The following is a 228943-nucleotide window of genomic DNA, read 5'->3' as shown; positions in this document are numbered from 1 at the left end:
GCTGGCCGGTGCTGCTGGTGATCGATCCCTCCGGACAGGCGCAGACGGCAGCGGCGATTGCCGCAGGCCTTCGTGACTATCGCGCGGGTGTGCGCCTTGCCGGCGTCGTGCTCAATCGCGTTGCCAGCCCGCGCCACGAGGACCTCGTGCGGCGTGCGCTGCTGGACGCCGGCATCGCCGTGTTCGGCGCACTGCCGCGCCATGCCGAGATCAACCTGCCGAAACGGCATCTCGGCCTGGTGCAGGCGGAGGAGCAGGCCGAGATCGGCAAGCTGATCGATGAGGCCGCGCGCTTCGTCGCCGAACATGTCGATCTCGACGCGGTGCTGCGATCGGCAGCCGCTTGGTCGCCGCAACCTGCGGCGAACGGCCTCAACGTAACGCCGCCCGGGCAGCGCATTGCGCTTGCCCGCGATGCGGCGTTCTCGTTCGTCTATCCGCATATGCTGGAAGCCTGGCGCGCGGCGGGCGCCGAGATATCGACATTCTCGCCGCTTGCCGACGAAGCGCCTGATACAAGTGCCGATGTCTGCTGGCTGCCCGGCGGCTATCCCGAGCTGCATGCCGGAAAGATCGCGGGCAATGCGCGCTTCCGCAGCGGATTGCGCGCGTTCGCCAAGACGCGACCGCTGCACGGCGAGTGCGGAGGCTATATGGTGCTGGGTGCAGGCCTCACCGACGCCGATGGTGTTCGTCATGAGATGACGGGCCTGCTCGGCCTGGAGACGAGCTTTGCCAAGCGCCGCATGCATCTGGGCTATCGTCTCGCGGAGCTCGCAGCGCCGATGCCGGGACATCGGGCCGGCTCACGTCTGCGCGGCCATGAATTCCACTATTCGACCATCGTGGCACAGCCCGACACGCCGCTGGCGGTCGTGCACGATGCGACCGGCGCAGTCATCGCCGAGACCGGCTCGCGCCGCGGCTATGTCACCGGTACGTTCTTCCATCTGATCGCGGAGGACCGGTGAGCGGTTTTGTCTCTTTCGTCTCCGCCGGCCCAGGCGATCCCGAGCTTCTCACGCTCAAGGGTGCCGCGCGGCTGCGCGAGGCCGACGTCGTGCTCTATGACGACCTCGCCTCCGGCGCGATCCTCGATCTGGCCCGGCCTGGTGCCAATCTCGTAGCGGTGGGAAAGCGGGCGGGGCGGCCCTCGACCAAGCAGCACCACGTCAACCGCCTGCTGGTCGACTATGCCGCAACCGGGTCGCGCGTCGTGCGTTTGAAATCGGGCGACGCCGGCATCTTCGGCCGGCTCGAAGAGGAGCTCGAGACGTTGCGCGAAGCCGGCATCGGCTATGAGATCATTCCCGGCGTCACCTCGGCCTGCGTCGCGGCGGCGCAAGCCGGCATTCCCTTGACCCGGCGTCACACCTCGCGCCGGGTGCAGTTCGTCACCGGTGCCGATGTCACCGGCGAGCTGCCGCAAAACCTCAATTGGGCAGCGCTGGCCGATCCCGAAGCGACGACCGTGGTCTATATGGGGCGGCGGACCTTTCCGGCGCTTGCCGCAAAATTGATCGAACACGGCCTCGCCCCAACCACGCCGACGCTGTTCGCCGAATCCCTCGGACGTCCCGACGAACGGCTGGTCCGCACCACCATTGCCGAGCTGGCCGAGCGGCTTGCGCGTGGCGGCGCGGCCTCGACGGCAGCCGTGATCCTCTTCGGCGCGCTGGCGGGAGAATATCCGTCATGAGGGTCTCGGCCGCCTGTCGCCCCTTGACGCCCGGCTTGCGAAAGGGGCACACAAGGGATGCATGGTGCTCGACGCGGCGCAAAGCGCCGGAGCATAATCGGGAATGGGGGTGGGCGGACCCAGTTGCGGCGCCCCAAACCCCAGCCGCCCCCGCGACTGTAAGCGGTGAGGGACTCCGAACTGCCACTGGGCCGCAAGGTTCGGGAAGGCCGGAGAACCCGGGGAACCGCGAGCCAGGAGACCGGCCGTGCGCGTTTTGAGGCCAAGGCCGTCGGGTGTGACGGCAGGAAGGATCTGAACCATGCATATCGAACCCGGAGTCGTGACGGGCGCCAAGCTCGTGCTGAGTTACGCAACCGGCATCGCCGCAGGCGGCGTTGCCTTGAGGCTCGCGGTCGAGACCGTGCGCGAGCAGGGCATCGGCTCGTTTGCCTCGCGCACGTTGGCCACCACGGGTCTCGTGTTCACCTTCTTCGAGATCATGCCGCACTTCCCGGTCGGCGTCTCCGAAGTCCACTTCATCCTTGGCTCGACCTTGTTCCTGCTGTTCGGCGCGGCGCCTGCGGCCTTCGGTCTTGCGATCGGACTGCTGCTGCAGGGCATGTTCTTCGAGCCGGTCGACCTGCCGCAATATGGCATGAACGTCACCACGCTCCTGGTGCCGCTGTTCGCGATCCAGGCGATCGCCACGCGGATCATTCCGCGCAACACGGCCTATGTCGATCTGAAGTACCGCCAGGCGCTGGCGCTTTCGACCACGTATCAGTCCGGCGTCATCGCATGGGTGGCGTTCTGGGCGCTCTATGGCTCCGGCTTCGGCGCGACCAACCTCGCCAACATCGCGACGTTTGCGGCGTCCTATGCGCTGGTGATCGTGATCGAGCCGCTGGCCGATCTCGCGGTGCTGGCGCTGGCGAAGTCGCTGCGCGGCGTTACCGCGCCGGGCTTCGTCACGCCGCGCCTGCACAACGCGGCCTAGAGACAAGCGAAAGGGCGGCCGATGAGGCCGCCCTTCGCAGGCAAGATGCTCACGCTCTTCCTGATAGGCATCGGTTGCGGCGATCCCGAGCAGCTCACGCGCGCCGCGATCCGTGCCATCAACGCGGCCGATCTCGTCCTGATTCCACGCAAGGCATCGGTAAAATCCGATCTCGCCGATTTGCGTCGGACGATTTGCGCTGACGTGCTCACCAGCGACAGGACGCTCATCGCCGAGTTCGATCTTCCCGTTCGCGACGCGGGCGAGGCGGATTACCGCAAGGGCGTGGATGATTGGCACGATGCGGTGGCCGCGACCTGGTCGCAGTCGCTTGCTGATCATCTTGGAAACGAGGGCAAGGTTGCGCTGCTGATCTGGGGCGATCCCTCGCTCTATGACTCTTCGTTGCGCATTGCGCGGCGGCTCGATCCCTTGCCAAAGATCGAGGTCGTGCCCGGCATCACCTCGATCCAGGCACTGTGCGCGGCGCATGCGCTGCCGCTCAACGACATCGGCGAGCCGTTCCTGGTCACGACGGGGCGCTGCTTGCGCGAAGGCGGCTGGCCGCAGGGCGTCGACACAATTGTGGTGATGCTCGACGGCGGCACCGCATTCCAGTCGCTCGATCCGGCCGGGCTCCACATCTGGTGGGGCGCCTATCTCGGCATGCCCGATCAGATCGTCATGTCGGGCGTTCTGGCCGAGATCGGTCCGCGCATCGTCGCTGCGCGACAGGCCGCGCGCGAGCGGCATGGCTGGATCATGGACAGCTACATTCTCAAGCGCAGGCCGTAAGCGAGGCACGATGCTCCCCGAATGGGTCTACCAAAAATGCCCTGAGATCTCCGCGGTCCATCGCGAAGCGGCGATCGCGCGGCAGGCGCAACTGACGAAGCCGACCGGCGCGCTCGGCCGGCTCGAGCAGCTCGCGATCGAGCTTGCGGGCCTGCAAGCGACCGAGCAACCGCGCGCGGCGCGCGTGCCGATCATCATTTTCGCCGGCGATCACGGCATCGTCGGGCAGGGCGTATCGGCTTATCCGCAAGAGGTGACCATCGCGATGATGGCGAATTTTGCCTCGGGCGGCGCCGCGATCTCCGTGCTGGCGCGCGAGCTTGGCTCAAGCCTGGAGGTCGTTGACGCCGGCACGCTGGCGCAGGAGGAGATGGCCGGTATCGTCACGGACAAGCCGCGCAACGGCACGCGCAATTTCAGCGTCGAGGCAGCGCTTGCGCCCGCCGAGCTGGCATTTGCCTTCGAAGCCGGCCAACGCGCGGTCGCGCGTGCGGAGGCCGTCCAGCCCGATCTGCTGATTTTTGGCGAGATGGGTATCGGCAACACCACGACATCGGCGGCGATTGCCGCGGGCCTGCTCGGTGTGCGCGCCGAGGAGATCGCAGGCAGCGGCACTGGCGTCGATGCGGCCGGCCGCGCGCGCAAGGCGCGCGTGATCGATGCCGCGATCGCGCGTCATGGGGTTGCCGGCGCATCGCCCGAAAATATCTTATGCGCCGTCGGCGGCCTCGAAATCGCAGCCATTTGCGGCGCGATCATTGAGGCTGCGCAGCGCCGCACTCCCGTGTTGATCGACGGCTTCATCGTATCGGTCGCGGCGCTGGCGGCGGTGCGGCTGAACCCGTCGTGCCAGCCATTCCTGCTGCCGTCGCACCAATCGGCGGAGCAGGGGCATCGGCTGGTGCTGCGCGCGCTGAACGTGCAGCCGCTGATCAGCCTCGATCTCAGGCTCGGCGAGGGATCGGGGGCCGCGATCGCGCTGCCGCTGGTGCGGCTCGCGTGCAGCCTTCACAACGGCATGGCGACGTTTGCACAGGCCAATGTGCCGGATCGCCCGGCCTGATCCGGCTCAAGCCATGCGCTGATTGACGGAGACGACGCGCCAGCCGGCCGCGAGCCGGTCGATCCGGGTCAGTGAAAGCGGATCGATCACGAAGCGCAGGGCCGCTTGCGGTGTCAGATCCAGTGCGATGCAGAGTGCGGCGCGGATCGTGCCGGAATGCACGACGAGCGTCGCTGGTCCGGCTCCGATCCGCGAGAGACCCTGCCGGACACGCACGACCTGATCCTCGAAACTTTCACCGCCCGGCGGCCGTCCGCGCGCCGGATCGCTCCAGAACTGCGCATAGGCCTTGCCGCCGGTCGCAGCGAGCTCGTCATGCCGCCGCCCGGTCCAGTCGCCGAAATCCTGTTCACTGAATTCGTTCACCAGCGCTGGTTCGAGCCCCAGCGCCCGCGCCGTCTCGACCGTGCGTCGTGAGGGGCTCGCATAGCTCGCGGTGTCCCGCGGCATGCGTTGCCGCAGAGCCTCCAGTTGCGCGTGATCACCGAGATCGGCCGGCGCATCGGCTGCGTGGATCGTCCCGGCGATGCCGTCGGCGGGCGCATGCCGTATCATCCAGAGGAAGGTCTCGCCTTCCATGCTTGTCTCCAAGGAACTTGGTCGCTGTGGCCATAACGCCGCAACTGGCACATTGACTCTGTCTTGATCGTAATCCTAGATGGTTTTGACGGTTTCCCCGAGAGGGGATGAAAAGGGAATGCGGTGCGGGGACATTGTCCCCAATGCCGTGGCTGCCCCCGCAACTGTAAGCGGCGAATCTTGCGTCACGAGCCACTGGGTATCTCGGTCCCGGGAAGGCGATGCAAGGTACTGACCCGCGAGCCAGGAGACCTGCCGTCAGCCGTGGTCACACGCGAAGATGTCGGTCGGGGAGTACAGACATTCGGCTTCATCGGACGGCTGAAAAGCCGAAGGTGGGACCTGGTTCGCTGTGACGTGCCACTGACGTCATACCGAGGTCCCGAACCGTGTCTTCCATCCGTATTGCACGACGGCGTCGCTTTTTGCTCGCCTCCGCCGCTCTCACGTCGTTTGTTGCCGCCGATCTGCCCGCCGCGCTGGCGCAGCAGGCCCGCGAATCCCTGCCGCCGGTTGAGGTGTCGCCCGCCCAATCCCGCAAGCAGGCGGGGCCGGCCAGCCGCGAGGCGCAGCGCGCACGCCGTGCAGCAGCGCGCCGGCCAGCGACCGCATCCGCTGTGCCCAGGCCCGTTGTGCCGACCGTGGCGGCGCAGACGCCGCTCAATACCAATGCGGTCGCCGAAAGTGCCTCGCGGCTCGGCCTGACCGTGCGGGAGACTCCCGCCACCGTCGAGGTGATCTCGGCCGAGACCATGCGTGAGCAGGGCTATCGCACTGTCTCCGAGGTGGCGCAGGGCGCGGTGGGCGTCACCTCCGGCGACAATCCGGCCGAACCGGCGGCCTTTTCCATGCGCGGCTTCACCAACAGCCAGATCAACACGCTCTACAACGGCATCAAGATCGGTCCGCAGAACATGACCTCGCGGATCGTGGACACCGCCAATCTGGAGGCCGTGGAATTCCTCAAAGGTCCGGCCTCGCTGATCTCGGGCGAAGGTGCCGCCGGCGGCGCGATCAACCTCGTCACCAAGCAGCCGCACATCGGGCCCATCCGGAACGAAGCCGGTTTCTTCTGGGACTCGCTGAACTCGTTCAGCGCGCATTACGGCTCGGGCGGCAGCACCAACGTCCAGGGCCTCGACTACCGCTTCGACATCAGCCGCTCCTCGCTGAACGGCTTTGCCGACGACACCAACACCAAGACGCTGGATGTCTCCGGCCAGCTCAACTACCGCATCTCCGACAGTCTCAAGATCTGGGGCGCGATCGAGTATCGGGAGGACCGATCGAAAGCCTATTGGGGCGCGCCGCTGGTCCCGATCGCGTTCAGCGGCTCGCATGCGACAGGCATCGTTTCCGGCAGCTACGTCTCGAACTACAACAAAACAGATCTCGGTGCGGTCACCATCGACGACCGCACCTTCAACACCAACTACAACGTCCTCGACAATCGCAACGTTGCCAAGGAAGTCTGGCTGCGCGGCGGCTTCGAGCTGAAGCTGGCGCCCGATCTGACGCTGAAGAGCCAGGCCTATGGCTACGGTGCGGAGCGCACGTGGTTCAACAACGAGATCGAGGCATTCAATTCCGGTACGAACACGGTCGATCGTGAACGCTTCTATGTCGCGCACAGCCAGCGCTTGGTCGGCAACATCACCGACCTGATCTGGGACGCAAACATCGCCGGTTTCGACAACCGCCTGGTCACGACGCTCTCGTCGAGCTATCTCGACTTCGTCAGGCCGGGTGCCGCAAACTTCCCCGGCGACTCCGTTCCGCTGGTGGATCCTCCGCGCGGCTATTACGGCCCGCTCACGATCCAACAGCAGACCGCGCGCATCGACAATGAGGCGCTGTCGTTCGAGGACCGGCTGAAGCTCACCCGAAGCTTTGCGCTGGTCGGCGGCCTTCGCGTCGAGCATATCGGGCTCGACCGCAACTCGACCGACCCCGCGGGCCTTGTGAAAGCGGGCTTTCCATTCTCGAAATCCTGGGCCCCGACCACGGGCCGCATCGGCTACACCTGGGAGGCCGTTCCCGGCCTGACCTTCTTCAGCCAGTACGCTACCGGCGCCGACATCTCCGCCAACAACATCTTCCTGCTCGCGCCGACCCAGCCGCTCGATCTCACGACCGCGCGCACCTATGAGACCGGCGTCAAGCACCTGTTCTGGGACAACAGGGCGGAGTGGTCGTTCTCGGCCTACAACATCCTGCGCAAGAACGTCTATGCCGCCGCCGGCGGCATGCAGCTCAACATCGCCGGGCGGCAGGAGTCGAAGGGCGCCGAGCTCGCCGCATCGGTGCGTCCGATCGAGCCGCTGCGCCTCTGGGGCAACATCGCCTATGTCGATGCGCGCTATGCCGACTACAATTTTGTCGGCGGCTCGTTCTCAGGCAATACGCCGCCGAACGTGCCGCGCATCGTGGCCAATGCCGGCGCGTCCTGGCGCTTCTTCACGCCCTGGCCGGTGGAAGTCGGCATCACCGGCCGCCATGTCGGCGACCGCTACAACGCCGATGCCAACGTCGTGACGCTGAAGGCCTACACGGTGGCCGACGTCTATGCCTTCGTCGACATCCCCGGGACGGTGTTCAATGCGGTCGACCAGGCCCGCCTGACCTTCCGCGTCCGCAACATCACCGACAAGCGCTACGCGATCTGGGGCGATCCGTTCTATCCCGATCAGATCCTGCTGGGTGCCCCGCGCACCTACGAGATCTCGGCCGCGTTCAAATGGTAGGACGCTGAACGCATGATGGGCGCGATCGTCCTTACGCATCGCTGGCTCGGGATCGCGTTCTGCCTGCTGTTCGCGATGTGGTTCGCGACGGGGATCGTGATGCACTTCGTTCCGTTTCCGTCGCTGACCGAAGCGGAACGTTTTTCCGGACTTGCGCCGGTGGATCGCGGAGCGGAGAGGATTACGGTCGCGGAGGCGGTCGCTGCGAGCGGGATCGCGGACGCCACGCGCGTTCGCCTGGTCGGGCGGGGCGACGGACCGGTCTATGTGGTCTCGGGGCTGTCGCGGTTGCGCGCGGTCCACGCCTCCGATGGCAGCAATGCGTCGGTGACGTCTGCCGATGTCGCACTTGCCGTGGCTCGAGCTCATGCCCGCCAGCGTGGGCTCGAGGCCGATCGTGCCGCGGTCCTCGCGCATGCGGATTATGATCAGTGGAGCGTGCCGAACGGCTTTGATCGCCATCGGCCGTTGTTTCGCGTCGCCCTCGGCGATGCTGCCGGAACGGAAGTCTATGTCTCCTCGCTCACCGGCGAGATCGTCCTGGATGCGACGCGAAGCGAGCGTGGCTGGAATCTCGCCGGCAGTGTCTTGCACTGGATTTATCCGACGGTCCTGAGGCGCAACTGGGCGCTATGGGACCGCGTGGTCTGGACGCTTTCGCTGTTGGCCTTGATCGCGGCAGTGCTGGGCGCGGTGCTCGGTGTTGTGCAGCTGAGGCTTCGCGAGCACCAAATCTCGTCGCCTTACCGTGGCTGGCACGCCCTGCATCATATCATTGGTCTCATCGCGACAACTTTCGTTCTGACCTGGGTCTTCAGCGGCTGGCTCTCGATGGACCACGGCCGGCTGTTCTCGCGCGGGCAGTTGAGCCCCGCTGAGGTTAGCGTGATGAACGCCTTGCCGGACTGGAAGACAGCCGCCTCGCTCGATCGGAAGCCGGTATCGTCGTCAGCCCGCGAAGTCGAATGGTTTGCCCTTAGCGGCGCGGTCTATCGCCGCGAGCGGATTGGTTTCGACAAACAGGTCCTGGTTCGGCCGGACGATCGAGAGGCAGGAGTGTTCAGCGCGCAAGAGGTCGAGAGTTTGGTGACGCGCTTCGGTGCTGGCTGCGGCGCGCCGTCCGTTCTCGCGATCGCTGACGATTATCCCGCGCAATCCGCCGTGCAGGGTGCGCCGGTCTACCGCTCCCGATGCGGCGACCTCTGGTTCGACATCGACGGCGCCGACGGCAGCGTGCTGCAAAGACTGGATGCCTCACGGCGGGCCTATCGCTGGCTCTACAGCGCGCTGCACACGTTGGATTTTCCGATCCTCATGGCGCATCCGCATCTGCGCGATATCCTGATCGTCGGGCTCTGCGTGCTCGGGTTGGTGTTCTCCATCACCGGAATCGTTATCGGCTGGCGGCGCTTGCGCCGGTCTCTCTGATGTCCGCGCGATTGCGCCGGGCTGGAATGGCCGAAACGCACCGGGGACTTACGGATCTGGCCAGCTTTCCAGGCATGGGATGGCGGCCGCCGCAATGCACCATTCCGATCTGGCAATATCGTCTCGTACTGTTCGTACAATAAAGCGAGGCTGAGCCGACCGCTATGCATAGCTCGTAAGCAGTCGAATATCCCGCACAGCCGTTCAACCGCCTGCAAATTAGACAGATGATTTTGAGTGCTCCGATTGCGGTGGAGCGGCCATCACGATTTGCGTGGGAAAATCCGTGGTGCGCTGCACTTCTCGCAACGGGAACAGTCCAAATTCGCGTGCACTCTGCGCGGGCAGGGCTGCACCAAAACGTGCAGCTGATGGCGCGGCGTGCGGCGCCATTCGGCTGATGGTCTACTGGTTTGCGACAACTCTGGCCCCATTCCGAGCTCATCGCTCTGTCGCACGCTCTCGGTCGGTGGCATGACAGGGGATGATGATGAGCGCTCTCGGTTTGGCATTGGACTTAGCATTGGACTTAGCGTTGGACCTGGCAACGAACTTGGCAATGAACGGGAACGATCCGGCGTCCGGTTCGGACGTCATCCGTAACTGACCCCCACACATGAGCTCCTCCGAAAATCACTGGGAAGTCGGCACCGACATCGGCGGCACCTTCACCGACATCATCGCGATCCGGCGCGACTCCGCAGAAACGCGGATCGCGAAGGTGCCGTCGCGCCCGCAGGCTCCGGTTCAGGCCATGCTGGAGGCGATCGAGGCGGTCGGCCTGCGCAGGAGCGAGGTCAAGCGCTTCGTCCACGGCACCACGCGCGTGACCAACGCCATCGTCGAGGGCCGGCTGCCGAAGGTGGCGCTGGTGGCGACCGAAGGATTTGCCGATGTGCTAGAGATCGCGCGCTATCGCCGCCGCGATCTCTACCGTCTCGACATCCCGCCGAAGTCGCCGCCACTGGTGCCGCCTGAACGATGCTTTGGGCTTGCCGAGCGGCTCGATCACGAGGGCCGGGTGTTGAAGGCGCTGGATGAGGCGGAGATCGAGCGTCTGGTGGCCTGGCTGAAGGCGACCGGCGTGCAGAGCGTCGCCGTGGCGCTCCTTCACGCCTATGCCAATCCCGTCCACGAAAAGATGCTCGGCGAGCGCCTCAAGGGCATCGTCGCCCACGTCTCGCTGTCGTATGAGGTCAATCCCGAGGCGCGCGAATACGAACGCACGTCGGCAACCGTGTTCAACGCGGCGGCCATGCCGATCGCGGTGGAATATCTCAGCGAACTGGAGCAGCGGCTGCCGATCGGCGCCGGGTTGCAGGTGTTTCATTCGGCCGGAGCCATGGTCCCGATCTCCGCGGTGAAGCGGCGGCCGCTGGTGATGGCGATGTCGGGGCCGGCGGCAGGCGTCTCCGCATCGGTCAGCGTCGCGCGTCAGCTCGGCACATCGCGCATGCTCACCTTCGACATGGGCGGCACCACGACGGACGTCTGCCTGATCGTCGACGGCCAGGCCGAGATGACCGACGGCCGCATGCTCGGCGACAAGCCGCTGCGTCAACCGATGCTTGCGGTCCATTCCATCGGGGCAGGCGGCGGATCGATCGTTCGCAACGGCCCCGGTGGTCTGACGGTCGGGCCGGAGAGCGCCGGCTCCGAGCCGGGACCGGCCTGCTACGGCCGCGGCGGCCTTGAGCCGACCATCACGGATGCCAATGCCGTGCTCGGCTATCTCAATCCCGAGACAAAGCTCGGCGACCGTATCGGCATCGACCTCAAGGCCGCCGCTGACGTCATTGATCCGATTGCGCGCGCATTGGGGCTGAGCCTGACCGAAACCGCGCTCGGCATCATCAAGGTCGCGAACGCGACGATGGCCCGCGCGCTCCGCCGCGTCACCGTCGAACGCGGCATCGATGGACGCGACTGCACACTGCTCGCCTTCGGCGGCGGCGGGCCGATGCATGCCGCAGGCCTTGCCGATCTCTACGGGATCGCAGAGGTCGTCGTGCCCAGCGCATCGAGTGCGTTCTCGGCGCTGGGCTGTCTCACCGCTGACTTCAGCTTCCTGCAGCAGCAGACGTTACGCACCGCCATCGATGGCATCGACCTTGTGCGCGTATCGGAGCGCATTGGGATATTGATCGACGACGCGTCCTCGCCGCTCATCGCCAACGGGGTTGCAGAGACGGAGATCCAGATCGAACTTGTGGCGCTGATGCGCTACGCGGCGCAGAACGACGCCATTCCTGTGCCGTTTACGCTGCCGCTCGATGTTATCAGGCTGGAGAAGGATTTTTTGACGCGGCATCACGAGCTCTTCGGCTATGCGACGAGCGAGAGTTGCGTCATTGAATCCGTGCGGGTGCAGGCGCGGCGGCCTTCAACAACAGTGGTGAGCCGGCCGGCGACCGCGACCAGGGCGGTGTCCAACGGCAAGCGCATCTGCTCGTTCGATGGCTTCGATGAGATCGCGACGGCGATCATCGACCGCGCCGCGCTGACCGAAATCGTGAGCGGTCCGGCCATCATCGAAGACGCTTGGTCGACCGTGGTGGTGCCGCCGGGCTGGGTGGCAAAGCCTGATGCCGCTGGCAATCTGTTCCTGACGCGGAGGGCGGCATGAAGCTCGATCCGTTCGTCGTCGAGGTCATCAGGCACGGGCTCTCGGCCGCGGCCGAGGAGATGAGCCTGGTGATGACGCGCTCGGCGCGCTCGCCGCTGCTGCGCGAGGCCGGCGATCTGTCGTCGGCGATCACGGACGGCCGCGGCGACCTGGTCGGGCAGGGCCGCGACATCCCGATCCATCTCGGTGCGATGGCCTATACGATCCCCGAGCTGCTGAAGGTGGTGCCGGTCGAGAGCCTGAACGACGGCGACGCGCTGATCTACAATCTCGGCGCGCTCGGCGGCAATCATCTCAACGACGTCAAGGTCGTGCGCCCCGTCTTCGTCGATGGCGAGATCGTGGCGTTCGCGGTCAGCCTGGCGCATTGGCCCGATATCGGCGGCACCTGGCCCGGCAGCTATTTCGCAAAGGCGATCGACACCTTCCAGGAGGCGATGCGTATCCCGCCGGTGCTGATCGCGACGGCGGCAGGCGTCAATACGCCGATCGTGCAGCTGCTCAAGGCCAACGTTCGGGATCCCGAATCTTGCGAGGGCGATCTTCTCGCCCAGATCGCGGCGACCAAAGCCGGCGAGCGGCGCATCGTCGAGCTTTGCCGCGAGCACGGCAAGGCGGTCTTCACGGCGACGCAGTCGCGCCTGCACGATCTCTCTGAAATCGAGATGCGCGAGGCGCTGCGCGAATTGCCGGACGGCGTCTATGAAGGGGAGGATCATCTCGACGACGGCAGCGTGAACAATGCTCCGGCGCGAATCCATGTGAAAATCACCATCGCCGGTGACGAGGCGACTTTCGACCTGTCCGGAAGCTGCGATCGTGTCTCCAATTTCTGCAACACGACGCCGTTCATGGCACGCTCCGCCGTTGCCTACGCCGCGCGCATCATGAGCGGGCGCGACATGAACCAGAACGCAGGCGCGCTCCGGCCTTTGACCATCATCACGCGTCCGGGCTCGATCCTGGAGCCGGGTTGGGCTGCGTCTGTCGCCGCCGGCAACCACGAGACCTCCATGCGCATCGTCGATGCGATCCTTCGCGCGATGCAGGACACCATTCCCGAACGCCTGTCGGCCGGCGGCGCGACCACCGCGGGCGTCCTGTTCTTTGCCGAACCGCGGCAAAACGGCTCGTGGAAGATGCTTTACGAGGTCCACGGTGGCGGCGAGGGCGCGCGGCACGATCGGGCCGGCATCTCGGCGACGCGGGTGCATCTGTCCAACACCTCCAACACGCCAGTCGAGGTGATCGAGGCGAACTACGCGATCCGCCTCGAGCAGCAGGCCATTCGCTGGCAGTCCGGCGGCGCGGGAGCGCATCGCGGTGGCGACGGCGTTGTCCGTACCTATCGCATCCTCGCGCCATCGATGCATCTGACCACCTGCATCGAACGCATGGTGATTCCACCGTTCGGCATGCAAGGTGGCGAATCTGGCAAGCCATGTCGCATTTCTTTGGTCCGACAGGGCGCAAACGTCGCGATCGACGGCAAGTCGAACCTGGTGTTGCAGCGAGGCGATCTCGTCACCATCGAGACTTGCGGCGGCGGTGGCTACGGCGCCGCGGCCGCGGAATGAAGGGATTGCGATGAGCAAATTGTTGCGAACCGGGCTCAATGCGGGTGACTGCGCGCCCATGGCCGTGGTCGGCGGTGAGGGCGTCTACTTTCACCTGTCGGACGGCCGCAAGCTCATCGACGGCAGCAATACCGGCGGCGGACTCGGCCATCGCCATCCTGTGATGGTGGAGGCGATCCGCCGCGCCGCGGATACACCCGTCGTGAACGAAGGCTGGACCTGGATCGGCCGCGAGCAGGCCGCCGACGATCTGATGGCCACCGCATTCGGAGGTGAGGAGGATTGGGTCGGCGCGGTGCGCTTCTGCATCAGTGGCAGCGAGGCCAACGACATGGCGCTGTCGCTCTGCCAGGCGTTGACGCAGCGCTCTGCGCTGGCGACGCGCGAGCGCGCCTATCACGGCATCACCGGACTGTCGCGCAGCATGACGGTGCAGCCACAATGGCATGGCGGGCTTGCAGTGCATGCCGGCGGCTCGCAGCGGCCGGCGCCGATGGCACCGGTGCGGATTCTGCCGGCTCCGGACGGCGCGATCTATGGCGCTCCGGCCAGCAATACCCCGCCCGGTGAATATCTGGCCGACGCGACACCTTTGCTTTCGGACACGGCGGCGACGATCATCGACTACACCCAGGGCGGCATCTATTACGACGGCGCCTATCAGGACGAGGTGGCGCGCTGCGCGCGTCAGGCAGGCTCATACTGGATCGCGGACGAGGTGGTCACCGGCGCGGGCCGTGCGGGACGCTGGTTCGCGTTCCAGGGCGCGCAAAGCCGCCCCGACATCGTGACGCTCGGAAAGTCGCTTGGCGGCGGCGCGGCGGCGGTTGCCGCGGTGGTGGTCTCGAAGGCGATCGTCGAGCGGCTCAAGGGCACGAGCTGGCAGAACTACGGCACGCTGAGGGGGCATCCGATAAGCATGGCCGCCGTGAGCGCCTACCTGAAGGTCGTCAGCGAAACGAAGATTTTGGAGCACGTGAAGAGCCTTGAAAAGCTGTTCACCCGCCGCCTGCTCACGATCGCGCAGAAACATCCGAGCGTGCGGCGCGTGGCGGGGCAGGGGCTGCATTGGACGGTGGAGCTGCACGGCCCGGATTGGCGCTCCTGGCACGCCGACACCACCGAGGTGCCGATCGCCTCGCGGGTGGCGGAACGGGCGCTGGAGGCCGGCGCCGTGATTGGGACCAGCGGCGAGCAGACCTCGCTGTTCCTCGCACCGCCGCTCGTGATCTCCGAGCATGAGGCCGAGCAGCTTCTGGACGCGCTCGACCACGGCCTCGATGTCGCCGATGAGGAGCAGAAGTGAGCGTGGATCATGCAATGCACACTATGCCGATCGGCAGGCACCGACTGGAATGTCCCGGCGATGCTGCGTTATGCTGCCCGCGCCGGCACGTGATTGAAACTGTAGCTTAGCCCAAGACATCACCAGGAACTCGCTGATGCGTATCGTCAATGTCGCCGCCGCCCAGATGGGCCCGATCCAGAAAGCCGACAGCCGTGAGGCGGTGGTCAAGCGCATGATCGCGCTGATGGACGAAGCCAAGGTGAAGGGCGCCGACCTGATCGTTTACCCGGAGCTGGCGCTCACGACGTTCTTTCCGCGCTGGTACATGGAAGACCGGGCCGAGGCCGACATCTGGTTCGAACGCGAGATGCCGAACGCGACGACCAGGCCGCTGTTCGAGCGCGCGGCGCAGCATCAGATGGCGATGAATTTTGGCTATGCCGAGCTGACGCCCAACGGCCATCACTTCAACACCGCTGTTCTCACCGACAAGTCCGGCAAGATCGTCGGAAAATACCGCAAGGTCCATTTGCCGGGTCATGCGGAGTACGACACCAAGCGCTCGCACCAGCATCTGGAGAAGCGCTATTTCGAGCCGGGCGATTTCGGCTTCAACGTCTGGCGCGAGCTCGGCGGCATCATCGGCATGGCGATCTGCAACGACCGGCGCTGGCCCGAGACCTATCGCGTCATGGGCTTGCAGGGCGTCGAGATGGTGCTGATCGGTTACAACACACCGTCCGTCAACGCAGAGAATAGTGAGGAGGGGGTCGAGAAGCGGCTGTTTCACAATCGCCTCTCCGTGCAGGCCGGCGCCTACCAGAATGCGACCTGGGTGATCGCGGTCGCCAAGGCCGGCGCCGAGGACGGTCACCCGCTATTCGGCGGCAGCCTGATCGTCGACCCCAACGGCGAGATCGTCGCCGAGGCCAGGACGGAAGAGGACGAGCTTCTGGTGCATCCCTGCGACCTCGACGCCACGACGTTCGGCAAAACAACCATCTTCAATTTCGCCCAGCACCGCCGCATTGAGCATTACGGCCTGATCACCAGCCAAACCGGCGCGGTGCCGCCGCCGGAGAAGTGACGCCGATGGTTGGCGAGAGCACATCAGGCATCTGCTTGCGCGAGCTCGATCCGCGCGATCGCTACAAGCTGCTCTGCGGCGTGATCGTGCCGCGGCCGATCGCGCTGGTGACGACGCTGGACGAGAACGGCGCGGTGAACGCCGCGCCGTTCAGCTTCTTCAACGTCTTTTCCGAAAGTCCCGCCCTGATCGTGCTCGGGCTTCAGCACAAGCCGGATCACAGCCCGAAGGACACGACCCGCAACATCCATCGCGATGGCGAGTTCGTCGTTCACATGGTGGATGAGGCGCTGTCGGCGGCGATGAACGATTGCGCGGTTGATTTCCCGTCCGGCGACAGCGAGGTCGCCGCGACAGGGCTCGCGACACTTTCCTCGGTCGACGTGAAGGTGCCGCGCCTGGCCGCAGCACCCTTCGCGCTCGAATGTCGGCGCCAAATCGTGCTGACCTTCTCGCCCGATCGAGAGCTGCTGGTCGGCGAGGTGCTGAGGGTTCATGCCCGCGAAGGTCTGGTCGACGAAGACAACATGTATGTCGACCTCGACGCCTACCGGCCGATCGGCCGCATGTTCGGCAATCTCTATACGACGCAGCGGGATACGTTTGCGCTGGCGCGCCAGAGCCATGCGCAATGGCTCGCGCGCCAGGATGCCAAAGAGCTGAAGGACGCCTAGTGACGCGAGAACTGCACCGCTCCCAGAGCCATGGTGACGGCAGCCTGTGTCGGGTCGATCACGGGGATGCCGAGCGCCTCTTCCAGAGGGCGGCGATGACGCGCCATGCCGGCGCAGCCCATCACGACGGCGCGGGCGCCGTCCTCGTCGCGCAGCGCACGGCCGATGTCGATCATCCTGGCGAGCGTTCCTTCGCCCGAGGCGGTTTCCGCGACGCTCATGTTGAGCGGCCGCTCACCGGCAAGGCGGTCGGTCAATCCCATCTGCCTGAGATAGCGCATGTGACGCGGGATCGAGCGCTGCGCGATCGCGATGACACCAAAGGTTTCGGCGCGGGCCAGCGCCGTCAGCACACCGCACTCGGCGATGCCGAACACGGGCCTGTCGGTGCCTTCGCGGCAGACCTGAAGCCCGGGATCGCTGTAGCAGGCGATGACGAAGGCCGCCGAGCTGTTGTCGCCTTCGACCAGACGGCGCAGTGGCATCGCGACGCCATCGACATCGGCCTGGCTTTCAATGCCGAACGGACCCTCGGCCAGCGTCTGGCAGATCAATTCCGGACCGCCCTCGAAACCGAGCGGCTTCAGCGCGTCCTCCAGCCCTTGCGTGACGGTGGGGTTGGAGTTCGGATTGATGACGAGAATGCGCGGCCGGGACATGATGGTCTTCCTGTAAAATTTCGATCACTTGCCTTGAGCCTATCATGGAGTTCCTGATGACTGAACCCGCCTACGACCTGATCATCCGCGGCGGCCGCGTCGCCACCACGACCGATGTGTTCGAGGCCGACGTCGCCATTTCCGGCGAAACCATCGCAGCCATCGGCCGCGGACTTCCGGCGGCCAAGCGCGAGATCGACGCCCGCGGCAAGCTGGTGCTGCCCGGCGGCGTCGACAGCCACGCCCATATCGAGCAGCTGTCCGCTGCCGGCATCATGAATGCCGATACGTTCGAGAGCGCAACCGTCTCGGCGGCGTTCGGCGGCACGACCACGGTGATCCCGTTCGCGGCCCAGCACGTTGGCATGAAGCTGCCGCAGGTGGTGGAGGACTATCATGCGTTGGCGAAGAAAGGCGCCGTGATCGACTATGCCTTTCATATGATCATCGCCGATGCGACCAGGGAAACAGTCGAGGAGCATATTCCCGCACTGGTGAAGCAGGGCCATGGCTCGATCAAGATCTTCATGACCTATGACCGCCTCAAGGTTGATGATGAGCCGCTGCTCGACATCCTGCTCGCCGCCCGACAGTCCGGCGCGATGCTGTGCGCGCATGCCGAAAATCACGGCATCATCGCCTGGATGGTGAAGCGCCTGCTCGCGCGCGGCTACACGCTTCCGAAATATCACGCCGTCAGCCACGCCCGTGTCTCGGAGGCAGAAGCCTTCACCCGGCTGATCGGCATGGCGGCGCTGATCGACCAGCCGATCATGATTTTCCACGTCTCCACGGCCGAAGGCGCCAAGGTCATTCGGGACGCACGTGGACATGGGCTCAAGGTGTTTGCCGAGACCTGCCCGCAATATCTGTTCCTGACGGCCAGCGATCTCGACAAGCCGGGCGCCGAAGGCGCCAAATGGATGTGCAGTCCGCCCCCGCGCGCGCATGCGGACCAGGAGGCGCTGTGGCAGGCGCTCTCGCTCGGCGATCTCCAGACCATCTCGTCGGACCATGCGCCGTATCGCTACGACGAGACCGGCAAGCTGCGCGCCGGGTCCAATCCCAACTTCAAGCAGGTCGCGAACGGATTGCCCGGGCTGGAGCTGCGGCTGCCGCTGTTGTTCGATGCAATGGTGTCGAAGGGCCGGCTCGGCCTGGAAAAATTCGTCGAGCTGACCTCGACCGCGCCGGCAAAAATCTACAATCTGCATCCGCGCAAGGGCTCGATCGCGGTCGGCGCCGACGCCGATATTGCGATCTGGGATCCTAATCGTGAGGTCACTATTGCGGACGAGATGATGCACGACCTGACGGGGTACACACCGTTCGCGGGCCGCAAGTTGAAGGGCTGGCCCGTGTCGGTGCTCTCGCGCGGCAGGGTGATCATCGACGGTAACAAGTGCCTCGCCGATGCCGGCAGCGGAAAATTCCTGGCGCGCAGCGGCGGCGAAGCGGCGAAGCCGACAGGCCGGCTCGTTGCCGACATGGATCCGGAGCGGAATTTCGGAGCAAAGCTGCTGTGACGGTGGATCGCGCGCGATGAAGATCGTCATCTTCGGCGGTACCGGCTTCGTCGGTCTCAATGGGGCCGAGGTGCTGCTCGCGCGCGGCTATAACGTGACGCTGTATGACCGCGCGGATCTGCCGCCATCGGCCCGGTCAGCGCTCTCCGATCACGGCGCGCGGCTCAAGGTCGTACAGGGCGATATCACTGATGCAGAAGCCATCGACGCCCTCATCGCAAAGGGCTGCGATGCGATCGTGCTGGGCGCCGCGGTCACCGCCGGAGATGAGCTCGAGCGAGCTTCCACCGCGCGCGTTCTCGAGATCAACGTGATGGCGCAGATCCCGGTCCTGCTCTCTGCGATCCGTCATGGCGTTCGCCGCGTCGTCAATCTCTCGTCGGCATCAGCCTATGGCGCCGCGGGTGCGCGGGTCGAGGTATTGGACGAGGAGACGCCCTGCGATCCCGTCTCGTTCTATGCCATCAGCAAGTTTACTTCGGAGCGCTCCGTCGCGCGCCATGCCGAACTCTTCGACGGCGACTTCCTGAGCGTCCGCTTGAGCGCGCTGTTCGGACCGTGGGAGCGCCCCAGTTCAGTGCGCGACACACCGAGCCTCCAGTACCAGATCCTGGCCGCGTTCGCGCGTGGCGAGCCGGCGGTGATGCCCGAACCGGGCATGAGGGACTGGATCTACGCGCCGGATGCGGCCGAAGCCGTCGCGCTGCTGATCGAAGCCGAACGCCCGCGCCACCGGCTCTACAACGTCTCCAGCGGCGTGTTATGGCCTGCGCTGCAATGGGGTGAGGCTTTTGCGGCGCTAAATTCCGGCCTGCGTTGCCGGCTCGCAGCGCCCGGAGAGAAGACTGCCATCAAGTTGCATGGGCCCTCTCGCGCGCCGCTGTCGGTGACGCGGATGGCCCACGAATTCGGTTGGCGCGCGCGATTCGGCGGTGTCGAGTCTGCGGCGCACATGAGCGCGTGGCTGAAGCGACACAGGGAGTGGATCTGAGATGCGGCTGCAAGGGCGCTCGGCCATCATCACGGGGGCGGGCTCGGGCATCGGTCGCGCCACGGCCAAGCTGTTCGCTGAGGAAGGCGCGCGCCTCGCTCTGGTGGATCGCGATGCCGCGGGTCTTCAGGAAACTTTGAGCCTGATTGGCGAGGCGACAACGCATGTCGGCGATGTCGGTAACGCCAAGTTCGCCGAAGCCGTCGTCGGCGAGGTCGTTGGGCGGCACGGTCGCCTCGATATCCTCATGACCGCCGCGGGTTTCTCCTGCGGCGGCACTATCCTAACTACGGATCCCGCCGACTGGGATGCGGTGTTCCGCACCAATGTCGGCGGCACCTGGTTGTGGGCGCGGGCGGCGGTGCCGCAGATGCAGCAGCAGAAGAGCGGCTCGATCATCACGCTGGCCTCGCAACTCGCCATCGCCGGCGGCAAGGGCAACAGCGCCTATATCGCAGCCAAGGGTGCGATCGTGAGCCTGACGCGGACGATGGCGGTGGATTTCGCGGCCGACGGCATTCGGGTCAACGCGATTGCGCCCGGCGCGATCGACACGCCGATGCTTCACCGCAGCTTTGCCCGTCATGCTAATGCGGACGAGGTGCGCGAAGCCTCCCGCAACCGCCATGCCATGAAGCGGTTCGGCCAGGCCGAGGAGATCGCGCAAGCCGCGCTGCATCTCGCCAGCAATGCGTCGTCTTTCACGACCGGCACCGTAATGGTGGTCGACGGCGGATGGCTGGCGGCATGAGTGAGGCGCTGACAAACCTCGAGGAAAATGTTCGCGCCGATCTCGCCAGGATCGCGCATCCCGGCGCCGCATGGCTCGAAGCGAAGACGGGGCCGGACGGCAAGCCGGCGCTCGATGTGCTCATCGTCGGCGCCGGCCAGTCCGGCATCGCCATCGGCTTCGGGTTGATGCGCTCCCGCGTCAGCAATCTTCTGCTGCTCGACAAGGCCGAGGAGGGGATGGAGGGCCCGTGGCTCACCTATGCCCGTATGCCGACGCTGCGCAGCCCAAAGGATTATACCGGGCCCGACCTCGATATTCCGAGCCTGACCTACCAGTCCTGGCACGAAGCCCGTTTCGGCAAGGAGGGCTGGCAGACACTCGACCTGATCACGCGTGGCCATTGGGCTGAGTATCTGTTGTGGCTGCGGCGCACGATCGGCTTGCCGGTGCGCAACAATTGCGAGCTTCTGGAAATCCAGCCAGCGGCAGATGGTCTGCTCGCCGCACGCGTGAAACGTGCCGATGGCATCGAAACGCTTTATGCGCGCAAGATTGTACTGGCGACCGGGCAGGAGGGAGTGGGCGGCTGGATGATTCCCGAGCCGCTGCGCGATCTGCCGGCGAGCTCGGTCGCAACCGTCGCCGACGATATCGACTTCGACAGCCTGCGCGGCAAGCGCGTCGCCGTGATCGGCGCCGGCGCATCCGCCTTCGACAATGCGGCCACCGCGCTGGAGGCCGGCGCTGCGGACGTGCATCTGCTGTGCCGCCGCGCCCAGATCCAGGTGATCCAGCCGTATCGCTGGCTGACCTTTCGCGGCTTCCTGCGCCATCTCAGCGATCTCGACGATGCCTGGCGCTGGCGCTTCATGCGCAACATCCTCGAAATGCGCGAAGGATTTCCGCAAGCAACTTACGATCGCTGCGCGCGTCACGCCAGTTTTACATTGCACGAGGGCGCGCCGGTCGAAGTCGCGCGGCAGACCGCTGGCGGCATTGAATTGCAGACGCCGCGCGGCGCCGTCACCGCGGATTTCGTCATCTGCGGCACCGGCATCGACATGGACTTTGCCGGCCGTGGCGAACTACGCGGATTTGCTGATAACATTGCGACCTGGGCCGACCGCTACCAGCCGCCAGAGAGCGAACGAAACGAGCGACTCGGTCGCTTTCCCTATCTCGCCGACGATTACGCCTTTACCGAACGTGTAGCGGGCGCGACGCCGTGGATCTCCGACATCCATCTCTTTGCTATCGCCTCCACAATGAGTTTTGGTCCCTCGGGATCGTCGATCAACGCGATGACGACCGCCGTGCCCAAGCTGGTGCACGGCCTGACGCGCGGCCTGTTCCGCGCCGACGTCGCGCGGCACTGGGCTTCGCTCCGCGCCTATGACGTGCCGCAGGCCGTGGTCACGCGGCCGGCGCGAAAAATGGGAGAATCGCGATGATCATCCATGCGCCGCCGCAACGAAGCGTCCCCAAGCGCGCCTCATGAGACTGGCGCGTAATTTGCTTGTTTCTTAACGGGCCTTGCTGGCGTTGTTGTCGAAATTTTGGGGAAATCGAATGCGTTTTGTGTCTGTCAGGCCTGCGACTCATGTCCTCGCCACCATTGCGCTGCTCGTCGCGTCCGCGCCTTCGCAGGCGCAAACCAGGGCGGAAACGCTGCGCTATGTGACAGGCTCATCCGTCAATACGCTCGATCCCAACATTCCCGGTTCTACCCGCGAGTCCTTCGCGCTGAGCATGAGCACCTACGACCGGCTGGTGGCATTTGGCCGCAAGCAGCTCAACGGCAAATGGGTGTTCGATCTCGACAAGATCACCGGCGAACTCGCCGAATCCTACGACGTCAGCCCGGACGGGTTGAAGCTCACCTTCCGCCTGCGCAAGGATGCCAAGTTCCAGGACGGCTCGCCGGTGACGGCCGAGGACGTCAAATGGTCGCTCGATCGCTGCGTCACCGCGCCGATTCTTGGCAAGGCGCAATTGCTGACGGGATCACTGACGTCCGCCGACCAGTTCAAAGTGATCGATCCGCTCACGATCGAAGTGACACTGCCCAAGCCCGACAAGCTCGCGCTGCCGAATCTGGCCACGGTCTACCCGATGATCATCAATTCGAAAGTCGCCAAGGAGCATGCGACCGCGGACGATCCCTGGGCCACCGCCTGGCTGAAGGAGCATACCGCCGGCAGCGGTGCTTACGTCATCGAGACCTTCAAGCCCGGCGAGCAGGTGATCATTAAGCGCAGCGAGGATTGGAATCGCGGTTCGCCCGGCAAGCCGGCGTTCTTCAAGCGCGTGATCGTGCAGTCGGTGCCGGAGCCCGCGACCCGCGCCAATCTGGTCGAGCGCGGCGATGCCGATATCGTGGTCGATCTCCAGGCCAGCGACGTGCAGTCGCTGGAGGCCAAAGGCAAGCTCAAGGTGATCTCGACGCCGCAATACAATTCGATCACCTTCGTCTCGATGAACAACCAGATCCCGCCCTTCGACAACGTCAACGTCCGCCGCGCGGTCGCTTTCGCGCTGCCCTATGACGACATGTTCAAGGCCGCTCTGTTCGGCCGCGGTGCGCCGCTGTTTGGCGCAACCTGGCCGGACGGCAAGCCGCTGGACGGCATCTATCCGTTCCAGGCGCCGGTGAAGATTGATCTCGAAAAGGCCAGGGAATACCTCAAGGCGGCTGGCCTTCCCGAGGGTTTTTCAACCACCTTCAGCTTCAATGTCGGCCAGTCCTCTACCGCGGAGCCGATGGCCGCGCTGATCAAGGAGTCGCTCGGCAAGATCGGGATCAAGGTCGACATCCAGAAGCTGCCGGACGCGCAAATGTCGACGCAGATCAACGAGAAGAAGCTGCCCTTCTTCACCGAAGGCATCGTCGCCTGGTTGCCGTCGACCGACTATTTCTACCGCAACTTCTACACCGGCAATCAGCGTTGGAATTATAGCTCGATCAACAATCCGGAGCTGGCCGCGATCGCGCAGGAGGCCCGCTTCGAGCCGGACAAGGCCAAGTACGAGGAGGATGGCCGCAAGCTCAATGCCATCCACTTCAGCGAGATGCCGCAAATCCCGCTGTGGCAGCCGAACCAGGACGCGGTGATGGCTTCGTCGGTCGAGGGCTATACCTACGAGTTCCATCGCCAAGTCGATTATCGCGACGTCAGCCGCAAATGACTCGAACAACAAGTGACTTGAACAACAAGTGACATCGGCAAACAAGAGAGGCGGGCGATGACCGGTCTTGCCGCAACCATGGTGCGGGCGGGCAGGCGGCTTCTGTCGTCGCTGCCGGCGCTGTTCGGTGTGCTGGTCTTTACCTTTCTCCTGATGCGCGTCCTGCCCGGAGACCCCGCGGTTTTCTTCGCCTCGGGGCCCAACGCCGGCAAGGAGGAGATCGAGCAGATCCGTAAGCAGATGGGGCTCGACAAGTCGGTGCCGGAACAGCTCGTGTTCTATCTCTCCGACATCGGCCGCGGCAATCTCGGCCGCTCCATGATGACGGGGCAGCCGGTGCTGAAGGACCTTCGCGAGCGGCTGCCGGCCTCGCTCGAGCTCACCTTCACGGCGCTGCTGATCGCGCTGATCGCGGCGGTACCGCTCGGCGTGGTGGCAGCGCTGAGACCGGGGTCGATCGTCGATCACGGCGTAAGGCTGTTCTGCGCGCTCGGCGTCTGCGTGCCGACCTTCGTCTCGGGCCTGCTGCTGATCTATGTCTTCTACTATCTGCTCGGGCTGGCGCCCGATCCGACCGGACGGATTGACGTCTTTACGTCGCAGCCGCCGCAGCGCACCGGCTTTCTCTCGATCGATTTCCTGCTTGTCGGAGATGTCGAAGGCTGGTGGGCGGCCTGCAAGCAGTTGATCCTGCCGGCGGTGAGCATGGCCCTGTTCGTGATCGCGCCGCTGGCGCGGATCACGCGCGCCTCGATGCTGGTCTCGCTCGGCAGCGACTTCGTGCGCACGGCGCGCTCGGTCGGGCTGTCCTGGCGCAAGGTCGTGGTCACCTATGCGCTGCGCAACGCGATCCTGCCTGTCATCACCATCGCCGGCATCGTGTTCTCGACCATGCTTGGCGCCAACGTTCTGGTGGAGAAGGTGTTCTCCTGGCCGGGCGTCGCCTCCTATGCGCTCGATGCGCTGTTATCTTCCGACTACGCGCCGGTACAGGGCTTCGTGCTGCTGATGGCGAGCGTCTTCGTGCTCGTCAATCTGCTCGTCGACATCTGCTACGGCATCGCCGATCCCAGGGTGTCGATCGGATGACCAGCGCAACTCTCCGTCATTCGGTCTGGATCCTGCGCGGAAATCCGCTCACCGCCGTCGCCGCGGCCGGCGTCCTCCTCTTCGTCCTGGTCGCGATCTTCGGGCCGTGGATCGTGCCCTATGATCCCGTGGTGTCGAATGTCTCCGAGGCGCTGCTGCCGCCGAGCGCCGCCCACATCGCCGGCACGGATCAGCTCGGGCGCGACGTGTTCAGCCGCCTCGTCATCGCGGCGCGGCTCGACCTTGCGATTGCGGTCTCCGCGGTCGGCATTTCCTTCGTGATCGGCGCGGTCGTCGGCGCGTTCTGCGGCTATGCCGGTGGCAGGCTTGATCGCAGCGTCGGCCGCTTCGTCGACGTCATGATGGCCTTTCCGCTGTTCGTGTTGGCGATGGCGATGGTCGCTGCACTCGGAAATCGGATCGAGAACATCGTGATCGCGACCGCGATCATCAATCTGCCCTTCTATATCCGCTTCGCACGCGCCGAGGTCAATGTCAGGCGCAACCTCGGCTGGGTGGAGGCCGCGCGCGCCTGCGGCGAGAGCCATTTCTCGGTCGTGCTGCGCTTTTTGCTGCCGAACATCCTGCCTGCGATGGCGGTGCAGATCTCGCTCAACCTTGGTTGGGCTATCCTCAACGCCGCCGGCCTGTCCTTCATCGGTCTCGGCGTCAAGCCGCCGACGCCGGAATGGGGCATCATGGTCGCAGAAGGCGCGCGCTTCATTTCGACCGGGCGGTGGTGGCTGGTGGCCTTTCCGGGCCTGGCGCTGATGATGGCCGTGCTGTGCTTCAATCTCCTCGGTGACGGGATGCGGGACATTCTCGATCCCCGCATGCGCACATGAGCGAGAAATTGCTCAGTATCGACGACCTCCACGTCGCGTTCTCGACGCGGCGTGGAATGGTCGAGGCCGTACGCGGGGTCACGCTCTCGGTCGAGGCCGGCGAGATGCTCGGCCTCGTCGGCGAGAGCGGCTCGGGCAAATCGGTCACTGGATTTGCCACGACACGGCTGCTCGATGCGGCCGGGCGCGTCACCGGCGGAAAGATCCTGTTCCGCGGTCAGGACGTCACAAAACTCAGGGGCGATGACCTTCGGCACCTGCAGGGCGCCGCGATGTCGATGATCTTCCAAAATCCACGGGCGGCGCTCAATCCCATCCGGGCGATCGGCTTGCAGATCGCGGATGCGATCCTCACCCATAAGCGTATCTCGAAGGAGGCCGCGCGCGCCGAAGCGCTGGACTTGCTGCGCGCCGTCCAGATCCGCGATCCCGAGACGCGGGTGAACGCCTACCCGCACGAGCTCTCCGGCGGCATGTGCCAGCGCGTCATGATCGCGATCGCGATCTCCTGCAATCCCGCGCTCTTGATTGCCGACGAGCCGACCACCGGTCTCGATGTCACCACACAGAAGGTGGTGATGGATCTGCTCGCAGACATTGCTGCCGCACGCGGCATGGCGACGGTCCTGATCACGCACGATCTCGGGCTTGCGGCGCGCTATTGCCGCCGCATCGCCGTGATGGAGCGCGGCCGCATTGTCGAGGAGGCAAGTCCAAGAACACTCTTCAGCGCGCCGCAGCACGCCTATACCAAGCGCCTGGTTGCGGCGTCGCCGACCGCGACGTCTCGGATCGGGGACCTCGTGACGGAGGAGGAGCGGGAAAATTACGCGGCAGTGATCAGCAGGCCGAGGCACGAGCCCGCGTACGGGACGCCACCCCTTCTGGAAGTGCGCAAACTTGCAAAACGTTTCGATCAGGGCGCTGCAGCGGTTGCGGACTTCTCCATGACGATGGCCGGCGGCGAGGGCGTCGGGCTCGTCGGCGAATCCGGCTCCGGCAAGAGCACGACCTCGCGGATGATCTGCCGCCTGATCGACCCGAGCGAAGGCGACATCGTGTTCGACGGGCAGTCGATCGGCCACGTCGCGGCGCGCGATTTCCACCGCTCTCCGCTCCGCAAAGACATTCAGATGGTCTTCCAGGACCCGAACGAAAGTCTCAATCCGCGCTTCACGGCCTTCGACTGCATCGCCCATCCGCTGATGCGGCTCGACGGCATGCGTGCGGGTGATGCGCTACGCCAACGGGTGGAAGAATGCGCGGAGCGGGTGGGCTTGCCGCTCGATCTGTTGCCGCGCTTTCCGCACCAGCTTTCGGGGGGCCAAAAGGCCCGTGTCGGGATCGCGCGCGCCATCGCCTGCCGGCCGCGGCTCCTGGTGCTGGACGAGCCGACCGCCGCGCTCGATGTCTCGGTGCAGGCTGTGGTGCTGCAATTGCTCGACCGTCTCAGGCGCGAGAACGACATCGCGCTGCTGTTCGTCAGCCACGATCTCAACGTGGTGCGCATGCTCTGCGACCGCACCATCGTGCTGCGCAACGGCGGTATCGTGGAGCAGGGGGAGAGCCGGGCGCTGTTCGATAATCCGAAGACAGACTACACGCGCAAGCTGGTCGAGGCGATCCCGCATATCGAGACCGGGCCGGCGCTGGCGGCTGGGCTTTGAGACCTGAACCGGCTCAAATGGTGCGGAGATCCCGCTGGCGAAGGTCCGGTTAGTGGCATACCATTTGCACGCCAATGAGCTCTGGTTTCACCTGCTCTTGGCCAACGATGGCCGGCATCACGGCACTATTGGGAGGATTTCATGGATCGCAGGACCGTATTGAAGGGACTGGCCGGCGCGGGCGGCCTGGCATTGTCGGGCGGCCTGGCTGCCCCGGCGATCGCACAAGGTACATCGGCGCGTACCCTGCGCTTCGTGCCGCAAGCCAATCTCGCCAATTTCGATCCCATCTGGGGCACGCAATACGTCGTGCGCAATGCGGCCGCGCTGGTCTGGGATACGCTCTACGGCATCGACGCGCAGCTTCAGCCGCAGCGTCAGATGGTCGAGTCCGAAGAGACCTCCGACGACGGCAAGACCTGGACGTTCAAGCTGCGCCCGGGTCTCAAATTCCACGATGGCGAGCCGGTGCTGAGCAAGGACGTCGTTGCGAGCCTGTCGCGCTGGGCCGCGCGCGATCCGATGGGCCTGATGATCATTGCGATCCAGCAGGAATTGACGGCCGTCGACGACCGCACCTTCAAATGGGTCTTGAAGCAGCCCTTCCCGAAAATGCTCTACGCGCTCGCCAAGAACAACGCGCCATGCTCTTTCATCATGCCCGAGCGCATCGCGAAGACCGATCCGTTCAAGCAGATCACCGAGTATGTCGGCTCTGGGCCGATGAAGTTCGCCAAGAGTGAATGGGTCCCCGGCGCCAAGTCGGTGTTCGAGAAATTTGCCGATTACGTGCCGAGGCAGGAGAAAGCGTCGTGGCTGGCCGGTGGCAAGCAGATCCTGGTCGATCGTGTCGAGTGGCTGGTGATGCCGGATCCCGCCACTGCGGCGGCGGCCTTGCAGAACGGTGAGGTCGACTGGTGGGAGAACCCGATCGCCGATCTCGTGCCAGTGCTGAGGAAGAACAAGAACATCAGCGTCGATATCGGCGATCCCCTTGGCAATATCGGCTCGTTCCGCATGAATCATCTGTTCGCGCCGTTTAACGACGTGCGGGCAAGGCGTGCGGTGCTGATGGCGCTGAGCCAGGAAGACTATATGCGCGCGATCGTCGGTGACGACGACGCCCTATGGAAGTCGCTGCCGGGCTTCTTCACGCCGGATACCCCGCTCTACAGTGAGATGGGAGGCGAGATACTCAAGGGCAAGCCCGACCTTGACGCGGCCAAGAAGCTGCTCGCCGAGAGCGGCTATTCCGGCCAGCCGGTGACGTGCCTCGTCGCCCAGGACCAGCCGATCACGAAGGCGCAGGGCGACGTCACCGCCGACCTCCTGAAGAAGCTCGGCATGAATGTCGACTTCGTCGCGACCGACTGGGGGACGGTCGGTTCCCGCCGCGCGGCAAAGACGCCGCCGGGGCAGGGCGGCTGGAACATGTTCCACAGCTGGCATGCCGGCGCCGACTGCATCACGCCGGCCGCTTACACCGCCATCCGCGCCAACGGTGACAAGGCCTGGTTCGGCTGGCCCAACAGCCCGAACACCGAGAAGGAGATCACATCCTGGTTCGACGCCAAGAATCTCGAGGAAGAGAAGGCGGCGATCGGGCGGGTCAACAAGGCGGCGATCGAGGATGTCGTCTATGCGCCGACCGGCTTCTTCCTGACCTACACGGCATGGCGCAAGAACGTCTCCGGCATCACCAAGGGACCATTGCCCTTCTTCTGGGGCGTGTCGAAGTCCGCATGATCGTGCGTTGAGGCCAGATGCTCTCCTACATCCTCCGTCGCATCGTCGCGACCTTGCCAGTGATGGCGATCGTCGCGTTGTTCGTGTTCAGCTTGCTCTACATCGCGCCGGGTGATCCCGCCGTGGTGATCGCGGGCGACCAGGCAAGCCCGGAGGATGTGGAGCGCATTCGCCAGAGCCTCGGCCTCGATCGTCCCTTCCTGATCCAGTTCGGAAGCTGGGTCTGGCGCATCCTGCACGGCGATCTCGGCACCTCGATCTTCACCAATTTGCCGGTCTCGACAATGATTGGGCAGCGGGTGGGGCCGACGCTATCGCTGATGATCATCACGCTGCTGCTCACGATCGTGATCGCGGTGCCGCTCGGCGTGGTCGCGGCGTGGAAGGCCGGGAGCTTCGTCGACCGGGCCATCATGGCCTTCGCCGTGTTCGGCTTCTCGCTGCCGGTGTTCGTGGTCGGCTACGTGCTTGCCTACGTCTTCGCGCTGGAGCTCGAGTGGCTGCCCGTGCAGGGCTACACGCCGCTCACGCAAGGCTTCTGGCCGTGGCTGGAAAATCTGATCCTGCCGGCGATCGCGCTCGGCTGCGTCTACATCGCGCTGATCGCGCGGATCACCCGCGCCACCATGCTCGAGGTTTTGCAGCAGGACTATATCCGCACCGCGCGCGCGAAAGGCCTCGGACAGGGCGGCATCCTATTCGTTCACGCGCTGAAGAACGCGGCGGTGCCGATCGTCACGGTGATCGGAATCGGCATCGCGCTCCTGATCGGCGGCGCGGTCGTCACCGAAAGCGTGTTCGCGATCCCCGGCCTCGGGCGGCTCACGATCGATGCGATCCTGCGCCGCGACTATCCCGTCATCCAGGGCATCGTGCTGCTGTTCAGCTTCGTCTACGTCCTCGTCAATCTGATGATCGACGTCATCTATACGCTCGTTGACCCGAGGATCCGCTATTGATCGATACCACCGTCAATCCGCAATCGCTCCCGGCCGGCTTCGTTCTTGCGCCGCAACTGCCTGAAATCCTCCGACCGGTCACGATCCGCCGCGGCTTCATCGGGCTTTTGCGCGGCCATCCCACGGTGGCGATCGGAGGCGCACTGCTGCTGACGCTGGTTCTGATCGCGGTCTTTGCGCCGTATCTCTGGACGGTCGATCCGACGGCGCTGGCGCCCGCCAAACGCACGCGGGCGCCCTCCGCGCTTTACTGGTTCGGCACCGACGTGCTGGGCCGCGATATCTATTCGCGCGTGATGTTCGGCGCACGGGTCTCGCTCACGGTCGGACTATCAGTTGCGATCCTCGCGTCCGCGGCGGGTCTGGCGATCGGCATCGTCTCCGGCTTCATCCGCTGGGCCGACGGCATCCTGATGCGGTTCATGGACGGCTTGATGTCGATTCCGCCGATCCTCCTCGCGATCGCCCTGATGGCGCTGACGCGCGGCAGCGTCGGCAACGTCATCCTGGCCATCACCATCGCCGAGATCCCGCGCGTCTCGCGCCTCGTGCGCAGTGTGGTGCTGTCGCTGCGCGAGCAGCCCTATGTGGACGCGGCAATCGCCTGCGGTACGCGCACGCCGATGATCATCCTGCGCCATATCCTGCCCAACACGCTGGCGCCGATGCTGGTTCAGGCGACCTATATCTGCGCCAGCGCCATGATCACGGAGGCGATCCTGTCCTTCATCGGCGCCGGCACGCCGCCGACCATTCCGTCCTGGGGTAACATCATGGCCGAGGGCCGTGCACTGTGGCAGGTCAAGCCCTACATCGTGTTCTTTCCGGCGGCGTTCCTCTCCGTCACCGTGCTCGCCGTGAACCTGCTCGGCGACGGCCTTCGCGATGCGCTCGATCCGCGCATGGCCAAGAGCCTCTGATGTCGAGGGGTTGATCGCGATGGCATTGCTCGAAGTCGAGAACCTGCAGACCCACTTCCGTACGCCGGGGGGCATCAACCGCGCGGTCGACGGCGTGTCCTTTCACGTCAACGAAGGCGAGACGCTCGCCATCGTCGGCGAGTCCGGCTGCGGCAAGTCGGTGACCTCGATGTCCTTGATGCGGCTGATCCCGGAGCCGCCGGGCAGGATCGCAGGCGCGATCCGCTTCGCGGGCAGGGACCTATTGCAACTGTCCGACCGCGAGATGCGATCGATCCGCGGCAACGACATCTCGATGATTTTTCAGGAGCCGATGACGAGCCTCAATCCGGTCCTGACCGTCGGCCGCCAGATCCGCGAGACGCTGATGATCCATCAGGGCCTGGACAAGCAGGCCGCCGAGGCGCATGCGGTCGAGATGCTGACGCTGGTCGGCATTCCCGAGCCGAAGCGGCGGGTGCGCGAATATCCGCACCAGCTTTCCGGCGGCATGCGCCAGCGCGTGATGATCGCGATCGCGCTGGCCTGCAATCCAAAGCTCCTGATCGCGGATGAGCCGACCACCGCGCTCGACGTGACGATCCAGGCGCAAATCCTCAAGCTCATGCTCGATCTCAAGCGCCGGGTCGGCGCGGCGATCATCCTGATCACTCATGATCTCGGCGTCGTCGCCGAGATCGCCGAGCGCGTCATGGTCATGTATGCCGGACGCAAGGTTGAGGAGGCGCCGGTGGCGGAGCTGTTCCGTTCCCCGCGTCATCCCTATACGCAAGGCCTGCTCGGCGCAGTTCCGCGGCTCGGCTCCTCGCTGACCGGCACCGCGAGGCGCCTCGCCGAGATTCCCGGGCAGGTGCCTGATTTGCGCAAGCCCATCATCGGCTGCGTCTTCGCCGGACGCTGCGCGCTCGCGACCGATCTCTGCCGGCAATATGCGCCGGGGCTCGAAGAGAAGGGACCCAGTCACGTCGCAGCCTGCCACTACGCCGCCAAGGGGGCGGTTGCGGCATGAGCCCCGCGCTGCTCCAGGTCAATGACCTCAAGAAGCACTTCCCGGTCAAAAAGGGCCTGTTCAGCCGCAGGTCCGAATGGGTCTATGCGGTCGACGGTGTATCGTTCGAGATCGCGCGCGGCGAGACGCTGTCGCTGGTCGGTGAATCCGGCTGCGGCAAGTCGACCGTCGGCCGGGCCATTTTGCGCCTGTTCGACATCACCTCGGGCCAGGTGATCCTCGATGGCCAGCGTATTGACGATGCGGCGCCGAGCACGATGCGCCAGATGCGCCGGCGCGTGCAGGTGGTGTTCCAGGATCCGTTCTCGAGCCTCAATCCGCGCATGCGGGTGCGCGATATTGTGGCCGAACCGATCCGCAATTTCGGCCTCGCGAAGTCCGCAGCCGATCTTGAGGCGCGTGTTGTGGCGCTGATGGACACCGTGCGCCTGCCGCGCGAAGCGCTGAACCGCAGGCCGCATGAATTTTCCGGCGGCCAGCGCCAGCGCATCGGCATTGCACGGGCGCTCGCGGCCGAGCCCGAGCTGATCGTCTGCGACGAGGCGGTCTCCGCGCTCGACGTGTCGGTCAAGGCGCAGATCGTCAATCTGTTGCAGGATCTCCAGAACGAGTTCGGCCTCGCCTTGCTGTTCATCAGCCATGACCTCGCCATCGTCGAGCACATGACGCATCGCGTGGCGGTGATGTATCTGGGCAAGATCGTCGAGGTTGCGCCCCGCCGCGAAATCTTTGCCGCGCCAAAGCATCCCTATACCAAGGCGCTGCTCTCGGCGGTGCCGCTGCCCGAGCCCGGCGCCCAGCGCAATCCGATCATCCTCAGCGGCGATGTGCCAAGCCCGATCAATCCTCCGCGCGGCTGCCGTTTCCACACCCGCTGCCCGCTCGTCTTCGACCGCTGCCGGAGCGAGGAGCCGACGCTTCGCGCGGCCGGAAGCGAGCAGTGGGTGGCTTGTCATCTCGAAGATGGTGCGCTGGGCCTCAACCCTGGCGGCGCAGGAAGCCCGTGATCGTGACCTTTTCCCAGATTCCGGCTGCGGCGAAGGGATCTGCGCGGTTGAAGGCTTCGATCTCGGCGCGGCTGGGCGCCTCGATCAGGAACAGGCTGCCGATCATGGTGGTGCCGTCGTCGGAGACGAGCGGCCCCGACATCACGATCTTGACGCCGAAGCGCGAGGTGTCGCTCAGGAAGGCCTTGTGGGCGTCGTAATTGGCAAGCCGGATCGGTAGCGCGCCGGCACCGTCGAGAGCATGAATCGCGAACAGCATGATGATCTCCGTTTATGTCTCCGTTTCTTGGGACGGCCGCGAGGGCGGCCGTCCGTGCTTGTCGTGATGGTCTATTTGCTGCCGAGCTTGCTGGCGTTCTCGAATGTCGGGCAGCTCCGCTGCTCCAGCGGCACGTCGAAGGGCTGGTAATTGTCCTTGGTGATGACGGTCGGCTTCAGCACGATCTCGGCGATAACAGGCTGGTTGCGCAAGCTACGGATCGCCATCATGGTGCCGAGGCAGCCCTGCGCAAATCCGTTGTAGTCGCCGCTCGCGAGCAGCTTGCCGGATTTGATCGCGTCGATCGCCTCCTTGGTGCCGTTGATGCCGATCACCTGCGCCTTGCGGTTGGCGCCGTCGAGCGCCTCGATCGCGCCGACCGCCATGGCGTCGTTCGCCGCGAGCACGCCATCGATCTGGGAGTTCGACTGCATTAGGTTTTCCATGACCTGAAGCGCCTGGAGCCGCTGGTAGTTGCCGGGCTGCGACGCCAGCAGTTTTGCGCCGGCGTTCTCCTTCAGCGCGTCGTTGAAGCCTCTGACACGATCGACATTGGTTAGGGAGCCCTTGACGCCCTCGATGATGACGATGTTGCCTTTGCCGCCGAGAGTCTTCAGGAGATGGCGCGCGGTATCGAGCCCCAGGCTGTAATCGTCGGCGCCAACGAAGGAGAGGAACTTGCCGCCGGCCGAGCGGTCGGTGATGTTGACGACGGGGATTTTTGCTTCGTTGATCTTTTCGACCCCAGGAACCATCGCCTTGTAGTCGACCGGGGTGAAGACGATCGCGCTTGGCTTCTTCACCACGACGTCTTCGATCTGGCTGAGCTGCTCGGGGATCGAATCCGGCTTGGTCGGGATATACTGAAGCGTCTTGGCGTTCAGCGTCCTCGCCATGTTGTCGGCGCCGACCCGCACCGTCTGGAAGAACGGATTGGTCTGGTTCTTGGTGAAGACGGCGATGGTCTCGCCGTCGGCGCGCGCCTGCGTGGTGAACGCGGCCGCCATCAGCAGCGGCAGCGCCAGATAGCCCAGTTTCTGTTTCATGTTGCCTCCATCCCTCGTTTTGCTTGTTGGAACTCTAGAAACTCATTGCGCGCGGCGGCGGGTCTTCATGTCGAGCCAGACCGCGAGAATGACGATGATGCCGGTGACGAGCGGCTGCCAGTTGGCGCTGACCGACAACAGGTTCATGCCGTTCAGTACCAGGGTCAGGATCAGGGCGCCGATGAAGGTGCCGAACACGGTGCCGACCCCGCCGAACAGCGAGGTGCCGCCGATCAGCACAGCCGCGATCGCGGGCAGCGTCAGGCTCTCGCCGATGTCGGCCTCGGCCGAATTGAGCCGCGACAGGAAGATGATCGAGGCGAGCCCGGCCATGGTGCCGGAGACGACATAGACCAGCAGCAGACGGCGTGCGACCGGAATGCCGGAGAGACGCGCGGCGACCGGATTGGCGCCGATCGCATAGATCTCCTGGCCCCAGACAGTTCGCTGCGCAAATGCCGTTCCGATCCCGAGGAACACCAGCAGCAGATAGACCGGGATCGGCAGACCGAACAGATAACCGCTGCCGATCTGGCGGAAGCCTGCGGGGAAGCCATGAAGGGTCTCGCCCGCCATGTACCAATAGGTGAGGCCGTTAAGGACCCAGAGCATGCCATAGGTGGCGATGAAGGAAGGGATCCGCAGCGCGGTGACCATCACGCCATTGAGGAGCCCGACGATGCCGCCGCAGGCAAGTCCGACCAGGATGCCGAGCGCCGGCGAGCCGGTCTTGTGGATCACGGTTCCGGCAATGCAGGCGGATAGTGCGACATTGGCGCCGACGGAGAGATCGAGGCCGGCGGTCAGCACCACCAGCGTCAGCCCGGAGGCGATGAAGAAGGTCAGGCTTGCCTGCCTGAGCACATTGAGGATGTTGCCGAGGCTCAGGAAGGAATCGCTGAGCACTGCAAGCACGGCGCAGATCAGCAGTGCTGCGAGCAGCCGGTAGAAGACCTGGAGTGCGTCCTGCGACAGGAACGAGCGAGGCGGCGCGATGGCGTCTTTGGTGATGTCGGTCATGCGCGGCTCCGGAGACCGTCGAGGAAGAGAGCAACGATGACGAGGACGCCGACGCTTGCGACCTGCACCGAGGACGGCAGAGAGATCAGGTTCAGCCCGTTGCGCAACACGCCGACCGCGATCACGCCGAGCACCGTTCCGAGCAGCCAGCCATTGCCGCGCTCGAAGGAGGTGCCGCCGACCGCAACGGCGGCGATGGCGTCGAATTCGAGACCGAGCCCCGCGGTCGGATGACCTGAATTCATCCGTGCGGTCATCAAGAGGCCCGCGATGCCGGCCATGGCGCCGCCGATCGCGTAGACCGCGATTAGAAGGCGGTTCGGCGAGAGGCCGGCATAGCGCAGCGCCTCGCGATTTCCCCCGAGCGCGAAGATGTAGGTGCCGAAGCGGGTATGATAGAGCAGGCCGTGAAAGGCTGCATAGGTCACCAGCGCCATCACGATCGGCACTGGGACGCCCAGAAGCGTCGCCGAATAGATGTCGCGCACGCTGTGGGGGATGCCGACCACACTCTGCCCGTCGCTGACGATCAGCGACAGGCCCTGGGCCATGCCCAGCGTGCCGAGGGTCGCGACGAACGGCGGAATTCCGACCATGGCGACAAGCCAGCCGTTGAGAATGCCGAAGGCCGCGCCGACCAGCAGCCCGGCGCCGAGGCCCAGCAGCATCGATTGGGTCGCGAGCGACACGATGGCGACGCAGAGCGAGGTGAGCGTCAGCACCGCGCCCATCGACAGGTCCAGCCCTTCGGTCATGATGATCAAGGTCATCGGCAGTGCCAGCATGGTCAGGATGGTCGACTGCACCAGCACGTTGGAGAGGTTGGCGACCGACAGGAAGCCGGGCGCGATCGCGCTGAACAGCGCGATCAGCAGCACCAGCACGATGGCAACGCCGGGAATCCGTTGCAGCGGATTGGGTTGTACGACGACCGCGGCTTCACGCATGATGCATCCCCAGTCGCACGATGTTCTCCTCGGTCAGTTCGCTGCGGGTCAGGTGCCCGGCGATGCGGCCTTCGCGCATCACATAAGCGCGGTCGCAGACATGGCAGATCTCGATCTGTTCGGACGAGATCATTAAGGCCGCCGCGCCTTCAGCCACCAGGCGGTCGATCAGGGCAAAGATTTCCGACTTGGCGCCGATGTCGATGCCCCGCGTCGGCTCGTCGAAGATGAAGAGCTTTGAGCCCGCAGCCAGCCACTTGCCGATCACGACCTTCTGCTGGTTGCCGCCGGAGAGAAGGCCGACGGTCTGGCGCGCGCTCGGGGTTGCAATGCGCAACTGCCGGATCAGGCCCTCGGAGGTGCGCTGCGCGCTGCGCTGGTCGAACAGGCCGCTCGGAAACAGCTTTCGCAGCGCCGACACCACCAGATTGTCGCTCACCGACCGCAGCAGCGCGAGGCCCTCGCTCTTGCGGCTCTCCGGGATCAGCGCGATGCCGCGGCGGGCGGCAAGGTCAGGCTCGCCGGAGATGGCCTTGCCGTCGAAAATGATCTCGCCTGATGTCACGGCATCGGCGCCGAAGATCGCGCGCGCGACCTCGCTGCGGCCGGAACCGACGAGGCCGCACAGGCCAACGATCTCGCCTCGGCGCACCTCGATGTTGATATCGGAGATGCCGGTCGACGCGGTCAGGCCCTTGACCTCGAGCAGCAGCTCGCCGGGCTTGTCGGCAAAATTGCGCGGATAGGTCATGTCGACGTTGCGGCCCACCATCATGCGGACGAGCTGGTCCGGTGTGACCTCGGCGGGGCGAACGCCGTCGATGCGGCGGCCGTCGCGCAGCACGGTGATGCGGTCGCCGAGCGCGAACACTTCGGCCATACGGTGCGAGATGTAGACGATGGACACGCCGTCGGCCTTCAGCCGCGCGATCAACGCGAACAGCAGCTCGGTCTCGCGATCGGACAACGCCGCCGTCGGCTCGTCCATGACCAGGATGCGTGCCTTCTGGCTGATCGCCTTCGCGATCTCGACCATCTGCTGCTGCGCCACCCCTAACTTGTCGACGGCGGTGGAGGGATCGATGTCGAAGCCGATGGTGCCGAGCACGCGCCTGGCATTGGCCAGGACCTTGCGGCGGTCGATGGTGCCGGGGATGCGGCCCTTCGGCTCGCGGCCGAGGAAGATGTTCTGGGCGATATCGAGATGGGGAACGAGCGAGAATTCCTGGAAGATCACGGCAATGCCGAGCTTCCGCGCATCCGCGGTCGAGTCGATCGCGACCTTGTCGCCCCTGTGGTAGAACTCACCGGCATCGGCGCGATAGGCACCGCACAGCACCTTCATCAGGCTCGACTTGCCGGCGCCGTTCTCGCCGAGCAGCATGTGGACTTCGCCGGGGAAGACGGCAAAGGACACGTCATCCAGCGCCTTGACGCCGGGAAATTCCTTGCTGATGCCGCGCAGCTCGAGCAGCGGGACAGGCGGGGAGGGTTCAATAGCCAACATCGCGGTGCTCATGCGCGCGCTCCGCCTGCAAAGATCTTCCCGGGGTTCATCAGTCCATCAGGATCGAGCGCTTGCTTGATCGACCGCATCACGTCGACGGACTCGCCGAGCTCGTCGATGAGATAGTCGATCTTGCCGAGCCCGATACCGTGCTCGCCGGTGCAGGTGCCGTCCATGGCAATGGCGCGGGCAACCATGCGGGCCTGGAGCGCATTGGCGCCTGCGATCTCCTCTGGTTTCGCGGGATCAATCAGGATCAACATGTGGAAATTGCCGTCGCCGACATGGCCGACGATCGGCGCCGTAAAACCGTGCTCGTCCGCGTCGCGCCGGGTCTCGGTCAGGCATTCCGCCAGCCGCGAGATGGGTACGCAGACATCGGTGATCACGGCGCGCGCGCCGGGCCGCAGGCCCAGGCCTGCGTAGAGCGTGTTGTCGCGGGCATGCCAGAGCCGGCTGCGGTCTTCAAGCGCTTTCGCCCAGGCAAAGCCGTGGCCGCCATGGTCGGCGGCGATGGCCTGCGCGGCTTCGGCCTGCTCGGCGACGGAGCTCCCGGAGCCATGAAATTCGAAGAACAGGGTGGGGGCTTCGCGATAGCCGAGCTTGGCGTAAGCGTTGATGCCGCGCATCATGACGTCGTCGAGCAGTTCGATGCGCGCGACCGGGATCGCGGACTGGATCACGGAGATCGCGGTGTCAACGGCGTCGTGCAGGGTGTCGAAGCTGCAGACCGCGGCCGAGATCGCCTGCGGAACCGGGTGCACCTTCAACGTGATCTCGGTGATGATTCCGAGCGTGCCTTCGGCACCGACGAACATGCGCGTCAGGTCATAACCGGCGGCCGACTTGCGCGCGCGCCTGGCAGTGCGGATCACGCGGCCGTCGGCCAGCACCACTTCGAGCGCCATGACATTGTCCTTCATGGTGCCGTAGCGCACCGCCATGGTGCCGGACGCGCGCGTGGACGTCATGCCGCCGATCGAGGCGTCCGCACCGGGATCGATCGGGAAGAACAGGCCTGTGGCCCGCAGCTCGGCGTTGAGCTGCTTTCGCGTGATGCCGGGCTGCACGACGACATCCATGTCGCTGTCGTGCAGCGTCAGCAGCTTGTTCATGCGCGCGAAGTCGAAACAGACGCCGCCGGCGACGGATGCAGCATTGCCTTCAAGTGAGGTGCCGGCGCCGAACGGGACGATCGGCATGCCTGAGCCGGCGCACAGTTTGACGATATCGGCCACTTCTTGCGTCGTCTCGGGAAAGACGACGATGTCGGGCGGCAGGTTGCGATAATGCGATTCGCTCTGTCCGTGCTGATCGAGCACGCCGCGCGCAACGCTTGCGCGCGGACCGATCATGCCTCTGAGGCGATCGGCCAAAGCTGCCGTGCTGACGCCCGGTCCCATCCTTGCTCCCTGTCTGCTCCGATGACGGACTCTTGCCGGTCCGTTGCGCTCTCCGTTCGGCTTAGGCGGCTTGCGCGTTGGTCGCAACCTGCTTCAAGCCGAAATCATAGTTGAGGAGAAAATAGTCGCTGTCCACCATGCGACCATCCGGCGCACGGCCCGCATCCGTGGTGGTGTTCTCGTCAAAGTTGCGCATGGGTGCCTCCGTTGATCAAACTTTCGGCTCCCCGAGGCCGGACAGCCGTTCGAGATGTTTGACGGTCGCGATGAAGTCGGTATCGCCCTCGCCCTGCGCGATCAGCGATCCATAGGTCTCGCGCACCTGTGCTGCGAGCTGAAGCGGCACGCCGGCGGCGTGGCCGGCGCCGAGGATCAAATCGAGATCCTTCGCCATCTGCTTGCAGGAGAAGGTGGACCCGAAATCACGGTTGCGCAGCGGCGCGGTCTTGTACTTCACCATGGGGGAAGCGATCGCGCTGTCGTCGAGCACCTTCAAAATATCCTGCCACGCGATGCCGCCCTTGCGCGCCAGAGCCAGGCTCTCGGCCATCATCGCCGCCGACACCGCGATCATCAGATTGACCGAGAGCTTGGCGTACCGCGCTTCCTCGGCCGGTCCAAGATAGGTCTGCGCTCGGGTGATCGTCGCAAGCAGCGGCTTTGCGGTTTCGAAGGCGTCTTTCGGTCCCGAGACGAAGCAGGTCAAAGCGCCCGTGTGAACGATGCTGGCATTGCCCGAGACCGGCGAACGGAGATAGGCAATGCCGCGCGCCTGCGCGGCGGCGTCGACTGCAGCGGAGGCCTCGACGCTCACGGTGCTGGTCTCGATCAAAACGGCTCCGGGTGCCATCGCGCCGATGAGGCCGGTGGGGCCGAGCAACGCGCCGCGCAAGGCGGCGTCATCGGGCAGGGATGTGATGATGGCGGCCTTGCCGCTTACGGCCTCGGCCGGCGAAACGGCAATCGAAATGCCTTGCGCACGCGCCTCGTTGATTCGCGCGACGCTCTGATCGAATGCGGTCACGGCGAAGCCGGCCCTGGCGACGAGCGCCGACATCGGCAGGCCCATTTTGCCAATCCCGATGAAAGCGACATTCTCTAGAGTGTCTGTCATTGCTCTTGTCCCTGGGACGCTCAGGCAGCGCGTCCCTGTCTTTCGATATCCTGCACCAGCCGCCGGCCGGATTGCGCCAGCAGCTCTTTCTTTGTGTCCAGCGCCTCGACCAGCAGCCGACCGTTCCGCTTCTTCCAGGCGCCGCCGATCATGACGGCCTCGATATTGGCGAGGCTCGTCTGCATCACGACGGTTGCGACGGGATCGTGCACAGGAAAGAGGTTGAGATCGGATGCGTTGATGATGACGAGGTCAGCGAGCTTGCCCGGCGTCAACGACCCGATCTGGTTCTCGCGGCCAAGCATGCGCGCACCCTCGATCGTGATCCAGCGCAACGCTTCACGGACGGGAATGGTGGTCGTCGTCGGAATGGTGCCGCTTTCCTTGCGCGCCTCCGCATTGTCGAGCGACCGCTGCATCGACAATGCAACGCGCGCGGCAGAGAAGAGATCGCCGGCCAGCACGGATTCGAGATCGATGCCGATGGTCGGGCGCACGCCGCGTTTGAGCAGCCGTCCGGTGATCGGGAAGCCGTGGCCCTGGATCATCTCGTTCTCCGGCGTCACCGAGAAGGATACGCCGAGATCGATCATCCGGTCGAGCAGACCGTCAGGCAGGTCGTTGCCGTGGACGATGTTGATGCCGGCGCCGACGAGGCCCGCCTCGATCAGCTTCTCCCAGCCACCCGGCGTCTTGGCCGGACCGCCGCCCTGATGCATGGATGCGATCAGCTTGAGCTCCCGCGCGAGGCGGAAATCATGCATGGCGACATCGAGCGTCGAGTAGTGCGGGCCGAGGATGGCGAGCCCCAGCGTGACGAGCCCGTTGCGGTCGGCGAGGGGGCCTGCGAGCAGCCGTTTGACCTCGCCGTGCGGGTGCGGCACTTCCGAGAAGTGCGGCTCGCCCGGTTTGGGCTCGGGCTTTGGCGAGCCGTGGAAGAAGGCGGCGCGAATGCCGCTTTCGATCAGGCCGCGTACGGCGGCATCGGTGTGATCAGGCGTCGGATTGTTGTGGCACCAGTCGACCAGAGTGGTCGTGCCGCAATTGATCTGGTTCAGCGCGCCGAGAAGCGTGGCGATGTAAATGTCCTCGGGCCGAAACACGGTTGCAAGGCCGGCGTGCATGCGGCGGAAATATTCCAGCAGCGTCCAGTTCGCGGCGTAGCCGCGCAGGGCGGTCTGCCAGGTGTGCATATGCGCGTTGATCAGGCCGGGGATGACGATGCGCCCCGTGCCGTCGACGAACTCGGTCTCAGTCGCGCCGCTGCCGAGGTCGATCGACGCGCGCACGTCACTGATACGGTTTCCCTCGACCAGCACATCGCCGGTGCGAAAGTCGCCGATAGCGCCATCCATGCTGATGATCATCGCGGATTTGATCAACGTGCGCCGCATCGCTTCAAGCCGCCGCTTTGATGGCGACCGGCGGCTCGCCGGCCCAGGCCCGCGCGATGAGGTCGCGGATGGCGCCCCGCTCGAGCGGCCGCGGATTCCAGTAGGCGTTGGTAACCGCGAGATCGGCCGCCTTGTCGATGCCGCTTTCGGGCATGCCGATGTCGCGCAATGCCAGCTTCGCACCAAGCCGCTTCGCGAGATCGAAAAGTCCCTGCGATGCATCGGCAGCGCCGATCGCGCGTGAGATCCGCGCCATCGCCTCGGGCACCGCCGGCGCGTTGTAGGCCAGCGCATGTGGCAGCACGATGGTGTGGGTTTCGGCATGCGGCAGATCGAACGTGCCGCCGAGCGTGTGGCAGAGCTTGTGATGCAGGGCCATGCCGACGGTGCCGAGGCAGACGCCACACAGCCAGGCACCATAGAGCGCTTCGGTGCCGGCCTCGCGATCGTCGCTTTTCGTTGCGATGGCGGGCAGGGCGCGTGCCAGCGCGCGGATGCCTTCTTCCGCCATCAGCGATGTGATGGGATTGGTGTCGCGCGCGTAAAGCGCTTCGACCGCATGCGCGATCGCGTTGATGCCGGAGGTCGCGGTCAGGCTCGCCGGGAGCGTCAAGGTGAGGTCGACATCGTAGATCACGGTCTCCGGCAGCACGGCAGGATCGCGTACCGTGGTCTTCAGGCCGTTCTCGGTCTGGCCGACGATCGGTGTCATCTCCGAGCCGGCATAGGTGGTGGGAATGCAGAGCTGGTTGACGCCGGTGCGCAAGGCCAGTGCCTTGCCAAGCCCGGTGGTCGAGCCGCCGCCGAGCGAGACGACGCAGTCGGCCTCGCACGCCTTCATCGCCGCGAGCGCCCGCTCGGTGACCTCGACCGGCGTATGCATGGTCGCGCCGGGAAAGATTCCGGCATAGAGCGGGCCGAGCGCGGCCCCCAGGCTCTTGCCCTGCGCCTCCTGCTGCGGCGTCGTCAGCACCAGCGCGCGCTTGCCGCCGAGCCGCTCCACCTCGGCCTTGGCTTCAGCCAGCGTTCCGCTGCCGAACACGACGCGGCAGGGCAGGTTTTCGAAAGTGAACGTACCGATCATGCGCCGGTCTCTTTGACGGGATAATCGACCTGGAAGCGCCCGATCCGCAAGTCGCCCAGCGCCTCGCGCACGCGCAGATGTTCCGGGTGGGTGGCATAGGTGGCGAGCGCTGCCTGGTCGGCAAATTCGGAGAACAGCACCACGTCGCAGGCGTAGTCGACATCGCTGACGTCGAGCCCGACTTCGATATGCGTGAGGCCGTCGATCTGGCCACGCAGGCCCTCGAACAAGGTTTTGACCTTGAGTCGGGCCGCGGAGCGCTCCGCGGGCGTCTCCCCGCGCAGCCGCCACATCACGATGTGCCTGATCGGGCCCGACATTTCCCTGTTTCCTCGCCTGCCATCTTGCTTGTGTTCTGGCCATTTTGACTTGCGGGATACGGAAATAAAGGCCAATGATCGTAAGTCTCTTTTCCTGTTTGCGAAAGAATGGACCGCCTGCTCCAGCTGGAAGTGTTTTCCAAGACGGCCGAGCTCGGCAGCCTGTCAAAAGCCGCCGAGGCCTTGCGCATGTCGAATGCGGCGGCGAGCCGCCACCTCAGCGCGCTCGAGGAGCGCCTTGCGGTCAGGCTGATCGAGCGCAACACACGCCGGCTGTGGTTGACGGAGGCGGGGCAGGAACTGCTGGAGCGCTCCAGCCGGGTCTTGAGCGAACTGGCGGAAGCCGAGGACATCGTCAGCGATCGCGCCATGTCGCCGCAGGGCACGCTGCGGGTCACGAGCTCGCTGTCCTTTGCGGTGATCTATCTGGCGCCGATGCTGCCGGCTTTCCGCGCGCGCTATCCGAAGCTCAACATGCAGATCACGACCGCCAACCGGTATCCCGATTTCATCGAGACCGGCATCGACGTGGCGATCCGGACCCGCGAGCAGGAGCCGGATTCGAACATCATCGTCCGTCGCATCGGCCAGATGCGGCGCGTGCTCGCGGCCGCGCCCGCCTATCTCGCAAATGCCGGCGAGCCGGAGCAGCCCGCCGATCTCGCGCGCCACAACATGCTGGTCTACAATCTCGCGAACGATCCCTATTCGCTGCGCCTGCGCAAAGGCCACGGCGCGCAGACCATCCGCATCACGCCGACGCTCGACAGCAATGACGGCCAGGTCATCCGTGGCGCGGCGCTGGCGGGGCTCGGCATCCTCATCCAGCCGCTCTACATCGTTCAAAGCGACATCGCGGCGGGCCGTCTCGTCCCGGTCCTGGTGGATTGGGAGCTGCCACTGCTCACCATGAACATCGCATACCAGAACCGTGCCGGGTTGCCGGCCAAGATCAGGGCCTTCTCCGACTTCCTCGTTACCCACATCCGCGAGAATTCAGAGCCGGGAATCTGGATGGACCCGACCAAGTAGGTGACAGACGCTCTGGAATTCCAGCAGCCATGAGCAAGCAGGGGATGGGCGAACTGGTCGATCAATGCGCCGAGCTTGGACTGGTTCGCGGAGGCAAAGCGACCGATGAAAATCCGCTTGCGAAGGCGCGGATCTTGGGTTGAACACGCGATCCGTCGATCACCTCGAGCCGGCCGCAGCGGTTCAATGTGTGCAGCTTCCTGCCCGGCCATGCCGGTCCGGGTCCAAGGGAGTGGCGCACGACCTGCTTGAACATCGTCGGAGACAGTTCGACCACTTCTGTCAGGCCGAGCGCCGCGCCATATCCGTTGGCGCAATCCTGCACCGGCCGCCACAATTTGCCATCGATGGTGACGAAATTTCCCGCTGGTCGCGCGCTTGCGCGATCGATCAGGACCGGGTTGCTGGCATGGGGCAACCAGGGACCGAGCAGGTGCTCGGCGTAATAGATCGCCAGCGAATCCGAATAGCCGCCGGTTCCGTCGCGCCAGGCCCCGAACAGATAGTTCAGACCGTTGTGCTGCGTGATCGTCACATCGGCCAGTTCGAGACCTGAGAGCAGCGTCGCGTGTCGCTCCCATTTGTCCGGAAACCGAACGCATTTGTAGATGGCAACGTCCCCGTGGAGCGAGCTCTCCGGGATCATCCACAACTCGCCATTGTCCTCGATCAGGAACGGATAGGACAGGTGCCAAGGCTCCTCCAGCACGGGCACGGCGCCGCCGACCGGGCCGGCGTCGCCGAACTCGACCGCCGAAATGATGCCTTTTCCAACCCGGTGATCGAGATCTTCTAAGAAGACGAATGCTCGTCCCTGCCATTTGATCGGGAAGGGATCGGCGTAGAAATGGTTTCCGGGATCTGCAAGGACGTTCCAGCCGGGCCCGGAGAGATCTCCGGTCTGCCAGACGCCAGCGCCATCATTGAAGCGCCATCCGACGTGCCAATGCGGGGCATAGCAGCAGAGGCGGTAGATCTCCTTGGCGATCGACACCGCGAGGCCGCGCGCGACGTACGCCGCCGGCGGCCGGCCATTGCCGGCTCGGGCCGGGCGTGTCAGTTGCGGCACGATGCGCGGCCGTCCCGACAGGATTGCCGCCACCATGGTCAGGGTTCGCGCCATGAGTGTTTCGAGCGCCCCGCTCAAACCGGCCGCGACTTCTCCGGAGGGATGGCCGCGGTCGAGGACCGTACCGTCAACCTCGTTGGCGATGTCGATGACCGGCAGGTCGCCTGCGAGAATAGCCGCCAGCGCCGCGTTTTCGCCTGCCGTTCCATTGAACAACGGGCGGAGATACAGCCGGGCCGAACAGTTCGGATCGCGCGCGGCACTTGTGAAATCGACGATCACGTCGGCCGCGCCCGTGCGAGGTTGCGTCCGTTCCGGATCGATTTTCAGCCTGTCGGCGCCGCTGTGCTTACCCTTGTGCAGCACCACGCGCTCAAGTTCGAACAGCGCGTTGAGCCCTGCGGGCCGTGGCTCCGCCGTTGCGGTCCACGCGATTTGAACCGGAACGTCCCGGCCGTCGATCGACAGCGTCTGGCGGTGCATCCACCGCCGCGCATATTCACGTTCGCAGCGAAACTCGATGATCATGTCCAGCCAATCTAGTCCAGCGCGGGGTCAGATGACCTGGTTGAGAATTTGAACGTACCCCTCCACCATCGCATCTACCGAATAGCGCAACCTCAGGCCTTTGGCGTTCCGTTGCAGTTCGTCGCTCAGCGCTTGGTCGGTCAGAAGTCTCGAGACGGCAGCCGACAGCTTCGCTTGATCTGAAGCATCGACAAAGAGTGCAGTGGGCTTTCCTTCGAAGGACAGCACCTCCCGCAGCACGGGAAGATCCGTGACGACGGAGGGAACGCCGGCGTTGGCGGCTTCGACGGCGGCGAGGCCAAAGGTTTCGGCCTGCGTCGGAAAGACGAACACGTCGAGACAGGCGAGAAAGTCCGCGATCTGGCGCGGGGCGATTTCACCGAGCAGATGCACTCTGTCCGACACCTTCAGGTCGTCCGCCAGCTGCCTCAGCCGCGCCTCGTCGGCGCCCTGGCCGGCGAGTGCAAGGTGCCATGACGGTTCATCCGTCAGGAGGCGTATCGCCGCATCGAGCCGCTTGTGCGGGTGCAGCCTCGCCGCGCAGCCGAGCAGGACGCGGTCCGGCGGAAGGTTGAATTTCTGTCGTGCGGCGCTTTTCGGCAAGATCAATGCCTTGTCTTCGAAGCCGTGCGGGACGTGCACCACGCGCGATCGATAGGCCTGGGGGTAGCGCGAATACTCGCGCTCCATGTCCTGCGAGTTAAGCGTGATGCGATCGAAGAAGCCGAGGCTGCCCATGATGATGTCGGCCGTGCGAACCGGTCGGCTCATCGACAGCGCGGATGAAACCTGATTGGCGACGACAGGTGCGCGGCTGACGAGGCGCGATACGCCCGCGCCGATGACGTTGCCGAAATGCTGGAACGTCAGGACCGCGTCGGGCCTGATAGCCCTGATATGGCCGCCGAGCGTCCACAGCATCCGCAGCAGCGCCAGCGGATCGCCCGGGCGGCTCGACGCGCAGTAAAACGTCTCGGGAGGCTCTTCGAAAGAATCCGATTTGCGGAAGAAGAACAGGTTGGAGACGCGGTGGCCGCGCGCGATCAGGCCGGCGCCCAGCAGCCTGGATATCTCCTGTGCACCCGCATTCTCGGCCTGGGTCTGTACGAGAAGCACGTGCAGCTTTCGTCCGCCGCCGTTTGGGCGCGCGAGTGCTGTCGCGATCGTCTCGTTCAATTCCTTGTTCGGCTGATAATGGAGCACGGATCCCGACCGCTAAAGAAACGAAATCTTCACCTTCTTGACGCCGTACCTATCATGCGAGCATCGCGCGGACACCGACTAGCCAAAAACGGAGTTAATGCGGCGCTTGCGGATCGGCATCGTTCGTGCGGGAATTCTGCTGGTTCCCGATGATGCGCAGCGAGCGCGTTAACCAATTGGCCGTGCGCGAGAGCAGGCGAGTGACCGCGAATTAAACAAGCACTGCTGACGCCTAGTCGCCGGAGTCGGCGCCACGGACCGCGTAGGTTCCGCGTTTGAAAGCGGAGAAGCGCAACAGCACGAGAACCGATGGATCGACGCCGGTTCGCCGCCGACACAGGATATTGAGGGCGATGGTTGCAAGCGCAAGCGACACGGTAGCCGAAATCGCTGCGCCAAGCACGCCGAGCCAGGGAATCAAAACAAGGAAACCGATGAGCCGCAGCGCGACGTTCGCGGCAACGACGGGGACATAGATGCGTTCATGGCCGGTCAGTTGCAGGATCGCCGCGGATGGACCGCCTGCGGCCTGGATGGCCGTTCCGATCGCCAGAACGATCAGGACCGTGTGCTGCGCGGCGAAATGAGGTCCGAACAGGTTGAGAAGATAGGGGCCGCCAATCCAGATCAGCGCGAGCCCGGCGACCACGCAAAGCGCGGTCACTTCCGCCATGAGTTGCAATGTCCGCTCGAATTCCTGGTGGTTCTTGCTGAAGTACAGCGAAGGAAGCCGGCGCGCTGCGAAAGAGTACAGCGCGGCGGACAGCATGGCGAAGATGTTGGCGAGGCGCGAAGCGGCAAAGTAGATTCCGGCGGTCGCCGGATCCAGCATCCAGTAAACCAGAATGACGTCGAAATACTGGTTCGCGGCCTCGAGGATGGACGCGAGCCAGAAATGAAGCGCGCTCGATCGCCAGCGCGACGTTTCGGAGCGCGCTGCCGTAGCGCGCAAATCCGGCAGAGCCCGCGCAATCGCAATGATCTGCGCGACCATTCCCACCGACATGGCAATTGTCATTACGGCGATCAACTCGGCGGGGTCGATCTGCCGATGACCGAACAACATGACGAGCAGAAACAGGACGACGATGACGCGCCAGAAGAGTTCGCGGTTTCCCTCGCCCATGAGAATGCTGACCAGCGAGCGTGCGATCTGGCTGCCGAGCATCAATCCGGCATTCACGGCCGTGTAGGCCGAGACCGCGAGGATCAGCAACCACCAATCGCCCCTGAAATGAGCGACCAACGCGACTGCGGCGATCGCGATCAGCATCGCGACGAAGCTGATCTTGAAGCTCGAGAGGAGGACACCTTTGGTGAGGTCCGGCCTTTCTCCGATCTGATACTCGTTCAGGAATCGCACCAGCAGCGACTCCTGGCCGACCAGTCCCACGACCGCTGCGATCTGGGCAACCGAAAGCCAGGTCGCGAAGATACCGAATCCATCGGGCGACATCGTCCGTGCCGCCAGCGAGAACAATGCAAACGCGAGCGCGCCGCTGCCAACCTTGAGGAGGATGGTCCCGACAACGCCGCGCGTCACGTCACGCTGCAGGAATTGAACAATGGAATCGATCATCGAAGATACGGAGTGTCCCCCGAAGATACCCCTTGCGATAGCGGCCCGAGCCTAGCATGCCAGGACATCGCGTGTGTTAATATGCACCCTTCGGATTCTGTCGTCCGTAGCTGGAGCGGGCTGTGCGCCGCTGCGTCACCCTGAAACAGCTGCGTCCCTGATGTCCCAGATAGAGCAAAGACCGGCTCGGTTGAAAAGCGGCGCGATGCCGCGCTGGCGCACGATGAGAAACGAAGCCAGCCAGTCTGCGGCTGTTCGAGCATTGAAATGGCCCCTCAGGAATGGATTCGAACCAGTTATCTGACGACAGAGCGGTATTTGGAGATCGTTCTCAGCAAGGCACGTGCCGCGACGGCGCCGGCCGGATCAACGCTCCCAGCCATTAACCTCAATCTGCGGAAATGATCGCGTTTGGCCCTGCGATCCGACATCAGGCGAGAGAATTGCACATGGAACCACCGTTACCCGTGGGAGCCCAAAAGCCATGACGACGGATAGAACCGTGACCGCTCCGATCGATCCCGCCGGGACTGCGACCATCGTCGCAGACATCGCGATCGTCGGCGGCGGCCTTGCGGGATCGCTCGCCGCTTCCGTTCTTGCGCGGGCGGGGCATCGCGTTGCTCTCGTCGACAAGCGCGCGGTTCATCCTGACGAATTCCGGGTCGAGAAGATCGGAGGTCAGCAGCTGGGGATGTTCCGCAAGCTGGGCTTCCTCCATGCGCTCGAGAACGTCGCTTGCCGATATGATCAGGTGCTCAATATCAGGGAAGGCAAGGTGGTCGATGTCAGCGTCGGCCAGGCTTACGGACTTCCCTATGCCGATCTCGTTGCAATGGCGCGCAGCCAGCTGCCTGATCCTTCCAGTCTTATCGTCGACGAAGTCACCGCAGTCAAATGCAACGACGATATCCAGCATGTCGAGCTCGCCTCGGGACGGCGCCTGGATGCGCGCCTCGTCGTTCTGGCCACGGGCATGGCGGGGGTTCTCGGCTACAAGCTCGGTATCAGGCGGCGCGTGCTGGCCGAGCGTCATTCGGTTTCGTTCGGCTTCACGATCGCCCGCCGGGATGGCGCGCGGTTCGATTTCGAGGCGCTGACCTGCTACGGCGAGCGCACGGCGGACGGCATCGATTATCTCAGTTTGTTTCCGGTGCCTGCCGGTATGCGGGCGAACCTCTTCATGTTCCGCGACCCGACCGATCCGATCATGCGCGAGCTGCGCCGCGAAGCGGGAGCGACGATTTTGCGCCTGCTGCCGGGATTGCGGCCTTACCTCGGCGATTTCCACGTGACCGACCGGGTTCAGAATTGGGTGATGGATCTGACCGTCGTGGAGGGACACCTGCAACCCGGTGTCGTGCTCATCGGTGATGCGTTCCAGACCAATTGTCCTGCCGCCGGCACGGGCGTCGCTCGGCTGCTGATGGATGTCGATCGTCTTTGCACCGAACATGCGCCGCGTTGGCTGACAACAGCGGGCATGGGCACGGAGAAGATAGCGCAGTTCTATTCCGATCCCGACAAGGTCGCGGCAGACCAGCGGTCGTTGAACATGGCGCGCTTCCGCCAGGCCCTGACGTCCCGCAACGATATCGGATGGGATGTGCGGCGCCGGCTGCACTTCCTGAGGCGCAGTCTCACGCATCGTGTCGATCAGATGCACCCGGGCTGGCTCGGACGCGTTCGCGGTGCGCTCCGTGCCTGAGTTCTGCGCCACTCGCTTGCGCTTCGGTTAGCGCGTGGGCGTTGGGGTGCGGGCCGGCAGGAGCCTGAAATCCGACAGCCGCTTGGCCGCCAGTTTAAGCCAGGGAGCCTGTTTCAGTGCGAACAAGCTGACGGCGCCGGCGGTACTGCCGGTCTGCGTGACCATCCACATCGGCGAGGGCTGCCCGCCGAACAGTTTCTTGTATGGCTCATCGCCAATGGTGAAGTCGAGCATCCGATCGCCGCGCTCGATGCAATCCCTGGCGACCTGCTCGAACATCAGCGAACCCAAGGACTGGCTCTTGTATCCGGCAATGTCGAAGGCGCTCATGATGACGAGGAATTTGCCGCGATGGCACAGTCCGAGCACGGCGGCGATCACGCCGCCGTCTATCTTCATGGCATAGAGTCGGACAAACGAGCCGAGACCGCGGCCGGCCACGTCGGAATAGAAGTCGTAATATTCGGGGCGCTGGAGTAGATCTCCATCGCCCTGGGCCTGAAACCGCGGGCCGCGAAATTGCTTCATCGCTTCCATCGCCTCAAAGATGGAGGCGCTGTCGTTGCAGCATGAAAAGTCCAATGCTCCCTTCTTCTGGAGCTGGCGATGTTTCTTTGCGAGCTCCTTCTGATAGGAGCGATCCAGCGCGCTGGCGCGCCATTGCTCGAACGGGGCGACGAGAACGGTCGCGTAGGCGTTCGTATCCATCGATACCCGGCGTGGCGCGCCCAGGAGGCTTTCGATCGGAAGCCGTGCGTCGGGCAGCTTGGTCATGCGGAGCAGATCGAACGGGCGGACGAGGCGCCTGATCTCTGCGCAGGCACCTTCGTCCTCCAGCAGGCTGGAAAACACCTCGGGACTGCAGACCGGCGCCAGATAGTCGGATACGCGCAGATCGGCGAATTCGATGGTGCGGATGGGGCCGCGCCGGATCCGGAGCAGCGGCAGCACCATCGCCAGCGCTCCCGTTGTGCGGCGGCGGACCACGACCACCAACCGCTTGGCCCCCGCATGGGAGGCGAGCCTGGCGTAGAGACTATCCAGCCAGAGTGGATGCTGAAACGCAGTTGCGGCAGAGCTGTCAAATAGCTCCGCGTATTCCGGAGACAGAAAGTCGAAATTCTGCTCGATGGCGATATCGAATGTGTCGCTTGGCTTGTTCATGCGTGACCAGGGAAACCAGATAACCCGGGGAAAAGACGGTCGAGCCGGATCTCGCGCTTTTTATAGCAGGGTCGTGACGGCCGAGACACCGGCGGGTGCGATTTGCATTAATGCATTGGGCTCGACTCGTATCGTTACCGAATTGTTAATCTGGCGGTCGCTCTCGATCTCGCCGGCGGCCGTCCGTGCGGTGTCGCAGGGCGTATCGGGGTTGCGATCATCCCGGCATTGCTCGCCGGCATCGGCCTCAAACTTGCCGCCATTCCGAGCCGGCCAATATCAGCCAGGTCACGATCGCCTTGAGATGACGCAGGTGTGCCGAGCGCATCTGGCCACGATGGAATTTTGCCAGTGTTTTGCCCGACGAGTCAAATGACCAGAGCCTGATGAATTCAGGCCGTTCGGGCAGCGGCTTCGCGCTCTGCGCCCGCGGAGCGATTCAACCAGACCTCGTCTCGACTTAAGCGGCGTCAGCGCGGATAACCGGAGGTGGCGGTTCTACTTTGCATGGGGTTGTTTTTCAGGTTTTTTGTTTGGCGAGGTCGCTGTCGGCCCTCTACAAGCCGGCCGCCACTCCGAGACGGCCTATGCCGGGGAGCTTGAGCGCCGGCCGTCGGACATCGATGCCCAGCACCGCGCCGAAGAAATTGATCTCGAACCCTTCGACCCAGCCGATCGTCATGCCGAGGTAACCCGACAGCGAGGCGTAGAGGCCCGTGCCGGAAGGCGTGACGCCGGCCCAGCGTCCGCTGTACGGATAATCCTTGCCGATCGCGGTGGGTGGAAGGACAGCACGAAGCTCGGGAACAGCGTCCAGCGCCGCCTGCACGAAGGTGTTGGAATTCGGTCCGGGCCAAGGGCTGTAATCGCCATAGGCGCGGAATCTGTAGTTCTCGATGACGTAACGCATCTTGGGGATCAGCGCTTCGGCCGGTGTGCCGTCGACCGCCACGACAGTTTCCGGTATGGCGCCGAACCAGCGGCCGTCGGGCGCAAATCCGTTGCTGCGGATCGGGTCGCCCCACGCCGTGTAATCGTATCGGCTATAGGTTGCGGCGCCCTTTTCCTTGACGACGATCCAGGTGTGGACCGCGAAAATACTGCGCCAGCGCACCGTGCGCGCGGCAAAGACCCGGATCAGCGCCTCCGGATTGGCGGATGCGGGCGGCAGCAGGCCGGCGCTCGAGCGATCTGCCGTCTGCCAATTGCCCCGAGCATCGCCAAACAAATAATAGCGTCCGGCCGACAATCCTATCGGCAGGAAGACCAGCAGCAGGAAGAGTGTCAAGAATTTCCTCAAGGATGGACGGCGGTCAGGCGGGAAGACACGACTAATATAGTTTGCCCGGCGGGTCGTGCCAGCACGCTTCCGGTCTTGCATTTGGGAGGTGCGCCCCCATGTTCCCGGTTATGATGAAGCTGTCACTCGTTGAAGATCAGGCCATCCAGGCGCGAATCGCATTCATCGCCGGCGCCGAGACGTTTGATCGTCTCTTCGCCGGCATCCGATTCGACGAAGTCGACGGCACTTTGCTGTTCGCCATCGCGAGGGACGAGGACTGCGCGGCTGAGATCGAAGACGAGTTCTCGCATCATCTCGCTGTGGTCGCCACGCAAATTCTCGGGCAGAACGTCGACGTTGTCGTGGTGCTGCCGAAGGTCCTGCAATAGCTCTCGACTGCCTTCGGGTCGGCCGGCTGGGCTTACGTCTCTGCTTTTCAACCCAGTTGTGAAATTGTAATGACGTCATTGGGCCTTCCGGTCCGACGCGCGTTATCGATGGAGCTCGATTGAGGGGCTCGTCGTCGCTCGCCTCCGTGTGCGACATAATGATGGATCAAAATTGGCGCCCACCAGAAAAGCCCGCGCCGCGACGAGCGCGATAAAGACAAGGGGCAAGGGCTCGAAAAGCAAGAGCTCATCGCGTTCCGCGGTCTCGTCCTCATCGCCGCTCGGCATGCTTGCGCTGCATCTGCTCGATCAATGGGGGAAGTCCGGCCGCGATGGCCTCGTCTTCCTCTGCGGCGACGAGAACAGGGCTGAGCGGCTGGGTGGCGTGATCCATGCGCTCGATCCTTCGGTCGACGTGCTGGTGTTTCCGCGGCTGAACAATTTGCCATTCGACGGTCTGGAGCCGTCTCGCGAGGTCGCTGGCAGGCGGAGTTCGGTGCTGCGTCGCCTTGCCAAGGCAAAGAAGCCGGTCTTCCTCGTATCGACTGCGGAGGCCGTCATGGAGCGGCTGCCGCTTCCGGCGAGCTGGTCCAAGACCAGCCTCAGCCTGAAAGTGGGCGCGGCCTATTCCGAGCAGGAGCTGGAGAGCCGTCTGGAAGCTCTCGGCTACGATCTCGACGAGGAGGCGGAATATCCGGGCGGCGTCCTGTTCCACGGCAAGACGTTCGAGGTGTTTCCCGCAGGCGCGCTTGGTCCTTTTCGAATTGAGCATTCCGGCGGAGCGCTCCGCAGGATTGTCGCCGTCGATCCGATCGAGCATGAGGTCGTCTACGACACCAAGGAGCTGCTCATCGATCCCATGTCGGAGCGGATTGCGCTCGGAAGCAGGCGCGGACTGCGGGCCACGCTGCCGGACTATTGCAGTGGCGCGCGGTGGATCGTGGATGCCGGCGTGCCGGCCCATGCCGATAGCTGGCTGGGGACGATCGAGGAGGCCGCCGGCCGCAGGGACGTCGAGCGCGAGTATCTGGGGCGAGCGGACTGGAAGCGGCTGAAGAAACGCATGAGCGTGCTGCCGCAAAAATCGCATTTCACCCCGACGCCGGATTTCTCGAAGGCCACCTCGCCGAGGAAGATCCTCCGCGGATTCATTGCCGACATGCAAAGCGCCGGCTCGCAGCTGCTTTTCGTCGCGGCGGTCGACGATGACCTTCGCGCGATGGAGCGGCTGAGCGGCATCAAGGCGGAGCGCTGTGCCGATTGGAGCGAGGCCACGAAGGGACGGGATCGCGAGACGGCGCTGCTGGCCGACTTTGATGCCGGCTTCGTCGGGGCCGGCCGCAAGCCTCTGGTCGTCGTGACCGCGTCCGACGTGCTCGGCAGCAGAGCGCATCATCCGCAGCCTATGGCGAAGGCCTGGACGGCTGCTTTCGATCATCCGGATGTACCGGAGCGCGGCACGGCGGTGGTGCATTTGCAGCGCGGGCTGGCGGTGCTGGACGGCTTGCAGACCTTCGATATGGGAAAGGGATCGCGGCGCGAGATGATCAGGCTTGTGTTCGCGCAAGACAATGCCGTTCTCGTGCCGCCGGCCGATCTGGCCCTGATCTGGCCGTATGCGACGGAACCCGGCAAGCTGGCGCGGGACAAGGCGGACGGAAGCACTTGGTGGGCGCGGCGGACCGAAGCTGAAGCGGAAATTCAGGTCGCCGCCAAGGCGCTCGCCAAGCACATCAGCCAGCGCCGCCGCCGCCGCGCACCTAAACTTGTAGCCCCAGGATCGGCCTACGAGAGGTTCGTCGCGCGATTTCCGTATTTCACGACGGTCGACCAGGCGAAGGCAATTCAGGACGTGCTCGATGATCTGGCGGCAGGTCACCCCATGGACAGGGTCGTCTGCGGCGACGTCGGATTTGGAAAGACCGAGGTGGCGTTGCGCGCGGCAGCCGCCGTGGCGCTGTCCGGGAAACAGGTGGCGATCGCGGTGCCGACCACCGTCCTGGCGCGGCAGCATGTCGAAACCTTCCGTAAACGCTTCGGTCCTCTCGGCATCGAGGTCGGAAGCCTGTCGCGGGCCAGCTCGGGCCCGGAGACGCGAGAGACGAAGGAAGGGCTGCGAAGCGGCAGGCTGAAGGTCGTTGTCGGCACGCAGGCTCTTTCTGCAAAAGATGTGAAGTTCGCCGACCTTGGCCTCGTCATCATCGACGAAGAACAGCATTTCGGGGCAGCCGAGAAGGCGAGGCTTTCGGGGCTGGCAAAGAATGCCCATACGCTTTGGATGAGCGCGACGCCCATACCGCGCACGCTCGCTGCGGGTCTTGCAGGATTCCGGGATCTCAGCGTAATCGCAACGCCGCCCGTTCACCGGCTTCCGATCGTGACCAAGATCGCCCCGCTTTCAGATGCGGCCATTGCCGGAGCACTGCTTCGAGAGCGGAGGCGGCACGGACAGAGCTTTCTGATCTGCCCGCGCATCCAGGATCTGGAGCCGATGCTGGCCCGTGTGCAATCGCTGGCTCCCGACCTCCGCGTTGTCTCTCTCCACGGCAAAATGCCTGTTGACGAGCTCGACGACCGGATGATGAGTTTTGTCGATGGCGAGGCAGACGTCCTCCTGGCGACCAATATCGTGGAAAGCGGCCTCGATATTCCGCGCGCGAACACCATCGTCGTGTGCTGGCCCGAAAAGTTCGGCCTCGCGCAGCTCCATCAGCTCAGAGGTCGAGTGGGACGCGGCGGAACGCGCGCTTTCGCCTATCTGCTGGCGGAGTCGACCTCCGAGCAGTCCGAGAAGCGCTTGGCCGTCCTCGAGGAGTTCAGCAGGCCTGGCGCCGGCTTCGCCATCAGCGAGCGCGACCTGGACCTCAGGGGGGCCGGCGATCTGTTTTCGGAACAGCAGTCCGGGCACGTCCAGGTGTTCGGGCCGGTGCTCTACAGTCACCTTCTGAAGCTCGCTTCCGAGAGAACCAACGACACAGGCTCCGTGCTATGGGTGCCTGATCTGAATCTGCCCGTCGCCGACACGTTGCCTGAAGCTTATGTGCAATCGGAAGCAATGCGGCTCGAGATCTATGGCCGCGCCGCCAGATGCCGGAACGACGACGATCTGGAAGACCTGGAGGAGGAGACCTCGCGCCGTTTCGGCAGGCTCCCGCCGGAGGCGCGCGAGTTTTTTGCGGCCGCCAGGCTCAGGATCGATTGCAAGCGGCGTGGCATCGTCAGGCTCGATGTTGGGCCCGAGGCCGTCGCCGCGACAGTTCTCCCTGGGCGGCTGCGGAAATCCAGGGCGCGATCGCTTCAGCGCGACGGCGATCGCGTCGTCTACGCTGCCCCCGGGCACGATGACCCGTTCGGCCGGGTAGAGGAGTTCCTGGATCTTCTGGACGAGTGAAGGACCTTGATGATCCGCCCCCTGATCGAGGTCGGTCGGGCTCTGATCCCGCCGCCACTATTCAACTTAAGGTGAATTCGCGCAGGACTTCCGCTACAATCTTTGGAAATGAATCACCATACGGCTTCTCACGATCCCGTTCTTGTCGCGCTGTCGATCCTGATCGCCGCGCTTGCCTCCTACACAGCGCTCGACCTCGCGACCCGGATGCATGCCGCGTCTGGGCGGGCTCGTCCGGCTTGGCTTGCGGCCGCGGCAACCGCCATGGGCGGTGGCATTTGGTCCATGCATTTCGTCGGCATGCTGGCTTTCAGGCTGCCCGCGGTCGAGATCTCCTACGATCCATTCCTCACCTTTCTATCGCTTGTCGTCCCCATTGTTGTCGCGGCCGCGGCATTTGCCGTGGTCGGAAGACGCCCGCAGGCGCTCCTGGTGTCCGGCCTCGCGATGGGGCTTGGCATATCCGGCATGCATTATACGGGCATGGGCGCAATGAGAATGGCGGCATCCGTCGAGTACGATCCTCGATGGGTCGTGCTCTCCGTCGTGATCGCGATGTGCGCTTCGGTCGTGGCGCTCTGGCTCGCCTTTCGCAAGACAAATGCGACGCAGCGACTGTTCGCAGGACTTGTAATGGGTCTCGCGATCTCCGGCATGCATTACGCCGCTATGGAAGGTGCCTTGTTCGTGCCTGCGACCACCATGGCGGGGCACGCTGGACATTTCGTGGGTCGGGCGCCACTGGCATTTCTGCTCGCCGGCTCCACTATCCTGATCCTAAGCATTGGGATTGCCGCTGCCGTCTACGATAGGGCGTCGGCGGAGCGTGCCCAACGCGAGGCCAGCGCGTTGAGGCATAGTGAAGAACGTTTTCGACTCCTGGTGGAGGGCATCGCCGATCACGCCATGTTCATGCTCGAGCCGAATGGGTCCGTCGGAAATTGGAATCTCGGGGCGCGCCGGCTGATGGGTTATGGCGACGACATCGTCGGGACAAGCTACGCGATCCTTCATACCGACGAAGACCGCGCGTCCGGGGCGCCAGCACGTGCTCTCCTCGAAGCTGAGCGGGACGGCAAGTCAGCGGTAGAAGGCTGGCGCGTGCGCCGAGATGGCAGCCGTTTCTGGGCGGAGGCAACCCTGGTCGCGGTACGGAACGAAAGCGGCTGGATCACTGGGTTTGCCAAGATCGTGCGCGACATCAGCGAGAGAAGGCGGGCACAGGAAGCGCTGGATCGGGCACGCGAAGCGCTGACGTTATCGCAGAAAATGGAGACCATCGGTCAACTTACCGGGGGCGTCGCCCACGATTTCAACAACCTGCTCGCCGCTGTTCTCGGCAGCCTTGAGCTCTTGAAAAAGCGCCTGCAAACAGAGGATCCGAAGATACAGCGTCTCGTGGACAATGCGATGCAAGGCGCGCAGCGGGGCGCTCTGCTAACGCAGCGTTTGCTCGCCTTCGCTCGCAAACAGGATCTCAAACCGGCCGTCGTCGAGATCGCCGCACTGGTGCGGGGCATGGCGTCACTGCTGAGATTCGAGGCAGGCGTCCGTATCGACACGCTATTTCCGTTGGACCTGCCAAACGTAAAGATTGATGCCAACCAGCTCGAACTGGCTATCCTCAATCTCGCGGTAAACGCTCGTGATGCGATGCCGGCGGGTGGCCTGATAACCATATCCGCCCGAGACGAGCAGCACGAAGCTGGCGCTCCTCACTACGTCGCGCTTTCGGTGAGCGACACCGGCTGCGGCATGGACGAGGAGACGCTCAAGCACGCTCAGGAGCCGTTCTTTACGACGAAGGGCATCGGCAAAGGCACCGGGCTCGGACTATCGATGGTTCACGGCCTGGCTGAGCAGTCCGGCGGCAGGCTCGTCTTGAAGAGCCGCCTTGGGGTGGGCACGACGGCCGAGATCTGGCTGCCGGTAGCCGAGGAGGAGGCCGCATTGCCAGCACCGCGCGCGGAGGCTCCGTCACCCATACTTCGGGCCAACCGCCGGCTTTCTGTACTTCTGGTCGATGACGACCCTCTCGTGCTCGAGAATACGGCGGCAATGCTGGAGGATCTTGGGCATGCAGTGGTCGAGGCACGCTCGGGTCAAGAGGCATTGGATCTTCTCCGCCGCACGCGGATCATCGAACTCGTTGTCACCGACTATGCCATGCCGGGCATGACCGGTCTGCAGCTTGCTGAAGCGGTGGTCGTGGAGCGTCCCGGGACGGCAATCCTCCTGAGCACTGGGTACGCGGAGCTTCCCATCGAAGCGCGTTCTAACCTGCAGCGCTTGTCGAAGCCGTTCGATCAGGCTGCCCTTGAGAAGGCCATCGAGGAAGCGATGCGAGAGGCCGAGCACACGGGATCTGTCGTCGCGTTTCGGCCAAAGAGCGCGTGATCAGCGCGCGTAGCATGTGGCTTCCAAGCTTCTGCAGAGCGCGAGCCGGGGCGACATCTCTGCGGGTAGTCTGCGGGTAGTCTGCGGGTAGTCTGCGGGTAGTCTGCGGGTAGTCTGCGGGTAGTCTCAAGAGAGCAGGCCGTTACGCCCTCTTCGAAGTTCCGACCATGTGGCGGTGATGCGGGCGGAGGGGGCAGGTTCCGGGTCGCTCCTGCAGGCGGGCTCGCGCGTCCTGGCCGGAGCCTTGCGTCGGCTGCCGCTCAGGAACGAGCGCCGCTCCCGCGGTTTGAGCAAAGTCCTCCCGATGGAAGATGCTCATGCCAAGTTCCGATGCCGGTTTGTCGACTGCCAGTCTGTCGCGGGTGACGGACGATATCTGGATCTGCGATGACACGTCCATCAGCGCTGCCGGTCTGAAACTGCCTGTCCGTATGACTGTCATTCGCCTGTCGAACGGAGATCTCGTGCTGCATTCGCCAGTGAGATTTTCGCCGGCCCTCCGCCATGAGTTGGAGCGGCTAGGCGCGATAAGGTACCTGCTGGCGCCGAATATCGCGCACTGGATGTTCCTGTCCGACTGGCAGAGGGAGCTGCCGCAGGCAACGACATTCGCCGCGCGCGGCCTTTCGGCGCGCAGGCAGGTTCGAGCAGCACGCATTCGCATCGACCGAGAGCTTGGCGATACGGCACCCGAGGAATGGACCGCCGACCTCGGCACCGTGTCGGTGAACGCTCCGATGTTCTCCGAGATCGAGCTGTTCGACAAGCGAAGTCGAACGCTGGTTCTGACGGATCTCGTGCAGAACCTCGATCCAGGTGATCTCAGCGTTCCAAACCAGGCTGCGGCAAACCTCCTCGGCGTCACCAAGCCGGACGGCAAGGCGCCGGTCTATCTGCGACTTCTGCTGCGCCTCGGCGGCCGTTCGGTCCAGTCCGCGGCCGAGCGGCTCCTACGGCTGTCTCCGGAGCGGGTGATTTTCGCGCATGGCGACTGGTTCGAAACGGATGGGGCCGAGCTCCTCCGGCGATCCCTGCGCTGGCTGCTTCCCGCGTCCACCTCGGGACTTAAGCCGGGGCAAATGATCGGAACGCGCGTCGTCATAACCGGCGGCTCCAGTGGAATCGGACGTGCCACCGCACTGGCCTTCGCTCGCAGGGGCGCAAGCGTGATTCTCGCGGCACGCCGCAGCGAAATCCTGATGCGTCTCGCCGCAGAATGCGAGGCGCTGGGAGGCCGCGCATTGGCGATCCCGATCGATGTGACCGATGCGGAGGCAGTGCAGCGATTGGCCAGACAGGCCGAGGACGCGTTCGGCGGCATCGACGTGTGGATCAACAACGCCGGCACGGGCGTCTTCGGAGCCTATCAGGATGCCGATCTTGCTCTCCATCGCCGAACCATCGAGGTCAATCTCCTCGGCGCGATGCACGGCGCCTTCGCGGTGCTTCCGATCTTCCTCCGCCGGAACCGCGGCATTCTGATCAACAACATCTCGCTTGGGGGCTGGGCGCCGACACCTTTTGCTGCGGCCTATACTGCGAGCAAGTTCGGCTTGCGCGGCTTCACCGCCAGCTTGCGCCAGGAGCTCGGTGCGCACCCCAACATTCACGTCTGCGGCGTCTTTCCGGCCATAGTCGATACGCCAGGATTCGTTCACGGCGCCAACATGTCCGGGCGGCGGCTCGATCCTGGTCCGCTGCTCTACCAGTCCGAGGACGTCGCCGAGACATTCGTGAGCCTCGCCCGGGCGCCCCGTGACGAGGTCGCGGTGGGCTGGCCGGCTCGCGCCGGTCAATTTGCCTATGCGGTCGCTCCACAGGTGACGGAGAATATCCTGGGAGCTGCATTCCGCTTCCTGCTGTCGCGCGCGCGTCCCGAGAAGAGCAGCGAGGGCACCATGATCGAAGCTGGTTTGCAGGATACATCGACCGATGGCGGTTGGCTGTCACGGAAGCAACTTCCACCCGCCGCAGTGATCAGCAAGGGACTCGCGGTGCTCGGGATCGCTGCTTGCCTGGCAGTCGCAGCATCGAAGGCCGGCCGTTCGTCTCGCTCGCATGCGAGGAGGAGGCGTCGCCGAGCGTGATCAGCACCGCGCCGCCGCGGCGGCATTGCTACGGCCGTCGTTCCGGCAGCGCATAGGCGCGGACGTAATCGCCGAGCTTCGTGCCGAACGAGCCGTGCCCGCCGTCGACCGTCACGACGTATTGCCTGCCGCCGATTTCATAGGTCATCGGCGTTGATTGCCCGCCGGCAGGAAGGCGATCCTGCCACAGCTGACGGCCATCGCGAACGTCGAAGGCCCGGATGTAGTCATCCATCGTTCCCGTGATGAAGATGATGCCGCCGGCGGTGACGATCGGTCCGCCCAGCATGGGAACGCCAAGCTTGAAGGGCAGCGGCAGCGGAGCCTGATCGCGGATCGTGCCGATGCGGTGCTGCCAGACTACCTTGTGCGTCTTGAGATCGATGGCTGCGATGTTGCCCCATGGCGGAGCAAGGCAGGGAATGCCGAGCGGCGAGAGGAAAATGCCGAGATCGACGCCGTAAGGGGCGCCGTACATCGGCTGCACGCCGAGCTCGGTGCCCGGCGGGTGCGCCGCGTTCGGCGCGGCCGGATTGTCTCTTCCGCGCGGCACCAGGCGCGAGATGAACGGAATCGATTGCGGGTTCGCGATGGCAACCTGGCGCAGGGGATCGACAGCAATGCCGCCCCATTCGAACATGCCGAAGTCGCCGGGGAATACCAGCGTGCCCTGTTCCGATGGCGGTGTGAAAGGCCCCTCGTAGCGAAGCCGCTTGAATTTGATGCGGCAGACGAGCTGGTCGAACATCGTGCTGCCCCACATCTGGGCGTCCGCCAGCATTCCAGGTGGACGAAAGCTCAATTCCGAGAAGGGCTGGGTTGCTGACAGCCGGTCTCCTGGCGCGGCGCCCTGCGGTACCGGCTTCTCCGGCGCAGGCACCAACTGATGCCCGTCGCGGCGGTCGAGCACAAAGATGTCGCCTGTCTTTGCCGGAATGTAGATCGCCGGCGTCAGCCCGTTATCAGAACGGAGATCAACCAGACTCGGTTGCGACGGCATATCCATGTCCCAGAGATCGTGGTGCACGTTCTGGAACGACCAGCGCAGCTTCCCGGTCATGATGTCGAGCGCGATCAGCGCCGAATCGTAACGCTCGTTCTCCGGTGAACGGCCACCGCCCCAGATATCCGGGGAGCTCGAGCCGAGCGGGACATAGACGAGGCCGAGAGTCTCGTCGACCGCGGAGATGCTCCATGAATTGGGTGAGCCGGCCGTAAAATGATGCGAGGCCGAGGGCATCTCGTTCGGGTCGGGATTGCCGGCATCGAACGCCCAGATCAATCGTCCGGAATAGATATCGAAGCCGCGGATCACGCCGGACGGCACGCGGTCGGAATAGTTGTCGATCACCGCTCCGCCGACGATCAGCACCTTGTCCGTAACGACGGGCGGCGAAGTGCCCTCGTAGAAGCCGAGCGTCTGGATCTCGCTTCCCTCCTTGAGGTCGATTTGGCCGTGATTGCCAAAGCTCTCACAAGGCTTGCCGCCCTGCGCATCGAGCGCGAACATTCGCCCGTCGTTCGTGGGCACGAAAACGCGCTCCGCACAATCGGCCGGAGCCGGCGCGCCGTCTGCGGTGATCGCCCCTGATCTGGTCGCGTGATAGGCCACGCCGCGGCAGGTCATGTGCTGGAAGGCTTTGTTGTGCTGGACCTGCGGATCGAACTTCCAGCGCAGTTTTCCGGTCGTAGCTTCCAGCGCGAACACGATCTGGTGCGGAGAGCATGTGTAGAGCAGATCGCCGATCTTGAGGGGCGTGGCCTGGTTGGTGATCTCGTCGGGATCATCCGGCCCCTTGTGATCGCCGGTGCGAAATTCCCAGGCCAGCCTGAGGTCCTTCACATTGTCCTTGGTGATCTGGCTCAGCGAAGAATAACGCGTGCCGAAGCCGCTGCTGCCATAGGCCGTCCAGTTCTCGCCGGCGGTAGGTACGGTCGGCCCGGAGGCTGCACTGGCGCCGGCTGTTTCGCGTTCTGGTACAGTACCAGCGAGATCGTGGCGATCGCTCGTCAGCGAGACGCCGAGCACGACCGCCGCGACGACCAGTACGAGGCCAAGCGCCCACCGCGCGGCACGCAAGCGAGGGGTGAGATGGCGCGCGACGAATGGCAGCATCAGCCATACGCCCAGCGGCGCAAGCACATCGCCCCGCGGCGCCAGCGACCAGAAATCGAGGCCGACCTCCCAGATCGCCCACGCCATCGTGCCAAGCAGCAGCGCAGCGTAGACCCAGAGCGCCTCGGCGCGACGGATCGCTAGCAGCCAACCCGTGAGCAGAAGCATGATTCCTGCGACGAGATAGTAAACGGAGCCACCAAGGGCCGCGAGCCAGGTACCGCCGCCGGCGAGGGCCAATCCCATGATAGCGACAACCACAATGGTGACGGCCAGCAGCGGCGCGTCGCGGAGCCAGTTCGTTGAACCAGGGATCGGATTCATGATGTTACTTCAGGGTATAGAGAAACGCCGCGATGTCGCGCGCGTCTTGCTGCGGGATGCCCATCCTCGGCATGGCGTTGCCGGGTAATGCTCGCTGCGGATCCTCGATCCAGTCTGCCATGTTGTCGGGCGAGTTCTGGATGAAGCCGGCAATATACGTTCGCGTGCCGATGCGGCGCAGCGGCGGGCCGACATTGCCATCCGCTCCCGCAACGCCAGGAATGTCGTGACAAGTGCCGCACTGATAGTGTCTGACGAGGTCAGTGCCACGGCGAGCATCGCCCGTGAAATTGTCCGGACCCGCAGCCTTGCCTTCGCAGGCAGCGGTTGCCATGGCCAGGAGCGAGGCGACTAACAATCGTGTACCCGACACCATCGGCTGCTCCGCTTCACCGGTCAGGGTTTCTGGCCGGAATTGAAGGTCTTGGTGGCGGACCAGGGATCGGTCGTAGAGACTTGTTCGGTCGGGACCTGTTCGATTTCTGGCGACAGCGGATTTGCCGAGAAAGTCCGGCCCCATTGATGGCTCGGCTCGTTGCTGATCTTGCCGATATAGGTGACGAGGTCCCAGATCACACTGTCAGGCAGTACGCCGCCCCAGGTCGGCATCCCGTTCGGCCGCCCCTGGAAGATCGAGAGAAAGATGTTCTCGGGCTGCGAGCCGTAGGCAAAAGTGTTGTTGCTCAGCGCCGGCCCCATGCCGCCGCCGCCATTGGGCGCGTGGCAGCCGACGCAGTTGAAGTTGACATAGTAAGTCATCCCGCGCTGCTCCGCGTTGGGATCGCCTTGAACGGGGTTCTTGATCTGAGGCCGGTCCGGCTGCGCGCCCGGGAAGAGGGTGGTGACCGGGACCTGCATGAACACGCCGGGCCTCCCACCGCCGATGCTGCCGCCGAAATTCGGGCGAGGCGTCAGCGTCGGCAGTTGTGCCTCCTGTGATTGCGGCAGCGTCTGCTGGGCAAGTACGGCACCGTTCGGGACGGCTGCCAACAGCAACGATATGGCGCTCGCGCGCAGCACTGGAGCAGACATCACTTATGGCCTCCCGATACTGTTACGGGCATGTCGACCAGCGGCACGCCGTAATTTCGCAGCAGCGACGTGATCTCGGATCGGTGAGCGTCGATGAACGCATTCAGCCGGTCGCGCAAAGCGCGGTCGCCCTTGCGCACGCCCATCGAAATGGCGAACCGGAACTGCTGGGGCGCAAAGCGCTCGTAGTCCCGGATCGGCGTGACCGTCAGCGGCACGGCTGAGCGCTGCGCGAAATAGCCGCCCAGCGGACCCCACGCGGCTGCGATGTCGATCTCGCCGTTTTCGACCGCCTCGATCAGGCGCGCCGGCGGGTCAGCCTCGCGATAGTCGCCATAGATCGAGTAGCCGCGGACATTGTCGACGATGCCCTGTTCACCGAGGGCCTGCGCGGGTGGCGGATTGGTGCCGTCGTCGCCGATCAGATGCACTCCGATCACGAGGTGACGGAGGCGGGAATCGAGCAGTGAGGAAAGATCGAGGCGCCGGTCTTGCCGCGTGACGAAGACGTAAGTGGAGCGATAATAGGGCTTCGTCGCCTCTACCAGATCATAGCCGGACGGCACGCCCATCACGACGTCGCATTTTCCGGCTTTCAGTGTGTTGCGGATGAAGCCGCGGCGCTGCGCCCACCAGGTGTATTGCACCTGCTTGCCGAGGTCTTCGGCCACCATCGCTGCGAGCTTATTCTCGAATCCAGCCTCGGCGCTGTTCGAGAGTGGCAGATTGTTTGGATCGGCACAGACGCGAAATTCACCATCCGCGGTGGCGGCTGCGGTAGTCACGAGCCCGATCAGGATGACGAGGGCGATGCTGAAATAGCTATTTCGCAGGCGCATGGCTGGCGTCCTCACCATTTGCGGCACCGAGCTTGAACACCAGCAGCTCACTTCCGCCGGCCGTGTAGAACGGCAGATCCTGCATCGCACCGGCAAAGCCGAGCGCGCCGTTGCGTACCCGCGGATCGACCTCGGCATTGGCCACCACCCCCGGCCAGCCGCCGACGCCCGACAGGATCGCGATGTATTGCTGTCCGTCGGAGCCGCGATAGGAGATCGGTTGGCCAATGAAGCCGGAGCCCGCCCGGAACTGCCACAGCAGGTGCCCATCCTTGGCATCCACCACTTTGAAAAGGCGATCCATGGTGCCGTAGAACGCGACGTCTCCGGCTGTCACCAGCGCGCCACTCCAGACCGGCAGCTTCTCGTGGACCTCCCAGGCTTTCTTGCGCGCGACGGGATCCCACGCCATGAACTCGCCGCGGTAGCCGCCAGGACCGGCATACATGTCGACGTCTGCGCCGACATAGGGCGTGCCGGCGATGTAGCCGACCTGAGAGGGCTTGAAGTCCATACAGAGATGCTGATGGGGCACGTACAGCAGCCTGGTACGCGGTGACCAAGCCGTCGGCTGCCAATCCTTGGCGCCGGGCGCGCTCGGGCAAATGTTCTCGACGGTCTTGCCGACAAGCGGCGTCTTCTCCTCGTTCGGGATGATCTTGCCGGTCTTCAGATCGACGCCCTTGTAGGCGTTGACGAATTCATAGGCGTCCGCCGAGATCACTTCGCCGGTGGCACGATCCATGACGTACATATAGCCATTGCGCCCGGGGTGGATGAGGACCTTGCGCGGTTGGCCATTCAGTTGGAGGTCGACGAGCACGTTCTCGTTGATCTCGTCGTGGTCGAACAGGTCGTGCGGGTTGATCTGGTAGGCCCATCTGGCGCGACCGGTATCGGGATCGCGAGCAAAGATCGACGCACTCCAGAGATTGTCACCGCTGCGCTGGCTCGCATTCCAGGGACTCGGATTGGCGGTGCCGTAGTAGATCAGATTCAAGTCGGAGTCGTAGGAGATCCAGCCCCAGACCGTGCCGCCGCCGATCTGCCAGCGGTCGGCGGGCCAGGTCTTTACGCCGAGATCCTTGCCCTTGAGATTGTCGTAGAATGGCTTGAAATCGTCGCCGATCAGCACGTCCTTGTCCGGGCCGGTCGAATAGGCGCGCCAAGCGATGGCTCCCGTGTTTTCGTCCAGTGCAGTGACCCAGCCGCGCACGCCCAGTTCGCCGCCGCTGTTGCCGACGAGAATCTTCCCCTTCACCACGACGGGAGCCATGGTGATCGTCTCGCCCTTGTTGATCTCACCGAGCTTGGTGTGCCAGAGTTCCTTGCCGGTCTTGGCGTCGATCGCGACGGTGTGGTTGTCGAGCGTATTGAGGAAGACCTTGCCGTGGTCGAAGGCAAGCCCGCGACTGACGACATCGCAGCAGGCGACGCCCGCAGCGGCAGGCTCGGGTCGCGGCGCATAAAACCATTTCAATTCACCCGTCGTGGCGTCGAGTGCGAACACGCGGTTGGGGTAGGGCCCGGCGTAGGGGCCGACTACGTACATGGTGCCGTCCACTACGAGCGGCGCCGCCTCCTGGCCCCGATCAGCACCGAGCGAGAACGTCCATGCCAGCTGCAGGCGCTGCGCATTACCGGTGTTGATCTGGTCGAGCTCGCTGTAGCGGGTATTGGCGTAGTCGCGCGCCGCCATCGGCCATTGGGCTGGATCTTTCATGCGGCTGGCCAGATCGCTCTGGGCGAAGCTGGGCGAAATCAACGCGCAGTACGCGCAAAACACGCTCAACATCCGCGCGAAGCCACGCACTAACATATGTAAAGATCTCCACGGCAGTGATGAGGCCGTGCCTGCGCTGCAGGCCGGTTTGCCAATGTACAAACGTTGCGCTTTCGCTTGGTTCCAAAGCGGCGATTGACGATCTGCTATCTCACGACATTTCCCGATACGCCGGCACCGAGATCGACTGCGATCTGGTCTTCCTTGCCGTTGCACTTGGGGTGACCGAATCCCGATGGGCTTTTGCCGTCCGGCCCGATGTCATAGATGATTGCGTCCTTCATATTCGGACTGATACCGGCCGGCACGCGGTCAAGTCCGAGCAGGTGACGCACGCGCCAGGCGACATTGTGATCCGCACAGGAGCTGTCGCCGCTGACGCTTAAGGCGCCCGCGATGCCATTGCCGTCATAGAGTGCCAGCCCGCCGCCGAAGACGATCATGCCACCGACGGGCTTGCCGACCATCGGATCGTGCGCGGTCCCGAATTCGTCTTGTGTGCCGGCGTACAGGATCTCCGGGGATGGAGGGTTGCTGAGAGCCGCACCGAACAGGAATCCACCAGGTTGCGCGCCTGCGTACAGATTGCCCGTCGCCATCGCCTTGTTCTTCAGGCTGAACGCATTCGCCGTATTGGCCTTCTCGGCTGCGATGGCCCGGCTGCCCAGCCATTGGTCGTCGACCTTGCTGCCGCTGTAGGCGACGGCGCATACGATGCCCTGCCGGTTCACGACAGCGGCCCACTCGTTGTTGTCCAGCCCGCCATTGCTCGGGCCTCCGCCGGGCTTGACGCTCTTCTTGAGGATGTCGGCGAGCTGGTCGTGATCAACCGGGCACGACATCGCGGGCCGGGGCTGGTCCTGCGCGTTCAAGGCAACGAGCATCGAAAATGCTGCGATCAAGATCGCAGCTGCCGTCGTGACGGATCGCTTGCCCATGTGGCCTCCTGGAGTGTCGCAGTCAGCATGCGAACGTTCGAGGAGAAGTTGCGGTTCCTATGCAGGGTCGCTCAGCCGGGATGTTGAACGAGCCAGAGGCGGGAGTGCCCATCGTCCGCGGTTAGCCACCGATAGGCGAAGAACAAGGCTGCGCACGTGTAGAGGATGCCCATCGGCACCCACATCAGGATGCCGGCGAGCTGCTGGTCTTCGAGCGGCGAGAGGCCGAATTCGCCGGCGAGTGCACCCTGGACCGGGATCCAGAGCCGCGGCGATACCGTCAGCAGGGCTCCCAGCACGCCGGAATGCAGGATGGTAATGAACAGGCAGGCGACGGCGATGCCATCGCGAACCCTGATGCTGCGGCCACGTCCGCGGCCATGCAGCAGCACCCACCAGAACAACAGCGCGGTCGCAAAGAAGCTGAAGTGCTGGAGGCGATGGACCGCGGGATTCTCGAGCGCCCATGCGTAAAGGGGTGGTGCATGCCAGACCCAGAGCGCTACGCCGTGGAGGATAGTTGCGCTCATAGGGTGGCTCACAAAACTCCAGGGCCACGCCAAGATAGGCAGATTGAGAACGCGGCCTGCCGCCGGGCGGAACGAGACTGGGAGGCTCCACAATATTGGGCCATTGATCCGGGCAAAAGCCATCAGCGGTGCGGCCACGGCCATGAGCAGTTCGTGCTCGAGCATGTGCGCGGCGAACAACTGCTCGCCGAGCCAATGCAGCGGCGAGGTCACGGCAAGCGCGGCGATCAGCCAGCCGGCCCAGAACGCTGCGACCTGGCGGAAACTGACGCCGCGGCCCCCTCCTGCATGTCGCCATAGGCGCTGCGTTCCAACGTAGAAGCCGATGCCCACGGCATAGAGCGGGGCCATGAGCCAGGGATCGTAGCTCCAGAGCGAGCCTGGATCGACGTTCGAGAGGCCGTGCGCATCGGCTGGCTGCGCGAGTAGCGCAAGCAGAAGTGCTGCAAAGCTCAGCGCAGACATGGGCTGATCATGAGCGACGCGGCGAGCTGGTTCGCAATCACCAGCGCGAACAATACGCCGGAGCCGACGCCGAGCCAGGCCATGAACGTCCTTGGCCCGCCACCTTGCGCATCGGCCCATTCAGCTCCGGCGCTGCGTCGAGCCGCGCGGGCCGATGTGACAGTGCCGGCAAGGGCGAGGACGGCCAGAATGGCGCTCAGGATTGCGCCGCTCATCCTGGTGTTCTCGCACGAAAAGTGCGCGAACACGTAGACGCCTTGCAAATTGACGCCCCATGCAAGCGGCCCGAGCGCGACGCCGGCCCAATAGAGCAGTCTGGAATGTCCGTCAGCTTCGGTCATAGGCGCGGCACCCAATCCAGCAGAACGTACAGAGGCAGCCAGGCAAGCACGACGAAGTTCCAGTAGAACACGTTGTCGGTTACGTCGCTGAAGCGGCGCGGCTTCGCGTGCTTCGTGAACATCAGCACGGCCAGCACGATCGTATCGCCAACATCGGTGGCGAGGTGAGTCGTGTGCAGTCCCAGAATAAGCCACACGATCGATCCGTAGGCGGAATTATCCCAGCGGGTGTTGAGATGTGCGAACTCGAAGCCGCGCAGCACCAGAAGCGCGATGCCGATCGCGGCCATCACGATCAGGCAAATGCGGACCTTTGCGAGATCCTGCCGATGCGCCGCGCGGCTGGTATATTCATTGGGAATAATGCTCAGCAGATAGAGCGCAACCTCGGCCGTGCCCGGCCAGAGATCGGGCGGCGAGGCCCCGATCGGCCAGTTCGGATTGACGGCGTAGAGATAAAGATAGGCGCCGATGGCAATTGCGAAGCCCATGCCTTCAACGGCGATGAAGCCCATGGCACCCCACCAGGGGCCGCTCCGCGGACCGAAGCCGTAGGTCGGCAGGTCCGAGACGTTGCGCACGATCGTCTGCCTCACGCCTCGTCCTCCTTGCTGCCCGCCGGCCAGAACCAGCCGATCAGGGTGACGGCCATCGGCGGCGTGCCCCAGAGCACCGCCCAGGGTGTGAAGATGGAGCCGATGAAGAATATTGTCGTCGCGATCGCGGCGAGCAGCGGCCAGATGCTCGGCTCCGGCGAGGCCTCGCGGATCTGCGGCTCGGCTTCCGCAAGCGAAGTCAGCAGGACTTCGCGCCGCTCTGCGCTGAGGCCGGCGACCACGGGCAAGCTTTCGCTGTCGGCCCAGAGCGGATCGCGGTGCTTGACGATGGGAATGCGATCGAAATTCTGGGGTGGGGGCGGCGATGAGGTCGCCCATTCCAGCGTCGCTGCGTTCCAGGGATTGTCGCCCGCGAGCTCACTCTTTCGGAGGCTGTAGATCACATTGACGAGCAGCAGCGCGAAGCTGAGCGCGAAAATGAGAGCACCGCCGCTGGACAAGAGGTTCAAGTGCGCCCAGTCCATGTCGGCAGTGTAGGTGTAGACCCGGCGCGGCATTCCGATCAGCCCGAGGATATGCATCGGGAAGAACGCAACGTTGAAGCCGATGAAGGCGAGCCAGAAATTCCAGCGCCCGAGCCTTTCGCTCAGCATGCGGCCGGCGATCTTGGGAAACCAGTAGTAGACCGCGCCGACCAGCGGGAAGACGGCGCCGCCGATCAGCGCGTAGTGAAAGTGAGCAACGACGAAATAGGTGTCGTGCACCTGGGTGTCGATCGGCACCGAGGCGACCATCACGCCGGACAGGCCGCCGAGCACGAAGATCACGATGAAGCCGATCACGAACAACAGCGGCGTCCGGTAAACCGGGCGCCCGTCCCAGAGCGTCGCCAACCAGCAGAAGATCTGGAGGCCGCTCGGCACCGCGATCAGCATGCTGGAGGCCGTGAACAGGCCGGCGCCGAGCTGCGGCAGCCCCGTGACGAACATGTGGTGGACCCACAGGCCGAACGACAGGAAGCCGATTGCGATCAACGAGAGAACGACGACGGGATAGCCGATCACCGGCCGACGGGCAAACGTCGCGAGGATCGCCGAAACCATGCCGGCGCCCGGGATGAAGATGATATAGACCTCGGGGTGGCCGAAAAACCAGAACAGATGCTGCCAGAGCAGAGGGTGACCGCCCGAGGAGGAGTCGTAGAATCGGGTGTTGACGAGGCGGTCCAGGATCAGCGACGTCGACGCGACCATGATTGAGGGCATCGCGAACATCACCAGGAAGGCCGTGACCAGCATCGCCCACACGAACAGGGGAATGCGGTCGAGCGTCATGCCGGGCGCGCGGAGCTTGAACACGGTGACGATGATTTCCACGGCGACCGCGAGTGCTGCGACCTCGGTGAAGGTGATCATCTGCGCCCAGACATCCGGGCGCTTCGTCGGCGTATATTGCAGCGAGGAGAGCGGGACATAGGCAAACCAGCCGACGTCCGGGCCGACATTGAGCAGAAAGGAGATCCAGAGAAAGCAGCCGCCGAACAGAAAAATCCAATAACTGAAGGCGTTCAGCCGCGGGAAAGCGATGTTCCGCGTGCCGACCATCAGCGGCACGAGGTACACGGCGAAGGCCTCCATGACCGGCACGGCGAACAGGAACATCATTGTCGACCCGTGCATCGTGAAGATCTGGTTGTACTTGTCGGCGGAGAGAAACGTCTTCTCCGGTCCGGCAAGCTGAACGCGCATCAGGATCGCAAGAATGCCGCCGAGAAGCAGGAAGGCGAATGCGGTCAGGATATAGCGACGTCCCACCACCTTGTGGTCGACCGCCATGAGCGCACCAACCAGTCCGGGCGGCGTGCGCCACACTTTCTCCAATTGCGTGGAAAGCTGAAGGCCATTCAGGACGTCGTCACGCAACTCATTTGGTTCCGCGGCCGTGCTCACTTGAGCTGCTCCAGATAATGAAGGATCGCGATGAGCTCGTCCGATTGCAACGGCATCTTCGGCATGAGATTGCCGGGCTTGATGTGCTGGGGATCCGCGATCCAGCCGCCGAGCGTCGCCGAGGTATTCGGCAGCGTTCCCGCCGCGATGGTCGTGCGGCTGCCAATATGCGTGAGATCCGGGCCAAGCTGTCCGCCGGCCAGCGTGCCGCTGACGTTGTGGCACAAGGCACAACCGCGAGCCCGGAAGAGAGCCTCGCCCTGCTTGCCGAGCTGGTCGGCGGGGCTGTTGGCGCTCTGGTTTTCACGATCGCGCCACTGGCCGAATTCATCCGGCGGCAAAGCGATCACCGCGAATGCCATGTTGGCGTGCTGGAGCCCGCAGAACTCGGCGCATTGTCCGCGATAGATGCCGGCGTTCTTCGCCGTGAATTGCAGCTCGTTCTTCTGCCCGGTGATGAGGTCCATTTTCCCGGTCAGGCTCGGCACCCAGAAGCTGTGGATCACGTCGGCGGATTCCAACTCGACCTTCACCGGCTGTCCGGTCGGGATGCGGATCTCGTTCGCCGTCACGAAGCTCCGATGCGGGCTATCGGCCTCATAGCGCACCTCCCACCACCACTGGTGTCCGATGATTTTCAGCGTGAGGGTGTTCGCGTCCTTGGCGAAGACGGTGCGCTGTCCGGCATAGCTGACAATGGAAAGGCCGATCACGACCACGGCGGTCGCAATGCCAAGCCCGAGGATGACGCGTCCTGTACGTTCTTCGAAGGGCTGATGGAGGTCGAGAGGCTGATCGGCCGGGCGCTTCCGGCGCAACATTCCCAATGCGAGCACGATGACGACCGCGATCCAGACGATTGCCGCGACAGCGAGGAAAATGAATAGCGTATATTGAATCTGCTGGGACTGTAGACCCTGTGGGTCGAGCGCCGATTGCCGACCGGCGCAGGCAGCAAGCGGCCAGGTCGTACATAACACCAGAACCCGTCGCAGCCGGACCTGCATAGACGCGCCGTACTCCGCTTCACAGGCGGAACCAGACAATTGTGCAAAGGTTCCTATTCACTCTTGGGACGGTCGGCGTGCTCAGCCCCGGACGGGGACATATCGAGCGTCATTCATCGCGCCGACGAACTAGAATGGCCAGCCCTTGGCAGCAATCACGATTGCGGCGTCGCCCGCGGCCATCAGCAGCAAGACGACGAGAATGGCGATGATAGCTCCGGGCTGGACAAGCACGCGCAGTTCGTCGAGCATGATCAGCTCCAATTCCGAGGTTCCGCAACAGAAATGTCCCGATGACCGGGAGGTTCCTGCGGACGTGCTACGAATCTACGCGCCGCCCGCGCCGGAACGACATCCCGAACTCGCGGGAGCTACTTTTCTATCCTCGTCACGAACCTGGACGGCGAAAAGATCGGCCGGGTGCCGCTGGACGTCCTGCACTGAGGTAGTGATCTGGCATGACGTTCAGGATTGGGGTGATCTCCGACACGCACGGGCTGCTGAGGCCGGAGGTGGAGCGCTGCTTCGCCGGTGTGTCCCACATCATCCATGCCGGCGATATCGGCGCTCCGAACATCGTGGAGAGCCTTCGCCACATCGCGCCCGTCACCGCAATCAGAGGAAATGTCGATCGAGCCGAGTGGGCGAAACGTGTTCCTCAGACCCAAACGTTGCGTCTCGGCGGTCGCTGCTTCTACGTGTTGCACGATCTGAAGGAACTGAAACTCAGCCCGGCTGACCTCGGAATCGACGTTGTGATTTCCGGCCATTCCCATCGGGCGCGGATCGAGACCGCTGACGGAGTGCTCTACTTGAATCCAGGAAGCGCAGGACGCAGGCGCTTCAGGCTGCCGGTTACACTGGCAACGCTCGAACTCGATCAGGACGGGCCTCTCCAGCCGGTCATTCACGACCTCGACAGAGTCTGACGGGGTGGCGCGCAGGCGCGCGACGCCTGCTGCTGCCTAGTACGTATTCGATTTCCGCCATTGCTCCAGATCGGCCGGCAGCCGTTTCGGATCAATCTGGTCCTTTTCGGGATTGCCTGCCAGGATTCGTTCGTCTGCCGGTGAGTGGGCACGTCGGTCTGCTGCCGCGGATCGTCCAGCCGCGTTTCTCTCGGATCGTTCTCAATGGCCTTTGACATATATTCCCCTTCCAGGATTGCACGACGGTGTTTTGGCAACGCCTTCGTTTCGCTGACCAACCCAAGCGACGACGAGGCGCTCCTTGCTGCTTCTGCATTCGTTAGTGCTGCGGCGATTCAGCATCCCTGAACGCGTTTTTTTCGGCGACCAGCAAACGATCGGTCGCGGATATTCCGGGACGCATAGCGACGCTGCGATCTTGAGATTGACTTGTGAATACCGGTGAGCAGGTCAAAGCCGGTCAGCCGCAGACGCGGACGGAACGGTGGTCGAAGCGCTTGGCGAGCCCGGGCAGGTCGTCTCCGCTGGCCAGACGGTCGTTCGGATTGCAAAGGCCGGGCCCTCGCGAAGTCGCTTCCCGAAACGATCCGGCCATCGACCGCCTGCGCGACCGAGGCCGGTGTGTATGGGGCGGCCGACGGCCGGCTACCACGCACAAGAGCAAGCCAGTCGTTCACGGCCCGGCACATGATCATCTAATCGCTTGACGAGTTGAAAAAAAAGAACTGTAGGCTGCAACGAAGATGGTCGCACGCAACGGCCGCGACGTGCCGGAATACGGCTGGACCCGTTCAGCGCGATGCGTCTTCGCAACGAACGCGACGAGCAGCCGCCGGCGCAACAAAGCAAAGCCACGCACCCGAAAAAGGGTGCACGTTTGGGAGGACAAACAATGCTGGTGCGATGGAAGATCGCTACGGCTCTGATGCTATTTTCGAGCGGTCCGGCATTCGCCGCCGACGAGCCGGGAGTCTCTGCCACCGAGATCAAGATCGGCGGAGTGTTTCCCTTCAGCGGACCGGCGTCATCCATCGGCCTCGTGGGCAAGGGACTCATGGCCTACATTCAGGCCTTGAATGACCGCGGCGGTGTCAACGGACGCAAGATCAACTACATCGCCTATGACGACGGATACAGTCCTCCCAAGGCGGTGGAGCACGTCCGCAAGCTCTTTGAAAGCGACGAAGTGTCGTTCATGTTCGGCCAGCTCGGCACTCCCGGTATTTCGGCCACTGCAAAATACCTGAAGGCCAAGGGGGTACCGAGTGTCGCTATCGTCAGCGGCTCGTCCAAATTCACGGACGTCGCCAATTTCCCGCTGATCACCACGGGTCTTGTCAGCTACGACACGGAAGGGAAAATCTACGCCAAATACCTGACGAAGACGCTGCCGAACGCCAAGTGTGCCATCCTCTATCAGAACGACGATCTCGGCAGAGATTACGTCGGTGCCTTCAAGGCGTTTCTCGGCAAGGAGTTCGACCGGAAGGTCATCAGCGCTTCCTATGAGGTCACCGAACCGACGATTGATTCGCAGATTACCAATCTGAAGAGCTCGGGTGCCGAGGCGCTGGTGATCGCCGGGACGCCGAAGTTCGCAAGCCCAGGCCATCCGGCAAGCCTCGGTGATCGGCTGGAAGGCGACCGTGATCATCAATTTCCCCTCCGCTTCGGTCGGAGGCACGCTTGCACCGGCCGGACTCGACAAATCGGTCGGCGTGATGGTCGGTACAATCAACAAGGATATCCTGGATGAAACATGGAAAGACGACCCGGGCATGCAGGCCTACCGGGCGTTTTTCGACAAGTATTTGCCAGGCGCCGATATCACCAACGGCAGCTATCTGACGGGCTATCAGCAAGGCGTCCTGCTCGAGCAGATTCTCAAGCAATGCGGTGATGATCTGTCGCGGAAGAATATTCTTGGGCAGGCGAAGAACCTGAAAAATGTCGTCGTTCCGACTGCACTGCCCGGGATCAGGGTCAACACCACCGAGACCGAGAACATGATCTGGACGCAGACGCGGCTGCAGCGCTGCACCGGCACGACGTGGCAAGCCTTCGGAGAAGTCCTGGATGCCATGTCCGAGTGACCCTGGCGTAGCCCGCTCGCTCTATCAATCGCGGCAATCCAGGAGGTCGTTTTCGATAACGACGAAGCCACTGACGTTCGCGCCAAGGGAGCTCTCCGTCGAGCGCCGGACAGACGGCACGCTGATATTGAGATCGCCCCTTGAATTAGGACCATGCGACTGGCGCATCACCGATTGTCTCCCGCGCTGGGCAAGCGCCGTTCCAGACAGAATATTCCTCGCGCAACGCAATGCCGAAGGGGCATGGGACGAGATCACCTATAGCGAGGCATGGTCGCAGGTCCAGGCGGTCGGCCAGAGCCTGATCGATATGGGCGCAAAGCCGACTGACAGGCTGGCGGTGCTTTCGGGGAACGTCTCTACTGCAATAAACCCGGCCCGGATGTGGTGCGGGTCTGAGGATGCGGTCAGTCGGTGGCGATCCCAGCAGCCTCAAGCGGCGCTGCGGCGCGCCTTCGCCTTCGGCTTGTCAGGCGCCGCTATCGTCAGCGGGCTTTGCGCGCCCGGGCCTGGGTGGGTATGAACCTCCTTGGCCAGGAGCGGCTCGCCGCATTCAGAACACACCATGACCGGGTCGAAGTTCTTTCCGCACTTGTGGTGCTGGTGCAGCAGCGGCCGGCCGCGCTCGTCGACCATGTGAGTGTCGCCCCAATGCACAAGCGCCATCATGATCGGATAAAGATCGAGTCCCTTTTGGGTCAGGATATATTCGTGGCGTTTGGGCGCTTCCTGGTAGGGAATGCGGCGCAGGATGCCCAGCCGAACCAGCTTCTTCAGCCGTTCGGCAAGCAGATGGCGTGTAATTCCGAGCGCCGACTGAAATCCCTCGAAGCGGCGCGTGCGCAGAAAACATTCCCGCAGGATCAGAAGCGTCCAGCGGTCGCCGATCACGCCAATGGTCCGGGCCATCGAACACGGCTCTTCCTCGAGTTCCTTCCATTTCATCCGTACTCTCCAGTCACACCGGCAGGGCCGGCTCGAATCGTCGCTGAGGCCGCCGCATTTTCCTTGCATTCTAGATAGGTACTGAATTCCAAACAATACCCCGAGGGAAACGGAAAACCAGCATAAATCCGGCCAAAGTTGACAGTTCTATTTTAGAACTGTAAAGACGAGATCAGGCAAGGCATGCGATGGGATCGCCGGTCTCTGGCGGCCGATGCGCTCTGCGGGAGAAAGCGATCATAGCCCCTAAGGTTGAATTCCAGTTCGATTTCGGCAGCCCAAACGCTTATCTGGCGGAAGTTGCCATTCCCGGGATCGAGCGGCGGACCGGCGTGAAGTTCGAGTACGTCCCGGTCCTGCTTGGCGGGATCTACAAGGCGACCGGCAACATGTCCCCGTTCGACTCGCTTCGCGGGATCAAGAACAAACCGGAATACCAGGCGCTCGAGACCCAGCGGTTTATCCGGCGCCACAACATCACGAAGTTTCGTCAGAACTCCTTCTTTCCTGTCAATGCATTGATGCTGATGCGCGGCGCCGCCGCGGCCCAGTTCGAAGGCGTGTTCGAACCCTTTCCGCGCCGCCTATCATCACATGTGGGAAGAGCCCAAGAAGATGGATGATCCCGAAGTGTTCAGGAGCGCGTTTGCTGCCTCGGGGATCGACATCGGCAAGCTGGTCGCGCGCGCACAGCAGGATGATGTCAAGAAGAAGCTGATCGATCTGACCAATGACGCGGTCAGCCGCGGTGCCTTCGGTTCACCGACATTCTTCGTCGGCAACGAGATGTTTCTCGGCAAGGATCAACTCCGGGACGTCGAGGAATCGATCGTCGAACAGGCCCGGCAGCCCGTTTCCAAAACCGGCTAGTTACGGACTTGTGGTTCGGGCGTGTGGTGACGAGGGACCCGCGGACGCTAGAGTCACCTTCGGCCGGTTGCAGAAGAAACATCGAAGGAGAGTGCAATGGCTGGTCCCTTGAGCGGCGTTCGTGTCCTCGATCTGACCGGCGTGGTGTCCGGCCGGTTTGCGACCAAGTTTCTCGCAGATCAGGGCGCCGACGTACTCAAGATCGCGCCGATCGGCGGCGACATCACCCGCCGCAGCCGGGCCGGCATCGATAAGGCGGCGAGTTCTCCGCGCTGTTCATCTCGTCAAACCGCGGCAAGCGTTCGCTCTCGATCGACGTCAAGAGCACGGCCGGGGGCGAGGTGCCGGCCAAACTGGTCGCGCAAGCCGATGTCCTGGTGCAGAAATTTCCGGCCCGGCACCATCGAGCGCCTCGGTCTCGGTGTCGAAGAACTGCGCCAGCCGCCGCGAACGCTTGCGGTTGCACCCGTAAGGAAGATGGTGCCGCGCCCGCGCGGCAGCATAACGCGCGGGACTTTGCGTCCGAACAGGAAGCCAGCGTAGCACGCCAGCTCCCAGGCCTTGAAGAATAGCGTCTCCGTGGTGTCCAGCAGGGGCGTGTTGACGTTCGACCCGGCATTGAAAAGGCAGATATCGATCGGCCCGATCTCGCGTTCGACATCCGCAAACAGCTTTTGAACGTCCGCTTCCTGGCGGGCATCGACGCTCAAGGCGTGGATGCTTTGGCCTTTCTTCCTGAGTTCATCGACAAGCGCCTGGGATTTGGCCGCATCGCGTCTGCAGATGCAAACAGTGTAGCCGCCGCTGGCAAACCGCCGCGCAACGGCAGCGCCGATGGCATCACCCGCGCCGACAAGCATCGCGACTCCGCGACTTTCTCCCATGCTCGCCACCCCTATAAGTTCTGATTTGACATGCTATGGATATCGACTGGAAGTCGCGTTTGTAAACGGAGTCCTCGTAATTCCTGAACATGGCAGCAAAGTTGCCGCTTCAGGATCCGACAGTGCCGACAAAATAGCGATTGACGAGTTCTAAAAAAGAACGCATGTTTCATCACGAGGCGCAATGTTGAAAAAGCGTCGATATTCTTCATTGTGGGAGGCGGCTGGTGGTGGCGAAACTATCGCAAGGGCTCGATCTTTGTGAGATTGCTTTCGGGTTGCCGAGCCGCATTGATCAATCAACTTGCCGCCCGCCCGCCAAAGCCCCGGATCGAACCGCGCCAGTCAAAGACGGCGCCTCCGGCCGTGGTAACTTCGGTCAGCACGGCCAGGTGAGAGCGGGTGACCGCATCTTCGTCGGTCGCGAAATTGCGCTCCACGTTCCAGGGCCGACAGAACAGCTTCGCACACAGCGCGTCTAACCTAACCGGGAGAAGACCCTTGAGAAAAAGAAATGCAACCGTCGCCGTGATCGGCGCGGGCGATTTCATCGGTGGCGAGATCGCCAAGAAGTTTGCCTCCGAGGGCTTTACCGTCTTCGCCGGCCGCCGCAACGGCGACAAGCTGGCGCCGCTGGTCAAGGAGATCGAGGCCGCCGGCGGCGAGATCCAGGCACGTTCGCTCGACGCGCGCAAAGAAGAGGAGATCATTTCGTTCCTGAATGACGCCGACCAGCACGCGCCCTTGGATGTCTGCATCTTCAACATCGGCGCCAACGTCAACTTCCCGATTCTCGAAACGACCGAGCGCGTGTTCCGCAAGGTCTGGGAGATGGCCTGTTACTCCGGCTTCCTCGCCGGGCGGGAGGCAGCCCGGCTGATGCTGCCGCGCGGCCAAGGCAATATTTTCTTCACCGGCGCGACCGCGTCCTTGCGCGGTGGCAGCGGCTATGCCGCCTTTGCCAGCGCCAAATTCGGACTGCGCGCTGTGGCGCAGGCGATGGCGCGCGAGCTGGGCCCGAAGAATATCCATGTCGCCCACCTCATTATCGATTCCGGTGTCGACACCGAGTGGGTCCGCCAGCGGCGCCTCGAAGCGCTCGGCCCCGATGCGCTTGACGATCCGGATCTGCTCATGCCGCCGGCCTCGGTCGCGACGTCCTATTGGCAGCTCTATCAGCAGCCGAAGAGCGCCTGGACGTTCGAGATGGAAATCCGCCCCTTCGGTGAGAAGTGGTAGGAAGCGCGCGATGGAACTCGCACTGTCTCCCGAGACGCGGCCTTCCGTGATGAGGTGCGCGCTTTCATCGCCGAAAATGATCCGAAGGAAATGCGGGTCCCCAATCCGGAGACCGACCTGACCAAAGAGCAACCCTTGCTCTGGCACCGCGTTCTCTACAGGAAGGGCTGGATCGCGCCGCTCTGGCCCAAGGAATATGGCGGCCCCGGCTGGTCGATCACCCGACGTTTTATCTTCGAGCAGGAAACAAGCCGCGCTGGTACGCTGCCGCCGTTGGCGTTCAGCGTCACCATGGTTGGTCCCGTCATCTACACCTTCGGCAACGACGCGCAAAAACAGAAGTTTTGCCGCGGATCCTTTCGGGTGATGATTGGTGGTGCCAGGGCTATTCGGAGCCGGGCTCGGGTTCGGACCTCGCCACCGTCCGGACCAAGGCCGTGCGCGACGGCGACCACTACGTCGTCAATGGCCACAAGACCTGGACGACGTTGGCACAGCACGCCGACTGGATCTTCTGCCTGGTGCGTACCGATCCTTCGCCCAAGCCTCAGGCCGGCATCTCGTTCCTCCTGATCGACATGAAATCGCCCGGCGTCACCGCGCGTCCGATCATCACGATCGACGGATCGCATGAGGTGAATGACGTCTTCCTCGAAGACCTGCGCGTCCCCGTCGAGAACCTGATCGGCGAGGAGAACAAGGGCTGGACCTACGCAAAATTCCTGCTCGGTAACGAGCGCACCAGGCGCGCGGGCATCGAACCGGGCGAGGTCGAGGACGTGGTGATGGGTTGCGCGATGCAACAGGGCACCATGGTGATGAACGTCGCACGCAAGGGCGCGATTCGGGCCGGCCTGCCGGTCACCGTCGCCGGGACCACGATCGATCGGCAATGCGCGTCCGGCCTGCAGGCCATAGCGGTTGCGGCACGCTTGATCATGCTGGACGGAGTCGAGACCGCGATCGGTGGCGGCATCGAATCGATCAGCCTGGTGCAGAACGAGCACATGAACAAATTCCACGCCGTTGACGATGAGCTGATGGCGATGAAGCCGGACATGTACATGTCGATGCTCGACACCGCCGAGATCGTCGCCGAGCGTTACAAGATCGGCCGCGGCCGGCAGGACGAATACAGCCTCGAATGTCAGCGCCGTATCGGAACCGCGGTGCTGGCCGGCCGCTTCAATGACGAGATCGTTCCGATCACGACCAGGATGGCCGTCGTCAACAAGGACACCAAGGAGGTCACCTATCAGGAGGTGACGCTGTCGAAGGATGAAGGTCCGCGTCCCGAGACCACGGCGGAAGGGCTTGCGAAGACCAAGCCGGTGTTCGAGGGCAAGACCATCACGGCGGGCATTGCCAGCCAGCTCTCCGACGGCGCATCGGCCTGCGTGATCATGAGCGACAGGATCGCCGCCAAGAAAGGCCTGAAGCCGCTCGGTATCTTCCGCGGCTTCGTCGCGGCCGGAGTCGAGCCGGACGAAATGGGTATCGGTTCGGTGGCTGCAATCCCACGCCTTCTCAAGCGGCACGGCCTGAAGATCGATGACATCGATCTCTGGGGGCTGAATGAAGCCTATGCCGTCCAGGTGATCTACTGCCGCGACAAGCTCGGCATCGATCCGGACAAGCTCAACGTCAATGGCGGCTCGATCGCGATCGGCCATCCCTATGACACGACGGGCGCCCGGCTTGCGGGTCACATCCTGATCGAGGGGCGGCGGCGCAAGGCGAAGTACGGCGTGGTGATCATGTGCATCGGCGGCGGCATGGGTGCGGCGGGCCTGTTTGAAATCGTCAACTGATCGGAAAGCGGAGAAGCGCGCGTGAAGACAGCAATCACTGAACTGTTCGGCATCCAGCACCCGATCATCCAGGGCGGCATGCATTATGTCGGCTTTGCCGAGCTGGCAGCTGCGGTGTCGAACGCCGGCGGTCTTGGCATTGTCACCGGCCTGACGCAGAGGACGCCGGAGCTGCTGGCGAAGGAAATCGCGCGCTGCCGCGACATGACCGACAAGCCGTTCGGCGTGAACCTGACTTTCCTGCCGAGCTTCACCGCGCCGCCCTATCCGGAATACATCGCCGCCATCAGGGAAGGCGGCGTCAAGGCGGTGGAGACCGCGGGTCGCAGTCCGGAAGCGTACATGCCCGCGCTGAAGGCGGCCGGCATCAAGGTGATCCACAAATGCACCTCGGTGCGGCGTTCGCTGAAGGCCGAGAGGATCGGTTGCGACGCCGTCAGCGTCGACGGCTTCGAATGCGGCGGCCATCCCGGCGAGGACGACATTCCGAACATGATCCTGCTGCCGCGCGCGGCCGATGAACTGAAGATTCCGTTCGTCGCCTCGGGCGGCATGGCGGATGCGCGCAGCCTGGTCGCCGCGCTGTCGATGGGTGCCGCCGGCATGAACATGGGCACGCGCTTCATCGCCACCAAGGAAGCGCCAGTCCATCCCAATGTGAAGAAGGCGCTGGTCGAAGCCAGCGAACTCGACACCGTGCTTGTGATGCGCGCGCTGCGCAACACCGAGCGCGTGCTGAAGAACAAGGGTGTCGATTACCTGCTCGAGATCGAGCGCGAGAAGGGCGCAGGCCTGCAGATCGCGGATATCCACGAGCAGGTCGCGGGCGTCTATCCGAAGGTGATGCTCGACGGCGAGATGGATGCCGGCGCCTGGAGCTGCGGCATGGTGGTCGGGCTGATCAACGATATCCCGACGGTGAAGGAGTTGATCGATCGCATCATGACGGAAGCCGAGCAGATCATCCGGCAGCGGCTGACCGGCTTCCTTGACGGTGCTGTCGCGAATGCGATCGCCCGTGCTGTTGCTTGACGAAGGCCATTGCGAGCGAACGTTTTAGTGCGCGAGATCGGCACTCGCCGATCGCTTTCAGCGCCCGTCGGGAATCGATCGGCTCTCGATCTGCGCGTTGAACGCGCAGTTTCGGATTGGAGCAGGGCTAGACTGCGGAGTTAGGGCACTACTGGTCGGCGGAGTGCCGGTTCATTTCCTCCAAGTTCTCGCGCATTGCATCGAACTGCGTGCCAAAGCCCTTCCAGTCGCCGGACCTCAATCGTTCAACGGCCCGATTGTAGTGGTCGAGCGCCTCCCGTGCCTGACTTGCCGACGGGCGTGTGACGGACATTTCCTCATTCGTACTCGAGGTCGACCGCACCGCGCCAGGTTCGATGAACAGAGCTGACAATGCCTCGGCGAGCGTCTCCTTCATCACCACATGTTCGCCATAGGCCGCGATCACGCGTTTCAGTTCCGGCAAGTGTCCGTGCTCCGCTCGCAAATAGAGCGGCGTGACGTAGAGGATCGAGTTTTCGATCGGGATCACAAGCAAGTTCGCGCCGCGTATCACCCGCGAGCCCATCTGATTCCACAGCGTGATCTGTTGCGATATCTCAGTACTCTGGTTGATCCGCGCCTCGATCTGGAATGGCCCGTAGACGAGCTTCTCCTTGGGAAATTCATAGACGACCAGCTTGCCGTAGTGGGGCGCGTCGCAACGCGCGGCGAGCCACGCGATCATATTGTCGCGACGGCTGGGTACCATGGGAAGCATAAGGAAGAACTCGGCCTGTGGCTCACCGGGCAGCCGCATGATGATGTAATACGGGGCCATGGTTGCAACGCCGCCGCCGCCCGGCTGGCGCGGGAACTGCCAGAGATCCTCGCGATTGTAGAAAACGTCGGCCACTTCCATGTGGTAGGCCTGATAGAGCTGCGCCTGAATCAGGAACAGGTCCTCTGGATAGCGAATGTGCCTCTGCAGATCCGCCGGCATGGCCGAGAATGACTTGAACAAATTCGGAAAGATACGTTGGTAGGTCGCGGCAATCGGATCGCCGCTGTCCATCAGATAAAAGTCGACGGTTCCATCATAGGCATCGATGGTGACCTTCACTGAATTGCGAATGTAGTTGAGATCAAGGTCTTGCACAGGCTGCGCGGACGGGAAGTAAGAACTCACCGTGTAGGCGTCCTGCATCCAGAACATCCGCCCGTTGCTGATGACCAGATAAGGATCGTGATCGAGTCTGAGGAACGGAGCGATCGTTCGTACCCTTTCCCCGATATTGCGGCGGATCATGATCCGGCTGTCGGTGGTGATGTAGCTTGAAAGCAGCAGGTTCGGGTCATTGAAGTAATAAGCGAACAAGCCTTTCCACACCATCGCTCCGATCGGAATGCCACCCGTGCCGTCATAGGCCGCATAGACATTGTCCTTTCCCTTCGGATAATCGAACTCCGGCGTGCTCCCCTTAACGATGACGTAGTCGTCGCTCCGTTCGCCGTAGTAGATGCGCGGCTCGTCGATTTTGGGGCCTCCTTCCGCAACGGGAGGGATATCCCGCAAATAGAGAAGCGGCAGTCCTTCGGTGCTTTTCCGGGTGACCGGGCTCATCACAGCGCCATTGCCATGAGTAAACAGCACGTGGCGGTTGACCCACGTCTGGGCGTTCGGCGGCAGCAAGGAGGGCCGCAGTTCGCGAGCCGAGAGCATCACGCTTTGGTAGGAGCCATCGAGCCAGTAGCGATCAACGTCAAGATCATGGAATTTGTAGTAAGTGCGGATCTCCTGCAGCTGCGCGTAGGTGTCCGACAAGGGCAGCCAGTCCCACAGCCTGATATTGTCGATCGTCGCCTTGTTGGCGTCGAGCGTCTTGAAGCTGAGCTTCTGTTCTGCGGCAAACGGCTTGGCTGTGATCTGATCGAGATTGTATGCCTGCCGGGTCAGCGCGATGTTGCGTTCGATATAGGGCCTTTCCAGCTCCAATTCGCTTGGCTTTACGAAGAACTGCCGGAACAGCACGGGAACTACGCCGGACAGCACGAAAGACCCGGTCACGACAAGAAGGAACGCGGCGGCAGGAAGCCGGTGGGTGCGCACCCACAAGTTTGCCCACGCGGCGAGAGCGGCGATGACCGAAAGTCCGATCATCAGCCACAAGGCCGGCAGCCCCAAGTGGACATCGGTGTAACTTGCACCGACGACCACGCCGTTATCGCCGTAGAGCAGCAGGTAGCGATCGAGACCATAGGACCAGGCCTTCACTGCAAAGAGAAGACCGAGCAGCGCCGAGCCATGGGCAATCACTGTCGACGATATTGATCGGCGATGAATGTCGTATTCGATATCACCGTGCACCCAGTAGATCGCCGCGGTGAAAAGCGTGCTCAGAACGAGCGCGAGCATCATCCAATTCTTGATGAGGATATAGGCGGGCAGTGAGAAGAGATAGAAGCCGATGTCCTTGTCGTAGAGCGGATCGTCTGCCCCATATGGTACCTGATAGACAAACCCCAGGAACACGGCCCAGTTGCCGACTTCGGCCGCCGCCACAAGTAGAGCGAGCAGAGCTGCACCGCCTGTGATCAACTGGGGCCACGGCAGTCGATCGCGCACAAGCGATAGCAGATTTGGCGGCGCGTTGCCTACGGCGGTCCACCCCGAAGCGGCGACAAGCTGTGTCGACCGCCGTTCGGCAAAGCGCAGGGCCAGCCATCCGTTCAAAAAGAGGACGACGGCGGTTGCCGTCCAGACCGCAAGAAAGACGACGGCTTTGGCACCGATTGTTGCCCAAAAAACCTGCGGATAACCGACCAAAGAAAACCACAGCCAGTCGACCAGAAAGTCGCTCGCGAGCCGGAGCAGGATCAGGAAAATCCCAATGACGATGGCCGCAATAATGAGCCCGACCACGGCACTTTGCCTTGGTACCTTCCGTTCGGGTCCGGTAATCCCGATCGTCATGGTTTGATCATAGCGGAAACGCGGGATGTCCGCCGCTTGATTCGTGGTCGGGATTGCGCCTCAAGGCGGGCGGCGCAGGTGCCCAAAACTGTGTCGCCAGAACCCCGGAGCAGTGCAAAGTGGCAAATTGAAATGGCCCAGGCTGGCTGGCTGAGGCTAGAGGCCGGCCCCCGATACCAACAGGAGGGCACCGATTGCCATAAGGAGAATGCCCGGCCAGTTCGCTCCGACCCCCAAGAATCCCAATCCCCGCCGTGTCGGCTCCAGAGTATCGCCAGCCGGCCGACTAAGCGATCCCCGCCAAATAGCAGCGCGCACCATGTACAAGAGTCCGCCAAGAACGAGCAGAGCGCCAAGTCCCATCAGCACCATTCTCGCCTCCTCAATTCATCGCTGCCATGCACAACGAACCAGGATTCAAGCGCCGGGAGGTCTGATTCGTTCCGGGCGCGAACCGGCGGCCGCTAAAGCGGGTTAGCCGGGACGCTTCTTTCATCCTCGATTCGATAACATCCTCTGGAGGATTTCCTCGATCGAGTGTGGCGAAATGCCCAGCTCGGCAAATCCAGGCATGTCGGGTGATGACACGGAGTCGATCCGCATCAGCTCCACCTGATTGCGAGTAAGGGGTGAACGAGGGAGTATTTCGGAGGCCCATGCCAGCGCTTGCCAAATGGCAAACGGCATTGGAATCAGGAGAGGCGCGCGGCCAACTTGATGCGCGATCGCTCTGAGCAGTTGCTCGTAAGAGTAGGGGGTCGGGCCGCCGAATTCAAAGACCGTCGGGTAAGACTCGGCTCGCTCCATGATTCGGGCAACCGCCTCCGCAACATCTTCGACATAGGCCGGTTGCAATCTGGTCCGGCCGCGGCCGAACATCGGATAGATCGGAAGCCAACGAAGGAGCTTGAGGATGGTGTTGAGAAACGCGTCGTCCGGTCCGAACATCACAGCCGGGCGGACGATAAATGCAGCGGCGAATTCCGCGCGGACCGCGCGTTCGCCTTCGCCGCGCTTTCGGATGTAGCAGGATGGCGAGGCGGCGTCGGCACCGATCCCCGAAACGTGAACAAGCCGTTCGACTCCAGCCCGGCGGGCCTGGGCTGCTACCCGTTGAGCCGACCCGACGTGAACGGAGTGAAAAGTCTCCAGTCCGCGCTCGCGATAAAGGCTGACCGCGTTTATGACGCCGTAGGCGCCAGCCAGCGCATCCGCAACTGATTGCTCGTCGTGAATGTCGGCCTCTACCGATTGAAGTTGCGGATTCTCGGGACCAGACTGGCTGTGCCCCCCGTCCGGATGCCTTGATGCGATCCGGACGGAAAATTCGCGATTGCGCAGATGGCGGACGATGCGGTTGCCGAGAAAGCCGGTTCCGCCGAACACGGTGATGGTGCGACCGCTCGTTGCTGCTTTGGCTAGCGTTCGCGGCTCCACGGGAAGAGTGAGGCGGGGAAATCCGCCGCATAGCGGTGACCTATCGGCGGGCGGGGCTGTTCTTCCGGTGGATTCGGGTCAGGCTCGACCACCTTCCGATAAAGATGCCAGGTGGCATGACCGAGCACCGGCAGCACCACGGCGAGACCGACGAAGAACGGCAGCGAACCGATCGCCAGCAGTGCCGCAACAACCAGACCCCATACCGCCATAGCAACTGGATTTTCCCTCACGGCCCGCAGCGACGTCCGGATTGCGTCGATCGCAGTCGCGTGCCGGTCGAGCATCAGCGGAAACGATACAACGCTGACGCACAAGGCCGCGACGGCGAACAGGAAGCCGACGCCGCAGCCGACGATAATGAGCGACCATCCTTCCGGCGTCGTCAAAACACGCGTTGCGAAGTCAGGGATGGTTGCTGCCGGAGCGTGGCCGAAAGTTGCAATGTAGATCGCGTCCGCGGCGGCGATCCAGACCCCGAACAGAACCAGCAGGAGAATGCCGAGTTCGAGCATGGCGCCGAAGGACGGTGCGCGCAACACGTGCATGGCATCCCATGCTGCTGCTTCCTCTCCGCGCTCGCGGCGCCGGCTGAGTTCGTAGAGGCCGAGGGCGGCAAAAGGACCGATCAGGGTAAAGCCGGCGGCGAGCGGAAAGAGGAGCGGCAGCACCGAATAGCCGATCACAAGTCTGAACAGGACAAGTCCGAGGACGGGATAAATCACGCACAGGACTACGGCGTGAGTTGGGATGGCCTTGAAGTCTTCCCAGCCCAGGCGCAACGCGTTGCCCAGGTCGGAAAGGTTGATCTTGCGAACGACAAAGGCGGTAGAGACGCCAAATACGTCCAGTTTGGGTCTTGCGAATACTGTGGCCATGGCTCCGGTCTCCTTGCTTGTGACCGCAGGGGAACGGAGCGCACTCAAAACGCACGCATCCGCCTCATCCGCGAAAATCGCGATCGAGCCCGGCAAATCAGATTCAACCAGAAGGAGCTTTGCCGGACGACACCTGTCGCGACCGGTACAATGAAATTAGTCCGATGTACGATAGAAGCAAGACATAGCGCTCGCGGTTTGGTGATTTGTGCGCCTGCACACATCGATTATTGCGCTGCATCACCAAACGCCTGGTGCCAATGGATGCTCATCCGATTGCGCGTCAGACTTGCGAAGCCAGGATGACCTAGCCTTCCATTGAGCTCCTAGCCTTCCATTGAGCTATTGACGGTAGGCTCAACGGGGGCCATCCTAAAGTTCTGAACGCCCCCCAGCTCCCCTGAAATGAGCGGTCGTGACGTGCAGTTCGTGTCAACCCGTTACGTCGCAACCGGTCGAATGGGCGAGGCAATAGGTACGATGATGGCGAAGATGAAATTCGCCATCGCGATAGACGTGAGCTCCGCCCTTTAACTCGTATCCGCAGCCTTTAGTGGCAAGGATGCATAAAGATGGCTGTAGCGATCATACTGCTTTTGGTAGCGATCGCCTCGGTGCTGTTTCACATTTTCAGCCCGTGGTGGTGGACCCCGCTCGCCTCAAACTGGCGCTACATCGACGACACGATCACCCTGACATTCTGGATCACCGGGGCGGTCTTCTTCGCGGTCGTCGCATTCATGGCTTATTGCGTCTTCCGCTTTCGACACATGGAGGGAAGGCGGGCAGACTACAATCCAGAAAACAAGAAGCTCGAATGGTGGCTCAGCGTCGGGACTGCAATTGGCGTCGCAGCCATGCTCGCACCCGGCCTGGTTGTCTGGCACCAGTTCGTCACAGTTCCGGCCGATGCGACCGAGGTCGAGGTCATGGGACAGCAGTGGCAATGGAGCTATCGGCTTCCCGGAAAGGACGGCCGGCTCGGGACTTCCGATGCCCGCAATGTCAGTTCCGACAATCCCATGGGGTTGAGTCCCGACGATCCCGCCGGACAAGACGATGTCGTCATTCAAAATGACGATTTGCACCTGCCGCTTGGCAAACCGGTAAAGCTATTACTCCGCTCGATTGACGTCCTGCATGATTTCTATGTGCCGGAGTTTCGGGCGAAGATGGATATGATACCGGGCTCGGTCACATATTACTGGTTCACGCCCACGCGCATCGGAACATTCGAAGTTCTCTGCGCGGAACTCTGCGGCGCCGCGCACGCGCAGATGCGGAGCAAGGTCATCGTAGACGAAGAGAAAGACTACCACGCGTGGCTGGAGAAGCAGCGGACGTTCGTCGAGTTGTCGCAGCAGCGCAACGTCGCGAAAGCCGCCTACAAGTCAGGAAGCGAATGAAGACATCGGCGAGCAGCGCCGCATAACAGACGGCGAACTCTTCGCTGAAGAGAGAGACCAGGGAGGAATTCCAATGGTCGATGTCCCGTTTGACACCGTCGCAGGCGTCCCGCCCGCTGAAGTGGGCGAGGTCGAGCTCTATCATCCGAGAAGCTGGTGGACGAGGTACGTCTTTTCGCAGGACGCCAAGGTCATCGCCATCCAGTACTCGATCACGGCGATGTCCATTGGAATGGTTGCGCTGGTGCTGTCATGGCTGATGCGGCTGCAGCTCGGATTCCCCGGCACGTTTTCGTTCATCGATCCGAACCAGTATCTCCAGTTTATCACCATGCACGGCATGATCATGGTGATCTATCTTCTTACCGCGCTGTTCCTCGGCGGCTTCGGCAACTATCTTATCCCGTTGATGGTCGGCGCCCGGGACATGGTATTCCCCTATGTGAACATGCTGAGCTACTGGGTCTACCTGCTCGCGGTCGTGGTGCTGGCCTCGACCTTCTTCGTGCCCGGCGGGCCCACCGGAGCCGGCTGGACGCTGTACCCGCCGCAGGCAATTCTCTCCGGTACTCCCGGGCAGGATTGGGGCATCATTCTCATGCTGGCCTCGCTGATCCTGTTCATCATCGGCTTCACCATGGGCGGGCTAAATTACGTGGTGACGGTGCTGCAGGCGCGCACGCGCGGCATGACGTTGATGCGGTTGCCCTTGACGGTGTGGGGTATTTTCACGGCCACCGTCATGGCGCTTCTGGCCTTCCCGGCGCTGTTCGTCGCCTCGGTGATGCTGCTGCTCGATCGCCTTTTGGGAACCAGCTTCTTCATGCCTACGCTGGTCGAGATGGGCACGCTTACGAAGTATGGCGGCGGCAGCCCGATCCTGTTCCAGCACCTGTTCTGGTTCTTCGGCCATCCCGAAGTCTACATCGTGGCCTTACCGGCCTTCGGCATCATTTCCGATCTGATCAGCGTCCACGCGCGGAAGAACATCTTCGGCTATCGCATGATGGTATGGGCGATCGTGGCAATCGGCGCCCTCAGCTTCGTCGTGTGGGCGCACCATATGTATGTGAGCGGCATGCACCCGTATTTCGGGTTCTTCTTCGCCACCACGACGCTCATCATCGCCGTCCCGACCGCGATCAAGGTTTACAATTGGGTGCTGACCCTTTGGCGAGGCGACATTCATCTCACCATCCCGATGCTGTTCGCGCTGGCGTTCATCATCACCTTCGTAAACGGCGGTCTGACCGGCCTGTTTCTCGGCAACGTGGTCGTAGACGTTCCGTTGTCGGACACGATGTTCGTTGTCGCCCATTTTCACATGGTGATGGGTATTGCGCCGATCATGGCCGTGTTCGGCGGAATCTATCATTGGTACCCGAAAGTCACCGGAAGGATGCTCAATGAGGCGCTTGGACAGTTCCACTTCTGGGTCTCGTTCCTTGGAGCCTATGCGATTTTCTTCCCCATGCACTATCTGGGCCTGTTGGGCATGCCCCGCCGCTATCATGACATCGGCGAAACGGCCTTCGTTCCGGCATCCGCCCATGACCTCAATGCGTTCATGAGCGTGGCGGCCCTGATCGTCGGCTTCGCCCAGCTCGTATTCCTGTTCAATCTGATCTGGAGCCTGTTCAAAGGAAAAGAGGCAGGCGGCAACCCTTGGGGAGCGGCGTCGCTGGAATGGCAAACGCCAGAGACCCCTCCGGGGCATGGCAACTGGGGCAAGGAGCTCCCGATCGTCTATCGCTGGGCCTACGATTACAGCGTTCCCGGCATCGCCGGGGATTTCGTGCCGCAAAATGATCCGCCGGCCGGATTGTCGGCGCAGGGGGCCCACCCGTGAGCGCCATTATCCTGTTCATGGCTGGAATAGCCGCAATTGCGGGTTGGTGGCTCTCGCAACAGCGGCTGGCAGCCAAGCCATGGCTGGAGGAAGGAGTGATGGTCGATCTTCGCGAGGAGAGCACTTCGTCGCTGCCTCCGGCGAAGATCGGATTGGGCGTGTTTCTTGCGGTCGTCGGTTCGTTGTTCGCGCTCTTCATCAGCGCTTACTCGATGCGTATGAACCTGGTGGACTGGCGGACGCTGCCGGTACCAGCGCTGTTATGGTTCAACACCGGCGTCCTGGTCTTGAGCAGTGTGGCACTGCAGTGGGCGTACATAGCCGCGCGCCGCGACGACATCCAGGGCATAAGCGTCGGTTTGTGCGCCGGTGGAGCGTCCGCCGTTATATTCCTTGTCGGGCAACTGCTGGCGTGGCGCCAGCTGAGTGGCGCCGGGTACTTCCTGGCATCCAATCCAGCCAATTCATTCTTCTACCTGATCACCGCGGTGCACGGGCTACATCTGATGGGCGGCCTGGTGGCCCTCGGCAGAACGACGGCCAAGGTATTGCGCGGCGCCGAGGCGAGCCAAATTCGCCTGAGCGTAGAACTCTGCACTATCTATTGGCATTTCCTGCTGTTGGTCTGGCTGGTCCTGCTCGGCCTGCTGACGGGCTGGACAGACAATTTCGTCGACATTTGTCGCCAGTTGCTGAGCTAGGGAAGGCACCAGATGGCAGAAACGGCGCTGATAAACAACGTAGAACCGCCGGCGCGGCCCGCAGGTTGGCGAGGCATCGCCGCCGATTGGTCCTCGGATCAGCGCGCCTTCAAGAACGTTTCCTGGGGGAAGGCCATGATGTGGATCTTCCTCCTCAGCGATACCTTTATCTTCAGCTGTTTTCTGCTGTCGTACATGACGACGCGGATGTCCACGACCGTGCCGTGGCCGAATCCGAGTGAGGTATTTGCCCTCACGATTGGAGGGCAACAGATCCCCCTCATCCTGATCGCCATCATGACCTTCATCTTGATCAGCAGCAGCGGGACGATGGCGATGGCCGTCAACTTCGGTTACCGCCGCGACCGCGCCAAAACTGCTGCCTTGATGCTGGCCACAGCGGCATTTGGCGCAACCTTCGTCGGAATGCAGGCCTTCGAATGGACCAAGCTGATCATGGAGGGCGTCCGGCCCTGGGGCAACCCTTGGGGCGCGACGCAGTTTGGTTCAAGCTTTTTCATGATCACCGGCTTCCATGGCACCCACGTGACGATCGGCGTGATTTTCCTGATCGCCATCGCGCGAAAGGTTTGGCGGGGAGACTTCGACGTCGAAAGACGCGGCTTTTTCACGAGCCGGAAAGGGCATTACGAGATCGTCGAAATCACCGGCCTGTACTGGCACTTCGTCGATCTTGTGTGGGTGTTCATCTTTGCGCTTTTTTATCTCTGGTGAGGTCGCAGCATGACAAACGTCGCGGTACATCTGGAAGCGCAGCAACACTCGCTGCAGGCTCACGTGCATGACGCACTCGCACCAGGAACCACACACACACAGGGCCAGCAGCATCCAATCAAGCTTTATCTCGTGGTTTGGGGATGGTTATTCGTTCTCAGTACCTGCTCCTATCTCGTCGACTACTTTGGCCTCCACGGCCATCTCCGATGGTCGCTGATCCTGCTGTTCATGATGTTGAAGGCTGGCCTGATCGTCGCGGTCTTCATGCACATGGCCTGGGAGCGGTTGGCTTTGGCCTACGCGATCCTGCTGCCGCCGGCGCTGGTATTGGTATTCGTGGCGATCATGGTGTTTGAATCCGACTACACGCATCTGCTCCGGGTCATGTTCTTTGCCCAGACGGCGTAGTTGCCGTTGCTTCGTGCCAGGAGGAGGACGGCTATGACCACTTACGTCATGCTTGCAAATTGGACCGAGCAAGGCATCCTGAATGCGAAGGACTCGCCACGCCGTCTGGACGCTGCGAAGGAAGCTCTCAAGGACATGAGCGGCGAGATCAAATCCTTCTACCTGACCATGGGTGACTTTGACATGGTCGTGATCTTCGAAGCTCCGGACGACGCTGTTGCGGCGCGCTTTAGCCTGCAACTGGGGATGCTGGGAAACGTCCGGACGCGCACGTTGAAGGCGTTTCCCGAAGCCGCCTATCGGGAAATCATCAACTCGTTGGGCTAGTCGGCTCGGCGACTGTGCCAGCCGGAAGAAGTTCGCCGAAGCCGTTCTTCGATGAGAGCGGCCGGCGGAGCCGGGATAGCGACATAAAAGACAAGCCGGAAATCTTCGTCGGCCGCTGATGGATCGAACCAAGAGCGGCCCGGCATTCATCGCAGAGACAAGCCTTCCGTGGTGATAGAGATTTCGCGCTCGATTATCAGCTCTTCCGCTAGGCGAGAACGGCGCGGCGTGCTCCGGATTTATCATTCTACAAAGGGCTCAGACGCGGAACGAGTGCCGGCCGGCAGCGCGCCGCGCGTGAAACCCAAACGAAGCCGAACCGAAAATCATTCGCAGCAAGCGCGCTATCGACCGCTTGATTGGCGTCGGAAAAAGCTAAAAATGGTTCTAAGCCATAATGATGATGACTCTGACCCAAAAGCACGAAATAAGGTGGGGAAAAGTAAAAACAGCGGGAGGAAGAGAAATGGAAGCTGTACGCCGCTTGCGCGCAATGGCGTCGCTGTGTCGACAAAGCGCCGCGTATCATCCTGAGAGAAGCTGGAACCTGCTCGCCGAGGCGGAGTATTGGGAGCATCTAGCCAACGGGAAGCTTCTTGAGCTCTTCAGAGAACGCACCGCCAGCTCGAACGAGTTGGCTGCGTGAAGAAGCCTAAAAATGGAACCGCGAAGACGAAACGGATGCTCACTATGAATGGCTGACCTAGCCGGGTCTTCAGCCGCCAGAGCGAGCAGCTACGGACTTGTGCTTCGAGCGTTCAGACGCCTGCCGAAATGCTCTCGCCGCAGGCACGGCTCGGAACCTCGCAATATTTCTGCGCGTTCCAAAGCAGCATAGGAGCCGAAGAATGCCGAGAGCAAGAATCGGACCAGCCGCGGGCGCAAGCAGGATAGACCGCGCGTGGGCGAACAGGATTACAAAGTGCGATATGAGGCCACGAAGACCGGCAGGTCCTAAGCCGCTGTCGACAGAGCCGTCAAGAAGGTTGGCAACACCAGCCAAGCGCGTCGAACGATGGCGCGGGCGCTAGGATGAGCCCCGAGCGCGAAGCCGAAGTGAAAAAGCTGGCCGAAGCGGATGCCCATATCGCCGACGCCGAGCGCGCTGTCACCGAACAGATGGCGCAAGTGGAGGCCCTGCGCCTTGCAGGCCATGATACGGCAGTTGCCGAACGCGAACTCACCGCTTTTCAGGAAACTCTCGCCGTCTTGCAGGATCATCGAGCCGCCATCATTAAAACGATCGAGCAGATTGACGCAGGGCCCGAGTGAAAAGGAAAAGCCCCGGCATGAAGCCGGGGCTTGTGACGCCGCTGGGTACATCCGCCAGCGAGGTTTTTCCGCAACTGAGCGGAGTTTCCCCACAACGTCCTAATCCATGTTTTGTTCCACTTCAAAGCGGTTGCTGCTTCGGCCGCTCAAGCTGTGGTCTTTCAGACCGCACATGTTGCCGCTTGCCGGCGCCAGTCGCTGCCGTCTGCCATCGGTGGAACCCGGCGACCCCAAAAAAGTTGCTTTCCTGGTGTGTGGAACCCGAACAGGATTGACGTTTGAATCGCCGCAAGTTCTTGGAAGCCTCGGCCGCGCTGCCGTTGACGACTGCTTTTTCCCGTGGAGCGTTCGCCCTGGGGGCTGAAGTGCCCTTCAAAGGTTCATATGTGCGCGAGCTCGCCCGCAATCTTGCGGCCAAACCGTTTGAAGCTCCCGACGAGAAGCTCCCGGATTCGATCAAAGACCTCGACTACGACCGGTACCGCTCCATTCGGTTTCTGCCCGAGCGGGCCCTGTGGCGCAGTGACGGATTGCCGTTCGAGGTGCAGTTTTTTCATCGCGGCTTTTTGTACAAGAACAGGGTCGGCCTGTACGAGGTTGCCAACGGGCGCGCCGCTCCAATCCGATATCGGCGCGATGAGTTTTCATTCGGGGAGAAGATCGGCCAAGTGCCAGACGCCGACCTTGGGTTTGCGGGCTTTCGCGTGCACGCGCCCATTAGTCGGGCGGACTATTATGACGAGGTTTGCGTGTTTCTCGGCGCCAGTTACTTCCGCGCCGTGGCGAAGGGCGAGACGTACGGCCTATCCGCACGCGGTCTGTCGATCGATACCGGCGAGGCGAAGGGAGAGGAATTTCCCGTGTTCAGGGCATTTTGGCTGGAGAAGCCCGCGCCCCACGCCACGTCAATGGTCGTTCACGCATTGCTCGACAGCAAGAGCGCAACAGCCGGCTACCGCTTCACGATCAGGCCCGGCAAAACGACGGTCTTCGACGTTGAGATGTCGTTGTATCCGCGCGTCGACCTTCAGCATGCTGGCTTCGCGCCGATGACAAGCATGTTCTTCTTCGGCCCGAACGATCGCAAGGATGTTGATGACTTTCGCCCGGCGGTGCACGATTCGGATGGTCTGGCGATCTTTAATGGTAAGGGCGAGCAGCTCTGGCGTCCGCTGAACAATTCGCGTGATCTCCAGGTGAGCACGTTCAACGATCTCAATCCGCGCGGATTTGGTCTTATGCAGCGAGAAAGGAACTTCTTCGCGTATCAGGACATCGAATCTCGATTTGAACGCCGGCCGAGCCTCTGGCTCGAGCCGATTGGAGATTGGGGTGAAGGCGCTGTCGTGCTGTTCGAAATCCCGACCAAGGAGGAGATTCACGACAATATCGCGGCATTCTGGCGGCCTAAGGAGCCGATCAAAGCCAAAAGCGAGAACAGCCTCACATACCGGATGCATTGGGGCCCTGACGCTCCGAAACCCAATTCACTGGCGCGGTTTGCTCGCACCGGTGTCGGCGCGCGCGGCGATAGCAGCAAGCTGTTCGTGCTCGAACTCGTCGGGGATAGGCTGAAGGCCGTGGATCCTGAGAAGGTCAAGGGCGTGATCAGTGCCGAGAAAGCCGAGATCACCAATGTTGTCAGCCAGCCAAATCGCGAAACCGGTGGCTGGCGCCTGAGCTTTCAATGCGCGATCAAAGCCGCGCCGATCGAATTGCGGGCGGTCTTGAATGAGGGTGAGGACCCCATCTCGGAGATTTGGATATATCGATGGACACCATGAGGACATCGCCCGCGCTCGAGCTTATCGACGGCGAGTGCTACTTGCCCGCTGAAAGCCCGATCGCCATGCCGGCCTGTCGGTTCGATCGGATACCCGAGTCGACGCCATGCAGGTGCGGCGAAGGCTTTACGGTGCGGCGCATCCTCATTTTGACTGGCACAGTGGCTCTCACCGCAGCAGGTGCTTACGGGATGTACGAAGTGCTTCAGGTCGGCGGGATCACGGTGTTGGAAGGACTGGTGCTAACGCTGTTCGTGATCCTGTTTGCCTGGATCGCATTTTCGTTCATATCGTCGCTGGCCGGCTTTTTCGTGCTGCTGGCAAGAGGCCGAGATGTCCTGCCGATCGACAACGAAGGACCGGTACCCGCGATCTCGACTCGCACGGCCATGCTGCTGCCCATCTACAACGAGGATCCGCATCACGTCATGGCACGGCTGCGCGCCATGTATGAGTCGGTCGAAGCCACCGGAACGGCTCAGCGTTTCGACTGGTTTCTGCTCAGCGATACGACCGATCCCAATCTCTGGATCGCGGAGGAGCTTGCATTCATAGAACTGCAGCGGGCCTGTGGTGTCGGCCATCTCTTCTATCGGCACCGCTCGGACAATACCGCCCGGAAATCCGGCAATATCGCCGAATGGGTCAGGCGCTTCGGTGGTGCTTACGACCATATGATTATCCTCGATGCCGACAGCCTGATGAGCGGGGACACCGTCGTTCGGTTGGTGCATGCGATGGAGGACAATCCGTACGCCGCGTTGATCCAGACGCTCCCGGTCATTATTAACGCGCGCAGCCTGTTCAGTCGCCTTCAGCAATTTGCCGGACGCCTCTATGGTCCGTTGATCGGCGCGGGAAATGCCTGGTGGTACGGCTCGGAGAGCAACTATTGGGGCCACAACGCCGTCATCCGCGTCCGGGCATTCGCGCAGGCAGCCGGCTTACCGGAACTGCACGGACGCAAGCCGTTTGGCGGGCACATACTAAGCCACGACTTTGTCGAGGCCGCGCTCATGCGCCGTGCCGGATGGGGCATCTTCATGGCAACCAATCTGGGAGGCAGTTTCGAGGAGATCCCACCGTCGCTGCTGGATTTCGCGGCGCGTGATCGCCGCTGGTGCCAAGGCAACCTGCAGCACATTGCCGTGCTGCCCGCGCGAGGCTTGCATTGGGTATCGCGGCTCCATCTCTTGACCGGAATAGGTTCGTATCTGACCGCGCCGCTATGGCTACTGTTTCTGTTGCTCGGTATCCTGACCTCCTTGCAGGCGTATTTCGTTCGCCCAGAATACTTCCCCAAGGGCTTCGCGCTGTTTCCGACCTGGCCGGCCCAGGACCCTGTGCTTGCCGCCTGGGTCTTTGCCGCAACGATGGGGCTTCTGATCCTGCCGAAGCTGCTGGCCTATCTCGCTATGGTCGTCCACCGGGAGGAACGGCGTGCCTTTGGTGGCGGTACCCGCGTTTTGGTGGCAGTGGTCGCGGAGACTTTGCTGGCGGCGCTGATCGCGCCATCAATGATGATCTTTCAGTCCACGGCGGTGGCAGAGATTCTGGTTGGTCGCGATGCTGGTTGGCAGGTTCAGCGGCGCAGCGACGGCTGCCTCTCGCAAGACGAGATTTACCGCAAGTTCGCAGTCCCGACACTGTGTGGGATCGTGATGGCGGTCAGTGCGTTCGCAATCTCGGTGCCGTTGCTGCTGTGGATGACTCCGGTGATCATCGGCCTCGCGCTCGCCATTCCCGTCGGAATCGTTACCTCGTCGCCAAGGGGAATAGGACGGCTGTTTGCGACGCCGGAGGACAATCTCTCGCCTGAGGTATTGGTTAGGGCGAAGGAGCTTGCCTCGTCTGGCTTCATCGAGGCGCCTGCCGCGCTCGACGCGCTGCGACGGAACCCTGCGCTGTTGTGGCGACATATCGAATCGCTGCCGCCGTCGCGCCGAAAATCTGGCACGATCGATGTCGATCTCGCGATTGCCCGCGCCAAGATCGAGGATAGCGACAGCTTCGAGGAGCTGTTTAACCAGTTATCTGCGCGCGAGACCCTCGCGGTTCTGAAGAACCGCGTAGCTCTGCTGCAGGTGATGGAAATGACATCTCGTTCAGCGTTGGGCGCGGACCGCGCGCCTGGCTAGCGTGAGTCAGTCGATTGCGCAAATGGGGCGGTCGAATGTCGGCGTGCGCCTTGTCTCAACGATCGACGCGAGTGTAGCCGCAATCCGCGCTCACTCCGCTCAACAACCATCATAGCGGCAGGCAATCTCAGAGACGCACACCGGTCGTGGCAAACGCCTGGGCAACGGGCTGCTGCACCTGATCCAAGATAGCCATTGCTGCAATTGCGATCACAACGGCCGCAGCGCAGCCGAGCAGAAAAGCTTTCATGCGGAACTCCATGATTTACAAGCTGCACTTAATCTTACAATGCCGCTTGCTGTGATCCACTCTGACGACCGATCTGAAGCGCGCCCGTTCCGACCAGGCTCTAAGGGCCCTTAAAGACCGGGTCGGCCGAGAACGCATCGCCCATCAACCCCAAGGACTGAAGATCGGCCCTGTGCAAATCCACTTCCAATATAGCGAGAAGCATCACGAGCACGACGACGGTAGGCATGAGCAGAGGTGAAGCTTCTCCTGCCGCCGGATCTGGCGCGCTCATGAGCACGCGAACGGCGCGTAACCGTGAGATCATCCGCAGCAATGGTCCCGATCGCCCCTGCATGCCGTCTTCCTTGACGTGACGAGCAAAGAGCTGACGGACCAAGGCTAGGACTCGCGCTGCTGGCATTCAAGCAAAACAATGCCGACGCTGGTCGAACTGGTGCAGTGCACATCGAGGAACCGATATCGATCCTCCCTCGTTGAAGAGCGTCACCAAATGAGGGATATCGCGTGAAGGCACTGACAGCCATCTTATGTTTGGCAGCGCTGGCGACCTTCGATAGCGCGCTCGCCCAGTCCGGGCAGACCGGGGCGCCTGCAGCGCAGACCCGCCCGGAGGAGAAGGGCCAACTGCAGCCACAGGGCTGGACGGGTCCGATCAATACGGGTTCCGGCGGGGCGCCCGCTGAAAGTCCGCAAGGTCAAAGCCCGCCAGCGATGCAGGCTGCGCCCGAGGGCTCGTCCAAGAAGGTCGTGTCGCCGGAGAAGTAGACATGGCGCCGCACATGACCATGGCGGGAAAAGATTGACGGGCTGGGCTTCATGCGTCCCTGCCGTGGCAGCCCTGCTGACTCTTGTTGCTGTGTCCTCGCACGCCCAGATGGCAGGTCACGGCGGCCCTGTCCGGGCGCTCGCCGTTTCGCCTGACGGTGACAGTCTGTTGTCGGGCAGCTTCGACACGGCCGCCATCCGCTGGTCGCTGAAGAACGACGCCGCGAACGAGGTGCTGCGGTATCATGCTGATGCCATCAACGCAGTCGCGTTCCTGAAGGACGGGCGCATGATCACCGCAGGTGCTGACGCCCGGATCGCAGTGTGGACGGCAGGCCGGCAGCAGCCTGATCGGATCCTGGAGGGGCATACCGGTCCCGTCGTGGCAATTGCCGTGTCGCCTGATGGGTCGAAAGTCGCCTCGGCCTCGTGGGACCACACCATGCGGCTCTGGTCCCTGGCTGACGGCGCGTCCCGCGCCTTCGAAGGTCACACGCAGAATGTGAATGGCGTCGCCTTCGCTCCGGACGGGATGTCGCTCGTGAGCGTCGGCTATGATCTTGCGTTGCGCATCTGGCGCTTGCCGGATGGCCAGCCTGAAACGGTGGCGCTGCCCGCGCCACCGAACGCCGTCGCTATCGCGCCCGATGGCGAGATCCTCGCGGGAGGGGCGGACGGCATGCTGCGCATGTTGACGCCGGACGGCAAGCCGGCGGGCGAAGTGGCCGCAGGCTCGGCACCGATTGTCGCCTTGGCGCTTTCCGATGATGGGGCATTGATCGCCGCCGCAGCCATCGGCGGCACCGTCGGCATCGTAGAGCGCAAGTCCCGGGGCGTGTTGCGGACGCTCGTGGGGCTCCCGGTCTGGTCGGTCGCCTTCCTGCATGATGCAGCGACGCTCGTGACCGGAGGTGCGGACGGAAAGATCCGGCGCTGGAACGTGCAGAGCGGTGAGCCGGCCGGCTCGAACCTGTTCGAGACATCTGCGGATCCGCTGGCCGTCTATGCGGGCGACCACGGCGCCGAGGTCTTTCGCGCCTGCGTGGCCTGTCACACGCTGTCGGCGAAGGAGGCGCAACGCGCAGGGCCAACGCTGTCCGGATTGTTCGGCCGGAAGATCGCCTCGCTCCCTGACTATCGGTTTTCCGAGGCCCTCAAGAAGATGGATATCGTTTGGACCCCGGAGACGGTCGCAAAGCTGTTTGAAGTGGGGCCGAACGCCTACACGCCGGGAACGAAGATGCCGGATCAGCGCATCGGTTCGGCCGATGACCGCCGCGCATTGACGGACTTCTTGGTCCGGACCACCTCGCAATAGGCGAGGACCGCAACGTTTGTCGAGCAAAAGTTCACGCCTCAGCTCTTGCTCTCCGGCGGGTGCAAGTAATCCTCGGTGGTTCGGGGCGGCGCGCGTTCCGGCACGCCCTCGAAGGGATCGAACTGCTGTTCGCTCATCACGATCACGCGGCAATCCGCGCACATCCTGATGGAGTCGAGACGCTTGTCGCCGGCCGGATACATCCAATGCCGGCCCTCGAGCTTCGCTGCGATCCGATCAATCGTGCTCTTCACGCCGAACGCCGTGCCGCAGCGGATGCAAAGCGCAGGTTCTTCCTCCTTGATCACAATCGCCGGCGCGCGGCCGGCGCGGAAATCGATCTGGGGCTTGAGCGTGATGACCTTCTCGGGACAGGTGCTCTGGCAGAGGCCGCATTGCACGCAGGCATCTTCGACGAATTTGAGCACCGGACGCTCGGGATCGTCGCGAAGCGCGCCGGTGGGGCAGGCAGAAACGCAGGAGAGACACAGCGTACATCCGTCCGTATTGACGTTCACCGCGCCGATCGGCGCGCCGCCTGGTAGCGCAATGACATCGACTGGCTTCGGCGCGAGGCGATGCAGTTCGCTCAAGGCAAAGCGAAGCAGGTCGCGCCGCTTGCCGACAGTCTTGAAGGTTGCAGGCGTCTTCACCGCAGCAAATTGCCCGATGCCCTTCAGCTGTTCCAGCAGTGCCTCGGGATCATCCGTTTCGATCGCCGCAACCCGGCGCCCTTCAAATCCGAGGCCCGCAAGGATGGTCTCCGCCATGCTGACCGTCTGCGTGAGGCCAGTTACGTCATGCCGCGGCTTGGCACGGAGCAAAAACCGAAACGCCGATGCTCCATAGGCAAAGGCGCCGATGATGGCCTCCAGCCCGACTTGCGTCACCTCGTTGACGGCAAGAGGGATGACTTGCGCAGGGAGACCATCGCCGTGACGGGCGAGCGCGTCGATCAGCGGTGTGCCATGCAGGCCCTCGTGCAACAAAAGAACCGGATTCGATCCGCCGGCTTGGTCGTAAGCGAGCAGCATCGCGCGGATGATCTGGAGCTGGGTGTCCGCGGGCGGCAACGCGTAGGACGCCGCTCCTGTCGGACAGGAGGCTGCGCATTGGCCGCATCCGGCGCAAATCTCTGCATTGATGGCGACATGATTGCCGGCTTGCGTGATCGCATTCGTGGGACATAGATCGAGACAGCGATGGCAGCCGGTCAGATTCGAGCGCGAATGGGCGCAAAGGTCCGGCGTGAACTCGATATATCTGGGCTTATCGAAACGTCCGACGAGATCGCGCGCGCTCAGCACCGTGCGCAGCACGGCGCCCGGGTCCTTGGGATCAGCTCGCAGATAGCCATCGCGCAGATCATGCGCCGGGAACAGGGGCCTTTCTCCCGATAGGTCAAGGACGATGTCGCAGCGCGAGGTGGCACCCCTGCGTGGATTTTCAAAAATGTAGTGATGCCGCGAGGACGGGCGCGGGCGGGCGTAGTCGTCGATCGTGAGCTCGAAAGCGCCAAAATGTCCTCTGGCGTTACGGATCGTTCCCTTCACGACCGGAAAGGGAGTTGCCACAGGCGAGGCGATCTCGCCGGGTTCCCTCAGCATCACCGTCACATCGAGATGATCCGAAAGCAGCCGCCCGGCTTCGATCGCGGCCTCGTTCCGGCCATAGATCAGGATGACCCCGTCGCTCGCAAGCGTGACCAGCGGATAGTCGGGCACCTGCACGGCGCTCGCTGCGAGCAGTGCCGCTATTTTGGGGCTCGCTTGCGTGCCTTCGATCGACCAGCCCGCCGTCTCGCGAATGTTTGCGAAAGCGATCGCCGCGGCATCCTCGCCGGCTTCCTCCGTAAACAGGGATTGCTGAAACGTGCAGGCAACGGTCAGACGGCCCTCCGCCTTTGCGGCCCCTCGAAAGTGGTCGAGCTCGGCCCCGCACAGATGGCGAAAACTCTTGATGTCGCAGTTGCCGCATCCGCGCTGGATCGCGGCCACATCAAGCCGCATCGTGTCTTCACACGAGCAAATCAGGATGGTCTTCGCTGGCTGCTCCAGGTTCATCCTCCCCGGGAAGGCGGCGGAAGACGGACTCGCGCCGATCCTCCGCCTCGTATAGATATTCCCAATCGGGAAGAAAAGGAAATGGGAGGACGACCTGCGGTCGATCCCAACGAGCCACGTTTCCATGGCGGAACCGATCCAATTGCCGCCACCCTTCACCCTGGTCCGGTTGCGCGAGAGCGGGGACGCGCTTGCTCATGCATGCCGCATTGCACCCGAAAGCGGCGCTGGCACGCTGGTCTATGTCGGACGGTTCGACCTCGCCGAGTTCGCGGTGGTGCTGGAGCCGGCTGAGCCACTGACGACTGCGCGACGCGCTTTCTACGCCTGCATGGTTGCCCTCACAGACGCCCTGCGCGCCTATGCGCCACCGACCAAGGAGGTTGCGATCGATTGGCCGGATGCCGTGAGGATCGACGGAGGACTGGTTGGCGGGGGACGGATGGGCTGGCCTCTGTCCGCGGACGAGGATGAGCCGCCGGCCTGGCTCGTGTTCGGAGCCATGATCCGGACCGTGGCAATGGCCGATCACGATTCCGGTGTTTATCCGCTCGCCTCCGCCCTGGATCAGGAGGGGTTTGGCGAGGCCGGAGCGGTGCAGGTGACCGAGAGCTTTGCGCGGCACCTGATGCGCGCGATCGACAGTTGGCAGGTGGATGGATTTGACAGTGTCGCGCGCGAATATCTCAGCCGCATCCCTCGCGAGCGGCAAACGCTTCGACGCATCGATGATTGCGGCGATCTGCTCACGCGCCGCACCGGTAGTGATACGACCGAGCGGGCAGACCTCGTCAAGGCCCTGGCCTGGCCCTCCTGGCTCGATCCGATTCTTGGAGGGCGGAAGCAGTGAAAAAGTCCGTGAAACTTCTGCGCACCATCGCACTGGATGCGTCCGACACCTTCGTATTCGACGTGCCGGCGGAAGCAGGTGAATGGGCCGTCTCCGGCACTTTTCGCTTCTGCGATCACGATCCGGCGAAGCTGAGCGGAAAGGCGCGCGCCGCCTTCCGCAGCGGCTTTCTCGGCGTGCAGTCCTGGGGATGGTCGACGCTGGCCCAGATTGTTCCGGCGACGGAGAACGATTGCCGTGCGCTGATCGAGCTCCTCGCCGCGCAACTCCTTGATCGCTTCGGCGCGCCGGACATCGCAGTTGCGAGGACCGCCGCGGAAGAGGAGGTGGCTTTTGCGCAGTCGCTCTGCACGCACCCGATCAGCTCTTTGATTGCGGTGCAGCGTATGGCAAGCGGTGGCGAGATCCGCGAATCCTTCCGCAGACTGCAATTGCGGGAACGGCAGGAGGGGCACGGCAGGGCGTTCTCGTTCATGGAAATGGAGGATGACCTGGAACCTGACGGTGACCTCAACCTCGCGGATTTAGGTCGGGAGCCGCGCCTGAGATGAAAGATTTCTGGATCGCCTGCGGCCATCATCTGCTCGATCGCGATGCGAGCGGCGGTCTCTGCGTCACCGACGAATTCCTCAAAGCCTATTTTGCCCGTTCCGAGCTGACGCCGCCAGACGAGGCGTGCCCGGTCGAGCGAAAACTGCACCGCGAGATGTTCGCCAACCCGCGCCAGCCGGTCGGTGCGGACGAGGTCGCCGCGATCGTCGATCAGGATGCCAGGGAGAACTGGCGCTTCGTACTGGGGTTTCGCGATCTCATTTTGCGCCATCCGACGCTCGAAGCTGCGTATCTCGCGGCCGTTCGCTCGCGGTCAAACGATCTGCCGCCGCTGTTCGTCAATCAGCTCGTGCACGTGATCCTGCGCAACGCCCTTGATGGCGGCGACGATCCGTTCGTGCTGCGCGCCGCCGAGCTATTCTTCCGGCCGCAGCGGGTTCTGCCGCATGAACATGCCTTGCTGGTTGGCGATGAGGAGGTCGTCGGCGGTCGCAGCCCGACACCTATTTTGTCGCTGATCTCGATGCTGGGCACCAAGACGGACGTCCAGCTCGATGTGCTGGATGAGGAAAACGCCGAGAGTTATTGGAACCGCAGCGAGCGGTTCGATATGGCTCTCGATCTCACAGCGGGCGGGCGAGGTTCGCGTGCGCTGGCGCAGGTGATGACACGCTGGGTTTCCCATCTGCTCGGGATCGATGTTGTCATCGAGCCCCTGACGGAACTACGCGAGGTCAGGCTCACCTGGTATATTGGGTTGGACGCCGAAGCCACCAAAATGGGCGATCGGCTTTGGCACGGCGACGAGCTCGACGAGCGCAGCGCTGGGCGGGTGCTTTCTCTGTTTCGCCTGACCTTTACGGATCTGGGCTTGGCCATGGAGACCTTGCAGGGCGAGCCGGTCTATCTGATCCTGGCGATGACGGCCGATCAGAAGCTCCTTATGAAACCGCAGAATTTGTTGACAGGACTCCCGATCAAGCGCTTGGAGGTCAACTCATGAGCTCCGTGATGCAGCCACTCCTGCGCATCCCCATCGGCGTCGTCGTCGAACGGCGCAAGGCAGATTCGCCCTGGGTGGATTTCATCTGGCGCTCTACTGCCGTGCTGCCTGACGAGCCGGAGGCAAAGCCGTGGACAATTCTACACGAGCGTGACGGCTCGACACTTTTCTACGCCGGCAGCGCAACGATTGATCTGTACGCGTCTGAAACCGCGCGTTACCGCGACAATCTCGCCTCCGGCATGCCGAGCGTCTGGGTGGTCCTGAGCCCTTCCGAGGGGGCTTGGCCCTATGCGGCCGCCGCTGTGACGGCCGATCCTGCGGAAGGAGAGGGATTTACCGAGGCGGCGGACAATCTGGTCGAAGCCGTGCCGATGCCCGAGGCGGTGCGCGAGGCGATTGAAAGGTTCATCGCCGAATACCATGTCGAGAGGGAGTTCGTAAAACGCAAGCGACGACGCGCCGATCCCGAGGCCTTGGCGCGTCGGCCGCATGAAGGTGGGGATGAATGACTGAGGAAGAATTCCTCGCACGCTGGTCGCGCCGCAAGCGCGAGGCAAAGTCGAGCGCTCCGGCTTCGGAAAAGGCAAAGCCTGCCAGCGAGGCCGCTGTGCCATCCCCGGCGGCTGAGGCCGATCCCGAAGGCGACCTTTCGAGGCTTCCGTCCATCGATTCAATCACGGCCATCACGGACATCACCGCATTCCTGCGCGAAGGTATTCCGCAGGAATTGACCCGCGCGGCGCTTCGTCGCGCCTGGACGGCCGATCCGGCGATCCGCGATTTCGTGGGCCTCGCGGAGAACGCCTGGGACTTCAACGATCCGAAGGCCATGCCCGGGTTTGGGCCGTTGGATTGCTCGCAGGCTGAGCTGGCCACTTTGGTCGACCGCATTATCGGCGGCGTGCGTAGCGCCACAGAAGTGCTGGCTGACACGCCAACGCAGTTGCAACAGTCCTCGGATACGCTACCAGATCCGGACGTTGCGCACGCTGCCGTGCTTACAGAGAAACCCGATCAAGCGGTCGTCACGGAGATCGCGGCCACCGCCGCATCGCAACCAACCACAGATGTCAAAGCAGCTCCTGCTCGGCGCCGCACACATGGCGGTGCGTTGCCTGGCTAGTCTTTCGACCAAAGGCTATAGCCACAAGCTATGTGTCGGTCATTGACCGTCTGCGGAACCGGGTCTACGCTCCCTAGTGCTTTGTTAGCAAAGCGACAAATCAGTCACTGGGGTCTCAGCAACGGAGGTCCATGTGCGTGATGCCGGGCTTGATCGCGCCATTGACGCCGCAGGCGGCGCGGCCCAACTCGCGCGCAAAATCGGTATCAGCCAGCCCTCGATTTCAAACTGGAGCAAGATACCTGCGCAGCGGGTGATTGCGGTCGAAGCGGCAACGGGTGTTCCCCGCAAAGAGCTGCGGCCTGATCTCTATAGCGAGCCGATGGGACCGCGAGACGGCGTTGATCCAGTCGATGTCGCGCGAGCGCAGGAATACGCTCTTCTCGCTGCCTTGTTGGCCGCTGCCCCTTCCAAGAAGTTGCTCGATCGGCTTGCAGGCTTGAGCGGAGATGAGACGCCGCTCGGTCAGGCTCACGCCGCCTTGGCGGAAGTCGCCATGCGCGCGGCCGCAGGTCAAGGCGACCGCGAATATTTTGATCTGTTCGTCGGTCTCGGCCGCGGTGAGTTGCTGCCCTACGCCTCCTACTATTTGACCGGGTTCCTCAACGAACGGCCGCTGTCACGCTTGCGGGCCGATCTCGCAGCGCTCGGCATCGAGCGCGCCGCGAACAGTTCTGAACCTGAGGATCATGCCGCCATCCTCTGCGAGATCATGGCGGGAATGGCTGACGGCCGCTTGGAAGCGTCGTTCGATGCGCAGCGCGCCTTCTTCGAAAAACACGTATCGTTATGGATGGGACGTCTGTTTGCCGACATGGAGCAAGCGGCAAACGCAAAATTCTATCGTGCGGTTGGCACGCTCGGCCGCCTGTTTATCGAAATCGAGACCCAAGGATTCGCCTTTGCCAATTGACCACCCGCACGTTGGTCCGGGAGAGATGATATGAGCGATGAAAAGAAAGCGACCGTCGGGCGCCGCGACTTCCTCCGTAAGGTCGGCATCGGCACGGTCGGTGCAGGCGCCACGTTGGCGACGCCACTCGTCGGCCCCGGGCGAGCCGACAGCGAGAACAACGATGAAAAGCGCAAGGCGCGCTACAAGGAAACCGATCACGTAAAGGCCTACTATCGAGTCAATCGCTATCCGACCTGAGGGAGGCTGCCCGTGCTTATCAGGCGAACACAGCAACAATCCGGATCCGACCGCCGCGGCTCGATCGCGGACTCTCTCGCAAGCCAAACCAGCGGCCTTGATCGGCGCACTTTCCTGCGCCGATCCGGTCTGGCGGGTGGCGCGCTCGCAGCGCTCGGCGCCATGCCCATTTCCGGCGTGCGTAAGGCGGAAGCCGCTGCGGCGGGTCCGCTGACCGCTGGCGCCACCGTCAAGAAAAGCATCTGTACGCATTGTGCGGTCGGATGCACCGTGACCGCGGAAGTGTTGAACGGAGTTTGGATCGGCCAGGAGCCGAGCTGGGAATCTCCCATCAATCGCGGATCGCATTGCGCGAAGGGCGCTTCCGTGCGCGAGCTGGTGCACAGCGAACGGCGTTTGCGCTATCCGATGAAGCTCGTGAACGGCCAATGGGCGCGCGTCTCCTGGGAGACTGCGATTAATGAAATTGGCGACAAGATGGCCGAAATTCGTGAGAAGTCAGGTCCCGACTCGGTTTATTGGCTCGGATCGGCCAAGATGACCAACGAAGGCGCCTATCTGTTCCGCAAGCTCGGCGCGTTCTGGGGAACCAATAATACCGATCATCAGGCGCGCATCTGTCATTCCACCACCGTCACCGGCGTGGCCAACACCTGGGGCTACGGCGCGATGACGAACAGCTACAATGATATTCGCAATGCCAAGACCCAGGTCGTGCTGGGCGGCAATCCCGCGGAAGCGCATCCGGTGTCGCTGCAGCATCTGCTGGAGGGCAAGGAGCTGCAACACGCCAACTTTGTCGTTATCGACCCGCGCATGACGCGGACCGCCGCGCATGCGACGGAGTATGTGCGCATGCGGCCGGGCACCGATATCCCGGTGCTCTACGGAATGATGTGGCACATCCTGAAGAACGGCTGGGAGGACAAGGAATTCATCCAGCAGCGGGTCTACGGCTTCGACGATCTTCGCAAGGAGGTGGAGAAGTGGACTCCGGAAGAAGTCGAGCGCGTCAGCGGCGTTCCCGGCGAGCAGCTCAAGCGCGTCGCCAAGATGTTCGCAACGGAAAAGCCCGCAACCCTGATCTGGGCCATGGGCCAGACCCAGAAGACGGTTGGTACCGCGAATGTACGCGCTAGTTGCATTGCATTGTTGATGACAGGCAACGTCGGCAAGGCTGGCACGGGTGCTAACATCTTCCGTGGCCATGACAACGTGCAGGGCGCGACCGACGTTGGGCTCGATATCGTGACGTTGCCGTTCTACTACGGACTTGCTGAGGGTGCGTGGAAGCACTGGTCGCGGGTTTGGGAGGTCGACTATGAATTTTTGAAGTCGCGCTTTGATTCCAAACAGATCATGGAAACTCCGGGTATTCCGCTCACCCGCTGGTTCGAAGCGGTGACGCTGCCGAAAGATCAGGTCGCGCAGAAAGATAATGTCCGGGCAGTGTTCGTCCAGGGACACGCTAGCAACAGTATCACCCGCATTCCTGAATCGCTCAAAGGCCTCAAGGCGCTGGAACTGCTCGTCATCGCCGACCCGCATCCGACCACCTGGGCATCGCTCGCGATCGAGGCCGGACGCAAGGATGGCATCTACATCCTTCCTGTGGCCACGCAATTCGAATGCAAGGGGTCGCGCGTCGCCTCGAACCGCTCGCTGCAATGGGGCGAGCAGATCGTGAAGCCGATCTTCGAATCGAAGGACGATCTCGAGGTCATCTATTTGATGGCGAAGAGGCTCGGCTTCGCCGACCAGATGTTCAAGAACATCAAGCTTGAGAACAATCTGCCTGACGCAGAAGATGTGCTTCGCGAGATGAACCGCGGCAGCTGGTCGACCGGCTATTGTGGGCAATCGCCCGAGCGGCTTAAGGCGCACATGAAGAACCAGGCAAAGTTCGACATGCTGACGATGCGGGCGCCCAAGGACGATCCCGAGGTCGGTGGCGATTACTACGGCCTGCCGTGGCCGTGCTGGGGCTCGCCGGAAGTCAGGCATCCCGGCACGCCGCTGCTTTACAATACCAATCTGCACGTGATGGACGGCGGCGGCACGTTCCGGCCGCGTTTCGGCGTCGAGCGCGAGGAAAAGCTACCGGACGGGACCACGCGCAAGGTCAGCCTGCTGGCAGACAAATCCTATTCCAAGGATTCCGAGATCCAGGACGGCTATCCCGAATTCACGCTGGCGAGCCTGAAGAAGCTCGGTTGGGACACGGATCTCACCGAAGCCGAAATGGCGACCATTCAGAAGGTCAATCCGGCCAATCCGGACGCTGTATCCTGGGCGCTCGACCTCTCCGGCGGCATCCAACGGGTGGCGCTGAAACATGGCTGCGTGCCTTACGGCAATGGCAAGGCACGCATGAACGCCTTCGGCCTGCCGGATCCGATACCGGTCCATCGCGAGCCGATCTACACGCCGCGCGTCGACCTGGTGGAGAAATATCCGACCTTGCCCGATGCCAAGCAGTTCCGCATGCCCAATATCGGTTTCTCCGTGCAGAAGGCTGCCGTGGAGAAGGGAATTGCGAAACAGTTTCCCCTCATCCTCTCCTCGGGGCGTCTGGTCGAGTATGAGGGCGGCGGCGAGGAGACGCGTACCAATCCGTGGCTTGCCGAGTTGCAGCAGGACATGTTCATCGAGATCAATCCTGCTGATGCCTCTGATCGCGGCGTCAAGGACGGCGGCTGGGTCTGGGTCACGGGCGCCGAGAACAATTCGAGGGCCCGGATGAAGGCGCTTGTCACCGAACGCATCGGCAAGGGCGTTGCTTGGATGCCGTTTCACTTCGGCGGCTGGCTGGGAGGCAAGGATCTTCGCGGCGCCTACCCGAAGGGTACCGACCCGATCGTCCTCGGCGAAAGCGCGAACACCATCACCACCTACGGATATGATCCCGCGACGGGCATGCAGGAGCCCAAGGTCACTCTTTGCCAGATCGCGGCGGCATAGGAGCAGCGACGATGGCACGTATGAAATTCCTCTGCGACGCCGACCGTTGTATCGAGTGCAATGCCTGCGTCACCGCCTGCAAGAACGAGCACGAGGTGCCCTGGGGCATCAACCGGCGCCGGGTCGTCACCATTAACGACGGCAAGCCCGGCGAGCGCTCGGTCACGATGGCCTGCATGCATTGCACGGATGCGCCCTGTGCGGCCGTGTGTCCGGTGAACTGCTTCTACACCACAGCCGATGGCGTGGTGCTTCACTCCAAGGATCTCTGCATCGGCTGCGGCTATTGCTTCTACGCCTGCCCGTTCGGAGCGCCCCAATACCCCAAGGTCGGAAACTTCGGCTCGCGCGGCAAGATGGACAAATGCACCTACTGCGCCGGCGGCCCCGAGGCCGACGGCAGCCAGGAGGAATACGAGAAGTACGGAGCGAACCGTTTGGCGGAGGGCAAGCTGCCGCTGTGTGCTGAAATGTGCTCGACCAAGTCGTTGCTCGCAGGCGACGGTGAGATCATTGCCAAGATCTACAGGGAACGCGTGATGACGCGTGGTTATGGCTCCGGCGCGTGGGGCTGGAAGACCGCATATCGCGAAACCATCGAGTCCTGACGCAGGTAGCAGTCAAGGGCGCGGTACCGAGGAGGCGCAGATGGCGTCATTTGGAAGGGTTTTCCGCCTGGCGTTTGGCGCATGCGCGCTGCTTCTAGTGATCATGGCGGCTCCGGCGAGTGCGCAACAGGTCAACCCGACCGCAAGCTCGGTTAAGGAGCAACAACTGCTGCAGGAGCTCGACCGGATCCAGGGCCGTGTCAGCATTCCGGATCAGCGGTCGGGCGTGCTCGAGCAGCCGCAGGGACGCGAATGGCGGGAGTTTCGCAATGTCACGCTGCGCTGGATCGGCGGCGTCGCAATCATCGGCATGCTGGCCGTGCTCGTGATCTTCTATCTCACCCGCGGCATGGTGCGCCTGGACAGCGGGCGATCAGGACGCACCATCGTGCGCTTCACGCTAGTTGAGCGCTTCGTTCATTGGATGACGGCCATCTGCTTCATCATCCTCGCTATCTCGGGACTGAACATTACCTTCGGGCGGCCGCTGCTGTTGCCGCTGGTCGGCCTTGAAGCTTTCTCCGAGTGGTCGCAATGGGCGAAGTACGCCCACAATTATCTGAGCTTTCCGTTCACTGTCGGCGTCGTCCTGATCTTCCTGATGTGGATCGCCGGAAATATCCCGAATAAGGTGGATGTTGAATGGATCAAGCGGGGAGGGGGCATTGTCGGCCATGATCATCCCCCGGCCCAGCGCTTCAATGCCGGCCAGAAAATGATTTATTGGATCGTCGTGATCGGGGGCGGCCTGGTTGCTGCGACCGGATACGAGCTGATGTTCCCGTTCTATGTGACGGGCATCGAAGGCATGCAGATCGCGCAGATCGTCCACTCCGTCGTGGCGGTATTGTTCGTGGCCGCAATGATCGCGCACGTCTACATCGGCACGATTGGGATGGAAGGGGCTTTCGAGGCCATGGGCTCAGGTGACGTTGACCTTAATTGGGCACGAGAACACCACAGCCTCTGGCTCGACGAGCAGAGGGCGCGAACCGGACCGAACGACAAGGAGCCGCAACCCGCAACGGCAGCAGCCGAGTAAACAGAAACGGCCGAAAGAAGCCGGCCCGATCTGCTCTATCGCGTTCGCTCTTTGGCAAACATCACGGAGCGGTCCTCGATCTCCTGGTCGGGCAGCGCGGCTGAGCGGTGCGCCTGTAGCTCTCGAATGGATGGCATGCCACTCTGCCCAAACGGGAAGAGTGCATGCGATTTGATTACGCCGGTCGCTGCGCCAATAACGGTAAGGGCCATCATCAGGGGAAACATCAGGCGTTTCATGCGACATCTCCGTCCGGAGTTGCATTCGCCACGATGGCGTAGGCCTTAATTCTCCCCAGCCGTATGAACCACCTCACATCTTGCGCGCTTTTTCTAGGTTCTGGCGCGTGAACGGTTGCGCTGAGCGAAGGCACCGGCGACTCTGGAACGACTGCAAAGCGGACCAACCTTGATTTGCCTGGATCTACCTCGTTGTACTTAGGTCAATCGACCCATGATGGATTGGAGCGAGAGATCAGGTTTTTCAACTGTTAGTGGGACGGGTGTACAAGACGTGTGAAGCGGGAGATCAAGAAAAATCTCATCACAGCTAACGAGGCAGGTCTCTTGAGCGGAGCCTCCGCAGGTCGGCGGACGGCCCCGTAGCTCCTGCGATGGACATAGGACTCTGGAGTCCGATCGCACTGCAAGCGGATGGAAGCTAGATCTCGCGGACGAGCACGTGCACTGACAATCCGGAAGTCCCCATCTTTGCTTCCGATCCTTACCGGCGGATTGCTTTTGAGCATCGCCGCGCACGGCATTGCTGCCGCCTTATGCGGTGTGCTGTCCCATGCCGAGCCGGTACGCATCATCGGGTTGAAGCGAGGGCAGGCGGCCCGCGCTTCCGGCGTGTAGACTTCCCAGCCCTCGGTTTCGATAGCGCCGGGCGTCAGGCAATTCACCCTAGTAATCAGTGGTGCCCATTCGACCGCAACGCTCCGCGACAATCCGATGACGCCGGCGCGCGCGGCGATAGTATGTGCGACGCCGTAGAGGCCATGCGTGGTCACGACCACGACGTTGACAATGCTGCCGGATGTTTGCTGTCGCGCCAGCGTTGCGCGGCGGCCTGCATCATGAACCAGGTGCCGTTCAGATTGGTGTTGATGACGGCATTCCAACCCTTCACCGAGAAGTCGATCGCGGGTTGCGGAAACTGCCCGCCGGCACTATTGACGAGGATATCGACGCGCCCGTATGCCGACCAGATCGCATCGAATAACCGACCTACCGTCTCTGGATCCTTGATGTCAGCAACGTGGGCCGATGCCGTGAGCCCGATTTTATCCAAAGCTGCAATGAGCTTCGCCATCAATATGGCCGGCGAGGCGGGCGTTTTCGCGCTTGCAGGCGACAGCGACGGTATCGACGGAACCGAAGATGCCGCCGGCGCGTTCGTCACGCCGGACACCCTCGCGCGGGCCCGCACGGCGAATCTTGATTTCCGGACCTTCCTTGCCGCGCACGACAGTTATAGTTTCCTTGCCGGGATCGGCGATTTGATTCGTACCGGTCCGACCGGCATCAACGTCAACGATATCAGAGCCGTTCTGATCACCAAAGGCGGCCGACAGGCCGAATAGCTATGCGCCGCAATCGTCGAGCCAAAATCGTTGCGACCGTCGGTCCGGCAAGCGGATCGCCCGAAATGCTGGAAGCGCTCTTCCTCGCCGGCGTCGACACATTTCGGCTGAACTTCAGCCACGGCACGCATGAGGATCATGCCAAAGTGCACGCGGCCATACGCGCGCTGGAGACGAGTGTAGGCCGGCCGATCGGTATCTTGCAGGATTTGCAGGGGCCGAAAATCCGGGTCGGAACCATCAAGGACGGAAAGATCGCTGTCGCCGCCGGTGAGAATGTGCGCTTTGTCTTGTCGGGATCCGATGGCGACAAGATGTCGATCCCGCTGCCCCACCCGGAGATATTCGACGCGGTTGCGCCGGGTGATGATCTGCTGATTGACGACGGCCGGGTCCGTGTTCGCGTAACCGGGCTGGCTGCCGATTCAATCGATGCGAAAATCATCTTTGGCGGCGTGATCTCGAACCGCAAGGGCGTGAACGTCCCCACCGCCGTCTTGAATCTATCTCCACTCACCGCGAAGGATCGAACCGATCTCGAATTCGGCCTGAAGCTGGGGGTCGATTGGGTGGCGCTTTCGTTTGTTCAGAAACCCGGAGATGTCATCGAAGCGCGCGGCATCATCGGCAATCGCGCCGGGATTATGACGAAGGTCGAAAAGCCCGCAGCACTCGAACACATCGATGACATCGTCCGGCTCTCCGACGCGGTCATGGTCGCCCGTGGCGATCTGGGCGTGGAGATTCCACATCAAGATGTGCCCGGTCGCCAGAAGGAGTTGATCAGGTCCTGCCGTCTGCTCGGAAAGCCGGTGATCGTCGCAACCCAGATGCTCGACTCGATGGTCGCGGCGCCCACTCCCACTCGCGCCGAAGCCTCAGATGTCGCCACCGCGATCTATGACGGCGCCGATGCCGTTATGCTGTCGGCGGAATCCGCGACCGGCCAGTACCCACGTGAGGCGGTTGCCATGATGAGCCGCATCATCGAGAGCACGGAGCGGCACAAGATGTATCGCTCCATCATCAATGCCTCCGAACCAGGTGAGGAAGAAACCGCTCCCCACGCCGTCGCTGCAGCGGCCGCTGATCTCGCCGCGGCTCTTCATGCGTCAGCCATTGTCGCGTTCACGTCCAGCGGGACGACGGCGGCCCGCATCGCCCGCAAACGACCGCAGGTCTCGCTCCTGGCCGTCACGCCGGATCAACGGGTGTCGCGGCAGCTTTGTCTTCTGTGGGGCGCGCACAGCGTTCTGTCCGCGGACGTCAATTCTTACGAGGAAATGGTCGATCGCGCGACAGCAACGGCGCTCGCCGAAGAGTTCGCGCAGCGGACCGACTCCATTGTGGTAGTAGCCGGCGTGCCGTTTGGCGAAGCGGGCACCACGAATAATCTTCGGGTGGTTCAGATTGGCTAGGATTATCGTGCTGTTTTTCTTCAGAACGAACCAATTCTAGGGAGGCTCGCTGGCGAACGGCACAGTGCTTTCGGCCTGCCGGGTAACGAGCTCTACAGCGTCTCGCCCGGCCACCCGCTCCAACAATTGGGGTATCGGTTGCGCGCGAGAAATGTCACTTTGATGGCGCCCAGGCGGCTGCGTCATGGGCAGATACGGTCATCGTGTTGAGGCGATGTCGTGTTATTTGCTCACGGCCGTCCAGCAGAAGTGATCACTCGGTCGATGTTGGGAAAGGTCTACGGCATCGATGCGGCTGTGGAGTATACAGTGGGAGGCGGACTACATATCCAGGTCGGGTGAGAGGATCAACTCGCCGAACAGTTTTGGGATGTCCATGGGTGGCCTGCGGGCAACCGCTATTGTCTTCGCCTGAACCGCTCGATCGACAATTGACGCAACAGAAATTCGTAGAATCTCGGGTTGTCGGCCCGTGAGACGTTGATGCGAATGGCCCGAGCAAGCGGGCTGTTCTTGTCGAGACAGAACAAGCTTCCGGGCGCGATAAAGATGCTCTCCTTCGCACCGTCGCGTGCGAGCTTCATGTCGTCCACGCCGTCCGGAAGCAGGAGGTAGACATAATAGCCGGCTTTGGCGCCGGAATAAATCCGAAGCCCCGCCCGTAACAAATCGGCCTGAACGCGGCTTGCTGCGGCTTCGGTCCGCTGCCCGAGCCTTTTGAGGTGCCTGTCGTAGTGGCCGTCGACGAGCAGGCGATGCAGCAGGCGCTCGACATGTCCGGAGCTGTTGACAGTGGTGAGCATCTTGAGCTCGGCGAGCGTCGCGATGCGGTCGCTGCGAGCTGCGATAAAGCCAGACCTCAAGCTCGCGGAGAGCGTTTTCGAGAAGGTCCCGATCGATATGACGTTGTTGAGCTGATCGAGCGTCGCCAGTCTGTTGGCCGCGCCCATGGGAAGGTCGGCGAACGGATCATCTTCGACGATCACGAGGTTGGATTGCATCGCCGCCTTTAGCACGGCATGTGCCACGGGAAGTGTGATCGAGCCGCCCGTCGGATTGTGTCCGAGGGACTGCGTGAAGAACAGTTTTGGGCGCTCCGTCTGGATCTTGGCCGTGAGGTCGTCAATATCGGGACCGTCGGGCGACCGACGGACGCCGACGATCCGGATTTGTGCAAGCGTGAGCTTTGCGAACAGAGGATAGTAGCCGGGCTCGTCGACAAGGACCGTATCGCCCGGCGACAGCATCGCCCGGATCACCAGGTCGAGGGCGTGGTTTGCGCCGAATGTGAGCAGAAGGCCGTTGTCCTTGACGGCAACTTGCTGCGCTTGGAGCCGCAACGCGATTTGCTGCCTGAGCGGAAGGAATCCGAGCGCAGATCCATAGGCGTCGGCATCGGCCGGCAGCATCCGTCCATTGCTGCTGAGGTAACGCTTGATCTCCGAGTGCTCGGTCCACGACGCGGGCGGCCGCCCATCGCCGACGCGGATCTCGAAATTCTGCGAGAGCTGGGCGTTCAGCAGCGAGGCGATGTCGACAGCTTCCGAGACGTGTCTCGGCCGGCCACCGTCATCGCCACGATAAATGATCACAAATCCAGAGCCGGCTTTGGCGGCGATTAGCTGGTCGAGGACGAGCCGGTCATAGGCTTCGATCACAGTGTTCTTGGAGATCCCAAACTCTGCAGATGCTTTTCTGATCGAGGGCAGGCGGCTGCCTTCCAGCATTGCGCCGGACAGGATTTGCGCACGCAGTCTATTCGCCAGTCCGCCCGCGAGCGTTGCTCCGTAGTCGCGTTGATCGGGCGCTCGCGCCAAGCAGTCTCTCCTCTCGGGTACGGTGTAGGACAGCTGTTCAGAAGTGTATCCTGAATTGACAGTAATCAGATGCTGTCCGGAGGTTCAATGGGGCGATTGTCAACGTGTCGCACGACCTCGAGCCGCAATATTGGGTGTTCCGAGTGACATAGCGCCAGGTCCGCCCACCCCCAACGATGGGTACAGTTGTGGACGGTATTTTCAAATTGTCCCTTTTGACCGCAGTGCGATGCTGCCTAACGTCGCTCCAACCGAAAAAACTTGTGGTGGGGAGACGCGGCAATGACCGGACCCGAGGCGGGACAGCAATCCCGAAACATCAACTCGCGCTTGGAAAACCTGCGCAACCTCTCGCCCGCGCAGCGGATGGGACGCGTGACCGAGGCGACCTCGCTTGGCGAGGTCGAGAGCAAGGCCTTTGGTGCTGGAGCGCTGCCGGTCGAACTCGCCAATGGCATGATCGAGAACGTCATTGGCACGTTCGAGCTGCCCGTCGGCATCGCCACCAATTTCACCGTGAATGGCCGCGACTATCTGGTTCCGATGGCGATCGAGGAACCCTCCGTCGTCGCGGCGGCATCGTACATGGCGCGCATCGTGCGCAAGAGTGGCGGCTTTCACACATCGAGCACCGGGCCGATCATGCGGGCGCAGGTGCAAGTGCTTGGCGTGACCGACGTCCACGGGGCCCGTGCGCGGGTGCTGAAGGAGCGCTCGGACATCATCGAGGCCGCCAATGCCAAGGACAAGGTACTGATCTCGCTCGGCGGGGGCTGCCGGAACATCGAGGTTCACATTTTCGAAGACACGCCGGTCGGCCCGATGCTCGCCGTGCATCTCATCGTCGACGTCCGTGACGCGATGGGCGCCAACACGGTCAACACGATGGCCGAGACCGTCGCGCCGATCGTCGAGCGGATCACTGGCGGTACGGTGCGCCTGCGCATCCTGTCGAATTACGCGGATCTGCGTATCGCTCGCGCCATGGTGTCGGTCACGCCGGACGCGTTGAACACCGACGAATTCAGCGGCGAGCGTGTCGCGCGCGGCATCGTTGAAGCCTGTGCGTTCGCGATCGTCGATCCCTACCGCGCGGCAACCCACAACAAGGGCATCATGAACGGCGTCGATCCCGTCGTCGTCGCAACAGGCAACGACTGGCGCGCTGTCGAGGCGGGCGCCCATGCCTGGGCGTCCCGCTCCGGCCGCTACACTTCACTGTCCAACTGGGAGCTCGACGGCAAGGGCAACCTCGTCGGGACGCTGGAAATGCCGATGGCGCTCGGTCTCGTCGGCGGCGCCACCAAGACTCATCCCGCCGCGCGCGCCGCACTGAAAATTCTCGGCGTGCAGAGCGCGCAGGAGCTCGCGGAGGTCACCGTCGCCGTCGGACTCGCCCAGAATATGGGTGCGCTGCGCGCGCTCGCGACGGAAGGCATTCAGAAGGGGCACATGGCGCTGCATGCCCGGAACATCGCGATCGTTGCAGGTGCCGCCGGCGACGAGATCGTAAGGGTTGCTGCCGTACTTGCTGCCGATCACGACGTGCGCGTCGACCGCGCCAAGGAGGTTTTGGAGAAGCTGCGTTCGTGAGGTGTCGATGCCTGCATGACGTGCAGGCATTTCGTCGCCTCGACGCATGGGTTCGAAAATGTATGTTCGGTGCTCACCCCCTTAAGCGAGATTGCGCGCCATGCCGGCGGGCGCTCGCGGGGGATGGGAGGATGATTTGAACAAAGAAGACATGGGCGGAAGCGCCACGCGCAGCGGCCCTCTCAAGAACGTCGTGGTTCTCGACATCACACGCGTCGTTGCAGGCCCGTTCTGCTCGATGCTGCTGGCCGATCTCGGCGCCACCGTGATCAAGGTGGAGCATCCCAGCGATCCCGACTATGCCAGGACGTTCCCGCCCTTCGTCGGCGACGAGCAGCTCAGCGCCTTCTTCACCCAGTTCAATCGCAACAAGCAGGGCATCACGCTCAATCTCAAATCCGAGGATGGCAAGGCGCTGCTGAAGAGGCTGATCCGCAAGGCCGACATTCTCGTCGAGAACTTCCGCCCCGGCACGATGGACAAGCTCGGCCTCGGCTATGAGGTGCTGCGTGCGGAAAATCCAAGGCTCATCTACACCGCCATCAGCGGCTTCGGCCGCACTGGGCCGAATTCGTCCAAGCCCGCCTATGACAATACCGGGCAGGCGGCGGGCGGATTGTGGTCGATGAACGGCTATGCCGAGATGCCGCCGGTTCGCGTCGGAACCATTATCGGCGATCTCGCCGCATCGCTCTATGCGGCCATCGGAACGTTGGCCGCGCTGCGCGAGGCCGAGAGCTCAGGCATCGGTCAGGTCGTCGACGTCTCGCAGCAGGATTCCGTTCTCACTCTGACCGAGAATGCGGTAGTCCGCTACACCGCCGAGAAGGACGTCGCGTCGCCACTCGGCAACGATCATCCGTTCGTGCGGCCTTACGGCCAGTTTCCCTGCAAGGACGGCTACGTCTTCTTCGGCGGCTACACCGACAAGTTTTGGACGATCACCTGCGCGCTGTTCGGCGAACCCGAGCGCGCCAAAGACCCCGAGATCGATACGATGGAGAAGCGTTTCGATTGCGTCGTCGCCGAGACTAAGGTCAAGCCGCTGCTGGAGCGCTGGTTCAGCCGCTACACCAAGGCGGAGCTCGAGGAGATGGCGGGCGACAAGATCCCGCTCAGTGCGATCAAGACCATTGCAGAGGTGGTCGAAGATCCGCATATCGCCGCGCGCAACATGATCGTCAATGTTCCCGTTGCGGGCAAGCTGATCGGCATGTTCGGCCAGCCGATCAAGCTGTCGGGAGGCGAGCCGTCATCGTTCGAGAAGGCGCCGCTGCCGGGTGAGCACAATGCCGAAATTCTCTCGCGTCTCGCGGACGTGACGCCCGAAGAGCTGGCTCACCTCAAGGCTTCGGGAGCGATTTGATGTCGATCGATTTCACTGGGGACGGCCATATAGCGACGGTCCGGATCAACCGGCCGGACAAGCTGAACGCCTTAACGCTCGCCATGTATGACGATCTCGGCCGCGCGTTCGTCGAGCTCAAGGACGACGACAAGATTCGCGTGGTGGTGCTGACGAGCGCGGGCGACCGGGCGTTCTGCGTCGGTGCCGATCTCACGGAGTCCATTCCAGCGCTGGCGTCCGACCGTTTCGATATCTCCGAGTGGGATTCGGCTCACATCAAGTTTCCCGGCTTCTTCAAGCCGGTCGTCAGCGCCGTCCGCGGGATGTGCATGGGCGGCGGCTTCGAGATCATGCTGGCGACGGATATCCGCGTCGCCGCGCGAAATGCGGTGTTCCAGCTGCCCGAGCCGAAGCACGGCTTCGTGCCGGCCGGTGGCACGCTGGTGCGGCTGGTCCGGCAGATCGGTTACGCGCATGCGATGGAGGTCATGCTGACGGCGCAGCGCTTCTCGGCGGACGACATGCTGGCCAAGGGTGTTGTCAACCACGTCGTCGATGCCGACAAGGTCGAACCGCTGGCCTACGAGTTGGCGGCTAAGATCGCCGCGCTCAGCCCGGTCGCGATCCAGACCATCAAGGAGGCCGCGCTGACGCTGCAGGACCTGCCGCTCACCGAAGCGTTCCGCATCGAGGCCCGGCTCGGCCAGCGCACTTTCACCAGCGAGGACGCCAAACGAGGTCTGGCCGCGTTCGCGAACAGGGTTGGCGACAAGTGACATCGCGGCCGTCTCGGTGGCTGCTGACAACGACAAGAAGACTTCATTGGAAAGGGGCAGGGCTATGAGACGATCCGAATTCGGTCTGCGTTATGTGGCGGGCGCTGCAGCAGGCCTGTTGCTGTGCACCAGCGCCGCTGCTGCGCAGAACGAGAAGGTTTCGGACGGCGTCGTCCGCATCGGGCTGATCGAGGACATGTCGGGCGTCTATGCAGACATCACGGGCAAGGGCGCGGTTACCGCCGCGCAAATGGCTGTCGAGGAGTTCGGCGGCAAGGTGCTGGGCATGCCGATCGAGATCGTCTCGGCGGATCATCAGAACAAGCCCGACATTGCCGCCAGCGCCGCGCGCAAATGGTTCGATACCGAGAAGGTCGATGCGATTCTCGACGTTGCATCCTCCTCGCCTGCTCTCGCCGTCCTCGAGATTGCCAAGGAGAAGAAAAAGATCATCACGCTGAGCTCGCCGGGCTCAACGCGGATTACCAACGAGGTCTGCGGTCCCTATGTGGCGCACTGGGCCTACGACACCTTTGCCATCGCCAACAGCACCGGGAAGGCGCTGGTCAGCCAGGGTTTCGACACCTGGTATTTCGTGACGGCCGACTACGCGTTCGGCCATGGCCTCGAAAAGGACACCGGCGAGGTCGTCACGGCCCTTGGCGGTAAAGTTCTCGGAAGCACGAAGCATCCCGTCGGCACTGCCGACTTCGCCTCCCTCCTACTGACCGCGCAGGGCTCCAAGGCCAAGGTCGTCGCCCTCGCCAACGCCGGCGGCGATACCATCAACTCGATCAAGCAGGCGGCGGAATTCGGTCTGACTTCGGGCGGACAGAAGCTTACAGCTCTGGCAGGCTTCATCAATGACGTCCACGGTCTCGGCCTTAAGGAGGCCAAGGGGTTGACGATCACCGAAGCCTCCTATTGGGACATGAACGACGACACGCGGAAATGGGCGAAGCGCTTTTACGCGACGATGAACGCCATGCCGAACATGCTGCAGACCGGGACCTATTCATCGGTCCTGCATTACCTCAAGGCTGTCCAGGCCGCAGGCACCGACCGCACTGAAGACGTGATGCAGAAGATGCGGGAGCTGCCGGTCAACGACGTCTTCTACAAGAACGGCAAGATCCGCGAGGACGGCCGCATGGTCCATGACATGTATCTGTTCGAGGTGAAAAGCCCGGAAGAATCCAAGGCACGCTGGGATTACTACAAGGTGCTTGCCACGATCCCTGCCGATCAGGCCTTCCAGCCCTTGTCGCAGTCGCGCTGCTCCCTGATCAAAAACTAGGGATGGTGACTGGAGCTGTCCAGCCGGCCTCATGACCGGGTGGACAGAGGCCGGTGGCGGAGCGCGTGTGCCGGAAGACCGGCGTGCGCATTTCTGCGAAGCGCCAGCGCCTAGCGCAGCACGACTTCCTGGTCGGTCCAACGAAGATAGTGCCGCGGTGCGGCGCCGAGTTCGCGTTTGAACATGGCAGCGAAAGCGCTCGGGCTGTCGTAACCCACGTCCAGCGCGACGCAAGTCACGGGTTCGCCTGCTCCCAGGCGGGCCAGGGCTTCCAGAAGCCGCACGCGCTGCCGCCACACTGAAAAGCTCTGGCCGGTCTCGCGGCGGAAGAGCCGCGTCAGTGTCCGCCGGCTGAGGCTGCATTTATCGGCCCAGTCGTCGAGCGTGAGGTCCGAGGAGGGGTCGCCGAGCACGGCCTTGCAGATCGCCGCAAGACGCGGGTCCAGCGGCACCTGCACGTGCAGTGTCACCTCCGGCATGCGCGCGATCTCGGTCAGCAGGAGTTCGACAAGCTTGCCGTCGCGACCGTTCTGGTCGTAGGTCTCCGGCATGCTCACTGCCTCGTCCATCAATGCCTCCACGAGCGAGGAGGCACGGATCAGGCGGCACATGTCCGACGATTCCCGTTCGCGATCGGGCGTGACATAGATCGTCTGCGCCTCCACTTCGCCCCAGGCGCGCGACTGGTGCACCACGCCAGCCGGAATCCACAGGCCATGGCCGGGCGGAACCACGAAATGACCGCGCTCGGTCATCATCGCCGTGACGCCCGTGACCTGAAGGATGAACTGGTCGCGACGATGCGCGTGCCGCGTGCTGGTGCTCTCGTTCGGATAGGTTGCGGTCATTGCGGCGACCGGCCGCGCAATCGTCTGAAGATGCCCGGCATAGTTTGCTGCAGCCGCCGGGCCCACCTGTTTGTTGCAGGTACGCAATTCGCCAGTGACATCTCGCCGCGCTACGACTTTCACGTGTCGTGAACTCCTTGATCAGGTCCTTTTCGCAAGGCTCTTATGCATCTTCCGGGCCAATATGGCCCGATCGCGACGATTGTTGTCCCCGATCAGGTAGCGCGGGACAGGAAGTTTGGCAAGAATGCGCTCAGCCAATGGCATTCGCAGAAACTGAATGCGAGGCTTTGGCGAACTCCATCTCACGTCGATATGCGGCCACGGAGAGCTCGATGAACAGACGCGAATTCACCCAGGCCATGCTGGCCGCCAGCGCCGCCATCCCGTTCGGCATCACGCGCGCAGCTGGCCAGACTCGCGGTGGAACGCTGAACACCATCATCCAGCCCGAGCCGCCGCTGCTGGTGACCGCCTTCAACCAGCAGCAGCCGACGCTGACGCTCGGCGGCAAGATCTACGAGAGCCTTCTGAAGTACAGCGCCGATTTGAAGCCGATGCCCGGCATGGCGCAGTCCTGGGAGATTTCGCCCGACGGCCTGACCTATACGTTCAAGCTGTTCCCCAACATCACCTTCCACGACGGCAAGCCGATGACGTCCGAGGATGTCGTGTTCAGCTGCATGAAGGTGCTGACCGAGACGCATCCGCGCGCGCGGCAGAATTTTGCACGCGTCGCCTCGGCCGAAGCGCCCGATCCGCTCACCGTCGTGTTCAAGCTCAAGCAGCCCTTCGCACCGTTCCTCGGCTGCTTCGACTGCACCTCGGCGCCAATCCTGCCCAAGCACATCTATGAAGGTACCGATTTCCGCAAGAACCCGCTCAACGACAAGGCGATCGGCACCGGCCCGTTCAAGCTGAAGGAGTGGGTGCGCGGCTCGCACGTGCATCTGGTGCGGCACGAGGGCTACTATCTCAAGAACCAGCCGTATCTCGACGAGATCATCTACCGGATCATCCCGGATTCGGCCTCGCGCGCGCTGGCGCTCGAGAACGGCACGGTGCAACTCGTGCAGTGGACCGACGTCGAGTTCTTCGACGTGCAGCGTTTCAGGGCGCAGAAGAATCTCGAGGTCACCACCAAGGGCTATGAATATTTCGCGCCGCATCAATGGCTCGAGATGAACAACCGCATCGCGCCGATGAACGACAAGCGCTTCCGCCAGGCGGTGATGCACCTGATCGACCGCGATGCGCTCGCAAAGCGCGTCTATTTCGGCAATGCCAAGGTCGCAACCGGCCCGATCTCGTCCAAGACGAAGTTCTATGACGGCAAGGTCAAGCGCTACGAGTTCTCGGTCGACAAGGCCAAGGCGCTGCTCGACGAGATGGGGTTGAAGCCCGATGCCAACGGCAAGCGGGCCGAGATCAAATATGTCGTGCCGCCCTACGGCGAATCCTATCAGCGCGCCGGCGAATTCTTCCGCCAGAGCTTTGCCCGCGTCGGTATCGATCTCGTTTTGGTCGGCACCGATATGGCAGGGTGGGCCGAGAAGGTCGGCAACTGGGACTACGAGATGACCCAGAACCTGCTTTACCAGCTCGGCGATCCCGCGCTCGGCGTCTCCCGCACCTATGTCTCGTCGAACATCAAGAAGGGCATTTTGTTCTCGAACACGGAGGGTTATTCCAACCCTGAGGTCGACAAGCTGTTCGACGAGGCCGCGGTCACGCTCGACGAGGCCAAGCGCCAGGAGCTCTATTCCAAGGTGCAGCAGATCCTGGTCGAGGACGTGCCGGTCGCCTGGACGCTGGAGCTCGAATATCCCGTCATCTACGACAAGGCGTTCAAGAACATCGTGTCGACCGGCATCGGTTCGCACGAAACCTTCGGGTCGGTCTACAAATCGTGATCCGTCCCGGCAGCGCGGCGACGGTCGGGCTGATGGCGCTGAGCCGGATCGCCCAGCTCGTCGCCGTCATCCTCGTCATCGCCACCTTCAATTTCGTGCTGGTGCGGGCCGCCCCCGGCGACCCCGCGCAGGTCATGGCGGGACAGTCCGGCGCGTCCGATCCAAAGCTGCTGGACGATCTGCGGAAAGAATATGGGCTTGACAAGCCCTACGCCGTGCAGCTCGCGAGCTATCTCGGCCGCGTGATCACGCTTGATCTCGGCTATTCCTATCGCCAGCGCCGTGCGGTGGTCGATCTCATTCTCGAACGCCTTCCGGCGACGCTGCTGCTGACGGTGACCGCCTTCTGCCTTGCGCTGCTGATCGGCACGACGCTGGGCGCACTTGCGGGTCTGGCAGCCGGCAGTGTGCTCGACACGGTCTTCACCGTGCTGTCGCTGGTGCTTTACGCGACGCCCGTGTTCTGGCTCGGGCTGATGCTCGTCTTGGTCTTCTCGGTCACGCTCGGCTGGCTGCCGCCATTCGGCTACGAGACCATCAACGTCAAGCTCTCGCCGCTGGAGCGTGTGCTCGATATTGCCCAGCATATGATCATGCCGGTGACCTCACTGGCGGCGATCTATCTGGCGATCTATGCTCGGCTGATGCGCTCCTCGATCATCGAGGTTGCCCAGCAGGATTTTATCAAGACCGCGCGCGCCAAGGGCCTGTCCGGCCCGAGCATCGTTCTCGGCCACATGCTGCGCAACGCGCTGGTGCCGGTCGTCACCGTGGCTGGCATGCAGGCCGGTGCGCTGGTCGGCGGGGCCGTCGTCATCGAGACCGTGTTCGCCTGGCCGGGCCTCGGGCGGCTCACCTTCGACGCGCTGCTTCAGCGCGACTATCCCGTGCTGCTCGGCATCTTCCTGATCCTGTCGATCGTCGTCATCGTCCTCAATCTCCTGACCGACCTGATCTACAAGTTGATCGACCCGCGCATGACGACGGGAGCAGCGTGATGGATGCGGTCCGCGCCTTCCTGCGTCATCCCTCAGGCATGGTCGGCCTCGTCGTGCTGCTCATCGTCGTGATCACGGCGATCATCGCACCCATCGTCTTCCCGGTCTCGCCCTGGGAAATGGTGAGTGCGCCCTTCACGCCGCCCGGCGAGGACGGGCTGCTGCTGGGCGGCGACACGCTTGGCCGCGATGTTGCGGCCGGCGTCGCCTATGGCGCGCGCGTCTCGCTCGTGATCGGCATCGCCTCGGCCATAGCGGCGATGGTGATCGGCGTCACGATCGGCGCGATCTCCGGCTATTTCGGCGGCAAGATCGATCTGGTGCTGATGCGGATGACGGAGCTGTTCCAGACCATCCCCGCCTTCGTGCTCGCGATCCTCTTGGTTGCGACCTTTAATCCGTCGTTGCTCACGATCATCCTGACCATCGGCGCGGTGAGCTGGCCGCCGCTGGCGCGCCTCACCCGCGCCGAGTTCCTGCGACTGCGTAACCGGGAGTTCGTCGAGGCGGCACTGTGCCAGGGCGAGGGCACCTTGCGCATCGTGCTCGGCCACATCCTGCCCAATGCGATCTCGCCGATACTGGTCGTGACCTCGCTGACGGTCGCAACCGCGATCCTGCTCGAAAGCGCGCTGTCCTTCATGGGGCTCGGCGACCCCAATCTGATGTCCTGGGGGTTCATGATCGGCGCCGGCCGTACGGTGATCCGCAATGCCTGGTGGATGAGCGTGTTTCCCGGACTCGCCATTCTCATCACCGTACTCGCGATCAATCTGTTCGGAGAAGGGTTATCCGACGTCCTCAACCCGCGTGTGTCGAGGCGCCGGTCATGAACGAAGCCATGCAGGCCAAGGTCCCTGTTCTGTCGGCCGAAAACCTCTCGATCGCACTGCCTGAAGGCGGCGATCGTCCCTTCGCGGTCGAGAACGTCTCCTTCGATGTCAAGCCGAACGAGGTCGTCTGCCTCGTCGGCGAGTCCGGCTCGGGCAAGTCGATGATCGCGCATGCGGTGCTGTCGCTGCTGCCGAAGAGCATAGCCGTCGCCTCGGGCGCTGTGACCGTTGCGAGGCAGAATCCGACCAAGCTCGACCGCCGCGCGCTGCGTCGCCTGCGCGGCGGCGAGGCCGCGATGATTTTTCAGGAGCCGTTGTCCTCGCTCAATCCGCTCAAGCGCGTCGGCAAGCAGATCGAGGAGATGATCCTCTCCCACCAGCGGCCGACGCCATCGGCGGCCGAGGTGCATGAGCGCGTGCAGCAGCTCTTCACGCAAGTGGGTCTGCCCAATCCAAAGCTGCTCGAAAAAAGCTATCCATTCGAGCTCTCCGGCGGCCAGCGCCAGCGGGTCATGATCGCGATGGCGATGGCGAACCGGCCGGCGCTCCTGATCGCGGACGAGCCGACCACCGCGCTCGACGTCACGACCCAGCGCCAGATCCTCCGCTTGATCGACGATCTCCGCCGCGACCGCGGCATGGGCGTGCTGCTGATCACCCACGACTTCGGCGTGGTTGCCGATGTCGCAGACCGCGTCGTGGTGCTGCGTCACGGCAAGGTGGTGGAGCAGGGCACGGTCGAGGAAGTCCTGCGCCATCCGAAGGAAGCCTACACCCGCGAGCTGATCGACGCAGTGCCGAAGGCGCGGCTCGACGACGTCCGTCACAAGACCATCCGCCCCGAGTCGCTGCTGGAGGTTGTTGGCCTTCACAAGACTTTCCGAGTCAAGCGCGGCTGGTTGCAGCCGCCGCGCGAGGTGGTCGCGGCCGACGGCATCTCGCTGACCTTGCACGAGGGCGAGACGCTCGCCGTGGTCGGCGAGTCCGGCTCCGGCAAGTCGACGCTCGGCCGCATGATCATGCGGCTGACCGAACCCGACGGCGGCGCCATCCGTTTCAATGGTCAGGATTTGCGTCAGCTGCGCGGCGAGGCGCTGCGCCAGGCGCGAAAACAGCTCCAGATCGTGTTCCAGGATCCGTTTGCCAGCCTCGATCCCCGCCAGAAGGTCGGCGATGCCATTGCGCGCGGCCCCATGGCCTATGGCACGTCGCGCGCGGAAGCGATGGAGCAGGCGAAGAAGCTGCTGGTCCGCGTCGGCCTGAACGTGGTCGCCGCCGATCGCTACCCCCACGAATTCTCCGGCGGCCAGCGCCAGCGCATCTGCATCGCGCGGGCGCTGGCGCTCAAGCCGCGCGTGCTGATCGCCGACGAGGCGGTGTCCGCGCTCGACGTCTCCGTGCAGGCCCAGGTGCTGGCGCTGCTCGCCGAGCTGCGTCAGGAGATGAAGCTCGCGATGATCTTCATCACCCATGATCTGCGTATCGCCGCCGAGATCGCCGACCGGGTCATCGTGCTCCGGAAGGGCCGCATCGTGGAGGAGGGCGCGACCGCCGACGTATTCACCGCGCCGCAGGCGGCCTACACCCGCGACCTGCTCGATGCGATCCCGGGCCGCGACTTTTTCGATCAGCCGGGCTTTGCGAGCGCGGCCGGCAAAATTCCGACAGCAAGGATGAGTTCATGACCGACCGCGTTCCCCTTCCAGCCGGCGCGCGTGAGCGCATCGAGGCCGCCGTGGATGCCGCCTTTGACCGGCAGATCGACACCACGATCGCGTTTACGGCCATCCCGAGCACGCGCGCGGCCGAAGCGCCCTGCCAGGACATGTTCGCAAAACTCCTGCGCGAGCGCGGCTATGAGGTCGACGACTGGGTCATCAATCAGGACGATCTCAAGACGCTGCCCGGCTACGGCCCGGTCGAGACCGATTTTTCGCGTGCACGCTCCGTCGTCGGGACCTACCGGCCGGCGAAGGAAGAGGGGCGCTCGCTGATCCTCCAAGGTCATTGCGACGTGGTACCTGCCGGTCCTCTCGACATGTGGAAGCGGCCGCCGTTCCAGCCCGTGGTCGAGAATGGCTGGCTCTATGGCCGTGGCGCCGGCGACATGAAGTCGGGCACCATCTCGGCGCTCTACGCGCTCGATGCGATCGAGGCCGCGGGCTACAAGCCCAAGGGCCGCATTCACCTGCAATCGGTGATCGAGGAGGAGAGCACCGGTCTCGGCGCGCTCTCGACGCTCCAGCGCGGCTACCGCGCCGATGCCTGCATCCTGCCGGAGCCGACCGACGAAAAACTGATGCGGGCCCAGGTCGGGGTGATCTGGTTCCGGCTGAAGGTGCGCGGAATACCCGTCCATGTCGCGCGCGCCGGCACCGGCTCGAATGCGATCAAGGCCGCCATTCATCTGATTCAGAAGCTCGAAGGTCTCGAAGCCGAGTGGAACGAGCGCGCCAAGACGCACCCCTCCTTCAAGTCGGTCGATCATCCGCTCAATTTCAATCCGGGCATCATCAAGGGCGGTGACTGGGCCTCCAGCGTTCCCGCCTGGTGCGACGTCGATTGCCGCATCGGCGTGCTGCCCGGCTGGAAGATCGCGGACGCCCAAGCCGAGATCGTGGATTTCGTTGCAAAGGCGGCGCGTTCGCATCCGTTCCTCGCCAACAACCCGCCGGAGATCGTCTGGTCGGGTTTCCTATCGCCGGGCTACGAGGCGACGGAGATTCAGGAGAGCGAAGCCGTGCTGGCTTCGGTCTACGAGCGTGTGTTCGGCCGCAGGCTGACGGATTTTTCGTCCACCGCGCTGACCGACGCACGCTTTTATGGGCTCGACTTCGGCGTTCCCGCCTTCTGCTTCGGTGCCAAGATGGAAGGCGCACACGGCTTCAACGAGCGCGTCGATCTCGCTTCGGTGAAGCGGGTCACCAAGGCGCTCGCGCTGTTCACCGCGAGTTGGTGCGGCATCGAGGCCAAGTAGTTCAAGGAAGGAAACTCAAAAAGGGAGGTTCGCGAATGAACAGCCAGGGTGCAGGCGGCAAGCCGCCGGTCAAGTCGCAGGAGGATCTGCGCGCGCATTTCGGGCAGCTCAGCCCGCTTGCGGAGAAGAAGGTTCTCTACCATCTTGACAAGTTCTGCCGCGACTTCATCGCGCTGTCGCCGTTCCTCGTTCTTGCCACCAGCGACGGCAACGGCCACGCCGACGCAAGCCCCCGCGGTGACGTGCCGGGCTTCGTCGCCGTGCTCGATGAAAAGACGCTGCTGATCCCCGACCGGCGCGGCAACAACCGTGTCGACACCTTCGGCAATATTATCGCCTCGCCCGGGATCGGCCTGATCTTCCTGGTGCCCGGGATCAACGAAACCCTGCGCGTCAACGGCCGCGCCGAAATCTCGCAGGATGCCGAGCTGCTGTCGCCGCTCGCCGTGCAGAACGTCGTTCCGATCATCGGGCTGAAGATCCGTGTCGAGGAAACCTATTTCCACTGCGGCAAGGCGCTGATGCGCGCAAAGCTGTGGAATCCGGCGGCGCAGGTCGAGCGCAACAGCTTTCCGACGCTCGGCCGCATCATCGCCGAGCAAACCGCTGCCATCGAGGTCGCCGAGGCCGAGAAGACGATGGAAGAAGCGTACCGTACGAGGCTCTACTGAGAATGCCCAATCTGACATCCTGGCGGCAACGGGCGGGCACGCTGTGCTCGCCGATGGCCGCATCACCACTATCGGCGGCCTTTCGACGGCGCCCGCCGCTTGCCGTCCGGACAGTTACAGGCCGGTGTCGGATCGCTGGCCGACATAGCGCACTGCCGCATCGCAGCAGCGCGATAACCAAGTTTTCAGCTTTAATCTATCTTTAAGGATCTGCTAACAATCCGGTCTCAAGGTCGTCGCCAAACGGAGGCGGCCTATGCCTTTGATGAAATATTTCGGGTTTGTCGGAAGCGCTCTCGTCCTGTTGCTGATAGCAATTGGCTGGTGCTTCCCGCAGCACGCGATGGGACTGGGTGGCAGCGACGTAGAACGAGCGGTCATCAGGATCAGCTCAGCCGAGCGGGCACCTGAACGGGTAATAATCGACACCAGCTTGCCGACTATTGTGCCTCCGTCGAACATCAGTGCTTCTCCATTGGCAATGTCGGTGCAATCTGCTCAGCTACTGCAGAGCGCATTTGCTGAAGTCGAAGTCAGCGCGAATCCGGCCGCTCCGAAATTAGGCGGCGAGGTCCCGAAGCCGAAGCATACGGCAAAACGTGATCCTGCGAAAAACGTCGCTAACCATCGAGCAGCGAAGCCGTTGAATATTGTGCCCGTACCCGCGGCAGGAGCGCAAGTTACGGCGCCTGATACGAGAATGTCGTTCTTGGAAACACTGAAGGAGCGATTGGGGCAGACGTTTTTCAAGCTGAACTGATGACCGTGCCTGAACATAGGACCTCGATGAACGCCAGTCGCGGCAGGGGAGGGCGAGCTCGATTTAAACCGGCCGATAAATAGTCTCTGAAGATGGCATTCCGCCGTCTCGCAAAGGAGACTTTTATCAATGAGAACGACACTATATCACCGGTGCAGTCGCGCTCGATTTGTTATCGGCAGGTTGGAGAAAGACGATTCCATCTTACGGCTCGTAACAGCGGATTGCACGTTGTCAGCAACGGCGCACGCCGATTTCTGTTGGGCAAGTTGCGGGAGCTAGCGAAGGAAAAGGGACGGCAACGAGCCTTGCCGCGGAGCAAGTCACGCAACAAGTGCGCGACATCCTGAGACCATGAGCCTAGCCGCCCCGGAAACCCTGACATCAGTAGTGATCCGCCTAGTCTGAGCACTCTGGGACAGAATCAGAGTGAACCGCCCTGGGATTGCCGGAGGCTCCAACTCTTGAGAAGGTGGAGCCATGACGAGCAAGACAACGAACAAGTTTTCACCCGAGGTCCGGGCGCGTGCGGTTCGGATGGTTTTGGATCACGCGAGTGAGCATCCCTTGCGCTGGGCGGCGGTGACGTCGATTGCGGCCAAGATCGGCTGCACGCCGCAGACGCTGCATGACTGGGTCAAGAAAGCCGAAGTCGACAGCGGGCAGCGAGCCGGCGTTCCGACCGAGATGGCCGAGAAGCTGAAGGCACTCGAGCTGGAGAACCGGGAGCTTCGGCAGGCCAACGAGATTCTGCGCAAGGCAAGCGCTTATTTTGCGATGGCGGAGCTCGACCGCCGGTCCAAGCTATGATCGCCTTCATCGACGATCATCGTGGGGCGCATGGGGTCGAGCCGATCTGCAAGGTCCTGCCGATCGCCCCCTCGACCTATCACGCCCATGTGGCCAAGCGGCGGGATCCCGCCAGGCTGTCGGCGCGCGCCAGGCAGGATGTTGCGCTGAAGATCGAGGTCCGGCGCGTCTTCGATCAGAACTTCCGCGTCTACGGCGCGCGCAAGGTCTGGCGGCAGCTCAAGCGTGAGGGCTTCGATGTTGCCCGTTGCACGGTGTCGCGACTGATGCGGGATATGGGTTTGCAAGGGGCCAGTTCAAGGCGCAAAGGCCAAACGTCCTTTGGCTCTCCGACTTCACCTATGTCGCGACCAGGACCGGCTTTGTCTACGTCGCCTTCGTCATCGATGCCTATGCCCGCAGGATCGTGGGCTGGCGAGCCTCTCGCGCGGCGCATGCAGGCTTCGTGCTCGATGCGCTGGAGCAGGCACTGCATGATCGACGGCCGGTCCATCGTAGCGGGCTCGTGCACCAGCGACAGGAGCAGCCAATACGTATCCATTAGGTACACCGAGCGTCTGGCTGAAGCAGGCGTGGAGCCTTCTGTCGGCAGCGTCGGAGATTCCTATGACAATGCTCTCGCCGAAACCATCAACGGCCTCTACAAGGCCGAGGTGATCCATCCGCCCGGGCCATGGCGCAGCTTCGAGGCCGTCGAGTTCGCGACGCTGGAATGGGTCGACTGGTTCAACAACCTGCGGCTCCTGGAACCCATCGGCAACATACCAAGGGCCGAAGCCGAGCAACGCTACTACGCCATGCTGGAACAACCCGTCATGGCGGCATAACTTAAACCAAATGGCTTCCGGCAATCCCGGGGCGGTTCAGTCCTACAGTGAATTAGCAGGGCAATGAAGCGCAGCTGTGTTGGCTTAGCTTTCATACAAAATGGAGTCCGGTTCAGCCTGGTAAGGTTTCGAGTAAACCGGAGCCCCACATCATCGACTGATTAACTTTCACACGAAAGCTTCTCTAAGATGTAGAGAGCGCGGGTGCGACGGCGTCTTTGCAGCGGAGCCGCCAGCTTCCGCGATCAAGGTCACACAATCGTTTTTAGATATAGGCTGGAATCGAAATATTTGCTTGCCGGCGTAGAGTCCTTGATGCCGGCATTGGCCATGAAAAAATCGGTCGATTGCTGCAGCCAGTTCGTGACCGTTCCGTCGGAATACATTCGCTTCCAGTCCTTGGACGTGAACATCTTCTGGGCCTTGAATGACTCGTTGATGTCGGCCAGCGGTGTTTGGCTATAGTGACCCTTCTGCAGCTTATCCATCGCTTCGGTGCTGTTCGCGATAATGTAGTCATTGGCATCCGCCCAACCACGGATCAGCTTCGCCAGCGTTTCCTTGTTCGGCTCGTAATAATCGTTGGCCGCCGCCCAGCCGCCGATGATAGCGGCCTTTGGATAGTAGGCTGATGCATCGGCGAGCTTGACCGCGCCTGGCACCTTGTCGCGAACCGTGACGTTGAAGGGCACCCAAAGAGCGACGGCCGGTACCGCGCCGGAGATAAAGGCGGTCACGGCGGCTGGCATGGTCTGGTTGACGAGTTCGACCTCCTTCGGATCGACCTTGTTGGCGCGAAGCGCCGTATCCAGGAACACATGCGCGGTGGTACCGGTCGCGGTCGCGATCCGCTTGCCCTTCAGGTCCTCGAACGACTTGATGCCGTGGTCGCCGCGAACCCAGAGCTGCGCGGTCGCGACCTCAATGTCGTTGATCAGGAACACCTTGCCCTGACCCCGAGCCGGGAAGTTCGAGAGCACGGCGCCGGTGGCCAGCACGTCGAGACTGCCGCCGATCAGCGCCTGGAAGATCTCGAGGCCGGTGTTGAACTGCCGCAGCTCGAGATCGAGCCCCTGTTTCTCGAAGGAGCCGCGATCCATGCCGGTCCAGATCTGGCCGTCGACGGCGACGGTGTGGAGATAGCCGACGCGAACCTTCGTTTTTGCCTGTGCGATCGCGGGCGCTGCGACGGTGAGCGACCCCAGGGCAAGGCCCGCGGTGGTGGTCAGAAATTGTCTGCGATCCATGGTGTATCCTCCGTTTTGTTTGTTATTCCGAGAATGATGCCGGACGCATTTGCGCCTGCTGCGCGCGATACTCGTCCATGACGAGCTGCCTGATATAGCTTCGCAGCTCGCCGAATTCGGGCCTCTCCTGAATTGATTCATCGCGCGGATAGGCGAACGGCACGTCGATGATCTCCCTGATCCGCGCCGGCCGCGCGGTCACCACCACGATGCGAGAGGCGAGGTAGATGGCCTCTTCCACAGAGTGGGTGATCAGCATGACCGTCTTGCCTTCAGTCTCGAGCACCTTTAGCAGCAGGTTCTGCATGTTGGAGCGGGTTTGGGCATCCAGTGCGCCGAACGGTTCGTCCATCAGCAGGAACTGCGGCTTGACGGCGTAGGCACGTGCGATCGCGAGCCGCTGGCGCATGCCGCCGGACAAATGCTTCGGATAGGAGCTGGCGAAATCGGAAAGTCCCATCAGGCCGAGATAGTGATCGCAGATCGCGTCCCTTTCGCCTGCCGCGACGCGGTTGGCGCTGAGCGTCAGGCCGAAAGCGATGTTCTGCTTCACCGTCAGCCACGGGAAGACGCCATATTCCTGAAAGATGACGCCGCGCTCGGGTCCGGGACCCGCGACGGGACGTCCGTCGAACAGCACATTGCCGGTCGTCGGCTTTTGGAAGCCGGCGAGCATGCTCATCATCGTGGTCTTGCCACAGCCGGAGGGGCCGATCACCGCGATGAAATCGCCATCGTTGATGTCGTAGCTGACGTCCTCGACGACGTTGAGGCGGCCCTTCGGGGTCTCGAACGACAACGAGACGTTGTCGAACTGCGCACGCTTTGTCATGCGATGGCCCGATCCTGCCACACCAGCAGCCGCGCTGTGATCTTGCGCAAGATCATGTCCATGATCAGTGCGATCAGGCCGATGCAGATGATGCCGACATAGATGACGTCGAGCAGGAAATAGGTCGAGGCATTCTGGATCATCGCGCCAAGTCCGCGCTGGGCCGCGATTAGTTCGGACGCCACCAGCGTCGCCCAGGCCACACCCAATGCGACCCGCAGCGCGGTGAGGATGTGCGGGACGGTGAGGGGGATGATGACCTTGCGGAAGATTTCCGCCTGATTGGCGCCGAGCGTCTGCGCCACGCGGATATAGAGCGGCGTGATTTGCGAGACGCCTTCATACATCACGATTACCCCGGAGAAGAACGACGCATAGACCAGGATGACGAGCTTTGCGACCTCGTCCACGCCGAAATAGACGATCACCAGCGGGATCAGAGCGATTGGTGGCAGCGCGCGGAAGAAGTTGATCATGGGGTCGGCGAAGGTGCGGGCCGGGCGATACCAGCCGAGCAGGAAGCCCACCGGCACCGCGACGAGGATCCCGAGCGCGACGCCGAAGAAGACGCGTCTGGTCGAGGCGAAGATGTCGATGAGGAGGCCTTCTTTGGTGAGAAGCTCGAAGAACTTCGCGGCGACCTGGTGCGGGGCGGGGATCAGCGAGAGGTTGACGAAGCCGCTCCAGCGCACCGCGTACCAGAGCAGGATTGCACCGATCCACGGAATCGATCCGAGACCAAAGCGTCTCACGCCAGCTCCATCCATTCGACGCGTCCACCGGATAGCAGTTGATGTTTTCGAAAGTCATATTATAAATAGGATGACCATACAAGAGGCGCCTTTGGTCGTAGGCGTCGCAGGCCTTCCGCGCATGACATCGCCGTCCTTCACCATTCGCAGCGTCCAGGCTTTCGGCTATCGCTATCCGTTGACGACACACGTCATCACCTCGTTCGGGCGGATGGCGGATCGGCCGGCCGTTTTCGTTCGAGTCGAGGATACGGACGGTCACGTGGGTTGGGGTGAGGTGTGGTGCAATTTTCCAGCGCCGGGCGCCGAGCATCGTGTTCGGCTGGTCAACGAGGTGCTCGCGCCGGCCCTTGTCGGATTTAAGGCGCAAGAGCCATCAGCCACTTTCGAGCGCCTGACGCAGGGAACCTCGGTGCTCGCGCTGCAATCCGGCGAAGCGGGGCCGTTCGCGCAGTCGATCGCCGGCATCGATCTTGCTGTCTGGGATCTCTACGCGCGCCGCCAGAACGTTGCGCTGTGGAAGTTGCTCGGCGGATCTCGGAACAGAATCAAGGTGTATGCCAGCGGCATCAATCCGGCAGGATCAGAGCGAGCCGCGGAGGCAGCCCTCGCGCGCGGCTACCGCGCCCTGAAGCTGAAGATAGGTTTTGATCCGGCGGTCGACCGTGCCAATCTGGCAGCCCTGCGGCGGCTTGTTGGCGAGGGCCTGCTCGCCGCCGACGTCAACCAGGGCTGGACCATCGCGCAGGCGCTTGAGCTTGCTCCGCGGCTGGAGGCCTTCGGCCTTGGTTGGCTCGAGGAGCCGATCCGCGCCGACCGCCCGCGGCGGGAATGGAAACAGCTGCACGAAGCCATCCGCTTTCCGCTCGCGGCCGGCGAGAACATCGCAAGCCATACAGGCTTCGCCGAGGTGCTGAGCGAGCCGGTTCTCGGCGTTGTCCAGCCCGACATTGCGAAATGGGGCGGACTCTCGGCTTGCGCGGGCATCGCCCGCGACATCCTCCAGTCAGGAAAGATGTTCTGTCCGCATTATCTTGGCGCCGGCGTCGGACTTCTCGCATCGGCCCATCTTCTGGCCGGCGTCGGCGGCGACGGGCTGCTGGAAGTCGATAGCAATGAGAACCCGCTGCGCGATCGCTTCTGTGGCCCCGTGCTTGATGTCCAGGACGGAACGATCGAACTCGGCGACGGGGCGGGTCTCGGCCTCACGCCTGATCTTGCGTCGATCGAACAGTACCGGACCGCCTGATGTCATCGCACGGCTACGACTACATCATCGTCGGCGCGGGCTCGGCCGGCTGCGTTGTGGCAAACCGGTTGTCGGCCGATCCCGCCTGCCGCGTGCTGCTGCTGGAAGCCGGCGGATCGGACCGGAATTTTTGGCTCAAGCTTCCGGTCGGGTACTACCGGACCATCTACAACGAGCGCTTCTCGCGTCTGTTCAAAACCGAGCCTTCGGAAGGGAGCGGCGGTCGCGCCATCGTCTGGCCGCGTGGCCGCGTGCTCGGCGGCTCCTCATCGATCAACGGCCTGATCTACATCCGGGGCCAGCACGAGGATTTTGACGATTGGGAACGCCTTGGCGCCGACGGCTGGAGCTATCGCGAACTCCTGCCGTATTTCCGGCGCTACGAACGCTACTGCGGCGGCGAGAGCCAGTTTCACGGCGGGCTTGGGGAGTTCGAGGTCTCCGATCTCCGCAACGACAATCCGGCATCCAGGGCCTGGGTCGAGGCGGGTGTGCAGCTCGGCCTGCCGCGCAATCCGGACTTCAACGGCGCAACCACGCTCGGCGTCGGCACCTACCAGCTCGGCATCGGACGTCACTGGCGGACCAGCTCCGCCTCTGCGTTTCTGCAACCCGTTGCCGGCCGTTCGAACCTCTCCATCATCACCCATGCGCATGTCAGCAAGGTCATTTTCAACGGTCGCGTTGCGACCGGCGTCGAATGGATCAGCAAGGGACAGGTGCACCGCGCGACAGCCGATCGCGAGGTCATCCTGTCGGGCGGGGCGCTGCAGTCGCCGCAGATCCTCCAGCTCTCCGGCGTCGGTCCGGCTGATCTACTGCACAAGCTCGGCATTCCCGTCATTGCCGATGCTCCGGAAGTCGGCGCCAATCTTCAGGACCATTATCAGGCCCGGCTGATCGTCCGCCTGAAGGAGCGGATCTCGCTCAACGATCAGGTCCGAAATCCGGTCGAGCTTGCGAAGATGGGCCTGCAATGGATCCTGGCAGGCAGCGGCCCGTTGACGGTCGGCGCAGGGCAGGTGGGCGGCGCGGCCTGCACCGAATACGCCGTCGGCGGCCGGCCGGACGTGCAGTTCAACGTGATGCCGCTGTCGGTCGACAAGCCCGGTGAGCCCCTTCACACCTATTCCGGATTTACGGCTTCGGTCTGGCAATGCCACGGAAAGTCGCGCGGCCAGCTTGCGATCAGCTCGACCGATCCGTTCGAGCAGCCGCGGATCGCACCCAACTATTTCGCCGAAGAGATCGATCGCAAGACCATCGTTGCGGGCCTGAAGATCCTGCGCGAAATCTATCAGCAGAAGGCGTTTCGGCCGCTCTGGGACGTCGAAGTGGTGCCGGGAGAGGCAGCAAGGGACGATGTCGGCCTGTGGGATTTCGCGCGCAACACCGGCGGCACAGTGTTTCACTGTGTCGGAACCTGTCGCATGGGCCGGGACGCGCAGGCCGTGCTCGATCCGCAGCTGCGCGTGCGCGGCGTCGAGCGGCTGCGCGTGATCGACGCCTCGGTGATGCCGCAGATCACCTCAGCCAACACCAATGCGACCAGCCTGATGATCGGCGAACGTGGCGCTGCGCTGGTCATGGCATGATGGCGCGGCCCTGAATTCGGGAGGACGAGATGGAATTGAGTTCCGACAGTCACGTCCCCAAATACGCGCAGATTGCCGACATCTTCCGCCAGCGGATTGCGCGCGGCACCTGGACCCGGGGCTTTCGCCTGCCAGCCAATGAGGAGCTTGCGGTCGAGTTCGGCGTGTCGCGCGTCACGATCCGTCAGGCGGTCGAGCTGCTTGCCCGCGACGGCGTCATCGAGGCCCAGCAGGGACGCGGCACGTTTGTCACGGGCAGCGTGCGACAGGATCGCTGGCTCAAGGTTGAGACTACGCTGTCTGATCTCGCCGACATGTACCGCGACACCTCGCCCGAGATCATCAACATCTCGGAAAGCCGTAGCGATGCGCCGCTGCTTCCCGAAGACGGCAAGCCGGCCGAGAAATACGTCTTCATGCGCCGCCTGCACTCACGCCAGACGCAGCCTTACTGCGTCATTTCCATCTATCTCGACGAGAAGATCTTTCGCAGGTCGCCAAAGCGCTTCCGCAACGAGACCGTGATCCCGATCCTCAACGATCTCAGGGATCCCGCGATCGCCAGCGCCCGTCAGACCCTGACGATCGGTACCGCGGATCTCGAGGCGGCGCGGCTGCTGCGCGTGCCCCTGAACTCCCCCGTGGCCGAAGTCCGTCGTGTCTTCACGACCCGGGACCGCACCGTGATCTATCTCGGCGAAGTCACCTATCGCGGCGATTTCGTGCGTATCGACATGGATCTGCGGCCGTAGAGCATGATCCGCAAAAGCGCGGAGCGGCTTTCCGGCAAGGCCATGCTCAAATCCGGACTTTGACTGGCTACCGGGAAAACAATTCCTGGTTCCGACGCTCAAGTTCTTCGCCATAGGTCCGCAGCACGTGGGATTCGCTCAGCGTGCCGATCGCCGTGCGACTGTCGGTGCGGTCAACGACTGCAAGGACGTCTGCCTCGCTGCGCTCGAAGGCTTTCAGGATCTCGCGAACCGACGTAGTCGGAAGCAGGCATTCATCCTGTTGCTGCGCCAGCGATCCGAGCGGCTCGTCGTCCCTGTTGGCGACCGAATGCAGCGTCGCTGCGGGAACGATGCCGGCATAAATGTCGTTGGGGTCGCGCAGCACGACCTGGCGTACCAGTGCCGGCGAAAACAGCCTTTGCGCCTCGCCGATCGGCATTGTCGTCGGGGCGTTCTCGAAATCCGTGCGCATCAGGGAGGCCGCGCTCATTTGCCTGGCCCAGCCGATGTCCTGCGGGCCACGGATGACCTCGCCACGCAAATGGAAGCGCCATGTCGCAAAGCTGTAGCCGAAAAGCTCGCGGACAATGAGCGCGCAGACTGATGATGCGACTACCGCGCCAACGGTGACGGAGAAATCGCCGGTGATTTCGAGCGCGAGACAGACCATGCTGAACGGCGCGCCCAGAACGCCGGTCCCCAGTGCGGCCAGCGCGGCAATCGCAGCGGTGCCGGGTTGCAGGGCGAGCGTAGGAAGGAGCCCGGTCAGGACGATGCTGTAGAGCTGCCCGATCAGCGCGCCGAGCAGCAGCGAAGCGAAGAACAGGCCGCCACGGAAGCCCGAGCCGAGCGAGATGGCTGAGGCAAGGATCTTGAACACGATGGTCGTGGTGAGCAGGAGCCAGGTCGGATTGCTGACAAGCAGGATCTGCATCGCGCCATGGCCGGCGCCCAGTACGGTCGGCGTCAGCAGGGCAAGACCGCCGAGCAGCAGGCCTCCGAGGATCGGCCGCATGAATCCCTTGAATACCGTGATGCGCTGAAAGCACCGCTCTGAGAACGCGACTGCGAGCATGACGAGGATGCTGACGAAGGCGCAGATGACGCCGATCAGCACGGTTTGCCCGATCATCTCGACGGACACCGGCGAGGGGAAGCCGGGCACCATCAGGAACGATTGGTGCGTCAATTGCCGCGCGACCAGCCACGCAGTAACAGCGCTCGCGGTAACGGGAACGAGTGCGGCGGAGGTGTACGCGCCCAGCACGACCTCGAAGGCGTAGAAGGCGCCGGCCAGAGGTGCAGAAAACGCGGCGCTGATGGCGCCGGCGGCGCCGCAGGCGACCAAGAACCGCATGTCGTTACGCCGTGCAGCCAGGCGCTGGCCGACATGAGAGCCGAACATCGAGCAGATCTGGGTGTAACCGGCTTCCAGTCCGACCGATCCACCGAACCCGTTGGAGAGCAGGGTCTGGATCGAGATCAGCAAGCTGCCGCGAAAAGACACCCGGCCGCCATAGAGAGCGTTGGCCTCGATCGCGTCGGCGAACTGCTGTCCCTTCACGCGCCTCGCGAAGTACAGCCCGATCAGCGCGAGCACCATGCCGCCGAGCATCGGGATCAGCAGCGTGCGCTGCCAGGAAATCACGCCGGTGGCGCTGAGATGTGCGTCGAAGGGAATATCGAACAGCAGCGCATGTGAAACCTGGCTGAGGCCCGAGATTGCGGCGACGAGAACGCCGCTGAGCAATCCGATGACAATGGCGACCAGCACAAGGCCGGTCTCGCGATTGCGCACGAAGTTGCGCAGGAAGAGCGGCAGTAAACGGATGCCGGGAGCTTGAGCCGGCTTCGGAGGATGTGGCGTCGGCGCCATCCTATGCCGGATCCCGCAGCGGTTCGGCGCGCACGACACGGAAGCCGATGTTGCTCGACGAACTGTCGGGCGTGTCGGAGCTTCGCGCCGCGACCCGGTAGCGGTTGCAGTAGGACTCGTGGCAGAGGAAGGATCCGCCGCGCATCGAACGGTTCGGGGCTGGTTCGCGGTTCAAGGGATCGTGAGATGTTGTGAGGCGGTGGTAGCTCGGCGAAAAATAGTCCGCGCACCATTCCCAGACATTTCCGGCGGCATTATGCAGGCCATATTCGTTGGGCGCAAAAGCGTGAACGGGCGCCGTACCGAGATAGCCGTCATCCATGGCATTGCGGTGGGGGAAGTTGCCCTGCCAGATATTGCAGCGATGCTCGCCGTCGGGCTGTAGCTCGTTACCCCACGGATAGGTGGCTTGGTCCAATCCGCCGCGTGCGGCCATCTCCCATTCCGCTTCGGTCGGAAGGCGCGTGCCGGACCATTCGCAGTAAGCCTTCGCGTCATTCCAGGAGACGTGGACCACGGGGTGATCGAGCCTGTCGAGGATGCTGCTCGTCGGTCCCTCCGGCTGCGCCCAATAGGCGCGCAGCACGGGAACCCACCATGGCGTTTCTTGAACGCGCGTCGTGCGCGCGGTGCGCGTCTCTTCCGGCAGGAGCCCGTCGAAGACAAAACTCCAGCCGTAGCGTTCGGCTTCCGTCGTGTAGCCCGTGGCACGGACGAAGTCGCCAAATTGCAGATTGCTTACGGCGTGACAAGCGATGGCAAAGGGCGACAATGTGACGGGCCGCACCGGACCTTCGCCATCTTCGACGAAGCCTCTGTCGGCAGATCCCATGTGAAAGGTTCCGCCGATCAGTGAGCTCCAGCGGCGCGAGATCTCGGTTGGACTGGGAAGGATCGCTGCTTTCGCATCGTTGGCCGTCGCCGGCCCCTTGCCGACGGCGCCCTGGGTGCAGCAATGTGACCGATCCTTCGTCATGCCCTATTTCTGCTTTTCTTCCTCCCAGAAGGCCGTACCGCCTTCAGCCTTCATCAGCTCGAGAATCTTTTCGCGCGGGATCACGCCGCAACGGTTAGCCCATTGCTGATACTGCGCGGTCATCTCACGGACACGCTCCGGATGCTGGGCGGCAAGATCGTTCATCTCGGTGCGGTCGGTTTCCATGTCGTAGAGTTCCCAGGGGCCGGGATATTTCCGTACCAGCTTCCACTTGCCGATGCGCACGGCCGCATTGCCTTCGTGCTCCCAGAACAGCGGGCCCCGATTGCCATAAGCCGCTGCGAATGATGGCACCAGGCTCTCGCCCTCGCAGGGCAAAATAGTGTTGCCGTTGTATTCCCTGGGGTAGGTGGCGCCGGTGACGTCGAGGATGGTCGCCATCACATCGGTGAGCTGGCTCGGATTGTGCCGCAGGCCTCCCTTCTCGGAGATGCCGCGCGGCCAGTGCACGATGAACGGCGTGGCGATACCGCCCTCGTGGACCCAGTGCTTGTAGAGCCGGAACGGGGTGTTGGAGAGATTGGCCCAAGCGGTGCCGTAGCTCTGGTAGGTGTCCTCGCCGCCGGGCATGAGGCTCGGATCGTTGCCGAAGCGCACCGGCCTGCCGTCGCGGGTCGTTGCCTGCGCGATCATGAGCTGGTCGACCAGCTCCTTCGCGGTGACGCCTTCCGGAATGTCCTCGGCGCAGGCGCCATTGTCCGAGAGGAAGATGATCAGCGTGTTGTCCATCTGGCCGGTCTCTTCCAGCGCCTTCAGGATTCGCCCGATGCCCTGGTCCATGCGGTCGATCTGGGCCGCGTAGACCTCCATGCAGCGCAGCGTCCATTCGCGCTGCTCGGCGTCGGTCCACGCGGGCTGGGTCGGATCGCGATCGGTCAGGCGCCAGTTCGGATGGATGATGCCGTCCTCGACGAGGCGCTTGAGGCGCTCCTCGCGCAGCTTGTCCCAGCCGGCGTCGAAGCGGCCCTTGTATTTTGCTATGTCCTCGTCATGGGCGTGGAGCGGCCAGTGCGGGGCGGTGTAGGCGACGTACTGAAAGAACGGCGCGTCAGGCCTTTCCGCCTTGTGCTGGCGGATGAAGGCGGCCGCCTGGTCGCTGATCGCATCCGTGTAGAAGAACGACGGATCCTTCTCGGCCTCGTGCTCGATATTGTCGTTGCCGCGGGTGAGCGTGTTCGGATGATAGAAGCTGCCGGCACCGATGATGGTGCCGTAAAAATGATCGAAACCGCGCTGCATCGGCCAGGCGTCGGTCGGCTCGGTCAGGCTGCTGGCAATATGCCACTTGCCGCTCAGATAGCTCGTGTAGTTCTTGCTCTTGAGCGCTTCCGCGATTGTCACGCAGCTCTTGTTCAGATTGCCGGCATAGCCTTCCGGACCGTTGCTGTAGGTGAGGATGCCGATGCCGGTCTGGTGCGGATGCAGGCCGGTGAGCAGCGAGGCGCGCGACGGGCTGCAGCGCGCCGTGTTGTAGAACTGCGAGTAGCGCAAGCCATTGGCAGCGAGACGGTCGAGGTTCGGTGTCTGGATCTCGCCGCCGTAACAGCCGATGTCCGAAAAGCCCATGTCGTCGTTGAGGATGAGCAGAATGTTGGGGTTGTCGGGATTTTTGGCGCCGTTCGGCATGTTTGTGTCCTCGTTAGTGACATGTGCTGTTGTCAGGAATGGCGGCGCGTCAGGCTAATGCTGAGGCGGAAATAGTTCGGCAAGTAGACTGCGCGCAACAGCTCCAGCGCCCTGCCGTCTTTACCGAAGGTGACGCGCTCAATGGCGAGGAGGGGCGAGCCGACCTTCACGCCGAGCAGTTTTGCGCTGCCGGCGTCGGCGAGATCGGCGCTGATGGTCTGTTGCGCATCCTTGATGGCAAGGCCAAGCTCGTCCTCGAAAACGCGGTACATGATGATCGAGACCAGGTCGCGCTTTTCGAGCTCGAGACCGATGTCCGGCGGATAGAAGGCGTGCTCGATCGCGATCGGCGTGTCGTCTGCGAGCCGCAGACGCTTGAGTTGCCAGACAGCGCGCTCGCGCAGCTGGTCGCGAACGGCGGCATCGTGGCGATTGGTCATGCCTTGCTGCAAAATCCTGGCGCCGGCCTGGTAGCCGGCATCGCGAATGGTCTCCGAAAAGCCCATGAGATGGCCGACCCAGTTCTCGGGCTGGTTGGAGCGCAGGAAGGTGCCGCGGCCGCGCGAACGGGCGAACATGCCCTCGGTCACCAGCGGCGCAATCGCGTTGCGGATGGTGATGCGGCTGACGCCGAAATGGCGGCCGAGTTCGGCTTCGGTCATGAGGCGACCGGTTGCGTCGATCAGCTTGCCGTCGCGAACCTGGCTGCGAATGGATTCGCGGATCTGACTGTGCAGGGGCGTCGCGCCTTCCGCGACGACATCGCTGCCGAGCGGAGCGGGTTTCTTCTTGCGCGTCTGAACAGCCATGATGTCAGAGCCGCATGCGGGTCGTGGGATCGAACAGGTGAATGTCCTGGGGGCGGGCGGTGATCGAGATCGTGTCACCTTCACCGGGAATGTTGCCGTCGGCGACGCGCATCCGGATCATTGTGCCGGCGCAGTCGAGATCGAGCACGGCGGTATCGCCGAGGTCCTCGATCAGGTCGACGCGGGCGCCAAGTCCGCCCTCCACCATGCGCAGGGCGCCGGGGCGAAGGCCGACGACGACGTCGCGTTCACCCGCCATCGTGGTTGCGGTCTTGAGACGGTGGCCGGCAATGATGACGTCGCCATTAACATAGCGGGCGGGAACGAGGTTCATCGGGGGATTGCCGATGAAGCCGGCGATGTCGACCGAGTTCGGGCGAGCGAACACCTCTGCGGGCGTGCCGACCTGCTGGATCTCACCGCTCATGAACACTGCCATGCGGTCCGCCAGCGTCATCGCTTCTTCCTGATCGTGGGTGACGTAGACCGCGGTTACGCCCAGCGAGCGTTGCAGCTTTTTCAGCTCGGCGCGGGTCTCCAGCCGAAGCTTTGCGTCCAGGTTAGAGAGGGGCTCGTCGAGCAGGAACAGGCGCGCCTTACGCACGATGGCGCGGGCCAGCGCGCAGCGTTGCTGCTGGCCACCCGAGAGCTGGCCCGGCCTGCGGTCGAGCAGGTGGTCGATCTTCACTTTTCGCGCCGCGTCCTTCACTGCGGGCGCGATCTGCGCCTTCGGCAGCTTGGCCATCTCTAGAGGGAAAGCGATGTTCTCGGCCACCGTCATATGCGGATAGAGCGCGTAGCTCTGGAACACCATGGCGATGTCGCGGTCGCGCGCGTCGGTCGAGGTGACGTCCTTGTCGTCGATCAGCACGCGGCCGGCGGTCGGCGCGTCGAGACCGGCGAGGATGCGCAGCGTCGTGCTCTTGCCCGAGCCAGATGGACCGAGGAGTGCAAAGAATTCGCCCGGCTTGATCTCGAAATTCACGCCCTTGAGGGCGGCGAACTCGCCATGCATCTTCACGATGTTGCGAAAACTGACCTGACCCTGGCCGCTCATCGGCGTCCTCCACCCTTGACTGCACCGACCGTCAGCCCCTTCACAATATGCTTCTGCGCGACCACGCCAAGCACGACGACAGGCAGCATGGCGAGGACCGAGACCGCTGCGAGCTTGGCCCACAGCGTCTGCTCGACGGAGACGAAATTGAACATGGCGACCGTGACCGGACGCACCGTGTTGCCGCTGAGCACAACGGCGAACAGGAATTCATTCCATGCATTGAGGAACACGAACACGACGGTGACGGCGATGCCGCCGCGCACTTGCGGAATGATGATTCGCCACAAGGTTTTGAGCCGGCTGGCGCCGTCGAGATATGCGGCTTCCTCCATTTCGAAGGGGATGTCCTCGAAATAGGAGACCAGCAGCCAGATCGCGAAGGGCAGGGAGAACGACAGATAGATCAGAATGATGCCCTGATAGGTGTCAATCCAGCCGATGTTCCGCAGCACGAGGAAGTAAGGGATAATGATGCCGACCGGCGGCAGCATCTGCGTCGCCAGTACATAGAAGCCCGCGAATTTCTTGCCGCGGAAGCGCAGACGCGCCAGCGCATAGGCCGCCGGCACCGCCATCAGCATGGTGACGACAGTGGTGCCGACCGAGATGATGACACTGGACAGGAGGTTCGGCAGGATCGATCCGGAGCCGAGCAGCACGTCGCGATAGGCCTCCAGCGTCGGCGAGAAGAACAGCTTCGGCGGATAGGCGAGCACGTCGGAATCGGTCTTGAGCGAATTCAGCACGCTCCAGATGATCGGGAACGCCCAGGCCAGCAGGAAGATCATGGAAATCGCGAGCAGGGCGATGACGCGGAGGCGCTTTGCGGTCATTTTGCCCTCCGCATCGCGAACAGGATGCCGGAGATGATGATGGTCACGATCAGCAGCGCCACCGCGAGTGCCGAGCCGTAGCCGATCGACAACTCGGTGAAGGACTTTCGGTAGGCGTAGAGGTTGAGGATCTCGGTCGCGGTGCCGGGGCCGCCGCCGGTGACGGTGAAGATCGCCGCGAACGCGGTTAGCGCCACCATGGTTCGCATGATGATGACCATCACGATCGCCGGACGAAGCAAGGGCAGGGTAATGCGGCGGAAGCGCTGCCAGGCCGAGGCACGATCGAGCCGAGCGGCCTCATAGATGTCTTCAGGCAGGGAGGCCAGCGAAGCCAGCAGCACCATGAACGCGAACGGCGTCCACTGCCAGGTATGGATCGCGATCACCGAAACCATCGCGAGGGTGGGGTCGCCGAGCCAGTTCTTGCTGCCAAGGCCGGCGTTGATCGCGAGGTAATCGATGATGCCGAACTCCGGTGCCAGCATAAAGGTGCGCCAGATCATGCCGACCACGGCCGGCGACAGCACTACGGGCAGAATCGCGATGATCCTGAACCAGCCCTGACCGCGCTTCATGTCCATGACCAGCAGCGCCAGCGCCAGCCCGATGACGACCTGGAACGCCACGGTGGAGCCGGTGTAGACGAGGCTCACCAGCAGTGACGACCAGAAGCGTTCGTCGGAGAGCAGCACCTGATAGTTCTCGAACCCGACGAAGCCGTTGGTGAACGGCATCGCGAGATCCATCCGGAACGTGCTGGTATAAACCAGAAAGATCAGCGGAAACGTCGTCGTGGCGAGCAGCGCGAGAAACGCCGGAGCAAGCAAGGCTGCTGCAAACCGGCGCTCGCGCTGCTCGAGGACGCGGCCGAAATCGCTGCGAGGCGCATCGCTTGCGATACCGGCCGATGTCACCGCGGACGACGTCATGGCTCAGCCACGCATCATCGGCTCGATGCGGCGTTGCGCATCGTCGAGTGCAGCCTTGATCGTGGCCTGGCCGGAGAGGGCCGACTGGATCGCGGTCGCCATGGTGTCGCCGATCGCCGGCCATTGTGGCACGCGCGGACGCCAGTCGACGTCGGTGTCGTCCTGCAGAGCGCCCATGGTGGCTTCGACGAAATTCTCGCCAAAGCCGTTCATCAGCTTGATGTAATCGGGGTCACGCCAGACCGAGGTGCGGTTGACGCCGGAGCGCTTGGTCGGACCCGCAAAACGATGCGCGGTGCGCGCCTGGGTCTCGGCGCTCGCGGCCCACTGGATGAAAAGCCAGGTCGCCTTTCGCTTCTTCTCCGGCAGCGCGGAATTGATCGGAAAACCCCAGTTCCAGATCGAGGTGGTGCGCTTGCCCGAGGGGCCCTTGGGCCAGCGGGCATAAGCGACCTTGCCGATCACTTTTGACTTCTCGGGATTGTTGACGACGGAAGCCGACGAATGCGCGTCGATGTAGCTCGCGACCGTGCCTTGCGAAAATGCGTCGGCGATATCCGGCCAGTTCCAGTTGGCTGCCGCGGTCGGCGCATACTTCTTCATGATGTCGACGTACCAGGCGAGCGCCGCTTCGGCCTCGGGGCCGTTGACCGTGAGCTTGCCGCCTTTCATCCAGTCGCCGCCGAACTCGCGGAAGATCGACGGATAGATGTACATGTTCTGGCCGGCACCGGCGACGCCGCGCAGTGCTGCGCCCCAGACGCGGTCGTTTGGCGTGTTGAGCGCCGCTGCATTCGACATATAGGCTTCGAGCGTGTCGGCCGGCTTCAGGCCCTTCGCGTCGTAGAGATCCTTGCGATAGACCTGGATGGTGACTTCGCCGTCATAGGGCATCCCGTATAGTTTGCCGCCGATACCATTGGCGCTGCGCCAGGCCGGAATGATGTCGTCGAGCTTGAACCAGGCCTGATCGGTCAGCGACTTGTCGTTGAGATAGGTGTCGAGCGGCTCGACCCATTTGTTCGCGGCGTAAAGTGCATAGTACATGGGGTCCGCGGCGTGGGTCGCGTAGGTGCCGGTCTTCGAGGTGAGGTCGATGACGCTCTTCTGCCGGATCTGCGCCGGCGGAATCTTTTCGAAGCGGACGTCGATGCCGGTCAGCGCCTTGAACTGCGGCGCCAGCGTGATCAGGTTCTCGAAGTAGCTCGCGGGGATCACCGCGACGGTGATCGTTTCGCCGGAAACCTGCTGCCAGTCGATCTGCGCGGATTTGTACGGTGAGAGGTCGACGTCCTGCGCGGATGCGTGCCGCAGAATGCCCGGCCCAAACGTCGCCAGAGCCGCAGCCGCGGTTCCGGTTTTGAGTAGCGTTCGTCGTGTCGGCTTGATTGACGTCATGCTCTCCTCCCAAAATCCGGAATTATCGTCCGGTTAGTTAGGACATTTGCCTAAATGTTATAACATGTCAATCGAGACAAGGTTGTCTCCGGCCGGTTCCGCGCACGCGCGTGAAGAGGATGTTCTTGCAGCGTGCAGGCCTGCGGCCGCCGACTAACTCTGCGAGGCTCCGATGCGCACCGCATCCGATGTATGAATGCGATCGGCATATTTCGCGCTGACCGACGCAAAGGTCGGCGGCAGCGCGCCGTTGGTGAAGAGGTGGTGGCAATCGCCGAGATGGCCGCCGCGCACCGTCGCATTGCGGCCGAACTTCGTGATATCCGCGACCAGCACGACGACGCGTGAATTTGCGGCGATGGATTGTCGGGCCTGAACCTCGTCGCCATGGAAATCCAGCAGCGTGCCGTCCTGATCGATGCCGCCGACGCCGAAGATGCCGTAGTCGGCGCGGTAGCCTGCGAAGAAGCGCGCGGCGGTCTCGCCGACGATGTCGCGATCGAGCGGACGCAGCGTGCCGCCCGCGATCGTGATCTCCACGTCGGGGTTTTGCGCGAACGCCGCGGCCACGTTCAGATTGTTGGTGATGATGCGCAGGTCCTGGCGGCGTGACAGCGCCTGCGCGACATATTCAGGCGTGGTGCCAAGCCCGATCATCAGCGAGGCGCCATCGGGAATGAATTTTGCGGTGGCGTGCGCGATCCGCCGCTTGGCGTCGGCGTTCAGTCCCTGACGGCTGCCATAGGCGAGGTTCTGGTTCTGCACGGGCAGGCTGACGCCGCCGTGGATTCGCCGCAGCAATCCCTGGTCGCACAGCGCATTGACCAGGCGGCGGATGGTCTGCTGCGTGACCTCGAAACGCGTCGCGAGATGCTCGATCGACGCGAATCCTCCCTCGCGCACAATCTCCAGAATGTGGGCTTGACGTTCGCTGGGGCTGCTGAGCATGGGCTCTCCGTACCAACAAAAGTATCATTCGAACGACAGGTGCGCAAATTTCTATTTCATATGCTGTCACGCTATGTTCATATGAACACAATAATCGCTACGACGATGAATATCGCGTGGCCCTGGGGAGAGGAACGGATGGATCGGTCTACGTGGTGTGGCCGACCTTGCGCAGCGTCGCGCAAGCAGGACGCAGCGCGTCTGCATGGCGATGTCTGCACAGCTAACCGATCACCGCAGCTGAAAGCGAACGGGCCATGTCGGCGATCACGCTGAGCCACGTTTCCAAATTCTGGGGAACGATGCGCGCCGTCGACGACGTTAGCCTGACGGCGGACGAGGGATCGTTGCTGGTTCTGCTCGGGCCGTCCGGTTGCGGCAAGTCGACCACGCTGCGCTTGATCGCAGGGCTCGAAGAGGCCGATGCCGGCAGCATCAGCATCGGCGGCGTCGACGTCACCCATCTCTCTCCCGCGCAGCGGAAGATCTCCATGGTCTTTCAGTCCTACGCGCTGTTCCCGCATTTGAGCGTCGCCGAGAACATCGTGTTCGGCCTGCGCGTGCGGCGCGTGTCGCGCGCCGAGCGCGACGAGCGGCTCAAGCGCGTGGCCGACATTGTCGGCCTCAGCCATCTGCTCGAACGAAAACCTTCGCAATTGTCCGGCGGCCAGCGCCAGCGAGTCGCGCTCGGGCGCGCCATCATCGCGGAAGCGCGGGTCTGCCTGATGGACGAGCCGCTGTCGAACCTCGACGCAAAACTGCGCCACGAGATGCGCACCGAAATCCGCGCGCTGCAGCAGCGCCTCGGCATGACCATGGTCTATGTGACCCACGACCAGACCGAAGCCATGACGATGGCTGACCGCGTCGTGCTGATGCGCGACGGCCGCATTGAGCAGAACGGCTCGCCGGAAGAACTCTATAACCGTCCCGCGACGGCGTTCACCGCGCGGTTCATCGGGACGCCGCCGATGAACCTGGTGCGCCGGGGCGACCGGCTCATCGGCATCCGTCCCGAGCACATCCGCATCGTCGCAGGCGGCGATCACGCCGCGCGCGTCAAGGCAATCGAGCATCTCGGCGCCGACAGCATCGTGTGGTGCGAGATCGACGGCCAGCCCATCTCGGTGCGGCTGGATGGTTTCAGCAAGGTTTTGCGGGGCGAGGACATAAGGATCGCCTGGAATGCGGAGCATGAGCACGGGTTCGATTCAACGACCGAAGCCCGGCTGGAAAACATCGTGAAAGAAGGCCGGCTGGCAGCCTCCTCTCCATAGGGCGGCAGCGTCAGAACGGTCGAACGAGGTAACGAAGGAGACGGAAAAATGTTTGCTCGACGAACACTGTTGATGGCGGCCACGTTCGCCGCGTTGTCCTTTGGCGCTGCCCGCCCCGCGGCCGCCGTGGATCTGACAATGTACTATCCGGTCGCGGTCGGCGGCCCCGTCACCAAGATCATCGACGACATGGTCTCGCGCTTCGAGAAGGAGAATGCGGATATCAGGATCACCGCGGTCTATGCCGGCAACTACACGGACACAATGACCAAGGCGATGACCGCCATGAAGGGCGGCCAGCCGCCGCAGCTGTCGGTCCTGCTGTCCACCGACGTCTTCACGCTGATGGACGAAAACGCCATCGTGCCATTCGACGGCCTCGTCAGCGACAAGGCGTGGTTCAAGGAATTCTATCCGGCGTTCATGGCCAACGGCCAGGTCGACGGCAAGACCTGGAGTATCCCGTTCCAGCGCTCGACCATCGTGCTGTACTGGAACAAGGACGCCTTCAAGGTGGCCGGTCTCGATCCGGAGAAGGCGCCGGCGTCCTGGGACGAAATGACCGAAATGTCGAAGAAGCTGATTAAGAAGGACGGCTCCGGCAACATCACGCGCTGGGGCGTCGAGATACCGACGACCGGCTACGGCTACTGGATGCTGCAGGCCCTGGCCATCGAGAACGGCCAGAAGATGATGAACGAGGCCGGCACCGAGGTCTATCTGACCGCGCCGAAGACGGTCGGCGCACTCGACTACTGGGTCGACCTGTCGCGCAAGCACAACGTCATGCCGACAGGCAGCATCGACTGGGCCACGCTGCGCACCGACTTCCTCGAAGGCAAGACGGCAATGATGTGGCACACCACCGGTAACCTCACGGCCGTCAAGGACGCCGCGAAATTCCCGTTCGGCGTCGCCATGCTCCCTGCCAAAGAGCGGCGGGGCTCGCCGACCGGCGGCGGCAGCTTCTACATCTTCAAGAGCGCATCGCCTGAGCAGCAGAAAGCCGCCGTCAAGTTCATCCAGTGGATGACGGCGCCCGAGCGCGCAGCGGAATGGAGCATGAAGACCGGTTACGTTGCCGTCTCGCCGGCGGCCTACAAGACCAAGGCGATGGAGGACTACGCGAAGGGTTTTCCGCAGGCGACCGTCGCGCGTGATCAGCTCGAGCATGCCGTGCCTGAACTGTCCGTCCACGAGAACGGCCGCATTTACAAGTTCGTGAACGATGCCGTTCAGGCTGCGATCACGGGCACGCAGAAGCCGCAGGAAGCGCTGGCCGCCGCGCAGGCGCAGTCCGACCGCGTGCTGCGCGCCGCCAAGTAAGGGAAATGGCGGGTTGGCGGTTCGCCGCCATCCCGCCGGTTCTGGAATGACGGACACCGCAGCCTCATTGCCAATTTCCGAACGCCGCACTCAGTCGCAGGCGTGGTGGAATACTGTGAATGCGTGGCTGCTGCTGTTACCGGCGGCGGTGCTGCTGGTTGCGTTCACGCATTGGCCGATCCTGGCGACGATCCGGCATTCTCTGTTCATCACCAGGCGGAACGGCACCGAGGTCTATGTCGGCCTCGACAGCTACCAAGCCATGGCGGCCGATCCGATCTTCTGGAAGGCGCTGGTCAACAATTTCTGGTTCGCACTCGGCACGATCCCGACCTCGATCACGCTCGCGCTCATCATGGCGATCTGGGTCAATCGCAACATGCGCGGCCGCGGCTTTCTCCGCCTCGCCTATTTCACGCCGACGGTGCTGCCGATGATCGCCGTCGCCAACATCTGGCTGTTCTTCTACACGCCGGATTATGGCGCGCTTGATCAACTGCGTGGACTGTTCGGTCTCGGAGGCTGGAACTGGCTCGGCGATCCTTCGACGGTGATGGGCTGCCTGATCGTGATGGTGATCTGGAAGGAAGCCGGCTTCTTCATGATCTTCTATCTCGCCGCTCTCCAGCAGCTCTCGCCGGATCTCGAAGAGGCCGCGGCGATCGAAGGCGCGAGCCGATGGTACACCTTCCGCCGGATCACGTTCCCGCTGCTGATGCCGACCACGCTGTTCGTGGCGATCAACGCGGTGATCAACTCGTTCAAGCTGGTGGACCATCTGGTCATCATGACCAAGGGCGGTCCGAACAACGCAAGCACGCTGCTGCTCTATTACATCTATGAGGTCGCCTTCACCTTCCAGGATTCCTCCTACGCCGCAACGCTCACGGTGGTGCTTTTGATGCTCCTGAGCGTGATTGCGCTGATCAAGTTCGGCTATCTCGATCGCAGGATCCACTACCAATGAGAGGCCGGACACACCCCGTCGAGGCCGTCGCAGCCTGGCTACTTGCTTTGATCTGGCTTGCTCCATTGGCCTATGCCTTCTGGAGCGCGCTGCACCCGGCCGCCTACGCCACGTCGTTCAGCCTGTCCGCGCCCTGGACGCTGGAGAATTTTGCCCGGGCCTGGAACCAGGCACCGTTCGCCCGGTACTATCTCAACACGGTCGTGCTGGTGACGCTGATCCTGGTCGGCCAACTCATCCTATCGACGCTGGCAGCCTATGCCTTTGCGCGCTTCAGGTTCAAGGGCAGCGGCATCGCTTTCGCCCTCGTTCTGCTCCAGCTGATGATCATGCCGGACGTCCTCATCGTCGAGAACTACCGCGCGATCGCGAGGCTAGGATTGCTCGATACGATCCCTGCCATCGCGCTGCCCTATCTCGCGAGCGCCTTCGGCATCTTCCTCCTGCGGCAGACCTTCAAGAGCGTGCCTCAGGAGTTGGTCGAAGCCGCCCGGGTCGAGGGAGCGGGTCCGCTCGGAATTCTCTGGCGGGTCTATGTCCCGCTGGCCCGTCCGACCTACGTCGCCTTTGGCCTCGTCTCCGTCAGCTATCACTGGAACAACTTCCTGTGGCCGCTGATCGTCACGAATTCGGTGGAAGCGCGGCCGCTCACGGTGGGACTTGCCGTGTTCGGCGCTCCTGAGACCGGCGTGGATTGGTCGGTGATCACAGCGGCGACCGTGATGACGATGGCGCCACTGCTGATCGCTTTTCTGCTGTTCCAACGGCAGTTCGTTCAATCGTTCATGCGGGCAGGTATCAGGTAATGAGACTTCTCACCTGGAACATACAGTGCGGGAAGGGCTGCGACGGTGTGACCGATCTGCGAAGGATCGTTGCAGTCGCCAGGCAGACGCTCGACGCAGACGTGTTCTGCTTCCAGGAGGTGAGCGCCAATTTCTCGAGATTTGGCGATGGAGCGGACCAGAGCGCTGAGCTCGCAGCCCTGCTGCCCGGCTACTCCGCCATATTCCGGCCGGCGATCGAGACGATGGATCGAGAGGGCAACCTCCACCGCTTCGGCAACATGACGCTGTCGCGGTTGCCGGTGTGGCAGATCGCCAATCACCTGCTGCCGTGGCCGGGCGCAGCCGGGGTGCGCAGCATGCGCCGTCACGCTCTGGAGGTGACGGTTCAGGCCTCGTTTGGCGCGATCCGCATCGTCAACACGCATCTCGAGTTTCATTCGGCCGATCAGCGCGAGGCGCAGATCGCGCGCTTGCTGGATCTGCAACAGGACGCGTCGGAGAGCCCAAGGCAGGCCGGCTCACGGCACGATGAGCCATATGGAAGCCAGACTGTTGCTGCGTCGAGCCTGATGTGCGGTGATTTCAATTTCGACGTCGCCGACCCTCAGCATGCGTTGATCGACCGCTCCGGCCGGCCCGGTCTCAACTATCGGGATGCGTGGACCGAAAAGCGGCCTGACCGCTCGCGGACCCCGACGTGCGGAATCTACGACCGCGCGCAATGGGCCGAGGGGCCGGACTGTCGCGACTTCATTTTCGTGACGGAGGATTTGGTCCGTCACGTTCGCAGCATCGACGTCAACGAGACGACCGATGCTTCCGACCACCAACCTCTCGCGATCGAGCTGGCGGACTAGAGAATGGCGAAGTCATCAAAACTTGTCGTCGCAAGGAACGGCAGGGTGCTCTTGGTCAGACGGCGGCGCGACAAGCGCTGGATGTTTCCGGGCGGCCGCAAGCGGGCCGGCGAGAGCGAGAGGAAGTGCCTTCATCGCGAGATCATGGAGGAGCTGCCCAAGCTCAGGCTTGGTGAGTTGAGGCTGTGGAAGGAAGTCAACGGCAAGAACCGCCGGTCCGGCCGAAGGATGAGCGACGCGATCTTTCTGAGCAAGAAGGTCTCAGGTCCATTGAAGATCGGCGACAAGAGGGAGCTCGACCGGGCAGCATGGCGAAAGCCGCGTGGGCTCAAGTTGACCCCAACCTCTCGCTACATTCGTGACAAACTGTTTCCGAAATAAGCCGGATGCCAGGCCGCTCACTAAACGGAGCAGACCAACGCCATCATCGCGCGCTATGCGATGCGGGTGCTGCGTCGCATCTCCACAATGTGCCAATGAAGACAGCAAAGGGGGAGGGCATAGGAAATTGCGGCCTGATCCTCGCCCCGACAGAAAGCAATCTAACCCGTTGCGCGCGGGAGCATGCCTGTTGCCGTAATCTCCGCCGAGAGTTCTTCGATCGTCTTGCGCTGCTCCATCGCGGCTCTGCGGATCAGTGCAAAGGCGGCAGGTTCAGCGAGCGTATGAGAATGCATCACCTGTAGGACGGCGGCAAGCACGACGCGACGTGACCGCAGGCGCTGCTCGAGCTTGAGAATCTGTTGTTTCAATTCGCTTGTGCGTTCGTTGCGCTCGAATGCCATGACGAGCGCAGCGTAGATGCCGGCCGATCGCAACGGCTTGATCAGGAACGAGGCTGGATCGAGTTCGAACACCAGCTTGAGGCGGCTTGGTGTCTCGGTGCCGAGCAGCGCGATGACGGGCGATCGTGCCAAGAACGCGCGTTGCGCCGGTTGCAGCAGGGGCAGGAACTCGTCGTCGATCAGCGACAAATCCGGTGCGTAGTCGATGGGCTCAGCCGGCGTCCATGCAACACCCTCGATACCGAGACGCTCGAACTGGCGCCTCACGATCGAGGCGTCGCGTTCGTCCTTGATGGCCACAAGTGCCTTGCGTCCGCGCAGCGAAAATGAAGACGGTCTGCTCATTTCACAACCCGCAAATGCGGCGCATTCGGCAATGCGCCGCGCGCCGGGGTTTCCCTCGATGGGCTGACCGCAACGTCGAGCTGCGTCAGGTAAGGATCCGGCTTAACGGGCGCATCGGCTTCCCAGAAGATATCAAACTGTCCCTGCGCATTGGACACGGCCAACCGCGGTGTAAGGACGCAGTGGTTGTTGCCGCCGTCGATCCAGACCGGTCCTTGCGGCGAATTGTAGCGATAGCCGGCCGCGGCGCGCCGCACCTCGGCAATGTCGGACGTTCCCGCGCGCTGCAGTGCGCGCGCCAGCAGGTAGACCGCGACATAGGCGGATTGGCCGTCGACGGAGGGACTGCTGTCCTCGCCATGGCGCGCCTTCCAGCGCGCGACGAAGGCGCGGTTCTCCGGCAGGCGGATGCTCTCGAAATAAGCCGACGACGTGATGCAGCCGGCCGATGCCGGTCCGACGATCGCCAGTTCCGGCTCGCACAGGCTACAGCTCAGCATGGGAATCTTCAGCCCCGCAGCCTTGGTGCCGGCGTGAAATGCGCGGATGAAATCGTAGCTCGAGCTTCCGACCAGCGTATTGAACACGATCGGCGGTTTGCGACGAACGATCTCGTCGACAATGTGACCGACGGCGCTTTCGCCGAGCTCGAGCAGCCGCTCGGCGAGGATATGGCCATCTGCCGCGCTGACCAGTTCACGGGTGACGCGATTGGTCTCCCATGTCCACACGTAGTTGGAGCCGACGCAGAAGATTTCCCGCGACAGATTGTCGAGCACATACCGGACCAGCGGCAACACGTTGTGATTGGGCGAGGCGCCGACATAGATCACGTTGTCCGAGCACTCGAAACCTTCATAGCGGGCGGGATACCAGAGCAGGCGATCGGTGCGCTCCACGATCGGAAGCACCTGTTTGCGCGAGGCCGAGGTGTAGCAGCCGATGATGTGCTCCACGCCGACATTGCGGATGAGGTCGTCACAGACCGTATGATATTCGGAGACGATGCCGCGAGGATCACGAATATGGGGTGCGATCGAGAAGTCGAACTCCGTCTGGCTGTTGATCTCGTCGACCGCCATCATCGCGCTCTTGAGGATCTCGCGGCCCATCGCCTGATAGGGCCCGGACTGCGAGCAAATGATGCCAACGGCAACAGACGGCTTGGTCATTGAGGGCTTTCGATCGCGCAACGCGAAGATGAAATCATCATCGCCGGTGACAGCGCAAGTGGCTTGCCGTTTTGCTGCGCAGCACACTCGAAATTTAGGCAGTCAGCATCGTTGACAATGCGATGGGCAGTTACTTAGACTTTTATCCTACAGGGCTACCTGTCGAACCTCGCGTGCGCCGATCTGGCCGATGACGTCCAGTTCCTTGCACTAAGTGCTTCGTTCGATCACGGACCCTGAAGCGACAGATCATAGCTGCGGCATTTGAGCCATTCGTCGCCTCATTCGGGAGGGACGGGTGGCTTTTTTCGTTTGCCGTCGAGGAAGCTGGCGATGCGCCCGTGTCGCCAGAACGGTGACGCATGCGCGAGGATGGTGGTGCGTCACGTCGAGTGTGAGGATGAGGAACGATGGCCGCAACAGATCTCCACTATCTCGGACTCGCCGAAGTCGGACAGAAGATCCAGGCGAAGGAGCTGTCGCCGGTGGAAGTCACCAAAGCGATGCTCGGGCGCATCGAGAAGCTCGACGGCAAGCTCAAGAGCTATGCGCATGTGATGACGGAGTCCGCGCTTGAAGATGCTGCCGCGGCCGAGAAGGAGATCGCATCCGGCAAGATCAGAGGGCCGCTGCACGGCGTGCCGGTGGCGGTCAAGGATCTTTGCTGGGCCAAGGGCGCGCCGGCAGCGCATGGCATGACCATCCATCGCGATTTCCGTCCGACGGAGGATGCAACGGTGGTCGCGCGGCTCAAGGACGCCGGCGCAATCATTCTCGGCAAGCTGCAGCAGACCGAGGGGGCCTACGCCGATCATCATCCGAAGATCGACCCGCCGAAGAACCCCTGGAATGCGGATCTGTGGCCCGGCGCATCCTCGAGCGGCTCCGGTGTCGCAACCGCGGCAGGACTCTGTTTCGGATCGCTCGGCACCGATACGGGCGGGTCGATCCGCTTTCCGTCCGCAGCCAATGGTGTCACCGGACTTAAGCCGACCTGGGGCCGCGTCAGCCGCTACGGTGCATTCGAGCTCGCGGCGACGCTGGACCACATCGGCCCGATGGCGCGCAGCGCGGTCGATTGCGGTGCCATCCTCGGCGTAACCGCGGGGCAGGATTCCAAGGACACAACGTCGGTGCCGCTGCCCGTGCCCGACTATCTTGCCGGTCTGTCCGGCAATCTCCGGGACGTCACGATCGGTGTCGACCGGCGGTGGACCGGCGAGGGCACCGACGATGCCGCCGCCAAGGTGCTGACTGAAGGTCTCCGTGTAGCGGCCGACCTCGGCGCGAAGATCAAGGAGATCACGTTCCCTGATCCCAAGGCGGTCATCGACGACTGGTTCCCGCTATGCGGTATCGAGGTCGCCGTTGCGCACGAAGACACCTATCCGGCGCGCAAGGACGAGTACGGCCCGGCGCTCGCGGGCCTGCTCGATCTCGGCCGGCAGCAATCCGGCATGGATTATCAGAAGATCGTGCTTCGCCGCGAGGCATTTCGCGGCGCAGTGCGTTTGCTGTTCGAGACGGTCGACCTCATCGCGGTTCCGGCCCAGGCGTTCGCCGCTCCCACGCTCGCAAAGATGGCCGCGCTCGGCGAGGACGCCTCGCTGATCGGGGGCTTGCTCCGGTTCACGTGCCCGTTCGATATGACGGGAAGCCCGACCGTGACATTGCCCGGCGGGTTCACCGCGAATGGTGGTCCGGTCGGCTTCCAGTTCGTCGGCCGTCATTTCGACGAGGCCGGCCTCGTTCGCGCAGGCGATGCGTTCCAGCGCGTCACCGACTGGCACAAGCGTCATCCCGGGATCTGAGCTGAGGAGCCGATCACATGTCCGAAGACTGGTTGAAGACATCCATCATGGCCAGGCGCGCGGTCGCAAAAGGCGCGACCGGCGCAACCCATAGCCTGACGATCGAGCAGCAGGGCGGCTTCCACTACGTCTACGGTCCCTACGCCAAGCCGACCCTGTCTATGGATCCGGGCGGCGTGGTCGTCGTGGAGACCGAAGACGCGTTCGGCGGGGTGCTCACCAGCGAGAGCGACAGCCCGACTGCCAAGCTGAATTTCCCCTACCTCAATCCGCAATGCGGACCGATCGCGGTCAAGGGCGCCAAGAAGGGCGATTGTCTCGCGATCTACATCCGCGACGTCGAGACGCGAGGTGATCAGCCGGCCGGCACGACCTGCATCATTCCCGAGTTCGGCGGACTGGTCGGAACTGGTTCGACGGCACTGCTCAATCCGCCACTGCCGGAACGCGTGAAGAAGCTGCATGTCGACAGGAACGGCGTGCGCTGGAACGACAAGATTACGCTGCCCTACGAGCCGTTCATCGGCACCATCGGCGTCTCCCCGGAGATCGAGGCGATCTCCTCGCTGCAGCCGGACTATCACGGCGGCAACATGGACCTGCCCGATGTCGCGCCCGGCGCGATCATCTACTTCCCGGTGCATACCGAAGGCGGGATGCTTTATGTCGGCGACTGCCACGCGACGCAGGGCGACGGCGAGCTGTCCGGCGTCGCGCTGGAGCAGCGCGCGACCGTCACGCTCCAGGTCGACTTGATCAAGAACTGGAGCTTCGCCTGGCCGCGCCTCGAGACCAAGGACTTCATCATGACGATCGGCAGCGCGCGCCCGCTCGAGGATGCGGCGCGCATCGCCTATCGCGAGCTCGTGCGGTGGATGAGCGCCGATTACGGCTTCGATGAGATCGACGCTTACATGTTGCTCAGCCAGGCCGGCCGCATGCGCCTCGGCAACATGGTCGACCCCAAATACACGATGGGGGCATCTATCCTGAAGAATTACCTCAAGCCATGACATCAAACCGCTTTCACGAACAGGGGATATCACGATGAATTCGCGACGCAAGTTTGGGATGGTTCTGCTCGGTGCCATGCTCGCTACGGCGGCGGTGTCCGTTGTCCAGGCGGCCGAACCGCCGTTGAAAGTGGGTCTGCTCGAGGACGTTTCCGGCGACCTCGCCTTCATGGGCATGCCGAAGCTGCACGGCTCTCAGCTGGCGGTCGAGGAGATCAACAAGAGCGGCGGCATCCTGGGGCGGCAGATCGAGCTGATCCATCTCGATCCGCAAGGCGACAATGCACGCTATCAGGAATTCGGCCGGCGCCTGCTCAATCGCGACAAGGTCGACGTGCTCATCGGCGGCATCACCTCGGCCTCCCGCGAGGCGCTGCGTCCGATCGTCGATCGTACCTCGACGCCGTATTTCTACACGAACCAGTACGAAGGCGGCGTTTGCGACGCCAGCATGATCAGCATGGGTGCGGTGCCCGAGCAGCAGTTCTCGACGCTGATTCCCTGGATGGTCGAGAAATTCGGCAAGAAGGTCTATGTGATCGCCGCCGACTACAATTTCGGTCAGATCTCGGCCGAGTGGAACCGCAAGATCATGAAGGATCTCGGCGGCGAGGTCGTCGGTGAGGAGTTCATCCCGCTCGGCGTGTCCCAATTCGCGCAGACGATCCAGAATATCCAGAAGGCGAAGCCGGACTGGTTGCTGACGATCAATGTCGGCGCGGCCCAGGATTCGTTCTTCGAGCAGGCGGCTGCCGCCAATCTCAATCTGCCGATGGGATCTTCGATCAAGGTTATGCTCGGCTTCGAGCACAAGCGGTTCAAGCCGCCGGCGCTCAACAACATGCACGCGACCGCGAACTGGTTCGAGGAGATCGACACGCCCGAGGCCACGGAGTTCAAGAAACGCTGGCACGCGAAATTCCCCGACGAGCTCTACATCAACGACATGGGCTACAATGCCTATAACGCGCTCTACATGTACAAGGCGCTGGTCGAGAAGGCGAAGTCGATCAAGCTCGAGGACATGCGCAAGGTGATCGCGACGGGCGATGCCTGCATCGACGCTCCCGAAGGCAAGGTCTGCATCGATCCGAAGAGCCAGCACACCTCACACCGCATGCGCCTGATCTCGGTCGGGCCGAAGCACGAGGTGAAGGTCGAGAAGGACTATGGGACGATCCAGCCTTACTGGCTTGGCGAGATTGGTTGCGACCTCACCAAGAAGAACGACAAGGATCAGTACACACCGAGCCATCTCCCCAAGAAATCCTGACTCGGGCACGGATCTTGCTCGTGTTGAGCACGACGATTTCAAAGCAAGCCGGCGCCGTGACGATGCGGCGCCGCCACCGAGGGGATCGAGATGTCGGCTGAATTGTTTTCGTTGTTCTATCAGTTCGCCGACGTCTTCGCGTTCCTCATTCTTTCGGCCGCGGGCCTCGCCATCGTGTTCGGCATGATGGGCGTCATCAACATGGCGCATGGCGAGTTCATCATGTGCGGTGCCTATGTCACGGTTGGGCTCGTGAATCTGGGGGTGCCGCTCGCGGTCGCCCAGATCCTGGCCGCACTGACGGCGGGGTTCATCGGTATCCTCGTCGAGTTCCTGGTGGTGCGGCGCTTCTACAAGCGGCCGCTGGATTCCCTGCTCGCGACGTGGGGGCTCAGCCTGATCGTGACGCAATCGATGCTCTTGATCGTCGGTTCTGCCGTGCGGGGCATCGGGACGCCGGAGGGAAGCTTCGCCATTGGCGGTTATACATTCTCGACCTACCGTCTGGTGCTTTTCGGATGCGCTGTGGCAGTGCTGGCCGGCCTCTACACCATCTTCATGAAGACGCGATTCGGCGTGATCGCCCGCGCGACGATGCAGAATGCCGCGATGGCGAAGGCACTGGGCGCGCGCACCGGCCGCATCTATGCGATCAGCTTCGGGATCGGCACCGGCCTCGCCGGGCTCTGCGGGGCACTCTACGCGCCGACCATGACGCTGATCCCGACCATGGGCGCGACCTTCGTGGTCGAAAGCTTCGTGACGGTGGTGATCGGAGGGGCGAACGTGCTGCTCGGAACGGCGCCGGCCGCCGTGTTCCTGGCGATGATCCGGATGGCATTGAACGCAAGCTACGGCCAGATCATCGGACAAATCGGCATGCTTGTGGCCGTCATCCTGATCATTCGGGTGCTGCCCGAGGGGCTCTCCAGCGTTCTGGTTCGTCGTGGCCGCTAAAGGGAGATTGTGATGTTCAAGCTGCTGGAAGGGCCGCAGACGCTCGGACGCGGCAAGATCTTCTGGTCCTGCTTCCTGACGGTGCTGGCGGGTGCGCCGGCCTATCCGCTGTTCGCCGATTCCTATGATGTCGGCAATTTTGCCTACTTTCTGATCTGGATATTCATGGCGCTCGGCCTCTGCCTGATGTGGGGCTATGGCGGCATGCTGTCGTTCGGGCAGACGCTCTTCTTCGGTATCGCCGGCTATGGTTACGGCGTGCTAGCGATCAACATGGGGGGCGGTACCGCAACGATCGCCGCGCTCGCGCTTTCGGTCGTCCTCGCGATGATCGCGGCCGGCATCCTCGGCTACTTCATGATCTGGGGCGGAATCAATGGTATCTTCTTCGGCATTGTGACCTTGTCCGCAACCCTGGTGCTGGCCTTCTTCCTCGGGCAGACCGCAGGACCGGAATGGCACATCGGCCCGGCGCGGCTGAACGGTTTCAACGGCATGAAGGGCATGGACCCGCTGACCGTGGGTGACTTCTATATCGAAGGGTCGGCGCTTTATTACGTCATGATCGCGCTGATCGTGATCGTCTATCTCGCGCTGCGCATGTTGGTGAATTCGGGCATCGGCAACGTCATCGTCGCGACGCGGGAAAACCCGCAGCGCGCCGAGATGCTGGGCTATGATGTCCGCAAATATCAGTTGCTTACCTTCGTGATCGGCAGCGGCCTCGCGGGCCTCAGCGGCGCGCTGTACACGTCCTGGGGACAGTTCATCACGCCGTCCAGCATCGGCTTGCCGGCCGCCGCGATGCCCATCGTATGGGTGGCCTTCTCCGGCCGGAGCGATTTGACGGCGACCCTCGTCGGATCGTTCCTGCTGCTGTTCGGCTTTCAGACCATCACGGTCTACAGCCAGCAGGCGGCGCTGGTGCTGATGGGCGCGCTACTCCTCGCCACGGTGATGCTGGCGCCGCAGGGGTTTGTGCTCGGCATCGGAAAGTTCGCCGCCGACTGGTGGAGCGGACGCCGCCGGCGTGGCGCCGGCGCCGTCATGATGGAGGCTGGTCGCTTGCGGTCCGAAGAGTCCTGATCATGGCGCTGGTCGAAGTCAAAGGTGTATCGAAGCGCTTCGGCGGACTGACCGCTGTCTCCGGCGTCGATCTCGCGGTCGAGGCCGGAGAGGTCCACTGCCTGATCGGCCCTAACGGCGCCGGCAAGAGCACGCTGTTCAAGCTGATCGTCGGTCTCTACCCGCCGACCGAGGGCAGCATCTGGTTCGATACCGTCGACATCACGGCCGAGCGTCCCTACGCGCGCGTGCAGCGGGGCATGAGCATCAAGATGCAGGCTCCGAGCGTGTTCAAGGAATTGCCGGTCCGGCAGAACATCCAGACTGCGCTTCAGGAGCGATTGTCCGGCGCGGCACGCATCGCCGAGGAAGATCGTCTGCTCACGCTACTCAACCTCGGGCCGGACAGCGAGAAGCTCGCGGGCGCGCTGTCGCATGGCCAACAACAATGGCTCGAGATCGGGATGGCGCTCGCGCTGAAACCGCAGCTCCTGCTGCTGGACGAGCCGACTGCCGGGATGTCGCCGGAGGAAACCTTCAGGACCGGCGAGCTGATCAAGTCGTTCAATGCCGAAGGCATGACGGTGCTTGTCGTCGAGCACGACATGGCCTTCGTTCGTCAGGTAGCCCAGCGCGTCACGGTGCTGCATCTCGGCAAGATATTTGCGCGCGGCAATCTTGAGAGCATATTGCAGGACGAGAAGGTCGCGGAAATCTATCTCGGTAAGACCCATGCTCACTAAGCCCAATCCCACCGACCGGATTCTGGACGTATCGGAATTGTGGGCCGGGTACGCCGCGACGCCGATCCTGCAGGGTGTCACCATGTCAGTCTCGCGTGGCGAGATCGTCGGCGTGATTGGCCGCAACGGTGTCGGCAAATCGACCCTGATGCGATGCCTGATCGGCCTGCTGCAGACGTGGCGTGGCACGATCAGATTCATGGAGCAGGACGTCACGGTACTGGATGCCGACGCGCGGGCGAGGGCGGGCTTCGGCTACATCCCGCAGGGTCGCGATGTCTTTCCGCAGATGACCGTCGAAGAAAACCTGCAGGTCGGCGAATTGATCGGCGGTCCCGGCGGCAAGAAGCTGCCAGAGCTTGTCTACGAGTACTTTCCGCGGCTGAAGGAACGCCGCCGGCAGGCCGCGGGCACCATGTCGGGCGGCGAGCAGCAGCAGCTCGCTATCGGACGCGCGTTGATCGGAAATCCATCCCTGATGATCCTGGACGAGCCGTCCGAGGGCATCCAGCCCTCGATCGTCCAGCACATCTGTGAGGCGCTCAGGTCCTTCCGGAACGAGCTCGGAACCACGATCATCTTCGTCGAGCAGAACCTCGACACGATCCTGGCGATCGCCGAGCGCTGCTACATCATGGAGAAGGGCAAGATTACGCAGTCACTGGCGGGCGGCGAGGTCAACGAGGACAACGTCCGCGAGCAGCTCCTGCTCTGAACGGCCGCATGCATGTTTTAAGTTGTCAAGAGGGAGGGAATGGATATGGATCTCGGACTCAAGGGAGCAAAGGTTCTCGTCACCGGCAGCACCAAGGGTATCGGCAGGGCGATCGCCGACACCTTCGCGGCCGAGGGCGCCAATGTCGGCATCTGCGCGCGCAATCAGGCCGACGTCGACAGCGCGGTCACCGCGCTCAAGGCGAAGGGCGTCGCTGCTCATGGCAGCTCGGTCGACGTCTCCAACGGCCCGGCGCTCAAGGCCTGGGTGGAGGATATGGCCTCCAGGCTCGGCGGCATCGACATCGTCGTCGCCAATGTCAGCGCTTTGTCGATCGGGCAGGACGAGGAGAGTTGGGAGAAGGAGTTCTCCACCGACATGATGGGCACGGTGCGGCTGGTCAATGCGGCGATGCCGTATCTGGAGAAGAGCAAGGCCGCCGCGATCGTAACCATTTCCAGCGTGTCAGGGCGCGAGGTTGATTTCGCCAGCGGTCCTTATGGCACATTCAAGGCCGCGATCATCCACTACACGCAAGGACTCGCCTTCCAGCTTGCCGGCAAAGGCATCCGCGCCAATTCGGTGTCGCCGGGCAACACCTATTTCGAGGGTGGTGTCTGGAATCAGATCAAGGATGGCAATCCCGAGCTGTACAAGACTGCGCTTGCGCTGAACCCGACCGGCCGCATGGGCACGCCGCAGGAAATGGCGAACGGTGCGGTGTTCCTTGCCAGCAAGGCTGCAAGCTTCATCACGGGGACCAATCTCGTGGTCGATGGTGCGCTCACGCGCGGAGTGCAGTTCTAGGCGCGTCCAGAGCCGCGCGGTCACGAGACCGGCCTGTTCGAGCCGCCGGTGGGCACCGCCCGTTTCCGACAACAACAGGGCTGTCAGATGTTAGAAGATCCAATCCACTACAAGTCGATCACAGAACTGTCCGAGCTGTTCCGCCGGGGTGAGCTCCGGCCGTCGAAGGTGACGGAGGCTATGCTGAGCCGGATCGAGAAACTCGACGGCAGGTTTCACGGCTACGCACTCGTTCTCGCCGAGCGCGCCATGGCTCAGGCGAAACGCTGTGACGCCGAGCTCGCGAAAGGCATCTGGCGCGGGCCGCTGCACGGCGTGCCGATCGGACTGAAAGATCTCTGTTACACCACCTTCGCACCGACGGCGGGCGGCACCACGATCCACGCCAGGTTCGTCCCATCCTTCAACGCGACGATCGTGGATCGGCTCGAACTCGCCGGCGCCGTCACGCTCGGCAAGCTGAAGATGACCGAGGGGGCCTACACCAGTCACCATCCGAACGATCAGGCACCGCTCAATCCCTGGAACGTCGACTACTGGGTTGGCTCCTCCTCGAGCGGATCGGGAGTGGCGACCTCGGCGGGGCTTTGCTACGGCGCGATCGGCAGTGACACCGGCGGCTCGATCCGGTTTCCGTCGGCAACGTGCGGGCTCACCGGGATCAAGCCCACGTGGGGACGTGTGAGTCGTTACGGCGTCTTTCCGCTGGCGGATTCGCTCGACCATGTCGGGCCGATGTGCCGGAGCGCGGCCGATGCGGGCGCCATGCTCGGCGTCATCGCGGGCGCCGACGTCAATGACCCGACGACCCTGCAGGCGCCGGTACCGAACTATCTGGCCGGGATTGGTGACGGCATACGGGGCCTACGGATCGGTGTGGACCGCAACTACACCCAAAGCGGGATCGATCCGCAGGTGGTCTCCGCATTGCTGGAAGCCGAACGCATGCTTGCGGAGCTCGGCGCCGACATCCGCGAGGTCAAGTTCCCGGCCTACGAGAAGCTCGTCAGCATGTGGATTCCGATGTGCTCGATCGAGACGGCGGAGGCGCATCTTGAAAGCTATCCGTCGCGGAAATCGGAATACGGCCCCGATCTGGCACAGCTGATCGAGCAGGGAAGGTCGATGAGTGGCGTCGAAACCGCGCAGATCCATCACGAGCGCCTGAAGTTCTGCGGCAACCTCGCCGCATTGTTCGGCGACGTCGACCTGCTGCTAATTCCCACTATGCCCGTGCCGATCCCGACGCTGACCAAGATGGGCGAATACGGCGCCGATCCGAACGTGCTGCTCAGCATCCTGCGCTTCACCGCGGTGTTCGACTTCTCGGGCAGCCCGACCATCACGCTGCCGAATGGCATGGCGTCAGACGGCCTGCCGCTCAGCATGCAGCTGGTCGGCCCGCATCTGTCCGAGGATCTGCTCGCCCGCGCCGGACATGCCTTCCAGTCGGTGACGGATTGGCATACGCGGCGTGCTCCCATCGATTGAAGCTATTTCGGCTCGGCCAACTCGGTGGCGAGCGGCTGCAGGGCCTTCGTCATATCGTCGAGACGCTTCTGCCATTCGGCTCCGGGCATGAAAGCGAGGACAGGTGCGTCACCGGGAGAGCTCATCACGTATTCGGGATCGCTCAGGCTTTCGGCGATCGCGCCTTCGAGCCTTCTCGCGACATCGTCAGGCGCGCCCTTTGGCAGTGCAAAGCCGCGCTCCGCGGTCATGACGATGGGAACGCCGGCTTCCTCGGCGGTCGAAACACCCTGCAATGATGGGGAACGGGCCTTCGACAGGATTGCAATGGCCTGGAGTTCGCCTTTGTTGGTGCCGTCGAGCTCAGGCACTTCGCTGAGACTGACCATACCGATGTCCAGATGGCCGCCGAGGACATCGGTCCTCTGCGCGGCCGTTCCGCGATAGGAAATCTCGTTCGGCTCGACGCCGGCTTGCTTTGCAAGCATGCGGATGGCCAAATGACCGTTGGTGCCCCCGCCGTTATGGCCGAACGTCACCGAACCGGGCTTCTTGTGCAGTTGGGCTTGATATCCTGTAGAGCCATGGCTTCGGTTGCGTGGGATGACCGTTCCCAGCTCGAGAGCTGCCTTTTCGGTACTGCATGAGCATCTTCGGTACTGCGCGGCAGTGCCAGGAGCGTCAAAATGGAGGAAAATGGCAAAAAAGAGCTACAATGGAAAATTCAAAACTCTTACTAAGTAACTGAAATGACCGAAAAAACTACGAAATCGTACGATTTTCCTTTCTCCGTCGCGCCCATGATGGACTGGACCGATCGGCATTGCCGGGTGTTCCATCGTCACCTGACGCGGCGGGCGCTGCTCTATACGGAGATGCTGACCACTGGCGCCATCATTCATGGCGACCGGGAGCGGCTGCTTGGGTTCGACGCGGTCGAGCACAAGGTGGCGCTTCAGCTTGGCGGGTCGGATCCGCGCGAGCTCGCGCTGGCCGCGCGGATCGGCGAGGAGTTCGGCTATGACGAGATCAACCTCAATGTCGGCTGCCCGTCGGATCGCGTGAAGGATGGGCGCTTCGGCGCGTGTCTGATGGCGGAGCCGGAGCTCGTGGCGAGGTGCGTCGATGCGATGAAGCGTGCGGTCGCCGTTCCGGTCACGGTGAAATGCCGCATCGGCATCGACGACCAGGATCCGGAAGTCGCGCTTGATAAGCTTGCGCGCGGCGTGGTTGCGTCCGGCTGCGACGCGCTGATCGTGCATGCCAGAAAAGCCTGGCTCGACGGTCTGTCGCCGAAAGAGAACCGCGACATTCCGCCGCTCGACTATGATCGCGTCTATCGCCTCAAGCGCGCGATGCCTGACGTGCCTGTCATCATCAACGGCGGCATCCCAGGAATCGACGAGGCGAAAGCGCATCTTGAGCACGTTGATGGCGTGATGCTCGGCCGCGCCGCCTATCAGGAGCCGTGGCGGCTGCTCTCCGTCGATCAAGACATCTTCGGCGAGACGGCGCCGCATGCGACGATGCAGGACGCGCTCGAAGCGATGATGCCCTATATCGAGCAGCAACTTACGCGGGGCACGCGGCTGCATGCGTTCACGCGGCATTTCGTCGGGGCATTCCACGCCGTGCCCGGCGCGCGCGCCTTCCGCCGCCATCTTGCCGAGCAGGGGGTGAAGTCGGGTGCCGGTGTGGACGTGCTGCGCGATGCCATCGCGCGCGTCGGTGCGCGCGCTCCGGCGGAGGCTGCGGCCTAGCCGCAAGCAGGTGAAGAGCCGGATCGTGAAATCCGGCTCTTGGTCGATCTGCCTCAGCGGAACAGATCGAAGTGACCATTTGGCAGGAACACCCATTCGCCGCCGGCGCCCGCCGTCCAGCCCATCTTCCTCATGTGCGATGGTCTAGTCGATCGCGGTGCGCGAGCGGCGGTGGCTGCTCTGAAGCTCCGGGTAGCCCGTGAGCATCAGCTTGTCGGAGCGGACGCCCCAGCTTTCCAGGCGGTCGAGGAAGCTCATGCCGAGCAGATTGGTCTTCATCTGCCCGCGCTGGACGACGAGGGCCGGCACCGACTTTTCGACGAGGTGGCCGACAGAGAGACGGTCGAGCGTAAGGCGGGCCGCCTTGGTGTGGCCGCCCGCGGTTTCGAGATCGACGTCGTATTCGAGCATCTCGAGCGGCAGTCCGATCGCTTTCGCGGTTTCCCAGGTGAGCACCACGGAGGTCGCACCGGTATCGATCACCATCGGTGCGGCGACGCCGTTGATCTTGGCACGCAGCGCGAATTCGCCGCCCTGGCCGCGCTGGATCTGCACGGCCGGGATTGGAGAGGCGGTCTGCGCGCGAAACATGTGCGAGACCTTGTTGCTAGCGCGCGCGATCTGGTCGGAATCGCCATAGGCGACGACGGCACCGGCCATGCCGGCGAGCATGATGAGGACGAGCAGGAAGCGGATCATCGCGCGCCTCCGAAGGGACGCAGGCCGATCAGGCGCGCTTCGACGATCCCGCGATCGGCGCAAGTCCGGCGGCCGCCATGCGTGCCCGCAACAGCGCCATCACCGCGAGCCGTTCCGTGCTCTCCATGGCGTGCCAGCATGCGATTTCCGGCAAGGTGCGGCCGCAGCCGAAGCACAGCCTGGTCTTGGGATCGATCATGCAGACGGCGACGCACGGCGTTTCTTTGCTCATGTGGACATAGTGAGGGATCGTCGGGCATTTCTGCAAGCATCTCGTTAAGAGCCCGTACCGGCGCTCATGATCGGCTTGTGGCGCGGCCGGCGCTTCTCGTCGGGCATCGCGGAACTCTCCGGCTGGAGCGGCGGCGCATCCTCCGACAGCGGCGCCAGCGCGCTCATCACGCGCTCCGGCGGGAAGGTGACGATCACCTCGGTGCCGATGCGCAACTTAGACTTCAGCGTGAACGTGCCGCCATGCAGATCGATCAGGTTCTTGGCGATGGGCAGGCCAAGCCCTGCACCTTGTTCGGCCGACTTGATCGAGTTCGAGCCCTGGCCGAACGAGGCGAGCACGACCGGGATTTCGTCCTCGGGGATTCCGGAGCCGGAATCCCTCACCGAGAGATATTGTCCGCCCGAAGCGGTCCAGCCGGCCTTGAGCCAGATCTCGCCGGCTTGGGGGGTGAACTTGATCGAGTTGGAGAGCAGGTTGAGCACGACTTGGCGGATCGCCCGCTCGTCGGCCCAGAGCCGCGGCATGGCCTGCTCGAACACCTCGTGGATGGTGATGCCGCGGCTCGAGGCGCGCAGCTTCATCAAATGATGGCAGTCGGCGACGATGCCGACCAGCGACACCGCTTCCTCGTTGAGCTCGTAACGGCCAGCCTCGATCCGCGACAGATCGAGGATCTCGTTGATGAGGTTGAGCAGGTGGACGCCGGAATTATGGATGTCGGCGGAATATTCCTTGTAGACCGGCACCGCATGCGCGCCAAAAATTTCGCTCTTCATCACCTCGGAGAAGCCGAGGATCGCGTTCAGCGGCGTGCGCAGCTCATGGCTCATCTGCGCGAGAAAGCGCGACTTTGCGACGTTGGCGGATTCGGCGCGGTGGCGCGCTTCGTCCGAGATCGCCTTGGCCTGTTCGAGCTCGCCGATCAGCGCGTCCTTCTCGGCGCGCGCCTCGAGCGTGGCGAAGGTCGAGGAGTGCAGGCGGTGCGCCAGCAGCACGAAATAGCCTTCGGCCGCGAGCGCGAGCGCCGCCAGGATGTAATTGTCCAGCGCGCCGGTCACCGCAAAGTTCAGCGCCATTGCGACTGCGACCGGTGCGGTGGCGGCAAGGGCGGCGATCGGCAGATTGGCGGCCAGCATGCTCGACACTGCGATCACCAGCAGCATCAGGAACATCATCAGCGTTTCGGTGACCAGGTCGAGCACGGGATGGATCAGGATCGCCATCCAGCAGAGGCCATAGAGCAGGTCGAGCACGACGAAGCGCGTCCGCCATGCGCGCGTTGCCGCGGGGGACGAGGAGGCCTCAGCCAAAAAACGGTGGCAGCTGCGGATCATGGCGGCGTGGATGCAGAGCATGCCGGTGGTCCAGGCCGCGGCCGGGATCGGCTGCATCCAGAGCCCGAACAGCACGCCGGTGGCGACCACCAGCAGCATCACGACATAGGAGGCCGACAGCCGCGTCTGGGCATATTGGCGCAGCATCTCGGCGTCAAAAGCCGGCCGGGTTCCGCTGGTCGACGTTAACTTGTCGCGCGCCTCGCGCACCCGCTGCGCCGCAGCCCGTCGGCTGCTCGCCGATGGAGCGCTCACCGGCTCGGCCGGAAGCTGCACTACCTCTGGCTTTTCAGCGGGATTACTCATCGAACAACAACAATTCCTGCCCACGCAAAGGCGGGCCTTCTGCATTGTCTATCTCTGGCAAGAAATCCTTAAGAGCTGACTTAAGGAGCTAAAGAATTACGTTAACCCGGCGTTAATTTTGAACGCGCGCGGTGCCGGTCAGTGCAGGGCCGCATGCTGCGCGATGTAGACCACGGCGCCCGCCAGATAGCCCGCGAGCGCGGGGATGGCGATACGGCGAGCATACCAGAGGAACTCGATCCGCTCGAGCCCCATGGCGGCGACGCCCGCGGCCGAGCCGATAATCAGGATCGAGCCGCCGGTGCCGGCGCAATAGGCGATGAACTCCCAGAGGAAGGTGTCGGGCGGATAGTGGCCGAGGTCGTACATGCCCATGGTCGCGGCGACCAGCGGCACGTTGTCGATGACGGCGCTGAGCAGCCCGAGCACGACGACGATGACATCCTGGCGGCCGATTGCGGTGTCCAGCCATTTGGCCAGCATGGAGAGCAGGCCCGCATGTTCGAGGCAGGCGACCGCGAGCAAGATGCCGAGGAAGAACACGATCGAGCCCATGTCGATCCGCGTCAGCGCATGTGCAAGCGTGAGCGGACCGCGGACATGCTCATCCTTGCCGCGATGAACGATCTCGCCGACCAGCCAGACGATGCCGAGCCCGAGCAGCACGCCCATGAAGGGCGGCAGATGCGTGACCGTCTTGAAAGCGGGCACCGCGATCAGCACGCCGAGTCCGAAATAGAACATCACGTTCCGCTCGAACGGATCGACGCCCCGCAATCCGTCGTCTTTCGGCGGCGGTGCGATGGTCTTGCCCTTGAGCGAAAAGCTGATGAATGCAAGCGGCACGAGCAGGTTGAGCACCGAGGGCAGGAACACGGCGCCCATGATGTTCAGCGGTGTGATCTGTCCGCCGATCCACAGCATGGTCGTGGTGACGTCACCGATCACAGTCCATGCGCCGCCGGCATTCGCGGCGATGACGATGAGGGACGCGAACAGCAGGCGGTCCTCGCGCCGGGCGATCAGCCGCTGGATCAGCGAGATCATGACGATCGTGGTCGTCAGATTGTCGAGGATCGCGCTCAGGAAGAACGCCACCAACCCGACCAGCCACATCAGCTTGACCTGGCTCGTCGTGCTGATGCGGGAGGTGATGACCTCAAAGCCGTTATGGGCGTCGATGACCTCGACGATGGTCATCGCGCCGATCAGGAAGAACACGATCTGTGCGGTGGAGGCGACGGACTCATCAAGCTGACGGCCGACCAGCGTGTGGTCGCCGGTCGCGAGCGCGTAGATTGTCCAGAGCACGCCGGCGCCGACTAGCGCGGACGCGCTCTTGTTGACCCCGATCGGGTGCTCGAGCGCGATCGCCGCATAGGCGAGGACAAAGATTGCGGCGACTGCGATCAACAAGGCAGGGTCACTTCGTCAGGGGTCAGCGATTAAGGCGCGCGAGCAGGCTCGACGTATCCCAGCGCTTGCCGCCCATCTTCTCGACCTCGGCGTAGAACTGGTCGACCAGCGCGGTCACGGGCAAATTGGCGCCGTTGCGGCGGGCTTCCGCGATGCAGATCGAGAGATCCTTGCGCATCCATTCGACCGCGAAGCCGAAATCGTACTTGTCGTCGTTCATGGTCTTGTAGCGGTTTTCCATCTGCCAGGACTGCGCCGCGCCTTTGGAGATGGTGTCGATCACGGCTGCGACGTCGAGGCCCGACTTCTTGGCGAAATGGACGCCTTCGGAGAGGCCCTGGACCAGGCCCGCGATGCAGATCTGGTTGACCATTTTTGTCAGCTGGCCGGAGCCGGCAGGCCCGAGCAATTTGCACATCCGCGCATAGGCCGCGATGACAGGCTCGGCGCCGGCATAGACATCCTGTGCGCCGCCGCACATCACCGTCAGCGCGCCGTTCTCGGCGCCGGCCTGGCCGCCGGAGACCGGCGCGTCGATGAATTTGAAGCCGGTCTTGGTCGCGGCCGCGTCGAGCTCGCGCGCGACCTCGGCGGAGGCCGTGGTGTGGTCGACGAAGGTCGCGCCGTTCTTCATGCCGGCAAACGCGCCGTCGGGGCCGATCGTGACCGCGCGCAGATCGTTGTCATTGCCGACGCAGCACATCACGAAATCCTGGCCTTCGGCTGCGGCCTTCGGGGTCGCCGCGGTCCTGCCGCCGAATTTGTCCGCCCACTCCTTGGCCTTGGCTGCGGTGCGGTTGTAGACGGTGACCTCATGGCCCCCTTTCTTGACGAGGTGTCCGGCCATGGGGAAGCCCATCACGCCGAGACCGAGGAAAGCGACTTTAGCCATGGTACCTTGTCCGTAGTTTGGGGTTTTACGGTTTTTGCCGGGCGAGGGGCGCCGGTTCCGCCGTTGCGGCGGATTGGAGGCGCACCATAAACTCTTGAGGCCGGAGGGCAACGGCTTCGTTTGTCGCCCTCCTGTGCTAGGATGGCGGACTAAGGGCTTCGAACAAAGACCTCCATAACAAAACAAAGGCCTGCATAAGAAAAAGGGAGCGAAGGCATGGGCGTGGGTTTGGGCGGCGTGAGCGTTGGCGTCCTCGATCATTTCAACATCCGGACCCGGAATCTGGCCGAGACGGTCCGCTTCTACGAAGACGTGCTTGGCCTGGAAAAGGGCGCCCGGCCCAATTTCGCTTTCCCAGGGGCCTGGATGTACAGCGAGGGCAAGCCGGTGGTGCACCTCGTCGATATTTCTCCAACCCCGGAGCCACAAAAGCCGGATTCCGGCGTTGTCCACCACGTCGCCTTCGCCAGCCGCGGTTTCGTCGGCATGAAGCAGCGATTGGCGTCCAAAGGCATGAAGTACGATTCCCGCCAGGTGCCCGGCGGCGACCTCTGGCAGATCTTCGTCCACGACCCCAACGGGGTCATGATCGAGCTCAACTACGAGGCGGCCATGGAGCAGGGGGCGGCGCCCGCCGAGATAGCCGGCGATATCGGCAGGCAGTAGCCTTTTGGGCGTTTCCGCTCTAATGGGGCACATCTTGAAGTCAGGAGATGCGCTTTGAGCGTGACGCAGCAACAGGTTCTCGACAGCCTCGCCAGGATCAAGTCACCCCGCGGGGTCGCGCTCACCAATGCCAATGTGCTGAGCGCGATCAGCGCGGCCGAGGGCAAGGTGTTCTTCTCGATCAATGTCGACGCCGCCGAGGCGCGGGCCTGGGAATCCGTCCGGGCCGAAGCCGAAGCTGCGGTGCGCGCCATTCCCGGCGTCACCACCGTGATGGTGGCGCTGACCGCCGAGCGCAAGGTGGGCGCGGCACCGCCGCCGCCAACGCCGAGCCGCGGCACGCCGGGCGTACAGCCGGTCCATGCCCACAAGCCCCCGCAGGGTGGTGCTTCGCCGATGGCGCGGCAGTCGGAAATTCCAGGCGTCGCCGCCGTGATCGCGGTCGCCTCCGGCAAGGGCGGCGTCGGCAAATCGACCACCGCGCTCAATCTGGCGCTGGGCCTGCGCGACCTCGGGCTCAAGGTCGGGCTGCTCGATGCCGACATCTACGGCCCCTCGGTGCCGCGGCTGACGGGCCTGCACGACAAGCCGGAGCTGAATGACCAGCGCAAGATGATTCCGCTCCGGCGCTTCGGCCTCGCCATCATGTCGATCGGCTTCCTCGTGGAGGAAGAGACCGCGATGATCTGGCGCGGTCCCATGGTGATGTCGGCGGTGACGCAGATGCTGCGCGACGTCGAATGGGGCCAGCTCGACGTGCTCGTGGTCGACATGCCGCCGGGCACCGGCGATGCCCAGCTCACGCTGGCGCAAAACGTGCCGCTGAAGGGCGCCGTCATCGTCTCGACCCCGCAGGACCTGTCCCTGATCGATGCGCGGCGGGGCCTTGCGATGTTCAAGAAGGTCAACGTGCCCGTGCTCGGGATCGTCGAGAACATGAGCTACTTCCAGTGTCCGCATTGCGGCACGAAATCGGACATTTTCGGCCATGGCGGCGCGCGCCACGAGGCCGAGAAGCTCGGGGTACCGTTCCTCGGCGAGATCCCGCTGCACATGGCGATTCGCGCCACCTCGGATGCCGGTAACCCGCTGGTTGACAGCGAGCCGGACGGGCCTCATGCGGCGATCTATCGCGCCATGGCGGGCCAGGTTCGGGACCAGCTCAAGGGCGTCATCGCCGCGGCCTGAACCGGTCTGGCCCGATCCCTTCCGGCCAATACCCTGGGGACATGCGACTTTCGTAGAGCCCCGTCATGCCAATGTCGCGTTTCGAAAGCGGGGCTTCCGTGTTAAAGGCCCACGGCAGTCAAGCCCCTTCGGTTCGACGCGGCCTTAAAACGCATCGCCGGAATGAGCGGCGGCAAAAGAGAAGTCTAGGGGAAACGCCCCAGCAAGGAGAGACCTGAAGATGAAACGTCGTGATTTCCTGAAAGTGTCGGCAGCAGGCGCGGCGGCGACCGCCGCGGTGGCCTCGCCGGCGATCGCGCAGTCCTCGCCCGAGATCAAGTGGCGCCTGACTTCGAGCTTCCCGAAGTCGCTCGACACCATCTATGGCGGTGCCGAGCAATTGGCGAAGTACGTCGCCGAGATGACCGACAACAAGTTTCAGATCCAGGTCTTCCAGGCGGGTGAAATCGTTCCGGGCCTGCAGGCGCTGGATGCGACGCAGAAGGGCACCGTCGAGATGTGCCACACAGTGTCGTATTATTACGTCGGCAAAGACCCGACCTTCGCAATCTTCGCGTCGGTGCCTTTCGGCCTCAACGCGCGCCAGCAGAATTCCTGGTTGTACCAGGGCGGCGGCAACGAGCTCGCCAACGAGTTCTTCAAGAAGTCGAATGTGATCGGCTTCCCCTGCGGCAACACCGGCACCCAGATGGGCGGCTGGTTCCGCAAGGAGATCAAGACCGTTGCCGACCTCTCCGGCCTCAAGATGCGCATCGGCGGCATTGCCGGCCAGGTGCTTCAGAAGGTCGGCGTGGTGCCGCAGCAGCTCGCCGGCGGCGACATCTATCCGTCGCTGGAGAAGGGCACCATCGACGCGGCCGAATGGGTCGGCCCCTATGATGACGAGAAGCTCGGCTTCGCCAAGGTCGCCAAGTACTATTACTATCCGGGTTTCTGGGAAGGCGGTCCGACCGTTCACGCCTTCGCCAACATCGACAAGTGGAACGAACTGCCGAAGGCCTACCAGGCGATCCTCACCAATGCGACCGTCAACACCAACACCTGGATGGCCGCGCGCTACGACATGGTGAACCCGACCGCCCTGAAACGTCTGGTGGCCGGCGGAACGCAGCTTCGCCCCTTCACCAACGAGGTGCTGGAAGCCTGTCTCAAGGCGACCAACGAATTGTGGGGCGAGATCTCGGCCAAGAACCCCGACTTCAAGAAGTCGATCGATGCCATGCAGGCCTACCGCTCCGACGAATATCTGTGGTGGCAGGTCGCCGAATACACTTACGACAGCTTCATGATCCGCTCGCGCACCCGCGGCTGATCTTCGCAAGAAGTCGGAAGGCGACACGCCCGGTCTCGTTCGCGAGGCCGGGCTTTTTCTTTGGCGGCTCAGGGGTGCCCAAACAAAAATATGAAAAACAACCCCATGCACAGTAGAAGTCGGGTGAGGGCGCGTTGCCCACCGGAGGCTGCCAACAGTTTGAGGCGGCGGGGCAAATCAGCGGGAAGGAGCAATCGTCGCGCAGCCGTGGCTGGCGCACCGATTGGCGTGGCGGCAAGCGTTCCGGAATGACATCGGTTTGGCGCGCGTCTGCTCCCACGTCGTCATTGCGAACGCAGCGAAGCATTCGCGGCGCTCGCAATGACGAGCGGATGGAGTTGGGCTCAGATGCGGATCCGTTTGACACGTCGGGCAAAACAGTGGCAAAAAGGGATGATCGTATAATCCGAAATGATCTCTCGGTGTCGAATCCTCGGCGCCATCCTTTGGGAGTGACGATGAGCTTCGATCCTGATGAAGTTCAAAGCGCACTGCGCAAGGCATGGTCGGCGTCGACCTCCAGCACATGGACTCCGAACAATCCGGCGGCAGGGCAATGCAACGTCACGTCGCTGCTGATCCACGAACTCTTCGGCGGCGAGTTGCTGAAGACGCCGCAGCCGGCCGGCGATCATTTCTACAACCGGATCGAAGGCCGCAGGTACGATTTCACGGCGAGCCAGTTCGACCAGCCGATCGCTTACACGGACGTGCTCACAGATCGGGTGGACGCAGAGCTGGGAGCAACCGGCGACCAACTGGCGGAACTCAGAATCGCTTTTCGGGTACACTGTATGAAGTCAGGCTAAAGCGAAGTAACGCCGGTGCCGACGACGCGAACGGCTTTAGCTGGCATTGGGCTCACCGAACCATCGCGCTGCGGCTTGAGACGCTTCCTCGTTGTCAGGAGCCTCTTCGCTGGCCCAGGCCACGACGCCGTCGGGGCGCACGAGCAAAGCGATCAAGCCCAATCGATCCTTCGCGTCGCTTGCAACATAGTTGATCCGGCCGCTCCAGCGGCTTGCAAGCGCTTGAAGCGATGACCAAGCGTCGAAATCCAGCAACAGCCCTTTTCCCGTTCTGAGGAGTTCGCTCAGTCTTGTCCCGTCCGCGAATTCGAAGTCGGGCGCACTCCGTCCCACCAGAGGATGGCCCGCGCCAAGGTCATAGCGGAGAGAAAGGCCCCACATGCGCTCGGCGAAGTAGGTCGCGCCGTCGCGGGTGTCGATCAGGTCACGAACGATCGCTTCGAGTGCGCGCGAACTCCTGCTGGGGCGCATCAGCCCGACCTGGGCGCGCGACCAGTCGAGGATCTGTGCTCCCACCGGATGTCGCTCAGTCCAATAGCTGTCGAGCAAGCCGACAGGCGCATCGCCACGAATGGTAGCCGCGAGCTTCCATCCGAGGTTCATGGCGTCGCCGAGGCCGAGGTTCAGGCCCTGGCCGCCCAGCGGCGAATGGATGTGCGCGGCATCACCCGCCAGCAATACGCGGCCCTCGCGATACTCAGTTGCCTGATAAGCACGGTCGGTCCAGGTGGTGGCGAGCAGCAGGGCCGTCACCGTCACGTCGATGCCTGAGATCTTGCGTAGCACCGCCTCGATCTGGTCGCCCTCCGGTTCGGTGCGGTGGGCGGTGCCGCCGTCGAAATCGACCATCGCTATCGTACCGGGCGTCGCATATGTGTACATGCCCGAAGGCGTGTAATGGCGACCGGACCTTAGCGCGGTCGGGTCGGCCAGTTCGACCTGCACCGAATAGCCGGTGAACTCCGGATCGGTGCCGGTGAAACCGATACCGGCCGCCTTTCGCACGCTGCTGCGCCCGCCGTCGCAACCAACGAGCCAGCGGCCATGGACGGTTTCGCCGACCGACTCAACAGTAACGCCATCGATAGATTGCCTGAGCGCCTCGACGCCGCAGCCGCGCCGGATCTCTACGCCCAGCGCCTCGGCGCGGATCGCAAGGACGGCCTCGATGCTCGCCATGTCGGCCGCCATGCTGCCGATCGGGCCGGGCAGGCGGTACAGCCATTGCGTAGCGTCGATCTGATCGTGGAAGAACTGGATGCCGGCGAAATGACCGCCAGGGCGACGCTGCTGATGCATCCAGTGCGCACCCGCCGGCGTTTCTCGGCTCGCCGCGCGAGCGTTCAGACGATCCAGCAAGCCGCGGCGGTCGAAGCTCTCGATGGTCGGCACCGAAAGGCCACGCAAACCAAACGGCAGGCTCTTGAGCGGCGAGTGCGGGTCTTGCGCCTTTTCCAGCACCAGCACTGAACAGCCGGCAATCCGCAGCTCACAAGCCAGAAAGAGCCCGACGGGACCGGCCCCGGCGATGATGACGTCATACAGGATCGTGTCGAGGGTCTGCATAAAATGCTCCGTTGTCGATGTTCGACCGGAGCGTTTCCCAAACCTGAAGACCTCACGGACGAACGACCAATCGCTGGAACAGCGACCGTGTTCGTCGTGGGGATCTCAGGCATGAGGCCAAAGACCAGAGCTTTCGTTACCGAAAGGACTTGGGCTTACCAAACCAAGTCTGCCTTTTCCGACACCGCCAATTTAGCTGTTTGATCGCGGCCTCGTCAACGGAATAGGCTGCAGTCTGTCCATCGAGCTGCAGAGACCTGATGCATTTGAACCTGATCGCGGGCCATGACGTCAAACTCCGGACGCTTCCGAGTGATGACCTTGTCTTCCAGTTTTTGCAGCCTTTTCGACGGGCCCTTCCTGATTCTCATATGGGCCTTCACGCTTGCCTTCACGGGCGGCCGCTGCTTTGGAGTTCCTGAATTACAAGCCGGTCTCGCGGTGCGCGGTCGTGCAAGCCATGTCGAACATCGTGGCGTCCGGGTGCTGGCTCACTTTTGGTTCCGCCGCAATGACTGCCCATGCGCGCGGTTTGATCTCGCTGCCCACAGCCATCTTCGCAGTGGCGCTGCTGTTTGCCACCGTGGCCGGCGGCTCGTTCCTGATCGCACGATGGTGTCCCGACGGGCAGTCCTAGGGCCCGAGCGCAAAAACGTTGACGGGATGGATAAGGTCAGCGACGAACAAGATCGCAAATCGGAGCCTACTCATCGGATTGCGCTCTGCGAAGGACCAGGGAGCAGCGCATGGCGATCGTCTTCATCACCGGCAGCACGGATGGTCTCGGCCGGGCCGCGGCGCAATCACTGCTCGATCAGGGCCACCGCGTGGTGCTGCATGCGCGATCGGCGGATCGCGCTGCCGCAAACGCCGAGTTGGCGTCGAGGGCCGCCGGGATTGTAATCGGCGACCTCAGGAGCGCCGTCGAGACCAAAGGCATCGCAGACCAGGTCAATGCGATCGGACGCATGGATGCGATCATCCATAACGCCGGTGTCTATACCGAGCGGAGTCGGGGCTCGACTCCCGAGGGGCACGCCGGCACGCTGGCGATCAACACGCTTGCGCCGTACATGCTGACGGCCCTGATCGAGCGGCCGGCGCGGCTGGTGTATCTCAGCAGCGGCCTGCATCGCGGCGGAGAGGGATCATTGCGCGATCTCGATTGGAACAAACGGAGCTGGGATGCGGCCAAGGCCTATGCCGAGAGCAAGCTGCACGCAGTCGCCGTTGCGTTCGCGCTGGCTCGGCGCTGGCCGCAGATATCGAGCAACGCCGTCGATCCTGGTTGGGTGCGCACCAGAATGGGCGGCCCGGGGGCTCCGGTGGATCTGGACACCGGACAGCGAACCCAGACCTGGCTTGCGGTAAGCGAGGAGCCGTCCGCGATGGTCAGTGGCCGTTACTGGCATCACCTCCGGCAGGAGCAGCCGGCCGCCGAGGCGACCGGCCCGAAATTCCAGGACGAGCTCATCAACAGATTGGGCGAGCTGACGGGCGTGAAGCTTCCGGCGGCGTAACGTGCGGCTTACATGAATCTGACGAGACGCAAAAAGGCGGGTAGGACCTTGCCTTTTTGCTGGCCGAAACCGCGCCGATGGTGGAAGACAGCCATGATGCCGCGCGAGCCGTGTGGCTTTACCGGGACTACGATGCGTCTTCTGATTGTCGAGGACAATGCCGAGCTGTCGCGGCTCGTCGCCGGCGGGCTGGCGGCGGCCGGCTATGAGAGCGACATCGTCGGCAGTGCCGCCGAGGCGCGCGAGGCGGTGGGCAGCGTCAGCTACGCAGCGATGATCCTGGACCTCGGCCTGCCCGACGGCGATGGCCTGTCGGTGCTGCGTGAGCTGCGCCGGCAGATGGAGCCGTTGCCGGTCCTGGTGCTGACCGCGCGCGGCGGCTTGCAGGACCGGGTCAACGGCCTGCGCAGCGGCGCCGACGACTATCTCGCAAAACCGTTTGCGATGGAGGAGCTGGTGGCGCGGCTGGAGGCGATTTTGCGCCGGCCGGGCCAGCTGCTCGGCCGCTCGCTGCATCTGGCCAATCTCGTCTACGACACCGAAAGCCGCCAGATCTTTGTCGACGACCAGCCGCGGATCATCTCCGCGCGCGAGGCGTCGGTGCTGGAGATCCTGCTGCGCCGGCAGGGGCGGGTGGTGCCGAAGAAGAATGTCGAGGACCACATCTTCGGGCTCGACGGCGAGGTCGCCTCCAACGCGGTCGAGGTCTACGTCTCGCGCCTGCGCAAGCAGCTCGCCGAGCACGGCGCCAGGGTCGTGATCCATACCATCCGCGGCGTCGGCTATCTCATGGCCGAGGAGAAATAGCGTGGCCCAGGTCGGGTCCTATGCCGCGTCCTATGCGAGGTCGCCGACCTTCAAATCGCTGATCTGGCGCATCGTGTTCCTGCACATCGTCGCGGTCGCGATGGTTGCGATCTTCCTGCCGCTGGTGCTGTTCTGGCTGCTCAATTCGGAGATCGACCTGCTGCATCGCGACGCCATGCGCGCGCAGGCCGAGGTCCTGGCCGAGCGCATCGTCGCCCAGCCGGACGGCCTGTTGACGTTCAATCTGCCTGACAGTCTCAAGGGCCTCTATTCGGAAGCCTATGGCCGCTATCAGTACGAGATTCGCGATGCCGAGGGCCATTTGCTGTTCTCCTCGCGCCGCAGGGCGGGCGCCGCGCCGCCGGTGCCGCCGCATCTGTCGGATACGATCTCCGGTGCCGGCGTGATCCGAGTCATCGACGGCAAGACGGTGCGCATCCAGGTCGCCGAGGACCTCGCGCACCGCGACGTCATCATCGACGACATCGTGTCGAACTTCTTCCGGCGGGTCGGATGGATCACCATTCCGATCCTGCTGGTCCTGCTCGCCACCGACATCATCATCTTCCGCCGCGCGATCGCGCCGCTGTGGAAGGCCTCGGAGCAGGCGAGCAATATCGGGCCGGCGCGTACCGACATCCGCCTGCCGACGGAGCAGATCCCGCGCGAGATCATGCCGCTTGTCACCGCGGTGAACCAGGCGTTCGACCGTCTCGAGGACGGCTTTCGAGTGCAGCGGCAGTTCACCGCCGACGCCGCGCATCAATTGCGCACGCCGCTCGCGATCCTGCGCACGCGGATCGAGACGCTTGGCGACGGCGCGGCACAGCAGGCGCTCCATGCCGACATCGAGAGCATGAGCCGCATCGTCGCCCAGCTCCTGGAGATCGCCGAGCTCGACACCCTGGTGCTCGATCCCGGCGAAACCGCTGACCTACGCGCCGTCTGCGCCGAGGTGGTCGGTGCGATCGCACCGTTCGCGATCGCGCAGCACAAGGACATCGCGCTGAGGGGCACTGAGGCGCCCGTGCTGATCCGCGGCAATTCGGAGATGCTCCAGCGCGCGATCTTCAATCTCGCCGAAAACGCCATCAAGTTCACGGCAAAGCACACCTCCGTCGACGTCGAGGTGCGCGACGACGGTGAGGTGCGCGTGCGCGATTGCGGCCCGGGCATTGCGGAGGCCGAACGCGAGCTGATCTTCCAGCGCTTCTGGCGCGCCGATCGCCAGCGCACCGACGGCGCAGGCCTGGGGCTCTCGATCGTACGCGGCGTCGCGGATGATCACGCGGCGACGATCGCGGTCGAAAATCTGCCGGGAGGCGGCGCGGAGTTCGCGCTGCGGTTTAGATTGGCAGAGGAAGCCGTTCGTTCTCCCTCCCTTGGTCAAGGCTGACCGTCGAGCGCTGTTATTTCAGCTTGCCGGTGGACAGATCCATGATCATGCGCGTGGCCAGATAAAGACGCGGCACGATGCTGTTGAGCTGCACATATTCGGCATCATTGGAGTGCGCGCCGAAGCCCGACAGGCCCATGCCTTCCACCACGGCTCCATTGGTCTTGAGCGCGGCAAACGCAGCATCGGTGCCGCCGCCGATCGCCGTCTCGTCGACCTTGAGGGACATTCCGAGCTCCTGATAGATCGCCTTTCCGTGGGCTGCCACGCGGCGCGAGGCATCGTTGGCCTCGAGCGGCGGGCGGCGCACCTCGAACTTCAGGTCGATCTTGGAGTCGGGCAGCAGGCGATTCCTGATCCTGTCCTGCAGCGCCTTTTCGAGCTCGTCGAAATCCGCCACCTTGAGCGCACGCGCATCGGCCTGGGCGGTGGCCTCGGCAGGGATCACGTTGCGGTTGGTACCGGATTTGGAGACGGTCCAGTTCAGCTTCAGGCCCTGCTCGGGTTTGGACAGGTCCTTCATCTGCAGCACCTGGTGCGAGAGCTCGTACAGCGCATTGACGCCGCCCTCGGGCCGCGCGCCCGCATGCAATGACTTTCCCTGCACCGTGAGATAGGCCGCGCCGATGCCGCTGGTGGCAAGGCGCAGCGTGCCGTCGGCACCACCGCCTTCAAACGAGAACACCACATCCTGATCCGCGGCGAACCGGGTGATGGTGCTGCGCCAGCCGGGCGAAGAGATCTCCTCGTCGCCATTGGTGAGCACTGTGAGCGTGCCGAAATCCTTGAAATTCAGCTTCTGCAGCAACGCGACGGTGTGGAGAATGAGCGCGACGCCCTGCTTGTCGTCGGCAATGCCGAGGCCGTAGGCCTTGTCGCCGTCGATGCGGAACGGCTGGTCCTTCAGCATGCCCTTCAGGTACACCGTGTCCATGTGGGCGATCAGCATGATCTTTTTGCTGCCGGTGCCCTTGAAGACGGCGTGCACGGCCGGGCCGATCTTCTCGGGCGTGTCGTCGAGGCGATAGATCTCGGTGGGCTGCAGGATCTCCACCGTGCCGCCGAGCTGCTTGAGCTGGCCGGCGACGCGCTCGGCGATCTGGTTCAGGCCGTCGATGTCCTTGCTGCCGGATTCGATGCTGACGAGATCGCGGAGCGTGTCGAGCAGTGGCTGCTGCTCCTTTTGCGCGAGCGCATGGATATCGGCCATGACATTCGCACTGGGCTCGGCATGCGCCACGGCTGCCGCACATGCCAGCCAGAGCGACGCGATCAACGGACCAACGAGCGATGAAACAGGGTGCGAACGAGGCATGTGCGGCGGCCCAAGGTTGGGGGATGGCCCGGTATGCCCATGTTTCCGGCGCTTGTCACGCGCCCGACGCGTCATGCACCGCTGAGGCGGAACATGATGTGGAAGGCCATGTCCGCTGACCGTCTAAGCCTAAAGTCGCAGGACCGGATGGCGGGGAGCCGGGCATTTTGTGTCCCTCACCATCGTCGGGATGGAAATCGGATGACGCATGTTCCATGCTGTCTCCAAGCCTCAGCAAGAAGGCCCATCATCACAATCCATCAGGGTAGGACATCATGAAAAGAAGAGATTTCATCAAGGTAACCGGACTTGGTGCGGCGGGTGCCGCGACGCTCGCCGCTCCAGCGATCGCGCAGTCGATGCCCGAGATCAAATGGCGCATGCCGACGAGCTGGCCGAAATCACTCGATACGCTCTATGGCGGCGCCGAGATGATGGCCAAGATGGTCGCGGAAGCGACCGACAACAAATTCCAGATTCAGACATTTGCCGGCGGCGAGATCGTGCCGGGCCTTCAGGTGCTCGATGCCGTGCAGAACGGCACCTGCGAAATCGGCCACACGGCATCCTATTATTATTTCGGCAAGGACCCGACCTTCACCTTTGGCTCGGCGGTGCCGTTCGGACCGAACATGCGGATCAACCAGGCCTGGTACATGCTGGGCGGCGGCAGGGACGTCCTCAACGAGTTCTACAAGAAGTACAACGTCGTCTCGCTGCTTGCCGGCAACACCGGCTGCCAGATGGGCGGCTGGTTCCGCAAGGAGGTCAAGACGCCTCAGGACTTCAGCGGGTTGAAATTCCGCATCGGCGGCTTCGCCGGAAAGGTGATGGCCAAACTCGGCGCGGTGCCGCAGCAGATCGCCGGAGGCGACATCTATCCGGCGCTGGAGAAGGGCACCATCGACGCCGCCGAATGGGTCGGACCGTATGACGACGAGAAGCTCGGCTTCGTCAAGGTCGCGCCGCATTATTACTTCCCGGGCTGGTGGGAAGGCGGGCCCATGCTTCTCGCCTTCGTCAACCAGGACAAGTGGAATGCGCTGCCGAAGCACTATCAGAGCATCCTCGAGCAGGCCGGGCACTACGCCAACAACTGGATGATGGCGAAGTATGACCAAGCCAATCCACAGGCGTTGCGGCGCCTGATTGCGGCCGGCGCCAAGCTGCATCCGTTCTCTCCGGAGGTCATGCAAGCCTGTTTCAAGGCCGCAAAGGAGCTGCACTCCGAAGTCTCGGCCACCAACCCGGAATTCAAGAAGGTCTACGAATCGCTGACCGCGTTCTCGAACAACGGCTATCAATGGTTCCAAGTCGCCGAAGTCGGCTACGACAACTTCATGGCGCGCAACTCGCAGAGCTGATCGCGAGGCGCGATCGGCCAAACGAAAAAACCCGGAGCGAAAGCTCCGGGTTCTTTTTCCGGGCGGGCCGGGCGCTATTGCTTCGGCTGGCCGAAGTCGAGCGGCGGCAGATCGATCTGAGGAATCTCGATCTTGATGCTGTTGGGATCGACGGTGGACTGCACGCCCTTGTAGTGCATCACCATCGACGGGAACATGATCACGAGCAGCACCATGACGACCTGGATGACCACGAACGGCACCGCGCCCCAATAGATCTGTCCCGTTGTGACCGGCTCCATGCGCTTGCCGGTGACACGATCGGTATAACGTTCCTTCGGCGCGACCGAGCGCAAATAGAACAGCGCAAATCCGAACGGCGGATGCATGAACGAGGTCTGCATGTTGACGCCGAGGATGACGCCGAACCAGATCAGGTCGATGCCGAGATGCTCCGCCGCGGGCCCGAGCAGCGGGATCACGATGAAGGCGAGCTCGAAGAAATCGAGGAAGAACGCCAGCACGAAGACGAAGGCGTTGACGAAGATCAGGAAGCCGACCTGGCCGCCGGGCAGCGAGGTCAGCAGGTGCTCGACCCAGACATGGCCGCTGACACCGTAGAAGGTGAGCGAGAACACGCGCGCCCCGACCAGGATGAAGACGACGAACGCGGACAGCTTCGCCGTCGATTCGGTGGCCTGGCGGATCAGGTCCCAGGTCAGCCGCCGCTTCATGAAGCCGAGAATGAGGGCACCGGCTGCACCCATCGCGCCGCCTTCGGTGGGCGTCGCGACACCGATGAAGATCGTGCCCAGCACCAGGAAGATCAGGAACAGCGGCGGCACCATGACGAAGGTGGTCTGTTGCGCCATCTTCGAGAGGAAACGGAAGCCCGTCAGCTTGTCGATGCCCCAGTTCACGACGGCGACGAAGAATGCGAAGAGAATGCCGAAGAACATGCTGAGCACGACGAAATCGGCGCCGTGGCTCTCCGAATCCCGCATCATGAACCAGCCGAACACGCAGCTCGCGAGGAACAGCACGCCGAGCGACTTCAGGCCGCGGTCGCCGCTTTCCTCGCGGAAGCCGATGGCTTCCTTGGGCAGGCCCGGGGCGGCGTTCGGGAAGATCAGGGTGACGAGAAAAGCGTACCCCGCGTAGAGGCCCGCGAGCACAAGGCCCGGGATGAACGCGCCCTCATACATGTCGCCGACCGACTTGCCGAGCTGGTCGGCCATCACGATCAGGACGAGCGAGGGCGGAATGATCTGCGCCAGCGTCCCGGAGGCCGCGATGATGCCGGTCGCCACGCGGCGATCATAGCCATAGCGCAGCATGATCGGCAGTGAGATCAGGCCCATCGAGATCACCGACGCCGCCACGACCCCGGTCGTCGCCGCAAGCAGGGCGCCGACGAACACCACCGCGTAGGCGAGGCCGCCGCGGATGGTGCCGAACAACTGGCCGATGGTGTCGAGCAGATCCTCGGCCATGCCGGAGCGCTCGAGCACCAGTCCCATGAAGGTGAAGAAGGGAATGGCGAGCAGCGTGTCGTTGTTCATGACCCCGTAGACGCGCTCCGGCAGGGCCTGGAGAAAGTCCGGGTGGAATTGCCCGAGCTCTACGCCGATAATGGCAAAGAAAAGTCCGACGGCACCGAGCGAAAATGCCGCCGGATAGCCGAGCAGCAGCACGACGACGAGCGTCGCGAACATGATGGGCGCCATATTGGCGATCAGAAACGCGGTCATGACTTCCCCCTAAACCGTCGCCAACGGTTACTTCTTTTCGATCGCTTCAACGAGGTGCTCGACTTCGGCCTCCAGCGCCGAAATCTGCGACTCGTGGGGATCCGGAATCATGCCACGCATGATCGCAATTCGCTTGATCAGCTCGGAGATGCCTTGAACGAGCAGGAGGGCGAAGCCGATCATGATCAGGGATTTTGCCGGCCATTGCGGCAGCCCGCCGGCGTTGCCGGATTGCTCGTTGATCTGGAACGAGCGCAGGAAGAACGGTATTCCGGTGACGATCATGACGATAGTCAGCGGAATGAGGAAGAACAGGTGACCGATCACGTCGATGACGTTGCGAGCCTTCTTCGGCAGCATGTTGTTGATGATGTCAATTCGGATGTGTTCGTTGTCGAGCAGCGTCCACGACGAGCACAACAGGAACACGATGCTGAAAAGCACCCATTGCAGCTCGAGCCACGAGTTGGAGGACGTGTCCAACGTCTTTCGAACGATCGCATTCAGCGCCGAGATGATGACGGCGACCAGAATCAGCCAGGCCAGGCGTTTGCCGGTCCAGCGAGTAAACGCGTCGATTCCGCCGCTCAACTTAAGGAGCGCTGTCAATGATAGGTCCTCCCCGATTTGCCCCGGCCGTCTTGACTGCACCGAGTGGCGCGTCGGCTTGTCTCGCCGCGCAGGCATGAGGCAGCCGCACCAAACCAGCGAGCGTGCCGCCAGTCAATCGGAAGTTTGTTGATAGTTAAGGGAAATAAGCCGCGGTCGGCCAGCCGATGCTAACCGCCGGTCACGCTCATATGTCTGGAGACGCTGGGACGGTCGTGACGGCGGTCGATGATGAAATCGTGGCCCTTGGGCTTCAGCCCGATGGCACGATCGATCGCATCCGCAAGCAGCATATCGTCATCCGATGCACGCAGAGGTTTGCGCAAATCGGAGGCATCCTCGTGGCCGAGGCAGGTGTGCAGCGTGCCGGTGCAGGTGATGCGCACCCGGTTGCAGGATTCGCAGAAATTATGAGTCATCGGCGTGATGAAGCCGAGCTTGCCGCCGGTCTCGGCGACGCTGACATAGCGTGCCGGCCCGCCGGTGCTCTCGGCCAGATCTGTCAACGTGAATTGCTGGGCGAGCCGCGCGCGCACCAGCGACAGCGGCAGGTACTGATCGATACGGCCCGAGCCGATCTCGCCCATCGGCATGACCTCGATCAGCGTCAGCCCCATGCTCTTGCCGTGGGCCCAGCGCATCAGCTCGGGGAGCTCGTCCTCGTTGAGGTTCTTCAGCGCCACCGCATTGATCTTCACGCCAAGCCCCGCGGCGCGTGCGGCCTCGATGCCCTCCAGCACCTTGTCGATCTCGCCCCAGCGGGTGATCTCGCGAAATTTTTTGGGATCGAGCGTGTCGAGCGAGACGTTGATGCGGCGGACGCCGCAATCGGCAAGCTCCCGGGCATATTTCGCAAGCTGGGTGCCGTTGCTGGTCAGCGTCAGCTCGTTCAAAGCGCCGCTCGACAGATGCCGCGACAGCGAACGCACCAGCGACATCACGTTGCGGCGGACCAGCGGCTCGCCGCCGGTGAGCCGCAGCTTCTTGACGCCCTTGGCGATGAAGGCCGAGCAAAGCCGGTCGAGCTCCTCCAGCGTCAGCAGGTCCGCCTTGGGCAGGAAGGTCATGTCTTCCGACATGCAGTAGAAGCAGCGCAGGTCGCAGCGATCGGTGACGGAAACGCGCAAATACGAGATGGTCCGCCCGAACGGATCGGTCATCGCGCTCGACAGCGCGGCGCGGGGGCTCGCGGAAATTCCGTTCATACGAGAGGCCTTGTCACTGACGACGACGGCGCACCTTTGCCTAGCGGTGCTCTGGAAGCAATCTAAGCATCGCGCTGGCTGAGGACAATCGGGTGCGTTACGTAAGTCAGCGCTTGGGGTCAGCGCTTGCCCGCGTTCGGATCGGGGAACGGCGAACCCGCGACCGGTGCGGCCACAGCCGGACCAGCTGCGGACGCCGCCGGTTTCGGCTTCTTCGGCCGATGCGGCTTGCGGACCGGTTTCGACGGGGTGGCCGGCTGGAGTTCCGCGAACACCGGATTGGGATCGGTGGTGACCGAGGCAGGCGTGGTGAAATCGCCGGGAGTCTCGATCACGTTCACCGGAACGCTCGCCGGCTGGAATTTGGGCAGGGCGAAAGCGACCGTGAAGGAGGCGTCGGGGGCGGGAACCGAGACAGAGCAGGGGGTCTTGCAGCCCGAGCCGAGCGAGGTCGTGGCGTCAGCACCCGGGGGATTGGATTCGAGCCTGACCTGGACGGTCGGCGGCGCCGATTTGAACATGTCCCAGGACATCGAGGAGCAGCCACCAAGACTTGCTGCATCCAGAAGGCTCGCACCCGCTAACGCCATCGCGATGACACGACGCATGACCATCCACTTCTACTGCGACGAACCGCCACATCCCCGGACGAACCTAGGAGCGTCGTTCCAGGCAGGCAACCGGCGGACTGCGCATAGTTAATGGATGGTTAACGCAGCGTTCCGTGGAATAATCTAGCTATCTCAGGGGCTTGTGGACCTAGGCCGTCATCAGGCTGTGGGCTGCCGCCGGCAGATCGCGCATGTGATGGATCAGCCGGTCCGGCTTCAGCTCGGCGATCGGCACGTCCGTATAGCCGAAGCTGACCCCGATCACGGGCACCCCGGCGCGCCGGGCCACGCCGACATCGGGTCCGGCATCGCCGACCATGATGCTGGCTTTGACCTCTCCGCCAGCGCGTGCCACCGTCTCGCGGAAAATGGTCGGATCGGGCTTCTGGACGCCAAAAGTGTCGGCGCCGCAGATCGCCGCGAAGCGCCGGGTCAGGTCGAGCTGGTCCAAGAGCCGCTTCGACAGCCATTCCAGCTTGTTGGTACAGACCGCCAGCCGATGGCCCTGCGCCGCAAAATGGTCGAGCGCGGCCTCGAGCCCCTCGAACGGCCGGGATTCGACGGCAATATGATCGGCGTAATAGGCGACGAAATCCGCCGTCATCCGGTCCATGTCCGCGACGCCCACGGTGCGTCCCTCGGCCTCCAGTCCCCGCTCGATCAGCTTGCGGGCGCCGGCCCCGATCATGTTACGGGCTGAGGCCATCGGCACGGGCGGCAGCCCCTCGCGCTCGAGCACGAAATTCAGCGCGGTGATCAGGTCGGGCGCCGTATCCACAAGCGTGCCGTCGAGATCGAAGACGATGGTGTGAGGGGAGGTCATGGTCCAAGCGCTATCGGGCCGGCTCCGCACGCGCAAGGGCCGAAGCCATAAGATCAACTTATAAGATCGACCCAGAGGCCTGTTCCCCAGACCCTGTTCTCCGGGGGGAAACGAGGCTACACAGGCCGCCGCAAGCGGCCAATACCGGCGGCACCCTTGATTCAGAGGCGAGCGCATCGTGAACATGGACCAGTTGAAGCGGCAGGCTGCGGCGCGCGCCCTCGAGGAGGTGCGTGATGGCATGCAGCTCGGGCTCGGCACCGGCTCGACTGCAAAACATTTCGTCGAGCTGCTCGGCGAGCGCGTGCGCACCGGGCTCAAGGTGATCGGGGTGCCGACCTCGGAGGCGACGCGCCTCGACGCGATGCGCTGTGGCGTGCCGCTGACCACGCTCGACGAGATCGACCATCTCGACATCACCATCGACGGCGCCGACGAGATCGATCCCGAGCTCAATCTGATCAAGGGCGGCGGCGGCGCGCTGCTGCGCGAGAAGATCGTGGCGGCCGCCTCGGATCGCATGATCGTGATTGCCGACGACAGCAAATGGGTGCCGACGCTCGGCCGCTTTCCGCTGCCGGTCGAGGTCATCCCGTTCGGGTTCGGGGCGACGCGCCGCGCGATCGAGAAGGCATTTGCGGAATGCGGCGTTTCCGGGCAAATGGCGGTCCGCAAGGCCAAAGATGGCCACGTTTTCGTCACCGATGGCGGCCACTGGATCGTCGATGCCCAGCTCGGACGTATCGTGGACCCGCCCAGCCTCGCCAAGGCGTTGAGCGCGATCCCCGGCGTGGTCGAGCATGGGTTGTTCATCGGCTTGGCCAGCTCGGCCGTTTTGGCGGGCGGCGAGGGAATCCGCGTGATTGAACGGCGTAAGCCGAAAGGAGACTAGGAATGAAGAGCGTTTTTAGATTGTTGCCGGCCGCGACCCTCGCTGTTGGACTGGCCCTGTCGGCGGCTCCAGCCGTCGCCCAGCAGGCGGCCCCGCCGAAGTCCTCGCCGGCGGCCATCGCGGCGGCCAAGGAGATCCTGACGATCAAGAACGCGGGCGCGATGTACGCCAACGCCGTGCCCGGCCTGGTCGAGAAGACCAAGATCGCGCTGATCCAGCAGAACCTCAACTACCAGAAGGATCTCAACGAGGTCGCCGGGGTCGTCGCCCAGCAGCTCAACGGTCGCGAGAAGGAGATCGGCGAAGGCATGGCACAGGTCTATGCCAGCGAGTTCACCGAGCAGGAGCTGAAGGAGCTCGTCACCTTCTACAAGTCGCCGCTGGGCAAGAAGCTGATCGATGCCGAGCCGCGCGCCATCGGGCTCAGCATGGCGTTCATGAACTCCTGGGCCCAGAATTTCGCCGAGACCGTAATGGGTGCCTTCCGCGCCGAGATGCGCAAGCGTGGCAAGGAGATCTGACAGAGCCTATCTGATCAGAGATCCTAAAGTGCGTTATCGCGCTTTAGGTTGTTATTTGAGCATGATCTTTTCGGAAAACCGCTCCACACTTTGCGCTGGCGCGGCCCTTCGGGTCCGGATCATGCTCTGAAAGAGGTCGGAGTGGACAATGGCTGAATTCGACGTCGACCTCTTTGTCATTGGTGGCGGTTCGGGCGGCGTGCGTGCCGCCCGCATCGCGGCCGGCTACGGCGCTCGCGTCATGATCGCGGAAGAGTACCGCATGGGCGGCACCTGCGTGATCCGCGGCTGCGTGCCGAAGAAGCTGTTCGTGATCGGCTCGCATGTTCGTCACGAGCTCGAGGACGCCGCCGGTTTCGGTTGGACCGTTCCGCCCGCGACGTTCGACTGGCCGACGCTGATCGCCAACAAGGACAAGGAGATCGCGCGGCTGGAGGCGGCCTACACTGCGAATGTCGAGAAGTCGGGCGCGCAAATCGTCAAGAGCCGCGCAGTGATCGAGGACAAGCACACTGTCCGCCTGCTCGAAAACGACAGGAAGATCACCGCCAAATACATTCTCATCGCCACCGGCGGCGCGCCCAACCACGGCGCCTCGATCCCGGGCATCGAGCACGTGATCTCCTCCAACGAGGCGTTTCACCTAAAAGAGCTGCCGAGGCGGATCGTGATCCAGGGCGGCGGCTACATTGCGCTGGAATTCGCCGGCATCTTCGCCGGCTTCGGCTCCGACGTCACCGTGATCTATCGCGGCGACAACATTTTGCGCGGTTTCGACGAGGACGTCCGCACCCATGTGCGCGCCGAGATGGAGAAGCAAGGCATCACCATTCTCACCGGCTGCACGGTGAGCAAGGTCGATCGCCATGGCGACGAATTCACCACCCATCTGTCGAACGGATCGAGCCTCGCCTCCGAGCAGGTGATGTTCGCGATCGGCCGCCATCCCGCCGTGGCCAATCTCGGCCTGGAGAAGGCCGGCGTCGCGATCAACCCGAACAACGGCGGCATCGCGGTGGATGGTTTCTCGAAGAGCTCGGTCGGCAGCATCTATGCGATCGGCGACGTCACCCATCGCTTCAATCTGACGCCGGTTGCGATTCGCGAAGGCCATGCCTTCGCCGATACCGTGTTTGGCAAGCGCGAGGTGCAGGTCGATCACGCCAACATCCCGACCGCCGTGTTCTCGCAGCCGGAGGTCGGCACCGTCGGCCTCACCGAGACCGAGGCGCGCGCGCAATTTGGCCATGTCGACATCTACAAGACAAGTTTCCGTCCCATCAAGGCGACGATGTCGGGGCGCGACACCCGCGTGCTGATGAAGCTCGTCGTCGACGGCGCCTCCGACCGCGTGCTTGGTTGCCACATCGTCGGCGATGCCGCCGCCGAGATCACCCAGGCGGTCGCGATCGCGGTGAAGATGAAGGCGACCAAGGCGGATTTCGACGCCACCGTCGCGCTGCACCCGACCGCGGCTGAAGAACTGGTCACCATGCGCACGCCGACCGCGCGCCACGTGCGTCAGGCGGCGGAATAAGGCCGAAGCTCAGCTGTACAAGTAGCCGACCGGCTCGCCTTCCGTGCGCAGGGGACGGACATCCTTCTGCGTGATGATCCGACTGGCGAGGCCATCGATCTCGTCGCGTTGCGTCGGCGTCCAGCTGCGAAGGTCGTTCATGCCCTTCAGCAGGCCGAGCCTGAGGACCTGGGTGTTTTCGCCGAGGCCTACAAGGTCGATCGAGCTCTTGCCCGCTGTCACCACATCGCCGGCCGAAAGCTCGAAGGTCTCGCCGGCTCTGTTCCTGAATTCGGCTGTGCCGCGAATGATGCGGTAGATCACGACCTCGCCTTTGGCAAAACAGGCGGCGTCCGCTGCCACTGATGTGCTCTTCGGCAAAAGTGACTGGCCACGCGGATCGGTTGCGATGATGTGGCCGGTGACAAGATGACCGCTCGGAGCCTCGATCCCGATATCGCGCACATAGACCGGCATCGATGATTTGACGGGACTGTCGGTGAGCGGCTTGAACAGCGCATCCAGCGCCAAGGGATCCTGAAGCCAGAAGCCTGCATCGGCTGGCCGATCATGCAGAGGGTGGCTCCAGGCCACGCGCGGCGTCTCGGATTCATTGATCTGGTCCGGACCGACGATGGTCGGGTTCGGAAAAGTGGTTGGATCGGTGATGAAGGCTTCGAGGAATTTGCCGGAGTAGCCCATCGAAATCGGATCCGGCACCACCGTCTGCGGCGTCTTCAGGTTCTCTTCGGTCGACAGGCCCGACCAGGTGTAGAAGAGCTGGCGGTGGACGATCGCGCTTTGCAGCATCACCGCGCCGGGGCCGACATTATAGAGGCGCCCGTCGTAGTCGAAGGTGAACGCGCCCGAGGTGACCAGCACGAGCTGAAAGCCGCCGGGCGGCAGGTGAAGGTGGAAATCGGTGGGGCCCGTGTCGGGGCGGTAGATCGGCAGATTGGTCGCGACTTCGTGCAGGAGGAAGGTCTCGTTGTTGGCGTGAAAGCCCTCGCTCGCGCGGTTGTAAAGGGCTTGCGGCCGATACGTCGCCTCAAAATTCGCATTCTTGTCGCGATCGATCGCCACGAAATCCTGACCGTTGAGGCGAAGGGGCGCGCCGTTCGGACGGGTGAGGCCGGTGAATTTGAGATCGCCCGCAGCATGCACGTTCATGGCATTCTCCGCTTCTAGCCGGTTATCCCGGAGCTGGGCGCACGCATCCTGCTGCTCCAATTCGTGAGAGGGCAGGGAATCAGGCCTGATGCTGTCTTGCGAATTTCGGGCCAGTTGGAACACGGAGCGCACACATGGGCTCTCGGCTCTCAGAGACGAGAAAATAATCGAGGCTCCACCTGAGGTTAGATGTGCCGTTTCGCCGGCTTGCCTGGCGTCTTCGCGCAACCGGCAACTCCGGTGACGAGACGTATCTTGTCTAATTTGTCGGCAAGCCTTGGCGTGGAAGTGCAGCCTCACGCACCAGTGGAACAGCGGAACGCACAGGGCTCCGCGGGATCAAGACCCTAGGTTTACCTTGGCGCAGCGAGACAGGGTCCTTGCATTCAAAAAAGCTTGTGTGGGCGCTATGGCGCTGCCGAAACACTGCGCCCGATCGGAGCGTTCGTTCCGGATATCGTAGATGCAGCGATCCATCGTGACACGGATGCGATGTCATCGCCGTTTTCACGCTCAGCGCGAAGCTGGAATTCGGCGGAGCTGCCGCGCTCCACGATCGTGCGGCAGTGCTCGACCTCGGCGGCGCAATTCAGTGCGGCCGCGTCCTCGGCAAATGTCGTCGATCGCGCGGGTGAGCAGCTCCGAGACGGCGGGATGGTTCCCGTCGTCCTACATGCGGATCAAAACGACACCGCCGACGAGCAGTGCGGCACCGGCGATCCGGACGGCGCTCACGGGATGAACGGGGACGCCCAGCACCCCAAAATGATCGAACGCGATCGATCCGAACATCTGGCCAGCGATGAGCAACGCGAAGAACGTCGCGGCGCCAAGCTGCGGGACGAGGAAAATTCCGAGACCGATGAAGATGGCGCCGAACAGTCCGCCGGTCCATGCAAACCAGGGTATGCGGGCCGCAATCGTTGCCGAAGGGACGGGATCACGCAGCAGGAGCGCCAGCGCCGCCATGCAGAGCACGCCGAGCAAGTAGCTCATGAAGCCCGACCACGCAGCCGAGCTCAACGCCGTCCGCAGATTGGTGTTGAGCGCTTGTTGCACGACGAGACTGATCCCGGCCGCGACGGCGAGAATTATCGGAAGTGCCGATCTGAACATCGTCTGGTCGTCTCCTTGTTTGGTCCACACATCGGCGGGATGTACACAACGTGTCTCCACTTTCGGTCGGGAGATAGCCAGAATCTGGTCTGAGGGAAACGGCCAGTCTTGATGGAATCTCGCCAGTGCAGTTGTCAGGCACCCTTTCCGCCGAGATGCCGGTATGAACTGTCCTGCCTTGCCAGGCGACGTGTCGCGGCAAGCCGACATTGAGATTCGATCCGGCAACCGTCGCGGGCGCATCTGGTCGAGCGGGTGGGGTAATCTCTTGGCGAAGGCCCATCAATTCATCCTGGTTTGTTGCGCCATAAGCATGGAACCGATGCGGCGGCTGGTCGCAGCCTTGTTGCCTTGATTCCGGCGGACCTATCTTTATTTCTGGGAGGAACAAGAATCCGGGCCCCTCTGGCGAGGACGCCGACCAAGTCGGCAAAACCTCGTGATGTCGGATCACCTGTCCCGCGCGAATGCGATGGATCGGCCGATCGTCGGGCCCTCTTGAGTTCTCTCCGACCCGATCGTCCCCATCACAGCTCCGCGCGGCTATTTCGCCAATGTGAGGAGCAACGATGTCTGACGCCGCCACTTCAAACCCGATCGAGATCACCGAACCGTCCAGCCCGAACGAGCAGGCGGCGGTGGCGCTGGTCATTGCCGGCGCGCTGGTCGCCGTCGCCGACCGGCGCGTTTCGCCGGTCGAGCGCGACGAGGTGATCCGTTTCATCAGGGATCGCGAACTGGCGCCGCACATGAGCGATGACCGGCTGTTTGCGATATTCGACGAACTGGCGGAACGGCTCGAGGAGCCCGACTTTGCCAATGTGGTGATCGATAGGTTGCGTCCGGTCTCGGACCTGCCGCTCTCGGCGCATTTGATGGAGCTGTCGGAGCGCGTCGCGGCCGCGGACGAGGACGTGCATCTCCATGAGGTGCAGGCGATCAAGCTGTTGCGCCTGCTGACGCTGGTGCTGCCGCGCGCAAAGCCGGTCGTCTCAGATGCACGCGCGGATCAGCGCGCCGTCTCAGAGGAGCAAGCATGAGCGTCGTTCCGGACGAACCGTCGACGGTTCTCGAAGGCGCTGCCGGCCAATTGGCCGGCGGCGACCCGCGGCTCGACAAGCTCGTCCATCGCTTGCCGTCGCGCATGGGCGACACCGTCACCTATCTGCTCAAACCGTCGAGCCGCTGGGTGAGGATCCCGTCGGGCGCGTTGCTCGTCGTCGGCGGCGTGCTCTCCTTCCTGCCGGTGCTCGGCTTCTGGATGCTGCCGCTCGGACTTGCGTTGCTCGCCGAGGATGTGCCCGCGCTCCGCTCGTCTCGTTCGAAAGTCTTCGACTGGATCGAGCGGCGCAAGCCGCATTGGCTCGATCCGTCCGCATCCAAAAATGATCAATCATGACTGAATTCATCACTGCTGACGCGCTGTCAGCGCTGCTCCAGGTTGTCCTGATCGACCTCGTGCTGGCTGGCGACAACGCCATCGTCATCGGCCTTGCCGCGGCCGGATTGCCGGCCGAGCGGCGCCGGCGCGCCATCGTAGTCGGCATCGTGGCTGCCACGGCCTTGCGCATCGTATTCGCCGGCGTTGCGGCCCAGCTCTTGCAAGTAATCGGCCTGCTGCTCGCCGGCGGCGTGCTGCTGCTGTGGGTCTGCTGGAAGATGTGGCGCGAGCTGCGCGAGCGGGCTGCGCACGCCGAGCCCGCGTTCAGCCATGGCGGCAGCGCGGCCAGCGCACCGGCGTCTCGCAAGACCTTCGGACAGGCGGCGCTGCAGATCGTCGCCGCCGATGTCTCGATGTCGCTCGACAACGTGCTTGCGGTCGCGGGCGCCGCGCGCGAGCATCCCTACATCCTCGCGTTCGGACTGTTGCTGTCTGTCGCGCTGATGGGTGTTGCCGCCGACCTGCTCGGCCGCGTGCTCCAGAAGCAGCGCTGGATCGCCTATGTCGGTCTTGCCATCATCGTTTACGTCGCCTTCGAGATGATCTATCGCGGTTCGCTCGAGCTCGCGCCTGTTATCGCGAGCCTGTGAGGCGCGCTTCCTTGTCCGCAATCCGGAGTGATCAATGACGTCTGAACCCAAAGCACCTTCGGCGCTCTCCGTGCCGCAGCCGCAGATCGGCCCGTTTGCCCAGCTCATCTTCGGCTCGCGCTGGCTGCAAGTGCCGCTTTATGTCGGCCTCATCATCGCGCAAGGCGTCTATGTGCTGCTGTTCCTGAAGGAGCTCTGGCACCTCGTCTTGCACTCGTTCGACGCCAGCGAGCAGCAGATCATGCTGATCGTGCTCGGGCTGATCGACGTCGTCATGATCTCGAACCTGCTGGTGATGGTGATCGTCGGCGGCTACGAGACCTTCGTCTCTCGCCTGAACCTGAGCGGCCATCCAGACGAGCCGGAATGGCTCAGCCACGTCAATGCCAGCGTGCTCAAGATCAAGCTGGCGATGGCGATCATCGGCATCTCCTCGATCTCGCTGCTCAGGACATTCATCGAGGCCGGTAATCTCGGCACCACGCGCAGCAATTTCACCGAGTCCGGCGTGATGTGGCAGGTGCTGATCCACCTGACCTTCATCATCTCCGCGGTCGGCATCGCCTGGGTCGACCGCCTCAGCGAGGGTGGCCACCGCAAGGCGGCCGGTCACGGTTGAGGGGCGATCCGCTCTCTCAAGCCCTGATGGCCAGATGAAACGAGCGCCGTCCGTGCGCCAATGTCTCGGATGGTGTTTCGCGGAAGCCCAGTCTGTAGCTCTTCGCGAAGTCGCCCAGGTGCCAGAAGCCGTTGCCGAGCGCGGCGGCCTTCACGGTCAATCCATCGCCTCCGGTCATGAGCTGGACGCGAACGGACCACAACCGTTTGAGGCGCAGATAGTGGTGCAGGCTGACGCCGTGCACCGCGTGCGTCGCGGCCTGGAGCGTGCGCACGGACACGCCGAGTGCGGCGGCGAGGTCGTCGCTGTAGAGCGGCTTGCTGCCGAACAGCGCAATGACTTCGTCGAGATGCGCGATCAGCTTGCGGTGCTTGTCGAACGAAGCGGGGCGGGGCGGCGCATGTGCCGGCCGGCAACAGGGTGGCGTCGAGGCCGGCGAGCAGCGTTTCCTTGATCGGGCGGTTGAGCGCCTCGGATTGCCGGGGATCGTTGCATGCCGAAGCCAGCGAGAACGTCTCCAGGATGGCAGCGCGCAGGCGCGCCATTGGATCGTCCTGCGTGCGAACATAGGCGAGGCCTCTTGCGCGAGTTCAAGCTGCTCAAGCAGAACCAGATCAGCATGTTCGGCTATTACGGCAGCTTCGAAGCGCTGATGGTGCGCGGCTACATTGTCGAGACCGCGCGAAAACCGCCGTCGAGCCGTCCGCTGGTGACTTACCGATTGACTGTACAAGGCGAGCAGGTGGTCTCGGCGCTGAAGGATCAGCCGGTGATCTGACGGAGGCGGACAAGCCGAGCGCGCCAGCATCATCGCACGGCGTGCATCTCCAGAAACGCCTTCACGCCGGTGACAGCGCCCGTATCCGACGGCACGTAGCCGGGCAGGGTCGCGATGGCGGCGCGGAAATCGGCGCTGCGCATGATCTCGAGGATGCGTTGCATCGGCCCGGTGTCCAGGAAGGCGCGCTTGCAGACGAAGAAATAGTCCTCGGTGAGGAGCCGGATGAAATCGAGACCGAAATGCCGGGCGGCGGCCTCGACGCCGAAACTTGCATCCGCCATGCCGCTTGCGACATAGGCAGCGACCGCGGCGTGGGTGAACTCGATCTGTTGCGCGCCGTTGATCCTGCTCTCGTCGATGCCGTGCGCGGCGAGCAACTGATCGAACAGCAGGCGCGTGCCGGAATCGTGGTCGCGGTTGACGAAGCGGACTTTCGGTCCGGTGAGATCATCAAGCGAGGCGATGCGCAGCGGATTGCCGCGCGCGACCATCAGCCCCATTTCACGCGTGACGAAACTGATGATGCGATCCTCGCGCGGGTCGAGCCATTCGCGGGCGGCCTTGATGCCTTGGGCGCGTAGCGCGCCGTGCGGCAGATGCAGGCCGGAGAGATCGCAGGCACCCTGCGCCAGCGAAACCAGCGAATGCTGGTTGCTGACATAGCGCAGGTCGACGCCGATGCCGGGTTCGCGGTCGAGGAATTCGCGCAGTTTTGCCACCGCAAAGCCGTGGCTGGCATGGACGCGGATCACGGCGGGGCGCTGTTCGAGGAACGGCTTGATCTCGCTCGCCAGCTCCTGTGCGAGGTTTTCGAGTTGAGGTCCGAGCCGCGCCTGCATGCGCTCGCCGGCCCATACCAGCCGCTCGCCGAACGGCGTGAGTTTTGAGCCCTTGCCGCGCTGGGTCTCGACCAGCGGCGTGCCGAAGAATTCCGACCATTGCTCGATCAGATTCCAGACGTGGCGATAGGAGAGGTGGGCGTCGCTGGCCGCGCTGGTGATCTTCCCGGTCCTCCGGATCTCGTTGAGGATGCCGAGCATGATGACGGTGGTGCGCGGATTGCCCTCGCGGCGAAACCGCCAGACGACCTCGATCTCGATCTGGAGCATCGGCCTTCCTTATGAACTGCGCTTCATATGCAGGGCGTCCATTTGCAAACCATATCATATTTACTCGGGCCTATGCGCGCCTATCCTGGTATACCAGAACAGGGAGAAATATGATGTCTGTTGCATATGACTTTGCCCATTCGCCGGCAACCGGGTTCATGGCCCGGCCGCAGCATCTGCTCATCGATGGCCACCGCATTCCCGCGAGCTCCGGCCGCATCTTCAAATCCCTCAATCCCGCCACCGGCCAGGTCATCGCCGTCGTCGCGGAAGGCAACGAGGCCGATGTCGACCATGCAGTGGCGGCCGCGCGCCGGGCGTTCGAAGGTCCCTGGCGCACGATGCGCGCCTCCGAGCGCGGACAGATACTGCTGCGCTGGGCGGAGCTGCTCAAGCTGCACGCCAATGAGATCGCCGAGATCGAGTCCATCGATGCGGGCAAGCCGATATCCGCGACGATGCGCCAGGATTTTCCGGCCGCCGTCGACACGCTGATCTACTACGCCGGCTGGGCCGACAAGATCAGCGGCGACGTCGTGCCCGTGCGCGACGATGCCTTGACCTACACCGTGCGCGAGCCGGTCGGCGTGGTCGCGGCGATCGTGCCCTGGAATTTCCCGCTAATGATCGGGATGTGGAAGCTGGCGCCGGCGCTGGCCTGCGGCTGCACCGTTGTGATGAAGCCCGCCGAGCTGACATCGCTCTCGGCGCTGCGCATCGCGGAGCTCGCCCTGGAAGCGGGCCTTCCGGCAGGCGTCTTCAACGTCGTCACGGGCCCGGGCCGCGTCGTCGGCGATGCGCTGGTCAATCACCCCGACGTCGACAAGGTCACCTTCACCGGCTCGCCCGGCGTGGGCCGTGGAATCATGAAAGGCGCGGCCGGCAATTTCAAGCGCGTCTCGCTCGAGCTTGGCGGCAAGTCGGCCAACGTCATTTTCGACGACGCCGATCTCGAAGCAGCAAGCAAGGCTGCGGCCTCCGGCATCTTTTTCAACGCGGGCCAGGTCTGCTCGGCCGGCTCCCGCGTGCTGGTGCAGGAGAAGGTCTATGACGAGGTCGTCGAGCGGCTGGCGGCGCGCGCCAAATCGCTCAGAATCGGCGATCCGCTCGACCGCAAGACGGCGCTCGGCCCCGTCATCTCCGAGAAGCAGATGAAGTCGATCCTCGACTATGTCGAGATCGGCCAGGAGGAAGGTGCAACCCTCGTCACCGGCGGTCAGCGCGTCGGCGAGCGCGGCTACTTCATCAGCCCGACGGTGTTCGCAAACGTCGCGCACGAGATGCGGGTCTCGCAGGAGGAGATCTTTGGCCCCGTCGTCAGCGTCATCAAGTTTAGGGACGAGGCCGACGCGTTGAGGATCGCCAATGGCACAGCCTACAGCCTCGCCGCCGGCGTCTGGAGCCGCGACATCGGCAAGCTCCAGCGCTTTGCCAAGCGGGCGCGCGCCGGCACCGTCTGGATGAACACCTATGGCTACACCGACGTGCGGCTGCCCTGGGGCGGCGAGCGCGACTCTGGCCTTGGCCGCGAGCATGGTACCGCCGCGATCGACAATTTCACCGAGCCCAAGGCCATCTGGATGAACCTGGCCGTCTGATACCTCCCGAGCGGCCAACCCTGGAGCCCGCCTGATCGACCGATCAGGCGGGCTCACTGTTCGAGATCGGTAAAATTGTCTGCATTCCGATCAGCGGCGGCAAACCCTGCGGACAAGGAGCGCACGGCCTTAAACCTCGGCTTTGGAACCAACCTGCATCCTGCCTGCAAAAGGGTGCGGCATCAGCATGTCAGTTTTCAAGGAGATCGTCGCGGCGATTGCGGGAGTTTACGCGCTCCTGTTCGTCTGCGACGCATTGTTCGGCGCCGGCGAGGCGCGCTTCGACGAGGCCTATTACAGCGCCAGCTTCTACGCGCCGCGGCCGAAGGAATTCCGCTTCGCCGGCGATACGCCGCCGGCGGTTCGCGTCAGCGACGCCTTTGCGCAATTCGCGCCGGGTGAAGCCAAGCCGAACAGGCGCTACTCGTCGCTGACGACGGTCATCCGCTAGCGCGTAGAACTCAGTCGCTTGTCCGAGGTTCACCTCTCCCCAGCGGGGCTAAGGCGTGCACACATCTTTCGGCCGTTGGTCAGCACCAATGGAAAGCGCAAGTCTTTTCAATGATAGCTGACCGACCGCTCTTTGGGCGGTTCCGAAACCTGGGGTCATCTAAGTCCCTGTATTAGATTCCGTTTTTGAGATGTGTGCATGCCTTAGCCCTACGGGAGAGGTGAACCCTCGGCTTGCATCGATTCAACCAAAACTGATCCCGCTTAAGCGCCGCCTACTCCCCCTGGACCCATTCCGCCACGCTGCGCCACAGCGTGTTGCGGTGCTCGGGGCGGAAGAAGCCGAAATGGCCGATGGCCTTGGCGCCGACCTCGGACGGCTTGACCGTCAGCACCTCCGGCTTGATCGCGGTGAATCCGCCCGTGAGCAGTTCGACCGCGGGCCGCGTTGCCCAGGGATCGTCGGAGAAGCAGAGCGCGCGCAGTTCGCCCTTGAATCTTGCAAAATTTTCCAGCGCGGGCAGTTTTGAATCGAAGAGATAACGCGGGCTTGAGACCCAGTCGGCCCATTGCAGGGAAAACGCCCTTGGGCAGATCCTCGCCGATCCCGGCCCAGCCCGGCGCGTAGCCGAGCGCGTGGGCGAGCGGCACGCCGACAAAATTCATGAAAGCGAAGACGCGGTATTTTTCCGGCGACGTCATCAGCCGCCATGTCGCGGCCTGCGAGGCCACGAATGCGGCGCGCGAAATTTCACTGTTGTTGGCAATCAGTCCGAGCGCCTGGCCGCCGAAGGAGTGGCCGACATAGGCGAGCGGCAGGGTGTTGTAGCGCTCGCGCATCCAGCGCACCGCGGCGGTGACATCTTGCGCGGCCCAGTCCGACATTGAAGCCTTGAAGCCGACCAGCGATTTCGGCTGGTTGTAGCCGACCATCGCGGGCTGCCGGGAGTCGCCGATGCCGCGATGGTCGTAGGTCAGGACCGCGCAGCCGCGATGGGCGAGATAGGAGGCAAAGCCGCGATAGATTTTTCGCGGGACCGCAGTGGCGGAATTGATCAGGACGGCGTGGCGCTTGGTGCCGCGCGGCAGGAACAGGGTGCCGGTCAGCACATACCCGTCGGTCGCGGGGAAGCTGATCTCGTCGATGAAAACGTCGTCGCGCGCCGCGTCCATGGGCAGTCAATGTCCTGCCAGTTTCCTCGTCAGCCCTCAGCAGATGCGAATTCGGCTTTCGCCGCAAGGGGTTGCAATGCGAAATGGATTTACAACTGGCGGCGGGGGACTGGGCTGTGTATAAGGCGGCCCTCGCAACCCACAGATCGAGTTGTGCTTTTTGCTTCACGGAGAGATTGCGATGTCCGAGCGGTGGACGCCCGAGTCCTGGCGCAGCAAGCCGGTGCTGCAGGTGCCCGATTATCCCAACGCCAAGGCTTTGGCCGACGTCGAGGCGCAGCTTGCGACGTTTCCGCCGCTGGTGTTCGCGGGCGAGGCGCGCAATCTGAAGAAGGCGCTGGCCCGCGTTGCGGCCGGTGAGGCCTTCCTGCTCCAGGGCGGCGACTGCGCCGAAAGCTTTGCCGAGCACGGCGCCAATAACATCCGCGACTTCTTCCGCGTGCTGCTCCAGATGGCGGTGGTGCTGACCTATGCCGGTGCGGTGCCGGTGGTGAAGGTCGGCCGCATCGCCGGCCAGTTCGCAAAGCCACGGTCCTCGCCGACCGAGAAGATCGACGGCATCGAGCTGCCGAGCTATCGCGGCGATATCGTCAATGATATCGCCTTCACCAGGGAAGCGCGCGTCCCGGATCCGCAGCGCCAGCTGATGGCCTATCGCCAGTCGGCTGCGACATTGAACCTGCTCCGCGCTTTCGCGACCGGCGGCTTCGCCAATCTCGGCAGCGTGCATCAATGGATGCTCGGCTTCCTGAAGGATTCACCGCAGTCCCGCCGCTACAAGGAATTGGCCGACCGCATCTCGGACGCGCTCAATTTCATGCAGGCCTGCGGCCTCGACCTCGAGAGCCATCCGGAGCTGCGCGCCACCGATTTCTACACCAGCCATGAGGCACTGCTGCTCGGCTACGAGCAGGCCATGACCCGCGTCGATTCCACCACCGGCGACTGGTACGCGACGTCAGGCCACATGATCTGGATTGGCGACCGCACCCGCCAGCTCGACCACGGCCATGTCGAATATTTCCGCGGCATCAAGAACCCGATTGGCCTGAAGTGCGGCCCGTCGCTCAAGCCCGACGAGCTGTTGAAGCTGATCGACGTGCTCAATCCCGACAACGAGCCCGGCCGGCTGACGCTGATCAACCGCTTCGGCTCCGACAGGGTCGCCGACCATCTTCCGGGGCTGATCCGCGCCGTGAAGCGCGAGGGCAGGATTGTGGTCTGGTCGTGCGATCCCATGCACGGCAACACCATCACTTCCACGTCGGGCTACAAGACGCGCCCGTTCGACCGCGTCCTGTCGGAGGTGAAGTCGTTCTTCACGATCCACGCGGCGGAAGGCACGCATGCCGGCGGCGTGCATCTGGAGATGACGGGTCAGGATGTCACCGAGTGTATCGGCGGCGCCCGTGCGATCACCGACGAGGATCTCAACGACCGCTATCATACGGTCTGCGATCCCCGCCTCAACGCCGAGCAATCCATCGACATGGCCTTCCTGGTCGCGGAGCTCCTCAAACAGGAACGCGCCGGCAAGACCAGGCCGATGCCGGCCGCAGCGGGGCTCTAGAACCTTGCTGCGGATCTGGAAGGCCACGATCAATTCCCGTAACGGTCTGGCCTTTGCGTTCCGCTCGGAACAGGCCGTCCGCGAGGAGATTTTTGCGCTCCTCCTGTCGTTGCCGCTCGCCTGGTTCGTTGCCGCGACCGCGATGCGCGCGGTCGAGCTGGTGTGCTCTGTCGCTTTCCTGCTGGTCGTCGAGCTGCTCAACACCGCGATCGAGAAGCTCGCCGACCGCCTGACCATGGATCGCGACAAGCAGATCGGCCGGGTCAAGGACATGGGTTCGGCCGCCGTCGGCATCGCGCTGCTGATGGCCGGTGCGTTCTGGATCTTTGCCATCGTCGAGCGGCTGGGTTTCGTCTAGGGTAGGATCACGGCGGTCATGACCGAACGTCTCAACGCATTCGCGGTCACGCTCGCCCAGCTCAATCCGACCGTGGGCGACATCGAGGGTAATGCCGCGAAAGTGCGTGCCGCGCGCGTGCAAGCCAACTCTGACGGCGCCGATCTCGTGCTGTTTCCGGAATTGTTCATCGCCGGCTATCCGCCGGAAGATCTGGTGCAGAAGCCGGCCTTCCAGGCCGCTTGCCGCGCCGCGATCGAAGGCCTCGCGCGCGAGACCGCCGATGGCGGTCCGGCGCTGCTGGTCGGCACGCCCTGGGTCGAGGACGGCAGGCTCTACAATGCCTGCGCGCTGCTCGATGGCGGCCGCATCGCTGGCTTGCGCTTCAAATGCAATCTGCCGAATTACGGCGTGTTCGACGAGAAGCGGCTGTTTTCGCGCGGGCCCGCCGCCGGCCCCGTCACCGTGCGTGGCGTGCGGATCGGCGTGCCGATCTGCGAGGACATCTGGTTGGAGGAGTCCGAGGGCTACGAGAACGTGGTCGAGACGCTGGCCGAGACCGGCGCCGAGATCATTCTGGTGCCGAACGGCTCGCCTTACGCCCGCGACAAGAGCGATTTGCGCCTGTCGGTCGCGGTGGCGCGCGTCACCGAGAGCAGCCTGCCGCTGGTCTATCTCAACCAGATCTGCGGACAGGACGAGCTGGTGTTCGACGGCGCTTCCTTCGCGCTCAACGGCGACCTCTCGCTCGCGGCGCAATTGCCGGCGTTCGAAGAGAGTATCACGACGCTCCGCTTCACCAGGAACGGCGACGATTGGCGTTGCGCCGGGCCGATTGCCGCGCAACCTGAGGGCGACCACGCCGACTATGCGGCCTGCGTGCTCGGCTTGCGCGACTATGTCGCCAAGAACGGATTCCCCGGCGTGCTGCTCGGTATTTCCGGCGGCATCGATTCGGCGCTGTGCGCCGCGATCGCGGTCGATGCGCTCAGCGCCGACCAGGTGCATGGCGTGATGCTGCCTTATCGCTACACTGCGGCGAGCTCGATTGCGGACGCCGGCGAACTCGCCGGCCATCTCGGCATCCGTTACGAGGTGCTGCCAATCGCGGAAGCCGTGAGCGGCTTCGAGGCCATATTGTCCGGCATCTTCAAGAATCTGCCGCCTGATATCACCGAGGAAAATCTTCAGGCCCGCACCCGCGGCACGCTGCTGATGGCGATCTCCAACAAGACCGGCCTGATGGTGATGACCACCGGCAACAAGTCGGAAATGTCGGTCGGCTACGCCACGCTGTACGGCGACATGAACGGCGGCTTCAACCCGATCAAGGACATCTACAAGACGCAGGTGTTTCGGCTGGCAAGCTTGCGCAATGCCTGGAAGCCCGACGGAGCGCTCGGGCCCGCGGGCGAGGTCATCCCACCCGACATCATCACGCGTCCGCCGACAGCGGAGCTGCGCGAGAACCAGAGCGATCAGGATTCGTTGCCGCCTTACGACGTGCTCGATGCCATCCTCGAGCGCCTGATCGAGCGCGAGGAGCCGCTGGACCAGATCATCGCCGCCGGTTTCGATCGCGAGACGGTCACCCGCATCGACCATCTCCTCAATGTCGCCGAATACAAGCGCCGCCAAGCGGCACCGGGTGTGAAGGTGACGGCAAAGAATTTCGGCCGCGACCGCCGCTATCCCATCACCAACCGCTTTCGCGACAAGGGCGAGCCGCTAGCCGCGCCGGACGAGACGCTGGTCTCGCGCGGAAGCAACGCGTCGATCGACGCGTTCGAGGGGTGAGGCTGACGTAAGTTCGCGGGATGGACGGTGTCGCCACGTACGACGCTGTCATCATCCGCGAAGGCGGATGATCCAGTACGCCGCGGCGGGCGTTGTCGAAAATCGTTAGCGCTGCCGAGTACTGGATGCCCCGCCTTCGCGGAGCATGACAGCGGAAGGTGCGGAGACGCGGCCTACTTCTGCTGTTGCGGCAGGAAGCTCGGGCCGACCGAACGGATCGGCTTGTTCTCGGAGTTGGAAGGGCTGCCTGTATCCGCCGGCGGCGTTGCCGCCGGCGTGCCAGCCGGCGTCGGCGCCGGAGCTGCGCCCTTCTTGGCATTCGCAGGCGTGCCCTTGTTGAGCCGCTGCTGCTGCATCTTCTTGGCGCTCTCCTCGGTGACGATGATGTCACCCTGCTGCTCGGCGGCCGTCTTGTCGTCGGCCGATTTCAGCGCGTCGGCCCAGGTCTGGCCTGCGGCCTTGCAGGAGCAGGACGGGTTGAACTCGCTGCGGAATTTGAACGCGGTCGGCAGCGCCGTGTAGGGCTGGCCGCTGGTGGAGACCGCCGAGTTCATGTCTTCGCCGGGATTGCGATGGGTGTAGAGCACCGCTTCGGCGGCCGGGCACAGCGCCTTGCAGGTTTTCTCGTCGTCGGGGAAGCGCGCCGGCACGGTGGCAAACGAGACCGGGAAATAGGCGCCATCGCAGGTGCGCACGCACACGGTGCGATAGGTGCCGGATTGCGGCCCGAGATCGGAGGGCGGCACGCCCTGCGGATTATTGGCGTTGTTGCCGCCGAACAGATTGCTGAGGAAGTTGCCGCCTTGGGACTGCGCAGCGTTGGCATATTGCGGTCCGCAATTGTTCTGCGCCAGCGCCACCAGCACCGAGCGGCGCTGGTTGTCGTGCTCGGGGCTGAAGCCGCCGGGACCGCCGCCGCGCAGGCGTTCGAGATTGCCGGTGATCTGATCCAGATTGGCGCGCATCTGCTGGATCTGGGTGTTGACCGGGCCGCATTGCGCCGACTGGCCGTTGAATAGCGAGAAGAAGCCGGAGGAGTCGCAGCCCATGCGCTTGGCCTGCATGGTGACGCGGTCGAGTTCGGCCTGCTGACGGGTCTGGGAATCCTGGTAGCGGCGGATCTGGTCTTCGCGTGCGGGGTCACCGCCGGAGCCACGATCGAGCGCGGCGAGCTGGCCTTCCAGCCGCACGCACATCGGATTAGGGCCAAGCCCGTTTTGTCCGGGCTGCGGCGGCGGTCCGGGCGGACCAGCCTGCGCGAAAGCGCCGGTGGCGAGCACGACGGAGCTTAACAGCACGGTGCAGGCAAGGAGGAAGCGAGCACGGGACAGGGACAAAAATTCAGGCATATCCGCCATTCTAGCGAGGTCACGGCCCAGCATGACTTGGGGGGCCGAAGCGCGCCCTCCAATAGCCGCTTCCTGCGGCATCGTCACGTCGTTTCAGGGGCCAAGGATTGGGCCTAAGGTCCGCCAGCTCCGAGCGAATTCAGCGCTGGCAGGTGATTGCGACATACTCGTCGCAACGGCCATGGGAGCAGTTTGCGCCGGATTTGGGGACGGAGCCGGTAATTTCGTCGGGATCGACCCGGCGATAGGCCGAGGCCTGGGCAAAATCGCGTGACTGGCAATAGGTGCGCGCGACCTGCGCGCCGCATTTGTCACCCTTGGCGAGGCACTGATCGACGCCGTAGCCGTCGGCCTGATTGGGGATGATGAAAACGCGGTTCTCGGCGAATGAACTGGATGCTGCAAGGGCTGCAAGGATGGAGGTGCAGGACATGAGCGCGAGCAAGGATCGCATGAAAACACCTGGGGCAAAAAATAGGAACCGCCGGTTCCAGAATGGGCTCAAATGGTTAAGGATGATGAACCATCAAGGCGGGGAGGCTGCGCTTTGCGGAGATAAGACGGCATTTTCGCGGCTCCCTTGACGCATGGGCCCTTCGTGGCCCATATGTGGCCGCATGAACGGTCTCCTCGCCATTTGCGCCATTTGCCGCGAGATTACGAGCTAGCGATTCGCTGGCTGGAGCCGTCTTTTCTCAAAAATATTGAGAGCCCTGGACGCCCGGCCAACAGCCGACGGGTATCCCTATGGAATTGCGTCTTTACGATACGCTGACGAAGGAGAAGCGGCCGTTCCAGCCGCTCGATGCGAACAACGTCCGCATGTATGTCTGCGGACCGACCGTCTATGACTTCGCCCATATCGGCAATGCGCGGCCGGTGATCGTGTTCGACGTGCTGTTTCGGCTGCTGCGCCATCTCTATGGCGAAGCGCATGTCAAATATGTCCGCAACATCACCGACGTCGACGACAAGATCAACGACCGCGCCGCGCGTGATTTTCCCGGCCTGCCGCTCAACGAGGCGATCCGTGAGGTCACCGAGCACACCGGCAAGCAGTTTCATGCCGACGTCGATGCGCTCGGCGCGCTCCGGCCGAGCGTCGAGCCGCGCGCGACCGAGCATATCAGCGAGATGCGCGAGATCATCGAGAAGCTCGTCGCCGGCGGTTTTGCCTATGTCGCCGAGGACCATGTGCTGTTCTCGCCGCAGGCGATGAACGCGGCGAATTCCACGCTGCCGCGCTATGGCGCGCTGTCGAACCGCTCGCTGGACGAGATGGTCGCCGGTGCTCGCGTCGACGTCGCGCCATACAAGAAAGGCAACACCGATTTCGTGTTGTGGAAGCCGTCCAAGCCGGGCGAGCCGTCATGGCCGTCGCCGGCCGGCATTGCCGCGCAGGGGCGTCCGGGCTGGCACGTCGAGTGCTCGGCCATGGCCTGGAAGCATCTCGGCGAGTATTTCGACATCCACGGCGGCGGTATCGATCTCGTGTTTCCGCATCACGAGAACGAGGTCGCGCAGACCTGCTGCGCCTTCCACCGGGAGCGCATGGCAAACTACTGGATGCACAACGGCTTCCTCCAGGTCGAGAGCGAAAAGATGTCGAAGAGCCTCGGCAACTTCGTGATCATCCGCGACTTGCTCGCGGATTGGCCGGGCGAGGTGCTGCGTCTGAACATGCTGAAGACGCATTACCGTTCGCCGATCGACTGGACGATGAAGTCGCTGGAGGAGAGTGCCAAGACGCTCGACGACTGGTATCGGGTCGCGGCCGACGCCGAACCTGGCCAGCCGGCCACGTCCGTGCTCGAGCCGCTGCTCGACGACCTCAATACGCCGCTGGCGATCGCGGCGCTGCACGGCCTGCGGGGCAGCGACATCAGTGCCTTGGCGGGGTCGTTGCGCCTGCTCGGCTTCCTCTCCGAAAGCGCTGCGCAGTGGGAAGCGCGCAAGCGGCAGGCGAGCGGGGTCGATGCCAAGGAGGTCGAGCGTCTGATCTCGGAGCGGACGGCCGCGCGTGCGCGCAAGGACTTCAACGAGTCCGACCGCATCCGCGATCTGCTCGCCGCAATGGGCGTTGCGATCAAGGACTCCAAGGAAGGGACGACTTGGGAGGTGCTGCGATGAAGCGGCCGGACACGCCTTTTCCGCGGCACTGGCTCTATTACATTGCGCTAAAAATCCTGCTGCTCGCGGCTGCCGTGGCGCTGGCGCTGAAACTCTATGGGATGTGGTGAAGACGATGGGACAGACTTTGCCAAAGCCCGGCTTGCGGCCCTTCCTGCCGGACGACGTGCCGGTTCTCGCCGCGATCTTCACGGCCAGCATCGAAGAACTGACCGGCGACGACTACAGCGAGGCGCAGCAGCAGGCCTGGATGGCGGCGGCCGAGGACGAAGAATTCGGCAAGCGGCTCGCGGCCGACCTGACGCTGATCGCGACGCTCGAGGGATCACCCGTGGGCTTTGCGTCGCTGCGCGGCAAGGACCATATCCGCATGCTCTATGTGCATCCGGCCGTGGCCGGGCAGGGCTTGGCGACGATGCTCGTCGATGCGCTGGAAAAGCTTGCGGGCGGCCGCGGCGCCGACAAGCTGACGGTCGATGCCAGCGATAACGCGCAGGGCTTTTTCGCAAAGCGCGGCTATGTCGCCATGCAGCGCAACAGCATCACCGTCAACGACGAGTGGCTGGCCAACACGACCATGCAGAAGACGCTCGGCACCGGACCCGCGTCGGGAGCGCTGCAATGAGCAAAGAGCGTCTGTATCTGTTCGACACCACGCTGCGCGACGGGGCGCAGACCAATGGCGTCGATTTCACGCTGGCCGACAAGCAAGTCATCGCGTCGATGCTCGACGATCTCGGCATCGACTATGTCGAAGGCGGCTATCCCGGCGCCAATCCGGCCGACACCGAGTTTTTCGCGACCAAGCCCAAGCTGACCCATGCACGGTTCACTGCGTTCGGCATGACACGGCGGGCAGGGCGATCGGTCTCCAACGATCCCGGCGTCGCCGGGCTGCTGGAGGCGAAGGCGGATGCGATCTGCTTCGTGGCAAAGTCCTCGGCCTATCAGGTGCGCGTCGCACTGGAGACGACAAAGGAAGAAAACCTCGCCTCGATCCGAGACAGCGTGGCCGCGGCAAAGGCCGCCGGCCGCGAGGTCATGCTCGACTGCGAGCACTTTTTCGACGGCTACAAGGAGGATGCCAGCTTCGCGCTCGCCTGCGCCAAGGCCGCCTATCAGGCCGGTGCGCGCTGGGTGGTACTGTGCGACACCAATGGCGGCACCATGCCGAACGAGGTCCAAGCCATCGTCACCGAGGTCACAAAACACATTCCCGGCGATCATCTCGGCATCCACGCCCATAACGACACCGAGCAGGCGGTGGCGAATTCGCTCGCGGCGGTGCGCGCCGGTGCGCGGCAGATCCAGGGCACGCTGAACGGCCTCGGCGAGCGCTGCGGCAACGCCAATCTCTGCTCGCTGATCCCGACCTTGAAGCTGAAGAGCGGCTTTGCCGACGCCTTCGAGATCGGCGTCACGGCGGAGAAGCTGGCGACCCTGGTCAAAGTCTCGCGCACGCTCGACGACATGCTCAACCGCGTGCCGAACCGGCATGCAGCCTATGTCGGCGAAAGCGCCTTCGTCACCAAGACCGGCATTCATGCTTCCGCGGTGCTGAAGGATCCGCAGACCTATGAGCACGTATTGCCGGAGTTGGTCGGCAATCACCGCAAGGTGCTGGTGTCCGATCAGGCCGGCCGCTCCAACGTCATCGCCGAACTCGACCGCGCCGGCATCGTCTATGAGAAGAGCGATCCGAAGCTGACGCGGCTGGTCGAGGAGTTGAAGGAGCGCGAGGCGCAAGGCTACGCCTATGAATCCGCCGATGCCTCGTTCGAGCTATTGGCGCGCCGCACACTCGGCAAGGTGCCGCATTATTTCGAGGTCGAGCAGTTCGACGTCAATGTCGAGCAACGCTACAATTCGCACGGCGAGCGCGTCACCGTCGCGCTAGCCGTCGTGAAGGTCGACGTCGCCGGCGAGCATCTGATCTCGGCCGCCGAAGGCAATGGCCCCGTCAACGCACTCGACGTCGCGCTTCGCAAGGACCTCGGCAAGTACCAGAAGTACATCGAGGGCTTGACGCTGATCGACTACCGCGTCCGTATCCTCAACGGCGGCACCGGCGCGGTCACGCGCGTTTTGATCGAGAGCGAGGACGAGAATGGCGACAGCTGGACCACGGTCGGCGTCTCCCCCAACATCATTGACGCCTCGTTCCAGGCGCTGATGGATTCGGTGATCTACAAGCTCGTGAAGTCGGGCGCGCCGGCGTAGGCGACGGCGGCGCCACAAACACCGTTATTGCGAGCGAAGCAAAGCAATCCAGAGTCTCTCCGCGGACGCAGTCTGGATTGATTCGCTTCGCTCGCAATGACGAAGGAGGGGAAATGATCGACCACATCTCCGTCGGCGTCAGCGATCTCGAACGCTCTGCAAAATTCTACGAAGCAATTCTCGACACGCTCGGGCTCGCGCGCCTCGTCACCCGGCCGCGCACGGTGGGCTTCGGCAAGGCCTATCCCGAGTTCTGGATTAACTTACGCGAGGGCATGCCGCACGTGGCGCCGGAGAGCGGGGCGCATATCTGCCTGCGGGCGAAGACGACGGCCGAGGTCGATGCATTTCATGCCGCAGCGCTGTCCGCCGGCGGCGCCTGCGACGGCGCGCCGGGTATCCGCCCGCACGATCGTGTGCGCTATTACGCGGCCTTCGTCGTCGATCCCGACGGCAACCGCATCGAGGCGGTGACGTTTCCGGCGGAGTAGGCGGTTAGAGTCGGCGTGCCACTTCCGGGGCGAGCTTCTTCTCGGACTCATCGATCTGTGCCGCCGCCGCCTTCAGCTTCGGCAAAATCTCCTCGATCCGATCGGCCTTGAGGATGTCGACGGAGAGGCCGGCGCGGATGAACTCGGTCTGGCGCATATGCGACAACAGCGAGAACAGTGGCTCCCAGAAATTGTCGATGTTGGCGAGCAGCACCGGCTTGGCGTGACGGCCGAGCTGCTTCCAGGTCAGTTGCTCGACCAGCTCTTCCAGCGTGCCGACGCCGCCCGGCAGCGCCACGAAGGCGTCGGAGCGTTCGAACATCAGCCGCTTGCGCTCGTGCATGTCGGGTGTGACGATCATCTCCTGTACGCGCGTCAGCGCGTTCTCGCGCAGCCGCAGGAAGTCGGGGATGATGCCGGTGACGGTGCCGCCGTGATCGAGCACGGAAGTCGCCACCGCGCCCATCAGGCCGAGCGAGCCGCCGCCATAGACCAGGCGGACGTTATTCTCGGCAAGCGCTTTGCCGAACGCCTGGGCGCCTTCGATGAAGCGGGGATTGGTTCCGGGGCCGGAGCCGCAATAGACACAGACGGTTTTGATCGTGCTCATTGGGGCCATGATGCATTGCAACGAAGAGGCGTCAAGCCCAATCGGTGATTCGGAGCACCCGGAAATCTACCGGTAAATAGCGACAAACAATCGAGATTCGCCATCTGGCGGGGTGCGCTGGCATCAGGAAGTCTCTATATGACGGGCGAAAATCGTTAATCGTAACGCGGCCCGCATCCGGCGGGCCTTCAGGTTTCTTGATGGACCAACCTCAATCGTTCAACGGCGCCGACGTTCCTGATCCTGCCGGCGGACCGCTGGAGCGGGCCACGCTGATGGGCACTCTGGCGCATCTGTGGCCCTATATCTGGCCGGGCGACCGCTTCGACCTGAAGATGCGCGTGGTCTGGTCGATGGTGCTGCTGCTGGCCGCCAAGCTGATCACGCTGACGGTGCCGTTCAGCTTCAAATGGGCAACCGACGCGCTGACCGGCGCCAACACCGCGCCGGTGCAGGCGGACAACTGGCAGCTCTGGGTGATCGCGTCGCCATTGCTGCTGACCGCAAGCTACGGCGTGATGCGCATCGTGATGGCGGTGCTGACGCAATGGCGCGACGGCATCTTCGCGCGCGTGGCCATGCATGCGGTGCGCAAGCTCGCCACCATCACCTTCATCCACATGCATGAACTCTCGCTGCGCTTTCATCTCGAGCGCAAGACCGGCGGCCTGACGCGTGTGCTCGAGCGTGGCCGCGAGGGCATCGAGGTCATCGTGCGCATGGTGATCCTCCAGCTGATCCCGACCATCGTCGAGGTCTCGCTGTTGATTGCGGTGCTGCTGTGGCAGTTCGACTGGCGCTACGTGCTCGCGACCCTGATCACCGTCGCGGTCTACATGTACTACACCTATGTCGCGACAGAGTGGCGGATCGGCATCCGCCGCAAGATGAACGATTCCGACACCGAGGCGAACACCAAGGCGATCGACTCGCTGCTCAACTACGAAACCGTCAAATATTTCAGTGCCGAGGCGCGCGAAGCGCAGCGCTACGACCGCTCGGTCGCGCGCTACGAGGAGTCGAGCGTCCAGGCCTATACTTCGCTTGCCGTGCTCAACACCGGTCAAGCCGTGATCTTCACGCTCGGGCTCACCGCGACCATGCTGATGTGCGCGATCGGCGTGCGCAACGGCACCAACACGGTCGGCGATTTCGTGCTGGTCAACGCGATGATGATCCAGCTCTACCAGCCGCTGAATTTCATGGGTATGGTCTATCGCGAGATCAAGCAGGCGATCATCGACATCGAGAAGATGTTCAACGTGCTGGGACGCGAGGCCGAGATCAAGGACGGCCCCGATGCGAAGCCGCTGGTCGTCTCCGCCGGTACGGTATGCTTCGAGAACGTGCGCTTTGCCTATGAGCCGGCGCGGCCGATCCTCAAGGGCATCAGCTTCGAGGTGCCGGCCGGCAAGACGGTCGCGATCGTCGGGCCCTCCGGGGCCGGCAAGTCGACCATCTCACGGCTTCTGTTCCGCCTTTATGACATCTCCGGCGGAAAGATTTCGATCGACGGCCAGGACATCCGCAACGTCACCCAGAGCTCGCTGCGTGCCTCGATCGGCATGGTGCCGCAGGACACCGTGCTGTTCAATGACACCATCCGCTACAACATCCGCTACGGCCGCTGGGACGCCAGCGATGCTGACGTCGAGGAGGCGGCGCGGCTGGCGCAGATCGACCATTTCATCCGCATGGCGCCGATGGGCTATGAGACCCAGGTCGGCGAGCGCGGCTTGAAGCTGTCGGGGGGCGAGAAGCAGCGCGTCGCGATCGCGCGCACGGTGTTGAAGGCGCCGCCGATCCTGGTGCTGGACGAGGCCACCTCGGCGCTCGACACCCACACCGAGCACGAGATCCAGGGTGCGCTCGACCGCGTGGCGAAAAACCGCACCTCGCTGGTGATCGCGCACCGGCTCTCGACCATCATCGGCGCCGACGAGATCATCGTGCTGGACCAGGGCCGCATCGCCGAGCGCGGCACTCACGCAGACCTGCTCGCGCAGGGCGGTCTCTATGCCAGCATGTGGAACAGGCAGCGCGAGGCAGAGGCCGCGCGCGAGAAACTGGCCAGGATAGCCGACAGCAGCGAGGCGCCGAACCGGGAGCCGCCGCGGGTCGACGACGCCCTCACGGCGCCCGCGGCCGCGGAGTGACCTTGTCTCCGGTCCCAACTCTGGCCTAAACAACTCCACCGCGCGAGACGACCCGCGCCATCAACCCCTGAGCGGCAGATAGCGATGTCCATTCTCGATTCGATCCAGCGTCAGATCCCGCCGATCCACAAGGAGGGCTATCCCTTCATCGGCGGCTTTGCGCTGGCAAGCCTCATCCTGTTCTGGCTATGGTCGCCTTTGGGGTGGATCGGTACGATCCTGACCGTGTGGTGCGCGCTGTTCTTCCGCGATCCAGTCAGGGTGACGCCGGTGCGCGAGGGGCTCGTGGTGTCGCCGGCCGACGGCCGCGTCTCGATGATCACCATGGCGCTGCCGCCGGCCGAGCTCGGGCTCGGCGACCGGCCGCTGCCGCGCATTTCGGTGTTCATGAGCGTGTTCAACTGCCACGTGAACCGCAGCCCGATCGCGGGCAGGGTGGACCGCATCGCCTACCGGCCGGGCCTGTTCATCAACGCCGAGCTCGACAAGGCGAGCGAGGACAATGAGCGCAACTCGCTCGTGATCACGACGCCGACGGCGCGGATCGGCGTGATCCAGATCGCAGGGCTCGTCGCCAAGCGCATCGTCTGCTTCGTCAGGGAAGGCCAGGCGATCGGGGCGGGCGAGCGGTTCGGCCTGATCCGCTTCGGCTCGCGCCTCGACGTCTATCTGCCATTGGGCACCAAGGCGCTGGTGTCGGAAGGGCAGACCGCGATCGCCGGCGAGACGATTTTGGCCGATCTCTCCGGGGACGACCCGAGCCGCGCCTACCGCACCAATTAACCATTAGTCGGTGCATGAGGGCCTTCCGCCGCAATGGCGGAGGGGAACGCGGCTTGCTATATTTCGGTTGAGGTAAGCCATGACCCCCTACGATTTCAAAGATCCTGACGTACGCCGCCGGCGGTTCCGCCCGATCCCGGTGCGCATGCTGGTGCCCAACGTCATCACGCTGCTGGCGATCTGCGCCGGCCTGACATCGATCCGGCTGTCGATCGAGGGGCGGATGTCGCTCGCGGTCTACGCCATCGTGTTCGCAGCCGCGCTGGATGGCATCGACGGCCGTATCGCGCGCATGATCAAGGGCCAGTCCAAATTCGGCGCCGAGCTCGACAGCCTCGCCGATTTCGTCAATTTCGGCGTCGCGCCCGGCCTGATGTTGTATTTCTGGCAGTTGCACGAGCTCGGAAATGCCGGCTGGATCGCCGCCATGGTGTTCGCGATCTCCGGCGGGCTGCGCCTCGCACGCTTCAACGCCACCATGGACGATCCGAACAAGCCGGCCTTCGCCGCCAATTTCTTCACCGGCGTGCCGGCGCCCGCCGGCGCGATCACTGTGCTGCTGCCGATCTATATCGCCTTTCTCGATCTCGGACGGCTGCCCGCGACGGTGACCGCGGCCTATACGCTCTTGATCGCCTTCCTGATGGTCTCGCGCCTGCCGGTGTTCTCCGGCAAAACCAAGCGCATGCGCGTGCCGCCCGAGCTGGTGCTGCCGGCGTTCGTCGCGGTGATCGTCTTCATCGCGCTCCTGATCGCCTATCCCTGGCACGTGCTGTCGATCGGCACGGTGCTGTATCTGCTGGGCCTGCCGCTCGGCTACAAATCCTATCGCGACCAGGGGCGCGCGATCGAGGCCGCAGCGCCGTCGGGAGGCGGGGTCATGCAACCGTCGTCGTCGCCGACGTTGGCGGCGAATATGTCGGAGCCGGCGCAGGACGACCGGCCCGACCGGCTGCACTGAACGGCAGCTCGCGGATATCTGCCATGAGGGCTTCCCGAGTTGGGTTGAGGCCCGATCTCGGCTATATCGCCCTCTGCCGGCCGCATCGCGACAACAGCGGCCGCCAATCTGGGAGAGAACGCCGTGACTGATACCGTGACCGGACCGCTGCCAGCTTCCGTCCTCGAAGCGCTGGGCCGCTATGACACGCCGACGATCTGCAATGCCATGGAGATCGTGGCGCCCGAGCGCCGGTTGATCGGTTACACAACCAAGCAGCTGGTCTGTCCGTTTCCCGACCTGCCGCCGATCGTCGGCTATGCCCGCACGGTTGCGATCCGCTCGGTGCTGAAGTCCTCGCTTCCAGCGGAGGAGCAGTCGAAGCGCCGCATCGAATATTACGAATATGTCGGCACCGGCCACGGTCCGCGCATCTCGGTGATCCAGGACATCGACGGGCCCGATGTCGGCTACGGCGCGTTCTGGGGCGAAGTGCAGAGCAACGTGCACAAGGCGCTCGGCTGCCTCGGCGTCATCACCGACGGCTCGATCCGCGACATCCCGCAATGGGCCCCGGGCTTCCAGGCGCTGGCCGGCTCGATCGGCCCGTCGCATGCCTGGGTGCATGCGGAAAGCTTTGGCGGCGAGGTGCGCGTTGCCGGCATGACCGTGAAATCCGACGACCTGATCCATGCCGACCAGCACGGCGCCATCGTGATCCCGCACGACATCGCTGCGAAACTGCCGGAAGCCGCCGAACTCTGCGGCCGCCGCGAGACGCCGATCCTGGAGATCGCGCGCAGCCCCGACTTCTCGCTGGAGAAGCTGAAGGCCGCGCTGAAGCGCTCGGCGGAGATTCACTAACGCGCGACTGAACGACTTACGGCCGCGTTTCTGGCCGCGGGCCGCCCTGTTCCGTCAGAAACAGAGCGGCCTGATCCGGCTCGCCGAAAACTATGGCGGCGCATCCGATGAGGGTGAAGCCGCCTGCAAGATCCCACAGGGTGATGTTGTCCGCATTGTCGGGAATGTGAATCAAGCGTGCCGCGATCACGGCGAAGCCAGCCTCGACGAAAAGCAGGACGCTGAACCCCGGCAAGACGAGTTCCGGCTCGAGCAGATGGAGCGCCAGCACCGCGGGCAGCGTCGTGAGAAGACTGAACAGCGCCAACATTGCGATGGCTCCCGCCATAAGCATGCCGCATGGCCATAGCATATCGCAGGATTCCTCGTCACGGATGCGGCGCAGGGCCGCAGCCGGAGGGCGCACAATGAAGATGAATGGCAAGACCGTCCTGATCACCGGTTCGACCGACGGCGTCGGCCGCCACGTCGCGCGCCGGCTGGCCGAAGCAGGTGCGAGGGTCCTGATCCATGGCCGCGACGCCGCGCGCGCCAAGACGCTGATCGACGAAATCGTGAAGGCAGGCCACGCGGCGCCAACCTTCTACCAGGCCGACCTGTCGTCGATGTCGGGTACGCGTGCACTCGCCGAGGCCGTGAAGCGCGATCACCAGCGTCTCGACGTCTTCATCAGTAACGCCGGCATCGGCTCGCAGAACGACGGGCCGCAGCGGCAGGAAAGTAACGACGGCTACGAGCTGCGCTTTGCCGTGAACTATCTCTCCGGCTTCCTGCTCGCTCATCTGTTGTTGCCACTGCTGCAGACCGCGGCGCCTTCGCGCATCGTCAACGTCGCTTCGCTCGGCCAGCATCCGATCGATTTCGACGATGTCATGATCATCAAGGGCTACAGCGGCTCGCGCGCCTATGCACAGAGCAAGCTCGCGCAGATCATGTTCACGATCGATCTCGCTGAAGAGCTCGAGGATACCGGCATCACCGTGAACTCGCTGCACCCGGCGACCTACATGAATACCACGATGGTGCGTGCCGGCGGCATGGCGCCGATCTCGACGGTGGAGCAGGGCGGTGCGGCGATCCTGCACCTCGTCGAAGGCGACGACGTCGCTGGCATGAACGGCCTGTTCTTCAACGGCATGAACGAGGCACGCGCCAATCCGCAGGCCTACGATGCCGATGCACGCAAGCGCCTGCGCGCGCTCAGCCTGGATCTGACGGGCCTGTCCCCCTAGTGCGGCCGCAATCATGGTTAGCAAAGAGTTGAGATTCCTGTCGGCGACCGGCAAGGCCGGGCGCTCGCCGTGCGTTCGTGCCACGCTGTCCCAACTTAACCTTTACGCGTCTTTAATCGCGGCCCACTAGGGTTTTCGATGCGGTTCGGGGTTGGACTGCGCCATCGGCCAGGACGGCCGTTGTTGCGTTCGCGTTGGAGTCTCCCATGGATATCATGACGAGCGTCGGCCTCGTGGCGGGCATTATCGTCATTGCGACGATGATGCTGCTGGGGGGCGATCTTCACATGTTCGTCTCCGAACATGCCATGATCATCATCTTCGGCGGATCGACCGCAGCGACCATGATCCGCTTTCCGCTCTCGACGCTGATCCACGGCCTGCCGCTCGGCGCCAAGTTTGCCTTCACGATGAGCCGTCTGTCGGCGCACGACCTCGTCGACGAGCTCGCCCGCATCGCCGAGATCGCCCGCAAGCAGGGCCCGGTGGGCCTGGAAAAGGTGGAAACGGACGAGCCGTTCCTGGCCAAGGGCATTCGCTTCGTCGCCGACGGCTACGACCTCGATTTCATCCGCGACAATCTCGAGCGCGACCGCGACAACTTCCTCATGCACCTGGACGAGGGCAGCAAGATCTACCGCGCCATCGGCGACTGCGCCCCTGCCTTCGGCATGGTCGGCACGCTGATCGGCATGGTGCAGATGTTCGCCAACATGACCGACCCCTCCAAGCTCGGCCCCTTCATGGCCACCGCGCTGCTCGCGACGCTGTACGGCGCGCTTGTCGCCAACCTTTTCTGTACCCCGATTGCCGACAAGCTGCATGGCAAGCTCCTGGACGAGGAGACCAACCGCACGCTGATCATCGACGGCATCCTGATGATCCGCGACTCCAAGAGCCCGACGCTGGTGCGCGAAATGCTGCTGGCCTATCTGCCCGAGAAGCACCGCCACGCCGAAGGCGAGCCGGTTCCGGCGTAGCGCCGGACGTCGGGGTCTGACCAATGGCCAAGAAGAAGCGTGGCGATTCACACGGAGGCGGTCACGGCTGGTTCGTGACCTTCGCCGACCTGATGGGCCTGATGATGAGCTTCTTCGTGATGCTCGTCGCGTTCTCCACCCAGGATGCCAACAAGCTGAAGGTCGTCGCAGGCTCCATGCGCGATGCCTTCGGCGTCCAGACCGAAGCGCGTTACGCCGGCATCGTCGAGTCCGACGGCCTGCCGACGCGCCCGCGGCTGAAGAACGTCGACCACATCCAGCCCGAGGATTCCTCCAACACGCCGACGCCGGACCAGGAGGATCGCGACCGCACCTCGGGGGCGAAGATCAAGGTCGACCGCAACTTCGCGCTCGCCGCCGCCTCGCTGCGCCAGGCCTTGCAGGACATGCCGGAACTGACCGAGATGTCCAAGCACATCATGTTCGAGGAGACCAAGCAGGGCCTCAACCTCGAGATCATCGACCAGGATGGCCGCTCGATGTTCGCCGACGGCTCCAAGGTGCCCTATGACCGCACCCGCCGCCTGATCGAGAAGCTCGCGATTCCGCTCAAGGCGACGCCGCTGCGCGTCTCCATCGCCGGCCATACCGCAGCCGGCTTCGTGCCGAGCCGCAGCGATTACGGCGCCTTCGATCTGTCCGCCGACCGTGCCAATGCCGTGCGCCAGATCCTCGAACGCGAGGGCCTGCCGCCGTCCCACGTCTTCGCTGTCGCCGGCAAGGCGGACACCCAGCCGCTGTTCCCGGACGATCCCTCGCTCGCCGCCAACCGGCGGGTGACCATCACCCTGATGCGCGAAGATCCGCCGCTGCCGCCGAATTTGAAGCCCTAAAACGTTTCCCGCGAAGAGGACGCCGGTTCGCGGGAGGAAAATGCATCAAATGAAGAATCTGGAGCCCCGTTCCGATTCAATCGGAACGGAGAGGCTCTCGGGCACTTGCGCTACCACCTTACCTGAGGCATGTCGTCGCGCTGGCGACGACCGTTGCCGTGCCGTCACAGCATCTGCCCGGCGCCTGCTATGGTGGGTGTACCGATTGACAGGCGCGCCGGAACGGTCGAAAGGCGCCGGATCAATTCTCGGGAAGAAGCGTTTCTAGTCTCACATGACGGCGAGCATCACATCGACCGAGACTCAGGAAGGGCCGGTCACCTCGGGTTTCTGGGGCCTGACGCTCGGGAGCATCGGCGTCGTCTTCGGCGATATCGGCACATCGCCGCTCTACGCATTCCATGAGGCCGTCAGGGGCGCGGCCCACGGCGAGCCGGTCTCGCGGGTCATCGTTCTGGGCGTGCTCTCGCTGATCCTGTGGGCGCTCTTTATCGTCGTCACCGCCAAATACGTGCTGCTGCTGCTGCGCGCCGACAATAACGGGGAGGGCGGGACGCTTTCGCTGATGGCGCTTGGCCAGCGCGCGCTCGGACGGCGGAGCTGGTTCCTGCTCGCGCTCGGCGTGGTCGGCGCCTCCATGTTCATCGGCGATTCCATGATCACGCCGGCGATCTCGGTGCTGTCTGCGGTCGAGGGCCTGAAGCTCGCGACGCCCGCCTTCGAGCACTATGTCGTACCGCTCACCGTTCTCATCCTGGCCCTGCTGTTTGCGGTCCAGAGCAAGGGGACAGCGCTGGTGGCGTCCGCCTTCGGACCGGTCATGGTGGTCTGGTTCACCTGTCTGGCGGTGATGGGCATCGTCCACATCTCCGACGATCCCTCGGTGCTCGCGGCCATCAATCCCTATTACGCGGTGCATTTCCTGCTCTCGCACGGCACGATCGGCCTCGTGACACTCGGCGCGGTCTTCCTGGCGGTGACCGGCGGCGAGGCGCTCTATGCCGATCTCGGCCATTTCGGCCGCAAGCCGATCCAGTCGGCCTGGATGTTCTTCGTGCTGCCCTCGCTTCTGATCAACTATTTCGGACAGGGCGCGCTGGTGCTGTCCGATCCCAGCGCGATTGAACACTCGTTCTATCGGATGGTGCCCGAGTATCTGGTGCTTCCGCTGGTCGGACTTGCGACGGCCGCGACAGTGATCGCGAGCCAAGCCGTGATCACCGGCGCCTATTCGCTGGTCTATCAGGCGGTTCAGCTTGGCCTCTTGCCGCGCTTCGAGGTGCGCTACACCTCCGAGACCCATGCCGGCCAGATCTATCTGCCCCGCGTGAACCGGCTGCTCCTGATCGGCGTGATGCTGCTGGTGCTGTTGTTCCGTACCCCCAGCAATCTGGCCTCGGCCTACGGCATTGCGGTCTCCACCACCATGGTTGCCGACGGCATCATGGGATTCATCGTGATCTGGAAGTTATGGAACTGGCGCGCCGCGACGGCCGCGGCGGTGATCATGCCCTTCGTCGTGGTCGATATGACCTTCTTCAGCGCAAATCTGTTGAAGCTGCTCGAAGGCGCCTGGGTGCCACTGTTGTTCGGCGCGGGCATGGCGGCGACGATCTGGACCTGGCGCCGGGGCTCGGGAATTCTGATCCAGAAGACGCGCCGGATCGAGGTACCGCTCGACGATCTGATCCGGAGTCTGGAGAAGCGGCCGCCGCACATCGTCAAGGGCACCGCGGTGTTCCTGACCAGCGATCCCGCCTTCGTGCCGACCGCGCTGCTGCATAATCTCAAGCACAACAAGGTGCTGCACGAGCACAATGTGGTCCTGACCATCGAGACCGCGCATACGCCGCGGGTCGAGCTGTCCGAGCGGTTCAGGATGGAGAAGATCAGCGACAAGTTCTCCAAGGTCCGGCTGCGCTTCGGTTACATGGAGCAGCCGAACGTGCCCAAGGCGCTCGCGATCGCGCGCAAGCAGGGCTGGCAGTTCGACATCATGTCGACCTCGTTCTTCGTGTCGCGACGGTCGCTCAAGGCCTCGGCCCAGTCGGGCATGCCGCTGTGGCAGGATCACCTCTTCATCGCGCTGAGCCGATCCGCCAACGACGCCACCGACTATTTCCAGATTCCCACGGGACGGGTGGTTGAAGTCGGCACCCAGGTCACCATCTGAGCGCAATTGGCGCACCCATGCATATTTGCATGGCAACGGCCCAGAATCGGGCTAGGCTATGCCGGCTGCGCAGGACTATAAGCCGCGCGCTCTTCCGCCGTTGTGCAGTGAAGCATTCTTTAGAGGCCTTCAGGCTCTCCCATGAGAAGTGATGTAGCGATTTCCGCCCCGGAAACGGCGGCGGCCAATGGGCATGGCGACGCCCACACCACCGCCCGTTTCGGTGCGCTGACGCTCGGCAGCATCGGCGTCGTCTATGGCGATATCGGTACCAGCCCGCTCTACGCGTTCCGCGAGGCGGTGATGGCGGCCTCGGGCGTGGAGGGGGTGCCGACGCCGGCGGCCGTGCTTGGCGTGCTCTCGCTGATCCTGTGGGCGCTCATCATCGTGGTGACGCTCAAATACGTGGTGATCCTGCTCCGTGCCGACAACAATGGCGAGGGCGGCACGCTGGCGCTAATGGCGCTGGCCCAGCGCGCGCTCGGAACGCGCGGGGTGACCATTGTCCTGCTCGGCATCATTTCCGGGGCCCTGTTCTACGGTGACGCCGTGATCACGCCGGCGCTCTCGGTGCTGTCGGCGATCGAAGGCATGAAGGACGTCACCCTGCACTTCGAGCCCTACATCGTGCCGCTGACCGTGATCATCCTGGTTGGCCTGTTCGCCGTGCAGTCGCGCGGCACTGCCCGCGTCGCCGCCTTCTTCGGTCCGATCATGTGCGTCTGGTTCGCGGTGATAGCGAGCGCGGCAATCCACCCGATCATCGAGCAGCCGCAGGTGCTGTTCGCACTGAACCCGCTCTACGCCGTGTCCTTCATGTTCCACCACGGGATCATCGGCTTCGTGACGCTGGGCGCCGTGTTCCTGGCGGTCACCGGTGCCGAGGCGCTCTATGCCGACCTCGGCCATTTCGGCAAGCGGCCGATCCAGACCGCCTGGCTGTTCATCGTGCTGCCGTCGCTGGCGCTGAACTATCTCGGTCAGGGCGCTCTCGTCCTCGGCGATCCCGGCGCGATCGTGAGCCCGTTCTTTCAGCTCTTCCCGCAAGGCTTTTTTCGCGGCTGCATGGTCGTGCTCGCCACTGCAGCCACTGTGATCGCGAGCCAGGCCGTGATCACCGGCGCCTATTCGCTGACGCGCCAGGCGATCCAACTCGGGCTGCTGCCGCGGTTTGAAATTCGCCATACGTCTGAAGCCCATTCCGGCCAGATATTCATCCCGCGCATCAACCAGCTTCTGCTGGTCGCGGTGGTGCTGCTGGTGCTGCTGTTCCGCTCCTCCAGCGCGCTGGCGTCGGCCTATGGCATATCGGTCACCGGGACCATGGTGGTTACGGCGATGATGGGTTTCGTCGTGATCTGGAGGGTCTGGAGGTGGTCGCCGTTCGCTGCCGCCGCCCTGATCATACCGTTCCTGTGCCTCGACTTGACTTTCCTGGCCGCGAACCTGCTCAAGGTGTTCGAGGGCGGCTGGGTGCCGCTGGCGCTGGGCGCCATCATGATCATGCTGATGTACACGTGGCGGCGCGGTAGCCGGCTGCTGTTCGAGAAGTCGCGCAAGCTCGAATTTCCGCTCGCAGACCTCGTCGCGATGCTGGAGAAGCGGCCGCCGCAGCGGGTGCCCGGCACCGCTGTGTTCCTGACCTCAGACCCGCTCAGCGCGCCGACCGCGCTGATGCACAGTCTGAAACACTACAAGGTGCTGCATGAGAAGAATGTCATTCTCACCATCGAGACCGCGCAGACCCCGCGCATCGATCCGGCCGAGCGCGTGAGGCTGGAGCAGATCAGCCCGACCTTCTCCAAGGTCACGCTGAAGTTCGGCTTCATGGAATCGCCCAATGTGCCGAAGGCGCTGGCGATCGCGCGCAAGCTCGGCTGGCAATTCGACATCATGTCGACCTCGTTCTTCCTGTCGCGGCGGGCGCTCAAGCCCGCCGCCCATTCCGGCATGCCGCGCTGGCAGGACCGGCTGTTCATCTCGCTCAGCCGCTCCGCCAACGATGCCACCGACTATTTCCAGATCCCCAGCGGCCGCGTGGTCGAGGTCGGAACCCAGGTGGCGATCTGATCCGCCGGTTGAAGGTCGCGCTTCAAGTCGCTGCGATTTAGCTTTAACTTGCGCTGCGCGGCTCAAGCCTTTGTAGCGCTTGATTTTCGCTCACCGAGAGGCGAGGTTGCCGCCCGCCGGGATCACCCCGGCATGCGGCGGCGACGTTGGAGGATGATGTGGCAAACCAGGTACAGGATCTGACCCCGGACGAGGTCTCCAAGGGTGTCGCGGAGGGCCGCTATCTGCTCGTCGATGTTCGCGAGCCGAACGAGGTCGAGGCCGAGGCCTATCCCTATGGTGTCGTGGTGCCGCTCTCGACCTTCGATCCCAAGGCGATCCCCGATCCCGCCGGCAAGGAGGTCGTGTTCGCCTGCCGCTCGGGCAAGCGCTCGGTGACGGCTTCGCTCGCGGCGCAAGCGGCGGGGCTGCCTTACGACAAGCATCTGGCCGGCGGTATGCTCGGCTGGAAGGCGGCGGGTCTTCCCAGCAAGATCGGCGGCTGATCGGGCCGATGTCCAAAAGCTCTTCGCTGAACAAGGTCTTTGCCGACCTTCCCGTCACCATCTTCGAGGCGATGTCGCAGGCCGCGCGCGACAACGACGCCATCAATCTCGGCCAGGGTTTCCCTGACGATCCCGGCCCTGAGGACATCCGCCGCGCCGCGGCCGACGCCTCGCTGAACGGGTACAACCAGTACCCCTCAATGATGGGCCTGCCGGAACTGCGCCAGGCGATCGCCACCCATTACGGCCACTGGCATGGCCTCAAGCTCGATCCGATGAGCGAGGTGATGGTGACCTCCGGCGGCACCGAGGCGCTGACCTCGGCCATTCTCGCAGTGGTCCAGCCCGGCGACGAGGTGGTCTGCTTCCAGCCGGTCTATGATTCCTATCTGCCGATCATCCGTCAGGCCGGCGGCATTCCGCGCCTCGTGCGGCTTGAGCCGCCGCACTGGCGGCTGAATGAGGACATGCTGAAAAGCGTCTTCAATTCAAAGACCAAGGCGGTGCTATTCAACAATCCCCTGAATCCGTCCGCGGTGGTCTATCCGCGCGAGGACCTTGAGCTGCTTGCGCGCTACTGCCAGGAGTTCGACGTCATCGCGATCTGCGACGAGGTCTGGGAGCACGTCACTTTCGACGAGCACAAGCACATCCCGCTGATCACCATCCCCGGCATGCGCGAGCGCACCGTCAAGGTCGGCTCGGCCGGCAAGATCTTCTCGCTGACGGGCTGGAAGATCGGCTTCGTCTGCGCCGCGCCGCCGCTGCTTCGGGTTGCGGCCAAGGTGCATCAGTTCCTGACCTTCACCACCGCCCCGAACCTCCAGGCCGCCGTCGCCTATGGGCTCGGCAAGTCCGACGACTACTTCCTGTCGATGCGCAAGGATCTGACGCGGAGCAGGGACCGCCTCGCCAAGGGACTGGAGAGCCTCGGCTTCCCCGTGCTGAAGTCGCAGGGCACCTATTTCCTCACCGTCGACCTGTCGCCGCTCGGGCTCAACGAGAGCGACACCGAGTTCTGCTGGCGGATCGTGAAGGACTACAAGGTTGCGGCGATCCCGGTCTCGGCGTTCTACGAACAGGATCCGGTGACTTCGGTGGTCCGCTTCTGCTTCGCCAAGAAGGACCAGACCCTCGACACCGCACTGGAGCGGCTGTCCGACGCGGTGCGCGGGCGCAAGAGGTAGGCCAGGATGACGACCGTCAGCCGCTCGAGGTTTTGCCTCGGTTTTGCAATCGCCGCGGCGCTGACGTTGTTGTCCGCCCCTGCAAGTGCCGAGGAGCGGGTGGTCAACTTCTACAACTGGTCCAACTACATGGCGCCTGATGTCCTTGAGGCCTTCACCAAGGAGACCGGCATCAAGGTGGTCTACGACACCTTCGATGCCAACGAGACGCTGGAGACGCGCCTGATGGCCGGCAAGTCCGGCTACGACGTCGTGGTGCCCACGGCCTATTTCCTCCAGCGCCAGATCAAGGCCAACATCTTCCAGAGGCTCGACAAGTCGAAGCTGCCGAACCTTGGCAATGCCTGGCCGGTGGTGACCGGGCGCCTTGGCATTTACGATCCCGGCAACGTCTACGCCGCCAGCTACATGTGGGGTACGACGGGCATCGGCTACAACGTCGGCAAGGTGAAGCAGATCCTCGGCCCCGATGCGAAGATCGACAGCTGGGACATCGTCTTCAAGCCGGAGAATTTGGCAAAATTTACGGATTGCGGCGTCCACATGCTCGACTCCGCCGACGACATCTTTCCGGCGGCGCTGAACTATCTCGGGCTCGATCCGAACTCGACCAAGCAGGCGGACCTGGAGAAGGCCGCGGACGCCGTGGCCAAGGTTCGGCCCTTCGTGCGAAAATTTCACTCCTCCGAATATCTCAGCGCGCTCGCCACCGGCGAGATCTGCTTCGTGGTCGGCTGGTCCGGCGACATCATGCAGGCCCGCGCGCGGGCGGCGGAAGCGAAAAGCGGCGTCGAGATCGGCTACGCGATCCCGAAGGAGGGCGCGCAGATGTTCTTCGACAATCTGGCGATCCCCGCGGACGCGAAGAACGTCAGTGAGGCCTACCAGCTGATCAACTATCTTTACCGCCCGGACGTCGCAGCCAAGAACTCGAACTATCTGTCTTATGCGAATGGCAACCTCGCCAGTCAGAAGCTGGTCGATCCGAAAATCCTTGGCGACAAGAACATCTATCCGGACGAGGCCACGCTCGCAAAGCTGTTCGTCATCACCGCCCGGGATCCCGCGACGCAGCGGGTGATCAACCGGTTGTGGATCAGGGTGAAGACGGGGCGGTGAGGGAGGGGTGTAGGCACCTCATCTGCAATCGCCCACGGGAGCGGATTCGGCTGGTATCGAGTCGTCCGTGAAGAACGCCGGTTTTAAGCCGGAGCGGGTTGAATCGTTGCCATAAGGGCGAGGAGTATCTGGCACAACAAAAGCCTGAGCCTGCGGATCAGGCGGCGGAAGTTGTAGCCGGCAGCTGCGAGGATGGCGTTGGCAGCGTCGCCTTGGCGGTACCAGAGATAGTTTCGGCCCATTCGATGCTCGGCTTTGAGATGGCCGATCACGGGTTCGA

The 228943-nt window shown here is 63.2% G+C and carries 201 protein-coding genes, 14 pseudogenes, 2 riboswitches and 1 other annotated feature (1 of these 218 cut by a window edge); of the genes and pseudogenes, 135 read left to right on the top strand and 80 right to left on the bottom strand.

Annotated features, from left to right (window positions below; all coding sequences use genetic code 11):
* From IVA80_RS02015 to cobT, 5 genes are all read left to right on the top strand, one after another.
* Positions 1 to 971, top strand: partial view of a cobyrinate a,c-diamide synthase gene (locus IVA80_RS02015; RefSeq protein ID WP_247425143.1) — the 3' portion only. 340 nt of this gene lie to the left of the window's left edge; the window shows 971 of its 1311 coding nt (coding positions 341-1311); the start codon falls outside the window, past its left edge; its stop codon occupies positions 969 to 971.
* Positions 968 to 1699 (top strand): uroporphyrinogen-III C-methyltransferase, encoded by a 732-nt coding sequence (gene cobA / locus IVA80_RS02010; RefSeq protein WP_247425140.1) that lies wholly within the window; start codon positions 968 to 970, stop codon positions 1697 to 1699. Before IVA80_RS02015 ends, cobA begins: the two co-directional genes overlap by 4 nt.
* Positions 1700 to 1744: 45 nt before the next feature.
* A riboswitch (cobalamin riboswitch) is annotated at positions 1745 to 1964 on the top strand.
* A 36-nt stretch (positions 1965 to 2000) separates the two neighbouring features.
* Positions 2001 to 2678 (top strand): energy-coupling factor ABC transporter permease, encoded by a 678-nt coding sequence (locus tag IVA80_RS02005; protein WP_247425137.1) that lies wholly within the window; start codon positions 2001 to 2003, stop codon positions 2676 to 2678.
* A 45-nt stretch (positions 2679 to 2723) separates the two neighbouring features.
* Positions 2724 to 3473 carry a precorrin-6A synthase (deacetylating) gene (gene cobF, locus IVA80_RS02000; RefSeq protein ID WP_247425476.1) on the top strand — a complete coding sequence of 250 codons (750 nt, stop codon included), beginning with the start codon at positions 2724 to 2726 and terminating at the stop codon, positions 3471 to 3473.
* Between the two features lie 10 nt (positions 3474 to 3483).
* Positions 3484 to 4536 carry a nicotinate-nucleotide--dimethylbenzimidazole phosphoribosyltransferase gene (cobT, locus tag IVA80_RS01995; RefSeq protein ID WP_247425133.1) on the top strand — a complete coding sequence of 351 codons (1053 nt, stop codon included), beginning with the start codon at positions 3484 to 3486 and terminating at the stop codon, positions 4534 to 4536.
* 6 nt (positions 4537 to 4542) lie between these two features.
* Here cobT and IVA80_RS01990 read toward each other — a convergent pair whose 3' ends face one another.
* Positions 4543 to 5115 carry a histidine phosphatase family protein gene (locus IVA80_RS01990; protein ID WP_247425130.1) on the bottom strand — a complete coding sequence of 191 codons (573 nt, stop codon included), beginning with the start codon at positions 5113 to 5115 and terminating at the stop codon, positions 4543 to 4545.
* A gap of 72 nt (positions 5116 to 5187) precedes the next feature.
* A riboswitch (cobalamin riboswitch) is annotated at positions 5188 to 5390 on the top strand.
* 114 nt (positions 5391 to 5504) lie between these two features.
* Between IVA80_RS01990 and IVA80_RS01985 the strand changes: the two genes are divergently transcribed.
* The 7 genes from IVA80_RS01985 to IVA80_RS01955 all read left to right on the top strand — a co-directional run bounded on the left by IVA80_RS01985 (position 5505) and on the right by IVA80_RS01955 (position 16539).
* Positions 5505 to 7859 carry a TonB-dependent receptor gene (locus IVA80_RS01985; RefSeq protein ID WP_247425128.1) on the top strand — a complete coding sequence of 785 codons (2355 nt, stop codon included), beginning with the start codon at positions 5505 to 5507 and terminating at the stop codon, positions 7857 to 7859.
* Between the two features lie 12 nt (positions 7860 to 7871).
* The gene (locus IVA80_RS01980) at positions 7872 to 9287 is read left to right on the top strand and encodes a PepSY domain-containing protein (protein WP_247425125.1); all 1416 of its coding nucleotides are present in this window, start codon (positions 7872 to 7874) and stop codon (positions 9285 to 9287) included.
* Between the two features lie 616 nt (positions 9288 to 9903).
* Entirely contained in the window at positions 9904 to 11913 is a 2010-nt protein-coding gene (locus tag IVA80_RS01975; RefSeq protein ID WP_247425123.1) for a hydantoinase/oxoprolinase family protein, read from the top strand.
* Positions 11910 to 13490, top strand: a complete 1581-nt coding sequence (locus IVA80_RS01970; RefSeq protein WP_247425121.1) for a hydantoinase B/oxoprolinase family protein — start codon at positions 11910 to 11912, stop codon at positions 13488 to 13490. Before IVA80_RS01975 ends, IVA80_RS01970 begins: the two co-directional genes overlap by 4 nt.
* Positions 13491 to 13500: 10 nt before the next feature.
* Positions 13501 to 14796, top strand: coding sequence for an aminotransferase class III-fold pyridoxal phosphate-dependent enzyme (locus IVA80_RS01965; RefSeq protein ID WP_247425118.1), 1296 nt, complete (start codon positions 13501 to 13503; stop codon positions 14794 to 14796).
* A gap of 136 nt (positions 14797 to 14932) precedes the next feature.
* Complete coding sequence (locus tag IVA80_RS01960; protein ID WP_247425115.1) at positions 14933 to 15865, top strand: N-carbamoyl-D-amino-acid hydrolase; 933 nt, start codon at positions 14933 to 14935, stop codon at positions 15863 to 15865.
* A 5-nt stretch (positions 15866 to 15870) separates the two neighbouring features.
* Positions 15871 to 16539 (top strand): flavin reductase family protein, encoded by a 669-nt coding sequence (locus IVA80_RS01955; RefSeq protein ID WP_247425112.1) that lies wholly within the window; start codon positions 15871 to 15873, stop codon positions 16537 to 16539.
* On the opposite strand, the gene IVA80_RS01950 is transcribed toward IVA80_RS01955, so the two are convergent.
* Positions 16536 to 17198: an aspartate/glutamate racemase family protein gene (locus IVA80_RS01950; protein WP_247425108.1), complete on the bottom strand. Its 663-nt coding sequence runs from the start codon at positions 17196 to 17198 to the stop codon at positions 16536 to 16538. The two genes, IVA80_RS01955 and IVA80_RS01950, sit on opposite strands and share 4 nt — an antisense overlap.
* Before the next feature lie 56 nt (positions 17199 to 17254).
* Between IVA80_RS01950 and hydA the strand changes: the two genes are divergently transcribed.
* From hydA to IVA80_RS01885, 13 genes are all read left to right on the top strand, one after another.
* Positions 17255 to 18724 carry a dihydropyrimidinase gene (hydA, locus tag IVA80_RS01945; RefSeq protein WP_247425105.1) on the top strand — a complete coding sequence of 490 codons (1470 nt, stop codon included), beginning with the start codon at positions 17255 to 17257 and terminating at the stop codon, positions 18722 to 18724.
* Between the two features lie 16 nt (positions 18725 to 18740).
* Positions 18741 to 19715 (top strand): NAD(P)-dependent oxidoreductase, encoded by a 975-nt coding sequence (locus tag IVA80_RS01940; protein WP_247425102.1) that lies wholly within the window; start codon positions 18741 to 18743, stop codon positions 19713 to 19715.
* 1 nt (position 19716) lies between these two features.
* Entirely contained in the window at positions 19717 to 20466 is a 750-nt protein-coding gene (locus IVA80_RS01935; protein ID WP_247425100.1) for an SDR family oxidoreductase, read from the top strand.
* Positions 20463 to 21899, top strand: coding sequence for an NAD(P)/FAD-dependent oxidoreductase (locus IVA80_RS01930; protein ID WP_247425097.1), 1437 nt, complete (start codon positions 20463 to 20465; stop codon positions 21897 to 21899). Before IVA80_RS01935 ends, IVA80_RS01930 begins: the two co-directional genes overlap by 4 nt.
* 118 nt (positions 21900 to 22017) lie before the next feature.
* The gene (locus tag IVA80_RS01925) at positions 22018 to 23634 is read left to right on the top strand and encodes an ABC transporter substrate-binding protein (RefSeq protein WP_247425094.1); all 1617 of its coding nucleotides are present in this window, start codon (positions 22018 to 22020) and stop codon (positions 23632 to 23634) included.
* Positions 23635 to 23691: 57 nt separating this feature from the next.
* Complete coding sequence (locus IVA80_RS01920; protein WP_247425090.1) at positions 23692 to 24723, top strand: ABC transporter permease; 1032 nt, start codon at positions 23692 to 23694, stop codon at positions 24721 to 24723.
* On the top strand, positions 24720 to 25568 hold the full coding sequence (locus tag IVA80_RS01915; RefSeq protein WP_247425087.1) for an ABC transporter permease: 849 nt from the start codon (positions 24720 to 24722) through the stop codon (positions 25566 to 25568). Before IVA80_RS01920 ends, IVA80_RS01915 begins: the two co-directional genes overlap by 4 nt.
* A complete protein-coding gene (locus tag IVA80_RS01910; protein ID WP_247425085.1) occupies positions 25565 to 27235 on the top strand; it encodes an ABC transporter ATP-binding protein in 1671 nt (556 codons plus the stop codon). Before IVA80_RS01915 ends, IVA80_RS01910 begins: the two co-directional genes overlap by 4 nt.
* Positions 27236 to 27376: 141 nt before the next feature.
* Positions 27377 to 28981 (top strand): ABC transporter substrate-binding protein, encoded by a 1605-nt coding sequence (locus tag IVA80_RS01905; RefSeq protein ID WP_247425082.1) that lies wholly within the window; start codon positions 27377 to 27379, stop codon positions 28979 to 28981.
* 17 nt (positions 28982 to 28998) lie between these two features.
* On the top strand, positions 28999 to 29940 hold the full coding sequence (locus tag IVA80_RS01900) for an ABC transporter permease (protein ID WP_247425080.1): 942 nt from the start codon (positions 28999 to 29001) through the stop codon (positions 29938 to 29940).
* Positions 29937 to 30860, top strand: a complete 924-nt coding sequence (locus IVA80_RS01895) for an ABC transporter permease (protein WP_247425062.1) — start codon at positions 29937 to 29939, stop codon at positions 30858 to 30860. Before IVA80_RS01900 ends, IVA80_RS01895 begins: the two co-directional genes overlap by 4 nt.
* 19 nt (positions 30861 to 30879) lie before the next feature.
* Positions 30880 to 31869: an ABC transporter ATP-binding protein gene (locus tag IVA80_RS01890; protein WP_247425059.1), complete on the top strand. Its 990-nt coding sequence runs from the start codon at positions 30880 to 30882 to the stop codon at positions 31867 to 31869.
* The gene (locus tag IVA80_RS01885; RefSeq protein ID WP_247425056.1) at positions 31866 to 32876 is read left to right on the top strand and encodes an oligopeptide/dipeptide ABC transporter ATP-binding protein; all 1011 of its coding nucleotides are present in this window, start codon (positions 31866 to 31868) and stop codon (positions 32874 to 32876) included. The genes IVA80_RS01890 and IVA80_RS01885 overlap by 4 nt, the downstream gene beginning before the upstream one ends.
* On the opposite strand, the gene IVA80_RS01880 is transcribed toward IVA80_RS01885, so the two are convergent.
* From IVA80_RS01880 to IVA80_RS01835, 11 genes are all read right to left on the bottom strand, one after another.
* Positions 32848 to 33135 (bottom strand): YciI family protein, encoded by a 288-nt coding sequence (locus tag IVA80_RS01880; protein ID WP_247425053.1) that lies wholly within the window; start codon positions 33133 to 33135, stop codon positions 32848 to 32850. The two genes, IVA80_RS01885 and IVA80_RS01880, sit on opposite strands and share 29 nt — an antisense overlap.
* A gap of 71 nt (positions 33136 to 33206) precedes the next feature.
* Complete coding sequence (locus tag IVA80_RS01875; RefSeq protein ID WP_247425051.1) at positions 33207 to 34181, bottom strand: sugar ABC transporter substrate-binding protein; 975 nt, start codon at positions 34179 to 34181, stop codon at positions 33207 to 33209.
* A gap of 42 nt (positions 34182 to 34223) precedes the next feature.
* A complete protein-coding gene (locus IVA80_RS01870) occupies positions 34224 to 35201 on the bottom strand; it encodes an ABC transporter permease (protein WP_247425049.1) in 978 nt (325 codons plus the stop codon).
* Positions 35198 to 36148, bottom strand: a complete 951-nt coding sequence (locus tag IVA80_RS01865) for an ABC transporter permease (RefSeq protein WP_247425046.1) — start codon at positions 36146 to 36148, stop codon at positions 35198 to 35200. The genes IVA80_RS01870 and IVA80_RS01865 overlap by 4 nt, the downstream gene beginning before the upstream one ends.
* Positions 36141 to 37667 carry a sugar ABC transporter ATP-binding protein gene (locus tag IVA80_RS01860; protein ID WP_247425043.1) on the bottom strand — a complete coding sequence of 509 codons (1527 nt, stop codon included), beginning with the start codon at positions 37665 to 37667 and terminating at the stop codon, positions 36141 to 36143. The genes IVA80_RS01865 and IVA80_RS01860 overlap by 8 nt, the downstream gene beginning before the upstream one ends.
* Positions 37664 to 39058 carry an FAD-linked oxidase C-terminal domain-containing protein gene (locus IVA80_RS01855; RefSeq protein ID WP_247425040.1) on the bottom strand — a complete coding sequence of 465 codons (1395 nt, stop codon included), beginning with the start codon at positions 39056 to 39058 and terminating at the stop codon, positions 37664 to 37666. Before IVA80_RS01855 ends, IVA80_RS01860 begins: the two co-directional genes overlap by 4 nt.
* Before the next feature lie 61 nt (positions 39059 to 39119).
* Positions 39120 to 39254 carry a hypothetical protein gene (locus tag IVA80_RS38290; protein ID WP_256467336.1) on the bottom strand — a complete coding sequence of 45 codons (135 nt, stop codon included), beginning with the start codon at positions 39252 to 39254 and terminating at the stop codon, positions 39120 to 39122.
* Between the two features lie 15 nt (positions 39255 to 39269).
* Positions 39270 to 40172 (bottom strand): NAD(P)-dependent oxidoreductase, encoded by a 903-nt coding sequence (locus IVA80_RS01850; RefSeq protein ID WP_247425038.1) that lies wholly within the window; start codon positions 40170 to 40172, stop codon positions 39270 to 39272.
* A gap of 20 nt (positions 40173 to 40192) precedes the next feature.
* Positions 40193 to 41566: an amidohydrolase family protein gene (locus IVA80_RS01845; RefSeq protein ID WP_247425035.1), complete on the bottom strand. Its 1374-nt coding sequence runs from the start codon at positions 41564 to 41566 to the stop codon at positions 40193 to 40195.
* A 4-nt stretch (positions 41567 to 41570) separates the two neighbouring features.
* Positions 41571 to 42650, bottom strand: coding sequence for a maleylacetate reductase (locus IVA80_RS01840; RefSeq protein ID WP_247425032.1), 1080 nt, complete (start codon positions 42648 to 42650; stop codon positions 41571 to 41573).
* Positions 42647 to 42970 (bottom strand): Dabb family protein, encoded by a 324-nt coding sequence (locus IVA80_RS01835; protein ID WP_247425030.1) that lies wholly within the window; start codon positions 42968 to 42970, stop codon positions 42647 to 42649. The genes IVA80_RS01840 and IVA80_RS01835 overlap by 4 nt, the downstream gene beginning before the upstream one ends.
* 108 nt (positions 42971 to 43078) lie before the next feature.
* Between IVA80_RS01835 and IVA80_RS01830 the strand changes: the two genes are divergently transcribed.
* Entirely contained in the window at positions 43079 to 44002 is a 924-nt protein-coding gene (locus IVA80_RS01830; RefSeq protein WP_247425027.1) for a LysR family transcriptional regulator, read from the top strand.
* Positions 44003 to 44063: 61 nt separating this feature from the next.
* Here IVA80_RS01830 and IVA80_RS01825 read toward each other — a convergent pair whose 3' ends face one another.
* The 3 genes from IVA80_RS01825 to IVA80_RS01815 all read right to left on the bottom strand — a co-directional run bounded on the left by IVA80_RS01825 (position 44064) and on the right by IVA80_RS01815 (position 48381).
* Positions 44064 to 45599, bottom strand: coding sequence for a hypothetical protein (locus IVA80_RS01825; RefSeq protein ID WP_247425023.1), 1536 nt, complete (start codon positions 45597 to 45599; stop codon positions 44064 to 44066).
* 27 nt (positions 45600 to 45626) lie between these two features.
* Positions 45627 to 46802, bottom strand: coding sequence for a glycosyltransferase family 4 protein (locus IVA80_RS01820; protein WP_247425020.1), 1176 nt, complete (start codon positions 46800 to 46802; stop codon positions 45627 to 45629).
* A 232-nt stretch (positions 46803 to 47034) separates the two neighbouring features.
* Positions 47035 to 48381 carry a polysaccharide biosynthesis C-terminal domain-containing protein gene (locus IVA80_RS01815; RefSeq protein ID WP_247425018.1) on the bottom strand — a complete coding sequence of 449 codons (1347 nt, stop codon included), beginning with the start codon at positions 48379 to 48381 and terminating at the stop codon, positions 47035 to 47037.
* 484 nt (positions 48382 to 48865) lie between these two features.
* Here IVA80_RS01815 and IVA80_RS01810 point away from each other — a divergent pair, with 484 nt between their 5' ends.
* A complete protein-coding gene (locus IVA80_RS01810; RefSeq protein WP_247425015.1) occupies positions 48866 to 50089 on the top strand; it encodes an NAD(P)/FAD-dependent oxidoreductase in 1224 nt (407 codons plus the stop codon).
* Positions 50090 to 50116: 27 nt separating this feature from the next.
* Here IVA80_RS01810 and IVA80_RS01805 read toward each other — a convergent pair whose 3' ends face one another.
* Together IVA80_RS01805 and IVA80_RS01795 are read right to left on the bottom strand one after the other, a co-directional pair.
* Entirely contained in the window at positions 50117 to 51253 is a 1137-nt protein-coding gene (locus IVA80_RS01805) for a GNAT family N-acetyltransferase (RefSeq protein ID WP_247425013.1), read from the bottom strand.
* 556 nt (positions 51254 to 51809) lie between these two features.
* Positions 51810 to 52541, bottom strand: coding sequence for a DUF3750 domain-containing protein (locus IVA80_RS01795; RefSeq protein ID WP_247425011.1), 732 nt, complete (start codon positions 52539 to 52541; stop codon positions 51810 to 51812).
* A 122-nt stretch (positions 52542 to 52663) separates the two neighbouring features.
* On the opposite strand from IVA80_RS01795, the gene IVA80_RS01790 reads away from it, so the two are divergent.
* The 4 genes from IVA80_RS01790 to IVA80_RS01775 all read left to right on the top strand — a co-directional run bounded on the left by IVA80_RS01790 (position 52664) and on the right by IVA80_RS01775 (position 60799).
* A complete protein-coding gene (locus IVA80_RS01790) occupies positions 52664 to 52924 on the top strand; it encodes a hypothetical protein (RefSeq protein ID WP_247425475.1) in 261 nt (86 codons plus the stop codon).
* Between the two features lie 286 nt (positions 52925 to 53210).
* Entirely contained in the window at positions 53211 to 56315 is a 3105-nt protein-coding gene (locus IVA80_RS01785; RefSeq protein ID WP_247425473.1) for a DEAD/DEAH box helicase, read from the top strand.
* A gap of 108 nt (positions 56316 to 56423) precedes the next feature.
* A complete protein-coding gene (locus tag IVA80_RS01780) occupies positions 56424 to 58712 on the top strand; it encodes an MHYT domain-containing protein (RefSeq protein ID WP_247425009.1) in 2289 nt (762 codons plus the stop codon).
* Positions 58713 to 59029: 317 nt separating this feature from the next.
* Positions 59030 to 60799 (top strand): SDR family oxidoreductase, encoded by a 1770-nt coding sequence (locus tag IVA80_RS01775; protein ID WP_247425007.1) that lies wholly within the window; start codon positions 59030 to 59032, stop codon positions 60797 to 60799.
* A gap of 28 nt (positions 60800 to 60827) precedes the next feature.
* Here IVA80_RS01775 and IVA80_RS01770 read toward each other — a convergent pair whose 3' ends face one another.
* Genes IVA80_RS01770 through IVA80_RS01750 form a run of 5 tightly spaced genes read right to left on the bottom strand, consistent with a single transcriptional unit; the run spans position 60828 to position 66833 of the window.
* On the bottom strand, positions 60828 to 63239 hold the full coding sequence (locus tag IVA80_RS01770; RefSeq protein ID WP_247425004.1) for a glucose/quinate/shikimate family membrane-bound PQQ-dependent dehydrogenase: 2412 nt from the start codon (positions 63237 to 63239) through the stop codon (positions 60828 to 60830).
* 4 nt (positions 63240 to 63243) lie between these two features.
* Positions 63244 to 63615, bottom strand: coding sequence for a c-type cytochrome (locus IVA80_RS01765; protein WP_247425002.1), 372 nt, complete (start codon positions 63613 to 63615; stop codon positions 63244 to 63246).
* A 20-nt stretch (positions 63616 to 63635) separates the two neighbouring features.
* Complete coding sequence (locus IVA80_RS01760) at positions 63636 to 64271, bottom strand: cytochrome c (protein WP_247425471.1); 636 nt, start codon at positions 64269 to 64271, stop codon at positions 63636 to 63638.
* Positions 64271 to 65110: a substrate-binding domain-containing protein gene (locus IVA80_RS01755; protein WP_247424999.1), complete on the bottom strand. Its 840-nt coding sequence runs from the start codon at positions 65108 to 65110 to the stop codon at positions 64271 to 64273. The genes IVA80_RS01760 and IVA80_RS01755 overlap by 1 nt, the downstream gene beginning before the upstream one ends.
* Positions 65094 to 66833: a methanol/ethanol family PQQ-dependent dehydrogenase gene (locus IVA80_RS01750; RefSeq protein ID WP_247424996.1), complete on the bottom strand. Its 1740-nt coding sequence runs from the start codon at positions 66831 to 66833 to the stop codon at positions 65094 to 65096. The genes IVA80_RS01755 and IVA80_RS01750 overlap by 17 nt, the downstream gene beginning before the upstream one ends.
* On the opposite strand from IVA80_RS01750, the gene IVA80_RS01745 reads away from it, so the two are divergent.
* Entirely contained in the window at positions 66832 to 67032 is a 201-nt protein-coding gene (locus IVA80_RS01745) for a hypothetical protein (protein WP_247424993.1), read from the top strand. The genes IVA80_RS01750 and IVA80_RS01745 overlap by 2 nt on opposite strands.
* 7 nt (positions 67033 to 67039) lie before the next feature.
* Here the strand turns inward: IVA80_RS01745 and IVA80_RS01740 are convergent, their stop codons facing one another.
* The 7 genes from IVA80_RS01740 to IVA80_RS38285 form a co-directional block, all read right to left on the bottom strand.
* Positions 67040 to 67831, bottom strand: a complete 792-nt coding sequence (locus IVA80_RS01740; RefSeq protein ID WP_247424991.1) for a heme-binding protein — start codon at positions 67829 to 67831, stop codon at positions 67040 to 67042.
* A 71-nt stretch (positions 67832 to 67902) separates the two neighbouring features.
* On the bottom strand, positions 67903 to 68826 hold the full coding sequence (locus tag IVA80_RS01735; RefSeq protein ID WP_247424989.1) for a cytochrome c oxidase assembly protein: 924 nt from the start codon (positions 68824 to 68826) through the stop codon (positions 67903 to 67905).
* Positions 68814 to 69167: a hypothetical protein gene (locus IVA80_RS01730; protein ID WP_247424987.1), complete on the bottom strand. Its 354-nt coding sequence runs from the start codon at positions 69165 to 69167 to the stop codon at positions 68814 to 68816. The genes IVA80_RS01735 and IVA80_RS01730 overlap by 13 nt, the downstream gene beginning before the upstream one ends.
* Positions 69164 to 69763: a cytochrome c oxidase subunit 3 gene (locus tag IVA80_RS01725; RefSeq protein WP_247424985.1), complete on the bottom strand. Its 600-nt coding sequence runs from the start codon at positions 69761 to 69763 to the stop codon at positions 69164 to 69166. Before IVA80_RS01725 ends, IVA80_RS01730 begins: the two co-directional genes overlap by 4 nt.
* Positions 69760 to 71673 (bottom strand): cytochrome c oxidase subunit I, encoded by a 1914-nt coding sequence (gene ctaD, locus IVA80_RS01720; RefSeq protein WP_247424983.1) that lies wholly within the window; start codon positions 71671 to 71673, stop codon positions 69760 to 69762. Before ctaD ends, IVA80_RS01725 begins: the two co-directional genes overlap by 4 nt.
* A complete protein-coding gene (gene coxB / locus IVA80_RS01715; protein WP_247424981.1) occupies positions 71670 to 72680 on the bottom strand; it encodes a cytochrome c oxidase subunit II in 1011 nt (336 codons plus the stop codon). The genes ctaD and coxB (IVA80_RS01715) overlap by 4 nt, the downstream gene beginning before the upstream one ends.
* 129 nt (positions 72681 to 72809) lie before the next feature.
* Positions 72810 to 72932, bottom strand: coding sequence for a hypothetical protein (locus IVA80_RS38285; RefSeq protein WP_256467335.1), 123 nt, complete (start codon positions 72930 to 72932; stop codon positions 72810 to 72812).
* A gap of 206 nt (positions 72933 to 73138) precedes the next feature.
* On the opposite strand from IVA80_RS38285, the gene IVA80_RS01710 reads away from it, so the two are divergent.
* The 3 genes and pseudogenes from IVA80_RS01710 to IVA80_RS01700 all read left to right on the top strand — a co-directional run bounded on the left by IVA80_RS01710 (position 73139) and on the right by IVA80_RS01700 (position 75702).
* Positions 73139 to 73609: a metallophosphoesterase family protein gene (locus IVA80_RS01710; protein WP_247424979.1), complete on the top strand. Its 471-nt coding sequence runs from the start codon at positions 73139 to 73141 to the stop codon at positions 73607 to 73609.
* A gap of 466 nt (positions 73610 to 74075) precedes the next feature.
* Positions 74076 to 74203 (top strand): annotated as a pseudogene (locus IVA80_RS01705) (efflux RND transporter periplasmic adaptor subunit); the annotation flags it as partial.
* 298 nt (positions 74204 to 74501) lie between these two features.
* Positions 74502 to 75702: pseudogene (locus IVA80_RS01700) on the top strand (ABC transporter substrate-binding protein).
* Between the two features lie 432 nt (positions 75703 to 76134).
* Here IVA80_RS01700 and IVA80_RS01695 read toward each other — a convergent pair.
* Positions 76135 to 76647: a helix-turn-helix domain-containing protein gene (locus IVA80_RS01695; RefSeq protein ID WP_247424977.1), complete on the bottom strand. Its 513-nt coding sequence runs from the start codon at positions 76645 to 76647 to the stop codon at positions 76135 to 76137.
* A gap of 239 nt (positions 76648 to 76886) precedes the next feature.
* On the opposite strand from IVA80_RS01695, the pseudogene IVA80_RS01690 reads away from it, so the two are divergent.
* The 3 pseudogenes from IVA80_RS01690 to IVA80_RS38175 all read left to right on the top strand — a co-directional run.
* Positions 76887 to 77517 (top strand): annotated as a pseudogene (locus tag IVA80_RS01690) (2-hydroxychromene-2-carboxylate isomerase).
* Between the two features lie 96 nt (positions 77518 to 77613).
* Positions 77614 to 77757 (top strand): annotated as a pseudogene (locus tag IVA80_RS38180) (CoA transferase); the annotation flags it as partial.
* 32 nt (positions 77758 to 77789) lie between these two features.
* Positions 77790 to 77852: pseudogene (locus tag IVA80_RS38175) on the top strand (hypothetical protein); the annotation flags it as partial.
* Between the two features lie 105 nt (positions 77853 to 77957).
* Here the strand turns inward: IVA80_RS38175 and IVA80_RS01680 are convergent.
* A pseudogene (locus tag IVA80_RS01680) lies at positions 77958 to 78377 on the bottom strand (SDR family NAD(P)-dependent oxidoreductase); the annotation flags it as partial.
* A 525-nt stretch (positions 78378 to 78902) separates the two neighbouring features.
* Here IVA80_RS01680 and IVA80_RS01675 point away from each other — a divergent pair.
* From IVA80_RS01675 to IVA80_RS01660, 4 genes and pseudogenes are all read left to right on the top strand, one after another.
* Entirely contained in the window at positions 78903 to 79640 is a 738-nt protein-coding gene (locus tag IVA80_RS01675) for an SDR family oxidoreductase (RefSeq protein ID WP_247424973.1), read from the top strand.
* 90 nt (positions 79641 to 79730) lie between these two features.
* Positions 79731 to 79931: pseudogene (locus IVA80_RS01670) on the top strand (acyl-CoA dehydrogenase family protein); the annotation flags it as partial.
* 53 nt (positions 79932 to 79984) lie between these two features.
* The gene (locus IVA80_RS01665; protein WP_247424971.1) at positions 79985 to 81451 is read left to right on the top strand and encodes an acetyl-CoA C-acyltransferase; all 1467 of its coding nucleotides are present in this window, start codon (positions 79985 to 79987) and stop codon (positions 81449 to 81451) included.
* A gap of 21 nt (positions 81452 to 81472) precedes the next feature.
* A complete protein-coding gene (locus tag IVA80_RS01660) occupies positions 81473 to 82483 on the top strand; it encodes a nitronate monooxygenase family protein (protein ID WP_247424968.1) in 1011 nt (336 codons plus the stop codon).
* Between the two features lie 148 nt (positions 82484 to 82631).
* Here the strand turns inward: IVA80_RS01660 and IVA80_RS01655 are convergent, their stop codons facing one another.
* From IVA80_RS01655 to IVA80_RS01645, 3 genes are all read right to left on the bottom strand, one after another.
* Positions 82632 to 85415 carry a UPF0182 family protein gene (locus tag IVA80_RS01655; RefSeq protein WP_247424965.1) on the bottom strand — a complete coding sequence of 928 codons (2784 nt, stop codon included), beginning with the start codon at positions 85413 to 85415 and terminating at the stop codon, positions 82632 to 82634.
* A gap of 492 nt (positions 85416 to 85907) precedes the next feature.
* A complete protein-coding gene (locus IVA80_RS01650) occupies positions 85908 to 86801 on the bottom strand; it encodes a complex I NDUFA9 subunit family protein (protein ID WP_247424963.1) in 894 nt (297 codons plus the stop codon).
* Between the two features lie 32 nt (positions 86802 to 86833).
* On the bottom strand, positions 86834 to 87730 hold the full coding sequence (locus IVA80_RS01645) for a DUF2189 domain-containing protein (protein WP_247424960.1): 897 nt from the start codon (positions 87728 to 87730) through the stop codon (positions 86834 to 86836).
* Positions 87731 to 88302: 572 nt separating this feature from the next.
* On the opposite strand from IVA80_RS01645, the gene coxB (IVA80_RS01640) reads away from it, so the two are divergent.
* The 10 genes from coxB (IVA80_RS01640) (at position 88303) to mdoH (ending at position 98353) form a co-directional block, all read left to right on the top strand.
* Entirely contained in the window at positions 88303 to 89136 is an 834-nt protein-coding gene (coxB, locus tag IVA80_RS01640) for a cytochrome c oxidase subunit II (protein ID WP_247424957.1), read from the top strand.
* A gap of 73 nt (positions 89137 to 89209) precedes the next feature.
* Positions 89210 to 90985, top strand: a complete 1776-nt coding sequence (locus tag IVA80_RS01635) for a cbb3-type cytochrome c oxidase subunit I (RefSeq protein WP_247424954.1) — start codon at positions 89210 to 89212, stop codon at positions 90983 to 90985.
* Entirely contained in the window at positions 90982 to 91686 is a 705-nt protein-coding gene (locus IVA80_RS01630) for a cytochrome c oxidase subunit 3 (protein WP_247424951.1), read from the top strand. The genes IVA80_RS01635 and IVA80_RS01630 overlap by 4 nt, the downstream gene beginning before the upstream one ends.
* Before the next feature lie 12 nt (positions 91687 to 91698).
* Positions 91699 to 92421, top strand: a complete 723-nt coding sequence (locus IVA80_RS01625; RefSeq protein ID WP_247424948.1) for a heme-copper oxidase subunit III family protein — start codon at positions 91699 to 91701, stop codon at positions 92419 to 92421.
* Between the two features lie 9 nt (positions 92422 to 92430).
* Positions 92431 to 92832 (top strand): cytochrome C oxidase subunit IV family protein, encoded by a 402-nt coding sequence (locus IVA80_RS01620; RefSeq protein WP_247424945.1) that lies wholly within the window; start codon positions 92431 to 92433, stop codon positions 92830 to 92832.
* 33 nt (positions 92833 to 92865) lie between these two features.
* A complete protein-coding gene (locus IVA80_RS01615; protein WP_247424942.1) occupies positions 92866 to 93159 on the top strand; it encodes a GYD domain-containing protein in 294 nt (97 codons plus the stop codon).
* A gap of 466 nt (positions 93160 to 93625) precedes the next feature.
* Entirely contained in the window at positions 93626 to 93805 is a 180-nt protein-coding gene (locus IVA80_RS01610; protein ID WP_247424940.1) for a hypothetical protein, read from the top strand.
* A 386-nt stretch (positions 93806 to 94191) separates the two neighbouring features.
* The gene (locus IVA80_RS01600) at positions 94192 to 94431 is read left to right on the top strand and encodes a hypothetical protein (RefSeq protein ID WP_247424937.1); all 240 of its coding nucleotides are present in this window, start codon (positions 94192 to 94194) and stop codon (positions 94429 to 94431) included.
* Positions 94432 to 94709: 278 nt separating this feature from the next.
* The gene (locus IVA80_RS01595; protein ID WP_247424934.1) at positions 94710 to 96215 is read left to right on the top strand and encodes a glucan biosynthesis protein G; all 1506 of its coding nucleotides are present in this window, start codon (positions 94710 to 94712) and stop codon (positions 96213 to 96215) included.
* On the top strand, positions 96203 to 98353 hold the full coding sequence (mdoH, locus tag IVA80_RS01590; protein ID WP_247424931.1) for a glucans biosynthesis glucosyltransferase MdoH: 2151 nt from the start codon (positions 96203 to 96205) through the stop codon (positions 98351 to 98353). Before IVA80_RS01595 ends, mdoH begins: the two co-directional genes overlap by 13 nt.
* Positions 98354 to 98480: 127 nt before the next feature.
* On the opposite strand, the gene IVA80_RS38280 is transcribed toward mdoH, so the two are convergent.
* Both IVA80_RS38280 and IVA80_RS01585 read right to left on the bottom strand, forming a co-directional pair.
* Positions 98481 to 98603, bottom strand: coding sequence for a hypothetical protein (locus tag IVA80_RS38280; protein ID WP_256467334.1), 123 nt, complete (start codon positions 98601 to 98603; stop codon positions 98481 to 98483).
* Positions 98604 to 98703: 100 nt separating this feature from the next.
* Positions 98704 to 98982 (bottom strand): hypothetical protein, encoded by a 279-nt coding sequence (locus IVA80_RS01585; RefSeq protein ID WP_247424928.1) that lies wholly within the window; start codon positions 98980 to 98982, stop codon positions 98704 to 98706.
* A gap of 128 nt (positions 98983 to 99110) precedes the next feature.
* On the opposite strand from IVA80_RS01585, the gene IVA80_RS01580 reads away from it, so the two are divergent.
* Both IVA80_RS01580 and IVA80_RS01575 read left to right on the top strand, forming a co-directional pair.
* Entirely contained in the window at positions 99111 to 99371 is a 261-nt protein-coding gene (locus tag IVA80_RS01580; RefSeq protein WP_247424925.1) for a hypothetical protein, read from the top strand.
* Positions 99372 to 99480: 109 nt separating this feature from the next.
* Positions 99481 to 100689 (top strand): c-type cytochrome, encoded by a 1209-nt coding sequence (locus IVA80_RS01575; RefSeq protein ID WP_247425469.1) that lies wholly within the window; start codon positions 99481 to 99483, stop codon positions 100687 to 100689.
* 38 nt (positions 100690 to 100727) lie between these two features.
* On the opposite strand, the gene IVA80_RS01570 is transcribed toward IVA80_RS01575, so the two are convergent.
* Positions 100728 to 102698, bottom strand: a complete 1971-nt coding sequence (locus tag IVA80_RS01570) for a 4Fe-4S binding protein (RefSeq protein WP_247424922.1) — start codon at positions 102696 to 102698, stop codon at positions 100728 to 100730.
* Between the two features lie 178 nt (positions 102699 to 102876).
* Between IVA80_RS01570 and IVA80_RS01565 the strand changes: the two genes are divergently transcribed.
* From IVA80_RS01565 to IVA80_RS01520, 10 genes are all read left to right on the top strand, one after another.
* On the top strand, positions 102877 to 103602 hold the full coding sequence (locus IVA80_RS01565; protein ID WP_247424906.1) for a biotin/lipoate--protein ligase family protein: 726 nt from the start codon (positions 102877 to 102879) through the stop codon (positions 103600 to 103602).
* Between the two features lie 8 nt (positions 103603 to 103610).
* The gene (locus IVA80_RS01560) at positions 103611 to 104153 is read left to right on the top strand and encodes a DUF6505 family protein (RefSeq protein ID WP_247424903.1); all 543 of its coding nucleotides are present in this window, start codon (positions 103611 to 103613) and stop codon (positions 104151 to 104153) included.
* Entirely contained in the window at positions 104150 to 105157 is a 1008-nt protein-coding gene (locus IVA80_RS01555; RefSeq protein ID WP_247424899.1) for a DUF6352 family protein, read from the top strand. Before IVA80_RS01560 ends, IVA80_RS01555 begins: the two co-directional genes overlap by 4 nt.
* Positions 105154 to 105669, top strand: a complete 516-nt coding sequence (locus tag IVA80_RS01550; protein ID WP_247424896.1) for a DUF3305 domain-containing protein — start codon at positions 105154 to 105156, stop codon at positions 105667 to 105669. The genes IVA80_RS01555 and IVA80_RS01550 overlap by 4 nt, the downstream gene beginning before the upstream one ends.
* Positions 105666 to 106283: a DUF3306 domain-containing protein gene (locus IVA80_RS01545; protein ID WP_247424893.1), complete on the top strand. Its 618-nt coding sequence runs from the start codon at positions 105666 to 105668 to the stop codon at positions 106281 to 106283. Before IVA80_RS01550 ends, IVA80_RS01545 begins: the two co-directional genes overlap by 4 nt.
* A gap of 133 nt (positions 106284 to 106416) precedes the next feature.
* A complete protein-coding gene (locus tag IVA80_RS01540; RefSeq protein ID WP_247424890.1) occupies positions 106417 to 107196 on the top strand; it encodes a molecular chaperone TorD family protein in 780 nt (259 codons plus the stop codon).
* A 30-nt stretch (positions 107197 to 107226) separates the two neighbouring features.
* A complete protein-coding gene (locus tag IVA80_RS01535) occupies positions 107227 to 107436 on the top strand; it encodes a twin-arginine translocation signal domain-containing protein (protein WP_247424888.1) in 210 nt (69 codons plus the stop codon).
* Between the two features lie 12 nt (positions 107437 to 107448).
* Positions 107449 to 110397, top strand: coding sequence for a formate dehydrogenase subunit alpha (locus IVA80_RS01530; RefSeq protein WP_247424885.1), 2949 nt, complete (start codon positions 107449 to 107451; stop codon positions 110395 to 110397).
* Between the two features lie 11 nt (positions 110398 to 110408).
* Entirely contained in the window at positions 110409 to 111005 is a 597-nt protein-coding gene (fdh3B, locus tag IVA80_RS01525) for a formate dehydrogenase FDH3 subunit beta (RefSeq protein ID WP_247424883.1), read from the top strand.
* A 40-nt stretch (positions 111006 to 111045) separates the two neighbouring features.
* Positions 111046 to 112047, top strand: coding sequence for a formate dehydrogenase subunit gamma (locus IVA80_RS01520; RefSeq protein ID WP_247425467.1), 1002 nt, complete (start codon positions 111046 to 111048; stop codon positions 112045 to 112047).
* 35 nt (positions 112048 to 112082) lie between these two features.
* On the opposite strand, the gene IVA80_RS01515 is transcribed toward IVA80_RS01520, so the two are convergent.
* Both IVA80_RS01515 and IVA80_RS38170 read right to left on the bottom strand, forming a co-directional pair.
* Positions 112083 to 112286: a hypothetical protein gene (locus tag IVA80_RS01515; protein WP_247424880.1), complete on the bottom strand. Its 204-nt coding sequence runs from the start codon at positions 112284 to 112286 to the stop codon at positions 112083 to 112085.
* Positions 112287 to 113055: 769 nt separating this feature from the next.
* Complete coding sequence (locus IVA80_RS38170) at positions 113056 to 113361, bottom strand: SDR family NAD(P)-dependent oxidoreductase (protein ID WP_253075728.1); 306 nt, start codon at positions 113359 to 113361, stop codon at positions 113056 to 113058.
* Between IVA80_RS38170 and IVA80_RS01505 the strand changes: the two are divergent.
* Positions 113357 to 113632 (top strand): annotated as a pseudogene (locus IVA80_RS01505) (MOFRL family protein); the annotation flags it as partial. The gene IVA80_RS38170 and the pseudogene IVA80_RS01505 overlap by 5 nt on opposite strands.
* A 2-nt stretch (positions 113633 to 113634) precedes the next feature.
* A complete protein-coding gene (gene pyk / locus IVA80_RS01500) occupies positions 113635 to 115050 on the top strand; it encodes a pyruvate kinase (RefSeq protein ID WP_247424878.1) in 1416 nt (471 codons plus the stop codon).
* Between the two features lie 398 nt (positions 115051 to 115448).
* Here pyk and IVA80_RS01495 read toward each other — a convergent pair whose 3' ends face one another.
* On the bottom strand, positions 115449 to 116867 hold the full coding sequence (locus IVA80_RS01495) for a PLP-dependent aminotransferase family protein (RefSeq protein ID WP_247424875.1): 1419 nt from the start codon (positions 116865 to 116867) through the stop codon (positions 115449 to 115451).
* A gap of 282 nt (positions 116868 to 117149) precedes the next feature.
* Between IVA80_RS01495 and IVA80_RS01490 the strand changes: the two genes are divergently transcribed.
* The 4 genes from IVA80_RS01490 (at position 117150) to IVA80_RS01475 (ending at position 121881) form a co-directional block, all read left to right on the top strand.
* A complete protein-coding gene (locus IVA80_RS01490; RefSeq protein WP_247424871.1) occupies positions 117150 to 118460 on the top strand; it encodes a hydroxymethylglutaryl-CoA reductase, degradative in 1311 nt (436 codons plus the stop codon).
* Positions 118461 to 118596: 136 nt separating this feature from the next.
* Positions 118597 to 119826 (top strand): CoA transferase, encoded by a 1230-nt coding sequence (locus IVA80_RS01485; protein ID WP_247424867.1) that lies wholly within the window; start codon positions 118597 to 118599, stop codon positions 119824 to 119826.
* Complete coding sequence (locus IVA80_RS01480; protein ID WP_247424864.1) at positions 119826 to 120584, top strand: enoyl-CoA hydratase/isomerase family protein; 759 nt, start codon at positions 119826 to 119828, stop codon at positions 120582 to 120584. Before IVA80_RS01485 ends, IVA80_RS01480 begins: the two co-directional genes overlap by 1 nt.
* Before the next feature lie 64 nt (positions 120585 to 120648).
* Positions 120649 to 121881, top strand: coding sequence for an ABC transporter substrate-binding protein (locus tag IVA80_RS01475; protein ID WP_247424862.1), 1233 nt, complete (start codon positions 120649 to 120651; stop codon positions 121879 to 121881).
* Between the two features lie 110 nt (positions 121882 to 121991).
* Here the strand turns inward: IVA80_RS01475 and IVA80_RS01470 are convergent, their stop codons facing one another.
* On the bottom strand, positions 121992 to 122852 hold the full coding sequence (locus tag IVA80_RS01470) for a helix-turn-helix transcriptional regulator (RefSeq protein WP_247424859.1): 861 nt from the start codon (positions 122850 to 122852) through the stop codon (positions 121992 to 121994).
* A gap of 212 nt (positions 122853 to 123064) precedes the next feature.
* On the opposite strand from IVA80_RS01470, the gene IVA80_RS01465 reads away from it, so the two are divergent.
* From IVA80_RS01465 to IVA80_RS01430, 8 genes and pseudogenes are all read left to right on the top strand, one after another.
* Positions 123065 to 124642, top strand: a complete 1578-nt coding sequence (locus IVA80_RS01465; protein ID WP_247424856.1) for an ABC transporter substrate-binding protein — start codon at positions 123065 to 123067, stop codon at positions 124640 to 124642.
* The gene (locus IVA80_RS01460; protein ID WP_247424855.1) at positions 124639 to 125640 is read left to right on the top strand and encodes an ABC transporter permease; all 1002 of its coding nucleotides are present in this window, start codon (positions 124639 to 124641) and stop codon (positions 125638 to 125640) included. Before IVA80_RS01465 ends, IVA80_RS01460 begins: the two co-directional genes overlap by 4 nt.
* On the top strand, positions 125640 to 126473 hold the full coding sequence (locus IVA80_RS01455) for an ABC transporter permease (RefSeq protein ID WP_247424852.1): 834 nt from the start codon (positions 125640 to 125642) through the stop codon (positions 126471 to 126473). The genes IVA80_RS01460 and IVA80_RS01455 overlap by 1 nt, the downstream gene beginning before the upstream one ends.
* The gene (locus IVA80_RS01450) at positions 126470 to 128158 is read left to right on the top strand and encodes an ABC transporter ATP-binding protein (protein ID WP_247424849.1); all 1689 of its coding nucleotides are present in this window, start codon (positions 126470 to 126472) and stop codon (positions 128156 to 128158) included. Before IVA80_RS01455 ends, IVA80_RS01450 begins: the two co-directional genes overlap by 4 nt.
* Positions 128155 to 129450: an ArgE/DapE family deacylase gene (locus IVA80_RS01445; RefSeq protein WP_247424846.1), complete on the top strand. Its 1296-nt coding sequence runs from the start codon at positions 128155 to 128157 to the stop codon at positions 129448 to 129450. Before IVA80_RS01450 ends, IVA80_RS01445 begins: the two co-directional genes overlap by 4 nt.
* 35 nt (positions 129451 to 129485) lie before the next feature.
* Positions 129486 to 130121 (top strand): pyridoxamine 5'-phosphate oxidase family protein, encoded by a 636-nt coding sequence (locus IVA80_RS01440; protein ID WP_247424844.1) that lies wholly within the window; start codon positions 129486 to 129488, stop codon positions 130119 to 130121.
* Positions 130122 to 130377: 256 nt separating this feature from the next.
* Positions 130378 to 130881, top strand: a complete 504-nt coding sequence (locus IVA80_RS01435) for a hypothetical protein (protein ID WP_247424841.1) — start codon at positions 130378 to 130380, stop codon at positions 130879 to 130881.
* Positions 130882 to 131361: 480 nt separating this feature from the next.
* Positions 131362 to 132518 (top strand): annotated as a pseudogene (locus IVA80_RS01430) (IS3 family transposase).
* Positions 131646 to 131762, top strand: a sequence feature (AL1L pseudoknot). (Overlaps the previous pseudogene by 117 nt.)
* A 251-nt stretch (positions 132519 to 132769) precedes the next feature.
* On the opposite strand, the gene IVA80_RS01425 reads toward IVA80_RS01430, so the two are convergent.
* The 3 genes from IVA80_RS01425 to IVA80_RS01415 are packed head-to-tail and all read right to left on the bottom strand — an operon-like array spanning position 132770 to position 135349.
* Complete coding sequence (locus IVA80_RS01425; RefSeq protein ID WP_247424838.1) at positions 132770 to 133765, bottom strand: ABC transporter substrate-binding protein; 996 nt, start codon at positions 133763 to 133765, stop codon at positions 132770 to 132772.
* 22 nt (positions 133766 to 133787) lie between these two features.
* Positions 133788 to 134597, bottom strand: a complete 810-nt coding sequence (locus tag IVA80_RS01420) for an ABC transporter ATP-binding protein (RefSeq protein ID WP_247424834.1) — start codon at positions 134595 to 134597, stop codon at positions 133788 to 133790.
* Positions 134594 to 135349, bottom strand: a complete 756-nt coding sequence (locus tag IVA80_RS01415) for an ABC transporter permease (protein WP_247424831.1) — start codon at positions 135347 to 135349, stop codon at positions 134594 to 134596. The genes IVA80_RS01420 and IVA80_RS01415 overlap by 4 nt, the downstream gene beginning before the upstream one ends.
* Before the next feature lie 121 nt (positions 135350 to 135470).
* Between IVA80_RS01415 and IVA80_RS01410 the strand changes: the two genes are divergently transcribed.
* From IVA80_RS01410 to IVA80_RS01400, 3 genes are read left to right on the top strand one after another with little or no spacing between them, the layout of a single operon-like run.
* Positions 135471 to 136598: a mandelate racemase/muconate lactonizing enzyme family protein gene (locus IVA80_RS01410; protein ID WP_247424828.1), complete on the top strand. Its 1128-nt coding sequence runs from the start codon at positions 135471 to 135473 to the stop codon at positions 136596 to 136598.
* On the top strand, positions 136598 to 138193 hold the full coding sequence (locus IVA80_RS01405; protein ID WP_247424825.1) for a GMC family oxidoreductase N-terminal domain-containing protein: 1596 nt from the start codon (positions 136598 to 136600) through the stop codon (positions 138191 to 138193). Before IVA80_RS01410 ends, IVA80_RS01405 begins: the two co-directional genes overlap by 1 nt.
* 29 nt (positions 138194 to 138222) lie before the next feature.
* Positions 138223 to 138945, top strand: coding sequence for a GntR family transcriptional regulator (locus IVA80_RS01400; RefSeq protein ID WP_247424822.1), 723 nt, complete (start codon positions 138223 to 138225; stop codon positions 138943 to 138945).
* Between the two features lie 67 nt (positions 138946 to 139012).
* Here the strand turns inward: IVA80_RS01400 and IVA80_RS01395 are convergent, their stop codons facing one another.
* The 9 genes from IVA80_RS01395 to IVA80_RS01355 form a co-directional block, all read right to left on the bottom strand.
* Positions 139013 to 140803, bottom strand: a complete 1791-nt coding sequence (locus IVA80_RS01395) for a chloride channel protein (RefSeq protein WP_247424818.1) — start codon at positions 140801 to 140803, stop codon at positions 139013 to 139015.
* A 1-nt stretch (position 140804) separates the two neighbouring features.
* Entirely contained in the window at positions 140805 to 141779 is a 975-nt protein-coding gene (locus IVA80_RS01390) for a formylglycine-generating enzyme family protein (RefSeq protein ID WP_247424816.1), read from the bottom strand.
* 3 nt (positions 141780 to 141782) lie between these two features.
* Positions 141783 to 143426: an arylsulfatase gene (locus IVA80_RS01385; RefSeq protein WP_247424813.1), complete on the bottom strand. Its 1644-nt coding sequence runs from the start codon at positions 143424 to 143426 to the stop codon at positions 141783 to 141785.
* A gap of 32 nt (positions 143427 to 143458) precedes the next feature.
* Positions 143459 to 144235, bottom strand: coding sequence for a GntR family transcriptional regulator (locus IVA80_RS01380; RefSeq protein ID WP_247424811.1), 777 nt, complete (start codon positions 144233 to 144235; stop codon positions 143459 to 143461).
* A gap of 4 nt (positions 144236 to 144239) precedes the next feature.
* Positions 144240 to 145292, bottom strand: coding sequence for an ABC transporter ATP-binding protein (locus tag IVA80_RS01375; RefSeq protein ID WP_247424807.1), 1053 nt, complete (start codon positions 145290 to 145292; stop codon positions 144240 to 144242).
* Complete coding sequence (locus tag IVA80_RS01370; RefSeq protein ID WP_247424804.1) at positions 145289 to 146128, bottom strand: carbohydrate ABC transporter permease; 840 nt, start codon at positions 146126 to 146128, stop codon at positions 145289 to 145291. The genes IVA80_RS01375 and IVA80_RS01370 overlap by 4 nt, the downstream gene beginning before the upstream one ends.
* Positions 146125 to 147060, bottom strand: coding sequence for a sugar ABC transporter permease (locus tag IVA80_RS01365; RefSeq protein ID WP_247424801.1), 936 nt, complete (start codon positions 147058 to 147060; stop codon positions 146125 to 146127). Before IVA80_RS01365 ends, IVA80_RS01370 begins: the two co-directional genes overlap by 4 nt.
* Positions 147061 to 147063: 3 nt before the next feature.
* The gene (locus tag IVA80_RS01360) at positions 147064 to 148458 is read right to left on the bottom strand and encodes a sugar ABC transporter substrate-binding protein (protein WP_247424798.1); all 1395 of its coding nucleotides are present in this window, start codon (positions 148456 to 148458) and stop codon (positions 147064 to 147066) included.
* A 153-nt stretch (positions 148459 to 148611) separates the two neighbouring features.
* On the bottom strand, positions 148612 to 149406 hold the full coding sequence (locus IVA80_RS01355) for a DeoR/GlpR family DNA-binding transcription regulator (RefSeq protein WP_247424795.1): 795 nt from the start codon (positions 149404 to 149406) through the stop codon (positions 148612 to 148614).
* A gap of 257 nt (positions 149407 to 149663) precedes the next feature.
* Here IVA80_RS01355 and IVA80_RS01350 point away from each other — a divergent pair, with 257 nt between their 5' ends.
* The 6 genes from IVA80_RS01350 to IVA80_RS01325 are packed head-to-tail and all read left to right on the top strand — an operon-like array spanning position 149664 to position 155002.
* Positions 149664 to 150683: an ABC transporter ATP-binding protein gene (locus IVA80_RS01350; RefSeq protein WP_247424793.1), complete on the top strand. Its 1020-nt coding sequence runs from the start codon at positions 149664 to 149666 to the stop codon at positions 150681 to 150683.
* A gap of 48 nt (positions 150684 to 150731) precedes the next feature.
* Positions 150732 to 152009 carry an ABC transporter substrate-binding protein gene (locus tag IVA80_RS01345; RefSeq protein ID WP_247424790.1) on the top strand — a complete coding sequence of 426 codons (1278 nt, stop codon included), beginning with the start codon at positions 150732 to 150734 and terminating at the stop codon, positions 152007 to 152009.
* A gap of 46 nt (positions 152010 to 152055) precedes the next feature.
* A complete protein-coding gene (locus IVA80_RS01340; protein ID WP_247424787.1) occupies positions 152056 to 152976 on the top strand; it encodes a sugar ABC transporter permease in 921 nt (306 codons plus the stop codon).
* Positions 152973 to 153782, top strand: coding sequence for a carbohydrate ABC transporter permease (locus tag IVA80_RS01335; RefSeq protein WP_247424785.1), 810 nt, complete (start codon positions 152973 to 152975; stop codon positions 153780 to 153782). Before IVA80_RS01340 ends, IVA80_RS01335 begins: the two co-directional genes overlap by 4 nt.
* Positions 153782 to 154621 (top strand): endonuclease/exonuclease/phosphatase family protein, encoded by an 840-nt coding sequence (locus IVA80_RS01330; RefSeq protein ID WP_247424782.1) that lies wholly within the window; start codon positions 153782 to 153784, stop codon positions 154619 to 154621. The genes IVA80_RS01335 and IVA80_RS01330 overlap by 1 nt, the downstream gene beginning before the upstream one ends.
* Positions 154622 to 154624: 3 nt before the next feature.
* Positions 154625 to 155002 carry an NUDIX hydrolase gene (locus IVA80_RS01325; protein ID WP_247424779.1) on the top strand — a complete coding sequence of 126 codons (378 nt, stop codon included), beginning with the start codon at positions 154625 to 154627 and terminating at the stop codon, positions 155000 to 155002.
* Positions 155003 to 155163: 161 nt separating this feature from the next.
* Here the strand turns inward: IVA80_RS01325 and IVA80_RS01320 are convergent, their stop codons facing one another.
* Both IVA80_RS01320 and IVA80_RS01315 read right to left on the bottom strand, forming a co-directional pair.
* Complete coding sequence (locus IVA80_RS01320; RefSeq protein WP_247424776.1) at positions 155164 to 155706, bottom strand: ANTAR domain-containing protein; 543 nt, start codon at positions 155704 to 155706, stop codon at positions 155164 to 155166.
* A 41-nt stretch (positions 155707 to 155747) separates the two neighbouring features.
* Positions 155748 to 156923 (bottom strand): transporter substrate-binding domain-containing protein, encoded by a 1176-nt coding sequence (locus IVA80_RS01315; protein ID WP_247424772.1) that lies wholly within the window; start codon positions 156921 to 156923, stop codon positions 155748 to 155750.
* 410 nt (positions 156924 to 157333) lie between these two features.
* Here IVA80_RS01315 and IVA80_RS01310 point away from each other — a divergent pair, with 410 nt between their 5' ends.
* The 9 genes from IVA80_RS01310 to IVA80_RS01270 all read left to right on the top strand — a co-directional run bounded on the left by IVA80_RS01310 (position 157334) and on the right by IVA80_RS01270 (position 166798).
* The gene (locus IVA80_RS01310) at positions 157334 to 158734 is read left to right on the top strand and encodes an amidase (RefSeq protein WP_247424770.1); all 1401 of its coding nucleotides are present in this window, start codon (positions 157334 to 157336) and stop codon (positions 158732 to 158734) included.
* A gap of 17 nt (positions 158735 to 158751) precedes the next feature.
* A complete protein-coding gene (locus tag IVA80_RS01305) occupies positions 158752 to 159747 on the top strand; it encodes an acetamidase/formamidase family protein (protein ID WP_247424768.1) in 996 nt (331 codons plus the stop codon).
* Between the two features lie 58 nt (positions 159748 to 159805).
* Positions 159806 to 161020, top strand: a complete 1215-nt coding sequence (locus tag IVA80_RS01300) for an urea ABC transporter substrate-binding protein (protein ID WP_247425465.1) — start codon at positions 159806 to 159808, stop codon at positions 161018 to 161020.
* Between the two features lie 90 nt (positions 161021 to 161110).
* Positions 161111 to 161977 carry a branched-chain amino acid ABC transporter permease gene (locus IVA80_RS01295; RefSeq protein WP_247424766.1) on the top strand — a complete coding sequence of 289 codons (867 nt, stop codon included), beginning with the start codon at positions 161111 to 161113 and terminating at the stop codon, positions 161975 to 161977.
* Between the two features lie 12 nt (positions 161978 to 161989).
* Positions 161990 to 163063, top strand: a complete 1074-nt coding sequence (locus IVA80_RS01290) for a branched-chain amino acid ABC transporter permease (protein WP_247424764.1) — start codon at positions 161990 to 161992, stop codon at positions 163061 to 163063.
* A 2-nt stretch (positions 163064 to 163065) separates the two neighbouring features.
* On the top strand, positions 163066 to 163785 hold the full coding sequence (locus IVA80_RS01285) for an ABC transporter ATP-binding protein (protein WP_247424762.1): 720 nt from the start codon (positions 163066 to 163068) through the stop codon (positions 163783 to 163785).
* Complete coding sequence (locus IVA80_RS01280; protein ID WP_247424760.1) at positions 163775 to 164500, top strand: ABC transporter ATP-binding protein; 726 nt, start codon at positions 163775 to 163777, stop codon at positions 164498 to 164500. Before IVA80_RS01285 ends, IVA80_RS01280 begins: the two co-directional genes overlap by 11 nt.
* A gap of 45 nt (positions 164501 to 164545) precedes the next feature.
* Complete coding sequence (locus IVA80_RS01275; RefSeq protein WP_247424758.1) at positions 164546 to 165307, top strand: SDR family NAD(P)-dependent oxidoreductase; 762 nt, start codon at positions 164546 to 164548, stop codon at positions 165305 to 165307.
* An 87-nt stretch (positions 165308 to 165394) separates the two neighbouring features.
* The gene (locus IVA80_RS01270; RefSeq protein WP_247424756.1) at positions 165395 to 166798 is read left to right on the top strand and encodes an amidase; all 1404 of its coding nucleotides are present in this window, start codon (positions 165395 to 165397) and stop codon (positions 166796 to 166798) included.
* A gap of 2 nt (positions 166799 to 166800) precedes the next feature.
* Here the strand turns inward: IVA80_RS01270 and IVA80_RS01265 are convergent, their stop codons facing one another.
* Positions 166801 to 167382 (bottom strand): tripartite tricarboxylate transporter substrate-binding protein, encoded by a 582-nt coding sequence (locus tag IVA80_RS01265; protein ID WP_346347952.1) that lies wholly within the window; start codon positions 167380 to 167382, stop codon positions 166801 to 166803.
* A 144-nt stretch (positions 167383 to 167526) separates the two neighbouring features.
* Here IVA80_RS01265 and dusA point away from each other — a divergent pair, with 144 nt between their 5' ends.
* Positions 167527 to 168537 (top strand): tRNA dihydrouridine(20/20a) synthase DusA, encoded by a 1011-nt coding sequence (gene dusA / locus IVA80_RS01260; protein WP_256467333.1) that lies wholly within the window; start codon positions 167527 to 167529, stop codon positions 168535 to 168537.
* A 144-nt stretch (positions 168538 to 168681) separates the two neighbouring features.
* On the opposite strand, the gene IVA80_RS01255 is transcribed toward dusA, so the two are convergent.
* The 5 genes from IVA80_RS01255 to IVA80_RS01235 form a co-directional block, all read right to left on the bottom strand.
* On the bottom strand, positions 168682 to 169236 hold the full coding sequence (locus tag IVA80_RS01255) for a TIGR02281 family clan AA aspartic protease (protein WP_247424752.1): 555 nt from the start codon (positions 169234 to 169236) through the stop codon (positions 168682 to 168684).
* Between the two features lie 28 nt (positions 169237 to 169264).
* Complete coding sequence (locus IVA80_RS01250) at positions 169265 to 169468, bottom strand: DUF1289 domain-containing protein (RefSeq protein WP_247424749.1); 204 nt, start codon at positions 169466 to 169468, stop codon at positions 169265 to 169267.
* Between the two features lie 44 nt (positions 169469 to 169512).
* Complete coding sequence (locus IVA80_RS01245) at positions 169513 to 171111, bottom strand: ATP-binding protein (RefSeq protein WP_247424746.1); 1599 nt, start codon at positions 171109 to 171111, stop codon at positions 169513 to 169515.
* Positions 171112 to 171249: 138 nt separating this feature from the next.
* Positions 171250 to 172527, bottom strand: coding sequence for a sodium:proton antiporter NhaD (nhaD, locus tag IVA80_RS01240; protein WP_247424739.1), 1278 nt, complete (start codon positions 172525 to 172527; stop codon positions 171250 to 171252).
* Positions 172528 to 172549: 22 nt separating this feature from the next.
* Positions 172550 to 173419, bottom strand: a complete 870-nt coding sequence (locus IVA80_RS01235; RefSeq protein ID WP_247424736.1) for an NAD(P)-dependent oxidoreductase — start codon at positions 173417 to 173419, stop codon at positions 172550 to 172552.
* A gap of 216 nt (positions 173420 to 173635) precedes the next feature.
* Between IVA80_RS01235 and IVA80_RS01230 the strand changes: the two genes are divergently transcribed.
* From IVA80_RS01230 to IVA80_RS01215, 4 genes are all read left to right on the top strand, one after another.
* Positions 173636 to 174085, top strand: coding sequence for a VOC family protein (locus tag IVA80_RS01230; RefSeq protein ID WP_247424733.1), 450 nt, complete (start codon positions 173636 to 173638; stop codon positions 174083 to 174085).
* A 54-nt stretch (positions 174086 to 174139) separates the two neighbouring features.
* Positions 174140 to 175273, top strand: a complete 1134-nt coding sequence (locus IVA80_RS01225) for an Mrp/NBP35 family ATP-binding protein (RefSeq protein WP_247424730.1) — start codon at positions 174140 to 174142, stop codon at positions 175271 to 175273.
* Positions 175274 to 175493: 220 nt separating this feature from the next.
* Complete coding sequence (locus IVA80_RS01220; RefSeq protein WP_247424728.1) at positions 175494 to 176585, top strand: TRAP transporter substrate-binding protein; 1092 nt, start codon at positions 175494 to 175496, stop codon at positions 176583 to 176585.
* Between the two features lie 458 nt (positions 176586 to 177043).
* The gene (locus IVA80_RS01215; RefSeq protein ID WP_247424725.1) at positions 177044 to 177394 is read left to right on the top strand and encodes a hypothetical protein; all 351 of its coding nucleotides are present in this window, start codon (positions 177044 to 177046) and stop codon (positions 177392 to 177394) included.
* A 36-nt stretch (positions 177395 to 177430) separates the two neighbouring features.
* Here the strand turns inward: IVA80_RS01215 and IVA80_RS01210 are convergent, their stop codons facing one another.
* Positions 177431 to 178960, bottom strand: coding sequence for an FAD-dependent monooxygenase (locus IVA80_RS01210; protein WP_247424722.1), 1530 nt, complete (start codon positions 178958 to 178960; stop codon positions 177431 to 177433).
* A gap of 409 nt (positions 178961 to 179369) precedes the next feature.
* On the opposite strand from IVA80_RS01210, the gene IVA80_RS01205 reads away from it, so the two are divergent.
* From IVA80_RS01205 to IVA80_RS01190, 4 genes are all read left to right on the top strand, one after another.
* Entirely contained in the window at positions 179370 to 179597 is a 228-nt protein-coding gene (locus tag IVA80_RS01205) for a hypothetical protein (protein ID WP_247424719.1), read from the top strand.
* Positions 179598 to 179706: 109 nt separating this feature from the next.
* A complete protein-coding gene (locus IVA80_RS01200; protein WP_247424715.1) occupies positions 179707 to 180480 on the top strand; it encodes an SDR family NAD(P)-dependent oxidoreductase in 774 nt (257 codons plus the stop codon).
* Positions 180481 to 180612: 132 nt separating this feature from the next.
* Entirely contained in the window at positions 180613 to 181287 is a 675-nt protein-coding gene (locus IVA80_RS01195) for a response regulator transcription factor (RefSeq protein WP_247424713.1), read from the top strand.
* Between the two features lies 1 nt (position 181288).
* Positions 181289 to 182683: an ATP-binding protein gene (locus IVA80_RS01190; RefSeq protein ID WP_247424710.1), complete on the top strand. Its 1395-nt coding sequence runs from the start codon at positions 181289 to 181291 to the stop codon at positions 182681 to 182683.
* A 13-nt stretch (positions 182684 to 182696) separates the two neighbouring features.
* Here the strand turns inward: IVA80_RS01190 and IVA80_RS01185 are convergent, their stop codons facing one another.
* Positions 182697 to 183998 (bottom strand): M20/M25/M40 family metallo-hydrolase, encoded by a 1302-nt coding sequence (locus IVA80_RS01185; RefSeq protein WP_346347951.1) that lies wholly within the window; start codon positions 183996 to 183998, stop codon positions 182697 to 182699.
* 275 nt (positions 183999 to 184273) lie between these two features.
* On the opposite strand from IVA80_RS01185, the gene IVA80_RS01180 reads away from it, so the two are divergent.
* Positions 184274 to 185362: a TRAP transporter substrate-binding protein gene (locus tag IVA80_RS01180; RefSeq protein ID WP_247424705.1), complete on the top strand. Its 1089-nt coding sequence runs from the start codon at positions 184274 to 184276 to the stop codon at positions 185360 to 185362.
* Positions 185363 to 185436: 74 nt separating this feature from the next.
* Here the strand turns inward: IVA80_RS01180 and IVA80_RS01175 are convergent, their stop codons facing one another.
* The 5 genes from IVA80_RS01175 to IVA80_RS01155 form a co-directional block, all read right to left on the bottom strand.
* A complete protein-coding gene (locus IVA80_RS01175; protein WP_247424702.1) occupies positions 185437 to 187092 on the bottom strand; it encodes a TRAP transporter large permease subunit in 1656 nt (551 codons plus the stop codon).
* 27 nt (positions 187093 to 187119) lie between these two features.
* Complete coding sequence (locus tag IVA80_RS01170; protein ID WP_247424698.1) at positions 187120 to 187701, bottom strand: TRAP transporter small permease subunit; 582 nt, start codon at positions 187699 to 187701, stop codon at positions 187120 to 187122.
* 170 nt (positions 187702 to 187871) lie between these two features.
* Positions 187872 to 188906 carry a GTP 3',8-cyclase MoaA gene (moaA, locus tag IVA80_RS01165; protein ID WP_247424695.1) on the bottom strand — a complete coding sequence of 345 codons (1035 nt, stop codon included), beginning with the start codon at positions 188904 to 188906 and terminating at the stop codon, positions 187872 to 187874.
* Between the two features lie 119 nt (positions 188907 to 189025).
* A complete protein-coding gene (locus tag IVA80_RS01160) occupies positions 189026 to 189514 on the bottom strand; it encodes a hypothetical protein (RefSeq protein WP_247424692.1) in 489 nt (162 codons plus the stop codon).
* Positions 189515 to 189665: 151 nt separating this feature from the next.
* On the bottom strand, positions 189666 to 190340 hold the full coding sequence (locus IVA80_RS01155) for an HAD-IA family hydrolase (RefSeq protein ID WP_247424689.1): 675 nt from the start codon (positions 190338 to 190340) through the stop codon (positions 189666 to 189668).
* Between the two features lie 178 nt (positions 190341 to 190518).
* Here IVA80_RS01155 and rpiA point away from each other — a divergent pair, with 178 nt between their 5' ends.
* The 3 genes from rpiA (at position 190519) to gor (ending at position 193290) form a co-directional block, all read left to right on the top strand.
* A complete protein-coding gene (rpiA, locus tag IVA80_RS01150; RefSeq protein WP_247424685.1) occupies positions 190519 to 191232 on the top strand; it encodes a ribose-5-phosphate isomerase RpiA in 714 nt (237 codons plus the stop codon).
* Positions 191233 to 191234: 2 nt separating this feature from the next.
* Positions 191235 to 191753, top strand: coding sequence for a DUF2059 domain-containing protein (locus IVA80_RS01145; protein ID WP_247424682.1), 519 nt, complete (start codon positions 191235 to 191237; stop codon positions 191751 to 191753).
* Positions 191754 to 191901: 148 nt separating this feature from the next.
* The gene (gene gor, locus IVA80_RS01140; RefSeq protein WP_247424679.1) at positions 191902 to 193290 is read left to right on the top strand and encodes a glutathione-disulfide reductase; all 1389 of its coding nucleotides are present in this window, start codon (positions 191902 to 191904) and stop codon (positions 193288 to 193290) included.
* 9 nt (positions 193291 to 193299) lie between these two features.
* Here the strand turns inward: gor and IVA80_RS01135 are convergent, their stop codons facing one another.
* The 3 genes and pseudogenes from IVA80_RS01135 to IVA80_RS01125 form a co-directional block, all read right to left on the bottom strand.
* Positions 193300 to 194439, bottom strand: a complete 1140-nt coding sequence (locus IVA80_RS01135) for a hypothetical protein (protein WP_247424676.1) — start codon at positions 194437 to 194439, stop codon at positions 193300 to 193302.
* A 407-nt stretch (positions 194440 to 194846) separates the two neighbouring features.
* Positions 194847 to 195087: pseudogene (locus tag IVA80_RS01130) on the bottom strand (carboxylate--amine ligase); the annotation flags it as partial.
* 21 nt (positions 195088 to 195108) lie between these two features.
* The gene (locus tag IVA80_RS01125) at positions 195109 to 195555 is read right to left on the bottom strand and encodes a DMT family transporter (RefSeq protein ID WP_247424674.1); all 447 of its coding nucleotides are present in this window, start codon (positions 195553 to 195555) and stop codon (positions 195109 to 195111) included.
* 569 nt (positions 195556 to 196124) lie between these two features.
* On the opposite strand from IVA80_RS01125, the gene IVA80_RS01120 reads away from it, so the two are divergent.
* From IVA80_RS01120 to IVA80_RS01105, 4 genes are read left to right on the top strand one after another with little or no spacing between them, the layout of a single operon-like run.
* Complete coding sequence (locus IVA80_RS01120) at positions 196125 to 196595, top strand: TerB family tellurite resistance protein (protein ID WP_247424671.1); 471 nt, start codon at positions 196125 to 196127, stop codon at positions 196593 to 196595.
* Positions 196592 to 196954, top strand: coding sequence for a hypothetical protein (locus IVA80_RS01115; RefSeq protein WP_247424669.1), 363 nt, complete (start codon positions 196592 to 196594; stop codon positions 196952 to 196954). Before IVA80_RS01120 ends, IVA80_RS01115 begins: the two co-directional genes overlap by 4 nt.
* On the top strand, positions 196951 to 197586 hold the full coding sequence (locus tag IVA80_RS01110; RefSeq protein WP_247424667.1) for a TerC family protein: 636 nt from the start codon (positions 196951 to 196953) through the stop codon (positions 197584 to 197586). The genes IVA80_RS01115 and IVA80_RS01110 overlap by 4 nt, the downstream gene beginning before the upstream one ends.
* A gap of 34 nt (positions 197587 to 197620) precedes the next feature.
* Positions 197621 to 198205 (top strand): TIGR00645 family protein, encoded by a 585-nt coding sequence (locus IVA80_RS01105; protein ID WP_247424664.1) that lies wholly within the window; start codon positions 197621 to 197623, stop codon positions 198203 to 198205.
* Between the two features lie 16 nt (positions 198206 to 198221).
* On the opposite strand, the gene IVA80_RS01100 is transcribed toward IVA80_RS01105, so the two are convergent.
* Positions 198222 to 198773 (bottom strand): helix-turn-helix domain-containing protein, encoded by a 552-nt coding sequence (locus tag IVA80_RS01100; RefSeq protein ID WP_247424661.1) that lies wholly within the window; start codon positions 198771 to 198773, stop codon positions 198222 to 198224.
* A 9-nt stretch (positions 198774 to 198782) separates the two neighbouring features.
* Here IVA80_RS01100 and IVA80_RS01095 point away from each other — a divergent pair.
* Positions 198783 to 198983: pseudogene (locus IVA80_RS01095) on the top strand (hypothetical protein); the annotation flags it as partial.
* 29 nt (positions 198984 to 199012) lie between these two features.
* Here IVA80_RS01095 and IVA80_RS01090 read toward each other — a convergent pair.
* On the bottom strand, positions 199013 to 200095 hold the full coding sequence (locus tag IVA80_RS01090) for a substrate-binding domain-containing protein (RefSeq protein WP_247424655.1): 1083 nt from the start codon (positions 200093 to 200095) through the stop codon (positions 199013 to 199015).
* Positions 200096 to 200208: 113 nt separating this feature from the next.
* On the opposite strand from IVA80_RS01090, the gene IVA80_RS01085 reads away from it, so the two are divergent.
* Together IVA80_RS01085 and IVA80_RS01080 are read left to right on the top strand one after the other, a co-directional pair.
* Positions 200209 to 201693, top strand: a complete 1485-nt coding sequence (locus IVA80_RS01085) for an aldehyde dehydrogenase family protein (RefSeq protein WP_247424652.1) — start codon at positions 200209 to 200211, stop codon at positions 201691 to 201693.
* Positions 201694 to 201880: 187 nt separating this feature from the next.
* The gene (locus IVA80_RS01080; RefSeq protein WP_247424649.1) at positions 201881 to 202144 is read left to right on the top strand and encodes a hypothetical protein; all 264 of its coding nucleotides are present in this window, start codon (positions 201881 to 201883) and stop codon (positions 202142 to 202144) included.
* 274 nt (positions 202145 to 202418) lie between these two features.
* Here IVA80_RS01080 and IVA80_RS01075 read toward each other — a convergent pair.
* A pseudogene (locus IVA80_RS01075) lies at positions 202419 to 203316 on the bottom strand (alpha/beta fold hydrolase).
* Positions 203317 to 203497: 181 nt separating this feature from the next.
* Here IVA80_RS01075 and IVA80_RS01070 point away from each other — a divergent pair.
* Genes IVA80_RS01070 through IVA80_RS01060 form a run of 3 tightly spaced genes read left to right on the top strand, consistent with a single transcriptional unit; the run spans position 203498 to position 207020 of the window.
* A complete protein-coding gene (locus IVA80_RS01070; protein WP_247424645.1) occupies positions 203498 to 204886 on the top strand; it encodes a 3-deoxy-7-phosphoheptulonate synthase class II in 1389 nt (462 codons plus the stop codon).
* Between the two features lie 4 nt (positions 204887 to 204890).
* Positions 204891 to 205244: a diacylglycerol kinase gene (locus IVA80_RS01065; RefSeq protein WP_247424642.1), complete on the top strand. Its 354-nt coding sequence runs from the start codon at positions 204891 to 204893 to the stop codon at positions 205242 to 205244.
* An 18-nt stretch (positions 205245 to 205262) separates the two neighbouring features.
* On the top strand, positions 205263 to 207020 hold the full coding sequence (locus tag IVA80_RS01060; RefSeq protein WP_247424639.1) for an NAD+ synthase: 1758 nt from the start codon (positions 205263 to 205265) through the stop codon (positions 207018 to 207020).
* A gap of 173 nt (positions 207021 to 207193) precedes the next feature.
* Here IVA80_RS01060 and IVA80_RS01055 read toward each other — a convergent pair whose 3' ends face one another.
* Positions 207194 to 208378 (bottom strand): DUF2865 domain-containing protein, encoded by a 1185-nt coding sequence (locus tag IVA80_RS01055; protein WP_247424637.1) that lies wholly within the window; start codon positions 208376 to 208378, stop codon positions 207194 to 207196.
* Between the two features lie 130 nt (positions 208379 to 208508).
* The gene (locus tag IVA80_RS01050) at positions 208509 to 208823 is read right to left on the bottom strand and encodes a hypothetical protein (protein WP_247424634.1); all 315 of its coding nucleotides are present in this window, start codon (positions 208821 to 208823) and stop codon (positions 208509 to 208511) included.
* 293 nt (positions 208824 to 209116) lie between these two features.
* On the opposite strand from IVA80_RS01050, the gene cysS reads away from it, so the two are divergent.
* From cysS to IVA80_RS01030, 4 genes are all read left to right on the top strand, one after another.
* A complete protein-coding gene (gene cysS / locus IVA80_RS01045; RefSeq protein ID WP_247424631.1) occupies positions 209117 to 210499 on the top strand; it encodes a cysteine--tRNA ligase in 1383 nt (460 codons plus the stop codon).
* Between the two features lie 115 nt (positions 210500 to 210614).
* Positions 210615 to 211124: a GNAT family N-acetyltransferase gene (locus tag IVA80_RS01040; RefSeq protein ID WP_247424629.1), complete on the top strand. Its 510-nt coding sequence runs from the start codon at positions 210615 to 210617 to the stop codon at positions 211122 to 211124.
* Positions 211121 to 212719 carry a citramalate synthase gene (gene cimA / locus IVA80_RS01035; protein WP_247424626.1) on the top strand — a complete coding sequence of 533 codons (1599 nt, stop codon included), beginning with the start codon at positions 211121 to 211123 and terminating at the stop codon, positions 212717 to 212719. The genes IVA80_RS01040 and cimA overlap by 4 nt, the downstream gene beginning before the upstream one ends.
* A 113-nt stretch (positions 212720 to 212832) precedes the next feature.
* Positions 212833 to 213210: a VOC family protein gene (locus tag IVA80_RS01030; RefSeq protein ID WP_247424622.1), complete on the top strand. Its 378-nt coding sequence runs from the start codon at positions 212833 to 212835 to the stop codon at positions 213208 to 213210.
* 4 nt (positions 213211 to 213214) lie between these two features.
* Here IVA80_RS01030 and IVA80_RS01025 read toward each other — a convergent pair whose 3' ends face one another.
* A complete protein-coding gene (locus IVA80_RS01025; RefSeq protein ID WP_247424619.1) occupies positions 213215 to 213820 on the bottom strand; it encodes a TIGR00730 family Rossman fold protein in 606 nt (201 codons plus the stop codon).
* A gap of 200 nt (positions 213821 to 214020) precedes the next feature.
* Here IVA80_RS01025 and IVA80_RS01020 point away from each other — a divergent pair, with 200 nt between their 5' ends.
* From IVA80_RS01020 to IVA80_RS01005, 4 genes and pseudogenes are all read left to right on the top strand, one after another.
* Positions 214021 to 215976 (top strand): ABC transporter ATP-binding protein/permease, encoded by a 1956-nt coding sequence (locus IVA80_RS01020; RefSeq protein ID WP_247424616.1) that lies wholly within the window; start codon positions 214021 to 214023, stop codon positions 215974 to 215976.
* Positions 215977 to 216033: 57 nt separating this feature from the next.
* A pseudogene (locus tag IVA80_RS01015) lies at positions 216034 to 216759 on the top strand (phosphatidylserine decarboxylase); the annotation flags it as partial.
* Positions 216760 to 216838: 79 nt separating this feature from the next.
* Entirely contained in the window at positions 216839 to 217720 is an 882-nt protein-coding gene (locus IVA80_RS01010; protein WP_247424611.1) for a phosphatidylcholine/phosphatidylserine synthase, read from the top strand.
* A 123-nt stretch (positions 217721 to 217843) separates the two neighbouring features.
* Positions 217844 to 218563, top strand: a complete 720-nt coding sequence (locus IVA80_RS01005) for an RraA family protein (RefSeq protein WP_212028322.1) — start codon at positions 217844 to 217846, stop codon at positions 218561 to 218563.
* 16 nt (positions 218564 to 218579) lie between these two features.
* On the opposite strand, the gene IVA80_RS01000 is transcribed toward IVA80_RS01005, so the two are convergent.
* Positions 218580 to 218873: a hypothetical protein gene (locus IVA80_RS01000; protein ID WP_247424608.1), complete on the bottom strand. Its 294-nt coding sequence runs from the start codon at positions 218871 to 218873 to the stop codon at positions 218580 to 218582.
* A 97-nt stretch (positions 218874 to 218970) separates the two neighbouring features.
* On the opposite strand from IVA80_RS01000, the gene IVA80_RS00995 reads away from it, so the two are divergent.
* The 8 genes from IVA80_RS00995 (at position 218971) to IVA80_RS00960 (ending at position 228663) form a co-directional block, all read left to right on the top strand.
* A complete protein-coding gene (locus IVA80_RS00995; RefSeq protein WP_247424604.1) occupies positions 218971 to 219795 on the top strand; it encodes an SDR family NAD(P)-dependent oxidoreductase in 825 nt (274 codons plus the stop codon).
* 206 nt (positions 219796 to 220001) lie between these two features.
* The gene (locus IVA80_RS00990) at positions 220002 to 220775 is read left to right on the top strand and encodes a MotA/TolQ/ExbB proton channel family protein (protein WP_247424602.1); all 774 of its coding nucleotides are present in this window, start codon (positions 220002 to 220004) and stop codon (positions 220773 to 220775) included.
* 23 nt (positions 220776 to 220798) lie between these two features.
* Positions 220799 to 221629, top strand: coding sequence for a flagellar motor protein MotB (locus IVA80_RS00985; protein ID WP_247424598.1), 831 nt, complete (start codon positions 220799 to 220801; stop codon positions 221627 to 221629).
* A gap of 274 nt (positions 221630 to 221903) precedes the next feature.
* On the top strand, positions 221904 to 223802 hold the full coding sequence (locus tag IVA80_RS00980; protein ID WP_247424595.1) for a potassium transporter Kup: 1899 nt from the start codon (positions 221904 to 221906) through the stop codon (positions 223800 to 223802).
* A gap of 141 nt (positions 223803 to 223943) precedes the next feature.
* Positions 223944 to 225872 (top strand): potassium transporter Kup, encoded by a 1929-nt coding sequence (locus IVA80_RS00975; protein ID WP_247424592.1) that lies wholly within the window; start codon positions 223944 to 223946, stop codon positions 225870 to 225872.
* A gap of 158 nt (positions 225873 to 226030) precedes the next feature.
* Positions 226031 to 226357, top strand: a complete 327-nt coding sequence (locus IVA80_RS00970; protein ID WP_026233780.1) for a rhodanese-like domain-containing protein — start codon at positions 226031 to 226033, stop codon at positions 226355 to 226357.
* 8 nt (positions 226358 to 226365) lie between these two features.
* On the top strand, positions 226366 to 227544 hold the full coding sequence (locus IVA80_RS00965; RefSeq protein ID WP_247424589.1) for an aminotransferase: 1179 nt from the start codon (positions 226366 to 226368) through the stop codon (positions 227542 to 227544).
* Positions 227545 to 227550: 6 nt separating this feature from the next.
* Positions 227551 to 228663, top strand: coding sequence for a polyamine ABC transporter substrate-binding protein (locus IVA80_RS00960; protein ID WP_247424586.1), 1113 nt, complete (start codon positions 227551 to 227553; stop codon positions 228661 to 228663).
* An 83-nt stretch (positions 228664 to 228746) separates the two neighbouring features.
* Here the strand turns inward: IVA80_RS00960 and IVA80_RS00955 are convergent.
* Positions 228747 to 228943: pseudogene (locus tag IVA80_RS00955) on the bottom strand (IS5/IS1182 family transposase); the annotation flags it as partial.

This window comes from Bradyrhizobium sp. 139, assembly GCF_023074175.1.
Classification (GTDB): domain Bacteria; phylum Pseudomonadota; class Alphaproteobacteria; order Rhizobiales; family Xanthobacteraceae; genus Bradyrhizobium.
This window is presented reverse-complemented; position numbering and strand designations above follow the sequence as displayed.

Bases quoted from the DNA above. Each gene is read 5' to 3' on its own strand.
- IVA80_RS02005 (WP_247425137.1), top strand. From the start codon at position 2,001: ATGCATATCGAACCCGGAGTCGTGACGGGCGCCAAGCTCGTGCTGAGT.
- cobF (WP_247425476.1), top strand. From the start codon at position 2,724: ATGCTCACGCTCTTCCTGATAGGCATCGGTTGCGGCGATCCCGAGCAG.
- cobT (WP_247425133.1), top strand. From the start codon at position 3,484: ATGCTCCCCGAATGGGTCTACCAAAAATGCCCTGAGATCTCCGCGGTC.
- IVA80_RS01990 (WP_247425130.1), bottom strand. From the start codon at position 5,115: ATGGAAGGCGAGACCTTCCTCTGGATGATACGGCATGCGCCCGCCGAC.
- IVA80_RS01980 (WP_247425125.1), top strand. From the start codon at position 7,872: ATGATGGGCGCGATCGTCCTTACGCATCGCTGGCTCGGGATCGCGTTC.
- IVA80_RS01975 (WP_247425123.1), top strand. From the start codon at position 9,904: ATGAGCTCCTCCGAAAATCACTGGGAAGTCGGCACCGACATCGGCGGC.
- IVA80_RS01970 (WP_247425121.1), top strand. From the start codon at position 11,910: ATGAAGCTCGATCCGTTCGTCGTCGAGGTCATCAGGCACGGGCTCTCG.
- IVA80_RS01965 (WP_247425118.1), top strand. From the start codon at position 13,501: ATGAGCAAATTGTTGCGAACCGGGCTCAATGCGGGTGACTGCGCGCCC.
- IVA80_RS01960 (WP_247425115.1), top strand. From the start codon at position 14,933: ATGCGTATCGTCAATGTCGCCGCCGCCCAGATGGGCCCGATCCAGAAA.
- IVA80_RS01955 (WP_247425112.1), top strand. From the start codon at position 15,871: ATGGTTGGCGAGAGCACATCAGGCATCTGCTTGCGCGAGCTCGATCCG.
- IVA80_RS01950 (WP_247425108.1), bottom strand. From the start codon at position 17,198: ATGTCCCGGCCGCGCATTCTCGTCATCAATCCGAACTCCAACCCCACC.
- hydA (WP_247425105.1), top strand. From the start codon at position 17,255: ATGACTGAACCCGCCTACGACCTGATCATCCGCGGCGGCCGCGTCGCC.
- IVA80_RS01940 (WP_247425102.1), top strand. From the start codon at position 18,741: ATGAAGATCGTCATCTTCGGCGGTACCGGCTTCGTCGGTCTCAATGGG.
- IVA80_RS01935 (WP_247425100.1), top strand. From the start codon at position 19,717: ATGCGGCTGCAAGGGCGCTCGGCCATCATCACGGGGGCGGGCTCGGGC.
- IVA80_RS01930 (WP_247425097.1), top strand. From the start codon at position 20,463: ATGAGTGAGGCGCTGACAAACCTCGAGGAAAATGTTCGCGCCGATCTC.
- IVA80_RS01925 (WP_247425094.1), top strand. From the start codon at position 22,018: ATGCGTTTTGTGTCTGTCAGGCCTGCGACTCATGTCCTCGCCACCATT.
- IVA80_RS01920 (WP_247425090.1), top strand. From the start codon at position 23,692: ATGACCGGTCTTGCCGCAACCATGGTGCGGGCGGGCAGGCGGCTTCTG.
- IVA80_RS01915 (WP_247425087.1), top strand. From the start codon at position 24,720: ATGACCAGCGCAACTCTCCGTCATTCGGTCTGGATCCTGCGCGGAAAT.
- IVA80_RS01910 (WP_247425085.1), top strand. From the start codon at position 25,565: ATGAGCGAGAAATTGCTCAGTATCGACGACCTCCACGTCGCGTTCTCG.
- IVA80_RS01905 (WP_247425082.1), top strand. From the start codon at position 27,377: ATGGATCGCAGGACCGTATTGAAGGGACTGGCCGGCGCGGGCGGCCTG.
- IVA80_RS01900 (WP_247425080.1), top strand. From the start codon at position 28,999: ATGCTCTCCTACATCCTCCGTCGCATCGTCGCGACCTTGCCAGTGATG.
- IVA80_RS01890 (WP_247425059.1), top strand. From the start codon at position 30,880: ATGGCATTGCTCGAAGTCGAGAACCTGCAGACCCACTTCCGTACGCCG.
- IVA80_RS01885 (WP_247425056.1), top strand. From the start codon at position 31,866: ATGAGCCCCGCGCTGCTCCAGGTCAATGACCTCAAGAAGCACTTCCCG.
- IVA80_RS01880 (WP_247425053.1), bottom strand. From the start codon at position 33,135: ATGCTGTTCGCGATTCATGCTCTCGACGGTGCCGGCGCGCTACCGATC.
- IVA80_RS01875 (WP_247425051.1), bottom strand. From the start codon at position 34,181: ATGAAACAGAAACTGGGCTATCTGGCGCTGCCGCTGCTGATGGCGGCC.
- IVA80_RS01870 (WP_247425049.1), bottom strand. From the start codon at position 35,201: ATGACCGACATCACCAAAGACGCCATCGCGCCGCCTCGCTCGTTCCTG.
- IVA80_RS01865 (WP_247425046.1), bottom strand. From the start codon at position 36,148: ATGCGTGAAGCCGCGGTCGTCGTACAACCCAATCCGCTGCAACGGATT.
- IVA80_RS01860 (WP_247425043.1), bottom strand. From the start codon at position 37,667: ATGAGCACCGCGATGTTGGCTATTGAACCCTCCCCGCCTGTCCCGCTG.
- IVA80_RS01855 (WP_247425040.1), bottom strand. From the start codon at position 39,058: ATGGGACCGGGCGTCAGCACGGCAGCTTTGGCCGATCGCCTCAGAGGC.
- IVA80_RS38290 (WP_256467336.1), bottom strand. From the start codon at position 39,254: ATGCGCAACTTTGACGAGAACACCACCACGGATGCGGGCCGTGCGCCG.
- IVA80_RS01850 (WP_247425038.1), bottom strand. From the start codon at position 40,172: ATGACAGACACTCTAGAGAATGTCGCTTTCATCGGGATTGGCAAAATG.
- IVA80_RS01845 (WP_247425035.1), bottom strand. From the start codon at position 41,566: ATGCGGCGCACGTTGATCAAATCCGCGATGATCATCAGCATGGATGGC.
- IVA80_RS01840 (WP_247425032.1), bottom strand. From the start codon at position 42,650: ATGATCGGTACGTTCACTTTCGAAAACCTGCCCTGCCGCGTCGTGTTC.
- IVA80_RS01835 (WP_247425030.1), bottom strand. From the start codon at position 42,970: ATGTCGGGCCCGATCAGGCACATCGTGATGTGGCGGCTGCGCGGGGAG.
- IVA80_RS01830 (WP_247425027.1), top strand. From the start codon at position 43,079: ATGGACCGCCTGCTCCAGCTGGAAGTGTTTTCCAAGACGGCCGAGCTC.
- IVA80_RS01825 (WP_247425023.1), bottom strand. From the start codon at position 45,599: ATGATCATCGAGTTTCGCTGCGAACGTGAATATGCGCGGCGGTGGATG.
- IVA80_RS01815 (WP_247425018.1), bottom strand. From the start codon at position 48,381: ATGATCGATTCCATTGTTCAATTCCTGCAGCGTGACGTGACGCGCGGC.
- IVA80_RS01810 (WP_247425015.1), top strand. From the start codon at position 48,866: ATGACGACGGATAGAACCGTGACCGCTCCGATCGATCCCGCCGGGACT.
- IVA80_RS01805 (WP_247425013.1), bottom strand. From the start codon at position 51,253: ATGAACAAGCCAAGCGACACATTCGATATCGCCATCGAGCAGAATTTC.
- IVA80_RS01790 (WP_247425475.1), top strand. From the start codon at position 52,664: ATGATGAAGCTGTCACTCGTTGAAGATCAGGCCATCCAGGCGCGAATC.
- IVA80_RS01785 (WP_247425473.1), top strand. From the start codon at position 53,211: ATGCTTGCGCTGCATCTGCTCGATCAATGGGGGAAGTCCGGCCGCGAT.
- IVA80_RS01780 (WP_247425009.1), top strand. From the start codon at position 56,424: ATGAATCACCATACGGCTTCTCACGATCCCGTTCTTGTCGCGCTGTCG.
- IVA80_RS01775 (WP_247425007.1), top strand. From the start codon at position 59,030: ATGCCAAGTTCCGATGCCGGTTTGTCGACTGCCAGTCTGTCGCGGGTG.
- IVA80_RS01770 (WP_247425004.1), bottom strand. From the start codon at position 63,239: ATGAATCCGATCCCTGGTTCAACGAACTGGCTCCGCGACGCGCCGCTG.
- IVA80_RS01765 (WP_247425002.1), bottom strand. From the start codon at position 63,615: ATGGTGTCGGGTACACGATTGTTAGTCGCCTCGCTCCTGGCCATGGCA.
- IVA80_RS01760 (WP_247425471.1), bottom strand. From the start codon at position 64,271: ATGTCTGCTCCAGTGCTGCGCGCGAGCGCCATATCGTTGCTGTTGGCA.
- IVA80_RS01755 (WP_247424999.1), bottom strand. From the start codon at position 65,110: ATGCGCCTGCGAAATAGCTATTTCAGCATCGCCCTCGTCATCCTGATC.
- IVA80_RS01745 (WP_247424993.1), top strand. From the start codon at position 66,832: ATGCGGCTGGCCAGATCGCTCTGGGCGAAGCTGGGCGAAATCAACGCG.
- IVA80_RS01750 (WP_247424996.1), bottom strand. From the start codon at position 66,833: ATGAAAGATCCAGCCCAATGGCCGATGGCGGCGCGCGACTACGCCAAT.
- IVA80_RS01740 (WP_247424991.1), bottom strand. From the start codon at position 67,831: ATGGGCAAGCGATCCGTCACGACGGCAGCTGCGATCTTGATCGCAGCA.
- IVA80_RS01735 (WP_247424989.1), bottom strand. From the start codon at position 68,826: ATGTCTGCGCTGAGCTTTGCAGCACTTCTGCTTGCGCTACTCGCGCAG.
- IVA80_RS01730 (WP_247424987.1), bottom strand. From the start codon at position 69,167: ATGACCGAAGCTGACGGACATTCCAGACTGCTCTATTGGGCCGGCGTC.
- coxB (WP_247424981.1), bottom strand. From the start codon at position 72,680: ATGCAGGTCCGGCTGCGACGGGTTCTGGTGTTATGTACGACCTGGCCG.
- IVA80_RS38285 (WP_256467335.1), bottom strand. From the start codon at position 72,932: ATGCTCGACGAACTGCGCGTGCTTGTCCAGCCCGGAGCTATCATCGCC.
- IVA80_RS01710 (WP_247424979.1), top strand. From the start codon at position 73,139: ATGACGTTCAGGATTGGGGTGATCTCCGACACGCACGGGCTGCTGAGG.
- IVA80_RS01695 (WP_247424977.1), bottom strand. From the start codon at position 76,647: ATGAAATGGAAGGAACTCGAGGAAGAGCCGTGTTCGATGGCCCGGACC.
- IVA80_RS01655 (WP_247424965.1), bottom strand. From the start codon at position 85,415: ATGACGATCGGGATTACCGGACCCGAACGGAAGGTACCAAGGCAAAGT.
- IVA80_RS01645 (WP_247424960.1), bottom strand. From the start codon at position 87,730: ATGGCCACAGTATTCGCAAGACCCAAACTGGACGTATTTGGCGTCTCT.
- coxB (WP_247424957.1), top strand. From the start codon at position 88,303: ATGGCTGTAGCGATCATACTGCTTTTGGTAGCGATCGCCTCGGTGCTG.
- IVA80_RS01635 (WP_247424954.1), top strand. From the start codon at position 89,210: ATGGTCGATGTCCCGTTTGACACCGTCGCAGGCGTCCCGCCCGCTGAA.
- IVA80_RS01625 (WP_247424948.1), top strand. From the start codon at position 91,699: ATGGCAGAAACGGCGCTGATAAACAACGTAGAACCGCCGGCGCGGCCC.
- IVA80_RS01620 (WP_247424945.1), top strand. From the start codon at position 92,431: ATGACAAACGTCGCGGTACATCTGGAAGCGCAGCAACACTCGCTGCAG.
- IVA80_RS01615 (WP_247424942.1), top strand. From the start codon at position 92,866: ATGACCACTTACGTCATGCTTGCAAATTGGACCGAGCAAGGCATCCTG.
- IVA80_RS01610 (WP_247424940.1), top strand. From the start codon at position 93,626: ATGGAAGCTGTACGCCGCTTGCGCGCAATGGCGTCGCTGTGTCGACAA.
- IVA80_RS01600 (WP_247424937.1), top strand. From the start codon at position 94,192: ATGAGCCCCGAGCGCGAAGCCGAAGTGAAAAAGCTGGCCGAAGCGGAT.
- mdoH (WP_247424931.1), top strand. From the start codon at position 96,203: ATGGACACCATGAGGACATCGCCCGCGCTCGAGCTTATCGACGGCGAG.
- IVA80_RS38280 (WP_256467334.1), bottom strand. From the start codon at position 98,603: ATGAAAGCTTTTCTGCTCGGCTGCGCTGCGGCCGTTGTGATCGCAATT.
- IVA80_RS01575 (WP_247425469.1), top strand. From the start codon at position 99,481: ATGGCAGGTCACGGCGGCCCTGTCCGGGCGCTCGCCGTTTCGCCTGAC.
- IVA80_RS01570 (WP_247424922.1), bottom strand. From the start codon at position 102,698: ATGCGGCTTGATGTGGCCGCGATCCAGCGCGGATGCGGCAACTGCGAC.
- IVA80_RS01565 (WP_247424906.1), top strand. From the start codon at position 102,877: ATGGCGGAACCGATCCAATTGCCGCCACCCTTCACCCTGGTCCGGTTG.
- IVA80_RS01555 (WP_247424899.1), top strand. From the start codon at position 104,150: ATGAAAGATTTCTGGATCGCCTGCGGCCATCATCTGCTCGATCGCGAT.
- IVA80_RS01550 (WP_247424896.1), top strand. From the start codon at position 105,154: ATGAGCTCCGTGATGCAGCCACTCCTGCGCATCCCCATCGGCGTCGTC.
- IVA80_RS01545 (WP_247424893.1), top strand. From the start codon at position 105,666: ATGACTGAGGAAGAATTCCTCGCACGCTGGTCGCGCCGCAAGCGCGAG.
- IVA80_RS01535 (WP_247424888.1), top strand. From the start codon at position 107,227: ATGAGCGATGAAAAGAAAGCGACCGTCGGGCGCCGCGACTTCCTCCGT.
- fdh3B (WP_247424883.1), top strand. From the start codon at position 110,409: ATGGCACGTATGAAATTCCTCTGCGACGCCGACCGTTGTATCGAGTGC.
- IVA80_RS01520 (WP_247425467.1), top strand. From the start codon at position 111,046: ATGGCGTCATTTGGAAGGGTTTTCCGCCTGGCGTTTGGCGCATGCGCG.
- IVA80_RS01515 (WP_247424880.1), bottom strand. From the start codon at position 112,286: ATGAAACGCCTGATGTTTCCCCTGATGATGGCCCTTACCGTTATTGGC.
- IVA80_RS38170 (WP_253075728.1), bottom strand. From the start codon at position 113,361: ATGGCGAAGCTCATTGCAGCTTTGGATAAAATCGGGCTCACGGCATCG.
- pyk (WP_247424878.1), top strand. From the start codon at position 113,635: ATGCGCCGCAATCGTCGAGCCAAAATCGTTGCGACCGTCGGTCCGGCA.
- IVA80_RS01490 (WP_247424871.1), top strand. From the start codon at position 117,150: ATGACCGGACCCGAGGCGGGACAGCAATCCCGAAACATCAACTCGCGC.
- IVA80_RS01480 (WP_247424864.1), top strand. From the start codon at position 119,826: ATGTCGATCGATTTCACTGGGGACGGCCATATAGCGACGGTCCGGATC.
- IVA80_RS01475 (WP_247424862.1), top strand. From the start codon at position 120,649: ATGAGACGATCCGAATTCGGTCTGCGTTATGTGGCGGGCGCTGCAGCA.
- IVA80_RS01465 (WP_247424856.1), top strand. From the start codon at position 123,065: ATGAACAGACGCGAATTCACCCAGGCCATGCTGGCCGCCAGCGCCGCC.
- IVA80_RS01455 (WP_247424852.1), top strand. From the start codon at position 125,640: ATGGATGCGGTCCGCGCCTTCCTGCGTCATCCCTCAGGCATGGTCGGC.
- IVA80_RS01450 (WP_247424849.1), top strand. From the start codon at position 126,470: ATGAACGAAGCCATGCAGGCCAAGGTCCCTGTTCTGTCGGCCGAAAAC.
- IVA80_RS01445 (WP_247424846.1), top strand. From the start codon at position 128,155: ATGACCGACCGCGTTCCCCTTCCAGCCGGCGCGCGTGAGCGCATCGAG.
- IVA80_RS01440 (WP_247424844.1), top strand. From the start codon at position 129,486: ATGAACAGCCAGGGTGCAGGCGGCAAGCCGCCGGTCAAGTCGCAGGAG.
- IVA80_RS01435 (WP_247424841.1), top strand. From the start codon at position 130,378: ATGCCTTTGATGAAATATTTCGGGTTTGTCGGAAGCGCTCTCGTCCTG.
- IVA80_RS01425 (WP_247424838.1), bottom strand. From the start codon at position 133,765: ATGGATCGCAGACAATTTCTGACCACCACCGCGGGCCTTGCCCTGGGG.
- IVA80_RS01420 (WP_247424834.1), bottom strand. From the start codon at position 134,597: ATGACAAAGCGTGCGCAGTTCGACAACGTCTCGTTGTCGTTCGAGACC.
- IVA80_RS01410 (WP_247424828.1), top strand. From the start codon at position 135,471: ATGACATCGCCGTCCTTCACCATTCGCAGCGTCCAGGCTTTCGGCTAT.
- IVA80_RS01405 (WP_247424825.1), top strand. From the start codon at position 136,598: ATGTCATCGCACGGCTACGACTACATCATCGTCGGCGCGGGCTCGGCC.
- IVA80_RS01400 (WP_247424822.1), top strand. From the start codon at position 138,223: ATGGAATTGAGTTCCGACAGTCACGTCCCCAAATACGCGCAGATTGCC.
- IVA80_RS01395 (WP_247424818.1), bottom strand. From the start codon at position 140,803: ATGGCGCCGACGCCACATCCTCCGAAGCCGGCTCAAGCTCCCGGCATC.
- IVA80_RS01390 (WP_247424816.1), bottom strand. From the start codon at position 141,779: ATGACGAAGGATCGGTCACATTGCTGCACCCAGGGCGCCGTCGGCAAG.
- IVA80_RS01385 (WP_247424813.1), bottom strand. From the start codon at position 143,426: ATGCCGAACGGCGCCAAAAATCCCGACAACCCCAACATTCTGCTCATC.
- IVA80_RS01380 (WP_247424811.1), bottom strand. From the start codon at position 144,235: ATGGCTGTTCAGACGCGCAAGAAGAAACCCGCTCCGCTCGGCAGCGAT.
- IVA80_RS01375 (WP_247424807.1), bottom strand. From the start codon at position 145,292: ATGAGCGGCCAGGGTCAGGTCAGTTTTCGCAACATCGTGAAGATGCAT.
- IVA80_RS01370 (WP_247424804.1), bottom strand. From the start codon at position 146,128: ATGACCGCAAAGCGCCTCCGCGTCATCGCCCTGCTCGCGATTTCCATG.
- IVA80_RS01365 (WP_247424801.1), bottom strand. From the start codon at position 147,060: ATGACGTCGTCCGCGGTGACATCGGCCGGTATCGCAAGCGATGCGCCT.
- IVA80_RS01360 (WP_247424798.1), bottom strand. From the start codon at position 148,458: ATGACGTCAATCAAGCCGACACGACGAACGCTACTCAAAACCGGAACC.
- IVA80_RS01355 (WP_247424795.1), bottom strand. From the start codon at position 149,406: ATGCTCAGCAGCCCCAGCGAACGTCAAGCCCACATTCTGGAGATTGTG.
- IVA80_RS01350 (WP_247424793.1), top strand. From the start codon at position 149,664: ATGTCGGCGATCACGCTGAGCCACGTTTCCAAATTCTGGGGAACGATG.
- IVA80_RS01345 (WP_247424790.1), top strand. From the start codon at position 150,732: ATGTTTGCTCGACGAACACTGTTGATGGCGGCCACGTTCGCCGCGTTG.
- IVA80_RS01340 (WP_247424787.1), top strand. From the start codon at position 152,056: ATGACGGACACCGCAGCCTCATTGCCAATTTCCGAACGCCGCACTCAG.
- IVA80_RS01335 (WP_247424785.1), top strand. From the start codon at position 152,973: ATGAGAGGCCGGACACACCCCGTCGAGGCCGTCGCAGCCTGGCTACTT.
- IVA80_RS01330 (WP_247424782.1), top strand. From the start codon at position 153,782: ATGAGACTTCTCACCTGGAACATACAGTGCGGGAAGGGCTGCGACGGT.
- IVA80_RS01325 (WP_247424779.1), top strand. From the start codon at position 154,625: ATGGCGAAGTCATCAAAACTTGTCGTCGCAAGGAACGGCAGGGTGCTC.
- IVA80_RS01315 (WP_247424772.1), bottom strand. From the start codon at position 156,923: ATGACCAAGCCGTCTGTTGCCGTTGGCATCATTTGCTCGCAGTCCGGG.
- IVA80_RS01310 (WP_247424770.1), top strand. From the start codon at position 157,334: ATGGCCGCAACAGATCTCCACTATCTCGGACTCGCCGAAGTCGGACAG.
- IVA80_RS01305 (WP_247424768.1), top strand. From the start codon at position 158,752: ATGTCCGAAGACTGGTTGAAGACATCCATCATGGCCAGGCGCGCGGTC.
- IVA80_RS01300 (WP_247425465.1), top strand. From the start codon at position 159,806: ATGGTTCTGCTCGGTGCCATGCTCGCTACGGCGGCGGTGTCCGTTGTC.
- IVA80_RS01295 (WP_247424766.1), top strand. From the start codon at position 161,111: ATGTCGGCTGAATTGTTTTCGTTGTTCTATCAGTTCGCCGACGTCTTC.
- IVA80_RS01290 (WP_247424764.1), top strand. From the start codon at position 161,990: ATGTTCAAGCTGCTGGAAGGGCCGCAGACGCTCGGACGCGGCAAGATC.
- IVA80_RS01285 (WP_247424762.1), top strand. From the start codon at position 163,066: ATGGCGCTGGTCGAAGTCAAAGGTGTATCGAAGCGCTTCGGCGGACTG.
- IVA80_RS01280 (WP_247424760.1), top strand. From the start codon at position 163,775: ATGCTCACTAAGCCCAATCCCACCGACCGGATTCTGGACGTATCGGAA.
- IVA80_RS01275 (WP_247424758.1), top strand. From the start codon at position 164,546: ATGGATCTCGGACTCAAGGGAGCAAAGGTTCTCGTCACCGGCAGCACC.
- IVA80_RS01270 (WP_247424756.1), top strand. From the start codon at position 165,395: ATGTTAGAAGATCCAATCCACTACAAGTCGATCACAGAACTGTCCGAG.
- dusA (WP_256467333.1), top strand. From the start codon at position 167,527: ATGACCGAAAAAACTACGAAATCGTACGATTTTCCTTTCTCCGTCGCG.
- IVA80_RS01255 (WP_247424752.1), bottom strand. From the start codon at position 169,236: ATGATCCGCTTCCTGCTCGTCCTCATCATGCTCGCCGGCATGGCCGGT.
- IVA80_RS01250 (WP_247424749.1), bottom strand. From the start codon at position 169,468: ATGAGCAAAGAAACGCCGTGCGTCGCCGTCTGCATGATCGATCCCAAG.
- IVA80_RS01245 (WP_247424746.1), bottom strand. From the start codon at position 171,111: ATGAGTAATCCCGCTGAAAAGCCAGAGGTAGTGCAGCTTCCGGCCGAG.
- IVA80_RS01235 (WP_247424736.1), bottom strand. From the start codon at position 173,419: ATGGCTAAAGTCGCTTTCCTCGGTCTCGGCGTGATGGGCTTCCCCATG.
- IVA80_RS01230 (WP_247424733.1), top strand. From the start codon at position 173,636: ATGGGCGTGGGTTTGGGCGGCGTGAGCGTTGGCGTCCTCGATCATTTC.
- IVA80_RS01220 (WP_247424728.1), top strand. From the start codon at position 175,494: ATGAAACGTCGTGATTTCCTGAAAGTGTCGGCAGCAGGCGCGGCGGCG.
- IVA80_RS01215 (WP_247424725.1), top strand. From the start codon at position 177,044: ATGAGCTTCGATCCTGATGAAGTTCAAAGCGCACTGCGCAAGGCATGG.
- IVA80_RS01210 (WP_247424722.1), bottom strand. From the start codon at position 178,960: ATGCAGACCCTCGACACGATCCTGTATGACGTCATCATCGCCGGGGCC.
- IVA80_RS01200 (WP_247424715.1), top strand. From the start codon at position 179,707: ATGGCGATCGTCTTCATCACCGGCAGCACGGATGGTCTCGGCCGGGCC.
- IVA80_RS01195 (WP_247424713.1), top strand. From the start codon at position 180,613: ATGCGTCTTCTGATTGTCGAGGACAATGCCGAGCTGTCGCGGCTCGTC.
- IVA80_RS01185 (WP_346347951.1), bottom strand. From the start codon at position 183,998: ATGCCTCGTTCGCACCCTGTTTCATCGCTCGTTGGTCCGTTGATCGCG.
- IVA80_RS01180 (WP_247424705.1), top strand. From the start codon at position 184,274: ATGAAAAGAAGAGATTTCATCAAGGTAACCGGACTTGGTGCGGCGGGT.
- IVA80_RS01175 (WP_247424702.1), bottom strand. From the start codon at position 187,092: ATGACCGCGTTTCTGATCGCCAATATGGCGCCCATCATGTTCGCGACG.
- moaA (WP_247424695.1), bottom strand. From the start codon at position 188,906: ATGAACGGAATTTCCGCGAGCCCCCGCGCCGCGCTGTCGAGCGCGATG.
- IVA80_RS01160 (WP_247424692.1), bottom strand. From the start codon at position 189,514: ATGCGTCGTGTCATCGCGATGGCGTTAGCGGGTGCGAGCCTTCTGGAT.
- IVA80_RS01155 (WP_247424689.1), bottom strand. From the start codon at position 190,340: ATGACCTCCCCTCACACCATCGTCTTCGATCTCGACGGCACGCTTGTG.
- IVA80_RS01145 (WP_247424682.1), top strand. From the start codon at position 191,235: ATGAAGAGCGTTTTTAGATTGTTGCCGGCCGCGACCCTCGCTGTTGGA.
- gor (WP_247424679.1), top strand. From the start codon at position 191,902: ATGGCTGAATTCGACGTCGACCTCTTTGTCATTGGTGGCGGTTCGGGC.
- IVA80_RS01135 (WP_247424676.1), bottom strand. From the start codon at position 194,439: ATGAACGTGCATGCTGCGGGCGATCTCAAATTCACCGGCCTCACCCGT.
- IVA80_RS01125 (WP_247424674.1), bottom strand. From the start codon at position 195,555: ATGTTCAGATCGGCACTTCCGATAATTCTCGCCGTCGCGGCCGGGATC.
- IVA80_RS01120 (WP_247424671.1), top strand. From the start codon at position 196,125: ATGTCTGACGCCGCCACTTCAAACCCGATCGAGATCACCGAACCGTCC.
- IVA80_RS01115 (WP_247424669.1), top strand. From the start codon at position 196,592: ATGAGCGTCGTTCCGGACGAACCGTCGACGGTTCTCGAAGGCGCTGCC.
- IVA80_RS01110 (WP_247424667.1), top strand. From the start codon at position 196,951: ATGACTGAATTCATCACTGCTGACGCGCTGTCAGCGCTGCTCCAGGTT.
- IVA80_RS01105 (WP_247424664.1), top strand. From the start codon at position 197,621: ATGACGTCTGAACCCAAAGCACCTTCGGCGCTCTCCGTGCCGCAGCCG.
- IVA80_RS01100 (WP_247424661.1), bottom strand. From the start codon at position 198,773: ATGTTCGCACGCAGGACGATCCAATGGCGCGCCTGCGCGCTGCCATCC.
- IVA80_RS01090 (WP_247424655.1), bottom strand. From the start codon at position 200,095: ATGCTCCAGATCGAGATCGAGGTCGTCTGGCGGTTTCGCCGCGAGGGC.
- IVA80_RS01085 (WP_247424652.1), top strand. From the start codon at position 200,209: ATGTCTGTTGCATATGACTTTGCCCATTCGCCGGCAACCGGGTTCATG.
- IVA80_RS01080 (WP_247424649.1), top strand. From the start codon at position 201,881: ATGTCAGTTTTCAAGGAGATCGTCGCGGCGATTGCGGGAGTTTACGCG.
- IVA80_RS01070 (WP_247424645.1), top strand. From the start codon at position 203,498: ATGTCCGAGCGGTGGACGCCCGAGTCCTGGCGCAGCAAGCCGGTGCTG.
- IVA80_RS01060 (WP_247424639.1), top strand. From the start codon at position 205,263: ATGACCGAACGTCTCAACGCATTCGCGGTCACGCTCGCCCAGCTCAAT.
- IVA80_RS01055 (WP_247424637.1), bottom strand. From the start codon at position 208,378: ATGGCGGATATGCCTGAATTTTTGTCCCTGTCCCGTGCTCGCTTCCTC.
- IVA80_RS01050 (WP_247424634.1), bottom strand. From the start codon at position 208,823: ATGCGATCCTTGCTCGCGCTCATGTCCTGCACCTCCATCCTTGCAGCC.
- cysS (WP_247424631.1), top strand. From the start codon at position 209,117: ATGGAATTGCGTCTTTACGATACGCTGACGAAGGAGAAGCGGCCGTTC.
- IVA80_RS01040 (WP_247424629.1), top strand. From the start codon at position 210,615: ATGGGACAGACTTTGCCAAAGCCCGGCTTGCGGCCCTTCCTGCCGGAC.
- cimA (WP_247424626.1), top strand. From the start codon at position 211,121: ATGAGCAAAGAGCGTCTGTATCTGTTCGACACCACGCTGCGCGACGGG.
- IVA80_RS01030 (WP_247424622.1), top strand. From the start codon at position 212,833: ATGATCGACCACATCTCCGTCGGCGTCAGCGATCTCGAACGCTCTGCA.
- IVA80_RS01025 (WP_247424619.1), bottom strand. From the start codon at position 213,820: ATGAGCACGATCAAAACCGTCTGTGTCTATTGCGGCTCCGGCCCCGGA.
- IVA80_RS01020 (WP_247424616.1), top strand. From the start codon at position 214,021: ATGGACCAACCTCAATCGTTCAACGGCGCCGACGTTCCTGATCCTGCC.
- IVA80_RS01010 (WP_247424611.1), top strand. From the start codon at position 216,839: ATGACCCCCTACGATTTCAAAGATCCTGACGTACGCCGCCGGCGGTTC.
- IVA80_RS01000 (WP_247424608.1), bottom strand. From the start codon at position 218,873: ATGTTGGCGCTGTTCAGTCTTCTCACGACGCTGCCCGCGGTGCTGGCG.
- IVA80_RS00995 (WP_247424604.1), top strand. From the start codon at position 218,971: ATGAAGATGAATGGCAAGACCGTCCTGATCACCGGTTCGACCGACGGC.
- IVA80_RS00990 (WP_247424602.1), top strand. From the start codon at position 220,002: ATGGATATCATGACGAGCGTCGGCCTCGTGGCGGGCATTATCGTCATT.
- IVA80_RS00985 (WP_247424598.1), top strand. From the start codon at position 220,799: ATGGCCAAGAAGAAGCGTGGCGATTCACACGGAGGCGGTCACGGCTGG.
- IVA80_RS00980 (WP_247424595.1), top strand. From the start codon at position 221,904: ATGACGGCGAGCATCACATCGACCGAGACTCAGGAAGGGCCGGTCACC.
- IVA80_RS00975 (WP_247424592.1), top strand. From the start codon at position 223,944: ATGAGAAGTGATGTAGCGATTTCCGCCCCGGAAACGGCGGCGGCCAAT.
- IVA80_RS00965 (WP_247424589.1), top strand. From the start codon at position 226,366: ATGTCCAAAAGCTCTTCGCTGAACAAGGTCTTTGCCGACCTTCCCGTC.
- IVA80_RS00960 (WP_247424586.1), top strand. From the start codon at position 227,551: ATGACGACCGTCAGCCGCTCGAGGTTTTGCCTCGGTTTTGCAATCGCC.